This is a genomic window from Spirosoma aerolatum, assembly GCF_002056795.1.
Lineage (GTDB): Bacteria > Bacteroidota > Bacteroidia > Cytophagales > Spirosomataceae > Spirosoma > Spirosoma aerolatum.
The window spans coordinates 7,569,389-7,800,074 of record NZ_CP020104.1 but is presented as its reverse complement, the minus strand read 5'-3'; the positions used below and the strand labels follow the sequence as shown (position 1 = coordinate 7,800,074).

Below are 230,686 nucleotides of genomic sequence, written 5' to 3'. Positions count from 1 at the left end.
TAATTGGTACCGGGTGGTACGGTAAAAGTGATTTGTTTCGGCTGATTCAGGTAGCCCCCGTTGAAGTAGTGGCCCTGTGTGACGTTGACAAACATATGCTTGATTACGCAGCTAAAATGGTCAGTCAGCGGCAGAAATCGGGTAAAACCCCCAAACTGTACGGCGATTATCAGAAAATGCTGGCTGAAAACCAGTTGGATATTGTTCTGATCGGTACACCCGACCACTGGCATGCACTCCAAATGATCGACTGTGTGAAAGCGGGCGCTCACGTGTATGTGCAAAAGCCGATTAGTGTCGACGTAATGGAGGGCGAAGCGATGGTAGCAGCTGCCCGTAAATACAACAAAGTCGTACAGGTCGGTACACAACGCAAAAGTACCCCGCACCTGATCGAAGCCAAGAAACGAATCGTTGATGCCGGCTTGCTCGGAAAAATATCGCACGTAGAGATGTCCTGCGATCTGCATATGCGCAACAACGGCAACCCACCCGTACAGGCCGTTCCTGACTTCCTCGACTACAATATGTGGACTGGCCCGGCGCCCCTTCGCCCCTACGATGGCCTGCCTCACGTGCGTTGGTGGCGGACGTTTATGGAGTATGGTAATGGCATCACGGGCGATATGTGCGTACACATGCTCGATACCGTTCGCTGGATGCTGAAACTCGGCTGGCCAAAACGAATTACCTCACATGGCGGTATCTACGTACAAAAAGAAGGTAAGTCGAACATTTCCGATACACAGTCGGCTCTGTTCGAATACGATGAACTGAATTGTGTTTGGCACCATAAAACCTGGGGTACCGCCAACAACCCCGATTATCCCTGGTCGTTCACGCTGTATGGTGAAAAAGGTACGCTGTGGGGTAGCACCATGCAGGCCGATTTTATTCCGGATGGAAAAGGGGAAAAGATTCACTTCGACGTCGTGTACGAAAAAGAGAAATATCCAGAAGACGTTACGGAAGATACCAACCCTAAAATTGAGTTGAACGCGGCTCCAGCTACGCGCTTGCACATGCTCAACTTCCTGGACGCCATCGAGAAAAATTCACGGCCAGTTGCCGATATTGAAGAAGGCCACATTTCGACCGCAAGTTGCATACTAGCCAATATGTCGATGAAAACGGGTCGCCCGATGGTATACGACCCCGTTAAACGTGAAGTAGTGGGCGATAAAGAGGCAACCAAAATGCTTGCCCGCGAATATCGTTCACCATACGTTCACCCCGATCCGAAAAAAGTATAAGGCTATCGGATAGCCAGAAACCTATAAATTCCGGGGTTGTATTCAACGAATTAACGTTAATTCGTTGAATACAACCCCGGAATTTACAAGTTTTTTTAGCCTAGGGTCACTAATTCTTTCAGTTCTGCGTCGCTCAAGTCTCCCAGCCAAGTTTCGCCGGTTTTGACGCTGAGATCGGCCAGTTCTTTTTTGTTGCGGATCATAGCATCGATTTTCTCTTCCATGGTTCCCTGATTGATGAGCCGATATACCAGCACGTTTTTCGTCTGGCCTATTCGGAACGCCCGGTCGGTGGCCTGCGCTTCTACGGCTGGATTCCACCATAAATCGTAATGGATAACGTGGTTGGCCTGCGTGAGGTTAAGTCCGGTCCCGCCCGCTTTAAGCGACAGGATAAAGGTGTGATCGCTCCGGTTTTTCTGGAATTGCTCAACCATCCGGTCGCGCTCGTCACGGGATGTTCCGCCATGCAGAAACAGGGGAGGAGTTCCAAAGGCTTGCTGGATAAACTGCACCAGTAACTGGCCCATTTCCTGGTATTGGGTAAAAATGAGCACTTTTTCGTGGCTGGCATAGATGTTCTCCAGCAGATTCAGCAGCAGCGTAGTTTTGCCAGATAAAGCTGGGGCATCGGCTCCTTGTTTCAGATACTGGCGCGGGTGGTTCCCAATTTGCTTGAGAGCGGTCATTAATTTCAGCACCAGACCCCGGCGGGCAATACCCTCTTTTTGCTGAATGGCCCGCAAGCTTTCCTGCACCACACTTTCATACAACGCAGCCTGTTCAGTGGTGAGCGTACAGAACTGGTTATTCTCAATCTTATCAGGTAGGTCGCTGATGATACTCCGGTCGGTTTTGACCCGACGAAGCAGGAAGGGGCTCGTTATGCGCCGGAACTTGTCAAGCTTCTGGTGGTCGCGTTCCTGCTGAATGGGCTTGCCAAACTCTTCGTTAAACTTGCCCACTCCACCCAAATACCCTTTGTTCACAAAGTCCATGATACTCCAGAACTCCGATAGCCGGTTTTCGACGGGCGTACCGCTGAGAGCAATGCGAATCGGTGCTTTTAAGGCTTTTACCGCTTTGGTTTGCTCGGTATCGGAGTTTTTAATGTTTTGCGCTTCATCGATGATCACAACTGCCCAGTTAGTTTTTTTTAACTTATCGAGATCGGAACGTACTACTCCATAGGTGGTTAGCAATAGGTCATAATCTTTGGTCTTATCATCGGGAAGCTTGCGACTCGAACCGTGATAAATCGTGGGGCGAAGATCGGGCGCAAAGCGGGCAATTTCTTTTTGCCAGTTGGTCAGTAGGGTGGTTGGCAATACTACCAGCCCTTTTTGCTTTTTAAATCGACCATCCTGCTTGAACTTGAGCAGCAACGCAATAATCTGAAGTGTTTTGCCCAAACCCATGTCGTCGGCCAGCAGGCTTCCCATTCCGAGGGATGTATTTTTCATCAGCCAGTCGTAACCGCGTTGCTGGTAGGGCCGTAATGTAGCGTTCAGGGCATCGGGGAGCGGTTGCGACGCACTTTCAGTAAACTGTTTGACGAGCGTTCTGACTTCGGCCGATATACCCAGTCGGCCACCTTTGTACTCTTCGGACAGCGCTGCTTTGAGTAAATCTGAGCCTGTCAGTTCGGGCGGATTTTCGAGTTGCTTGTAGAGTTTTGTCAGTTCGTTCGGGTCGATCAACACGTACTGGTCTTTGATCTTGACTAGGCCCGTTGTTCGACCTACCAACTTCTGAAATTCGTTTACACTAATCATCTCTTCGCCAAGTGCCACCTGCCAGTCGAACGTCAGCATATCATCCAGCCGCATAAAGGCATTGTCGGCGGTTACTTTGGCCTTCAATCGACCACCTGCCTGCGGACGGACCCAGTGTTGTAAGGATTTGGGCAGCCAGAGCGAAATGCCCAGCAACTGCATACGGGGTAAGGTTTCAAGCAGCACATCGACAAACAGGCTGGGCGAGTAGGTCAGATACGCCGGGCCACCCATTTTGGTCAATCGGGCTAAATCCGGAAAATGCCGCGACAGAACCAGCAAATCCTGCAAAACAGCCATCCGTATGCCCTGGTGTTTCTTTTTGATCAGGAGGTCAGGCAGTGGAATAGGGGGATCGAGTGCGCCTTTCGCGGTTTTCGATTCGCGGTCGCGGATGAGCAGGCTTAGGCGAAACTCATCACCGAATTCATTGTCTTCAACGGCAACAATGGGCACAAATCGTTTGTGGGTCAGGAAGAAGTCGTTGAGCCAAAGCTGGATGGCAAGGGGCATCTCCTTCCGTCCGAATCCTTCAAATCGCAGCGTTTCGATGCCGAAAAACAGGCGGTCGGCATCTTCCAGTGGCCAGCGTTCCCAAAGTTCGATGGTCGTTGGCTTGATAACCCGCCGTAAAAAGAGCGAACAAAGGGTTAAGACCAACTGCTGGCCGGGCAGAGCCAGCCATTCTTTTTGCCAGCGGACCGTCAGCAAGGTAGGTGGAATTTGCGAAGCCAGGAGTTCGGTTTGCTGTTTTACGAATTCGTTGAGCATGGCCGGAATCCAGCGTACCCGGTATTGATCTTCACCGGGCGTTACCCGTAACAATTGTGGCACTACAGCTCCCCGGCGCAACAGCGCAGCCGAAAATTGATGGGTAAGGTACAACGCTCGGACCGAATCGCTCATTTCGGGCCAGTCGGCTTCAGTAAGCGTACTAATCCAGCCCACCAGATCGCTCATTTTGAACCCGCTAAGCGGACGAGGTTCGCCATGCTCGCTAAAAATGTTGATCTTTTTGACCGACATTACTTCATCGAGCTGGAGTTCGATGCTATCGCTGAAGTCGGGCCGTTCGTCAGGCGGTAACGGTTTCTCGTCGGATAAGAGTTTGCTGAATAATTTATAGGCGCGGGTTAATGATTTATGGAAATCCCCTTTGGTGAACGTAACATCCGGTGACAGCAAGCCTAACAGTTGTTCCGACAAGGCTGGGATTGTGGCATAATCCAGGTGGGTACGGGCAGTTTCGGAAGGTTGCCAATCTTCATCGTCGGGCAGTTCGTCGGTGCAAATGTCTTTGAACGACAATACCTGACTCATACTACCCCCGCCAACATCGATCTGATCTTTTTGTAACTCCTCCAGAATGTCCAGCCCTTTTAGCTGAAAAACCAGAAACGGATTTCGGTCGATCTCGTTGGCAATAATGTAAATAACGGCGGCAACGTGCTTGCACGGAACGGCAAAATCAGGGCAGGAGCACCCCATCGACAAATCCCGGAATGATGCCGGAAATAGTTGGATACCTCGTCGATTGACAAATTCGATCAGTTCAGGAGGTAATTGCCGGTTCAGAAGTTGAGCCAGTGTTGCCGGATTTTCGCGAATTTCGGTTAACAGCCAGGTTCGTTCCTGCTCCGTAAAAAGCGGTACCGACAGCTTAATTTTATAGGGCCGGGGCGCCGTACCTTTTACGGAGGCACTAATCTGATTGCCCGAAATAAGCAGGCCCATGACGGCCCCCTTGTTGGCATAGCTTTTTCCGCGTGGCAGGCGGTTTGCCATATCAATGCTTGCCAAAGCATTAAGCCATTTCTGACCCCACCACGTTTTGCCGTAAGCGATCCGTTCTGCCATTTATGCCGAAAAACAATTAATTCGGGTACAAAAGTAGGTTATTCAGGACTTCACAAAGAGCCATGCTGTATTGTCTTCGACCTCGCACGGCTCTTTGTGTAACGATTGAACAACCAAAATCGCGTAATTGTGTATCAATAAGCAAGATTTCTTTTATTAATGCGATGGTATTCTGTCAGATGGATTCGTAAAGTTGGACTGGTCATCGACAAAAGCGAAAATTGATGCACAGCAAGTTAGTGTAAAAGTTTATAACTAGCAGATAGTCAGTTAGAAGGCAGGTTTGCAGGTCATTTTTTGGACAGTATTCGGATTTGGCATAAACGAGACAAGAATTAGATGGCAGTTCGCTCACTTTCCTGAGACTTTCTCATCGGTTCGTAGTACTTTTTGTTTACTTTTACCTAGGTACGTTCGTCAGTCAAACCCGTATTTTGTATGGTTCTGAACACTCCAGCTACTGATACGCCATTGGGCCGAGGGATTAAACACATTGGAATTGGAAAATACGGCAGCAAACCCCTTCCCCCCGATTTACTGGCCGAATGTCGTACAGCATTGGCCGACCCGATGAGCCATCCCTTGCAGCGTGGGGCTTTCTGGGGGGCATTGCTGGCAAAAGGACCTACACCAGAAGAACGAACCCTGGAAGAGCTTATCGGCAAGGGCGCTTTTTCGCACCCAACATTTTTTATCAATAAAATTTGCCCCGGTTTGCCCGATCGCTTGTTGCCCATAGCCACCAAACTAGTACGTGGTGGACACCTACAGGTGACTGAGGCTGAGCAACTGGGCGATTATTTATTCGGCCAGAGCGATTGCGAAGTATTTCGGGCATTGGCGGCTAGTATACTGCGCGTCCGGCACGAAACCAACGACGAGTATTTGGGGCTCATGCGGGCTGCCGAACGGACATTTTCGCCTGGATTTGGGTCGATGAGTTGTGCCGACCGGCCATTGGTGCAGTTAGCCGAACCGTTCGATGGGGTGGAGCATAGTTACCTGATTACGCCGTTGCTGGCTCAGTTTTTTCAGAAGCGGGGCTATGGAGCCGTCTCGTTGGTTGGGCGGTCGGGCGGACCCAAGTTTACCCTCAATGCGCTGGATCTGTACATGAACCTGGGTTGCCAGTTTCTACAAAGCAACCATGAACTGGATACGCCGTTGGCCAACTATGGCTGGGTACTGGATCAGAAAGCCCTGTCGCCTGCCCTGAATCGGTGGGTCGAGCGTCGACAGATTATTATTAAACGTCCGTTTCTGGCTACGCTCGAAAAAGTGCTCAATCCATGCCATGCCCAAATTTTAGTCACATCGGTTTTTCACATCACCTATCAGATGAAAATGGCCGAGCTGGCTCTACTGGCAGGCTTCGATGGGGTTATAGTACTCAAGCGTGGGCTGGAAGGAAGTCTGGCCCCGTCTACCAGCCGGGCTAGTGGGGTATTGTGCGCTGTCAGAACCCCACGCGGCCATTTGTTTTTTCAGCACTTTGAAGGCGATTCTCCTGCCTTTGCCTCGTTCCGTACCCAGACCGAAACGGAGTATGATCAACCCCAGGCGCTTGACAACGCTCGGCTGGTTCGTCAGTTTATGCAGGAAGGGCATACTACAGATGCCGATTTCGATAATCGCGTCCACTTTGCCCATGCACTCTACCGACGTGGTCTCGACTGGATTGAAGGCCAACTTCGGTAAATTCAGCCGCTTGTCGTTTAAAATCATCCATTCATCCAGAATAGCCCCGGAAACGCTCCAAAAGCACATCTTTGGATAAAATACAACCTGGTTATTCCCGTTTAAGGAGTAAGATATTGGAACAGTAAACGACAGCTAAAGGATGATGGGCGCAACGAAAATCTCGTTGCGCCCTTTTTTTTGTTGTTCCACCGTACCTTTGCGTATTATGACAGACGTAGTAATCATTGGCGGTGGAATTGTTGGATTGGCTACCGCTTTGCAGTTGAAACAGCAACGCCCCGGACTGACGGTCGTTCTACTGGAAAAGGAGCCGTTTGTGGCGCGTCATCAAACCGGGCACAACAGTGGAGTTATCCATTCGGGACTGTATTACAAACCGGGTAGTCTGAAAGCAACCAATTGTATTCGGGGCTATCAGATGCTGATTGATTTCTGTGATGCCGAAGGGATTTCCTATGAATTGTGTGGCAAAATAGTGGTAGCCACGAAGCAGGAAGAGATTTCTCAGTTGGAAACCTTGTATCAGCGTGGACAGCAAAATGGATTAGGTGGACTAAAAAAGCTATCGCTGGCCGAAATGCGGGAAATAGAACCGCATATCAATGGGGTAGCGGGTATGTTCGTACCGCAAACGGGTATTATCGATTACAAGCAGGTAGCCGAGAAATATGCCTATAAATTTCAGCAGTTAGGCGGTGAAATCCGGTTTAATGAGCGCGTGGAGCAGGTTACGCCCGGTACTAGTCTGAGCATTGTTGTAACGGACAAAGGTCGCTACGAAACCAGACTCGTTGTAAACTGTGCCGGGCTTTATTCTGACAAGATTGCCCAACTTACCCAACGTGAGCCCGTCGATGTGCGGATTGTGCCGTTTCGGGGAGAGTATTATCAGATCAAGCCACAAAAGGAGCATCTTGTCAAAAACCTGATTTATCCCGTTCCAGATCCTAACTTCCCCTTCCTGGGGGTTCACTTTACCCGTATGATTCACGGTGGGGTAGAAGCTGGCCCAAATGCTGTGTTGGCGTTTCAGCGCGAAGGCTACAAAAAGTCCGACATTAATCTGAAAGAGTTGTTTGAAACGCTCTCCTGGCCGGGTTTTCAGAAAGTTGCCGCCAAATACTGGGAAACGGGTCTGGGTGAAATGTACCGTTCATTCTCCAAAGCTGCCTTCACCAAAGCCTTACAGGCACTGATTCCCGAAATTCAGGAAGCTGATCTGGAACCCGGTGGGGCAGGGGTTCGTGCTCAAGCCTGTGACCGTACGGGTGGATTGCTCGACGATTTCGCTATTCTGGAAGCCGACAAGGCCATAAATGTATTGAATGCCCCTTCGCCAGCGGCAACCTCGTCGTTGTCAATTGGGAAAACGGTTTCGGAGAAAGTATTGGCTCGTTTCTAAACCGCATTCCGCGATTGATTATGCGTTTAGTGGCTGACTGTTTGCTTGAAACCACGCCTGTACCGTTTCAAGCGAATGGTTGCCTGATGCGACATCGAGCGTGAATTGGGTTAACAGATCATCGGCTATGACCAAATCGTAACCATTAAGTTGTAGGAAGAGTAGAGCAGCTTCTAGCCTTGTTCGCTTATTGCCATCCTGAAAAATGTGGTTGCAGATGATATTGTACATATACAAACCTGCTTTCTGATAAATTTCTGGGTAAAGAGGCTGACCAAACATCTCCGCCTGTACCGCTTCCAACAAGTAGTCTAAATTTTCTTCGTGTAGAAAATTGCAGGGTGGGACGAAATTGCCACCCACATGCTGAATAGTTAAGAAGTTAATGTACAATATATCTTCCTTCTCCAGATACTCCATTAAGCCAGGGCTTTAAATACGTTTTCGTAGCGTTTAAAATCCCGTTTGATAATCGCGTCAATTTTTGCTTTTCGGTCGGATCGGCCAGTATCTTCTTCAATAATTTCGCGGATAATGTCTTTGAAAAAATCTTTGTTTTCCTGCATCATTTCGCGGATAATCCCCTTAACCTCCTCTTTCTCCGTTGTTGTCATAGCCATCGCATTTTTACAAATATAGTAACAGTGGATTAGGTTGGGAGGTTCTGCTCATTTAAGCAAACAATGGGGAGTGGATTGAGGTTGTCCAGAAAACAGATGTTTGTCCAAAACCGCATATCATTCATGAAAGCTATCAATCAAATTGAAGAACTGGATACCCCTTCCGATTTAAAGGAGAAAGGGCGGGAAAAAGTGGCTGAAGCGTTGAATCGGCTAGTTGCTGATGCCTTTGCCCTTTATATCAAGACCAAAAATTATCACTGGCACGTATCGGGCCGTCACTTCCGCGACTACCATCTGCTCCTCGATGAACAGGCTGATCAGATTTTTGCGACCATCGATCCATTAGCCGAACGGGTACGGAAAATTGGGGCCAATACCATTCGTTCGGTGGCGCATATCGCGCAGTTGCAGCGGGTGAAAGACAACGATGAAGACTTTGTGAAGCCAATCGATATGCTGAAAGACCTCGAAGAAGAAAATCGGAAAATGGCCAAGAACATGCGCGATGCGCACCAGATTGCTGATGATGCGGAAGACGTAGCCACAGCCAGCTTACTCGAAAATTTCATCGACGAAACCGAACGACGCACCTGGTTCCTGTTCGAAACTAGCCGGGATTTGAGTTAAATGTTAAGGGTCAAGGATTGTCAGATAATTGTCAAGAGTGGTCAAGAATTTCACTAAGCGACTCTTGACAGTACCTGACCACACTTGACTAAATTTTTTACGGTCGTCTTTTCCGGAGATAAATTGGGAAAGACGACCGCTTTGTTTAAGTTGGCGGCATGAAAGTTCGCCCATCCGCACTAATCTGGCGGCAGAATGCCAATCAGACCGAGGTATTGTTCATGCGTTACTCCTATGGAGGACATGATGTATTTGCTTTGCCCGGCGGTAGCCCCGACCGCAATGAAACGTTACCAGAAACGATTATCCGGGAAATTCAGGAAGAACTAGGCGTTTCGGTCGACATCGGAGAAATGGTTCTGGCGGGTGAAATGCTCCTCACGCAGCGAAACGACGATGTATTGCATGTCGTTTTTGCTGGTCGAAATCTTCAGGGTATCCCTGCCTTAAACCCTGTTGAAACCACTGCACTTGAACTGGTCTGGAGACCTATTGCTGAGCTACATATGCTTAATTTATATCCAAACGTCGGAAAGCAGCTTCAGCAATGGTTTGAGCGCGCTGTAGATTTGGGCTATGTAGGAAGGATTGAACAACAGTATTTTGGTTGATTCTCTAAAGACTATAAATCAGTACACTATGCTTCTGGAGGTTTTAAACACCCTATTTCAGCGTGATCTGGCTAAACTTAGGCAGGAAATCAGCGCATATAAAGACGAGCGAAATCTTTGGATAGTTGACAAAAATATTGCCAATTCGGCGGGTAATCTGTGCCTGCATCTGATTGGTAATCTGAATACATACATCGGCGCTGAGTTAGGCAAAACGGGCTACATCCGCCATCGTGATCTTGAATTTTCCCTCAAAGACATACCCCGCACCGAACTGCTGGCAAAAATTGACGAAACTAGGGTTGTCGTTGAGGAAGGACTTACGAAGGTAACGGAAGAAAAACTTGCCGAGGAGTATCCTATGCTGGTTTTCGACAAACCTACATCTACAGAATACTTTCTGGTTCACTTAACCACCCACCTTACCTATCATCTCGGCCAGATCAATTATCATCGGCGGTTGCTTGATGTATAACAGCAGATGGCGTACTCAATAAGCTTCCGGCGACCATACCAAGTGTGCTGGCTAGTAACCCCCAAAGTAGGGGCGGATGTTCACTTTGTTGCCAGAGGCAGAATAGCCAAACTAAAAAGCCAATGGTCATTGAGCAAAGGCAGCCAATCAGCGTAGCGCGTTTCCAGTAAATACCAGCCGCTAAGGGTACAAATAGCGATACCAGACTGAAAGCGGATGATTCACCAACGAGATCAAAAATATTGGTATCGCGGGTTGTGCTCATCAGTACGCAGATCACTGTGATCACTACTACTGCCCAACGAATGGTTTTCAATAGATTAGCATCGCTGATACCAGGCCGGAAAAATTTCACGACGTTCTCGCCAAAAACGGTTGATGGGGCCAGTATGGCTCCGCTCGATACACTCAAAATGGCCGAGGTAACAGCGCCAAAAAACAGAATTTGTAAAGGTAAACTCCCATGCCGCATTACCATATTGGGAATAATGAGCTGATTATCTTTGGGTAAATCGGGGTGGAGTATCTTGGCACTTAAGGCGATAAAGAGCGGAAGCATGGCAATGGTCAGATACATACCCGAAGCCAGATAGGAAGCACGGACTGAAATCGTCTCTGATTTCGCTGACATCACCCGTTGAAAAACGTCCTGCTGCGGGATAGATCCCAGACCGATAGTTATCCAGGCAGCTATATACGCCAGCCAATCCTTGCCGGTATTATCGGGTAATAAGCGAAAGAATCCGACCGACGTACGCTGCTGAATGGTTGCCAAACCACCTACTTCGTTCCAGAGTAAAACCGCCAGAACAGCCAGCGCCAGAATGATGATCAAGTTGTGAAAAAAGTCCGTTACAGAAATTGACCACATACCACCCAATAGCGTATAAATCATAACAATGGCGGCACTGGCTATGATGCAGTATTCACGCGGTACATCGGTCACGACGCTCAATACTATACCAATCGCCACCAGTTGAGCCGCAATCCAGCTAAAATAGGATGGAATCACCATAACGGCTGAGAGCAGCTCGGCAGCGCGTCCGTAGCGAATACGGAAATAATCGCAGAAAGTTGTGATGTTGAGCCGGTACAACGGTCGGGCAAAAAAAGCACCGACCAGAAACAGACATAGGGCCGAACCAAAAGGCTCTTCAATAACAGCCAGAAAACCACCTTCTACAAACATAGCCGGTGCGCCCATGATGGTTTCCGAACCGAACCAGGTAGCGAAGGTTACGGAAGCGGCTAAAAACAAGGGGAGCCCCCGACCGGCCAGAATGAAATCCTGTGAAGTTGTTACGCGTCGGGCCGCCCAGGCACCAACCGCCACATTGGAAAGAAGATAGAGTGCAATGAAAAAGAGGAGCATAGCTGTTCATTAAAACAGAAATGCACAAAGTACATAAAGAATTTTTACATACGTTGTGCATTTCTGTTTTACAACTCCTCGCTGTGCTAAATCTGCTTCGATCAAGGCAATTTCTCATGGAGGTAAGCCAAAACTAGTTGTAGGGTTTGCTTAATTGTGCCCATATCCTGTTTTAGTTCAGCTACCTCCTGCTTTAATTCGACAATATCGCTTTCGACTTTATCAAGTCGTTGTTCTACTTTGTCTAACCGGGTGTTAACCTGTTTAAAACCTTCGGTCAAGTCACGACGAATGGTTCGTACATCGACAGTAAGCTCTGCTACTGCTCGGGCGGTCGTCGCGTTTTGGCGTTCAACTTGCTCAATACGTTCTTCTAAGTACATAATCAAAACTTAAGGAACGATGGGTACTATTTCTTAGAGCAAGTTTACTTATCTGTTTTTATAACTTCAACGTAGCTGGCAAATACTTCGCAATTAGGTCTTCGTAGTAAGGCTTCAATTCGCTTACAACGGGTGGCTTGGGGCTTTTGGAGTACAGATCATAGGGATTGAACTTCCGAACCCATTTGAACATCTCATGGTCATGCTCGTCCATCAGGTGGTTGTACGATTCTTCGCGGTGCTGCGAATAGAACGAGTGATACCGCATCATATATAGCGCCGGTTCGGGCATGTAGTTTTTCATCATCTGATACAGATACTCGTCATGCCCCCACGACATATGCACGTTGCGAAGGCCACAATTGGGCTCATAAACGCCATACTTCGTATTATACCGCTCGTCCTGACTATCGGGATTGTTAGCGAAGAACTCTGGATAAACAATTTTATCCGAATGCTTACAACCAACCGGGAACGTATCGCCTACAACCGCCCATTGGGGTTCGCCAAAGAGGCACAGTACCTTACCCATATCGTGCAGGAAGCCCGTCAGAACGAACCAATCGGGATGCCCATCGGCACGTATGGCTTCGGAGGTTTGTAGCAGGTGCTGAAGCTGGTCCAGGTCGGTATCGGGGTCCGAATCATCGACCAGTGTATTCAAAAACTCCGCAACGCCCCAAACAGGTAATTCTTTCTTATCGAATTTCAGAAACTCCCGCTCTTTTTCCAGCACAAAATCATACGTCTGGTAGGTATGATTCAGTCGATAGAACTCCCGAACTGTATCACGCTCGGGCGTGTCGTAGTTGCGATAATCATCTTTCGATTTGTGCTCGGGTTGGGGGTAACGACTCAGTACGTCGTCTTCCCATACATCAAGGCTGGCAAGTGGGGCTGTTTCGCTAATCATGATCGATAAAAAATTTAACTAACAAATCTCGAAAATTTATTCCTGTAAACCAATACGATAGAGCAAAGGTTGAGCCAGAACCTATTATTGGGTTAGCTCGTCCAGCGTCAGTATATCGGCTAATTCGTTGGGGTATGTACTGTCCAGAATCTTTAGTAAGGCAGCCGCGTTGGTTTTATTATCCGCCTTGTTGGAAAAGTAGGCCATTAAAACCTTTTTCTCCGGAATTGCCACGACAAAATTGTTGAAGCCGCACGTGCTGCCCGAATGGAAAAGAACGGGATTGGAAGGCTGTCGGAAGAACCAGCCTGCACCATAATAGCTACCCGGATTAGCCCGAATGGCCTGCCCGGTTCGGGCCAGCGCAGCCTTAAGATCAATGAGCGTATGGTTATGTAAGCCATCAATCCATTTCTTGTAATCGGTTAATGATGTATATATTCCGCCATCCCCTTTCGTGGCGCTGGTTACGCTCTGGTCCGAAAAAACATAAGCCCCTCCTTGTTTACGGTAGCCCATAGCCCGGTTGACAATCAATTTTCTGGCTTCATAAACAACCGACTGCGTCATGTGAAGGGGTTTAAAAATCCGTTCCCGGATGAAAGCAGAAAATGGTTGCCCGGATACCCGTTCGATAATCAGCGCGAGCAGGCAATAACCCGAGTTGCTGTAACGAAACGTACTGCCCGGCTCGAAATACAGTGAATCGCGATCTTTCAGAAGCGTAAGCACATCTGTATCCAGAAGCTGCTCCCGCTGATTGGGGTTCATGACAGATTCGTAATCCAGTAAACCCGATGAGTGAGTCAGTAGATTTCGGATCTGTACTTTCCGGCCAACCTGTCCATTGAACTCCGGGAAAAAACGAATGATTGGGTCATCCAGGGAGAGTTTACCATCTTTCTCCAGCAATAGAATACCCATAGCGGTAAACTGCTTGGAGACTGATGCCATTCGAAAGTTCGTTTCGGACGTAATCGACGTTTTAGTGGCTACATTGGCGAGGCCTTTTCCTGACTGATAAATGGCTTTCCCGTTGATTTCGACTAATAGGGCTGCGCCCGGCTGACCTGATTGTGTTGTTGCCTGCATAAGTGAATCGAGCCGCTCACGCAACTGTGCCTTGGCCACTGTCGATGCCAGCAGAAACCCCATCATCAAAAATTTTAGCATGTATCTCTACCAGAAGACCGTATACAATACAGCCAAAATACCAAAAATTCCGACGGAGCCAATCACAAATGAAGGCGTTACTCGGAACATACTCCGATCAACAATGATTTCATCACCCGTTCGGTGGCTGGCCGGATCGGTAAGCGATACGAGAACCATCAGAGCAACATCGATGCAAAAAACCCAGGTAGTGCGGTGCAAAAATGGAATGGATTCGGCCTGAACACCGAACAGATTCATGATATCGGGCCAGAATTTAAGCAGTGTTGAGAAGGGCAATGTCAGGATTGCGACCGTCAGAGCCGCCCGGTTGGTAGCGCGTTTCCAGAAAAAACCCAGCAGGAAAATGGCGAAGATGCCCGGTGTAATGAAATTGGTGTATTCCTGAATGTACTGATACACCTGATCGAGTGAACGAAGCATGGGGGCCAATGCAATGGCAATAACAAATGACACAACAACCGCCCAGCGCCCTACATTGACCAGCTTTTGTTCCGACGCGTTTTTATCGACGTATTTTTTGTAAAGATCGAGTGTAAAAATGGTTGAAATGGAATTGCATTTACCCGCCAGTGAGGCCACAATAGCGGCTGTCAGAGCGGCAAACGCTAGCCCTTTCATTCCGATTGGCAATAAATTCATGAGCACAGGGTACGCATGATCGGGTTTTACAACGCCCGATGCATCAGTCATGGCTTCGCGGAAAGAGCCTGTCTGAAAAAGAACGAAAGCGGCAATGCCTGGTATGACCACAATGAGCGGAATCATCAGCTTCAGTAAAGCGGCAAACAGAATACCACTACGGGCCGTTTTCAAATCGGCACCCAGGGCACGCTGAACAATGTATTGATTACATCCCCAGTAATATAGATTGTTCAGCCACATACCGCCCGTCACTAAGGCCATACCGGGTAGTGCATCGTAGTAGGGATGGCCTTTGGGAAGAAACATATGGAAATGGGTGTCGGCCTGTTTCCGAAGTGAGACTAAACTTCCCCAGATTGTACTCGTTCCGGTCTCTTTCCCTACTAATTCCAGGGCTAGATATGTGATGACTAAACCGCCGAAAATCAGGACGATCACCTGAATAACATCGGTATAGCCAATTACCTTCATGCCGCCCAGGGTGATAAAGATGGCGAAAATGGCTAACCCGATGGTACAGGTCGTGAAGGAAATGCCCACCAACGATTCAATGGCGATGGCACCCAGATACAGTATTGAGGTGAGGTTAACCAACACGTAGACCACTAGCCAGAATATAGCCAGAATAGTACTTACGGTGTCGCTATACCGTTGCGCCAGAAACTGAGGCATGGTGTAGATATGATTACGCAGATAGATGGGAATGAAAAAGACGGCGACAATGATCAATACGGCTGCGGCAAACCACTCATAAGAAGAAATGGCTAAGCCCATAGCGAAACCCGAACCAGCCATGCCGATGAAGTGCTCAGCCGAAATATTTGAGGCAATCAGCGATGCACCGATAGCCCACCAAGTTAACGACCCCTCGGCCAGAAAAAAATCAGTGGTATTCATTTGGGCCGACCGCTTTCGCTGGTATACCCAGTAGCCATATCCGACAACAACAATGAAATAAACTAGAAAAACAATGTAATCGGCCGTAGCGAGGTGATTCATGTAGTACAGTGGGTAATAAAAAACCGAGGTGTCTTGCTTTAAAGCAAGACACCTCGGTTTTTTAATGTAACACAGGTGACAACCCATGCATCAGCTACTTGTACTTACGGGCTAACCCCGGCGTTACACTACAGCTTGCTGAAATCAAACGTTTCGAGGAAAGCGGTCGTGAATTTCCCAGATCGGAAACCTGGATCGTCCATCAGCTTGATATGGAATGGAATCGTGGTTTTGATCCCTTCGATGACAAATTCCTGCAATGCCCGTTTCATACGGGTAATCACTTCCTCCCGCGACTGGCCCGAAACAATTAGTTTGGCAATCATCGAGTCGTAGTTTGGTGGAATGGTATAGCCGCTGTATACGTGGCTGTCGATCCGAACACCGTGACCGCCAGGAAAATGCAGATTGGTAATTTTACCGGGCGAAGGGCGGAAACCGTTGGCAGGGTCTTCTGCGTTAATGCGGCATTCCATAGCATACAGCTTCGGTGTGTAGTTCCGGCCCGAAATTTCGGTTCCGGCAGCTACTTTAATCTGCTCTTTGATCAGGTCGAAGTCGGTTACCTCTTCCGTAATCGGGTGCTCTACCTGAATTCGGGTGTTCATTTCCATGAAATAAAACTTCCCGTGTTTATCGACCAGAAACTCAATTGTTCCAGCTCCTTCGTACCCAATGGCCTGAGCGCCCTTAATGGCCGCTTCGCCCATTTGTTGCCGAAGTTCATCCGAAACGATAGGAGAGGGGGTTTCTTCGACCAACTTCTGGTGACGACGCTGAATGGAGCAGTCTCGTTCGGATAAGTGGCAAACTTTACCGTACTGATCACCCACAATCTGAATTTCGATGTGGCGAGGTTCCTCAACGTATTTTTCCAGATACAGTCCGTCGTTGCCGAACGCAGCACCCGCTTCAGTACGGGCATCGTTCCAGGCTTTTTCAAACTCACTTTCGGCCCGGATAATCCGCATACCACGACCTCCACCACCAGCCGTTGCCTTGATAATGACCGGATAGCCCATTTCGGCCGAAAGCTTTTTACCCTGCTCAATGGATTCGAGCAGACCCTCGGAGCCTGGAATGACTGGAACTCCAGCCAGTTTCATGGTCGCTTTAGCAGTTGCTTTGTCGCCCATGCTGTTGATTTGATCGGCGGTAGCCCCGATAAATTTAATACCGTAATCAGCGCAGATTTGCGAGAATTCGGCGTTTTCCGACAAAAAGCCGTAGCCCGGATGGATAGCATCGGCCCCGGTTACTTCGGCCGCCGAAATAATATTAGGGATACTAAGATACGATTGTTTGCTCACCGGCGGACCAATGCAAACAGCCTCATCGGCAAAACGTACATGCAAACTATCGCGGTCGGCCGTTGAAAAGACGGCCACCGTTTTAATGCCCATTTCGCGGCAGGTACGGATAATTCGCAGAGCGATTTCCCCCCGGTTGGCGATAAGAATTTTCTTGAACATAAAGAGTGAAAGAGTGAAAGAGCGAAAGAGTGAGAAAAAGCGGGCGTCTGCTTTTCGCTCTTTCACTCTTTCACTCTTTCACTCTTTGGTTTAGATGGGTTCTACCAGGAACAGCGGCTGGTCATACTCAACAGGCGTCGCATTTTCAACGAGCACTTTCACAATGCGGCCCGATACTTCGGATTCAATTTCGTTGAAGAGCTTCATGGCTTCAATGATGCAAACCACTTTGCCTTCGGTCACACTGTCGCCTACTTCGACAAACGAAGGGGTTTCAGGGTTTGATGACCGATAGAACGTACCGATCATGGGCGACTTAATGGTAACGTAGTTTGAAGTGTCTGCCTTAGGCGTTGCTACTGGCGTTGGGGCCGATGTCGCTGTTGGGGCAACCGCCTGAGGTTGTGCTACAGGAGCAGCTGGTGCAACAGGGGCAATGGCTGGTACTGCTGCACCAGCTGCCGGAGCACCCGAACCATATCGCTTGACGCTGATTTTGAGGTCATTTGTTTCGATATTGACTTCGTCCAGACCAGACTGAGAAATGAAGTCAATAAGTTGCTGTATGTCTTGGGTTGTCATAGTTTGGTAGTCACACAGTTGAATGAGTGATTGGTAGTTTAGGAAAGAAATTTACTCTCTAACTGTATTGGGGACTAACTGTTTGATGATAGCTATTTCACTCGTTCAACGTATTCACGGGTACGGGTATCGACCCGAATTTTCTCGCCAGAATCAATAAAAAGCGGGACCATAATTTTAGCACCCGATTCGACTTCAACCCGTTTTTTGGGACTGTTGGCTGTGTCGCCTTTAATACCTGGCTCAGCATATGTTACTTCCAGTTCAACAAACGGAGGAAGTTCGCACGAAAGAGGAGTTTCGTTTTCAGCATTGATCAGCATTTCAACTTCCTGTCCTTCTTTCATCAGATCGGCGCTGTCAACTATTTTCTCGTCAAGGTTGATCTGGTCGAACGTTTCCTGATCCATGAAGTTATAACCCGCTTCATCCTTGTACAAATATTGAAATTTCCGACGCTCGACGCGTACAGGGTAAATGGTTACTCCTGAGTTAAAGGTGTTGTCAATAACACGGCCTGTAGTCAGGCTTTTTAGCTTAGTACGGACAAATGCAGCGCCTTTTCCTGGCTTTACATGCTGAAATTCAGTGATTTGAAAAAGGTCGTTGTTGAAGTTTAAGACTAGTCCGTTGCGGATGTCTGCGGTCGTTGCCATATTTAAACTATATGATGTTAGGTGTATGATGTATGACGTAGATAATCGGCAAAATATATCCTATATCATACCTCATATATGAAATTAATAGGCCCACTTTACATAGGCGGCTCCCCAGGTAAAACCACCCCCAAAAGCGGCCAGTACCAGGTTATCTCCCTTTTTTAACTGTGCTTCATAATCGAATAAGCAAAGCGGGATCGTTGCGGCTGTGGTATTGCCGTACCGGTAAATATTCATCATGACCTTATCCGACTCAATGCCCATCCGATGGGCTGTCGCGTCGATGATGCGTTTGTTGGCCTGGTGTGGAACCAGCCAGGCCACATCAGCGCCTTTCAGGTGGTTCCGTTCCATAATTTCGGCAGACACATCGGCCATATTTTTCACTGCAAACTTAAATACCGAAGGGCCGTCCTGATACACGTAATGCCAGCGTTTTTCGACGGTTTCGTGGGTAGGCGGATAGCGGCTTCCGCCTGCTTTCTGAAACAGGTGATTTTGTCCGACGCCATCCGATTTGATAATCGAATCCAGCACGCCATTCCCTTCGTCATTCGGTTCAAGAAGGACTGCGCCAGCTCCATCACCGAACAGTACACAAGTAGTGCGATCAGTATAATCAACAATCGCCGACATCTTGTCTGCCCCGACAATAACTACTTTTTTGTATTTGCCGGTCTCAATAAATTGAGAACCTACTGTGAGCGCATACACAAAGCCAGAGCAAGCAGCCTGAATATCAAAGCTTCCTACATTACGGATGCCGACCATGTCGCAGATAAGGTTAGCTGTGCATGGAAACACATAGTCGGGGGTTGTTGTCGCGCAAATCAGTAAATCGACTTCTTCGGGTTTGGTGTTCGTTTTTTCCAGCAGACCGGTTACGGCTTTTGCCCCCATGTGCGACGAGCCCATACCTTCACCCTTGAGAATGTGCCGTTCCTTAATGCCTGTACGGCTTGTAATCCATTCATCATTTGTATCCACCATACGCTCCAATTCAGCATTGGTCAGCACATAGTCGGGAACGTAGCCGTGGACTCCTGTTATGGCAGCTTTACTCATAAGTGGTATTTACAAAGTTTTCTGTTTACAGTATCCAGTTCACACATCAGCTACTGATAAACCGAATACTGTAAACAGAAAACTAACTCAATGCTTGTGCAATTTTTATATATGCGTTGGACTCAACCTGTCGAATGGCCAGGCCAATCATGTTTTTAATCGCTAAAGGTGATGAGATCCCGTGAGCAATAATTACATTGCCATTGACGCCCAATATTGGGCTACCCCCTACCGATTCGTAGTTGGTTTTGTCCAGAAACTCATCACGAATACCTCGTCGGCTGGCAATATCATAAAAGGACTCGCCCAATTTAAACATGGCGTTTCCAGTGAAGCCATCCGTAATGATGACGTCTGCTTTTCCATCGAAGAAGTCACCCCCTTCAATATTGCCTACAAAGTTAATCCGACGATTGTCTTTAAGAAGTTGATGGGCAGCCTGAGCAACCAATGATCCTTTCTGTTCTTCAGAACCAATGTTCATTAGAGCCACGCGGGGCTGATCTATACCAAATGTATATTGGGCGTAAATAGAGCCTATTTCGCCAAACTGCGCCAACATTTCGGGTTTGCAATCCGCATTGGCGCCAATGTCGAGCATTACGGCATGACCACCTGTAATTTGTGGAACAAAGCCAGCAATACAGGGCCGCATAATGCCTTCAATCGCTTTGATGCTAAACAGAGCTCCGACGTGCATGGCACCCGTATTGCCTGCACTACAAAACGCATCAACCTGTTTGTCTTTCAAAAGCTTAAACCCAATTCCAATGCTGGAATTGGGTTTTTGGGAGAGCGCCTTGGTAGGGTGCTCACTCATGTCAATAATATCATCGGCATTTACCAACTCAATGCTGGTCAATGCACTGGCATTATGTTTGTCAAGCAGGGCTTGTATAATGGCCTGCTTACCGATCAACACAATAGCCACATCCTCCGGCAATTCAGCAGCGGCCTGAATTACTCCTTCCACAATTGCTTCGGGGGCAAAATCGCCACCCATTGCGTCCACTGCAATTTTCATTGACTCGGTTTGTTCAATACTTCCCTGTTCGTCGGGGTTGTAAATTAAGGGCCTGTCAGTAGGCAATTATGCCTATAAGTAATTGATAGTAAACGACTAGCGCTTCCTGGCAATGCCTGACACAAATTGCCTGCCTACTTATCTATGCGTAAAAATAGGCAGGTGACAGGCAATAAAAAAGTATTTCGCGTTCATCTTCGGAAAGACGTCGGCGAAATACTCTTCATAAATGGTCAAGTTTTATGCCGTTTTGGCGTAATTCTCAACAATCATTTGTCCTTTATAGAACAGATTGCCTTCAAAAACGTGAGCATGGTGGCGCTGGTGTACTTCGCCAGTTTGCGCGTCGGTCGAGAGCGCTACAGGTGTAGCAACGTAGTGTGTTCTGCGCTTATCGCGTCGGGTGCTTGAGTGGCGTCGTTTGGGGTGTGCCATTGTCTTAAGGTATAAAGTTGTCTGGTTATTTAGCTATAGAGGTAATGGAGGCAACAGTTAAAAATGAAACCGGATAACCACACAGCACCATCTCTCTACAACGTCATTTAATTGTTATTTAATTTTCGTAGAGCTGCCCAGCGAGGATCAATCTCAGGTTGTTGCTCGTCTACGTCGTCAGCTTCAGCATCCGTACGGTAAATTACTTTACCATTCTGATCATCGTCGTCCGAATCCTCCTCTGCCCGGAAACGCGGATGCAAACGTTTCATAGGAAGAGATAGGCTGATAAACTCAAAGATGTAACGGGCTACATTAATTGTGGCCGTGTTTCGTTCAATAAGTTCAATCTCGTCGGTCAGTTCTTCGTTATGATCGCCAAATTTTAGCAGCATGGTATGCCGTGTATCAACTGGTTCATCATACTCCTCAAGGCTACGATCACAGACTTGTTCGACGGTGCCTTTGATCTGAAAATCGAGCCGAATCATGGTTTCCGATTTGTCAAGCAGCAAATGTGTATGTACATTTCCTTTCTCAATCAAATCCTGATCCAGCGCAGCAAAAAACGCATCGTCCGGCGTAAAGTCGTATTCGTGCCGTTTATTGTCCAGACCGACAATGTGAATGTCGTATGCGCGTAATGCGTTCACCTTTCGTTCCTCCTCTCCAAAAATAGGAGCGCAAAGGTACGAAACATTTGTGAATCAGGAAAGTGAATGTTGAAAAAAAAGCTGTGAAGTTGAGGGTTTGATGCTGCATTAGGCATAAAAATAACTTAACAGATATAAAGCTTGATGAAGAGTCCTACAATGGCTTTGCTTATACAGCGCCAATGAACTATGCTACTGACCATTATAACCCTGACTTCCCTGGCCGTTCTGGTTCGGATTTTTGCCAATCCACTTTCAAACGTGTTTCAAAAGCAGTTGACACAACGTGCGACCGATCCTTTGTTCGTGATTTCAGCCACGTATGGCTTTCTGGCATTGGTTTGTCTGGTTTTCTGGCCTCAGCTACGGGTTCTGGGGTTGTGTGATGAATTCTGGTTGAGTATGTTGGTTGCTAGTGTATTAGCTATGTTTGGTAATGTATTTCTGGTAAAGGCGCTACACGTTGGCGATTTGTCGGTGCTGGGGCCTATCAATGCGTATAAATCGGTGGTTGGTCTGATCATGGGTGTATTCGTATTACATGAAATTCCAGGCTTGTGGGGATTGTTGGGCGTATTGCTTATCATTTCAGGCAGTTATATTGTGTTGGCCGACAGGCAGCAGCGCAAAGGGTTTTCATGGCAGATTTTTGAGCGGCCTGAAGTGAGGCTACGACTGGCTGCACTGGTTTTTTCGGCTATTGATGGCGTATTTTTAAAGAAGGCTATTTTACTATCAACACCCGTCATCGCGTTTTTTTTATTGGTGTCTGCTGGGCTTTGGCTGTACGCTAATTTGGATTATGCTAACCATGCGAAAGCAGTGGCGGCAGCAGATGGGACTTCTGGTAGATCAACGGATCATTTTTATAGCGCTATGTATGTCCGTTGGGCTTACCCAGGTGGCGAGTAATGTTGCACTGGCTGGTATGCCTGTGGGTTATGCGTTGGCTCTGTTTCAAACGTCGGCCTTATTTAGTGTGTTGTTTGGCTATCAGTTTTTTCGAGAGCAGGGAATTGTCCGTAAACTTATCGGCGCGAGCGTAATGGTCACAGGGGCCATATTGATTACAGTTTTGGGTTAATCATTAGTAGCTTATGGTATTGGGTTGCTTCAGGACAATTGGTATGATAAGCTGTAAACATCCTTTAATAAACCAGGTTAACGTTACTAAACAGAATGGACTAATTATGGCACAATACCAACTTGTTGAAAAACACGCTATCGAGCATCACAATGAATACTATGAGGTACGCCCTACTCAAACCGATGGCGAGCCTAAAAGCCTTTTTTTTACTACGAACGAGGAAAATCTGGAAGAAGTAGCCGACGCTATTGCTGGGGAGCATATGCCCGGTGTAAAACACTGGACGGTTATCCCTCACCGAAAGGATAGTTAATAAATTAGTAACTAAATCGATTAGTTATGCTGTTTAAGGGGGCATAAGCGAAATTTTAAGGAAGTTTTAAACAAATTTCATTGGTTATAGTTACGCCTGATCGTATCTTCACTTAACGAATGATACGGTCGGAGGGAGGCCGTCGTCTACCGTAACTTGTATCGATGAAGATTGGCCGAATTCTGCTTATCATAAGCATCTTACTCCACCTTAGTAATCGCATAGCTACAGCCCAGGAGTTAACCCCTGCTCAGGCACGGGCTGATATTTCGTTTCTAAAACATAAACTCGACGGTTTGCACCCGGGTATGGGGTATTATACACCGCAGGCTCGTATGGAGCACCTTTACGATTCGCTGTATAACCGGCTAACAGCCCCCATAAGCTATCTGGCGTTTTACCGTCATGTTAGCCCGTTGGTAACAGCTTTGAAAGACGGCCATACCAATTTGAATCACCGCCGAAATTATATTGGGAAGCAAACGCGGTATTTGCCCTTTTACATCCGGCCCGTCGATAATCGGTATTATATCAGCCATAATGTGTCGTCGGATACGTCGCTTCAACGTGGCACCGAATTGCTGATGATCAATGGTCGGGCAGTGGCTGATCTGCATCGCGAACTGATGGATGCCGATCGGTCTGGCTCTGACGGCGATAACCTGACGGGGCGCCGGTTCTGGAGTATGGTGCAGTTTGCTGATTATTACGCAGCCTGGTTTGGTTCAGCCGATTCCGTTCGAATTACCTATCGGCTGACTACAGATACGCTAACCCGTGAAGAGCGAATTGCCTGTCTGTCGCTTCAGGATTTTCGGCGGACGATCCAGCGTCGATATGGGGTAGATATTGATCGGCGTCCAAATCTGTCTGTCAAAGTAGTTGATACGCTCACTCACACGGCTGTTTTGAGGGTTTCTTCGTTTATGGGGTTAAAGAAGAAAGATCCGTTTCAACTGGCATTTAACCGACGGCTGAAACGGGCTTTTAAGCAGATCAAGGAGGAGAATATAAAAAATCTGGTTGTCGATATGCAGGGCAATGGGGGCGGTATTGTGCTTAACTCGGCTCGGCTGCTGCGCTACTGGATGCCTAAGTCGTTCCGAATGATGGAGCATGAGGATATGAAACGGGAGGCCCGGGCCGAACTGGTTACCCCCTGGAATCCATTTTCGGCGCTTAATTTCAGCTTACAATATAAATCAGAAAAAGGGGGAGGCTTTACGAGTCGCTCGTTACGGCATAAATACCGTCCACGACGTAAAGATGCGTTTACGGGAAATCTGTATTTTCTGCTGAATGGCGCTTCCTTCTCGGCAACTACTACTGTACTGGCCAAAACGCTCGATGCGGGCATGGGTACGTTTGTCGGCGAATCCAGCGGGAGTGCGTATTGGGGCGATTTTGCTGGGCATTTTAAAACAGTCATTTTGCCCAATTCACGAATTCAGGTTCGTATCCCGCTCAAAAAATTGACTCATTCTGTAAGTGCTGACCGATCAAATGGGTTCACCGTAGAACCCGATTTCACCGTTTCGCGTAGTTACAACGATCTGATGACTAACCGGGATTATATTCTGGATTATACCCTCCAACTGATTCGGCAGGGTGTAGTGGCCCGAAGACCCGGTCAAGCGCAGCCGGTACAGGTATCGGCGTTGCAGGAATAATAGATTTCAATCCGTCGGTGGCGAACTCATTATTAACCGTTCGCTGTTTATGGGGTAACTGATAACGAATTTTTTGTGTATTGCATCGTCGACGTTGAAACAACTGGAGGCATAAATGGCCCTACGCGTCTTACTGAAATAGCCATCTTTCGTCACGACGGCCAGCAGGTTGTTGATTCGTTTCATTCGCTTCTTAATCCGGGTTGCCCTATTCCGCCGTTTATTCAGTATCTGACAGGAATTTCGGATGAGATGGTTCAGGATGCTCCAACGTTTGCCGATGTTGCTGAATCGGTCCTGCGAATTACCGAAGATGCTATTTTTGTGGCGCACAACGTCAGTTTCGACTTTAACTTCGTCAAAAAAGAGTTGAATTGGCTGGGATACGATTTTTGTCGGCGTACACTCTGTACGGTTCGCACAAGTCGGAAAGTAATTCCTGGCTATCCCTCTTATAGTCTCGGAAAGCTCTGTAAATCGTTAGGAATTCCATTGCATGGGCGCCATCGGGCGCAGGGCGATGCCGCAGCTACTGTTCTTTTATTCGAGATGTTGCTCCAGCACGATTCGCGCGGACTAATTCCCCGCGTGGTTCCCCGTATTGAGTTTCCGAACTAATTGGCATGGGGTTGCTTAATTAGCACCTTGTAGATTGGCTGGTGGCTAAGTGGGTCAGTCGGTATTTCGATTGTAACTTTTACACCAAAGCCCGGCTTGCTTTCCCAGGTGATGCGTCCTCCGAGTAAAGCTACCCGCGATTCAATATTGCCCATGCCCAGCCCAGGCGCCTTGCTGCGTATCTGGTCGTAATTAAAGCCCGATCCGTCGTCCTGATAAACCAGAACAAGTTGATCTTGCTGAGGTTTTAAGTGTAAACCGATCCGTCGGGGACTGGCGTGCTTGAGTGAGTTGCTAACCAGTTCCTGGGTAATTCGGTAAAGCATCACTTCGGTTTCAGAAGGGAGTCGGTCGGTATTTTCCAACGTTTCTCCACCATCAAATTGGGCAACAATCCCCCCGCTGGCTCCTATTCGGGAGAATAGCTCGTCGACAGCCGCTACATACCCATGACGTTCCAGAGTTTGAGGATTCAGCTTTCGAAGCAGGTTACGCACATCGCTGATGGTATCATTAATTAACTGGTTTACCGTCGATTTGAGGGAGAGGATTTTTGGTGTTTCACCTGCCTGTTTGGTCAGTTGGTTCGTATATAGTTTGATGGTGGCCAGGCGAGTGCCAATTTCATCGTGTAAATCGCGGGCGATGTCTTTTTTGACCTGCTCCTGAATGTCGTAGGCCAACCGAAGTCGGTCGATCTGCTGCTGGCGGATGCTGTCTTCCCGGCGACGTACCCAAATCCAGACACCTAGCACAATCAGTACGATCAGACTTAACATAAATGGAATCGTTTTCCAGAATGGGGGCTCAATGTGAATAACCAGTTTCCGAATCCGATGGCTCCAGTGCCCATCCTGATTAGCGGCTTTAATCTGAAACGTATAATGGCCGGGTGGCAAATTGGCATAACGCACATAGTTACGCTCTCCAGCCATAACCCATTGGTCGTCGTAACCCGCAAGCTGATACTGGTAGGAATTATGGCCGTTGCTGAAGAAATCAAGGGCTGCAAATTCAAGGGCTAATGTATTTTGGGAGTGGTTCAGACGGATTTCTTTCGTTTCACCCACATAGGTCTCGGAACGATAGGGCTGCTCGTTGATACTGAGGGAGTAGATATAAACGTATGGATTGAAAGTGCTGCTCCGAAATGCATCGGGCCGAAACCGATTGAAACCATTAACACCCCCAAAATAAAGCTCACCGTTGGCTGCCCGCATAAAAGCATTCCCATTGAACTCGTACCCCTGAAGGCCATCTTTCGGGGTAAAATTTTTGATAACCTGTGTTTCGGGATCTAGTCTTGAAATTCCGCGGTTTGTACTCATCCAGATTTTCCGCTGAACGTCGCTAATCGTGCCGTAGACGAAGGAGTTTGCCAGGCCCTGTTGTTCGGTATAAAGCCGGAATTGGCCCGTCTGTGCATTTAACGCTACTAATCCCCGATCGCACGAAAGCCAGATTGTTTGTTGGCTGGCATCGGGCCGAATGTGTAAGATCATAAACCCTTTCAGGCCAGAGCGAAGAAAGTGCCAGTTGAGGGGTTTACCGGCTTCTGGCTGGGAAAGTTGATAACAGTAATACCCGTTCAGATAAGTGCCTACCCAGAGTTGATGCGCTGTGGTGTCGTACCAGATACTGAAAATATTCTGTCCGTCGAGTATAGGTAATTTAGACCAGTTGCGTTTGACAGTATTCAGTACATAGAGGCCATCTTCAGTGCCAGCCAGTAAAAAGCTATCACTGATACTGACCAGGTTGCGTATATAATTACTGCTAACGAGGTTGGTTGAGGTAGAAAAAGGAATGGATGTAAACGTTCGTGTTTTTGAATCAAACGCCAGAACCCCACCAATATGACCCACCCAGATACGGCGTTGCGGATCACGGTATAAACACTTAGGGATGATCTGAGGGCGGCCATTACCAGTTGGTGGTGATGTGAAAAAGCGCTCGGTTATTAGGTTGGTACGTGGGTTGAGCACATTGATGCCTCCCTGAGTGAGCACCCATAGCCGATCGAATCGTTCCTCCAGAAAGCCCCGAATCGTATAGTTGGTCAGTTTCTGATTGGTAGGCAGCCCATCATTTGCCTGACTTTTCACCGAACCACCGAATAAAAAGGCATCGGGAACAATACGGGCCATACCGTCGGGGTCTGTATTTGCCCAAACAATTCCCGTGTTATCTACGTATACTTTACTGATCCTAAATTCATTGAGCTGCCGGGTGGCTTTCAGGAAATCGGTCACCTGCCCAAACAGACGAGACCGTTTATCAAAATACAACACACCATCCTGTTGTGTACCAAGCCACAGGCGGCCACGATCGTCGGAAGCCAGGCTATAGATTGAACTAATCGTATGGTTGCCAACCAGATCATACGTCTGGAAGGTGCCGTTCTTATAATTGAATCGAATCAGGCCTTTATGGGTACCCAGCCAGGCGATACTGTCTTCAATAAAAAAGGAGGAAACCGCCTGGGCTGAACCCGCCAGATTGTGGGGATGATTGCTAAAATAACGGGATAGTGTATGGGTATCGGGCTCGTAGCGCTGGATGCCTGTGGTTCCATGGAGCCAGATGTCGCCTGACGGGCTTTTAACGGCGGAACTTTGCAGATCATATTCGCGAGTGGGATGCAGATTGGCCGCTAATATGGTTTTGCGCAAATTTCGATAATTGAACTGCACCAGCCCTTCGGCATCGCTCAGGTAAGTCAGATTGGTGGAGTCAATAGAGAAAGGCATGGTACGGCTCGTGAGCCGGGAACGGCCTGGCTTTGAGCCATTGACAAAAAAACAATCGAACCGGTCATGCCGACGATCATAGCGATTCAGGCCTACCTCTGTGCCTATCCAAAGGTTGCCATCAGTATCTTCGACAATACCAAAGATATTAATGCCCCGAATGGTGCCTTGCTGTACGGTTCCGTCTTTTGTTAAGGCGGGTCGGTACGTATGAAAATGGTGGCCATCGTAGCGATTCAATCCATCCTGTGTTCCAAACCACAGAAAGCCGCGACTGTCTTTGTGTATGTAGTAGACCGAGCCTTGCGTAAGGCCGTCACTAACGCCAATATGATCGACCCGAAAAATAGGCGTTGTCACTGATTGCGCCCATACAAACTGAGTCCATACACTCCAGAAAAGCACAACTAGGTACAGATAGCCAGAGCGTATCATCGGGGCAAAGAGTGGTAGTTGAGGAAGCCTTTGTAAATGAGCTATTTATTTGGTAAATATCCAAGTTTGTAAGCTAATAAATACAGTTAGGTTGCGCTAATGTTGACATATGACGTAAATGATGAACCCGATGTGAATCATAGTAAATCACAAACAGCTAGTGTTTCTCCGATTTCAAGTCGAAATTCGTAGCCTGTAACGATTCTTACCATCAATCGTCAAGCAAACTATGCGTTATTTGGGGGTTATTCAAGTATGTCTTATGCTAAGTTCACTGGGTGCACAGGGGCAGGCAACGCAGCCGCTCACCTATCCGCACGCTCGTAAAACCGATCAGGTCGATACCTATCATGGTACGCAGGTAGCTGATCCGTATCGTTGGCTCGAAGATGACCGTTCTGCCGAAACGGCCGACTGGGTTAAAGCCGAAAACAAAGTAACGTTCGACTACCTGGCACAGATTCCATACCGTAAACAGTTACAAAATCGGCTGGAACAGATCTATAATTATCCAAAATATTCGGCACCTAGCCGGAAGGGCGACTGGTTCTATTTCTCGAAAAATGACGGCCTGCAAAATCAGGCGGTTCTTTACCGACAAAAAGGCCTTGACGGAAAACCCGAGCTAGTCCTTGATCCGAATAAGCTATCGGCCGATGGAACTACCCGACTTGGGGCTTTTTCACTATCGAAAGATGGAAAATATGCTGTCGTTGGGTTGTCGAAGGGCGGTTCCGACTGGCAGGAATACCAGATTATGGATCTGGCTACGAAGCAGTATCTGTCAGAAAAAATTGAATGGGTAAAAGTGTCAGGCGCAGCCTGGCAGGGCGACGGGTTTTATTACAGCCGGTATCCTAAACCCGAAGGTAGTGCATTGGCTGCCAAAAACGAAAATCACCAGGTATTCTTTCATAAACTCAACACCCCGCAGTCGGCCGATAAGCTGGTGTATGAAGACACCAAAAATCCCCAGCGGTTTCATACACTACGAACCACCGATGATGAGCGATTTGCGTTGCTATCGGTGAGCGACCGAGGCAAAGGGAAAGATGGCAATGCGCTGTTTTTCCTGGATGCGAAATCAGGAAATAAAACCTTCGCACCTGTTGTTGCCGACATTACCGACTTTAGTTATGACGTGGTGGATAATGACGGAGACCGACTGCTGATTTTGACGAACGAAAAAGCGCCGAATAGCAAAGTCATTGCTTTCGATACAAAAAAGAAAACCTTTGCCGACCTTATTCCTGAGAAGCCAGAACCAATTGCCGAAGGTAGTGTACAGGCGGCTGGTGGTAAATTGTTTGTAGAGTACAGTAAAGACGTTACCTCAAAAATTGATGTATACGATTATAGCGGCAAATGGGAGAGTGAAGTAAAATTACCTGCTTTGGGTTCGGCTGGGGGATTTGGTGGCGAGAAGGACGACAAGTTCGTATTCTACACATTTACGTCGTTTACATTTCCGCCAACCATTTACCGCTACGACATTGCTACGCGAAAAAGCACGGTTTTTCGCGCTCCCGAAGTTGATTTCAAACCCGATGCGTATGAGACGAAGCAAGTCTTTTATACTAGTAAAGATGGTACTAAAGTGCCCATGTTCCTGACTTACCGGAAAGGCCTGAAACTGGATGGCACAAACCCGACTTTGCTGTACGGGTATGGTGGTTTCAATATAAGTTTGCCCCCTTCATTCAGTCCATTTCGGATTCCTTTTCTCGAGCAGGGAGGTGTTTATGCTCAGGCGAACTTACGCGGGGGGAGTGAATACGGCGAAAAATGGCATGAACAGGGTATGAAGCTGAAGAAGCAGAATGTATTCGACGATTTTATTGCCGCAGCCGAATACCTGATTGCTCAGAAATATACAAGCCCCGCTAAACTGGCTATTCAGGGTGGGTCGAATGGTGGATTACTGGTAGGGGCTGTTATGAATCAGCGGCCCGAACTATTTCGGGTAGCCATCCCACAGGTAGGCGTGATGGACATGCTCCGGTTCCATAAATTTACCATCGGCTGGAACTGGATCGCTGATTATGGCAGCAGCGACAATCCCGAAGAGTTTAAGGCGTTGTATGCCTATTCGCCCATCCAGAACATCAAGCCCGGCCTGAATTATCCGGCCACACTGATCACAACGGCCGACCACGACGATCGGGTAGTACCTGCGCACTCATTTAAGTATGCGGCAACTCTTCAGGAGGTTTATAAAGGGAACAATCCTATCCTGATTCGGATTGATACCAACTCAGGTCACGGAGCAAGTAATACGAAGAAGAATATTGAGCAGACGGCCGATATTTATTCGTTTATCTTCTGGAATATGGGAATAGCCAACCTGAAAGAAGTGGCGGATAAGTAATATTTTCGAATCGAAAAGCCATAAAAAAAGGCAACCCATGCGGTTGCCTTTTTTTATGCAAAAACAGGCTTACAAGCCAAAGGTAATCCCCAGCATCAGTGGCGCAATACCCGTTCCTAATTCAGCAAACGCACCTACTTTTTCGCTAAAGAAGTAACGGCCTCCCAGGTGAATAGGCAGATAGATACCGCTACCAAATGATGTACCACTATAAATGCTATTACTGTACGTAACGCTTTCATAACCCAAACCAATACCTGCATACAGATCCGCTTTATCGGTAGTGAGGTTCAGAAGTTCATTGAAGTGGTATGATCCCCGAACGGCGAAATACAGATAATTAATTTTGTCATTATAACCAAGATAACCATAATTCCAGCTACGATAGGCTACCTGACCTCCAACGGTGATACTCGGTGCAACGCCAAAATCGGCAGAGCCACCGAAAGCGATACCGCCAGCGCTAGCATAGCCACCTACACCAATGCCAAGGTTGATTAATTTGGTTCCTTTGTCAATTTTATATTGAGCAAATGATTGGGTGCCGACTAACAGACCAAGAACCAATAAGATAGAAAAGTGGATTTTTTTCATTTGACGAAACTGATTTGTGTTAAAATTTGAGACAAAGTAAAAGCGAATCTGTGGGCCTCACAAACGCCTAAACAGACCTCTTATTATTCGGTCAATACTGACTTTGTGACAAACATAGCAAACGGGGATTTATAACCTATAGTCGGCTCTGAAATAAATTGTTTAAATATCTAGTCTTCAACAAGTTGCTTTTGGTTGAATTTAAGTTTAGTACGTTGGATAAATAAAAAGCTCCTCAATTTGAGGAGCTTATCTACTATAATTTTAATAGAACTTAATAAGAATGATTTAAATCAGGTTTTAGTTTTTCTTTAAAAACTTTCCTGAATTTATCTACTTTCGACGCTACGACAAAAGCGCAGTAACCCTGATTTGGATTGTTGGCAAAATAGCTTTGGTGGTATTCTTCAGCTTCGTAAAATGTACTGGCCGGCGAAATTTCTGTAACAATGGGGCTGTCATAAGCGCCCGATTTATCCAGTTCTGCTTTAGCTGTTTCAGCGAGTTGTTTCTGCTCGTCGTTGTGATAAAAGATGACCGATCGGTATTGCGTGCCAATATCATTTCCCTGTCGATTGAGAGAAGTTGGATCATGACTACGAAAGAACGCTTCAAGCAGTTCCTGATAGGTAATTTGCGTAGAGTCATACGTCACTTCTACACATTCGGCATGGCCGGTTGTACCCGTACAAACCTCCTTATAGGTCGGATTTTCTTTGTGGCCACCTTCATAACCCGATACGGCCGAAACAACGCCCCTTAGTGATTCGTAAACGGCTTCGGTACACCAGAAACAGCCCGTGCCAAAGGTCGCTTTTGCCAAAGCGCCTGATTGATTTGTTGCCATATAATTTGTTTCGACAAACCTGTTGAGTTCCTGAAACCTTATAGGTTTTATTCGGTTAATTTGCCTAACTGGTTAACAGAACTTCCCAACGTAAAGTTTACCCTTCAATTACCGTGACTGATTTCAACACTGAACGCTTCCGTTATGACGGAGAGAAACCGCTGAAAATTAAAAAAGCGCCTACCAAAGTTGATGACCTTTACGAAGATGATGCGCATTATGAAGCCATTCTTCGGCAGCAGGCTTCCGAAATCGATAAGTGGCAGGAGCGTATGTTTGCGCACAACCGATATGGTCTTCTGACTGTATTTCAAGCCCTTGATGCCGCTGGGAAAGATGGTACAATTCAACATGTATTTACCGGAACTAATCCCGCCGGGGTACGGGTGTATTCTTTCAAACGCCCAACCGATCAGGAACTGGACCATGATTTTTTGTGGCGAAGCTGGCGCGAATTGCCCGAACGGGGCATGATCGGCATATTTAACCGATCGTACTATGAAGAGGTGCTGGTCGTAAAAGTTCATCCCGAAATCCTTACCCAAAGTCAGCGCCTGCCCGAAAAAATAACGGAAGACCTGGATAAGCTTTTTAAACATCGCTACGAAGCCATACGCGATATGGAAACGTTTCTGCACCGCAATGGCTTCCCAACCATCAAGTTTTACCTGCACGTATCTAAAAAGGAGCAGGCTGATCGACTGATTGCCCGAATTGAGGATATCGAAAAAAACTGGAAGTTTGAAGAGGGCGATGTGAAAGAGCGGGATTTCTGGGACGATTATCAGGATGCCTATGAAACCTGTATTAATGAAACGGCTACAGATAAAGCGCCCTGGTACGTGATTCCGGCCGACGATAAGAAAAACATGCGGTTGCTGGTTGGGCGAATTATCATCGACGAGTTGAAAAAACTGCCGATCGAAAATCCTGAACCCGATGAAAAGCGATTTAAAGAATTACAGAAACTCATTGCGGTTATTAAAGCTCAGTAACTGTGAAGGCCAATCTGGAAATTGGCCCTTAAATCTGCCCCTACTTTTCGTTCAGTATTGGTTTTGTCCTGTAGGTAAGGCCGTTCAGCCTTGTTTTTAGCAGCTTTATCTAATTTTAGCTAAGCTCTGGGTTAGTAGCCATAACTTTGCGTAAGCATTTGAACAACCTGACGTATCCAGCCCATCGGATACTCATTATCAATAACGCAATGAAACACGGCTTACCTGTTTGGCTATGCTGCCTTTTTATGGGCCTGCTGTCGCTACAGCCTGATGAAGCGCAGGCCCAACCAACAACCAATACACTTGCAACTACTCCGGAAAAACCAGCCCGAACAGCCGGGCTGACCATCAGTGGCTATGTAAAAGATGGCGCTAATGGCGAAGGGCTAATTGGTGTATCGGTTTATGTAAAAGAAACCGGAACAGGTGCGGTTACCAATAGTTATGGATTTTACGCTATTACCTTGCCTCCTGGCGGTTATAGTCTGGTTATCAGTTATATCGGATATGCTAAGCAAACGCGAACGGTAGAGCTTACAGATAAAAACGTGCGGCTCGACCTCGAACTAAAACAGGAAGGGAAAGACCTCCAGGAAGTGGTTGTTTCGGCCAATCGGGAAGACGATAACGTGAAGAACATCGAGATGAGCGTCAATCGGATTGATGTGAAAACGTTGCAGCGGATTCCAGCGTTGCTTGGGGAGGTCGATGTGATTCGGAGTATTCAATTGTTGCCGGGTGTAACAACGGTGGGTGAGGGAGCAACAGGCTTCAACGTTCGGGGAGGCAGCATCGACCAGAATCTGGTATTACTCGACGAAGCGCCCGTTTATAACTCATCTCACCTGTTTGGCTTCTTTTCAGTGTTCAACCCTGATGCGGTTAAGGACGTAAAACTCATTAAGGGCGGTATACCCTCCAACTATGGTGGTCGGATCGCGTCGATTCTGGACGTTCGGCTAAAAGAAGGAAATGCGAAAAAGCCCGAGTTGAATGGTGGGATTGGATTAATATTCAGCCGCCTATCGTATGAACGGCCTTTGTTTAAAGGGAAGGGATCATTTATTGTAGCGGCTCGTCGTTCGTATGCCGATATTCTGGCGCAACCATTTCTGAATAGCGACCTGAAAGGAGCGAAGTTCTATTTCTATGACCTGACCGCCAAAGGTAATTATCGGATCAACGACAAAAATACCGTTTTCCTGTCGGGCTATTTAGGGCGAGATGTATTTGGGTCGGATTTTGGATTTAACTGGGGAAATGCCACCGTATCGGCTCGCTGGAACCACATTTTTAGTGAGCGATTGTTTCTGAATACAACCGCTTATTACAGCAACTACGACTACTCACTGAACACCGACTTAAAACAAAAAACGCCGAACGATTTCTTCCGTACCGATTCCCGCATTGTGGATTATAGCCTTAAGCCCGATTTTTCGCTGGCGCTCGGCAAAAACCTGATTACGTTTGGCGGCCAGGTGATTGTTCATGACTTTCAGCCGGGCACGGCTACGGCTGCTAGTGCCGGAGTCGTACGTTCGTTCGGAATAGAAAATAAACACGCGCTCGAAACGGCATTGTATGTCGGGAATGAACAACAGCTAACCCCACAGCTTCAATTACAATATGGCCTGCGTTATTCGCTGTTTAATTACACCGGTCCGGGCGAAGCGTACACTTTCCAAACCGATGTGCCCGTAGGAACCCGACGGCAGGTTCTGACAACGGTAGCCTATAAAGGTGGAAGTACTATCCAAACCTATGGGAATTGGGAGCCACGGCTGGCAGCTAAGTATGAACTGTCGGGCAATAGCTCGTTAAAAGTCAGTTATAACCGACTGGCGCAGTACATCCACCTGGTTTCGAACACAACAGCCTCGACACCACTCGATATCTGGACACCATCGACTAACAACATTAAACCGCAGATTGCCGACCAGATTGCCGCCGGGTATTTCAAGAATTTTGGCCATACTGGTCGTGAGTTCGAAGCGTCGGTGGAGGTGTATTATAAATGGCTACAGAATCAGATTGACTACATCGACGGGGCTAGCCTGATTCTGAACAAGTATCTGGAGGGTGATTTACTCAGTGGAAAAGGCCGGGCCTACGGAGCCGAATTTTTTGTCAAACGGAATACAGGAGTTGTTAATGGCTGGATTAGCTATACACTGGCCAAAACCGAGCGGCAGGTAGCGGGTATCAACAACGGTGATTGGTATCCTACCCGTTTCGATAAACGGCATACGCTGACCTCGGTGTTGCTCTTCGACCCACCACAAGCCAAGCGCTGGAATTTCTCGGCAACGTTTACACTCGCCAGTGGCACGCCCGGTACATTCCCAACAAACCGTTTTGAGTACGAAGGGTTTGTGGCTCCAATCATTGATGGGCGTAACAACTACCGCATTCCGGCCTACCACCGGCTTGACCTGGCAGCGACACTTCAAGGACGTAAACGGCCTGGTAAGCGAAAGGAAGACAACTGGGTATTCTCGGTCTATAACGTCTATGCCCGGAAAAACCCGTTCTCGGTATACTTCCAGCCCAATGCCGACAACCCACGGGTGACCGAAGCCATTAAGTATTCGGTTTTTGCGACCATCATCCCATCGGTGACTTACAATTTCAAATTCTAGAACAACAAATCTGTAGCCAAACGCCCACCTTGCAAAGGCCATTACTACAATGACACGACTTTCAATACTATTCGCTTTACTAGGTACTGCTTTGTTGCTCGATAGCTGCACGACGGTCATTGATGCCAAGCTGGATACGGGTCCAACCCAGCTTTCGGTCGATGCTTTATTGACCGATCAGCCTGGTGTGCAAACGATTCGACTAACCCAAACAGCCGCTTATTTTGACAACGGTACACCGCCAGCCGCAACCAGTGCCACCGTTAGTGTTATTGACGATGCTGGAAAAACCTACAAGTTTTTAGACCCTGACAACGATGGCTATTACGTATGGCAACCAACGGGAAATGATACACTAGGACATATAGGCCGGACCTATCAGCTTACCATTGGTTTTCAGGGAGAGACGTATCGGGCTGTTTCAAAAATGAACCGGGTGCCACCCATTGATTCACTCATTTTTGTAAAGCGTAAACTGAACCCCCTGTCAAAAAATGAAGGGTACCGGGCCGAGTTTTACGCTATGGATATTCCCAACCAGGCCGACTATTACCGGATCCGTTTTTTCCGAAATGGTGAACTGCAGAATAAGCCAAACAACATTGTCACCTCGCAGGATGGGGGATTCCGTAGTGGTACTTCCGTTACGGATGGACTGATGTTTATTGTACCTATCCGGCGGTCAATTAATGTCGATAGTTTGTACGCTATGAATGATGTAGTGAAAGTTGAGTTGCAATCACTTACGTCGGAAGCTTTCGACTTCTGGCAGCAGTTCCGAACGCAGATTACCAATGGAGGGTTGTTTGCTACGCCACCTGCCAACATTCCAACCAATATCATCAATACGAATGCGTCGGGCCGAACGGCTGTCGGCTTTTTCATTACATCGGCGGTTCGCAGCCGGACCGCTACGGTAAACCAGGCCAATATCCGGGTTCGGGAAGATTGATCTGTTGTTACCCTTCTGTGCCAACGCGTCGGCCCGGCCCTCTCGCAAGAAGACAAGGCCGGGCCGACGCGTTAACTTATCTTTTCTACTTTTTCACGATCTGCTCACCCGGTAATAACCAGACCCCCCGTGCCGATTGCCCGTAAAAGGTATTGCCAAAAGGGATCTCCTGTCGACGGGTTTTGCCATTTTTCAGGCGAAGGGATACCACGGTCGTTTTAGCGTCGACGGGCGTAAACGTTTGTGCCTGTTGAACGGCGAACATACGTAATGGCCCTCGATTTTCAGTAGTAGCTATTCGGCAATGCCCCTGCGCATCGGGAATACTTACCATAGCCCTGGCATTGCCTGGGATGTAGAAACCACTTTGGGCGATGGTTACTGGCTGAAAACCGCCTTTGCCGTCGCCTTTCAGGACCAACCCATTGAAGGCGTCCATCCGACCAGCCACGAGGTCGCTGCCGTGTTCATTCCCAATCAGGACGGCATCCAGGTTCCCATCACCATCTATATCCTGGGCCAACATCCCAAAAACAGGGGCCGCCTGAGCCATAATCGGTAAAGGTTTAACCTCAAACTTTCCGTTACCCTTGTTCTCAATATAACTGGTCGATAGATAGGTGGCCGTAAGTTTTAGCGCCTGGTTGCGTTCGTCGTCGGTCAGAATCTGATTAATGGTTGCTTCACCAAAGGGAGCGTATTTGAGGTAGCGTTTTTTGATTCCGATCATCTGCTTCACCATATCGTCCCAGCCAAAATACGGGTACTCTTCATACTGGCCTTTGGCGTTTTTGAAGTACACCGTTGGGAATGCATCGTAAAAACCATTGTTATCAAAGTCGCCCGCATAGATCCGAACAGGTCGCTCGGGAGTAGCGCGAAGCAGGTTGTTCTGCCCCAGATTTCCGGCCAGATAATCAATATCGCCATCATTATCGAAATCGCCGGGCGTTAAAGAGTTCCAGAAGCCTGACTTCTCGCTTAACCCGCTGTTTTCGACGGGGGTAAGGCGGCCTTTGTCATTATGGAGCATTGTTAAAGGTGCCCACTCACCGGCCAACAGCAAATCAACATAACCGTCATTGTCGTAATCGGTCCAGAGCGCATCGCAGGTCAGGCTTTGCTTCGTAAGGGCCGGGGCCATCTGAGCGGTTGCATCCGTAAAATGCGGTTTATCCTTGCTGCCTCCTTCGTTCCGTAGCAGATAACTACGAACTCCCATTGGGTATTTGTACGGTTCGACGCGGCCACCGACAAACAGATCGAGGTCACCGTCCCGGTCAACATCAGCGGCTTTAACGCATGAGCTATTCAGCCGGAAGTTTGGTAAAGCCGTGGTAGATGCCGTAAAATTGCCTTTGCCGTCGTTTACATACAGCCGGTGGAGCAGGGCTTCGTCCAACTGATTTTGGCCAACTTCAGGGCTTCCACTGGCTGCGTATAAATCGAGGTCGCCATCGGCATCGGCATCGAACAAAAGGATGCCAGTATCCTCCGCTAGTTTGGTCGGAAACGATTTCCGGGTGAAATGCCCATTGGCTTGCTGTAGTAGCAAGTCGGTCGAGAATTTCGCGCTACCGCCCACCACCATATCCATAAGCCCATCGCCATTTACATCGCCAACAGCCAGAGCAGGCCCATATTCGGTGAGCTTATGCAACAACGTTTTCTGGAGATTGAAATCAATAATGTCGGTTTCCTCATGTCGATAGGTGATGCCGAGTGCAGATGTTACGTCGTTCATCAAGGGGCTTGCCACAGGCTTTGGCTCTGTAACTGAGGTACCGGGCTGGGCATTGGCTGCTTTCAGAACCAATAGCTGATCGGCATTTACCGTTGGTATAATCTGCACCCGGCCACCGGGCCAGGTCACTTTCAGATTTTTAATCGTTTTCTCCTTGCCTAACCCGAAGTGAGCAATTGGATCAACGCTCGACAGGAAGCCTCGGTATAAGGTATGTTCGTAAAATTCTTTGCGACCATCGGGCAGTTCGTATTCAACCAGAGCACCTAAACCCAGCCTATTGGACCCATCGCCCTCAAACTGAATGCGGAGGTAATGGGCGTTTTCGGGTTTACGGTCGTTGAGATTGTTCCGGTAAACAAACGCTTCGTCGTTGATATTGTTGATTACATAATCGAGATCGCCATCGCCATCGAAATCGGCATAAGCAGCGCCGTTCGAGAAACTGGGTTCGGCCATACCCCAGAGTTCGGTTACATTTTCGAAAGCTGGCGTTCCCGAACTCCCCCGATTGCGAAACGCATAATTGCTAACTTTCACCTGCGGTATTTTATCGGTCAGTTCTTTTCGCAGGGCATCGCTCAGGTACGTATTGACAGAGCTATAATAAGATGTAAAATCACGGTCGGTCACGTCGCGGGGAAAGCCATTCGTGACCAGTAAATCCCGGTAGCCGTCGTGGTCCAGATCGACCAGCAGGGGCGACCAGCTCCATTCGGTTTCGGCCACACCCGCCAGCATACTGATCTCACTGAAAACCGGCATGTTGGCATGGGTTTTCGAGGTGTCGGTGGGCCGAACGCCCTGATTGAGCTGGAGCGTATTTCGGGCGTACTGATGCTCATAGCCTAGGCGGTCCCACTCTTGATAAGCAAAATAACTGCTTGGCCCCATCAGGCTCTTTTTGCGAAGGTTATCTTCGGGGAGCATGTCCATACATACAATGTCGGCCAGCCCATCGCCATTGATGTCGGCCACATCGTTACCCATCGCCGACGAGCTGGTATGCTTAAACGAGTCGTGAGCACGGTTGGTAAACGTACCATCATGGTTATTGATGTAGAGTACGTCGTTGCTCGCAAAGTCGTTGGTGACGAATATGTCCTTCCAGCCATCGCGATTGATGTCGCAGATATTTACGCCCAGGCCAAACCCTTCTGCAATAACGCCCGCCTGTTTAGTAACATCGGTAAAGTAGGCATGGCCGCGTGTGGAGTCGAAATCGTTGCGGTAGAGCCGGTCCGTATTGGGCGATGTCCCATCGTCGATACGTCTTTTCAGGTAGCCGGGGTTTTTGGGATCGGCAATCTGGTCGACCAGCACAAAAAGGTCTAAATCGCCGTCGTTATCGTAATCGAAAAAGGCAGAATGTGTGGTGTAGGTGGTGTCGGCAATGCCGTAATCCGTGGCCATTTCCCGGAATTTGGGTTGCCCTTCGGTGTTATTCCCCTGATTAACGTATAGCAGGTTAGCCCGCTGATTGCCTTTTTTGTGGAGCGTATTGGATATATATACGTCGAGTTTGCCATCGGCATTGATATCGACCACCGATACGCCCGAACACCAGCGCCCGCCCCCGCCAACACCCGCCGACTCGGTTGCATCTTTGAAATGGAAACTGCCGCTGCCCGTTTCGGTGTCGTTGATATACAGTCGGTTGGGTACCTGGTTTCCGGCAAAGAAAACATCCGGTTTTTGGTCGCCATTGAAATCGCCTACGCCTACGCCCCCACCGTTGTAGATATATTGGTAGTTCAGGATGTTGAGCGTATCACTATCGGTAATGTTGTTGGCAAACGTGATGCCGGTATCGGACGAGTCGAGCCGTTCGAACAAGGGTTTTTCACGGCAGGAACTAAGGGCGAACAGACACAGTACGGGCAGAAACCAGGCCCCACGTGAGATGCTAAATTTCATGGATAAGTACACGCCGTTTTGGGTGGCAGAGGAATAAAATTATCTTCAAATTTACCTATAAAAGCACCGATTAGTACACAGTAGGGTTTTTTACTGAAAATTTAACGTCTGAGCAAATACCTAAAAACCAGTCCGACGAAATTTTTAAGGTTGTCCTTCTCCCGGAAATATTTGCTCAGACTCGCTGGGTATCTGGGCCGTTTGGGGCTTTGATTTTCGAATCCGGGCCAGTATAGGTCGAAACGTATCGCGCTCAATCACAGCAATCACGCCCAGAAAGACCCCGAACAAGCCAAGGTGGACAGGCACCGATACCCATAAATTGGCAATAGGGAACTGCCAGGATAGATAGATTAATGCGCCCGCTCCCACTATATAACCCAGCGCGGAACCGATGTGATAAGGCACCGGATAGTATTTTTCACCCAGCACATAGCAGATCGCCATCATGACGAAACTGGATACCAGAAAGGCTACCGCGCAACCCATATACCCAATCACCGGAATCAGGACCAGGTTCAACACAATGGTGATGACTGAGCCGATCACCGTGATAAACGTGCCGTACTGCGTTTTGTCTTTCAGCTTGAACCAGAACGAAATGTTGTAATAAACGCCCAGCAACAGGTTGCCCAGCAGTAGCAGAGGGACGACATTTAGGCCTACGCGATACGCTTTGGACCGCAGAAAAATTTCACCGATTATATCCAGATTCAGACTCACGCCCACCCAGATCAACACACAAACGATAATGAACCACTTGGTTACGTCGGCTAACAGTTTGGGCGCGTTTTTATCTTCACCTTTAGAGAAAAAGAAGGGTTCGGCTGCAAACTTAAACGACTGGATTGCCAGCGCCATGAAAACCGAAAGCTTCAGACAATTGCCATAAATACCCAACACCGTTTCGGACGATAAGCCTGGATAAAAACCTTCGGGCAGCGAATGGCGCAAGAACAATCGGTCGGTCAGTTGATTGAGCACGGCAGCCAGATTGGTGAGCATAATGGGAAACGCGTAGGCAATTAGTGCCTGGCTCTGTTGACCGCTGAGCTGAAACCGGAAGCCTGCAAACGCTTTCCGAATGATGATAAAGTACAGGGCGTTTGCAATCAGATTGTTCAGGAAAATATAGCCGGGGCCAATTTCTGGTTTATAGATCAGTGCAGCAATAGATTGCAACGACATGAGGTATTTGCCTTCAGAAATATCCTTGGCCAGAACCAGGAAGAACACATTCAGCGCCACCACAATAACAATATTCATGATTTTGGCACCTACAAACTCACGCGCCCGATTTTCGGCCCGAAGCCGGGCAAACGGAATGGCTACAATGGAATCAATGGCAACCAGTAGCGCCGACCAGCGAACAAATTGCTCCTGACCGGGATAGTTGAGCCAGTTGGTGATTTGCGGAGCCAGACTGTATAGCAGAATGGTTGACAGCACACTGATGCAGATAACAATGCTGAGCGATTGACTGAAAATCCGGGCTTTCTCGTCGGCGGGTGCATTTTTTGAGCGGGCAATGAACCGGAAAAATGCGGTTTCTAACCCCAGCGTATACACAACAAGCAGAACGCCTATCCAACTGTAGAACTCTACGTTGGACGCCATAGCGGCTGGTTTGGTAAAGGCATAGGTTTGAATCGGAACAAGGGCGTAATTGAGTAATCGCCCCAGAATGGTGCTGACCCCATACAGGGCGGTATCGCTCGCTAATTTTTTTACGGTGCTCATCTATCAGAAAGAACGTTGGATTAGGTCGGCTTAGTTGCTAACCTACTCCAGAGTTCACCTTGCTGACTGCAAAGTTAAGACCTTTGGTTATCTTTGTGGCTCAGGCCGAAACAGGCTCCCGGCTGTTTCGGATTACTTGCCATTTAGCTACTGAAACAGCCGGAGCCTGTTTCGGCCATATTCATGTCTCTGAAAATCTCCTCTGCTCTAATCTCCGTGTATTATAAAGACGGTTTAGAGCCTTTAGTTCGGTTATTGCACCAGCAAAACGTCAAACTCTATTCGACGGGTGGTACACAGGCATTCATTGAACAACTGGGAATTCCGGTCACGGCCGTTGAAGACCTGACGGGCTATCCGTCTATTTTCGGTGGTCGGGTAAAAACGCTGCACCCCGCCGTGATGGGCGGTATTCTGTACCGGCGTAACATGCCCGAAGATCTGGCTCAGGCCGAGCGGCACCGGATTCCGCCAATTGATTTGGTCATTGTAGACCTGTATCCGTTTGAAGAAACAGTCGCATCGGGCGCATCGGACGAGGACATCATCGAGAAAATAGATATTGGGGGGATTTCGCTGATTCGGGCAGCTGCCAAAAATTATAACGATGTACTGATCGTATCATCGCGGAGCCAGTATGCCGGTGTGGTCGACCTACTGACCGAAAAATCAGGTACGACCGAATTGGCCGACCGGCGTCGGTATGCGGGTGAGGCTTTTGCTGTTACGTCGCATTATGACACCGCCATTCAGGCTTATTTTGCGGGCGAACAGCCGCAGGGAACCGGCTACGAAGGGATTATTTATGACTTCAAATCGTTACCGGCCAATCACCTTCGTTATGGGGAGAACCCGCATCAGCAGGCTAGTTTTTACGGCGATCTGGATGCGATGTTCGATAAACTGCATGGCAAGGAATTATCGTATAACAACCTGGTTGATGTAGATGCCTGTGTTGGGCTGATTGATGAATTTCCGGCTACGAACGATTTAGCTGCATTTGCCATCATCAAGCATACCAATGCCTGTGGAATTGCTACGGCACCGACGGCTAAAGAAGCCTATCTGAACGCGCTGGCTTGTGACCCGGTATCGGCCTTTGGGGGCGTCGTGATTACAAACGTGCCCGTCGATCTGGGAACGGCTGAAGAGTTGAATAAGCTCTTTATGGAAATTCTGATTGCACCCGATTACGCGCCCGAAGCATTACAACTGCTAAAGTCGAAAAAGAACCGGATTCTGCTAAAACGCAACCCAGTTGATTTGCCGCCAGTCATGTTCAAAACGATTCTGAACGGGGTGCTGGAACAGGATAAAGACAATGTGGCCGAAACCGCTAGCCAGTTTAAGACCGTTACGGACAAAGCGCCTACCGATAGTGAAGTTCGTGCCCTGGAATTTGCGCTTAAAGTGTGTAAACATACCAAATCGAACACCATTGTTCTGGCAAAGGAAGGGCAACTATTGGCAAGTGGCGTTGGGCAGACCTCGCGGGTAGATGCGCTTCGGCAGGCTATCGAAAAAGCGCACTCGTTCGGCTTCGATCTGAAAGGGTCTGTAATGGCTTCAGATGCCTTTTTCCCATTCCCCGACTGCGTAGAAATTGCCGACAAAGCTGGTATTACCGCCGTTGTTCAACCCGGAGGCTCCATTCGCGATCAGGATTCAATCGATTATTGTAATCAGCACGGTCTGGCGATGGTCACGACGGGCGTGCGCCATTTTAAACACTAAATCAGAACCAGGATTTATTTGATTTAGCTGACTGACTTTGATTTGCTATTGCCAGCTTTCAAAGAAAGTCTAATCATAGTTGGTCAGTTAAATCACACAAATCCCGGTTCAGAAACTATGCGACTACTTTACACAATCTGGTGCGCTAGTTGGTTCGTGGCGTTGTACCTCGTACTGTTTCCGTTTCAGTTTGTGTTTCTGCAACGGGAAAACTGGAAACCGCTTGCCCATAAAGTTAATTACGTTTGGGGTATGCTGTTTTTCATTGGTGTGGGTATGCCCGTGCGTGTTGAGCGTCGGTTCCGGCCCGACCCTAAACAGGTTTACGTGTTTTGTGCGAACCATTTTTCGTACCTCGACATTGCGGCTATGGGCGTTATCGTCAAAAACTACTATGCCTTTGTGGGCAAAAGCGAAGTAAAACACATTCCGTTGCTGGGATATATGTTTGCTAAGTTGCATGTACAGGTAGATCGGAGTCAGCCGAATAGCCGGGCGTATTCGCTGGCTAAATCCATACGAACGCTGGCATCAGGACGAAGCATTATGATTTTTCCGGAAGGCGGTATTCGGGCCACTGAGCCACCGCAAATGGTGCCCTTTCGCGACGGAGCATTTACGATGGCGATCCAACAACAGGTGCCTATCGTACCAGTGACCTTGTTGAATAATGATCTGATTTTGCCCGACAGAAGCCCAATCCGCTTTCATTGGCATCCATTACGGGCCGTTATTCATCCGCCTATCGATACAAAAGGCATGACCCAGGAGGACCTGGAGCAGCTTAAAGAAGAGACCTATAAAATTATTGATAACGAATTGATGAAAGCACGAAAGAGCGAAAGCGTGAAAGAGTGAACGCCAGTTGGCTAAGACATTCCTTTCGCTCTTTCACGCTTTCACGCTTTCACGCTTTCACCATGAAAGTAGATCAGGAAACACTCTATAAAATAGCTCACCTGGCCCGCCTGGAAGTTCGGCCCGAAGAAGAAACCGACTTACTCAACAGCCTGAACGGGGTACTGACCTGGATGGAGCAACTAAATGAGGTCGACACAACAGGCGTTGAGCCCCTAACGCATATTTCAGACGAGACCAACGTGCTGCGTGACGATGTTGTGGGTAACCACCTCCCTCGCGAACAAGCCCTGGCCAACGCTCCCCAGCACGACGAACAATTCTTCGAAGTGCCGAAGGTGCTGTAGCCGGAACCAGCCTGGTTCAGGCTAATATTGGTTTGATTACTTTACCGGCTACATCGGTCAGGCGGAAGGGGCGACCCTGAAACTGATAGGTTAGTTTGGTATGATCGAATCCGAGCAGGTGAAGGATAGTCGCCTGTAGGTCGTGGATATGCGTTTTGTCTTTCACGCCATAATACCCAATGTCGTCGGTTTCGCCGTACGAGAAGCCCTGTTTTACACCACCCCCCGCCATCCAGACCGTAAACGCTTCGAGGTGATGATCGCGGCCCATGAACGGTAGTGTCTGTCCGTCACGGTTTTCCTGCATAGGTGTTCGGCCAAATTCTCCGCCCCAGACCACAAGCGTATCGTCTAATAAACCCCGTTGTTTGAGGTCTTTCAGCAGGGCGGCTACTGCCTGATCGGATTCCTTACATTTGTTCCGAAGACCTATTTCAATGGCTCCATCGGCACTAGTACCGTGTGTATCCCAGCCCCAGTCGAATAATTGAATAAACCGTACCCCTCGTTCGGCCAGACGGCGGGCTAACAGGCAATTGCGGGCAAACGACCCTTTGGCAGGATCGACACCGTAGCTATCCAGGATGTACTGCGGTTCGCTTTTGATGTCCATCGCATCGGGGACTGACATCTGCATCCGAAACGCGAGTTCGTACTGGGCAATACGGGTCAGGATTTCCGGATCTTTCACATCCTCATATTGTTGCTGATTGATCTGGCTAATGGCGTCGATCGTTTGTTTGCGAATGTTGCGATCCATACCATTTGGGTTCGAGGCATATAAAACAGGATCGCCATCGGTTCGGCATTGAACCCCTTGATAGACCGTTGGCAAGAATCCACTGCCCCAAACCGATTTGCCCGCATCGGGCTGCTTCCCACCGGACGCTAGGACAATGTAACCGGGCAGGTTATCATTCTCACTACCTAATCCGTAGGTCACCCACGAACCCAGGCTAGGGCGCCCCAATCGGGCGCTACCTGTATGCATGAGCAGTTGGGCAGGCGCATGGTTGAACTGGTCGGTGTACATCGCTTTCAGAAACGAAATCTCGTCAGCAACGCCCTGTAAATGGGGTAAATAATCCGATAACCACGCTCCCGACTGACCATATTGCGCAAATTTTCCCTGAGGCCCCAGCATTTTCGGAGTTCCCCGGATAAAAGCGAACTTTTTTCCTTCGAGCAGAGCTTGTGGGCAGTCTTTGCCGTTGTACTTGGCTAGTTCAGGCTTGTAGTCGAATAGCTCCAGTTGGCTTGGTGAACCGGCCATATGGATATAAATGACCCGTTGCGCTTTGGGCAGATACTGGGATGGGTGCGGGGCTGTTGGCTCCGAACTCAACGAGGGGGCACCAACGGCATTGTTTTTCGATGACTCGTTTCCGAAAAAGCCGCAACTGCCCAATATAGAACTCAGGGCCATGGCCCCCAGGCCTGTGGAGCAGGTATGCAAAAAGTGCCGCCGGGTTTCGCGTTCGGCTGCCGTCTGCTGGAGTTCGTTTAGTAATTTATTCATTGTAGTTGACCCCACCCCTAGCCCCTCCCCTGATTTCTGGGGAGGGGAATTGAGAAGGAGCTTTAGTTGTTAAAATGAGCTTTGATTTTAGTAAGGACAGATTCTAAATCTGTCTCAACTTCTTCGTTGCTAACCCGAAGGATTAAGATTCCTAATTGAGCTAATGTATGGTCGCGTTCCTGATCATGTATGATAGTCTCAGGATTTTGATGAATACTCCCATCGACTTCAATGGCTAATCGCTCGGCCGGACAATAGAAATCGAGTATGTACACACCTATGCTATGTTGACGACGAAATTTCCGCCCTTCCAATTGACTACTACGCAGTTTCTCCCAGAGTAATGTTTCGGATGATGTCGGATTTTTACGCAGTTCCCGACGCAGTTCCTCCATTACTTTCCAATTATGAATTAATTGACTCATCGTAAATAGCGGTGGTATTTAGCCCCTCCCCTGAAATCAAAGGAGGGGTTAGAGTGGGGTAAAAGCTATTCCTTTGTAACCACCTCATCCAGATTCATCATCGTATTGGCTGTAACCGTTAGGGCCGCTAGTTGTGGGGAAATGGCCGAACAGTCCATACCCGGGCGATCCAGTAAGTTTTCGGCCTGACCGGGCTGTTTCTGATAATACTGCTCAGTAGTCTGGTAGAGCCTGACCAGAACCGCCAGCTTTTTGGGAGATACCTCCCGCAGCATAAGCCGCTTGAAACCCGCCTGTATCTGCTGACTGGGCGATTGGCCGTGTTGATGCATATACTCAGCTAAATGCTGGGCTGCTTCTACATACACAGGGTCGTTCAAGGTTACTAATGCTTGCAGAGGAGTGTTCGTGCGAAGTCGACGGAGTTGACAGAATTCACGGCTGGGGCTATCGAAGGTGACCATCGATGGATATGGGGCGGTTCGTTTCCAGTAAGTGTACAAGGCTCGGCGGTGCAAATCTTCGCCCGTGCTTTGTTTCCAGGTTTCTCCGTCGTAAGGCGACTGCCAGATGCCATCGGGTTGAATGGGCATTACACTGGGACCATAAAGTTTGTGGCTAAGTAATCCACTGACAGCTAACGCCTGATCGTGAACTGCTTCGGACGAGAGCCGTACACGAGGGCCACGAGCCAGCAGTTTGTTGTACGGGTCTTTGGCCAGCAACTCAGGGGAGGCCGTTGACTGTTGCCGGTAAGTTGCCGACATGACCAATTTTTTGAGGAGCTTTTTAACGCTCCAGTGGTCTGTATCCATGAAATCAGCCGCCAGATAATCAAGCAGTTCGCGGTGTGTGGGCGGAATACCCTGCGTACCCATGTCTTCCACGGTTTCAACAATGCCCGTACCAAAGAGTTGCTCCCAGAATCGGTTCACGGCCACCCGAGCGGTAAGCGGCTGATCGCGACTGACCATCCAGCGGGCCAGACCTAGCCGGTTTTTAGGCAGCTCAGTAGTCATTTTGGGCAATGAATTCGGAACGTCGGGCTTTACAAGTTTACCTTTAACCAGCCAGTTTCCCCGCTCAAATACGTGCGTTTCGCGGAACAGATCGCCCGAGCCGTCGAGTAGGATGGGGGTTTGTTCGGCATCCGCATTCAGCAGATCAGAGAGAAGTTTGTCCTGTTCGCCAAGGGTATTCTGGGGCTGGCCGGGCAGGATCGGCGCAAAGGCCACCCACTTAATTTGCACCCACTCTTTCGGCTTCTTGGTGCTATTGAGCGACAGATACAGGTTATGGCGCCCCTGAACGGCAGGTAGCGGAATCATTTGAACCGTATCTTTTCCGGGCTTCGGGGTAGGAATCGTTGCCAGAACTGGGCCATCCAGGCGATCCTGGTGCAGGGTGACCGTGGCATTTTCGGCCTTCGTTCCCCAGCGAATCAGCATTCGAGGCCGACCTGTGAGCGTAACCTGTTTGATTCGGCACGACCCTTTGTCCTGAAAGCCAAAATACTTGGCATCCAGCAGGGAGGCATTGACGTATTGGTCGAAATCGTGTGAATTGATTTTGGGTTCAATGGTACGAACCAGATGGGTTACCTGATCGACGGTAGTCTGTGCCTGTTTTGGGTTAGCAACTGACTGGCGAATATACTGTTGCAGCGTAGCCAGCCTGGTGGAATCGGCAGGTTTGAGAAAGCGTAGGGTAGGTGTATCACTAGTTACGTCTTCGTCGCGGGTGTTATTGAAAAAGGCCAGGTATTTGTAATATTCCTCGTTGGTAAATGGATCGTAGGGGTGGCTGTGGCATTGTACACAGCCGAAGGTCGTGCCCTGGAATACATCCCAAGTGGTATTGACCCGATCAATAACAGCTGCGGTACGGAACTCTTCATCCTGCGTGCCCCCTTCGTCGTTGGTCATCGTATTCCGGTGAAAGCCAGTGGCCACTAGCTGATCGTCGGTAGGCTTGGGCAATAAATCACCCGCGAGTTGTTCTACAGTAAATTGGTCGAAAGGTTTATCCGCATTGAACGCTTTGATGAGCCAGTCCCGATACCGCCAGATTTTTCGACCGGGATCGCGCTCATAGCCTTTTGTATCGGCATAGCGGGCCAAATCGAGCCACATACCCGTCCAGCGCTCGCCATAAGCGGGCGATTGGAGCAATCGGTCGACTACTTTTTCGTAGGCGTTAGGATCGTTATCGTTTATAAAATCGGTTGCCTCTTTTTCTGTGGGTGGTAAACCTGTCAGGTCAAGCGAAACCCGCCGGATCAATGTCGCTCGGTCGGCTTCGGGGGAGGGCTTCAGCTCGTTTTGCTTTAGTTTGTCAAGAACGAAGTGGTCGATTTCGTTTTTAGCCCAATCCGTTTCCTCATCGTGCGTAATACCGAGTCGACTCAGGAACGTGCCAATTTTTGGGACATCGGGTTTCTGAACGGGTTGATACGCCCAATGGTCGCCCCATTCGGCACCTTGATCGATCCAGTTACGAAGCAGCTCTATTTCATCGGGTTTCAGGGCAGGATGATCGAGCGGCATTCGCTCATCAGGATCGGTTAAGGTCAGTCGCCGAATCATCTCACTGGCGTCGGCGTCACCTGGAATAATAGCTGGTTTGCCAGATTTTGCCGGAGCCAGGGCTTCCTGTTTGAACAGTAGCGAAAAGCCCGACGCTTTTTTCACACCACCGTGACAGGCAATGCAGTTCTTATTGAGCAACGGTTTAACCTGTGTGTTATAATCGACTCGTTTCTCAAAAATGCCCAAAAACGACGATAGCGTGAAGGCTAATCCAACACCCATTAAGCCAACAAGTATCCATTGAGTTTTCATAAACCAATACAATCAAACATCACATACTTCTAAAAGCACATGATTGGCTATTTGTACTATGAAAATCACTGATTGCTTTGATTTTAACGTAGAAGAGAGATAGAAAAGTTTTCGACAGGATTTACCGAACCCGTACATCGACCTGAGTGGTGTCGTCTTCGCCGTTAGTAGTACCGTTATTGGGCGTGGAATCTGGGTCGGCAACGCTGGAAGCTGTCAGTTGGGCTCTGCAAATACCAGTTCCTGAAGCCGTAGCCCGTGACCGGAAGATAAGCGTAACACTACTACCAGCCGCTAAACTACTGACTCCACTGACCAGATTACCACCCGATGTGCCAAAGTCGTCGCCTGAAACAAATGTCTGGCCAGCGGGCAGGGTAGCCGCCACACTTAGACCTGAAGCCGATAAACCTCCCTGATTGGTAATAATTAATGAATAGCTGATAATCTCGTTGATAACTGGCGTTCGGGTGTTGGTCACCAGCCGGATGCTAATATCGGCTTTGTTAGGGTCCGGAGTGGGCTGGCTGCTAATGACGGTTGGTAATGGAACCTGATTTGGATTGGGTGAGGCAAACAGACTAGCGCTTGGTTGAATCGTGCGGAAGTCTACCTGGGCGGCATCATCCTGGCCATCGCCCGTACCAGAGTTGGGTTGGCTATCGGGATCAGTACTCGTTGCCTGGGCGATCTCAGCGGCATTCTGGTAGTAGCCTGCGGCAGTTGGCTGAGCAACAAAACGGAAGGTCTGGGTAGCGCCCATCGCCAGATTAATGGCTGAACTAGTCAGGACTCCGCTACTAACCGAAAAATCGGCAGAGGATACAAACGCCAGATTGGTCGGTAGCCGATTCCTGATCACAACATTGGTGGCTTGTCCTGGCCCATCGTTACGAACGGCCAGACTGAAGGTGACAGGTGTACTCACCGAAGCACTTCGGGAGCTAATGGCCATGCTCAGGCTAACATCGGCCTGCGTTTGGGTTGTAATTTGAAAGATATTGGACGGAACGGCTGGGATAGCTGGTGAACTTGCCACGACCCGAATCCGGTAATAACCACTGGTTAATGAACTGGGTAAGGTTACCTGGATCGGGCTGGTAGCTCCGTTGCCCAACACACTTTTATACTGCCCCAACGAGTCAAGCAACTGGACCTGCCATTGATTCCCACCATTGAAGGTGCCTAATGTCGCAAACGATACACTTACGGTTGCGCCCGGCAGTACGGTGTTCGCCAGATTACCTGTTACGGCAAACTGAGTTGGCATGATCGGTTGCGCATTCTGGAAAAACGATGTATTCAGGCTATTGTTCCAGTTCCGGGCCAGGTGGGATAAGCCCATATTGGTCGGAATCGATCCGGTATTCAGGTAATACTGAGGATTGGGAGATGGGCGCTGAATATTTCGAAAATGCCCACCGTTTTCACCCGCATTTCGTAAAGGTATGGTATCCGTGAGGGGCCCTTGAAATACATTCAGGCCGGGGGTATTGATAACCTGCAATTGTTTATCGATAACCGGCTGACGAACTGGGTTTACGGGGTCGCCATCAAACGAAACACGGGCTACCATCCAGGATAGATTACGACCCCCAAAATCCTGCCGTGATTTCTGAATAAGATTGGTCAGATTGGTGGCATAGGCAGGAATACTGCCCGAGTTGGCATCTCCGTATTCGGCTTCGCCCTGATGCCAGAGTATGGCTCGTACACCTGCCATCGACAGGTAATAGTTCATGACATTCTTCAGGTTGGTGTACGGCTGTAGATTAGGCCAGTTTTCAACGCACCAGTATCGGTTACAGGCCGGAATTCCATTTGCACTGTTAATCCAGTTCTCAACTGTGGAACTATCCCAGCCTGTTATATAAAAAGCTACCGGCACGTTATATCGATTCACGATGTAGTCGCCTAGTTCGCCCCAGCACCACGAACTTTCGGCCATTGGAAAGATACGCCTTCCAGCCGTGAGGGGTTTATAGACAGGTACGGGGAGTGGGTCGCCCGACGAATATAGGGCTTGAGCGCCTGGAGGATAGTAATGGTTGATGGAATCGATGGTGCTGACCCGGTCGGTAAACGAGCCTAGGTCATTATCGCCGATACCTAAACCGCGAGAGTTCGACTGACCTGCCGAGACAAATATCTCACCGATACCTACCGGCTGTACTGAAGCCTGAGCTACTACGATATTATTGACAATGGTGCGGACAGTCAGGACATACCAGCCGCCCGCACCTGTGACGTAGCCTAGAAAAATATTATTGGTTGGGCTGGTTTGTACAGTTTGCCAGCTTGTTGCGGTTCCCTGCCCGGCCACAGCGGGTGTAAGTTGAGCCTCGACACGATCGACCGTACCCGTAAATCGGCCCGCTATATACAGTCGCCCATTACCATCCAGTCCGCGTTGTACCACAAATCGCGCCATGGGATGCGTAATCTGGAGCTGTGCAACGGCCAGCAGTGGACAAAAAATGAGCAAAAGAAACCATTTTATAAATGATGGCATGAACAGTCGATCCGATAATCTGGCAAAGATAACAGACAAGTCGGCTTATCGTTGGCTACTCATACCACTATTATTGATGTTGTTTAAACGTTTGCAAATTGAGCCAAAGCAGATGCATTTTTGTCATTTCGAACGGTCCGCCGGTGCGGAGAGGAAATGACAAAAATGCTACCCAAAAAAAACGTTTAAACAGATTCATCAGGAAGTCACCACTACCGAATAAGCCGTTATACTTTTCCCCGCAAATACTCTGCCGTATAATTACCGTCGGTTAGCTTTACCATCTCTTCGGGAGTTCCTGTAAACGTTACATAGCCACCCGTTTCGCCCCCTTCAGGCCCTAAATCAATGATATGGTCGGCATTTTTAATGACTTCCATGTTGTGTTCGATAATAATAACTGAATCTCCCTGATCGACCAAAGCATTAATAGCCGAAAGTAATTTTCGAATATCATGGAAATGAAGGCCGGTTGTAGGCTCGTCGAAGATGAAAAGCGTGCCGCCTTTGTTCGGATTTCCTTTGCCCAAAAACGATGCCAGTTTTACGCGTTGGGCTTCGCCACCCGAGAGTGTATTGGCCGATTGCCCAAGTCCAATATACCCCAGGCCAACGTCCTGCAAAGGCTGTAATTTGTCTGCCATTTTCGGATCGACTTCCCGGAAGAAGGTAATAGCCTCATCGACGGTCATATCCAGAATGTCCGATACATTTTTGTCGCGCAGCATCACCTCCAGTACTTCCTGCTTGAACCGCTTGCCTCCACAGCCTTCGCACTTGAGGTAAATGTCGGCCATGAACTGCATCTCGATTTTTACCTCGCCTTCGCCCTGACAAACTTCGCAGCGGCCACCGTCGACGTTGAACGAGAAATGGCTTGGTTTATAACCACGCGATTTCGACACGGGCTGATCGGCCATCACAGTTCGCAGGTAATCGTAGGCTTTGATATACGTAACGGGGTTGGAACGGCTCGACTTCCCAATCGGGTTCTGGTCGATCATTTCAATGGATGTGATCCGGTTGAGAGACCCTTCCAGCGATTCGTATTTGCCTGCTTCTTCGGCCGCTTCACCTTTTTCACGCATTAGCGCCGGATACAAGACTTTACGGATGAGGGTACTTTTGCCGGAGCCCGAAACGCCCGTCACTACCGTTAGTGTATTCAGAGGAAAGCGGACATCGACGTTTTTAAGGTTATTCTCGCGGGCCCCTTTCAACTCGATAAAATTGGTTGCCTTCCGGCGGAATGGCGGTACAGGTACAGTCTCCTGACCCGTCAGAAAGTCGATAGTGTGGGAGCGGGAAGCAATCGCATTCGCCACGCCCTGTTCCCCGCTCTGTGCGCCTTGCCCATTAATTTCGTCCCACGTTCCCTGAAACACCAGATGACCACCCAATGAGCCGGCATCGGGGCCGATGTCGATGAGTTGGTCAGCCGCCCGCATGACTTCTTCTTCGTGTTCGACCACAATAACCGTATTGCCCATATCCCGCAGCGATTCCAGTACACTAACCAGTCGCTTAGTATCGCGGGGGTGAAGCCCAATACTTGGTTCGTCCAGAATATACATCGAGCCAACCAGCGCCGAGCCGAGTGATGTGGCTAATTTAATGCGCTGATATTCACCGCCAGATAGGGTGTTCGTTAGCCGGTTTAGCGTCAGATAGCCAAGGCCAACCCGCTCCATATAATCCAGTCGGTTCCGAATCTCGATCAGAATCCGGTTGGCTATCTGCTGCTGTTGTGAAGGAAGTTCGAGATTGTGAAAAAATTCAGTAACCTGCGTAATGGGCATCAGAACGAGGTCGGTAATGGATTTGCCGCCTACTTTTACGTAGCTCGCATCTTTCCGTAGCCGCGATCCCCGACATTCGGGACAATTCGTTTTACCCCGGTAGCGCGACAACATCACCCGGTACTGAACCTTAAATGTCTGGCTTTCGACGTAATTGAAAAAAGCATTCAAGCCGTCGAAGTAGCTGTTCCCTGTCCAGAGTAATTCCTGTTCGGCTTGGGTCAGGTCCTTATATGGGCGATGAATCGGGAAATCGAAGCGGATACCATTTTTGAGGAGTGGGCGCAAAAACTCTTCGCTCATTTTCTCACTCCGCCAGGGCGCAATGGCTCCTTCGAAAACGGACAGGTTTTTATCTGGGATAACCAGGTCTGGGTCAATACCCAGCACTTTGCCGAATCCGTCGCACCGCCGACAAGCTCCGTACGGGTTATTGAACGTGAACAGGTTGACACTAGGCTCCTCGAAGGCAATACCGTCGAGTTCAAATTTATCGGAAAAGGTACGCGATTCCTGTCCGACAATATCGACCCGGCAGTTGCCATCGCCCTCATTGAAGGCTGTTTGTACCGAATCTGAAAAACGGTATAGGTTGTCTTCGTCGGGTTTGCCATCCGTATCGTACAGCACCGTTCCCCGGTCAACAAGAATTTCCAGCAAAGTGGAATCGTGCGACAGTAACTCCTCACGCGCAGTTCCCTGCTCCACACTATTCTCCAAAACGTCTTCAATCTGCAAAACCTGGCCGTCGGCAACGATCCGGGTATAGCCTTTCTGAAGCAAGATATTCAGTTCGTAAGCCAATGTGCGTCCTTCGCGTATGCGCAAAGGCGCCATGATCATAATTCGCTGCCCTTCTTCGAAGCCATAGATGTAGTTAACCACATCGGTCACGGTATCTTTCCGTACTTCATGGCCCGAAACTGGCGAATAGGTAATACCCGCCCTGGCAAAGAGTAGTTTGAGATAATCGTATATTTCGGTGGAGGTACCTACTGTAGAGCGCGGGTTACGGGTCGATACTTTTTGCTCGATAGCAATAGCCGGTGATACGCCCTTGATGTATTCCACTTCGGGCTTCTCCATGCGGCCCAGAAATTGCCGGGCGTAGCTGCTCAGGCTTTCGACATACATGCGCTGCCCTTCGGCAAACAGCGTATCGAATGCCAGCGACGATTTGCCTGAACCCGATAGACCCGTCAGCACCACTAGTTTGTTGCGCGGTATGGCAACGTCAATTCCTTTTAGATTATGTACTTTCGCCCCTTTAATGATAATGAACTGTTTAGGGTCGAGCTGGTCAACGGAGCGTAAGTGTCCGGTTTCCGGAGTTTGAGTCATCCTAAGCTTATGAGGTAGAACATGGGCAAGGTCCGATATACCCGAAAAAATCGGATCCAGGTCCTCACTAAATTCTGTGAAACGCTATCTAATTTTAACGGTTAATTTGACAATATGGTTTCTCAGATTTGCCTTTCCTGGCAGTTAAATCCGAGAGCTTTCCTAAACAATTTGATTGACGGATAAAACGGATGAACTTTGCGGAAGAAGATCTGATTCGACTGGGTGTAGCGCTGATTGTAGGTGGCCTGATCGGCATTGAGCGGGAGTATCATGGGAAGGCCGCCGGGCTGCGAACCATGATTATGATTTGCGTTGGGTCGACGTTGTTTACGATTATTTCTGGCCGAATCGGTAATACCGGCGACCGTATTGCGGCTAATATTGTGAATGGTATTGGTTTTTTGGGGGCCGGTATCATTTTCCGGGAAGAGAACCGGGTGAAAGGCCTCACAACGGCTGCAACGGTTTGGGCCGTTTCTGCGTTAGGGATGTCGATAGGGGCGGGTCATTATGATATTGCACTCGTCGGATTTGTGGTCATTTTGAGTTCGTTGCTGTTGCTGGTTGGTTTTGCTGAACGGGTGCAGCGCATGAATCAGTTCCGGGATTATAAAATTGTGACGGCTTTTCACAACAAAACCTTAAACCAATACGAACGCTTTTTCGAAGAATGTGGTCTATCTCCTAAACGGGGGCAACAACAACGGATTGGTTCTGAAATTATTGGCCATTGGCGGGTATATGGTTCCGAAAGTAACCATGAGAAATGTATAAATCGGTTGTTGAATGACCCGGAAGTAAAAGAATTTACCTTCTGATTTCGTTATTAGTATAATTTTCTTTCTTGTACAAAATACTATGAATCATATTAGAAAGCTACTGTTTATCACGGCTTTACTGAGTAGCAGCCTTGCCTTCGGACAACTTACTGAAGACCCGGAAGATCGTAGGGATCAGGGCCGTGATCCGTTGCGGACGCAAACACCCGAGGGACGCCCCTTGCCGTTTGGCCAACGTCTTCGATTTGGGGGAGGTATCAATGGCTTCCGTTTCGGAAATCCATTTAGTTTGGGTGTTTCGCCGGTTGTTGCTTATCAGGCTACCGAGCGTATGCTGATCGGGATCGGTGGAAGCTACACGTATACGCGCTATAAGGCGTACACCAATACGGGCCAAACGGTTCCGTATCTAACCTATAACCAATATGGGGGGCGTGGTTTTGTTATGTATGAGTTTATCCCGTCGATTTTACCAAATCTGTACCTACATGGTGAAATTGAAAGTACAACCATCCAGCAGCTCGAAAATCAGACAGGGGCAAAAACGAGTGCGGCATTGACGGCTCCGTTGCTAGGGGTTACGTATTCGCAGCCTATTTCCCGTCGGTTTGGGGTTAATCTAACGGCGTTGTACAACCTGAACTATAACGACAACTCCTTAGCCCGGACCATTTACGGCAGTCCCTTTGTGCTCCGGTTATCGTTCTTTTAACGGTTAACTCTGGACCAATACAGGCGAATAAAGCGCTGATGGATGATGATATAGACCTGTATTATCATTCATCAGCGCTTTAATTTTTGTCGTGCAGAATCATATCGGCCGCTTTTTCGGCAATCATAATGACTGGAGCGTTGGTGTTGCCCGACACAATCGTTGGCATAATAGACGCGTCCACTACGCGCAGCCCTTCCAGCCCGCGAACGCGTAACCGATCATCGACAACCGCTAATTCATCCGACCCCATTTTGCAGGTGCCAACCGGATGATAAACCGTTTCCATAAACGTCTGGATGTGTGTCCAGAGGGCATCGTCGGAGCTGAAATCCAGCGGAATATTGATACCCTTACTGTAGGAATTAAATGCGTCCGCCTGCATAACCTGAATTGCTTTGCGGATGCCACTGATCAAAACCAGCCGATCGGCTTCTTCGGCCATGTAATTGGGTTGAATAATCGGCGCATCGAGCGAATTTTTCGATGACAGGCTCACATAACCACGGCTTTTGGGCTTCAATAGCGTTGGCAGCACCGTATAGCCATCCGTTAATGGGTAGGTACTTAAATCATAAAAATCGGTACTGCCGTCATTCCCAAAGTGAACAGGGGCAAAATGCAATTGCATGTCTACAGCGTCGGAAGGAGCTTGATGAGACAGGTATTCGGTTTTCAGAAAAGCCACCGCTTCGAGTGGGCTGCTGGTCATGGGACCCGTATGTTTCAGAAAAAACTGAGCAAGCCCTTTTACTTGATTAAGGGGTTTCAGATGGAAATTGGCCGATGCGCCCCGTTGTGTGCATAAACTGCTGACGCCTGTAAATAGATGATCCTGTAAATTCTGGCCAACACCAGGGAGTTCTTTCTTTACCGGAATCCCTGCCGAACGTAGTGTATCAACTGGTCCAATCCCTGATAGCATCAACAGTTGGGGCGACTGAAAGGCACCTGCCGACAGAATAACTTCCTTTCGGGTATTAACCTGTTGTATCTGATTCTTTCCTGTTTTGAACTCAACTCCGATAGCCCGATCATGTTGTATCAGAACCTGTTGGGTGTGCGCATGAGTAATTACCTTCAGATTAGGCCGATTCAAAATGGGCTTTAAAAAGGCTGAAGCCGTGCTATGTCGCTGCCCATTTTTAGTCGTAAACTGAAAGAAACCCGTTCCGGCCTGCCGAGCCCCATTATAGTCTGGATTGCGTTCGATACCCGCCTGTGTGCAGGCTTCAACGAAGCAATTTGCTAACGGTGTCTGGAAACGGGTAGCGTACGTAACATTCAATAGGCCGGTGTTCCCGTGATAATGTGGATCAAGTTGATCATACTGTTCATTATGCTCCGAGCGAATAAAATAAGGCAAAACATCCTCGTAGCTCCACCCCTTATTACCTAGTGCGGCCCATTCATCATAATCAAGCTGATTTCCACGCACATAGGCCATAGCGTTAGTCGATGAGCAGCCTCCCAGCGTTTTACCACGTGGCTGATACATCCGGCGATTATTCAAGGCTTTCTGAGGTTCGGTCCAGAATCCCCAATCGACGGATGAGCCGTGCAGTTTGGTATAGGCTGCCGGAATGCGTATCTCCAGTTTAGTATCTGGCCCGCCCGCTTCCAGCAGTAGCACGGATACAGAGGGATCGGCCGACAGGCGATTGGCCAGCACACAACCTGCCGATCCGGCACCAACAATTATGTAATCGTAGGTCATACAGGCATGAGATTAATAAGTAGAGAATGGTTAACTAATTCTAAAAATAATCAAAAAAGCCAGCGAGTTGGCGGCTACAATCGAGGCAATTTTCGAATCGCAGAATAAGCTTTATAAACAAAAACCAATCAATACTCATTCTATTGGGTGATCAGCATTCATACACAATGTTTAATGGCTCTTGTGGCCTATTTTTTATTAAAACTCAGTGACTCAACGACATGAAGTATGGATCAGATACGTGTATTAGCAGATGGTCTGCGCTTTCCCGAGGGACCTACCTTCGATGATGCAGGCAATTTGTGGTGTGTGGAGCAAAAAGGAGAGGGGTTGTTTTGTCGGTACACGAATGGTGAGACCAAACGTATTAAAACGGGAGGGCAACCGAATTCGCTGATTTGCAATCGGGGTAATCTTTGGTTCTGTGATTCAGGGCAAAATTCGATCAGACGCTTATATATAGCCACCGGAATGATCGAAACGGTGATCAAAGAAATAAGCGGTCAGCCGCTAAATATGCCCAATGACTTGATTTTTGATGATCAGAACAACCTAATTATTAGCTGCCCTGGGCCTTCGGAAGCAGGTCAGCAGGGCTATGTGGTGGTTTACTCGTCAACGGGTTCAATCGAAGTTATTGCAGAGGGTTTGCTTTATCCGAACGGCGTGGTTTTTTATCCGGACAGCCAGACGTTATTAATTGCAGAGACGCATCAGCAGCGCATCTGGGGTGGTTATTGGGACTCTTCAGACTTAAGCTGGGAGAGTATTACTGTTTGGGCTACGGTTATCGATGCTCCAGCAGGGGCGGCCATTCCGGGGCCGGATGGTATGACGGTTGGGCAAGATGGCAATTTGTATGTGGCTGTCTTTGGAGCCGGTATTATACGGGTATTCTCACCTGAAGGAACCTTTGTCCGTGATATTCAACTACCGGGTCAAAATCCGTCCAACTGCACTTACGACCCGTCGGGCGAATTAGGCCTGATTGTAACCGAAACGGAAAAAGGGCAGTTGCTAAGCATTACGTAACGAAAGTAGGGAGAGTTATGAATACAAAAAGAATTGGTGGAATAAGCGCATTGGTTATCTAAACCAATGCGCTTATTCCACCAATCCATGTTACAAACACGTTATCGATCTGCTTATTTCAATTCCGCCAGCACAGTGACACCCCCTCTGGTCACATCACCGATGGCTACTTTAATGTCAGCGTCCAGTGGCAGGAATACATCGACGCGAGAGCCAAATTTGATAAAGCCGAACTCTTCACCCTGTTTAACAGGTTGACCTTCTTTCACATACCAGATGATTCGTCGGGCCACTGCGCCGGCAATTTGTCGCAAAAGTACCTGAACGCCATTGGCTGTTTCGATTACAACGGTAGTGCGTTCGTTTTCGGTACTGGATTTAGGATGCCAGGCCACGAGGTATTTGCCTGGGAAATACTTAAAGTACCGAACAATGCCCGACACCGGGTTGCGGTTAACATGGACGTTCAGGGGCGACATAAAAATGGAAACCTGACGACGACGGTCGTTAAAATACTCACTCTCGGTTGTTTCTTCAATGACAACGATCTTGCCGTCGGCTGGGGCAATGACTTGTGTATCAGCTACTGTCAATAATCGATTCGGTACCCGGAAAAACTGTACTACCAGGATAAACAGAACCAAGCTAACCAGGGCTAACAGGAGGATAGCTGTTGAGTTATCGGAGAAAAGGTAAAAATAAGCGAGTAGGTTCAGGGCCAGTAGAACCAGCCCTGTAGTAATCATGATGGTCGTTCCTTCGCGGTGTAAACGCATGAATTATATATGATATAAGTGGTATGATGTATGATATACAAACACCTGAATGAACAAAATTAGCCATCATATATCATACATCATACATACTTTTAATATCCGCCCCGGTATTTGTAGGTGCTGGCTACTTTGTCGATGGCTACCATATAGGCAGCTAACCGCATGGGTACCTTGAATTTTTGCGAGGTTTCGAATACCCGATCGAAGGCGTCTTTCATAGCCCGGTCGGCCCGGCGATTGATGCGATCAAGCGTCCATTTATACCCGATGCGGTTTTGAACCCATTCAAAGTAGGATACGGTTACACCACCAGCATTGGCCAGAATATCAGGCACGACCAGGATACCTTTGCTGTTAATGATTTCGTCGGCGCTGGCTGAGGTTGGTCCGTTGGCACCTTCCACGATCATTTTGGCTTGAATCGAACCGGCATTGTCGTCTGTAATCACATCTTCTTTGGCGGCAGGAACCAGTACATCGACGGCTAAAGAGAGTAGCTCTTCATTCGTAATTTTTTCGGCCCCAGTAAACCCTTCGAGCGTACCTTTATTCGAGTTGCGGTAATTGACAGCGGCTGTAATATCGATACCGCTTTTATTATAGTAGCCTCCCGAAATATCGCTGACTGCTACAACGGTAACACCCCGCTCGTGCAGAAGTTCGGCGGCAAAAGACCCTACATTGCCAAAGCCCTGTACGGCAGCCGTAGCCCGGTAAGGATTCATCCGTAGTTTATCCATTGCCGCCAGGGCCGCTACGGTGACACCCCGTCCGGTGGCTTCGGTCCGGCCCAGTGAACCACCCAAAACAAGCGGTTTTCCCGTAACAACACCGTTGACGGTCATTCCTTTCGCTTTCGAGTATTCGTCGACGATCCAGGCCATTTCGCGAGGGCCGGTGCCCATATCGGGCGCTGGAATGTCGCGGTCGGGGCCAATTACATCGAGCATCGCAACGGTATATTGACGGATTAGGCGCTCAATTTCGCCAGCCGACATTTCGCGTGGGTTACAGGCAATACCGCCTTTGGCACCCCCATAAGGAATATCGACAACGGCGCATTTCCAGGTCATCCAGGCCGCCAGGGCACGAACCTCGTCAAGATTAACGGCAGGGTCGAGCCGAATACCCCCTTTGGCAGGGCCAAGAATGTTAGAATGAATAACCCGGTAGCCTTCGAAAACTTTTATAGCCCCGTTATCCATCGTAACGGGTAGCCCAACAATAACCTGACGAGCGGGTACTTTCAGGATGTCATACATTTCGTCGGAGATGCCCACCAGTTTGGCGGCAGCGTCAAAACGCGACATCATCGACTCAAGTGGATTCTCTTTATCTTTTATTGGAGCTGGTTCAATGTAGGCCATGACTATGTGTTTGCTTCCTTTTAAACAAATATGCTAATGAAGTGGTCCACAAACTTAATAAATCGTTGGTTATATTGTGAAAGGTCTATTTTTTCTAAAATTAATATAATATTAAAACGGCCGCATAATTTTCTACAATCGATGCCTTTATCAAAAGAGGCTATTAACAAAGGGGATATTAACCGAATATTCATTTGAGAAAATCAGAATTCTCAATTTGATAAAATTCCGATAAAATTAGATTATGTCAGAAGAATCGTTGAAATACCGGATACAAACCATTAATTTTGTGGCTGAAAAAATGAAGCACACCATCTAACGAAAGTTTAACATTGAATTAGCTATGGTTCAGGAAGAAAAAAAGCGTTACTCAGAAGAAGAACTTAAAGAGTTTGAAGAGCTGATTGGGCAAAAACTGGATGCTACTCGCAGCGAACTTAACTACATTAAGGAAACACTGAGCAAACGGAACGATAGCGGTACGGATAATACGTCGGGGAACTCAAAACTGCTCGAAGATGGTGCCGATACCAGCGAACGTGAAAATTTAAGCCAATTGGCAGCTCGTCTGCAAAAGTTTATCCAGCAGTTGGACGCGGCAATGGTCCGTATCAAAAATGGTACCTACGGTATTTGTAAAGATACAGGCAAGTTGATTCCAAAAGAGCGGCTACGGGCAGTACCTCATACGCAGCAAACAATTGAAGCCAAACTGCGTCAATCGAGGTAAGCGACAGCAACAAAACTTGTTGCTCTTGTATATGGACATTGGCATGATGCCTGATTTAATGTAGCCTATTGTCGGACCAGCGATCCTGCTGATAATAGTGCCTGCGCGCTTTTGGCTCTTCTAAATCAGGGAGTAGGCCAAGGGATAGCTCATCGGCAACGGTAAATTATTTGTGAACAGCTTCACACCCTGCGTGTTGAAGCTGTTTTTTTATTTCCTCACTTTTTTGAAACAAATTGAGCCCATATTTGTAAATACCGCAGAAGGAATCAATTATTCATAACCATGCTGGAACATCTGGAAGAAATCCGGGAAAACATATTCCGTTATCTGGAAGCCCGAATTGAGCTGTTTACGCTGGAAAGCCGAGGCAAACTCGAAGAAGGAGTTGTGGTTGGCATTCATGGCATTGTACTCGCTCTACTTAGTACCATGACCCTTCTTTTTCTCTTTATTCTACTTGCTGCTTATTTGAATAAAGTAACCGATAGCCAATACTTAGGTTTTTTGATCGTAGCCGGTTTTTTTCTAGTACTGACCTTGCTCTGGCTTTTTGCTAAAGATTTTTTTAAAGCAAAAATCCGGATAATGGCCTATAGCGCTATCAAAAAAAGTCAGGAGAAAAAAATCGAAGAGAAATCAGAAGCGGTTGAGGAACTGATGGCGCAAACCCGGTCGTCGATGAGCAATCCAGGCCCCCAATCTAATTAACGCATATCTATTTCAGGAAGTCTGGTAAACAGCTACTTACTAGTTTGATACGTTCGCATTCAAACGCTTTTTCTACTGCACAAATGGAAGATCCTAAAGTACCATTCGCGGATACAACGGCTCGGCGGGCCGAACTGATCGCTGCTACAGAACGACTAAAATCGTCGATCTCAAACGGTGTTGAAACCATAAAAGAAGACGCTACGGAGCTTGGCAAAACAACCTTGTTTGTCGCAGGTGCTGCTTTAGCCGTATATTTGGTTGTAAATGCCGTTCTGCCCAAATCAGATGAGTATCGCTATGCCGAAAAATATGGCGAACCCGACGACGAGGACTATGATACCGATGACGAATCAGACGATGTACCGTCAAAGCATCGAGTTGTCAGGAACCAGGCACCAGAAGTGCAAAAAACGGCAGCCGTGAGTGGCTTAATCAGTGGTATTGTAACCACTGTGTTAACAAATATCGCTCGCGAGCAGCTAACTGGATTTTTAGCCCGCATACGTTCAAATAATGCCATCAATCCAACTGCCGAACCAACAGACTATCACGAACAGGCATCAACCCAGCCTGTTGACTATACTCCGTAGTAATCGGCTGTCTGGTCGGAAAGCTATTGCCGTCCTGCTCGATCCCGATAAACTTGAGCAGGACGGTCTCATAAATTTACTCAAGCGCACCGTTGCGCATCCCATTGATTTTTTTCTGGTAGGGGGGAGTCTGGTGACCAACTATGTACACAAGGAGGTCATTGAAACGATCAGGCGTCATACATCTGTTCCAATTATTCTTTTTCCGGGCAATCCACTTCATATTGAGCCATCGGCCGACGCCATTTTATTCTTATCGCTGATCTCTGGTCGTAATCCTGAATTTTTAATAGGCCAACACGTTATTGCTGCTCCGCTTCTGAAAAAAAGCGGCCTGGAAATTTTGCCCACAGGCTACATGCTGGTCGATAGCGGTACGCAAACAACCGTTTCGTACGTTAGCAACACAATGCCGTTGCCGCATGATAAGCCAGGGGTAGCAGCCTGTACTGCTATGGCTGGTGAAATGCTTGGTTTGCAGCTGATGTATCTGGATGCAGGGAGCGGTGCACGTCGGCCTGTATCGCCCGATATGATCGCGGCTGTTCGGGCGGCCGTCGATCTGCCCGTCATTGTTGGTGGCGGAATTAATTCGGGAGAAAAAGCCTATGAAGCCTTAAAAGCGGGGGCTGATCTGATTGTGGTTGGAAATGGTATCGAGCAAGACCCTGACCTGCTGCCTCAGTTATCGACCGTTGTTCAGGAATTTAATCAATCTGTTGTCCGCGCTTAACTTATGAAACGGTTTTCTTTTTTTACCCGCTGCTTAACCGTAGCTATTGGCCTTGGATTAGCTGCTGGCGCAGGCGTACTGGCACAGCCTCAGACTAAAATTGACAAAGTTTACACAGTAGCTGAACAGCAACCTGAATTTCCGGGTGGTACTGTGGCGTTGAGCCGTTATCTGGCGGAGAACATAGTGGTGCCTAATGCTTTGGTTCGAAAACGATACGACACCGGGCCAGTAGCTGCAAAATTCATTATTGATGAACTAGGCTATATCCATGACGTGCGGATACAGGTGAAACCACTCGATAAAAAGGGCCGAAAGGGAATGGAAGCCTTTATGGCTAATATTATCGCAGCCGTCGAAAAAATGCCCCGCTGGACACCCGGCGAAGTAGGGGGGCGACCAGTTCCTGTTTATTACACGCTGCCTATCGAGATCACAATGCAATAGTCAAAGCGTAAAAAGAGATGTGGCGCCAGAGAAAAGGACTTCCCTTTCTCTGGCGCCACATCTCTTTTTACGCTGCATTTATACGTTCATCAGCGATTCCCGACGGCGCATTTTACCGGCAGGAATGCCAAACATCATCTTGAATCGACGGCAGAAGTAGGCAGTATCTTTATAACCCACCTCAGACCCAATGGCCCGAATGCTCTTTTTGCTGGTACGCAACAACCCTACAGCCGCTTCCATACGCTGGTATTCGATGTAGTCCTGCGGGTTAATACCGGTGAGCATCTTAAAGTACTGGCCTACATAGTCTTCCGAAACATTGGCCACGTTAGCCAATACCTTGTTCGACAGATCACCACCCAGATTTTCTTTGATGTAGGCAAAGATGTCGATCAAACGGGGGTCTTTGAAGTAGGTACTGTTGGTAACCAACTGCTCAACGAACAGGTGATTTTTCAGAATATATCGAACTACCTCAATAACGATTTCTTCGGTCTTTATCTTGATAATCCGGCCTTTACCAGCCAAATCGGTCATTTCTTCCGCCAGAATCTGATCGATGGTGTTGGCCAGGTGATCTTCGCGTTTGATAATGAAAGGCGGTACGTCCAGTGAGTTAAAGAAGTTGACTGAATCGAACACTTTTGCTTCGAACGACACATAACCGAATGAGTTAGGTAAATGACCGATCAGCTTCGGGTCATGGTTGCCTTCCCAGTACGATTCCCGATGGGTCATGAACTCTTCATTCGAGACAACTTTAGGGTTCGTGGGGTCGCCATAGGTAACCGTAACGTGTTTACCCCCTGGTATGAACAGCATATCGCCAACTTCCACCTTTATTTTTTCGTCGCCAATCGCTACTTCACCGTTATATAAAATCAATAACGTGTTCTCAACATCATAGAAGTTCCTGATGGTGATAGGCTGCAGAATCCGAATGTTGCGGGCCTTGATAAACTTCACGCCCAGTGATTCGATAATTTTATTATAGTCTTCCATAGATGAAAGGTGCGTGTTGCCGAAGTTGTATTGCGCTCAAAGTTGCACAAAACTAATAATTTGTACAAAACTAATACAAGTATAAAAGTTTCCAAAAAATAAAAAAAATAATGCGTATTCAGGCCGAACACGCATTATCGAATGATAAAAATTCAATTTTAGATGTAATTACTTCATCGGATTAGCTCTCTGGCTATCACTAATTTTTGTATTTCGGATGTACCTTCATATATCTGAGTAATTTTTGCATCCCGCATAAGGCGCTCCACGTGAAATTCTTTCACATAACCGTATCCGCCATGAATCTGTACGGCTTCGGTGGTGGCCCACATGGCTATTTCAGAGGCAAATAATTTGGCCATAGCGGCCGCCTGAACATAGTCTTTATGTTCGTCTTTCAATCGGGCAGCTTTATAAACCAGTAACCGAGCTGCTTCGATTTTTGTGGCCATTTCGGCCAGCTTAAACTGAATGGCCTGATGCTCAAAGATTTGCTTGCCAAACGATTTGCGTTCCTGACTATACTTTAAGGCTAGTTCATAAGCTCCGGCTGCAATACCCAGAGCCTGAGCCGCAATGCCGATACGGCCACCGTTTAGGGTTGACATGGCAAATTTAAACCCAAAACCATCGACGCCAATGCGATTTTCTTTAGGCACTTTTACGTCGGTAAACAGCAACGAATGCGTATCTGAGGCCCGAATACCCATCTTATCTTCCTTTTTACCGACCACAAAACCGGGTGTCCCCTTTTCGACGATCAGGCAATTGATGCCTCGGTGGCCCTTTTCGCGATCGGTTTGCGCAATTACTAAACACACGCCCGACGAGTTGCCGTTGGTAATCCAGTTTTTAGTCCCATTCACTAAATAATAATCACCTTTGTCTTCGGCTGTAGTGCTTTGAGAGGTCGCATCCGAACCTGCTTCGGGCTCCGATAGGCAGAATGCGCCAATTATTTCGCCGGATGCCAGTCGGGTAAGGTATTGCTGCTTCTGCTCTTCAGTGCCGAACGCTTCCAGCCCATAACAAACGAGCGAGTTATTGACCGACATTATCACCGAAGCCGAGGCATCGACCTTAGAAATCTCTTCCATTGCCAGCACGTAAGAAATCGTATCCATACCTCCCCCGCCATAGTCAGGCGATACCATCATGCCCAGGAAGCCTAGCTCGCCCATGCGTTTGACCTGCTCAGTAGGGAAACGCGCTTCATTATCACGTTCGATGATGCCGGGTAATAGTTCATTCTGAGCGAAATCACGGGCGGCTTCCTTCACGGCCAGGTGTTCTTCCGATAAATTAAAATTTAATCCCTGTAATTCCAGCGATTCTGTAGCCATCTGAATTGCGTGGTTTAGTTTGTGACAGTGTAATGAGAAGGGGTAAAGATACGTAATTGCCTACTAAATTAGTATGCTTGCATACTACTTATTCAAACAGTAATGTGATTAATTCGGCAACACAGGCAGGTTTGGGCTGATTCTCAATCTCAAAAGTACATTCTGTAACTACCCGGCTCCCAGACGCCTGTGGCTCGACACTCAACAATCGGGCATTTAATCGTAAACGACTGCCAACGGGTAAAGCATTGGTAAACCGAATTTTATTAGCGCCATAATTAATGCCCATCCGGACCGATTCGACCCGATAAATCTGGGCCATAAGTTGCGGTGCCAGTGAGAGGGTAAAAAAACCGTGGGCAATCGTTGTCTTATAAGGCGACTCAGTAGCGGCCCGTTCGGGATTGGTATGTATCCATTGATAGTCGCCAGTGGCTTCTGCAAATCGGTTGACCATTTCCTGGGTGATTGGCAGGTAGTCAGTACTGCCCAGCGATTGGCCAGCCAGGGCCGCTAGCTCAGTCAGGTTTTTGATGGTTAACATAGGTATTCAGGTTTTTCGCAACTTTGTTGATATGAGCGAAGCCAGGGTCCAAAAAATTGAGGTAGCGGGTAATCGGCTTGCGTACCAAACAATCGGGAACGGTCCGGCAGTTTTGCTGGCGTTTCATGGTTTTGGGCAAAGTAGCCAAGTTTTTAAAGGGCTGGAAGTTACACTGGGAAATCAATATACCATTTTCGCGGTGGATTTATTTTTTCATGGCGAAAGTCAGTATCGGAACAATCAACTCTTAACCAAAACCGTTTGGCAACAACTTATTGGTACTTTCTTACAGGAAAAAAATATTGATCGGTTCGCGTTGATGGGTTTCAGTTTAGGGGGACGTTTTGCGCTGGCTACGGTCGAAGCCTTTGCCGACCAACTTGATCAGTTGATCTTAATTGCTCCCGATGGTATTACCCGCAGTGTATGGTATCAACTGGCAACGGCTTCAGGACCAGGGCGATGGCTATTTCGGTATTTTTTGCAGCATCTGACCGCTTTAAACCGATTGGGCCATCTACTGACTCGGCTAAGACTGCTCAACCGGACCGCTATGCGCTTTGCTGAACTGTCGCTCGGTACACCCGAACAGCGCGAACGTGTTTACCAAAGCTGGACACAGTTTCGACTGATTTCGCCCGATCTGGCTCATATTGCCGCAATACTGAATAATAATGCGATTCGCATACACTTTTTTACAGGTGCTTTCGACCGGATTGTGCCTGGTTCGTACATTCTTCCACTCTCTAAACGGCTTCAGCATTATGAGCTAACCGTTTTACGTACCGGCCATAATCGGCTGACCGAATTAACGGCCGAGCAACTGAGGCAGTAAAAGAACCAAAGGTTAAGTTACTGTTTCAGAGATTTCTGAATCGTGCGCCAGAGCCCTGCCATCGAAACGATGACTAAGGCGACAACGATGATTTGCGTCCAGGAACCCTGGTTCGGGTTGTCGAGCAGGGTTTTTATGGCATGCGCTTCGTGTCCCGACCAGACAGCCAGAATGGTTCTAGGCGTCATACCCAGAAATCCACCCAACAAGATATTTTTCAATCGGGCCCCCGACAAGGCAAAGAGCAGGTTGGTCAGACCAAAGGGAAGAATGGGGGAGAGCTTGGCGTAAAAGATAACTTCCAGCTCGTTGTTCAGGATACGATCCAGTACCGACTGGGCCTTCGGATTGCGCCGGATAAAGGCCAACACCCGGTCGTGGTCGAGCCAGCGAACGATTAGATTAATGAACAGGATACCTCCGAAATTGATGACAAACATCGGCAGAATGGCATTCCAGCCCAGAAAATACCCGAAAATCAGCGCCAGCATCGTTGGAGGAGTAAGTCCAGCCGAGGTTACGGCGCAGGTTAGGGTGATGCCTATCCATTGCCAGGTTGAAAAGCCAGCGATTACTGGTTCATAGATAATAGCGTAGTAGGTCAGTACGGACGTAAAGACAATTGGGGTTACCGAGAGTATAAGTCCGGCAATGGCTGGGCCAGTTATGTTTTTAGGAATAGTGGTTTTCACTTAGTAGTAAACTGCAAGACGGGTGCTGGGGTTTTGGTAACCCTTATGGTTGTCCATTCGCGTTACAAACTTCGTTACTTTTGAGTATGAAATTCGGAACCAAAGCCATCCATGCCGGTATTGAGCCGGACCCAACGACGGGTGCCATCATGACGCCCATTTACCAAACTTCCACCTATGTGCAGGAGTCGCCTGGCAAACACAAAGGGTATGAATACGCCCGCACCCAGAATCCTACTCGAACGGTGCTCCAAAATAACCTGGCCGCGCTTGAAAATGGCAAACATGGCATTTGTTATTCGTCAGGATTAGGCGCTACCGATGCGATTCTGAAACTATTCAAACCCGGCGACGAAATTATTGCCAGCAATGATCTGTATGGTGGGACTTACCGAATTATGGTCAGGGTATTTCAGGAGTTTGGACTGACATTCAAATTCGTGGGGCTCGATAATCCGGCCAATCTGGAAGCGGCTATTACACCGGCTACCAAAATGGTCTGGATCGAAACCCCTACCAATCCGCTGCTTCGTTTAGTCGATATTGCTGCTATCTCGGCCATCACCAAACAGCATACGATCCAACTGGTTGTGGATAATACCTTTGCATCGCCCTATCTGCAAAATCCGCTCGATCTGGGAGCCGATATTGTGATGCATTCCGTGACCAAATACCTCGGTGGGCATTCCGATACGGTGATGGGAGCTATCGTTCTGAACGACGACGAAACGGCGCAGCGGCTGGCCTTTATTCAGAATGCCTGCGGAGCAGTGCCAGGACCGCAGGACTGCTTTCTGGTATTACGAGGCATCAAAACGTTGCACGTTCGGATGCAGCGACACTGCGAAAATGCCATGAAAGTGGCCCATTATCTGCAACAGCACCCGAAAGTGAGTCAGGTGCATTATCCTGGGCTGGAATCGCACGTTGGGCATGAGCTGGCTAAAAAGCAAATGCGGGATTTTGGTGGCATGTTGTCTTTTGAACTCAAAGGCGATTCGATGCCCGAAGCCGTGCGGGTCATGGAAAGTTTCGAGGTGTTTTCATTGGGCGAATCGCTAGGTGGGGTAGAGTCACTTTGCACACATCCAGCCAGTATGACACACGCCAGTATTCCGAAAGAAGAACGTGAGCGAAACGGTCTGAAAGATACGCTTATCCGGCTCAGTGTCGGAATTGAGGACGTAGACGATCTGATTCAGGATCTGCAACAAGCTATTGGATAACCATAGATGTGACCGTAAAATCGGAAGTTAGTCATATTAATGTAGTCTCATGAACGAAATATGAGAAAGCATTAACTTAACTAGCTAGCTGTATTGGTCTAATGCGCTTCATTTGTACGGTCTTACTGATTGGTTTGCTGAAATCGGCGTTTGCCCAACTGCCGAGTGGGTTTGTGGAGAAGCAGGTTGCCCGTAATCTGAACCCGACAGGTCTTGTCTTTTCGCCCGATGGGCGGCTTTTTGTGATAGAAAAAGACGGGAAAATCCGGGAAGTTGTCAACGATGTGCTCTCGCCCGACCCGTTTATGACGGTTACCAATATTGACGTAACCAACGAGCGGGGCCTGTCGGGAGTATGTTTTCATCCTGATTTTCCACGAACTCCCTATTTCTACGTCTACTATACCGTAAACGGCCAGAATCATAATCGCCTAAGTCGTTTTCGAGCACCTAATGGCGTGGCTGATCCGGCTAGCGAAACTGTATTGGTTGATTTTGACCCGTTGTTGGCAACTGTCCATAATGCGGGTGTGATGCGGTTTGGACCAGATCGAAAACTGTATATTGCTACCGGAGAAGGGACCAATGCATCAGCCGCTCAAAGCTTGACTAGTCTGCTTGGAAAGGTATTGCGTTTGAACGACGATGGCAGTATTCCAGCCAATAACCCGTTTGTCGGACAACTGCAAGGTAAATATCAGGCTATTTATGCGCTGGGTTTACGGAACCCGTTCAGTATGGATATCGACCCGATATCCGGTCGGATACTGGTTGGCGATGTAGGCGATGCCAGCTTTGAAGAAATTAATGAGATTCGGGCCGGGAAAAACTACGGTTGGCCGCTTATTGAAGGTCGTCGTACTAATCAGGATGCCCCCGAAAATTATGCCGATCCGCTTCAGGTGTATGACCATGATACCGGCTGTGCTATAACAGGTATGGCCATTTATAACCCGCCTACGCTTCGCTTCCCAACCGAATACAAAGGCAAAGCATTTTTTGCCGATTACTGCAATGGGACTATTTATACGCTCGATCCGGCAAATGGTCAGATTATTGGTTCGTTTGTGACGAATGTTGATCGACCTGTGGGGATAGCGACTAGCCCTGACGGATATTTATATTATCTGGCCCGGTCTGGGCTTGGTGGAGGCACGCAACAGGACAACACCTCAACCTGGAATGGCTCTCTGCATAAAGTGTCGTTTTTCGATTCGGGTTTGCCGTATATTAGTAGCCAGTCACCCAATGCGTTTGTGCCCGTTGGCGAATCCATTACGTTCAATGTTAATGCGGTCGGTCAGAAACCACTGACGTACAAATGGTATCAGAATGGAAAACTGATAGCCGGAGCCGATCAAAGCCAATACACCATCAGCAGCCCTACGCTCGCCAACAATGGCGCGACATTTTATTGTATTGTCTCTAACGCACTCGGGGCCGACAGTTCAGATGTAATGTCGCTACGCGTCGTGCAGGCGCAGCGGCCCGTAGCGCGTATTCAGCAGCCCATAACCAACAAAACATACCGGGCGGGTGATGTGCTCACATTCGCTGGTGATGCAGTCAGTTCTAGTCAACAACCTCTGTCAAACGCCAAGCTGACCTGGTGGATCGATTTTCATCACGAGGATCATGTTCACCCGGCGCTTGACCCCGTTTCGGGTATTACGACAGGTACATTCAAAATCCCTCGCGTGGGCGAAACGTCTACCGAAGTCTGGTATCGAATTCATCTGTTGGCAACCGATGTGTCGGGTTTGACGAGCGAATCCTTTGTGGATGTAAAGCCCGAAATCGCTACCGTTACCATTGCCAGTAGTGTTACGGGGGTACGGGTGTATCTGGATGGAGAACCCCGTCAACCGGATTTAACGTTTCAATCGGTAGTGGGTATGTTGCGTAGCCTGGAGACAAAGCCGTATGCTACTGCGTCGGAGGGCTTTTATAAGTTTATCGGCTGGGGCAATGGCCAGAATGCACCGTTGGTTACCTACGAAGTACAACCGGGAAACCCGACACTGACGATGCAGTATCAGGCCTTACCGGCTTCGTCCGGAAATGGCTTACTGGGCGAATACTACAGTAATACCGACCAGATTGGCGGTACACCAACTTTTACCCGAACGGATGAGACAGTAAATTTTGACTGGGGCGAAGGCGAACCCGCGCCCAATGTAGGGGCCGATCATTTTGTGGTGCGCTGGACGGGTAAAATCCAGGTACCCTTCAACGATACCTACACATTTTATACCCAAACCGATGATGGCGTTCGGCTTTGGGTGAATAATAAACAATTAATTGACAAATGGGAGGCCCAGCCGTCGATTGAGTGGTTGGGAAAGCTTGATTTGGTGGCTGGACAGTCATACACGATCCAGATGGATTTTCTTGAAAGTCAGGGATACGCTACGTCAAAGCTATTCTGGAGTTCGCCCCAATTTGAGAAATCCATCATCAGCAAACCGTATCTGTTTAGCGGCAGGGTGGTAACGGGTACAACCCCCGAAGTCGAGACCGGATTAACGGTATTCCCTTCGCCAGCGCATGAGCAGATCACGGTTCGGTATAATGCCCAGATGCCGGGCACTGCTCAATTGTATGCAACGGACCTGCTGGGTCGAACGGCCTACAATCGCTCTGTACGGTGTGTGATGGGAACGAATGAATATGGGGTTTCGGTAGCGGACTGGCCAGCCGGATTGTATCTGATTACTCTGCACCCAGCCGATCAGCCAGCCGTGCACCAGCGTCTACTGGTACGCTAATTCTAAGGCTATTTGCAGTCACTAATAGCCATGAATTGCGGCACTGGTAAAGGCTTCTTGTTGTGATGTCGGTTTTCTGAAAACCGACATCACAACAAGAAGCCTTTAACTTTTCTAAAACCGGAGCCGGATGCCAGCCAGAACGTTTCGCCCGGCCTGTGGGTAATAGGCATTATCGGCATACACCTTTCCTTCCGAGATGTAGGCATAGGTGTATCCGTTCGATTCGTACAATTCATTCAGAATGTTGTTGAAAAGTAGCGTGAACGCCAGTTCCTTAGCAAACTTCGGCTTTAGGGTATAAATCAACCGAATATCGTTGGTGAAGTAGGGATTCAACTTCCGGCTTTCATTCGAGGTATTGTCGAGATATTGCTTTCCGACATACTTTGATAAAAGCCCTACTTCCAATCCTTTGGCGGGAGTGAATAGGAGCTGTGAGCCTGCGATCACATTGGGCGAAAACGAAATGTCGGTTCGGCTGTATTGACGGGCCTCCTGAAGACCGTTGTCGTAGTTATCAAGATACTCGGTAAAATTCTTGACCTTATTCTGGCTAAAGGTTGCGTTCACGTTCCAGCGAAGCTGCTTAGCCAATCGGGCACCTGCTTCCAGCTCCAGACCAGCGCGGTAACTGTTGGGGATATTCACCCGGTTATAGGCCCCCACATCGTTCAACTGACCCGATAAGACCAACTGATTTTTATAATCCATGTAATACAGATTGGCGGTAAAGGCTAGCTGTTCAGTCTGGAGTTTGTAACCGGCTTCGTAATCGAGGAGTTGCTCGGGTTTGGGACGGCTTGCGGGTGTCGATTGCGTATAGTCGTCGCGGTTGGGTTCACGGTGCCCAACGCCAACCGATGCATATATTGTACTCTGATCGTCAAAGGAATAAGTCAGGCCTGCTTTAGGGTTGAAAAAAGTCAGATTGGCGTTCTGCTGCACATTCTGCAACTGGCTGTTGAACCCTAAGAACGAATAGCCGACCGTTCGTACCTGCAAATCCAGAAAACCATTGAGCCGATTGCTGAACTGGTAAAAGGCTTTCGCATACACATTGAAGTCGGTCTTAATGGCATCGTCATTGTAGTAGCGATCCCGTATGTTCGTATTGCCAGCCACTCGAGCCCAGATGATCTCACCATAATGACCACCCTGGTACTGGTTCCAGCCTCCACCGATGTTTGCCGTCAGTTTCCCGTAGCTATTGTAATCAAACGAGAACACCGTGCCGTAAAAATCATTGTCGAGCCATTTCCGGCGAATAATATCGGTCTTACTGATGGTCGAATCGCCTATGATTACGTTGGGTAAACCGTACTTGCTGAAGCTGTCATTGGGTTTGAACTCCTCATAATACCCTTTTCCCCTCGTGTAGAAAAAGGAAAGGTTAGCCCGCCAGTTTTTGCTAAGTTCATAGGAGCTAATAAGCTGGTAATTATCCTGTTGATAATTGTCAGTCTGGTTATCGTACGTAAAGGCGTTATAAGTCCGATTCGTTTTCAGAATGTCTTCCGGTATACCATTCCAGGCCTGATAGGTCTGCTCCTGACCCGAAAAGGCGTTGAGCCGGACAAATCCTTTTTTGCCATAATACCCACCTGACAGATAGAAGGATTTTAGATTTGAAAAAGCCCGGTCGATGAAGCCATCGGAGTGAATAGTAGATAAACGGGCGTCCACAGCAAAATGACCGTTGAGCAGCCCCGTTCCGGCTAGTACGTTCAGTTTACGAGTGCCAAAAGAACCTGCCGATGCATTGGTTTCGGCGTATGGATTCGCTTCCAGTTTATTCGTCTGAATATTCACGGATGCCCCAAATGCTCCGGCCCCATTGGTCGATGTGCCGACGCCCCGCTGAATCTGGATACTGCTGACCGAAGAAGCAAAGTCGGGCATATCGACAAAAAACGTTCCCTGCGATTCGGCATCGTTATAGGGTATACCATTCAAGGTCACATTAACCCGCGTCGCGTCGGAGCCTCGTATGCGAATGCCTGTGTAACCAACACCCGTTCCGGCATCGGAGGTGGTCACGATAGAAGGGGTAAAGTTGAGCAACTGTGGAATATCCTGACCCAGATTCAGTTTGTCCAGATCCCGACGAGTTACATCGCTATAGGCAATGGCCGATTTTTGATTCGCGCGCGTCGCACTGACCACGACTTCATCGACTGCAACTGCCGTTTTGGTCAGTCTAATGTCGATGGTCGTATTTTGACTTAGCGTTACAGTTTGCGTTTGGGATTCGTAGCCCAGCAGTGAAACTTTTACGGATACAGATCCCGGTTTCACATTGGCCAGTTGAAAATTTCCGGCTACGTCGGTGTAGGTGCCTTTGTAGGTGCCTTCCAGCATAACGGCTGCACCTGGTAGTGTACCGCCGTCGGCATCAGATACTTTACCTGAAATAAAAAATTGCGCCCAGGCAGGCAGATTGAGTAGCAGCAAGGCTACCAGGACACTAGAATTGGTAAGATAGGTCGTACCTTTTTTCATGACTGAAAATGGTTACGATAGGCAAGGGGCCAAACCTACCTTGTTATTGGTATGATATTTGTAAAAACACTCACAGACGTAGCCTATGAGCACATTTCCCTTCACAGCATTACCTGCGCAGGTTCAATGGGTATAATCTCAGCCCGTTGTTTGGGGCACCCCTGGAAGATTAGCACGGCAAAGTTATTTAATTATGAACAAAACAAGATGCAATGTCGAGCGTTTCTTTTTCTGAAGCAGTATATGAGTCTATGAGCGAGTATGATTTAGTCGTACTTCAGGAAGAGATTGCAGATGGACGCCTGAAGGTCGGGGATGTTGGAACCATTTTAACCGTTTACAATGGCGGTAAAGCCTACGAAGTTGAATTTGTGACACTTACGGGTGAATCCGTGGCAGTAGAGACCCTATTACCGCATCAAATTCGGGAAGTGCGTTCGTCGGAGGTTATGTCTGTACGTGATATTGAATTACAAAACGGACTGGATTCGTAAAGTTTTGATAATTACCCTTTTTCATAATGGTAAATATTCCTAATTTTGCAGTCCAAATTGCAAAAGCATGAGCAAAAAGAATAGCGGACTGGAGTTTTTGGAAGATCCAGACGCACTGGCTGGTCAGTTAGAACGGGCCGAAGACTTTTTTGAACAGAACCGAAACATCGTGTTTGGGGTACTGGGCGGTATTTTGTTGCTGGTGGTTGGTTACTTCGGCTATCGCTACTATATCAGCGAGCAGGATGATACGGCCCAGGTCGAAATGTTCCCATCGGTTTATCAACTCGAAGCCGATTCAACCAAGAAAGCACTGAATGGCGACGGTAAAAGCCCTGGCCTGTTGGCTGTGGCAAGCAATTACGGCTCTACACCAGCCGGTAATCTGGCTGAGTTTTATTCGGGTATTGCCTTGTTGAAACAGGGTAAGTACGATGATGCGATCGAACATCTGAAAGCATTCAGCTCATCTGATCTGCTGGTTCAGGCGCGGGCCTATGCACTCACGGGTGATGCGTACATGGAAAAGAAAAGCTTCGATGAGGCCGCTGACTATTACCGGAAAGCTGCTGATTATAAGTCGAATAAGTACTTTACGCCTGGCTATCTGATGAAATTGGCTGTTGCTTATGAACAGGCTAAACAGAATGATAAGGCTATCGATACATACAACGAAATTATTGAGAAGTATGCTCAGTCCGCCGAGGCAGGTAGTGCTAAAAAGTACAAATCCGTACTGGAAGCTACCGTCGGTGAGTCGTAAGCGTACTTGATCCAATCAATACAGCAAAGGACAAAGCCGAAGCCGGTTTTGTCCTTTTTTATTGGCAGAGCCGCTCCGGCCGCCCGGCGGGATTAAATCTGCACGCAGATTAAGGATGTACGCGATTTTGCTTCTGGTTGGTTTTAGAGGCAGGTTGGTATATCTTTTTGATCGATAAAAATCCGATTCAAACAAAATCCAGAAAATCCATTAATCAGTTAAATCCAGGTTCAGAATGGCCACTGCTGCAAAAAGTCTGAGTGTATTTTCGACCAACGACCTACCCGATGTCAGTGAACGCCGGTTTGCGATACTAGTTTCCGAATGGAACAGTGAAGTGACCGAAGCTTTGTTTGAAGGGGCTCATCAAACGTTGTTGCAATACGGAGCTAAAGCCGAAAACGTTGTCCGGGGAAACGTACCTGGTAGTTATGAGCTAACGCTGGGCGCCCAATGGTTTGCACAGCGCGATGATATTGACGCCGTTATCGCCCTGGGTTGCGTGATTCAGGGGGAAACCAAGCACAATGATTACATCAATCATGCTGTAGCTCAGGGATTAACCAACGTTGGCCTGAAAACTGGAAAGCCCGTTATTTTCGGTGTTCTGACACCCAACGACCAACAGCAGGCACTCGACCGGGCAGGTGGTAAACACGGTAACAAAGGCGATGAAGCCGCTATCACTGCCATCAAAATGATTGGATTACAAGAACAGGTTTATAGCAAGTTTTAAAGAGTGAAAGAGTGAATGAGTGAAAGAGCGATTTTATGCTCTCAACTTGTTCGCTCTTTCACTCATTCACTCTTTCACTAATTAAAAATGCACGTCTGGAAATTTGGCGGTACGTCGGTTGGGAAACCGGAACGTATGCAGTCCATCCGCCATTTGGTTACTGAAGATAGCACCCGAAAAATTGTCGTGCTATCAGCTTTGTCGGGTACAACGAATGCCCTCTTAGCTATTGGAGAATCGTTGAAAGTAAACAACGACGCCGATGCGAATGCCAAAATCGATACGCTCAAGGCGCACTACGATGGCTTTATTGCCGAACTGTATAGGACCGAGCAGGGCAAAGCAGCCGGACAGAAAATTATTGATAATGAATTTGCCTTTATCCGGTCGCTGACTCGCATCAAACCGTTCACGCTCAAACAGGAAAAAGAACTTGTAGCTGAAGGTGAACTGTTGAGTACCCAAATGTTCCAGGCCTATCTGGACGAGGAGAACGTAGCTTCCACGCTGCTGCCTGCACTGGAGTTTATGCGGATTGATGCGGATAATGAGCCTGAAATTGCGTTTACAGAGCAGACACTGGCCGAGATGCTGCCGCAGCATACCGATAAGCAGATCATTGTTACGCAGGGCTTTATCTGTCGAAACCCACGGGGTGAAGTCGATAACCTCAAGCGTGGTGGGTCAGATTATACCGCTTCACTGATTGGTGGTGCCATTCGGGCCGAAGAAATCCAGATATGGACCGACATCGACGGGATGCACAACAACGATCCGCGCATTGTCAAAAACACGTTCCCCGTTCGGGAACTGACGTTCGACGAAGCGGCTGAACTGGCGTATTTCGGTGCTAAAATTTTGCATCCGTCTACCATCACGCCCGCCCGTATGTTTGGCGTACCCGTGCGGTTGAAAAACACCATGGACCCCAGTGCCCCCGGTACGCTCATTGCCGACCGCACGAGCGATCAGGTGTTTAAAGCAATTGCCGCTAAAGACGGCATCACCGCGTTATACATTCACTCGACCCGGATGCTGAACGCCTATGGGTTCCTGCGCCGGATTTTTGAGATCTTCGAGAAGTATAAAACGCCTGTTGATATGATTACGACCTCCGAAGTTTCGGTGTCCGTCACAATCGACAATACGGAGCGAATCGATGAAATTAAAGCTGAACTTAGCACATTCTGTACGCTGGAAGAACCCGATTACGATCAGACGATTATCTGTATTGTAGGGAACTTCAGCGCTGATAATGAAGGGGTAGCTGTTCGGGTATTTAACGCAATGAAAAACATCCCGATTCGGATGATTTCGTATGGTGGTACGGAAAGTAATCTGTCGCTATTAGTTCATGGCAAATACAAAGCAGATGCCCTGAATGCACTAAACGATGGCCTGTTTTCGGCCTAATTTTCTCTTTCTAGTAGTTTGGCTATCTGGTATTATCTAATCTATACAATGACGATGACGGACAGACAATTTTTGCAGGCAGTTAAACGGTATGTCCATGACATAGACCCGAAGGCTGAGGTATGGTTGTTTGGCTCCCGAGCGCGAAAGGATGCCAGAAGCGACTCCGATTGGGATTTCTTAGTGCTTACAGATAACGTAGTTGATCAATCGTTCAAAAGGCGAATGCGTGATAATCTATTTTATCTTGAACTGGATAGCGAGCGCGTCATAGAAACAGTTATTCAAAATAAAGCAGCCTGGCAAAATCTGGAATTGACCTCGCGTTATCAGAATATCAAACAGGATGGACGCATACTATGAGCATCACAAAAGATGAAATCGTTACTTTTCGATTGCTCAAGGCCGATAAGGATTTTAAGGCTGATCAAACATTAGTTGCGGCACAAGATTGGGAAGTGGCTATAAATCGTTTGTATTATGCTGCTTTTCATGCAGTATCGGCCTTGTTGTTCAAGTGTGACATAAAAGTGAAAGCTCACTCCGGCGCTAAAGCGATGCTGGAGTTGCATTTTGTCAAAACAGGCTTATTAACAGTAGAATGGTGGAGGTTTTACGCTCAGTTATTTAATGAACGTAACTTTAGTGACTATGAGGATTTTGTCATATTCACAGCCGAAGATGTCCTGCCTTTAGTTCCACAAACAGAAGAGTTTATAGCTGTAATCAAACGTATTATCGACAAAAGCTAATGCTTCAATTACCCTTTATCCGTGAGAATAAGGAAACTGTACTAACAGGGCTTCATAAACGGCATTTCGCGAATGCCGAAGCTATTATTGATCAGGTACTAATGCTCGATCAGCAACGGCGAGATACACAACGTGAACTCGATGATGTATTGGCGCAGTCAAACGCCAAAGCAGGTCAGATTGGGGCCTTAATGAAAGCGGGGGATAAAGTTGCCGCTGATGCCGCTAAAGCGGAAACGGCCGAGTTGAAGGCCCGTTCGAAAGTGCTGGGAGAAACGCTCCGTCAGATCGAAATCGATTTGCAGGCTGTTCTGGTAACTATCCCGAATATTCCGCATAGCAGCGTTCCCGAAGGGCGCTCGGCTGATGATAACGAAGTTGTACTGGAAAATGGCGAGAAACCGTCGCTTTATGAAGGCGCACAACCGCACTGGGAGCTAATCAAAAAGTACGACATCATCGATTTCGAGCTGGGGGTTAAAATTTCGGGCGCTGGCTTTCCGGTTTACAAAGGCAAGGGGGCGCGTATTCAGCGGGCGTTGATCAATTTTTTCCTCGATGAAGCCCTGAAAGCCGGGTATCTGGAGGTGCAACCGCCTATTGTTGTCAATGAAGATTCGGGCTTTGGAACGGGACAGTTACCCGATAAAGAAGGCCAGATGTATTACATAACGGAAGATAAACTCTACCTGATTCCGACGGCTGAAGTCCCCATTACGAATCTTTACCGCGATGTCATTGTGCCTGAGGCCCAACTGCCCATTAAAAATGTGGGGTATACACCTTGTTTCCGACGTGAAGCGGGTTCTTGGGGAGCGCATGTACGGGGGCTGAACCGCCTGCACCAGTTCGACAAAGTTGAAATAGTGCGGATTGAGAAACCCGAAAATTCCTATGCTGCACTAGAAGACATGAGCCAGCATGTGCAGGGGTTACTGCAAAAGCTGGAATTACCCTACCGGGTTTTACGGCTTTGTGGGGGCGACATGGGCTTCACATCAGCATTGACGTATGATATGGAAGTGTGGTCGGCTGCTCAACAGCGCTGGCTGGAAGTTAGCTCGGTATCGAATTTTGAAACGTATCAGGCCAACCGGCTAAAACTGCGCTCGAAATTGGAGGGTAAGATGCAACTGATGCATACGCTCAATGGCTCTGCGTTAGCTTTGCCGCGTATTCTGGCGTCTATTCTGGAAAATAATCAGACGCCAGAAGGTATTCGGATTCCGAACGTTCTCGTACCGTATTGTGGCTTTGATAGGATTGACTAACGGTCAGCAATCACAGGAGTAATTGCCATAGCCGGGATAACGCGGAGATAAATTACCCGAAATGCTTACAACTCGGTCGAGCGGAATAATTTCGCCAGTGGCCAGTTCAAGCCATTCAGCGCCATTCTCGTACGATAGTTGTTTGATGAGTGCATCGGCTTTGATAAACTCATTTAAGCCGGTCAAATACTCCAGCCGGACAAATTTGCCGGGGACAATGGCTGCCCGGAAGTCAGTGTCGGACGTTAAAAAATCGGGGTTATTCAGGTTTGTTTCCATAGCCCAATAACAATTCGGTAAAACGAAACGTGCCACGGTTCTGAAACCGTGGCACGTTCATTATAGGGGATAACTCCTGCCTGTTAATCAGTATCCTACACTTTCCAATTGTTTCTGGAATTCGCGCAGAATGGTTTCTTTCATGGCAATTTTGCGTTTTTGAGTGCCAATTTTGTTCAGAATCATCTTATCTTCTGCATTATTCGGGTCAAGACCTTCCGCATCCTGTAGCGCAAACTGGAGGTCATTTTTCTCCCGTTTAATCAGGTACTCCATCTCCCGAATTTTGGTCCGTAGTTGCTCCGCCTTACTTTTCAATTCAAAAGCAGGATATTTTCGAGTTAACACACGGCCCAGGTAGCTCAACTCAAAAATCTTGTCACAGGCCGACCGGAACCGCTCATTCAGGACCTTATCCTGCAACTTGAAGGGAACCTTAATTTCTTTCCAACTATTCAACAGGACTTTCGCCCGGTCGGCAGCCGCAAAAATATCCGACTGTTTCGACAGACGTTCGGCTTCGTCGGCCATTTTCATTTGAGCCTCAATTCGCGGGTCAATCTTCGGCTGGATAACAATGCCCTTCGCGTCGTTGTACTTCGCGTAGAACATCGTCGTCGCTTTTTTGAACTGCTTGTACAGTTTGCCACTTTTCTTGATGGGTACTTCGCCCACCTGTTTCCAGGCGTTGTTGAGCCGACGTACTTCCTGAAAAGCAGCGTCCAGATCGCCCAGACGATTGGCCCGGAAAGCAAGCCGGATCAGTTCGTCGTATTTTTCTAGACGTTCCTGAATGACCTTGTTCTGTTCATTGAAGAACTCGCGTCGGCGTTGGAAGAAACCGTCCAATAGCTCCTGAAAACGACCTTCAACCTCAGCCTCAACCGACTTATCAACCGGACCTGTCTTGATCCATTTCGTCTTGATTTCCTGGAGGGCATCGGCAGTAGGTCGCCAGTCGTTACTGTCAACAATAGCTTCTGCTTCGGCAATCAAGGCTTTCTTGATGTCGTAGTTCTTACGCTGATTGACCGTTATTAGGTCGGCCAGCAGTTTCTCTTGTTCATCCAGCCGCTCAAGGAGGGGCGGGAAGTCACCTAGTGCATCAAACCCGAGGAGTTTCTTGCGAAGTTGAACCAGCTTGGTCAGATAAGAGCCTTTGTTCTGCGCTTCGGCAATATCGCTCTCCAACTGGCTGACTTTGTTCTCCGCAATAATGAAGCGGTTTTTAAAATAATCGAGCGCTTCCTGCTCGGTCCGTTTTACTTCGCCAATCTGGCGATCTTCATAATTCAGGTAGCCTTTCAAAAATACCTTTCCGTCTTTGACGTAACCGTATTCATCTACCAGTGAAGCGTTTTCCATTACTGTGCTTGGTTAAGGCTGCGCTGTGGGTTAAATTTGAGGATTAATGCCAACTACAAATCTATTAGAAATTAATGAGTCAGGAAACCATAATTTTCTCTATGGCTGGCGTGAGTAAAAATATTCCGCCTAACCGACAAATCCTAAAGAACATTTACCTTTCCTTTTTTTACGGTGCAAAAATTGGCGTTTTAGGCTTAAACGGCTCTGGTAAGTCGACCCTGCTACGCATTATTGCAGGTATAGACAAAAATTATACCGGAGAAGTTGTTTTCTCACCAGGTTATTCGGTAGGAATGCTCGAACAGGAGCCAAAATTCGAATCGGGCAAAACGGTTCGTGAAGTGGTAGAAGAAGGCGTACAGGAAGTAGTCAATCTCCTGAAAGAATTTGACGAAATCAATGAGGCCTTCGCCGACCCCGATGCCGATTTCGATAAATTGATTGCCCGGCAGGGTGAAGTTCAGGAAAAACTCGACCATTACAACGCCTGGGAACTGGATCAGAAACTCGAACGGGCTATGGACGCGCTTCGCTGCCCACCAGCCGACGCCTTGATCGATAATCTGTCGGGTGGTGAAAAACGCCGGGTTGCGTTGTGCCGTCTATTATTGCAGCAGCCCGATGTATTACTGCTCGATGAGCCTACCAACCACCTAGATGCGGAGTCGGTTCTGTGGCTCGAAGAACATCTGCGGCAATATGCGGGTACGGTTATCGCCGTTACGCACGACCGCTATTTTCTGGATAATGTAGCAGGCTGGATTCTCGAACTCGACCGGGGTGAAGGTATTCCCTGGAAAGGCAATTATTCGTCCTGGCTGGAGCAGAAACAAAATCGACTGGCTCGCGAAGAAAAATCTGAATCAAAACGGCAAAAGACGCTTCAGCGTGAGTTGGAGTGGGTGCGGATGGCTCCAAAAGCCCGTCAGGCTAAGTCGAAAGCGCGTTTGGGCGCTTACGAAAAACTGCTGAATGAAGATGCCAAACAACGCGACGAAAAGCTTGAAATATTCATTCCAGCAGGTCCACGACTAGGTGCTAAAGTGATTGAAGCCGAAGAGGTTTCGAAGGCATTTGGCGAGCGGCTTTTGTTCGAACATTTAGGTTTCCAGTTACCACAAGGGGGAATCGTAGGCGTCATTGGCCCAAACGGTGCTGGCAAAACGACACTATTTAAGCTCATCACCGGGCGCGATAAACCTGATACGGGTACTTTTGCCGTGGGCGAAACCGTAAAAGTCGCTTACGTAGATCAGGAGCATGATGGCCTTGACCCGAATAAAACGGTTTTTGAAACCATTTCGGGGGGGAATGAATGGATTATGCTGGGTGGTAAACAAACGAACGCTCGCGCTTACGTAGGTCGTTTTAACTTTACTGGATCAGATCAGGAGAAGAAGCTTGGGACACTGTCGGGTGGAGAGCGGAACCGCGTACATCTGGCGATGACCCTAAAAGAAGGTGCTAACCTACTTTTGTTGGACGAACCGACCAACGATCTGGACGTGAACACGTTACGGGCTTTGGAAGAAGGTCTGGAAAATTTTGCGGGTTGTGCCGTCGTGATCAGTCACGACCGCTGGTTCCTGGATCGGATTGCCACGCATATTCTGGCTTTTGAAGGTAATTCGCAAGTGTACTGGTTCGAGGGCAATTTCTCGGAATACGAAGAAAACCGTCGTAAACGCTTGGGTACCGAGGCCACGCCAACCCGCATAAAGTATAAGAAGCTGGGGTAATTTACTTGATCCTATACAATGGTTGCTTCATAGGGGAGTTTATCTTCCGGCAATCATTGTATAGGGTTACTATGTAGGCCTAGAATCCTAGAGACCTCACATACGCCTACTTTTTTAGGGCCCTCCATAAAATATCCACGTGTACCGGCTTTAAGGCGTTGCTGATGAAGAGTGCGGAGGTTACTGTTAAGTATCCACATGGTAGCTATACCATACTGCGGAATTGGAATGCCACAGGGAAATATCTCGTTTGTTTGTGGGTCTATTATCTCAGGATAGATCATAAAACCCTCACTAGGGAACTCTTCATAGAGAAAGTCCCATCGTATTCCTTGAAAAGGAGGTAGTTTTCGGCCTACTTCTTCTGGAGAAAACAGTCGGTAGGTTACTTCGAAATCGGCTGAGTGACCAAATAGCTGTTGGTATGGGGTGTGCATCACAAAATGACTCCTTTCGATCGAAGAAGTAGGTTCAACTCGAAATGACAACCTGATAGGACTTCGATCGAAGTATCCCAATCCGTTAGAAGCCAGGGTTGGTTAGGCTGGGCAATAAGAGTTCGACGAGTTTTCGTTAAAACCCAGATGACTTTCTGTACACCGAAGTCGAGCATTTTCTGGGTTTTATCATACACATACTCAGTTTCACTAACGTTGGTCGGGAGTTCTATTTTTACATCGACTTCGATCACAACTCTGGGGGTACCGAAAAGTACTTATCGTCAAGGGGGGTGGGCAAACTGCTTTGGTCAAATACGGCAATATCGTTCGATAGATTATTTCCTGTCGCTAAGTGAAGACCAGGCTCATTGGTGGCAATCAAATAATCATCGAAAGGTAGGTACTTATAAAGAATGTGAATGAGTAATGACACAATTGCCGACTGTAAGGCACTTGCCCCCATAATATCTTCCTTCGTTTTTTTTCGCGATAAAACAGATCGATAGCCCCGATAGAAATAGGGTATACCATCAATTTCTTCATAGATCAGTGAGGAAGGAATTCTTGAGGATGGCAGCGAATTTCGTGACCTCGCCCGGGACGTTACGCTCATCGGCTGTTTCTTTGGATTTGAGTAAAGATACGAGTTTTAGCGAAGCGTACTCATGGGTGCGATGCTCTTGTCAAAACTTCGGACAAGGTAGTTTCTTATCACGTCGTTTTACGCCGGCTCGGCGGCCCTCAGGCTTGTCGAAAATATAAGAGATCGATAGTTCGTGCGAACCACCGCTATTGCCAAGTGTCGAGATAGTTACGTCATAGCTGTAGCCAATCGAAAACTTGTCCATGCGCCAGCCAATCAGAGCGGCTACTGCATCATGGTTGTTGAGGGTCTGGTCGTATTTTTTGAAGGGAATTCCCCGGTAATAAGCACCGATCGTCAACGGCGAATAAGTCAGATAAGCCCCCAAATCCAATTGGTCGTATTTGCCCTGGTGTTTGTACATCACCACGGGTGAGATACTGATTTCACGATCCAGTTCGTCGGCTAGCCCCGTAAAGCCCATCAGCGGAATGCGAAGCCCTGCCTGGATGCTGGTTTTAACGGGCAGCCGTTCACGCCCCCCGATGAAAAACCCCTGATCGGGCCGATTGATGTGGTGCGCTGACAAACCCACCCAGAACCAATCTGAATAAAAAAGGCCACCCGTCGAAAAATCGACGTATTTTTGAGGTGGGAGTCCACTCGCCAGCAAGACTGGGTCGTTGGAAACGCTGCCCGTAATGAAGCCACGGTCAGTGAACTGATCGCCTGTAGTAAGGCCGAAGTAATTGATGCTTCGACTGACATACGAGCCTTGTAAGCCCAAGCGGACAAACGACGCTTCGCCTACCTGAAATTGGTATGCATATTGCAACCCTATATCGGTAGATTGAATCCTTCCCTGACCCTGATTATCATTTTGAATCAAAAGACCCACGCCACTATTGTATTTTTCGAAAAAATGGTCGACCGAAACCATCGTTGTTACGTAGTTTGTAATCGCTGGCCATTGATTTCGATAATTGGCGGTAATGCGCGGAGCCAGCGCTGAACCAGCAAACGCTGGGTTCAGGTAGAGCGGAGCGGCATAAAACTGGGTAAACTGGGGGTCTTGCGCAAAGGCCGCCCGGCTCAAAGCCAGTGTCAAAATGGTCAGTATGTATTTCTTAATCATATGAGCAGAATCAGGCAAAGACTGGGCCAACTTTTTGGTTGCAACGTTATGAACGCAAATGGAGTACTAAATGATGCACACCCTATAAAATTAGTCGGATTTTAAGGGTAGTTGTGACAATCAGACGATAAAATTTTAAGGAATCATTATCGTTTATACTAACGTAATGCCCCCGCTGTTGTTATGTTGTGGGACTGAAATTGGGAAGGCGGCTATATTCAGCGTTTGTTCATGTTAAGTTTTAGCAGTACTATTCGTGTTGTCGGACTCTGGGCCTTACTATTTCTAGTAGCAGGATTGACTACGTCCTGGGCTCAAGGGTTCAAAATTAGTGGAAAGGCCTGTATTCCTGACCAGGAGTGCGGGACCGATTCCCTTACGTTTACAGATACATCGGCTATTAAAGCCACTACGCATGTCTGGAATTTTGGCGATGGAACTACGCTTACGAAGCAACGGGACTCAGTAGCCAAGCACGTGTATACACAACCGGGTTTTTATACAGTCACACTGACCCGAACCGTTAATGGCGTAACCCAGACCAGCGAGCGGAATATAAACGTGAGTACGCCCCCGCCCTCCTTTACAAACTGGCGTACCGATACAACCATCTGTAAAGGGGAAACCATTACACTCGATCCATATGCTGGTACAACGCAGCAAGGGTTTCGCTATATCTGGTATCCTAAAGGCGATACAACGCAGTCTATTCAGGTTGATAGTTCTGGATGCTATTCGGTGGAAGCTATCAGCCCCAATGGCTGTTCCTACCAGAATCGTATCAATGTAGATGTATGCGGTGAAAAGAAGGAATCTCAGGGGGTAAAGTGGTATTTTGGGCAGAATGCAGGTCTGGATTTTAGCGGAGGTGGAACCCCAAAACCGATCACGGATGGTAGTTTAAGTACAATAGAGGGCTCATCATCAATTGCCAATACCAAAGGCATTTTGCTTTTCTATACCGATGGCATCACCATTTATGGGAAAGACGGTAAACCATTGAAGTCCCTCGTACCAGGCGATACAAATGCGGTTCAGATACCATTAGATGGTAGTCCTCGCTCAACGCAATCGGCTCTGATTGTTCCCAAACCAACCTGCCGGGGTTGCGAATACCTATACTATGTGTACACCACTTCTGAAATTCGTGGTAAAAAAACATTGACGTATAGTGTAGTCGATATGCGTCAGAATGGGGGTAAAGGGGCGATTGTCGAAAAAAATATCCTGCTCTCGGGCCAGGGAACTGAGCAGGCGGCATCGGTTGAGAACAAACGTGACTCCACCTATTGGGTAATCACTCGCATATATGGAACCAATAAATTCGAAGTTCGACACCTGACTCGTGGCGAAAGTGCTGACCCGGTAACCTATACGGGAGGGCAGGTACTGGATTCCTTGTCGAATGCCGAAGGGTATATTAAAATTGGTCCAGCCGATACAACTAGTGGTAATGAAGGCAATCGACCCATGGCAGTTGTGATTCCGGGTCCTCCCAAAAACTCCGTTGAAATTTATACATTTAACGATTCAACGGGCGTATTGAAATACGAACGAACGATCGATCTGGGCCCTACCCCTCCGAAAGCCTATGGGGCTGAGTTTTCGCCTGATGGAAAGAGCCTGTATGTAACGATGCTGGCCGATACCAATTCGAATGGTAGTCAGAAGGGTGCATCCTACATTCTGAAATATGATCTGACGCAAACGGACTCCCTGGTCTCAAAGTCAAAAACGGTTGTCGATAGTAGTACAACCAGGCAATATGGATCTATACAGATTGGACCCGACGGACGAATTTATGTGGCTGTAAAAGGAAGCAACTCACTAGCAACCATCGAGAATCCAAACGGGGGTTTGCTTGATAGCCTGATTTTTACCCCAAACGGACAGTCGCTTGGTGGAAAAACAAGCCAGTTGGGATTACCGAACCTGGTTGCAAATTTTAATGATCAGTCGAGTGGGCCGGGACTTACCTATGCCGATACCTGTGTTAATGCCCCCACGGTATTTACCATAGGGCCCAACTGCCCCAAACTAAAAGAAGCCTATACACTGGATTTTGGGGATGGTAGCCGTCCCTATTCAACAACGTCGGCTCAGCCTGTTACTCATGGATACGCGAAACCGGGGGTCTATTATCCTACGCTTAGGATTATTACCCGGACTAGCACAGGTGGTATCTGTAAAGACACTCTGATCAAAGATACCCTAACCATTTTGGAAACACCGCCCGATATAAATCTGGGTGCCGATACGGCGATATGTAATAAGAAAGGCATTACGCTAGATATAAAAGTGCAGGCAAAAGTGTATGTCTGGCTGGTGAATGGGGCTATCGCGAGCAGGCAAAAGACCATCACCCTCGATCGGCCCGGTTACTACATTGTGGTAGGGCTGGCTGCCAATGGCGAATGTTTTAAAAGTGATACCATAGAGGTCCAGATCAAACCTACGCCCTCACTCGATTTGGGCCCCGATACGGTATTTTGTTATCGATCCAGCGTCTCTATACGAGTCCCCCAGCAAACGTGGACTCAGTTTCAGTGGAGTAATGGAGAAACGACCCGCTCAATTAATGTAACAAAAGCAGGTACGTATACGGTTACAGCCCAGTCGACGGTAAATGGAACCACTTGCGAAAACTCGGATACTATTCGTGTGGCCGAATTGCCCAAACTGCGCATGGCTGCTAACCTGACTGGTCCCACTGCCTGTACATCGGCCGATGGAGCCATACAAGTGACAACGACTCCAGCCGGAACGTACGAATATAACTGGACACGGGCCGATGGCAGTATTCTTACGGGGGTAGGGAGTCAGCAATTAAGCCTTACTGAAGGGGGGTATGCGGTGACCGTATCCGATACATTGCACGACTGTAAGGCCGATACCGCTTTCACATTGAAGTCGCCCCAGAATCAACTCGCGATTAATCCGTTGATAAAAGATGCCCTGTGTAGTATCCCGAACAGTGGAACCATTAGTATAACGGTTACGGGAGGAACTGCTGCCAGTTACAGCTGGTATGGACCGAACAATACGGTCATTGCTACATCACCTGTGCTGGGTCAGGTATCGCCCGGCCTTTACAAGGTTCAGATCGTAGATGACAAGGGCTGTAAAGCCTTGAAAGATAGTATTAAGGTCGGGCTCGATAGTACTGGATTTGCTCGATTAGGCCCTGATACGCTCAAGTGTAATGGCCTTACGATTGTGTTGGCTCCGTTATCGGGTGATATCCCTGGTAATGTGTACCAGTGGAGTACCGGAGCAACAAGCCCAAGTATAACCATCGCCCAACCGGGTTCGTATAGCGTGACCGTTCGAAATACTCAGTCCGGTTGTGAAGGGCGAAGTAGTATTCGAGTCGGTGAGCGGCCACCGCCACCTTTCTCCCTTACTCAACAGGCTTCGCTTTGTGAAGGTGATCAGGGACGGGCCACACTTACAGCCGGTGGTGCCGCTGGATTAAAGTTCTTTTGGGTAAACCGAAATGATACTACCCGATCCATACTTGTAGACCGGGCAGGCGATTATCAGGTCAAAGTGACCGACCCATTGGGTTGCACGGCAATAGGTTCGACGCGAGTACTTAACCTATGTGAGCCTCGGGTAAATATTCCAGATGCCTTTACGCCCAACAATGATGGTGTAAACGATGTGCTGCAAATATTTACAGCGTATGTTACCGATTACGAATTCCGAATTTATAATCGCTGGGGCGAAGTAATTTTTGCCAGCGATAATCCTGAGCAGAAATGGGACGGAACCTACCATGGCTCTACATATCCATCCATGCTTTATCCCTACGTGGTGACCTACAAAAGTGAGTCATTTCCTGAACGTGGACGGGTCACAAAAAGGGGGTCGGTATTGCTCATCCGATAGCGGTTTTCTCCAGTTTTTTTCGTATATTTGACATAAACGACCCGGTCATAATTAGCTGTTCAGGCTATCAAAAATGGCCGGGTCTGTATGTATCAAAACCATGCGAAACGACTTTTTGAAAGGTTCGGCCGATGGCATGACCGCTACCGACAAAGAAATTGAACGCGCACTCAGACCACTCTCGTTCGAAGATTTCACGGGTCAGGAAAAAGTGCTTGAAAATCTTGAAGTGTTTGTTCGGGCTGCTATGCAACGGGGGGAGGCACTCGACCATGTATTGCTTCATGGGCCTCCAGGGCTGGGTAAAACAACGCTGTCGCACATTATTGCCAACGAGCTTAATGCCAACATAAAAATGACCTCTGGGCCTGTGTTGGACAAACCCAGCGATTTGGCAGGCCTTTTGACCAATCTTCAGCCAAACGACGTTTTATTCATTGACGAAATTCACCGACTCAACCCAATTGTGGAAGAGTATCTGTATTCGGCAATGGAGGATTACAAAATCGATATTATGCTTGATTCGGGCCCGAACGCCCGGAGCGTTCAGATCAAGCTAAATCCATTTACCTTAATTGGCGCAACAACCCGTGCTGGTATGCTTACTTCACCGCTACGGGCTCGGTTTGGCATTAGCTGCCGGTTAGAGTATTACGATGCAAAGCTTCTGACCAGTATCGTTCAACGGTCAGCGGCTATTCTGGGAACACCTATTGACGAGGCAGGAGCCTTTGAAATTGCCCGGCGGAGCCGGGGAACACCACGGATTGCCAATAACTTATTGCGTCGTACCCGCGACTTTGCTCAGGTAAAAGGAAATGGCTATATAAACGTCGCTATTGCCGAAATTGCTTTAAGTGCGTTGGATGTCGACCAGAATGGTCTGGATGATATGGACAATCGTATTCTGATGACGATCATCGATAAGTTTAAGGGGGGGCCGGTAGGTATCACAACTATTGCTACCGCTTGTGGTGAAGAGGCTGAAACGATAGAAGAGGTCTATGAGCCGTTTCTGATTCAGGAAGGTTTTCTGAAACGCACATCTCGCGGACGAGAGGCAACCGAGAAAGCATACCGTCATCTGGGTATCATGCCCAACTTCCGGACGGGTGAATTGTTCGGGTGAACCGTTAAAATAACACACCATAAAAGAGAATCTAATAACCCACTTATTAACGTTCTGCTTTACGGTGTGTTATTTTAACGGTAATGTGTTTAAACAAGCTTACTTTTGTAAATACAATCGATAATTTCAGCGACGGCAGTATCTACCAGAAAGTAGTAGATGTTCTTACCACTACGTCGGATTTCGAGTATCCCCTTATCACGCATATTGATCAGATGGTGGGAAATCAGCGATTGTTCAGCGTTTAGGTTTTTATAAATCGCTGATACGTTCAGCTCTTTATTTTCATTCAGCATTTGAATGATTTTAATTCGGAGAGGATGGGCCACCGCTTTTAGTACGTAGGCCGCTTTATCGATCCGCTTTTCTTCATCTAAAACTTTTTCAGTTGCCATAGGAGTGTTTTGTTAACAGTGGGTAATAGAGCGAAATATAGTCCGAAAATTGACATATGTAAAGAACTAACATCCTGAAAGTGAGTGTAACTTTATTTAATGGTTATTTTACCCAAACAAGTGTAACAAGAGTACACCGATAACACTTAGACTGGTAACCAATAAGTAAGTAACAAAGGAAGATTAGGCACAACTTTACTGCAAAAATTTGCGGTAATTACTTAGCGCTTATTGCAGTAATTACTTTATTTTTATTAAGCAGGTAATAAGCGAAACAGCATCAATATGGAGAAGCTGCTCATGGCATAATCAGGAAAAAGGACTACAAAAACGTAACTTCATTGATGGCCGCAAACCTGATTAATGCCAGGTGGTAAAGAACAAGGGGGAGGTCCGTTGTGTGATCAACTCCCTCCCCCTTTACCTATGGTTTCGTCCTATTTCTGCCTGAAAAATAAGGTGATCGGCACACCTGTAAAATCAAAATGATCGCGCAGCTTATTTTCCAGAAATCGCTGATAAGATTCCTGAACATATTGCGGCAGGTTACAGAAAAAAACAAACGTTGGAGAAGGCGTTGGTACCTGAAGCATATATTTGATTTTAATATGCTTTCCTTTGACCGCTGGGGGCGGATACCGTTCAATCTCAGGTTGCATAGCCTCATTCAGTTTCGAAGTGGCTATTTTCTTGCTTTTATTTTCGTACACCTCCATCGCTTTCTCCATTACCTGAAAAATGCGCTGCTTTTCGTGAACCGATGCGAAAATGATAGGCAAATAATCAATGGGCATCATCCGCTGGATCATCTCTTTTCGCCACACATCGGCGGTTCGGGAGTCTTTCTCAATGGCATCCCATTTGTTTACCATGATGACTACGCCTTTTCTGGCCCGAACGGCTTGCCCAATAATGGTTAAATCCTGCGCTTCCAGACCGCGTGTGGCATCAAGAAGGATGATGCATACATCCGATTCTTCCATCGCTTTAATCGAGCGCAGGGTAGAATAAAATTCGATGTTGTCCTGAATTCGCGCTTTGCGTCGGATGCCAGCCGTGTCGGTCAATATAAAATCTTTACCATAAGCGCGGTAACGTGTATCAATAGCATCGCGGGTGGTACCGGCAATATCAGTGACAATGCTCCGTTCCTGACCAGTCAATACATTCAGAAAAGATGATTTGCCCACATTAGGGCGCCCCAGAATAGCTACACGAGGAATGCCAGCATTCGGGTTTTCTACCCCATCGGTCTGGAAGTGCTTGACAACTTCATCTAGTAAATCACCTGTTCCTGAGCCAGTTGCGGACGAAATAGGGTAGGGGTCACCTAATCCCAAACCGTAAAATTCCGCAGCGGCATGTGTTCGCTCGATGGTTTCAGCCTTATTAGCAACCAGATAAATTGGCTTTTTCGACCGGCGAAGCACATTGGCAAAATCTTCGTCGAGGCCAGTTATACCCGTTTGCGTGTCGACAACGAACAACAGAACCGTCGATTCTTGTATCGCTATTTCAACCTGTTCGCGGATAGACTCCTCAAAAACATCTTCGGATCCGACAACATAGCCTCCGGTATCGATAACCGTAAAATATTTGTTATTCCACTCGGCCGTGCCATAATGCCGGTCGCGGGTAACCCCACTTTGGTTATCCATAATGGCCTGGCGTTGCTCAGTCAGGCGGTTAAACAGCGTAGATTTACCCACATTGGGGCGACCCACAATTGCAACAATATTTGCCATTTTTATTAAGGAGTGAGGAGTGAGGAGCGGGGAGTGAGAATGGTTAACGCATTCTATTGCTTTCGTGCCAGCCTGCGCGACCCGGCCATTCTTACTCCTCGCTTCTCGCTCCTAATACTTATTCATCATACCCCAACCGTTTGAGCATCCGTTCTTTCTGGCGCCAGTCGGGTTCTACTTTGACGAATTGTTCGAGAAATACTTTTTTGCCGAAGAAGCGTTCGAGCTCTTCCCGGGCCATTATGCCCGTTTTTTTGATCATTTTACCACCTTCTCCAAGTAAAATAGCGCGTTGGGTAGCGCGTTCAACCAGTATTTCAGCCTGAACAACAATAATATCTGGTTTCTCTTTAAAGCTGGTAATAATAACCTCACTGCTATACGGCACCTCTTTTTTATAGTTCAGAAAGATCTTCTCCCGTATGATTTCTGAAGCGAAGAATCGCTCCGGCTTATCGGTTAATTCATCTTTCGGAAAATAAGGCGGATGCACAGGTAGCCGATTGAAAATAGCGTCAAATACCTTATCGATATTGAATCCGTTCAACGCCGAGATCGGTATGATTTCCTGAGCTTTGAAATGGGCCTCCCAATACGCTATCTTTTCGGTAACCTGATCGTGTGTTGCCTGGTCTATCTTATTAATAAGCAGGAGTATAGGTACTTCCGATTTTTGTAGTCGTTCAATGACATCATTTTCGTCATGCTGCTCAAAAATATCCGTCACAAACAAAACCACATCCGCATCTTCGATGGAGCCACGTACAAAGCTCATCATGGACTCATGAAGTTTGTATTGTGGCTTGATAATGCCCGGTGTATCGGAGTAAACAAGCTGGAATTCCTGGCCATCGTGGGTACCATTCAGGATTCCCATAATGCGATGGCGAGTGGTTTGTGCTTTAGAAGTGATGATTGACAGACGCTCGCCAACAAGCTGATTCATCAGTGTTGACTTACCTACATTGGGCTTGCCGACGATACTAACGAAGCCGGCCTTATGGTTGGCCGGAAAATTTTCGATGATTTCCGTGTTCATGCGAGGTGATCCCACCGGCTGATTACCAGTGGCTTTAGCAAATAACTCCCGATCCAACAAAAACGTTTCAGATCGACCGTAAACTTTTTTTTACAAAGATAGTTGTTTTATCAGAAAGTTACCGTACTTTTGCAGTCCAAACATCGCGGGATGGAGCAGTTGGTAGCTCGTTGGGCTCATAACCCAAAGGTCGCTGGTTCGAGTCCAGCTCCCGCTACTCTGAAAGTCAAGCCGCTACGAATTTTTGTCGTAGCGGCTTTTTATTTGGTCAATATAGGTACAACCTTCTTGAACGGGATCAATCTCAAAAGTGGGAAAAGCGGATCAACTAAAAAAGTTATGGAGTGTGTTGTATTTTTCTAGGTTTGTGATCTTACCCAAGTCTAGCTCGTTTTGGAAAGTTTCTTGCCCTTAGTCAAATATCTCTTACCAGATTTCATCCTGACTTATTACCATTAACACGCGTCGAATCCGCTTCAGAAATAAATCATCTGTATATGGAAGAGAAGAACGATGAGTAGACCGCTGGTGAAAAACGGAAGTTACTATTGGCCGTTTGTAGGAGGTTGATAGTAATCAGCTTGCCTGACAATACCGAACCGAACTGAGCGGATTTTCAACTTGGTTTCATCGATCTCAGGCTAAGCAGTGGATGTTATTTCTATCCACCTCTCTGGATGAAACCAGCTTATCCCATGGCGAATTTTCAACAGTAATACGCTCAAAAAACTACTGGCTCGCAGCCGGTATGTGCTTCATAAAAAATTGGTCACCTGGACGACCGGCCAGCAAGAGCGAGCCCATCTGCTATTTGACCGATATGCTGATTTGGTGCAGGCTTATGAATTGAGTAAGTTGTTGAGTCTCATTTTGAAAGCATCAGGGATAAACTCATTGGGTTGGTGCAGGGGCAAATCTAAAGGTCGAAGCAATGAGATGAAAAGGGTGTAAAGCCTTTAATACAGTGGCCGGTTCCATTCAGAATCACTGCGAGACGATTTTGAACTATTTTGATACTCCCAGCACCAATGCCTCGGCCGAATTGTTGAATGTCAAGATTAAGGTGTTTCGTAGCCACTTCCGTGTAGTTCGGAATGTGGAATTCTTTCTGTATCGACTCACTCATTTATATGCTTAATCCTAGTAGCTCCACAAGTATTATCTTTAATCCCTCATTACCTCATTCTACAATTCGGCTAGCGCATAACCAAATAATAAACTTTCCTTTTGTTTATGTTTTGAGTGTGAACGTTAAACAAAAATAATTTTTCTGGTGTTGTATTTTGCACACACATTTAACCCCAAACCAGTTTTGAGACTATCCAACTGAGCCCTTCAATCGTATGAGCACTTACTCGATTAAAGATTTAGAGCAACTTTCTGGTATTAAAGCGCATACGTTACGCATCTGGGAGCAACGATACGCTATCCTCGCCCCACAACGAACCGATACAAACATTCGTACTTACGACGATCAGGATCTTAAACTCGTATTGAACATTGCCTTATTAAAGGATCACGGTTATAAGATTTCAGAGATTTCGAAGCTATCTCCGCAGGAACTGTATCAGGAAGTGGTAAAGATTTCGGAAAAGCCGCTTAGCTTCCCGGATCAAATCCAAGCGCTCGCACTTGCCATGATTGATCTGGACGAAGAGCAGTTTGAAAAAGTCATGCTTGCCAATACGCGCCAGTTTGGTTTCGAAAATACCTATCTGAACGTCATTTATCCTTTTCTAAGTCGCGTTGGCATCTTATGGGTAACCGGATCAATAGGCCCTGCCCAGGAACACTTTATAACTAGTCTGATCCGGCAAAAGCTTATTGTTGCTATTGATGGGTTAATTTCTCAGCCAGCTAATGGTAAAAAATACATGCTGTTTTTACCCGAAGGGGAATACCATGAGATCAGTCTGTTATTTGCCCACTACATTATCCGGTCGAGGTCGAACAAAGTTATTTACTTCGGGCAGAGCTTACCATTTAGGGAGTTGGCTTTTGCCTATGACCGATATAAGCCCGATTACCTGTTTACTGTGTTGACCTCTTCACTGGCTAACCATGAAGTACAGCACTTTGTCAACCGCTTAGCCAGCACATTTCCTAAGGCCGAAGTTATGCTTACTGGCTATCAGGTTGTAGGGCAAGACATAGAGACACCTGGCAATGTTTCGATTATCACTCAGATCAACGAATTAATTCGTATTGCTTCCAGTTAAAAACAACCTAGCAGATAGTTTGAGCAAAAGCGAGAGCCGCTCGCTCAGCATAGGTATACTCATCCCGAACAACCTGAAAACCAACGTGCCCACCTTTTTGTGGCGTTTCCAGAAAAATCTGTTTGTGTGTTTCGGCTAACCAGACTGGCGAACATTCGGGCGAAAGGAGTGGGTCGTTCTGGGCATTCAGCAGTAAAGCAGGCACAGCAATACCCGGCATAAAATTGACAGCCGACGCTTGGGTATAAAAATCATTCGCATCCCGATAATTGTTGACTGGTGCCGAAAAAAACTCATCGAAGTCGCGCCATTGCTTCACCTGTTGTAGTTTGCTCATATCCAGCCTACCCGGAAATCGGGCATCCTTCTCACTGATTTTAACAATCAGTTTTTTCATGAACCGCTTTCGGTAGAACCAATTTGCCGCCTTATCGAGCAATACAGCACTAGCGCCCAAATCTGTAGGAGCCGAAATAGCAATCCCGCCTTTCACTGGCTGAGGAAGTTGCTTTCCATGCACGCCAAGGTATTTCAGCGTAATGTTACCTCCCATACTATAGCCCACTAACACGATTTTATGGTAGGCTTTTCGTTGAAGCACCCGCTGAATGACTTCGCCCAGATCACCAATTTCACCATGATTGTAAAGCCGAAACGCCTGGTTCATCTCGCCACTGCACGAGCGACAATTCCAGGCCAGCACATCGTATCCATGCTCGGAAAACAACTTGGCTGTACCACGCATATATTGCCGATTGCTGTCGCCTTCCAGCCCATGCGTTAGAATAAGCAGTTGCTTTTGTCCCTTATCGATCCAGTCTAGATCGATAAAGTCGCCATCACTGAGTGTTAGCCGTTCACGCTCATAGGTAACACCAGCGACCACGCGCGTCAGGCTCGGGATAATCGTTTGAAGGTGCCCATTATATTGATAAGCGGGTGGGCCCGGATAGGAAGAACGAATCAACGGCATATTAATTGAACAACGGATACTTTTGTATCGTTGTTCCCATGCGACGTTCTGTCTAGCCCATACATAACTACCATGCCGATTGCGAAGTATATTTCTGTCATCATTGCCAGTACCATTAAGTTTATTGGCGGGCCCTTAACCGGTGTTACCCTTGGGCTTAGCTGGCTCGAAACAGCCATTTTTACAACGCTTGGAATGATGTTGAGTGTAGTGGTAGTAACTTATGCAGGAGCGGCTTTGCAAGTCTTGTGGCAACGGTATCGGTCGGCTCCTCCCAAACGGTTTACCCGACGTACCCGCTTAGCCATTCGCATTTGGAAGCGGGCAGGTATGGCGGGAATCGCCCTGCTGACGCCACTCATTTTAACCCCCATCGGCGGAACCATACTGGCCGTATCGTTCGGTGTAAAACGAGGACAGTTACTGCTTTATATGTTAATAAGCGGTATTATCTGGGCAGTTGTCCAGACTATTGCCATTTATCAGATTCCAGGCCTTAAGGGAATTTTTGGGTAAAGTAACTACCGGCTGACAGTTTGCGGAGGAGCGTTAACGGTTTTCTTGCGGAAGTCGCCCCGTGAGAAGTATTTTTCAATCAGGCAGTAGAGCAGAATAAAGAAATAGCGGCTCCCCATTTCCTTAATCTTTAGTTTCGACTCGCCATACTTACGATTTGTCCAGCTATTCGGCACAACTGCATACGTATAGCCACGTACAATCGCCTTTAGGGGTAATTCGACGGTAAGGTTGAAATGGGGGGATAAAAAAGGTTTTACGCCTTCTATCGTTTCCCGTTTATAAAGCTTGAAGGCGTTGGTGGTATCATTGTATTTGATACCCATCATGATCCGAACAATGAAGTTGGCAATGCGATTGATAAACTTCTTCAGGCCCGGATAGTCGATAACCTTACCCCCTTTTTCCCAGCGTGAGCCGAATACGGCATCCACATTGGTTTCAAGCATTTTGTTATAAAACTTAACCAGATCTTCAGGGTCATCAGACAGATCGGCCATAAAAACAGCCACGCAATCACCCGTGAATCGTTCCAGTCCATACCGCACTGCATAACCAAACCCATTAGGGCCAGGGTTGGTATAATAGACTAATGTTGGTATTTCATTAGCTGCCAACTGCTCCAGTACCCGTAGTGTACCATCTTTCGAGTTGTCGTTGGTCACACAGATCTCATGTGGAATTCCGTGTTTCGCCAGGGTTTGGTAGAGAGTTCGTAGCGTAGGTGGCAACGACTCTTCTTCATTATAAGCCGGTATGACAACACTCAATTTCATTCGTATACAGTATTTTAAAGATGAGAAAGCCTGGTCGCTCTGGTTGATAAAACCGCATATGGATAACCTTAAAACTCTAAAAATCAGGCTAAGTCCCGGAAACAGTTACCTATAGGGCAAAAGACGGATGGTGCTATACAGTTTCGCTAAAGGCTTTGGCACAATATACTCTATAATTACCTTTTTTGCCTTCTGCCATTCAGGTTTAGCCATCGATAAGTATTTCAGGGCAATGCGTGCACGCCGGAAATAGCTCCCTTCGTACTGTTTGGCGTCCAGCATCATCCGATAATACCGGGCTATATTCCGGCGAAGAACCGTATTGTATCGGTAGTCCAGTTCCCGATTTATATTACTATACATCTGAATCCGGTTGCGCAAAAATACCTCGTCCCGCTCATTATCGTGAAAGCTGGCACCTGCCCGGTTTTTCCGATAGACCGACATAACATCAGGAATATAGCCAATTTTACCGAGTTTAGCTTTCAGAATCAAACGGGGGATATCGCCACTGGACGACTCCCGAAACCAGGCCGGATACTCTTTGATATTGTTCCGGTACATCGTACTTGACGTAGCCATAAACCAGATTTCATCTTCTCCGATCAGGTCATCCACAGTGTAGTAGGGTTTCATATCCGGTCCGTTGAGAATGTACGAAGGGCTGCCATCTTCGTAGGTAATCAACGCATTATGGAACGTCATCGAGTAATCGGGATGGGCATCCAGCAGATCGGCCTGCTTCTGAAGCTTAAGTGGGTCCGTCAGGTAATCATCACCGTCGATTAGTGCATAGTATTCACCTTTTGCCCGTTTGAGGGTTTCTAAAAAATTGATTCCCCCATTCTTACCCATATTATGTGGGTGGAGCACCCCAATTACCAGACCGGGATACTGGCGCTCGTATTCCTGAATGATTTCCCGCGTGCCATCGGTGGAGAAATCATCACCTACCAGTATTTCAATAGGAAAATTCGTCTTCTGCGCCAGTACGCTATCGATAGCCTGGCGGATAAATTTATGCTGGTTATAGGTAATAATCAGGACGCTAACCTTCGGCATGATATAATTAGTAGTTAGCATTGAGGAGCGAGGATTGAGCATGGCTGACGCAATATAGAAAATACGCGTCAGTCATGCTCAATCCTCGCTCCTCAATGCTAACTACTATTTAGTTTAAACAGTTATTGCTTTAGCAGTCTGGATGTGCTCCTTCCAGCCCTGCGGCTCATCTTTTTCGGCTGGCGTTCCCCATGGATCGTAGAATGGCAAAATGGCTACCCAACGACCAGCAGGATCATCCCAGCTAAACCGGTCGGCAAAGCTGGATGGACTTACCCAGTGTGGCAGATCGTACCGGAACAAAATAATATCCCCCATATCCTGATACCCTTCCGTTTCGATAATATGGTCGTTGATCACGTAGCCGGTTCCACCCGATGTATAATCTTTACCATACTGGTTCAGTGCCAGAATGGTACCGACTTTCTGCGGGTTGAGCGGATGCCAGTGACGACCGAAAAAACTACCTCCCAGTGGATAATGGGTTACCTGTGGGTGGAAATAAGGCTGCCCCTTACGAATGCCGTATTCTTCATTATTCCCGGTGAGGTTGTTCCAGAACTGACGGAGTGGGTTAAACACACTCAACAATTCTGTTTTGGTTGGCTCCTCCAGATCGAGAATAGCATCGAACGTATGGTCGTGGAATAGTTGGGGAGCCTGCTGTATTTTAGCGATATGCAACCGTTGCTTATGCTGGTTGTTGTCGAACGAATCAGGTGCTTCAGCCAGTGGCGTCTTTGCCGCCCAACTGCGGGTAGCGGCAATAGTTCCCCGGAGCATTTCTTCGGGAATACCTGATTTTACGATAACAATATTTGGTTCGTTGACCAATGCCATCACTTCCTCAAACGGTATTTCGGGTACGATTTGACCATCTTTGAATTCGGCATCAACTTTTATCAGGTATTTTGCTAATTCTTTCATAGTTTGTCCAGATACTGATTTAATACAAAATAGGCGGCTGTCTAGACAAAATCCAAATTGCCCCCTACTGATTTTGGTCAACAACGGCCTGTTTTTAATCAGTTTTTGATTGTGTGGCATACCCAAACCCGGAAGCCCCAAATCCATTGCCATTATAAAACATAACCCATTGATCCTGATGGGGAAAAATATGGCAGTAGTCCATCATGAGTGAATCCCAGCCTTCTGATGAACGCTCAATACCAGCCAGCTCGTCTTTCCGAACCCAGTCGATTCCGTCTTCAGATTCCGCATAACCGATTCGGTAACTCTGCTGAACATCGGTGCGGTAGTTAAGCGAATTGCGGTATGAAAAATACATTTTGTACAAATTCCCATCCTTGTAAACCGTTGGTCGGCCTATGGCATCGGTAAATTCATCGTAGCCCACACACACCTTTCCTGTTCGTTCCCAATGAATGCCGTCGGTCGACTCAGCATATTTCACATCGTAGAACGGCTCCGGGTGTCCATTGATGACCTCAATTTTAGTACACGACAGATACCACATACGCCAACGAATCGATCCATCGGCCTGTTCTTCACGCATCACACAAGGCTGTGCCACCCAAACCTGATCGAAAATATACCGATCGAGCAAAGGTCCGGTAAATTTCCGTTCAAACGTCAGGCCACCATCCCGACTAATGGCCAGGCCTATTCCAAGCCGATAACTGGCCGTTTCGCTTTTGTTCCAGCCGGTATAGTACAACCAGATTTCGTCACCAACGGGCAAAAACCACGAAGGCATCGTACCCGTTTCATCAAACATACCGACAGCCCCTTTGGTCAGGCATGCCTTGTCATGCACATAGGTAACTTCAGAAAGATTATCAGGGTTTAACTCAACAAACGAAACGGCTGAGTTTATGTTTTCATCGCGCGTGGAGAAATACACCCGGATTTTACCATCCATCGGGTAGCCAAACGGAACCTGTGCGTGTGTACGGCTGAATGGTTTAGAACCATCGGGTTTATAAATCAGTCCTTTTTTCGTCCACATATAGTTTACTAATTACAAGCATGAAGGGTTATAAAAACCTTCCAGTTAAACAATTAATCTGTTACCATTTGTACCGATCCTTCCGAACAAAAACACGGTTATGTTCTACTTCGGCAACCAGTCGATAATGCTGGTCTATGTACTGCTTTAATTCAGGGAACGTTTCATAGCCAAATCTGGCCCGATCATTCAACCAGATGGAATTCGGCCCAACTGCGTCAATGAATACAGGAGCATGCGACGCTTCCATATTCCGTATATACCGTGCTCGATGCACAGGCTGGTTCGATCCCATCACACAGCGAATCACATGGTTATCGCAAACGCCCTGCGGCATCTGGGTCTGCACGTTATACATAGGTGCCCATCCCCAAACGACCAGATCTTCACCCGGTTTCGCCAGTTTAAGGGCTTCCTGTGCCGTTGGAGACCGCCGAAAAAACCGAAAATCGAATGGTGTCTTTTTATAAATGGTTAGTGGGTCGCTAGCGGGTTTGTCTGCCTGTAAAAACGCACTTATCCCAATGGAGAGCACCACAAATGCAACCCATAAAATGGTCTGTAAAGACGTTCGGAGCTTATCAATAAACCACGCATTGACCAGGCAAACCGGAAATGTCAGATACAGCAGGTAATGTGTGAAGGCATTGCCCGGTTTGATGATTGCATAGCCGCTGGCAGCGACCAGACCAAGACCAAATAGCAGCAAGCTTGCATTATTTTCGCCGTGACGGGGCCTGATTACCAGCCATCCAAGTATCACGGCAAACGTGGGCAACAGAAATACCAGGAAATCGGTGGTATGGGCAATAAACGCTGGAAACAAGAGCAGGAAATCCCAGAACGACGCTTCGGCTCCGTAGGCAAAATTGCCCGCTATGTAAAACTGAAGGAAATCCGAAAAAACACCAAAGCTAAGCGTAAGCACTACGACTAACAGCGGAAAGACAAGTCCTCCGCCTACCAAACTAATTACGGCCCGCCAGAACTTTGAAGGGGGTAAGGTTGAATACTGGCTAAAAAGGCTAAGAAAAGCCGCCAGCACCACCGCAAGGGCTGTTGGTGTACCCTGCAATTTGGCAAAGGGAACCAAGCTACTCAGAAAGCCCAGCAAAAATAAACCTGTCGTAGAATCAAAAGCCTGCCGATGCCACAAACGGGAATATTGCCAGATTGACAGGCCAATAAGTGCCAGCGACAATTGTTCGTTGGTCGCATGCAGAAAATCCATATTGGTCGTAAAGGCCAGAAAAGCTACAAGAGGAAACAAGGCTAGCCGGGCAGCACGGGCACTAAAGAAATTTTCGATGGTCAAGTAGCCACTGGCTACACTCACCACCATACACGTAAACGCCAGCCAGCGTAAGACGATGTAGTTTAGTGGCACACCCACATAACCGGGCAGGGCTACATAATAGGAGCTGAGCGGCCCCATTGTAGCCCCATCAATGTATTTCCAGTAAACAGGATGGTGTTTAAGCGTGAGAGCCTGCGACAGTAGCTGACTTTCGTCGGGGTTCAGTTCCCAATTTATAAACAGAATAGGGAGCCGCTTAAAAAATAGGAGTCCCAGAAGGGCAACCAGCAAGCTGAGTTGCTGGTTACGAGACAGTTGAGAACGAAAATTACCTCTTATCAACAGAGCCGCAACAATCAGAAAAGCAAGCCAGCCTCCCGTTTCCCAGAGTAGAGGAGATTTTAAAAAACTCATTACCGATTAAAATCAATCGCTTTATAGATGCAAGCAGACAAGTGACATGCGTCGTCAATTAGTAGTCATTGGTTGTCATTGATTGTTAGCCAACACCTCAATAAATGACAGCCAATGACTATCAAATGACACTTTATTTATGGCTCATTAATCGGGCCGCCATGCTGTCGTGAATCTGAATCATCGTCTCTTTCAGATCGTATGTCCAGTTCCAGTCGGGATAGTGTTGCTTGAACTTACTCAGGTCCGAAATATACCAGATGTGGTCACCACTCCGGTTCGTTTCCGAATACTGGTAGTTCATCTTGTTGCCCGAAATCTCTTCGCATAAAGCAATGGCTTCCAGCATCGAGCAGTTGGCATAACGACCACCACCGGCATTATATACCTCACCCGGACGTGGGTTCTGATAGAAATGCCAGAACATGTTCACCAAATCCCAGCTATGAATGTTGTCCCGAACCTGTTTGCCTTTGTAACCGAAGATGGTGTACTGATTGCCCGTAATGGCACATTTCATCAGGTACGACAGGAAACCGTGCAACTGAGCGCCCGAATGGTTAGGCCCCGTCAGGCAACCTCCCCGAAATACGCCCGTGTTCATGCCGAAATAGCGACCATACTCTTGTACCATCACATCAGCAGCTACTTTCGAGGCTCCGAAAATAGAGTGTTTAGTGTGGTCTAGACTCATGTATTCGTCAATCCCATTTTCGAAGTAGGGATGATTCTGATCGATTTCCCAGCGGGTTTCGGTCTCGATCAACGGTAGGAAGTTGGGGTTGTCTCCATATACCTTATTAGTCGAGGTAAAAATGAAGACAGCTTCGGGGCAGTGAAGCCGGGTCATCTCCAGCATATTGAGCGTACCAACGGCATTGACGCCAAAATCGGTAAATGGCTCCCGAGCGGCCCAGTCGTGGCTGGGTTGGGCGGCTGTATGGAGAACTAATTTAATATCGGTCCCGAATTCTTGGAAGATTACTTCGAGTTGGGGAACTTCACGAATATCGGCTGTGCGATGCTGGTAGTTTGAATAGGTGTCGGCCAGCCGGTTTCGATTCCATTCGGTGGAGCCATCAGCACCAAAGAAGTACTGGCGCATGTTGTTATCGATCCCAACGACCAGATCAAATTTATCGGCAAAGAAGGCAACGGCTTCACTACCGATCAACCCTGCCGAACCTGTAACTAGTGCAATTTTCATAAGGTTATTTATGCGTAGAGCGGCTTATCTCACCAAATAATTCTTTTTTCTCAAGTTGTTTGACTCAACAAAGTAACACAAAAATTTACACTTACTGTGCGTTTGGTACGTCCGTTGAATAAAACGCGCAAGGTATAATAGTCTGTTACTAAGAACAAAAAAAGCGATGAACCGGCAAGTGATTGGCCAATTCATCGCTTTTCTATGTCTATTCAGCAGTCCTTATAAACTTTGAGTCGTATTGCCCGGCCCGTATAATTTTTTCCGAATCTCGTCAGCTTTTGCATCCAAAGCGGCATTCGGAGCATATTTGTATCGGGTCTGAACGGCCGGCGAATCTTTACCAAGGCCATACACTTCTGGATCGCCTGCCCGGTAGGTTGAGCTGACATCCCCAGCACGATAGTCTGTTTGGCGTACGGAGTTATATTTCTGATAATCGCATGAGGCCAGCGACAACACCAACACACCTAACAAACCTATATTGAGTACGCGTTTCATAGCTACTTGATTACGAATTGATTCGGCAAAAATAGGAAAAAGAGTCGTTTGTCAATAACCATCTGTTGTTAGTTTTTTCACAAATGGGCAACTCACCATCCTATTGACCGTTTCCAGAGGGTTGTTAACTTAACGTTTTGATCTCTTCCCACACAAAATTCATCAATTCCTGGATGTGCGCCTGAGAAAAATCGAACGGTACGTGGGCTGCCTCGTAAATTTCCCGAATGGGTCGCTTATACCCTAAACTTAGAGCCTGTTTATACCCATCCAACCCTAGTTTTGGATCGCGACGGTAATTCCGCCAGACGCCAATGGCTCCTAACTGCGCAATACCATATTCAATATAATAAAATGGCACTTCGTATAAATGAAGTTGCCGTTGCCAGATATATTCCTTATAATAGGCAAATCCGTCCCAGTTGGTTATTGAATCCGCAAACTGGTCATAGATGCGAAGCCAGTTTTCCCGACGGTCGGCATCTGTATGCGTTGGATGTTCATACACCCAGTGCTGGAATTTATCGATGGTGGCTACCCAGGGCAACGTTTCGATAATTGACTCAAGATGCTGAAGTTTAGCCCGGCGAAGCTCTTCCGGATTGTCAAAAAATACGTCCCAATGGTCCATCGACAGCAATTCCATGCTCATCGACGCCAGCTCGGCCACTTCCATCGGCGGATTTCGGAAGGCTTTTAGTGGTAAATCACGAGTCAGAAATGAGTGAACGGCGTGGCCACCTTCGTGTACCATTGTTACCAGATCGCGCAGACTGGAGGTGGCATTCATAAATATAAAGGGTACGCCAATTTCTTCGAGTGGGTAGTTATAGCCACCCGGCGCTTTCCCTTTCCGCGATTCCAGGTCCAGATGGCCCATCGCTCGCATAATCCGCAGGTCATCACCCAATTCCTTATCCAGACGATCGAAACAGGCAATGGCTTTTTCCAGTAGCTCATCGCCCGTTGCAAATGGTTTTAGCGGAGCGCGACCTTCCACATCGACTTTCGCGTCCCACGGACGGAGTGGGTCAACGCCAAGCTTCTGTTTGCGCTCTTTTGCCAGCTCATTAAGCAGGGGCACAACCGCTTCGGCTACCGACTCATGAAAATTAACGCAATCCTGCGGAGTATAGTCAAACCGACCCAGCGCAGCGAACGCATAATCGCGAAAGTTGGCAAAGCCTGCATTCACCGCCACCTGATGCCGCAGCGTCCGTAAACGGTCGAAGAGTTGATCGAGTGCTTCATGGTCCTGGTAACGACGCTCCCATATTTTCCGCCAGGCCTCTTCCCGCACCGCCCGGTCAGTGGATTGCAGCAGATCGCTGGCTTTGGGTAAAGTGACCTCCTGCCCGTCGATGGTAACGGTCATGGCACCGACGATAGCGCCATACCTCCGTTCTTCGGTCTGAAGTTCGGTTTGAAGCGGAATATTTTCTTCCCGGAAAATTTCGATGGCTTTTTTCATTCCCCGCACCATCACGTCGTAGCCTTCGTCGGTCAACTGGCTCAGGTAAGGGCTGTTCACGGCTTTCAGATCAAGCTCATTACCCACAGCGGTCATTGGCGGCTGAATCTCGGCAATGAAAAAGTTTAGGTTGTTGACCAGTTCTTCATTAGCCGTATCGCAGGTCATGCGGATATAGCGCCAGGCAAAATCTTCCGACAAATACGATTCCAGCTCGCTTCGATCGATCAGCCATTGACGCAGCTCATCAGCGTTCTGGATGGACCGCTCCATCAGGTTGTCATACAGTGGTTTTACATCGTCCCAGCTTTTCAACGTCAGGGCTTCGCCGATAAATGGGCGAGCAGGTCGGGCTGGAATGGTCAGGGTTTCGTTGGCAGTCATCAGTAACTCGGCTGGAAAAGCCTTTAGCTCGTGCATAGATCTATAAATGGCAATATAGCGGCTGGTAAGCCACCCTACAATTAAGTGATTCTAAAACTTTTTTGTTCACACATTTGCATCTACGAAAAACTTCGTATATAATTGCTACGAAATCTTTCGTAGATCAATTATGAAGCCAACCGATGCCGAACTTGAAATCCTGCACGTGCTTTGGGCCAATGGTCCCAGCACCGTTCGACAGGTACATGATAACTTAAGCCAGCACCGTGAAATTGGGTATACAACGGCCCTTAAGCTGATGCAAATAATGTATGAAAAAGGTCTGCTCTCGCGCGAAGAAGATGGACGCTCGCATACCTATGCGGCCGTTGTCACCGAAGAAGATACACAGCGTAACCTGGTCGACCGTTTTGTAGAAACGGCCTTTCGGGGTTCGGCTTCAAAACTGGTCATGCAGGTGCTGGGTCAGCACAAAGCCTCCCGTGAGGAACTGGACGAAATCAAAGCCCTGCTGAACAATCTGAACCGGGATTTACTGGATTGAGCTGATTGGACAGATTTTGTCGATTAAGGATGTGATAAATTGATTTTCCGCAAACAAAGAATTCCTATACTCATGAACGCTTTCCATTTCTTATCGAATCCGGTAGTCGATGCGTTGGGCTGGACACTGATTCACGCCATCTGGCAGGGTTTCGCGTTGGTACTGCCCATGGCTATTGTGCTGCATTTGCTGCGCAAGCGGTCCAGTGCCTTACGCTATCAGGTAGGTGTAGCTACCTTGTCTTTGCAGGTGCTGGCATCAATTAGTACCTTTTTCTGGTGCTATAAACCTGCCTTAGTTATTCCAGCCTTACCTGCCTATGGGCATAAAGCCATTCTGTATCCGGTACGCTGGCAAACGGTAGCGCAAACGGTCCCCTGGTATCAGCAATTGCAGCAGTTTCTGGACGTTCACCTGAGCCAGTTTGTGCTGATTTATCTGATCGGGGTAGGCTTATTCGGCTTACGGCTGGCCGGTGGCTGGCTTTACTTACAACGGCTAAGCCAAACAGCCCTACAACCAGCTACGAAAGGCTGGGCGCAAATGACCGATCGGCTTCGTTCAGCGCTGGGCATCCGGGGGCTGATCCAGGTACGCGAATCGGCTCGCATTGCCGTTCCGATGGTGGTTGGCGTCATTAAGCCTGTTTTGCTACTCCCTATCGGTTTGGCAGCCAATCTATCGATCCGGGAAATTGAAGCCGTTTTGGCTCATGAATTAGCCCACGTCAAACGATACGATTATGCGGTGAATCTGTTGCAGTCCGTCGTTGAGGTGCTGTATTTCTTTCATCCGGCGCTGTGGTGGCTTTCGGCACGCGTTCGGGAAGAGCGCGAACATTGCTGCGATGATCTGGCTGTTCAGGTTTGTGGTGGCGATGGACGAATATTGGCCCAGGCCCTTGCCCGTATTGAGGAGTTACGGCTAACGCAGCAGATGCAGGCTCCTCCACTGGCGATGGCGTTTGCTTCAAAACGACAGCAATTACTGCATCGGGTTCGCCGAGTGTTGGGCGTACCAACCAAGCCTTTCATATCGAACAGTAGCCTGGCGGGCCTAACGTTCGTAACGATTTTGTTGATGAGTATATCGGTCTATGCCGTTCAGAAGCAGGATAAGCCTAAACATCAAGCTACCCAACCTCACCCTTTAAAGACAACCCGCAAGCATAAAGTGGATAGCCATTCAGAATACGGCATGGCCGACGATAGCCATATTAGCTACGTAGTCTGGAAAGGGCGACGACTGTCGGGCGAGCGGGTTATGCGGTTACAGCATCAGCTCGATGGCGTAATGTCCGGGCAGTTATCGCTCGACAACGTTCCGCAACCAGACCGAGATATACTCCTGACGATCATTGAGAAAAACCACGCGTTCGAGAGTGGCATGGCATCCTTGTCTGAGGGACTATCGCATATCGACCTGTCAAACATTTCGGTGGACGGAGCCAGTAATTTGCCCGATATGCTGAACGAACCGGACAAAGCCTTATCGAGCCTCAGCCGCGATGGACTTATTCAAACTACATTGGCCTCCTTATCCGGGCTTGTCCCTAATGATTCGCTTGACCGGCTCCGTGCTTTGCAGCAGCGGAAAATGGATAGCCTCGGTCAGCTTATGCAACAGCAGACACAGCACATTCAGGCGTTACAACTTCAGATAGAAAAAATGCAGTTCCCCGTTGAGGAGTCTGAACGTAACCAGCAAATGCTGGAGTGGCGTAAACAGAAGCTGATGCAGCAACGCATGGCCCTGATCGAAAAACAACGTCAGGTAATGTATCAGGATGGGAAACAGAAGGCAACACTAGACGAAGTTGAGAAACAGGTAGCAGCCCTGGAACCTGAAATCAAAAAACAGGAAGAGCGTATCGAAGAAATTAACCAGCAACTCGAAGCGGCTCAGTCTAAAATGCAGGAAGCCCGAAAACCCCTGCAAAAATTAGAGCGTGAAAGTCAGCAACTAAACGAGCGGCTAGAACGCTTATCAGAAGAAATGAACAAATACGGTGAGCATTTATCGAATATAGATATGGATGTAAAAGTTGATGGAAACTTCAATTTTTCAGATGACGTCAAGTACGAGTTAGAGTATGACCTGCGAAGCGCTCGGCCAAAAATTCGCTATGCTCCCCGTGCAGATCGTCCAGCGAAAACGCGCTTGCGATACGTACCTGGCCCAGCGGCTCCGGCAGTGCCAGCAGTTGCTCCTCGTCCCTCAATTCGGGGGAAAGCAGCCGTAGCCCCCGCCGTTGTACCCGATGTACATGTAGTACCTAACGTTCTAGGGCCAGCAGCACCTGCACTACCAGCAACACCCCGATCAAACCCCAAACCACCAACGGCTCCAAAGCCCGAAGATCAATCCAGTCTAACACCTGTACTTAATAACGAACATGCTGTGTCTGTAGGAGGTCTGGTTGCCAAACCCGGTAAGGCGCCGATGGCAAAAATAGCTTCTCTTACGTTCAATATGACACCGGTGGCGAGTGCAAATGCTCGTCCATCCGTTACTACAGCGGTGCAATCAGTAACTGGCAAAGCAACTGTCAGTGTCAATGACTAGTGTGATAATTCAGCAAGAGTGAAATCATAAAAGCCGTACACTGAAGGCATTACAAACCCCAGTGTACGGCTTCCATAGTTTCAGATAATTAATTACTCAATTTCGATCACCACATTCGGGCCAACGGGGTGAGCTACGCAGGTAAGTATATACCCCGCTTTCAACTCTGACTCAGACAATCCATCTTCTTCATCCAGCTTTACCTTGCCTGAAATACAGCGTCCCATACAGGCTGTACACATTCCTGCCTGACAGGAGTACGGTAAATCGATATCCAGATCCAGGGCGGCTTCGAGAATAGTCTGATGCGGAGCTACCGTAAATTTGTACTCGCTGCCTTCGTATAACACCGTTACTTCGGGCGTTCCCGTATCGGCGGCTGTCATAGGTTCTTCCACTACATCACCAGCCGTAACAGGCGCATGCGCGAAACTTTCTTTATGCACATGTTCAGTTGATACACCCAGCAAGGCTAGCGCAGAACGGGCTTCAGCCATCATGCCATCGGGTCCACACAGGTAGTAGCTGGCATTCTGACGCTCGGCGGTTGGTAGCTGTTCCAGCAGTTTACTGATTGAATGCTGGTTCAATCGGCCCTCCGCTCCAGTCCAGCCATCGGTTGGCTGACTAAGTACATGGGTCACCTGAAAGCGCGAACGGCCATAGGCCTGCTCCATCGCATCCAGATGCGATTTATAAATAATAGACGACTGGTTCCGGTTGCCATAAATCAACCATACACGACTATTAGGCTCCACATGCAGCGCCGACTTAGCCATTGAAAACAAAGGCGTTATACCGCTACCAGCACCAATCAGCACGATTGTCCGCCGGTTTTGCGGGTCTAGCTTCGGCACAAAGGTGCCCATGGGCTCTAGTGTTTCCAGAATATCGCCGGGTTTGGTCCGATCGCAGAGGTAATTGGAAGCGGTCCCACCGGGTACACGCTTGACCGATACTGATAGCGATACGTCCATATGGGGAGACGACGACATAGAGTAGGACCGACGTATTTTTTCTCCATTAATGTTGAGCAGAAACGTCAGAAACTGACCAGGCTGATAGCGAACTTCTTCGTTGATGGGGTGCCAGAAACTTATTGTCACGGCGTCCGGCGTTTCGCGAACGACGTCTTTTACTTTCAAAAAATACCGATTTGCCATTCTTTCAGGTAGTTGTCAGATTCGGCATAAACCGAAGACCGTCCTACAAAAATACAGTGAACACCCGATACTCAGCTATTTTTATGAAATTCAACTAAACGTTCGACGGGCGCTTTCAGAATAGTACCCATGATCAGACCTGTTTGTTGAATGGCGATCTGTAAAGGCTGGTCAAAATAATGAGCGATAGACCCTACGAAATGAACGGGCCATTGGCCGGATTCGGGAAAGCGTTTCACGTATGTTGTCAGAAACAGCGTAAACGCATCGGTTATCAGCCCCGTGATGTATGGATGTGCCAGATGATCCGATAAGAAGGGGGTGAACGAAGCAAAATAGCGGTTAGGATAGGGCTTCTGGTAAGCGTTTTCGAGTAGTGTTGGCCGATCAAGACCATAACGCTCCTGAAATCGGTCACGAAGATCGGCGGGTAATCGTTCCTGAAAAAAATCGCGAACCAGCGTTTTGCCTAAGTAGCCGCCACTCCCTTCATCACCCAGCCAGAAACCAAGCGACTGAATACCCCGACTGATCTTCTCCCCATCGTAGCAGCAGGCGTTGGAACCCGTTCCCAGAATACAGACAATACCAGGTTCGTACCCTGTAGCACCCCGGGCGGCACCCAGCATATCACTATTGACCTCAACAATCTGTAAGCCAGGCAATATAGCCTGTACAGAATCGGCCACAATGTGATTAACGGCTGGCCCTGTGCAGCCTGTTCCATAGAAGAAAACCTTACGAACGGTCGCATCAGCCACCTGCGGCAGCAGTTGTACGCGTAAAGTTTCTGTCATTTGGGCGGTTGACTGATAATATGGATTCAATCCGTCCGTTTGAATAGCGTGGGTTTGCCCATCGGTATCGACAAGCCGCCAGTCGGTTTTTGTAGAGCCGCTATCGGCAATTAATAGTGCCATAGTTTGAGTTTAACGTAATGTCCCAACTACCGGAAACCGGGTAAAAACGCCGTTGGTATGGGGGGCATCGACCAGTTCGTCGGTCAGGTCCTGACCAGCCCAGTGTTCATAGTGGTGACCGTTACGCCACAGTCGCGACGTTGACAGATCATAAATAAGGCCGTTGTAGGCACACCAGATTTCGTCACGGTCCTGACCATTGCGTAGAGCGAGTTGGGAACGTGTGTAAGCGGGTAATGGAGTTTCAGGCGACATCGTCCGCTTAATCAGTTGAATGAATAATTAGGCATCAATTTTGTGAGTGACATCAAAATTAGCGTAACTTTAGCCACTTCTGATTCTCTGCATTCAATTCACCATGAGAAAGACTTATTTTATTGGTTTCTTTTCGGTAGTAAGTGTGTTCAGTCTGCTAATGGGCTGTAAAGGCAATAAAGTGGCTCCTGTTTCGGAACGTATTGCTAAAATATGGACTGCCAGTAAAGTGGACGAAAACAGTACAACAGTTTATACAAAAGGAGCAACCAGTAATATTCGCGATTACAGTAAGTTCAGTCTTGATCTAAGTAAGGCCCCCACGGTCGTTTACAAAGATTATGATGGGGCTACTGTTTCGTTTACAGGACAATATTCACTTCCCGACGACAATACGCTAAAACTGACGAACTTGAACCCTGCTCCAACGGGTACAAATGGGACAATTACTTTTACAATCAATTCCATTGACGATAACAACTTGAAATTGACCCGGACCGACGTTAGTCAGAAAACGGGTGGCACCACAAACGTGTACACGCTGACAAATCCATAAGGCGGTATAAACCAATTCTTAAAAAAAGCCGTTCCGTAAATCAATCGGAACGGCTTTTTTTAATGAATAATGGAAAATGGATAGAGAATAATGTACGCGCCAGCTCTCTACTCACACATTATTCACTATTCATTCTATATTATTCATTATCCATCCTACATAGTTCATTTCCATGACTGATCTAAATAAAATTGGCGAAGTTGGCCTGATCGAACGTATCCGGCAAGCCACTTCGGCTCCCGCGCATCCCGAAACGGTACGGGGCATTGGCGACGATGCGGCTGTATTCGACTGGGGTGACCAATACGGGCTGCTGGCTACGGATATGCTCGTAGAAGGCATTCATTTCGACCTGTCGTATGTGCCGTTGAAGCATCTTGGCTATAAGGCCATTACATTTGGCGTATCAGACATTGCCGCTATGAATGGCCTTCCTATTCAGGTGACGGTTGGCATTGCTCTCAGTAGCCGCTTTCCTGTCGAAGCCATTGATGAGTTGTATGAAGGGATTCGAGCGGCCTGCACAGCGTATGATGTTGATCTGGTCGGGGGCGATACGACAGCCTCGCGGTCGGGGTTAGTTATTTCCGTTACCGTACTGGGTAAGGTTTCCAAAGAAGTAATTACGTATCGGAATACAGCCCAACCGAACGATGTGGTCTGTGTAACGGGCGATCTGGGAGCCGCTTACCTGGGTCTGCAACTGCTGGAGCGGGAGAAACAAGTCTTTCTGGCCGACCCTAATATGCAACCCAGCCTGCCGGAAGAACGGTCGTATCTACTTCAGCGCCAACTCCGTCCCGATGCCCGTACCGACATTGTTCATGAGCTTCGTGAGCTGGGTGTTCGCCCTACGGCCATGATCGATGTTTCGGACGGCCTGGCGTCGGAGCTTCTTCACCTTTGCCACCAATCGGGTACGGGTGCCGTTATTTTTGATGAAAACATCCCGATTGACGATCAGGCCCATCTGGCTGCCGACGAATTTAAAATTAGCCCGATAACGGCTGCTCTGAATGGCGGTGAGGACTATGAACTATTATTTACGGTTCGCCCACAGGAATTCGAGAAATTAGCCAACCACTCCCGAATTACAGCCATTGGGTATCTGACAGCCGATCCTTCTCAGATCGTTCTGGCAACCAAAGCCGGACAACAAACACCCATTCGGGCACAAGGCTGGGCACAATTATAGGTGTATAGAACGCGGATTTTTAGGATCATTATGATTTATTAAGATCTGCGTAAATCATAAAAATCATAAGCATCTGCGTTCTATTAACAGAATGACACAAAAGCGGGTAAAGTTTGATTTCGTATTCGAGTTCACCAACGGCGGAAGCCTGAAAGGTGAGGATTTTCGATTGGATATTGACGGTGAAACCCTATCCGATCAGGCATTGATTGACTACGTCATTGCCGATTTACGGCTGCTTATGGTCGGTAAAGCCCAGATAATCAACAAAGAAATCATTATAGAACCCCATAAACGAAACCCTTCGCCCAAAAGCCATTCGGGAAGTTACCTGATCGATCTAAGCCATACGATCGAGAATGGATTGGTTACCTACAAAGGTCTCCCCGCCCCGATCATCTGCGATTATCTGAGTCGTGAACGGTCACGGCAACTCTATGCACCGGGTACGGAGTTTCAGATTGGCAAGATCGAAATGGTTACCAACACGGGGACTTATCTGGATTGTCCGTTTCATCGTTTTGAGGATGGAGATGATTTGTCGCAGGTTGGCCTGGAAGCATTCACCGATCTGGAAGGCATCGTGATTCGCATTCCTCATACCGATACCCTGGCGATTACCGACGCTCATTTACGAAATTACGAGCTACGAAATCGGGCTGTGCTGATTCATACCGGCTGGGATGCCTTCTGGAACACTGAAACGTATTACGAGAACCACCCATTTCTGACGGCCGATGCGGCTGATTACTTACGCGATTGCGGGGTAAAGCTGGTTGGGATCGACTCCCACAATATCGACGATACACGCGGAAATAGCCGTCCGGTACACACAACGTTACTTGGTGCAAACATTCTGATTGTGGAACACTTGTGCAATTTATCCTCTGTTCCGACTGAAGGCTTTACCTTTACGGCTGCACCCCCCAAACTTAAAGGAGCTGGTACGTTTCCGGTCAGAGCAATGGCAAAGATTAATAGTTTCTAAATCCTATGCTGAAATCATTCAATTCATTTACTTATTGGTTAGCTATCCTTTCTATCTGTCTATTTGTGATCAGTGGCTGTAAAAAAGCCGAAACCATTCCCGACCCCGACATGGCCAAAAGTGTAGCAGGAACGTATACATTTACTACGATCAGTCTGGCCAGTAGCAACCAGCCAACGACCGTAGCCAGTGGTAATGTGGCCCTAGTACGCAATGGAAGTGCGCTGGATAAAGTTGATCTTACCCTTTCCTACACGACAGCCAGCTCGTCGGGCAGTTCGACTTTTTCGGAAAGTAAAACCATTACTCTACAGCGAGCCGATAACACCATTGAGCTGTATAATGGCAGTACCAAAGTAGGAAGTTGGGTACTAGGCACGCTGAATCTCGCCAATTACCCGTTCAGCACGACATCGGTAACCCTTACAGCAACCAAGCAGTAGAAACGCGTTTACTTCGCCCGGATAAACTTCGAATAGCAGGGGCGTTCACAACGGGGCAGGAACATTAGTGTATCACCTTTGAAACGTAATCCCTGTTGAAAATAGACGTTTGCCCGGTTGGTATTTATGTAAAAATTTATACCCAGACTATCCGGGTAGGTCGTATCGACCCGGTAATACTTGATGGGAAAGTAGTAGGACATCGAATCCCCATTGGCTGTTAGCTTGCCATCGGTGTTGAATGTCAGGGTTTGGGGGCGACTACCAGGATACCGACTAATAACATCAACCGATTTCGTAATTTGGATGGTATCCCTCACATAGTGATCTTTTACAAAGACCGAATCCTTAACGTATTGCCCGTTTACGAGTGTCGAATCAATTTTATAGTAGCCTTTCACAAAGACCGAATCATAGGCGGTCGTATTGACATTGACCTGAAAGAGCCGTTCAACAAGCCGCCAGGTACCTGTAATACGCGTATCGCCAGCTCCGGGTGAGAAATCCGTGTTGGTTTCTTTACACTCCAGCAGCAGAGTCGTCAGTAACAGCGAAAAACTTAGGTAAATTACTTTTTTCACAAGGCAGTCTTAGAGCACCATTTGCAAAGCTAACGAACAGAGCATTTCTGCCATTGCCCTGCAGGCTGTTTAACAGGCGGATTTAACTTCCCGAGAACGGAAACTCTCGGGAAGTTAATCGATGCTACACAAACTCCGTGCCTCGTTCTTTCGCGTCGGCAACAAAGTTTTTGACTTTTTGCTCTTCTTCTTTCCGACAGATCATCAGGACGTTATCATACTCGGCTACAATATAACCGTCCAGGCCATTAACCACTACTAGCCGATCTTTCGGCGTTTTGATGATACAGTTTTTGGTGTCGTATAGCATAATATGACCGTCGATCACGTTGAAGTCTTCGTTTTTGTCCGACACTTCGTAAAGCGATTTCCACGTACCCAGATCCGACCAGCCGAAGTCGCTCAATACCACGTGTACATTACCGGCCTTTTCCATTACGCCGTTGTCGATAGAAATGCTTTTGGTAAGCGAGTACGCTTTATCGACAAAGGCTTTTTCGCCTTCTGTATAGTATATATCAGCCCCTTCGGCAAAAATTTCAGCTACTTCAGGCAGGTATTGTTCAAACGCCTTGATGATGGCCTGAACATTCCAGACAAAAATTCCGGCGTTCCAGACAAACTCACCACTTGCAACAAACTGCTGCGCCAGTTCGAGATGCGGTTTTTCGGTAAATGTCTTTACTTTTTTAATCGCATCACCCGATTCCGGGATATACTGAATGTATCCATAACCCGTATCAGGGCGGCTGGGCTGGATACCCAGTGTCACCAGAATATCCTGACCTGTTGTAGCCTGGAGCGCCGTTTTAATGGTACGCTGAAACTCTTCTTCTTTCAGGATAATATGGTCTGCCGGTGCTACGATAATATTGGCTTCCGGGTCATGCTGAGCGATTTTGTAACACGCATAGGCGATACAGGGAGCTGTATTCCGCGCAATGGGTTCACAAAGTACCTGATCGTCTGACAACTGTGGTAATTGCTCTTGGCAGAGGTCTTTATAAAGCCAGCTCGTAACGATGAAGATATGCTCAGGTGGGCAAATGCCCTCAAAACGGTCGGCGGTTTGTTGCAGTAAGGTTCGGCCAGTGCCGAGTACGTCGTGGAATTGTTTTGGATAGCTTGTGCGGCTGAACGGCCAGAATCGAGTTCCGACACCTCCCGCCATAATAACTACATACGTATGATTCATTGATACCTCGATAAGTTATAGCAAAGTTGCTAGTATATAACTGATTTTCGAAGTCCAAGTTACGATTTCCAACCAAACGGAACGAAGAGCCTACGATCCAGCGAGGGTGTTTTATTTATTTTTTTAGCAGACGGCAACCAAATAGAAACCGGATTCTAAAATTCGTAAACTAATTAATAATCACCACCAATGGCACGAAGCAGAGCGACGGCATATTGCATCTCCTGGCTGCGTAGTTGAGCCAGTTGCTGTTCGGCCGTAAGAATCGTACGCTGAGCATCGAGTACTTCCAGATAGGTGGCTAAACCCCGAACGTAAAGCTCACGATTATACTGTTCGGTCCGGCGGGCCAAGGTCAGCGTTTGGCCTTGTAAGTCAATTTGTTGGCGCAGTAAGGTCAGGTTGTCGAGGGCGGTTTCGGCATCTCGTTGAGCGAGTTGTACGGCTTGTTGATAGGTTTGCTGAGCCGTCTGAACCTGCTGCTTCGAGAGAGCAATATTCTGTTTGGCCCGATGCCCTTCATACAACGGAACGGATGCATTTACGCCCACAATGTAGGTGGCACTGCTCGGTGTAAACCAGGGGCCAATCCGTCCGGAAAGGACGCCCCCTGAACCAACCAGATTCACTCTGGGAAGCGTGCTGTTCTGCTGGAGCGTAACCTGTGCTGTAGCCACCTGATTTTGCCGACTTAGCTGAATCAAATCGGGCCGACGTTGTACTTGTTCGGGAGCGACACTGGCATACGGATAAACCGGAACGGTGGTTGGCAGTGTACCTATGGGTACCGAAAATTGAGTTGGGTCCTGGGCACAAAGCTGCGCCAATCCATTGACCAGTTCAACACGGGCACGCTCCAGCCCTTTGAGTGTTACCTGCAACGTAGCATAATCGGTTTCGGCCCGCTGCACATCGATCTGATTGATCAAACCTACCCGGAAGCGTTCGCGAAGTATCGAAAGGGTAGTATCGCGCGACTGGATGTTCCGGCGAAAAACGGCCTGTTCGGCATCATTCCCCCGAATGAGCAGATACGTCCGCGCAATGTCGGCTGCCAGCGATAACCGGAACGCCTGATAGTCGGCGATGCTGGCCTGAGCCTGTAATTCGGTTACGGCAATGGTGCTCCGAATCCGTTTGAACAGATCCAGTTCGTAGCTGGCATCGATGGGTAATAGCTGAAACGTGTTCAGTTGAAAACGCGGCAATTCGTCAGGAGCAGCCGTTGTAAGTGCCAGCGGCCGATGTTGCGACAGACTTTGGGTCGTGATCAACGCCGAACTCCGCAGGGATGGCGACAGAAACGATTGGGCTACCCGTACCCGAATCCGTGCTTCTTCCAGACGGCTCAAAGCGGCTTTAAGATTGGGGCTATTGTCGAGGCCCAACTGAATCAGCGATTCGAGTAGTGGATCACTAAATCGCTTGAAACCACTAACCGTCAAGGTCGGAGCCAGATCATTGTCTACTGACGACGATGAGGTAGTGGGTAGCTGAGTACCACCGGGTGTATTTCCTGGATTCTGGGGTTGAATGGTACCTTGCCCAGTCGCTGGGCTGGCGTTTGGCTGAATTGTGACGGCCCCTCCGGTCGGATTAACGGGCGTTGTCTGCGCATAGGCTAACCCACTACAAGCCAAAAACCATACGCTAAAAATATGTTTCTTCATCTAGGTACGTGCCACTGTTTTTTCGGCAATTGGCTTCCGAAGCCTTACTTTCTGTCCATCGCGAAGCTGGTCGTTGGGATTGGTAACGACGAATTCGCGTCCGGTCAATCCACTGGCGGCCTCAAGGGTCGTTCCATAATCGCGCCCAAGTGTAATGGGCACAAACCGAACCCGCTGATCGGCATCGACCACCACTACCTGAGGCCCTTGTGGCGTTATTTGCAGCGCATTGGCCGGAATCAGCACGGGCGCATTAGCATTGATCATGTCGAATTTAACCTGACTATACAAACCTGATGGCAGATTACCTTTCGGATTCGGAATAACCACTTCGGCCAGCAGCGTCCGTGACTCATTGCGCAACGTACCCGACGTGCGAACAACCTTACCCGTAAATTTCTGATTTTTTAATTCAGGAATAACCACTGTGGCTGGCAAACCCACTTTTACGTACTGGAAATAGGTTTGCGGCACATCGACAAATACCCGCAGGGTGCCAATTTCGGAAATGGTGAACAGCGGCTGTCCGGCACCGGGCGATACCAGAACGCCATTTTCGGCTGTCCGACTAGTGATAACCCCGCTGAATGGAGCCCGAATCTGCTGTAAATCCTTCAGCGCTTCCAGCCGACGAACATTCGCCTGCGCCACCGTTACCGCCGACTGGCGGGTATCGACGTCCTGCTTAGCTACCGCACCCGGCAACTGTACACTCTGCAAACGATCCAGATTTGTTTGAGCGAGTTGCTGGTCGGCTTTGGCACGAGCAATGTCCTGATCCAGTTCGGGAGCATCGATAGTAGCCAGTAACTGACCTTGCTTCACCTGCGTACCAATATCCACATACCACCGACGCAAAAAGCCCTGCGTACGGGCATATAAAGGGGTTTGCCGATAGGGTTGAATCTGGCCGGGTAATATCAGTCCGGTTGTATCTGACGAGTATTTCAGCGGTACCGCATTCACAATCGGTTCCCGATTTTTTTCGGCAACGGCTTCTGCCTTTAACTCCTGACTATTGCGAATTCGCGGCAACACCCCGAAAAACACAAATAGGGCAATCAGGGCCAGGAGTGGAATAATGATTCGTAACGCTTTCATATAAGTACTTAAAAGTCAATCAATTCAAACGCTGTATAGTTACTATGGCTTCTTTGTTGAGCGGGCCATACACATGCGGAAACAATTCATCATTGGTCGATGGCTCGTACTTAAGTTCATACGCCAATTTATCGGTATCAACGTGCAGTAACAGCAAATCGGGTACGTTCTGATAATAGCGACTCAACGTTCCATCTACCTGCTCTTTCGTCGACAGGTGAATGAATCCCTCAGTCTGCAAACTGGCGGCTTCATAAACCGGCTCATTTTCGTAACGAACCCAATCGGCCGCTGGAACAATGTGATAAATGATACTCATCTTATACTAAATGAACAATGATCAATGAACACTAAGACATATCATCTGGGTATAACCCATTTTATATTGTTCATTATCCATTAAAATTACACTTCTTCGGCTACAGGGGCAGCGTCTATGGGTTTGACATCGGTTTTACGAGCCAGCGAACTAAACACAACGGGTACAAACAATAGCGTGGTAAAGGTTGCCAGTAAAAGGCCCCCAATAACAGCCCGACCCAGTGGCGCGTTTTGCTCTCCACCCTCGCCTAATCCCAGCGACATAGGCAACATACCGATGATCATGGCAATGGCTGTCATCAGAATAGGACGCAGCCGGGTCCGACCGGCTTCCAGTGCTGCCGCATAGGCGTTTCCGGCCACTTCGGGCAGATAATCCTTGGCAAAGCTAACCAGCAGAATACTGTTTGCTGTAGCTACCCCCACGCTCATAATGGCCCCCATCAGCGACGGAATGCTAAACGTAGTCCCCGTCAGAAACAGCATCCAGACCATTCCGCACAACGCTCCGGGCAAAGCAGTGATGATAATGAACGGATACCGGAACGACTGGAAGTTGACCACCATCAGCAGGTATACAAACAGGGCCGCAAACACAATGCCCAGCCCCAGCCGACTGAACGCACTCTCCATACTTTCGACCTGTCCCCGAATCGAGATCACGTTACCCGGCTTCAACTGTGTTTTGTATTCAGCCGCCAGTTTATTCAATTCCTTTGCGACTGAACCCAGATCCGTTTTTTCAACCCCACCGTAGATGTCATAGGTCGGTTGCGTATTGACCCGGTTGATGATGACAGGGGCTGTTGTACGCTTAACGGTCGTGATGTTGCTCAACAGTTGAGGACTGGCCTGCTGACCCGGCGTGATTGGTGTCCGCAACAGCTTATCGTAGGAATCCAGTTTGTAAGGGGGAGTTTGTACGGCAATAATGTAGGGGAATCCCGTATTGGGGTCCGGCCAGAAGTTCGGGCGGGTTTGGCCTGTACCACTCAGCGAGATATTCAGGTTGGTAGCTACACGCTGCTCGGTTAATCCAAACTGACTCGCCCGCTCACGGTCCACATCCAGAAAGAGTTCGGGCGCGTCCAGCACCTGATGCAGATGCACATCGACCATCCCCGGTATCTGCGCTATTTTTGCCTGCATTTCACGGGTAATTTTCAGGTTATTAGCCCGATCAAAACCCGAAATCTGTACGTCGATGGTAGATGTCAGGCCAAAGTTCAGAATCTGGCTGACAATATCGGCTGGCAGGAAGAAGTACGTAACCTCAGGCATTTCGTCACGAAGTTTTGTCCGAAGGGCGCGTACATAATCGTCGGTCGATTGTGAGCGTTCTTCATTCAATGAAATCAGCAATTCAGCATCGGCCGAACTCGCCGTGGCATTGTCGGAGAAAAAGAAGTTATAGCGTTCCGAAGTCAAGCCAATATTACTAATCACCGACCCGACTTCCTCGGCAGGGATCACCTCCCGGACAATTTCGGTCGTTTTAGCTGAAATCTGCTCAGTAGCTTCCAGGCGGGTTCCGGCTGGTGCCCGCATGTGTAAGCGTATTTGGCCTGCGTCGACGTGGGGGAAGAAATCCCGACCAACAAACGGTAGCATAACCAGCGTGACAGCCACGACACCGACAAAGATGACGAATACGGTCCGGCGGTGGTTCAGCACCCACTCCAGCGCCCGAACATACCGAGCCTGAAATCGGTCGAAACCCGCATTGAACCGATTGTAAAACCGACGGAAAGCGCTGGGCCGTTTAATACCGTGATAATCGTGCTGGTGTTCATTTTTCAGCATCATGTCGGCCAGTGTTGGCACCAGCGTTCTCGACAGTACGTAGGAAGCCAGCATGGCAAATACAACCGCTTCGGCCAGTGGACCGAACAGGAAACGCGCAGGACCTTCCAGAAAGAGTACTGATGTAAATACAATACAGATGGTCAGGGTTGATACCAGTGTTGGCGTGGCAATCTGTTGCGCTCCTTCCAGAATAGCCTGCCGAAGCGGCATGCCCAGTTCCTCGTTCCGGTGAATATTTTCGATGGTAACCGTCGCATCATCGACCAGAATCCCAATAGCCAGCGCCAGCCCTCCCAGGGTTTCGATGTTCAACGTTTCGCCCAGCAGGTAGAGAATAATGAGCGATGTCAGAATCGACAATGGAATTGAAATGGCAACAATAAGCGTACTCCGCCAGCTACCCAGAAAGAGCAGAATCAACGCAGCCGTTAGTAAAGCCGCAATTAACCCTTCGGTTAAAACCCCTTTGATCGATGCCCGAACAAACAGCGACTGATCGAACAGCGCTTCAACCCGCAGGTTCGACGGAGCCGCTGCCCGGATAGTTGGTAAAATCTGATTCTTGATTTTATCGACAATTTCGGTGGTCGACGCATTCCCCGTTTTCACGATCCGCATCAGCGCCCCTTTACTCCCATCCTGTTTGACGATGTTGGTCTGAATGGCAGCACCGTCGTGTACATTCGCCACATCACGCATGTGAACGGTGGTACCGCCCACTACCTTAATGGGAATATCGTTCAGGACGGAGATAACATCAGGTTTCGAGTTTAACCGGACGTTGTACTCTCGGTCTGCTACCCGCAGCGAACCGCCCGGCAAGGTGAGGTTTTGGGCTGCAACGGCGTTGGTAACTTCTTCGGGTGTTACGTTATAGGCAATCAACTGATCGGGATCCAGGTCCACCGCAATCTGACGGCTTTTTCCCCCAAACGCCTGTGAAAGACGACTACCCGGTACCGTCGAAATCTGCGGCCGGACGCGCGTCTGGGCATAATCGGTAATCTGTGGTTCGGTCAGGCTATCGGACGAAAGGCCCAACTGCAATACCGGAACATCGGTGGCATTGTATCGGACAATGAGGGGCGGCTGCGTTCCGGGCGGCATCCTGACCAGAATCGTCTGCGAGATAGCCGTTACTTGAGCAATGGCCTCTTCAATTTTAACGGTTGGCTGAAAGAAAATCTTCAGAACGGCCGTACCATTGTACGTTTGCGATTCCAGTCGTTGAATGTCACTTACGTTGTTAATGAGCGACGTTTCGGAGAAGTTGGTGATCATCTTCTCCATTTCATTTGTCGACAGGCCACTATACCCCCATATGACGGATACAACTGGAATGTTGATACGCGGAAAAATATCGGTAGGCATCTGGGTTACTGCCAGCCCACCCATAATCATAATCAGCAACGCCATAACGGCGATGGTGTATTTCTTCTCTAACGCTAAGCGGACAATCCACATAGTAAACCTGATACATGTTAGATAAGCTCAATTGCCAGCTAACCAACTCAACTCGTCGTTACTTTGGTCAACACTGGGTCAAAATTACTAGTAGTCTATCTGGAAGAACAGGTAGGTTTGGTAGTTTCAATGGTAAAAAATGCAGATTCCTAAAGTTAAGCCTGAAAAATTACCAGCTGGGCTATCAAGCAGCTAATACAAACCCCTGTTCGCGGTAAGCACGTGGAGTTATACCCGTAACGCTTTTAAAGAACTTCGTAAAATTAGACGGATCGTCGAACTTCAGCCTATAACCGATTTCAGCTACGGTCAGATCGGTGTTCCGAATCAGGTTCTGGGCCTCAAAAACCGTTCGTTCGCGGATGTGCTGCAAGGCCGTTTTGCCTGTATATTTTTTCAGAATATCGCTTAAATAATGCGGGTGAATATGCAGTCGGTCCGCTGCTTCGTGTACTGTCAGCAAAACTGGAGTATCCTGATTCGGGTCGGGGAGGTAATACATCTGAAGCAGACTCTGAAACCGTTCAACCAGGGATATAGGCTGTGAATACTCAATGGCCGAAAGAGTTTGGCGGTAAATCTGACGTTCTTTAATCAGCAATGCCTGCAGCAAATGATAGGCTAAATCCAGACGGTCGGCCTTCGATCGATTGGGGTTGTTAAACTCCCTGTCAATCAACTCAAACTGGTTGTATAACTCAGTCACTTCGGCCGGTGTGATATGAATCAATGGCTGAGCCCCTTTTCGATAGAACGGGTATTCGCGCATGGGGTCGGACTGTACCGAACGTTTCGTAACAAATTCCGATGTAAACATAATGACATACCCATGCCACTGGTCCTGCTTATGAATCGACCGAACCGTCCAGGGACGTAATACGTATAACGTACCTGGCTTTACGCAGTAGGGAACGCCATCCAGATGAATCGTACCGCTTCCCTCTGTTACCAAAGCAGCTACATAGGTGCTACTCCGAAAAGGCGGAATCACTTCGCCCGGTCCGCCAAACTGCTCAAAAGGGAAAATCCCAAAACACCGATTCGTAGCGTCGATAGATTTTACCGCCTTCAAAAAATCGGGTAGATTGTCGTAATAAGGAATCGGTTGCGTTTCCACGGCCTGACGAATGCATTACTAGTCCAAATGAGCAGAGTCAGGTTCGTAGTAACTCTTACGGGAGTAATACTACTCAATTGACCCAGTTTTATAAGTAGTATTGAATAAAAACAAGATCATGCCTAGCTCCTGTTTTTACTTTTTAACTTAAGATCAGGCAATTTAGTTGCATTTTTCTAAAAAATACAATCATAAAATTGTATTATTTCAATAATAAATTAATGTCCAATCGACTTATAGCTTCTGATCGCCATCACGTTGAGAAAGCTACTTACCCATCATGATCAGTCATTCCTTTTACATCAGTCGGGCCATTTCTCCAGCCCGGCAGCAATACGTAGGGCCCGTTGAACATCTTCCCAATAAAGACCACTTTCATACCCTGATGATAAGCGGTCGCAGGTTTCCAGAAAATCATTGGCATCTTCAAAGCGTCGTAGACGGGTTAAAGCCTGATTGTTGTCAGATACAGGTGTATTGGCTGGTGTTTCCATACAGGTCTGAGGTTTTGTTCTGGTACTAAATGTAATCTTTAAATAAGAAAAAGAACATAGCTATTGCTGCTTATTAGGGCTTTACTCTATAGTTGATGCTATTTTCTGTTGGTTTTGGCCCGACAATTCTGAATCCATCTCCGTTGGTAATTCAGTAGGTTTTGAGCTACAGGACTGGAAATCCTTGTACCTTTGCGCTCCCATTTAAACAAATGCAATTATGCCAAAGGCACAAATGAACACGGATAAGGGCACTATGCTCATCGAATTCTATGAGAAAGATGCTCCTAAAACGGTCGATAATTTTATCTCGCTGGCTAAGAAAGGGTTCTATAACGGCACTAAATTCCACCGGGTCATTCCAAACTTCGTTATTCAGGGTGGCGATCCAACAGGGACAGGGTCAGGTGGTCCCGGCTATTCGATCGATTGCGAACTGACTGGCGATAACCAATACCATGATCGGGGCGTTCTGTCGATGGCTCACCGGGGTCGCAATACGGGTGGTTCGCAATTTTTTATCTGCCATAATCGCCAGAATACACAGCACCTCGACCGCAACCATACTGCTTTCGGCAAAGTAGTTGATGGGTTGGATGTTATAGACAAGATTCAGCAGGGTGATAAAATCCAAAGTATCAGCATACTGGAAGATTAAGTTTGCCTATTGTCACAAAAAAGCCTGACATGTCGATCGACATGTCAGGCTTTTTTGTGACAATTTTCGATTATTTAAACTACAAAAACTAGTCTTACCATAGGCTTAGTATGCATTATATATTTTTTAATATATCATTAATTAGCTATTTTACAACCAAAGATAGCTAATAATCTATATATAAGTTAACCCAAACGAATAAAAATGAAAGTATTATTACTCCGTAACTCGACCTATGGTCTTCTATTGCTTCTGCTTTTAGATTTAGGTAAACTGTTTGCTCAGGCTCCAGCGAACCTAACGTCGAACGTAGCTTTAACAGCACCTACCGAAACAGATTTCGCACCCAGTGCTTTTTTTTCATCGACAGCCCAAATTGTGGCAGCTTTCAACAAAGCACGACGCACTGAAGAAACCCAATTAGGTTTAGCTGCTAATTCGCTAGGCAATCTCACGCTTCCAGCCAGTTATTCGACGCTGTCCGACAATCAACGTGCGCTCTACTTAATCAACGCCGAACGAACTGCCAGAGCGGGTATCAATTACGGCAGTGGTGCGGTACTGGGTAAACCGCTGGAAGGCGTTGAAACGAACCTCGACAATACAGCCCAGGGGTGGGCCGATTATTTATATAAAAACAATCTGTTCACGCATCAAGTACTACCAGGAGGCACCTCCCCCTTTCAACGAGTAGAAGCAACTTATGCTACCAACTGCGTGCAGCGTAATAGTTCAGGTCAGTACACGATGGGCCGTTCTGAAAACATCTACTACGCCTGTGGGGGCTCTGCTACGTATGCGGTTGAACAGGCTATTTTCAGTTGGATCTATAGAGACTCCAGCTCTTCCTGGGGCCATCGGGAAGCTGTGCTTATTCAGAATGTAGATGCCAGTGGCCATACAGGGTATGTGGACGACCGGGGTGCAACGGGTAATGAAGGCTTTCTGGGCATGGGGGTCACTACAGGCTCCAGTTATACCGCCTGTGGATCGAATCCGGTTCGGCTTGTGGTGCTGAATATTGCTGACCCCGGCAGCGATGCCAGTTGTACTTTTTCGCTGGAAAACAATCCTTTACCTGTGAGCCTGTTATACTGGAAAGGTACTGCCGATGAGAAAACCGTTAAACTCGAATGGGCAACTAGCTGGGAGAAAAACGCCGATTACTTTTTAATACAGCGTAGTACAGATTTAAAAGCGTTCGACAATGTGGGGAAAGTACAGTCGAAGGGCACAACGCAGGAAACGCAATCCTACGCTTTTGTGGATGAAACACCCGCTTTGGGGCATAACTATTACCGACTTGTACAAACCGATCTGGATGGCAGCAGCGAGACCTCACGTATCATTTCCATTTATCGCCCTGGCAATGACCTCTACGCCCGATTGGCCGTGTACCCCAATCCGGTTGAATCGAATGCACCGTTTCGGCTTCTACTACCCGAAAAATCGTCGGTCGATGTTCGTCTGTATAATCTTCTTGGCTTCGAAGTACCAATCAACCTGTCACGGGCCAACGATCAGGAGTTGCTTCTTCAACCCATTAATACACTGCCTTTCGGTCTTTATTCGCTGGTAGTGGTTAAAGAGGGACAACAACAGCAAACACAGTTGCTGGTCAAATAAAAATAGGCAAGTATCAGGCGCTTAAAACATAAATGCCACCTCTTCGTACGGGAGGTGGCATTTGTGTTTAGGAATAGTCTGTTAGGTTTATAGCTCCAGAATTTTGAACTCAGTTCGACGGTTGCGCTGGTGTTCTTCTTCCGTTTTGGCATTTTTCACGATAAGCTGCGTCTCACCATAGCCTTTGTAGGTAAGCCGATCAGCGTCGATACCCTTCGATACAATGTATTCTACCGCCGACTTAGCCCGATTCTGCGACAGCTTCTGGTTATAGGCATCGCTGGCGCGGGCATCGGTATGCGAACCCAACTCAATTTTCAGAGTCGGATTATCCTGTAAAATCGTCACCAGTTTATCGAGTTCGACGGCAGCATCCGGACGGATATTGTACTTGTCAAGGTCGTAATAGATATTCTCCAGTACAAACGTTTTGTTGAGCGTTGCCTTATCGAGCAGCAGATCGACGGTAAATGTCGTATCGGTTTGCGGTTTGGTCAGGAATATTTGTGGAATGCTTTTTCCCTGCATCGTAAACTGCTCCCGACGGGTCAGGTAACCTTTCCGCTGCGCCAGAACTGTATAATCTTTGCCTTCCTGCAAGGGGTATTTTCCGAATGTACCAGGCTTGTCCGTTACAGCTTCACCAATCGGCTGGCCTATAGCATCATCAATTACTTTCACTGTTGCGGAGTCAAGCGGAGTAATAGGCGTTTCATTGGTAGAAACCGTACCCGCAATAAAGTAATGGACGATTTTGGGTGCGTTGGCTGGTGGGTTCTGGACAATTGTGGTTGTATCCGTATCAGGCCCCTCCTGGAAAAAGTAAATATCGTCATCGCCCTTACCCCCCGACCGATTGGAAGCCATAAACCCTTTGTTCGGATCGGTATAAATCAAACCAAAATCGTCAGCGGGGGAGTTGATCGGCTGCCCCATGTTTTCCACACGCGTAACCCCACCAGAGCGGGTTGCTACGAATACGTCCAGCTTACCTAGGCCCGGATGCCCATCCGACGCAAAATACAGTTTCGCATTCGGTCCTACATAGGGAAACATTTCATCGCCAGGCGTATTAATATCGCGGCCCATATTGACCGGACGGCTAAACCGCCCCGATGCGTCGATACTGGTCCGGTACAGGTCGATGCCCCCGGCGCCACCAGCCCGGTTCGACGCAAAATACAGGGTACGACCATCGCCCGAAAAAGCGGGTGAACCATCCCAGGCTGTCGAGTCGCTGATGGGCAATCGTAACGGTTGGCTCCATACGCCCCCTTCCCCTAAGCGACTAATATACAAATCGACATCCAGGCCACCTTTGCGTTTGCCGTTATTGCCCCGCGCAAAAACCATCGTTTTCCCGTCTTTCGTAAACGTAGGCGTTCCTTCGTTCACATCCCCCTGAAACACATTGGTACTGAAGGGTTCAGGAGCGGGCGATGTTCCGGTTTCATCGGGTTTCTGATTGAGCTTGGTTTTGTATAAGCCGAGCATGTGCTGCCCGTTGTTTTTATAGAGCTGCTCTTTCCGCGATGCCGTAAAAATCAATTCCTCCCCTCGTACTACAGGCGCAAACTCGGCTCCGGGCGAGTTGAGGTTATTCATGTTGCGTAGTGTAATCAGCGACTTATTTTTGGCAATAATGTCGATGGCCTTTAAGGTTTCAACTTCCCGCCTGGCTTTATCCAGCGTTGCTTTAGCCGTGTTTTTAGGGGCATTGGCGACAAACTCCTGCAATTGCTTGAGCGCTTCGGCATAATTCCCCTGCGATTTCAACGCATAGGCATAATTGAACCGGGCAGTCGGTTCGGTCGTATTGGCCTCAATAGCTTTCTGATAATAAGGCGCTGCTTCGCCAAAACGGTTCGAAAGCCGATACGACTCCGCCACGTAGTAGTTCAGCCGGGCCGGATCAATAGTGCCTTTACTGGCTTTCTCAAACTGAGTCAGGGCCAGATTATATTCTCCCGCATCGAAGTGGCGAACGCCTTTTTTATAGGACTGCATGGCCGAGTTACAGCCTGACAAACCCAGAGCCAGACCTAATACCACCAGCAGCGCAGACGACGTAATGGTTTTCATAGAGGTTAGTGAGCAGAACTTTCCGCGCCCAAGATAACGCAAATTCAGGCGGGTCTTACTTTTAACGAATATAATCCACAAAATATTGAAGATTGTTTGGTATGTCCATCAACAAACAAGGCCTTTCACGTCCCGTGGTCTGTGCAGGCATAGTACGAGGCCAACGAAGTCGCTTTTACTGCCTAAAATAGCCCTGTTGTTTTCTGAAATCTCTGGGCGATAGACCCGTCTGTTTCTTGAAGAGTCGGGAGAAATAGGCCGGATCTTTAAAATTCAGCAGGTACGATACCTCCGATAACGAACAGGACGTATTGAGCAGGTATTTTTTAGCCTCAGCCGTCAGATAATCGTGTACCAGTTGAAGAGCTGATTTGTTGACAATCGACTGGCAAATTCGATTCAGATGAACGGTCGTGATATGGAGTTCGCGGGCATATTGCTGAATACTCTTCGGCTCATGAACCGACTGGCGAATCAATTTCTGAAAGGAAAGAAAATACGTTAGGGTTCGATTGTCCGACTTCGGTACAGCCATTTCGGAGCGCAGACTGGTGCGATACAAACTAATCAGCAATAACTGCGTCAGATGCTCCAGTATACTTTGTTTCTCCGGCTGATCGGTTTCCAGTTCCCGAATAATTCGGTCTTTCAGCCAGCGTATATCATCGAACGAGACCGCCGTATCCTCGAACGTTACCTGTTGAAGTTGCCCCAGTCCAAACCGAATGTGCTGCGCGTCGCGAAGAAGTTTGTCCAGCGACGACTCCGATAGAGTAAACACTTCGCCATCCATTCCGGCCTGGAACGCAAACCCATGCAGGGTATTGGCTGGAACCATCAATACACAGGGCGGTCGAAGCGTGACCCGCCGTTGTTCTGATAGGACAACCCCACTTCCTTCCGTAAAAATAAACAACTGGTATAAGTCGGTGTGTAAGTGCTGGTCGATTTCCCAGCCGTATAGTTTACTACGAACGGCTAGCAATTCATGATGAATGAAATTCTCCGGGAAGGGCAGTCGGTGATCGCCATATAACCCTTTGTAGTTTTTAAGCCCGTGGCGGTTCATGTTCTAAAAAGACAACTATCTGCCCGAATATCGGATTAATGTTCTGTTTGTACAAGCTTGTTTTAGAATCATCCAAGAAATTATTGTACCATCCCCATAGCTTTGTCATCCCGCATAGACTACCGAACCAAACCTGACATGGAGCCAAAAATCGTTGAAACGGATAAGCCCACGACCGCATCTGGCTTTAATCAGTCCGTCCCGTTGAGCAACCACCCCTTGCACCTGTCGCCGGAGTATAAATCTACGATTCTACGGAGTCCGACTCGCCCATTGATGCTGGTGCCCGATCAAATGAAAAACCTGCGGATGCCCGTTTTTGGCGATTCATGCATTGGCCCGCTGGATCATGACCTGACCAAAAATGCACGTAAAAACGGGGAACCCATTGGCGAGCGAATTAAAGTGGTGGGACGCGTGCTGGATGCGTCGGGGCGGCCGTTGCCGAATGTACTAGTCGAAATCTGGCAGGCCAATGCCGCTGGTCGGTATATTCATAAAGCGGAGATCCACGACGCCCCCCTGGACCCCAACTTTTTAGGAGCCGGGCGTTTGCTCACCGATGCCGAAGGTCGCTATTCGTTTTACACCATCAAGCCGGGGGCTTATCCCTGGGGCAATCATTACAACGCCTGGCGTCCGAACCACATCCATTTTTCGGTAATTGGTCCCCATCTCGACCAGCGGCTGGTTACGCAGATGTATTTCCCTGGCGATCCGCTGTTTGCCTATGATCCTATTTTTCAGTCGGTTCCGAAACACGCCCGTGAGTTACTGATCGCCAGGTTCAGCATGGACTGGACCGAGCCGGAATTTGCCCTGGCGTATGAATTCAATATTGTGCTGAATGGCCGAAATCAAACCCCATTTGAGTAAATGACGACCTTACCCATTACCCCCTCGCAAACGGTAGGCCCTTTTTTCGCCTATGGCCTGACGGCACACCAATACGGTTACGACTTCAACAGCCTGGCCGAAGGTGAGCTTGTAGACCCAATCGCCCATTCGGCGGAGTTGATTTACGTATCCGGGCAAATTCTTGATGGCCATGGCCAACCCATTTCCGATGCGATGATCGAGTGCTGGCAAGCCGACACTCAAGGCCAATATAGTTCCGAACCCATTGCCTACCCTCCCCATCAGGCCAGCTTTACCGGGTTTGGCCGCTTAGGCACCGGCACGACACGCACGAATCAGTTTACGTTTACGACCGTCAAACCGGGGTCTACTGCAACGGATTCAGCACCGCACATCAACATCATCCTGTTTCTGCGCGGTTCGCTACGAACGCTCTATACCCGGCTTTACTTTTCCGACGAGCCAGAAGCCAATAATCAGGATGCTCTACTTTGTTCAGTCGACGCAGAACGACGCCATACACTCATCGCCAGGAAGAGTAGGGAAGGACATTACCAGTTCGACATCCATCTGCAAGGTTCCGACGAAACCGTATTTTTTGACTTATAGCTTGTTACCCCTGTGCTGGCCGACTCGATTTTCACTACTCCGCTAATGGAATCCCTTTTTTCGGATACTACCGAACTGAGGTTGATGCTGGCGTTTGAGTCGGCATTGGCCACAGCTCAGGCATCGGTGGGGGCTATTCCTTCGTCGGTAGCTGAAACGATCAAGAATTGTTGTGCCGAAACCGACTGGGATATTGATTCGATAAAAACCCAAACGCTGCTGGCAGGCAATCCGGCCATTCCGTTCGTTGACCAGCTCAAGCAACGCGTTCGCCAGAAAAACCCCGAAGCAGCCCAATACGTCCACCAGGGCGCAACTAGTCAGGATGTGATCGATACGACGTTGATGGGCCAACTACGTCAGGCGATTGATCAAATGAAGGCCGATCTGGAAGAACTCATTAATCAGCTAATGAAACTTCGGCAAACGTATCAATATACCCCAATGATGGGCCGGACTTTATTGCAGCAGGCGCTACCCATTACCTTCGGCGATAAAGTAGCGGGCTGGCTTAGTGGACTATCTCGCTCGGCCGAGCGTTTAGATCGGGTTCGTCAGGAATGCCTGATAATACAGTTGGGCGGTCCGGTTGGAAATGGGAAGTCGTTCGGAGCGCATTATACTACGATTTGTGAATTGATGGCTGCGGAACTAGACCTCGGCATAACCGCTATGGCCTGGCATACGCAACGGGATTTGCTGGCCGATCTGGCATCTACGCTGGGCATTTTAAACGGGTCACTTGGCAAACTGGCAAACGACATCATCCTGTTGATGCAAACCGAAGTCGGTGAAGTTCGGGAAGGGGCTGCCGAAGGTAAGGGTGGCTCATCGTCCATGCCGCACAAGCGAAACCCTGTAACCTCTACGTTTATGGTCGCTATTGCGCACCGGACACCCTATCTGGTAGCGAGCCTGTTAGGCGCAATGAACCAGCCTCACGAACGGGCTGCCGGAGCCTGGCACAGCGAATGGCCGGTAATCCGGGAACTGGTGAAGCTCACAGCGGCTAACCTCCACCATGCCAACGACCTGATCCGTACCCTCGACGTCGATACCGACCGGATGCAACAAAACCTGACTACTCAACCCTGACAATGGCCTATCTACAGATAAACGGGAACGCAATCCACTACCAGCTCGAAGGCCTGGAGCAAGGTCCTGTTCTGCTTTTTTCCAATTCGCTGGGCTCCGATCTGACCATGTGGAACGATGTAGTGGAGCCGTTACGGTCTCATTTTCGGATCCTTCGCTACGACACAACCGGACATGGGCAAACTCCACCTTCACAGGAACCCATCAGTATAGCCGATTTAGGACAGGACGTACTGGGTTTGCTGGATGCGCTAGGTATAGCGCAGGTCAACTTTTGTGGCCTGTCGATGGGTGGGCTGATTGGGCAATGGCTGGCAGTACATCATCCCGACCGAATCAACAAGCTAGTTCTCTGCAATACAGCCGCCAGGATCGGAACCGTTAATGCCTGGAGTGAACGCATCAACACCGTTAGCCAGCAGGGTATTTCGGCCATTGCCGATGCCGTACTGAACCGCTGGCTGACTGATGGATTTCAACAGGCGAATCCAGAGTCGACAGCTCGCTTGCTAACAATGGTTAAGGCGAACACAGCCGAAGGTCATGTAGCGTGCAGTGCAGTTCTTCGAGATACGGATTTACGAGCGACTATCCACCATATTACGGCTCCTACGCTCATCATTGCGGGTACCTACGACCCGGTGACGACCGTTTCCGACGGCCAGTTTATGCAGCAGGAAATACCGAACGCCCAGCTTTGCGAATTGTCGGCGGCTCATATGTCGGTCGTTGAAAAGGCCGATGCTGTGGTGCAACTCCTGCTGGCGTTTTTAGAGGAACCAGCCACCCAAAGCGAGTCATTAGCATCAGGACCGCCCACGCAGAGCACGTATGAACAGGGCATGACCGTTCGGCGGGCCGTTCTGGGTGATGCACATGTCGACCGAGCCAACGCTGGCCTTACCGATTTTAATGCTGATTTTCAGGATTTCATCACTCGCTATGCCTGGGGCGAAATCTGGACCCGACCTGGTTTGACCCGTCACTCCCGTAGCCTGATTACACTGGGGATGCTGATCGCTCTCAATCGCGAAACAGAATTCAAGATGCACGTTCGGGCAGCATTTAACAATGGCGTCACCCTCGACGAACTGAAAGAAGTCATTATGCACTCGGCGTTGTATTGTGGACTACCAGCCGCGAATGCCGCTTTTCAGGCCGCCCAGGAAATTATAAACGAACGCCAGCCATGAATCATCACACGCAGGTAGGCATCATCGGAGCGGGGCCAGCCGGACTATTGTTAGCCCAGCTATTGCATCGGCAGGGGATTCGGTCAGTCGTGCTGGAAAACCGATCACGGGAACGCGTCGAAAGTCGTCAGCGGGCGGGTTTGCTCGAACAGAACACGGTGGATATTCTCCGGCAGGCAGGTGCGACGGATCGACTCGACCGGGAAGGCCTTGTGCATGATGGTGTTATTCTGAGCTACAATGGCCAGCGCCATCGCATCGACCTGGCCGAGCGAACGGGCGGCTCCCGCGTAACGATCTACGCTCAGACCGAACTGGTAAAAGACCTTATTCGGCTCCGGCTCGATGCGGGTGGCGACTTACTGTTTGAAGCCGAGGCCACGACTATCGAAGGCTTGGAAAGCGAGCAACCAACCATTCAGTATACTTACCAGGGAGAAACTCACACCCTCACCTGCGATTTTGTAGCGGGTTGCGATGGCTTTCACGGCATTTCTCGGTCAACCATACCAGCCTCACTGACTACCGTTTACGACAAAACGTACCCCTATTGCTGGCTAGGTATTCTGGCCAAAGTCCCCCCTTCAACCGACGAACTTATTTATGCGTATCATGAGCGGGGGTTTGCCCTGCACAGTATGCGTTCGCCCGAAATCTCCCGGCTATACGTGCAATGTTCCGTAACCGACACCCTCGACGACTGGCCTGACGAACGCATATGGGCTGAATTACAGATTCGGCTGGGAACGGCGGGCTGGCTATTGACTGAGGGGCCTATTCTGGAAAAAACCATCACGCCCATGCGCAGCTTCGTGAGCGAACCCATGCAATTCGGGCGGCTGTTTCTGGCTGGCGATTCGGCCCATATTGTGCCGCCAACGGGTGCAAAAGGGCTGAATATGGCTGTAGCCGATACAGAGCAACTTTTCAATGCCCTGATGAGCTGGTATCGGGAAGGCAGTTCAGCGGCTTTGACTAACTACACCGATTGCTGTATGCGTCGGGTTTGGCGGGTACAGGAGTTTTCCAATTTCATGACCGAACTGCTGCATCACAATCCAGAACGATCTTCATTCGATACCCATTTGCAGGCATCCCGATTCAACCAGCTAATCACCGGTCGAACGGCCTCTACGCTCATAGCTGAAAACTACGTTGGGTTAGCGGCCAAGCAGGCAAGTATGCAAACGCAAGAAGCACTACACCCACCAACCCTTTCTGAACGATGAAAACAGTCCCAATCCTGACACTAACTCAGGCGGCTGCGTTAGTACGCGATGGCGACACCCTTTTACAGGGCGGCTTTGGCATGACGGGCAACCCTGTTCATTTAATGCACGCCCTGGCGGAGTTAGGCACGAAGAATCTGACATTTATCGGCAATAACACAGGTGAAACAGGGCTTGGTGGCGGGCGATTATTGCGAAATGGGCAGCTCAGAAAGCTGATCGGCTCTTTTTTTACCTCCAATCCCGATGCCGTTAAAGCCGCCCAAAGCGGTCAGGTTGAGTACGAATTACTACCCCAGGGCACGTTGGCCGAAGCCATACGGGCCGGAGGGGCTGGTATTGGAGGCTTTTACACACCCACATCAGCAGGGACGCCTTTAGCACAAGGTCGAGAAACGAAGATCATCGACGGTGTTGAGCATGTATTTATTAAAAGCATTCGGGGCAATGTGGCCTTCATTCGGGCCTGGCGGGCCGATACGGCGGGTAATCTCCAGTACCGCATGACCGAAAACAATTTCAATAAGGCGATGGCAACAGCCGCTGACCTGGTCATTGCCGAAGTAGAAGAGATTGTACCTGTAGGGCAGATTGCGCCCGAATGTGTGCATACGCCCGGTTGCTTTATCGATTATCTGGTGCAAGCCACGTTAAAGCCGGAAGATCTGGGCATGTCAGCATCCGTATCGTCGTCCAAAAAAGTCGATGAGGTGCGGATGAACATGGCTCGTCGGGCATTGACCGAACTGAAGAAAGGGGATGTGGTCAATCTGGGCATCGGTATACCAACCCTCGTTGCCGATCTGATTACCGACGAACAGGGTATCATGCTCCACACCGAAAACGGCATGTTGGGTGTAGGCCCCGTTCCGGCCGACGGCGGTGGGGCGATGGACTATCCGGTCAATGCTGGGAAAATTCCGGTAACCGCCCTTAAAGGCAGCAGCTACTTCGACAGCGCCGACTCGTTTGCCATGATTCGGGGTGGCCATATCGACGTAGCCATTATGGGCGGGCTGGAAGTTGACGAAGCCGCTAACTTGGCGAACTGGGCCGTTCCCGGCAAGCCGTTACTAGGTGTTGGCGGGGCGATGGACCTGGCCAAAGGGGCTAAACGACTGATCATCACCATGACCCATACCAATCCCGACGGTTCGTCCAAGATTGTCCCGCAGTGTACGCTTCCGCTCACCGCCACTGGCGTAGTCGATCTGGTCATCACCGATTTAGCCGTATTTGGTTATCCTGATGGGCAACTAACCCTGGTAGAACTCATGCCCGGTGCCACATTGGAGGACGTACAGACGAAAACAAGCGCGAATTTTTTAATGAACGAAAGAGCGAAAGAGTGAAAGAGCGTGTTGGCCGGATGGCTTTCACTCTTTCACTCCGCTTCGGCGGTCCGATTTCGCTCTTTCGCTCTTTCACCTATGAACGAAGCTTATATCATCGACGCCATCCGTACCCCGATTGGAAGTTTCGGCGGTAGCCTCTCGACCATTCGGGCCGACGACCTGGCGGCATTACCGATCAAAGAACTACTCAAACGCAATCCTGGCCTGCCTCCCCATGCGGTTGATGACGTGATACTTGGCTGTCATAATCAGGCGGGCGAAGACAACCGGAATGTGGCCCGAATGGCACTGTTGCTGGCCGGTCTGCCTTACACCGTTCCGGGCGAAACCGTCAACCGGCTGTGTTCGTCGGGCATGTCGGCAGTGATTCATGCCAATCGGGCAATCAAAGCGGGTGATGGGGATGTGTTTATTGCCGGGGGGGTAGAACACATGACCCGTGGGCCGTGGGTGATGTCGAAAACCTCGAAACCGTTTGGCAACGACGCTCAACTGTTCGACTCCAGCTTTGGCTGGCGATTCATCAATCCAAAAATGCAGGCTTTGTATGGTACGGATGCAATGGGGGTAACGGCCGAAAATCTGGTCGAACTGTACAACATCAGTCGCGAAGACCAGGACTTATTTGCGTATCGGTCGCAGCAAAAGGCTTCCCAGTCCCAGCAATCAGGTCGATTATCGGAAGAAATCATGCCCGTTGAACTCCCAACGAAAAAAGGAGCGCCATTGCTGTTTGCCTACGACGAATTTGTAAAGCCGAATACCTCGCTGGACGTTCTGGCTACACTGAAACCTGTGTTCAGAAAAGAAGGCAGCGTAACGGCCGGAAACTCAGCAGGCCTGAACGATGGAGCAGCCGCCTTACTCATTGCGTCGGAAGAGGCCATCAGTCGGTATCAGTTCATTCCCAAAGCCCGCATCGTTGCATCGGCCGTAGTGGGTGTAGAGCCGCGTATCATGGGGATTGGGCCCGTACCTGCTACTCAGAAAGCGTTGAAAAAAGCCGGATTGACTTTGGCCGACATCGACGTGATTGAGCTTAACGAAGCGTTTGCTGCCCAGTCGCTGGCTTGTACCCGACAATTGGGCCTGCCCGACGATGACCCTCGCATCAACCCCAACGGAGGTGCCATTGCACTGGGCCATCCGTTGGGCATGTCGGGTGCCCGACTGATTCAAACAGCAACGCTTGAATTACAAAAGCAGCAAAAACGCTATGCCCTTGCCACCATGTGTGTAGGCGTCGGTATGGGCTACGCCGTCATTCTGGAACGAGTGAATTAAGAAAGCTATGAAACGCCAACTCCTTATCCTGCTTGCACTAATTGGGTCAATTACTGGCGCACTTGCTCAGAAACCCCAGCGGTACGACATCCCACAACTGGAGCTTGTCTGCGAACTACGTGTGAAAGTCGGTGCTCCTTATGTGGTCGGGGAAACCCCTCACGGGTTGCGTCGTATCATTCCTATTACGGGAGGAACGTTTGACGGGCCCCGTATTCAAGGTGAAATCCTACCCGGAGGGGCCGATTGGCAAATCGTCCGAAAAGACGGTGTTGCCGAGCTGGAAGCTCATTATCAGCTCAAAACCCTCGATGGGGTCACGATCTACATCACCAACACAGGCCTTCGGGTTGCAACGCCCGAAGTAGCTGCGCGTATTGGTCGTGGTGAACAGGTAAGCCCGAGCGAATACTATTTCCGAACGGTCCCCAAATTCGAGGCACCAACCGGTAAATATGAGTGGCTGAACAACGCCATTTTCATCGCTACGGCAATTCGGAACCCAGATAACGTGCTCATTACCGTCTGGCAGGTGAAATAAGCGTTGTTATTGGTAGTCGTAAGTAGTCATTTATTGCGCGAAAACAAATCCGTGAATAACTATCAATGATTATGAGTCTGTTTAAACTTTTATTCCAATAGCTTTTTTGTCCTCCCGACGAAGGAGGGATCTTCGGATGAGTCGATTGAGTTGCCCCTCTCCGAAGATCCCTCCTTCGTCGGGAGGACAAAAAAAGAACTCGTTATAACTTGATTATGAAAAGCTTAACCAGGCTCCACAAATAACAATGAATGACCTTAATAACATGGCTGCTTTAGTAGAAATTGAGCAAGATGGCGAACTGCTTTTTGTCAAACTGAACCGCCCACAAAAGCGAAACGCAGTAAACGATGCGCTCATTCTGGCATTGGAAGCCGTATTCTCCAACATGCCAGACGGGGTAAAATGTGCGGTGCTCCACAGCGAAGGCGACCATTTCAGTGCTGGGCTCGACCTGTCTGAATTGCAGGAACGGGATATTATTGAAGGGCTGCACCATTCACGCATGTGGCACCGGGTACTCGACAAAATCCAGTTTGGAAAGGTGCCGGTTGTAGCGGTATTGAAAGGAGCCTGTGTGGGTGGGGGCCTGGAGATTGCGTCGGCCTGTCATATTCGGGTAGCCGAAGCCAGTACGTTTTATGCCTTACCCGAAGGGCAACGGGGCATTTTTGTCGGCGGTGGAGCATCGGTCCGGCTTCCCAAACTAATAGGCGTAGCTCGTATGGCCGACATGATGTTTACCGGACGGACGATCTCGGCCGAAGAAGGTGTCTGGATGGGGTTTTCCCAGTACGTGACCATGGCTGGGGAGGGGCTTGAAAAAGGGATTGAACTAGCCAGAAGGATTGCCCAGAACGCTCCTTTGACCAACTATGCTCTTATGCACGTACTCCCCCGTATTGCCGATTCATCGCAATCGGAAGGATTACTGATGGAAAGCCTGATGGCTACCATTGCCCAGTCATCGCCCGAAGCCAAACAGCGATTAACCGAATTCCTGGAAGGGCGCGCCAAAAAAGTCGGGCAGTGAACAGTAACCGAGCGACCAATAAACCTGATACTGCAAACCCTAAACCCAATGACATCTCCTTACAAAACCATTGAATTCGGGCCGACGACTACCCGAAAACAGGTTGATGCCGATGGCTGCATCCGGTTAGAACTGGAACAGCCACTGGGTGCTTATCCCGCTAAACCAGGCGAAAAGCTACTGTATTGGGCCACCCATCGGTCAGAGGGTACCTTTCTGGCTCGTCGCGGGGCGGATGGAGAGTGGATTCGATTATCGTATCGGTCTACGCTGGAGCAGGTGAAATCCATTGCCCAATACCTCCTGAATCTGGCCATTGGCCCCGACGAGTCGATTGTCATTCTGTCTGAAAACAGCCTCGAACATGCGCTACTGGCGTTGGCGGCAATGCACATAGGCGTTCCATACAGCCCCATTTCGCCACAGTACTCGCTCTTATCAACCGATCTAGGGCGGCTGAAGCATTGTTTGCAGGTGATGACGCCCAAAGTTGTTTTTGTTCAGAACCACACAGCGTATGCCCGTGCCATTGCCTTAGCCAAATCGCTTTTCCCGGAAGTCCTCATCATCACAGCTACGCCCGGCAATGAGGTGGACTTTTCTGAGCTACTGAACATGGTGCCAACCGATGCCGTCGATCAGGCATTTGAGCGCGTCACGGCCGATACGGTTGCCAAAATTCTGTTTACATCGGGTTCAACGGGCTTGCCGAAGGGTGTTATCAATACCCACGGCATGTGGTGCGCCAATTTGCAGCAGATTACGCAGACGTTTCCGTTTATGGCTACCGAGCCCCCGGTTTTCATCGACTGGCTTCCGTGGAACCACACCTTCGGGGGTAATCATAACGTCGGGCTGGCGCTCTACAATGGTGGTTCGCTCTATATCGACGATGGCAAACCCACTCCGGCCGGTATTGAAACAACGGTGCAGAACCTCCGGGAAATTTCACCAACGGTTTACTTCAATGTCCCCAAAGGCTTTGAGATGCTGATTCCCTATTTTGAGCGCGAGCCAGCCCTTCGGGAAACCTTTTTCGCCCGGCTTTCGATGCTGTTCTATGCAGGAGCCAGTCTGGCGCAACCGATCTGGAACCGACTGGAAGAACTGGCTGTCGAGACCATTGGCGAGCGGATTCCGATCATCACGGGTCTGGGCTGCACCGAATCGGGACCATCGGCCCTTTTTGCCAATTGGGGTGGCAGTTTTTCGGGTTTATTGGGCGTACCTGTTGCCGGTATGAGCGTGAAGCTGGTGCCCGACAATGATAAACTGGAAGCTCGTTACAAAGCCCCAAACGTAACCCCCGGCTACTGGCGCAATGCAGAGGCCACTCAAAAAGCGTTTGACGACGAGGGCTATTACAAAACGGGCGACGCCGTGAAATTTCTGGATGAGAGAGACCCCAGCAAAGGGCTCGTTTTCGACGGGCGCATTGCGGAAGATTTCAAACTATCGACTGGTACCTGGGTCAACGTAGGAATACTGCGTATGAAAATCATTGCGGCAGGTTCGCCTATCGTGCAGGATGCCGTTATTGCTGGACTCGACCGGGATTATGCCAGCGCCATCCTGTTCCTGAACATCGATGCCTGCCGTAAACTAGCCAAGCTGGCTCCCGATGTACACTACCGGGATGCTTTTCAGACAATGGCCGTAACGGATTTTGTCGACCAATTGCTTAGCAAACTCAATGAAACTGCAATGGGCAGTGCAGATCGCCTAGGCAAAATGATTATCGCTCATGATCCACCCTCTATCGACACAGGCGAAATAACCGATAAAGGGTCCCTGAACCAGCGAGCCATTTTAGCCAACCGACCGCACTTGATTGAACAGCTTTATAGTGCGGAATACAGCCATTAAACCAGAAAACCAACCTATAGAGAAAAACCGCCAGGACGCGAGGACGCAAAGACATATAAATCAGAGATTTCCCTTAGCGCCTTTGCGCCCTCGCGGTTTAACTAATTTACCAACCTACTTTATTTTAAACCCCAGTACTGAATGAAAACTCCCCCTTTTCGTGCCGACCATGTGGGTAGCCTCCTGCGCACCCCGGAAGTAAAAGAATACCGCCTGAAATGGAAAAAAGGCGAGATTACGGCCGATGAGCTACGGGCCATTGAAGATACCGCGATTGCCGAAACCGTTAAAAAACTGGAATCGACCGGGATGCGCTCGATTACCGACGGTGAGTTCCGCCGGGATTATTTCCACCTCGATTTCCTGAAAGAACTGGCTGGGGTTTCGATAACGGGCGGCATCGAAGCCAATCCGAACGCGAAGGTGGCCGAAGACGGATTTAAACCACCTGTGCTCAGTGTAACAGGCAAGCTCAAACACGTTACAGATATTCAGGTAGCCGATTTCAACTTCCTGAAGTCTGTAACAACCCAAACGCCCAAAGTCTCGATTCCGTCGCCCACCATGATTCACTTCCGGGGAGGCCGGAAATCCATCGACATCGAATCGTATCCTGATATGGATGAGTTTTTCCATGACCTCTCTGCGGCCTATCGGGAAGAAATCGATCATCTGTATCAGGCAGGTTTGCGGTATCTGCAACTGGACGATACGAACCTGGCTTACCTCTGCGACCCCAAGATGCGCGCTGCTGCCATTGAACGGGGTGAAGACCCGAACCTGCTTCCCAAAACCTACGCGGCTTTGATCAATTCTGTAATCGATGGGCGGCCCGACGACCTGACGGTAGGTATTCATCTGTGCCGGGGCAATTACCGTAGCACCTGGTTTGCCGAAGGAGGGTACGAGCCGGTGGCCGAAGTTCTGTTTAACGAAATCAACGTCGATGCCTATTTCCTCGAATACGACGACGAACGATCTGGCGATTTTGCACCGTTACGATTTGTGCCGAAAAACAAGATGGTGGTACTGGGAATCATTTCATCGAAAGTGCGCGAACTGGAAGACATTGACGACCTCTGCAAACGCATCGATGAAGCCGCCCACTACATGCCGCTGGATAACCTCTGCGTAAGCCCACAATGCGGATTCTCGTCAACGCATCACGGCAACGACCTCACTTACGACGACCAATGGCGCAAAATTGAACTAGTCGTCAATACCGCCCGGAAAGTCTGGGGAACAGCGTAAAAACCAGTTTCGACGGACTAGAAGGTTGTTTGAGCTTCTAGTCCAGTAATTTTTTGTCATCCCGACGAAGGAGGGATCTTCTGAGTATGATTATTCCTTCCCATTCCCCGAAGATCCCTCCTTCGTCGGGATGACAAAAAACGCTTGTTATACCCCTATTTAGGGAATGTGTAAACAGGTTCAGATTAAAAATGGACTTTTTGCCCTGCCTCAAAATGACAGAAAAGAAAATGAAAACAGTCCTAAGCCTACTCATTATCCTATCCCTCATCACCCAATCGTTCGCGCAAAATCTGGTAGCGAAAGTCGATTCGGGCCGTATCGATGGGGCGCGGTATGTGATTCTGTTTCCGCAAAACTGGAAAGGGAAGCTGGTCATGTATGCGCATGGCTACGAGTTTATGGGGGCTCGGCCGTTGCAGAGTCAGAACCCTGGCTTTGCCAATGCGATGAAGCCTTTTCTAGAACGCGGTTTTGCCGTGGCTGCGTCAGATTACCAGTACCAGGGGTTTGCGTTGCCGCAAGGCGTGGATGATACGGAAGCGCTACGAATGCTCTTTGTTAAAACCTACGGCAAACCCGATTCGACGTTCATGGTTGGGCATTCGATGGGCGGTGGTGTTACCGTGGCTACCATCGAAAACTTTGGCGCCAACTACAACGGTGGGCTACCCCTCTGCCCGCTTTCGAGCCGGCCGTATTTGCAGTGCCGGAAAGAGTTCGATATGTATGCTACGTTCAATGGGTTGTTTCCGGGTATTGTAACCTCGCTGACCGACATTTTCGATCTGTCGAAACCCTATCAGGCCCAACCGATCCAGGCTATGGTAACGAAAGCGAAGGCCATTCGAACGGCGATCCTGGCTAAAGATTCGGTGCTGGCTGTTGCCTTTGCCAATCGTTTCGATCTGCAACTCGACGACCTGCCGTTTTCGCTGTTTTTCAATGAAAATGTTCTGCGCGACCTGGCCCAGAAGGCAAAAGGCAACCCGTTCGACAACACCAATACCGTTTACAGTGGTTTTCCGAACAATCTGGAAGTCAACCAGAAAGCAGAACGGCTGGCGGCAACGGCTAATCCCAATGTGATCTTTGCCAAATACGACCGAACGGGCAACATCAATAAACCCGTACTGCTGATGCACACCCTCTACGACCAGTTGATCCCTCCCACTTATGGCGTTGTCAACTTCGAGAACATGGTGCATCAGCAGCAGAAAGACACCTACTTTACTGTCAAGTACACCAACGGGCGTGGGCATTGCCAGTTCACTCCACAACAAACCGCCCAGGCGTTCGATGCGCTGAGGAACTGGGTGAAAACAGGTAAAAAACCAACCGCAGGCTTTATAAATTGAGTGAATGAGCGAAAGAGTGAAAGAGTGGCTGACGCATCCTTTTCTTCCTCTTTTCGCTCTTTCACTCTTTCACTCTTTCGCTCTTTATATGATCGATACCCGTAAAATCGTCGCCATCGACGTTCATACACATGCCGAAGCCTCCTGCTGGCATCCGCACGATGACTTTCGACCCGAACTCGACGAAGCCTTTGCCAAATACTTCAAGTCGGATAAGCGCCCGACCATTCAGGAAACGGCCGATTATTACCGGGCGCAGAATATGGCCTTTGTCATGTTCACGGTCGATTCGGAGTTTAACGTTGGGAAGCGCCGGATTCCGAATGAAGAAGTGGCCGAAGGGGCCCGCAACAATCCCGATGTGATGATTGCCTTTGCGAGCATCGACCCGCATAAGGGGCGTATGGGGGCCCGCGAAGCCCGAAACCTGATCGAAAATCATGGCATTAAAGGCTTTAAATTTCACCCGACGGTGCAGGGGTTTTATCCAAACGACCGCATGGCCTATCATCTCTACGAGGTCATTGCCGAATACAAACTGCCGATGCTGTTTCATTCGGGGCATTCAGGGTTTGGTTCGGGAGTACGCGGAGGTGGTGGGCTTCGACTGGAATACTCGAACCCAATTCACCTGGACGACGTAGCCATCGACTTTCCCGACAACCCCATCATCATCGCCCACCCAAGCTGGCCCTGGCAGGATGAAGCCCTTTCGGTAGCCATGCACAAGCCCAATATTTACATCGATCTGAGTGGTTGGTCACCTAAATATTTCCCGAAGCAATTGGTGCAGTACGCCAATACGTTGTTGAAGGATCGGATGCTGTTCGGTACAGATTTTCCGCTGATTACGCCCGAACGCTGGATTAAGGATTTCCACGAAGCCGGTTTTCGCGATGAAGTAAAACCCCTGATCCTGAAAGAGAACGCTATAAAATTATTAGGCTTAGAAGTTGTTTGAGTTCGTGAGGTTAGGTTGTAAGAACCTGACCTCGCCCTAACTGGCAAAAGCTGTACAATGGCTAACTCAAACAACTTCTTAACCTGAGCATACAGTTCCTAAACCCAATCTACTTTGACCCATGGACGTTAGCCCCAAAACTCTGATTGACCAGCAACCCATCACGCGGCTACAATACACAACGGTATTGATCTGCTTCCTGATGAACATGCTCGATGGCATGGACGTGATGGTCATTTCGTATGCAGCGCCAGCCATTGCCAAAAGCTGGAAGTCGAGTCCCGAAGCCCTGGGTATTGTGTTCAGTTCAGGTCTGTTCGGGATGACCTTCGGTGCGTTGTTGCTGGCTCCGTTTGCCGATACCCTCGGTCGGAAAACCATGATCCTGATCAGTGCCGCCATTATGGGCGTTAGCATCTACCTGACGGCTGAGTCGACTTCGGTGCTTCATTTAATTGGATTTCGCTTTGTGAGTGGCTTAGGCATTGGCAGCATGCTGGCCAGTACGGCAGCGCTGGCGGCCGAATATACGCCCGATAAAACCAAAGATTTTTGGGTAAGCTTCGCTATTGGTGGCTATCCGGTTGGGGCAGTACTGTCGGGGTTAGTAGCTGCTCGTGTCATTCCGGAATCGGGTTGGCAAACGATGTTCCAACTGGCAGGTATGGCAACGTTGGTGGCGCTTCCCGTTATCCAGTTTTTCCTGACCGAATCGCTGGAGTTTTATCTGAAGTCGCAGCCTGCTGATGCCCTGGTAAAAGCCAATGTGATTCTGGATCGGATGCGGATGAATACCCTATCGGTACTGCCTCCCAAACCCACCCGACGGCAGGGCATTCCACTGACAGCAGTTCTGGATGGCGAATACAAAACCCCGACGATTCAGTTGTGGATTGCTCTATTTCTAGCCTTTGCGACGTTGTATTTCTTGACAAGCTGGATTCCGAAACTAGCTTCCAACGCGGGTCTTTCCATTGAATTAGCCATTTATGCCGGAACGGTGTTCAACGTAGGCGCCTTTTTTGGCATTGTTACGCAGGGCTATTTTTCGAGCCGGATTGGCCTCAAAAAAACCATCGGTATATTCCTGATTATGACGGGCGTATTGATGGCTATTTTCGGATTATTTATGGGCTCATCATTGCTGTTAGTTTTATTTGGCCTATTGGGTTTCGGCATTCAGGGAGGCTTTGTTGGCTTGTACGCCGTAGCCGCCCGACTCTATCCAACGGAATTTCGGACAACGGGGGTCGGCTGGTCAATCGGTATCGGTCGGTTGGGGGGCATTATTGGTCCCGCTGTTGGGGGTGTGCTGATTGGCATGGGGTTATCGATGGTGACGAACTTTCTGATCTATGCTGTTCCTACCATCTTCGCTGGCATCATGACGTTATACATTTCGTCGAAAAAGATTCGGTAGATAAATTGTTCTCCACCGCGAGGACGCAAAGGCGCTAAGAATTGACCATCAATACGTTTTGTTCCTTGTGGCTTTGCGTCCTCGCGGTGAATGTTTATTCGGAGTTAGGGTAAGTCAACCAGGCAAAAGGTGATTCTCATGTTGAGCCATGACTGAAGTCATCGTTGAAAAAATTGTTTCCCGGTACTTTTACGGTTGACTAATCAGCGCCCGAAAAGCGTTATACTATTATCATGGAAACCATTCTGGTACCGGTCGATTTTTCGAAAAACTCAGAAAATGCACTGCATTTCGCCAGTAATCTGTCGCAAAAGCTACAGGCCCGGCTTATTGTTTTTCATTCGTTCCACAGCCACCACACCAGTGCTTATGTATCGGCTAACTCATTTGACCATGAACTACAAGTGGTAAAAGAGCATACCGATCAGAAGTTAAAAGACTTGTACGCCCGTGTTGGCACCATCGACACCTTTTCAACGCCTGAATTTATCAGCAGTGATACGGATTTTCATGAGGAAATGCTTCGTTTGGTGGCTGAAAAAGGCGTTGACCTCATTGTTATGGGTACTCAGGGTTCGGGTAGCCGACTAGAGGGCAAGTTGTTTGGCACCAATACCTCGTGGGTGGTGGAAAAAGTCAAATGCCCTGTGATCGCCATACCGGAAAACCAGCCCCTGGAAATGCTAGACGAGATCGTCTATGCCAGTGATTATGTACCGGGCGATATCGACAATCTGCAAAAACTGGTGCCAATTGCGCAGGCTTTCAATAGCAATGTCACGGTGATCCACATTACCAGGGACGAATCGGATGAGGCCGTGAAAACACTGGCAAGTTTTGAACAGCAGGTAAAATCCGAAATCGGAACTTTTGATATCCGCTTCCGACTGGTCAAAGGCACTAGTGTCGAAAAAACGCTGGAGCAGTATCTGGACGAAAACAGGGTGGATTTGCTAGTCATGTCGGCTCACCAGCGTAGTTTACCCGAAAAACTCTTTGGCAAAAGCATGACCCGGATCATGACGCTTTATTCGCACATTTCCCTAATGATTTTCCATCAAAAGGCAGAATCCTGAATCCACCAACTGTCACTTTTTGTTGTGCTGTCAGATGAAAGCATCTGTCAGCTAAAACCTCAAACTAACTCCGATGTCGCTTTTTAAACTGTAGCGGGTTTTCGCCAGTTACGCGCCGGAAAATTTTAGTAAAATACGACAGGCTGTCAAAACCACAGGCGAAACAGGCTTCCGATACCGTCCGGTCGACCAGCAACAGCTTCTGCGCCTGATTGACCCGGTATTGGTTCAGAAACTGCGTAAAGGTCAGGTGCGTCATGCGTTTGAAGTAGCGGCAAAAAGCGGCTTTGGTCAGGTTAGCCACAGCCGCTGCCTCATCGACCTCAATTTTGCGGCCATACTGTTCAGCAATAAATTGATTGACCTTTTTCAGCCGGAGTTGCTCCGTCAAGTTGTACGCATTGGTCACAGCCTCACCCTGTAGCGATGTCCATTCGGTACTGGTAGCCAGTTGTTGAAAAATAGCCAGCAGTTTCATCAGTCGCTCGAAGGGGGGCAACTGAGCTAATTGTTTCAACTGATCGCCCACGTCCTGCTTGGTCTGCCCGTAAAACGAAATACCCGACCGCGCCCGTTCGAACAAATCTGTAATGGCATTGAACTCCGGGGCCTGCCAAAGTGTATCGCCCAGAAAATTCTGCTTCAACTGCACAACCACTTTTTGGTGCTCTGTCTGAACGCCATAATCGAAATTGAGGTGCGGAATATTGGGGCCAATAAACACTAGGTCGCTCCCTTCGTACCGCGAAATGTGGTCGCCCACATGACGGGTTCCACTCGCTCCTTCGATATACACGATTTCGTACTCAGGGTGATAATGCCAGAGAAACACCTCACTCAGATGGGGTGTCAGCAACAGATGAAATGAACTGTTGGCATCGGGGTTGATTTCTTCTAAAACGACCTTCAAAATGCTTTCTTTTTACCAATGAATGCCTCAATTGTCTAAAAAATGGTAAGTCAGGAGCAATATAGTGCAAAAAGTAGCAATTTCTGTCCTAACACGTCGCTAAGCAGTCTGGCTAACTTTGTTACAACTTAAAACACTAAAAATACAAATCAGCTATGGAAGCAACGCAGACAATGGCCCCGACGATGATTCCGAATAACGTTCATAAAGACATTCCAGGCAATCCATCGACGGCTACCAGCAGCAAACTCAAACTAAGCAACCGTTCGAATCATGGGGACGGACCGAGTCAACCGTTACGCGTGCTTTCGGAAGAAGACTGGCAATTCTGGATCACAAATGGGTATGTAGTCATCAAACAGGCGGTGCCGAAAGAAAACGCCGAGCGGCTGGCAGCGCTTCTGTGGGAATTTGAAGAAAAAGATCCTGCCGACCCTACTACCTGGTATGCTCCGCCCCGCGCCGAAATGAAGATGAAAGAACTGACGGGTAGCGGCATGGTTGAACTCTACAACCATCAGTACGAGTGGGACAATCGGCAATACCAGCGCGTATATGATGCTTTTGTGGATATATGGGGTACTGAAAAGCTCTGGGTCACCATCGACCGGGCTAACCTGAACTTTCCGCTACGTCCCCAGGATACGTTCAAAGGCTTTATACACTGGGATTACGACCCTGAAACCCGACCCCAAAACGTACAGGGCGTACTGGCGCTGGCCGATCAGACCGACGAAAACATGGGTGGCTTCCAATGCATTCCTGAACTGTATCGAACCTACGATACCTGGAAACTTACCCAACCCGCCGACCGAGACCATTTTAAACCCGACACAACAGGTTTCGAGCTGGTAAAGGTAAAGATGGAAGCGGGCGACCTGCTCATTTTCAACAGTACACAACCGCACGGTATCCGACCCAATCGGTCGACCGATAAGGTGCGGATTGCCCAATACATCTCGATGATGCCTGCCGAAGAAGATAACGAAGCGCTGCGTCAGTGGCGAATTACCTCCTGGCGCGACCGTGTCGCTCCGGAAGGCTACGCGTTCCCCGGTGACCCGCGCGGCTGGGAGAAAACCCGCTATCAAACCGCCGAGCTAAGCCCACTAGGCCGCAAACTGCTGGGGCTAGATAAGTGGGAATAGTAGGTTTACGGTGGCTGACTATAAACTTTGTCATGCTGAGGAACGAAGCATCTTTGGTAGCTGGAGTTATAGCGGCTACCGAAGATGCTTCGTTCTTCAGCATGACAAAAGCATTCACAATTGAAAACAGAAGGCGGTAAGCTATAATCTTACACCGTCTGCGAAAAGAGCCGGGTTTGTGGGTTAGCGTAGTTCAATCGCTCATCAAACGCCATACAGATATTTCGTAGAAATGGACGCCCTTCCGCCCGGACTTGTAACCCTTCGGCCGTGTAATCGATCAAGCCGTCGAGCCAGAACGCTTCCAGCCGCGTTTCCAGAGCCTCCCACTCCCGTTTCGACCAGTTGCCCAGGTGCCAGTTGGTTTTTCCTTTACACATGATGTTCAGAATTTGCCGACGCAGAAACTGGTCCTGATCATCCAGTACATGCCCACGTAAGAGGGGCAATTCTCCGGCTAATACACGATTCATATACAGGTCGACATCTTTCTCGTTCTGGGCAAAAGCCGTCCATACATCACCAATAGACGATGCGCCCAGGCCAATCAATACTTGAGTTTGGGCGGTTGTATAGCCCATAAAATTTCGATGCAGCGTACCGGCTTCCATCGCCTTGTACAGGGAATCGTGCGGGCGGGCAAAATGGTCCATCCCAATTTCAATATAGCCGCCCTCTTCCAGCAGCGCCCGTCCGGTTTCGTAGAGAATACGTTTCTCTTCGCCTGATGGTAAATCCTCGTCCCGAAAGCCCCGCTGGCCGTTTCCCTTGATCCAGGGCACGTGAGCATACGAGTAAAACGCAATCCGGTCGGGTCGAAAAATCAGCGTCTGGTAAATCATGTCGATAATCGAATTGGTGGTCTGGAACGGTAATCCAAACACCAGATCATGACTGATGGATGTGTAGCCAATTTCGCGTGCCCAGTCGGTCACGCGTTTTACGTTCTCGACGGGCTGAATCCGGTGAATAGCTTTCTGTACAGCTGGGTCGTAATCCTGAATGCCAAAACTTACCCGCCGAAATCCGAAGTCGTATAATATCTGTAAGTGTTCGCGGGTCGTGTTGTTAGGGTGGCCTTCCCAGCCATAATCGGGCAATTCGGTAGGTGTAGCCTGATTGAAAATACCCGTAAGCAGCCGTTTTAACTCATCGGGTGTAAAAAAGCTCGGCGTTCCACCACCCAGATGTAGCTCGGCAATACACGGTTTTTCGGGCAGCAGATCGCAGTAGATATTCCATTCCGCCAGCAGTGCATCGATGTAAGGGGCTTCTACGGAATGGTTTTTAGTGATCCGCTTGTTGCAGCCGCAAAATGTGCAAAGGCTTTCGCAATACGGTAGGTGGATATAAAGACTGATTCCTGTTTTGCCATTACTTACCGCAAATGCCCGATGCAGGTTGCGTATCCAGGCGGTTTCGCTAAAAGTGGTTTCATCCCAGAAGGGTACGGTCGGATAGCTCGTGTAGCGTGGACCGGGAACGTTGTATTTCTGAATCAGGTGCATAGCTGCGGGGCGAGGAGCGAGGAGCAGGGCGCTGGGGGCGGGGTGCAAAGTGCAGGGAGTTAGTATACAGATTTCAAAGATGAATAGCTCACCCCTGCTCCACGCTCCTTGCTCCACGTCCCCAGCGCCCCGCTCCTCGCATTTTTTACAAATTTCTCCCCTCATGAAGTCCTAAATACTGAGCCGTATCAGGCCATCTGCTGATGATTATCAGGGTACGTAGCCAATACCTGTGCCAACTTGCGTCCAAATTCTGAACGATGAATACGGCAACAATTTCCCCAACGGTCTGCTACCACTGTGGCAATGAATGTCTGGACGAGTACCTTATTTTCGATGATAAGCACTTCTGCTGCGACGGTTGTAAAACGGTATACTCCATTTTGAGCCAACACCAGCTTTGCCAGTACTATGCCATTGAACCAGGAACCAACCGTCCGGGAACTACACAAACCGCTACTGTTGCTCAACAAACTCGTCTGGAATTTTTAGACCACCCCGACATCGTTGCTCAATTACTGGAGTTTTCGGGCGATTCTGTGGCGAAGGTCACGTTTTACGTACCCACCATACACTGTAGTTCGTGCCTGTGGCTGCTGGAGCATTTATACCGGATTAACCCGGCCATCCAGCAGTCGCGGGTCGATTTTCTGAAGAAACAAGTTTTTATTACGTATAACCCATCCGAAATTACACTTCGGCAGGTGGTCGAATTACTGAGTTCAATTGGCTACGAACCCCTGATCAGCCTGAACGATGTGGTAAAAGAAGGGCAGAAAACCTCCAATCGACCGTTTCTTTACCGACTGGGTGTAGCCGGATTCTGTGCGGGCAACATCATGCTGTTCAGTTTCCCGGAATACCTCGGTCTCGACGATGTATCGTTCAAGCACGTTTTCGGCATTCTTAACTTACTACTGGCCATTCCGGTCGTTTTCTATGCGGCATCGGGTTATTTCGAATCGGTTTGGTCGAGCCTCCGCAAAGGGATTATCAACATCGACTTGCCGATTTTGCTGGGTATTCTGGTCGCGTTCTTCCGGGGAGCCTACGAAGTGTTGTGGCTCAATGGAGCAGGGTATTTCGACTCGCTGACGGGCCTGGTTTTCTTTCTGTTGTGTGGCAAATGGTTCCAGCAGCGCACCCACGAATTTCTTTCCTTCGAGCGTGATTATAAGTCCTATTTCCCGCTGGCCGTTACGGTAGTCGGAAGCAAGGGACAGGGGGCGGGGAGCGGGGAGCGCGTAGTTCCAGTTGCTCAACTCCATAAAGGTGATCGGATCAGGATTCGTAACCAGGAGCTGATACCGGCCGATGGGTTGCTTTACAAAGGCAACGCACTCATCGATTACAGCTTCGTAACGGGCGAATCGGAACCCGAATCGAAAGAGCCAGGTGCCTTGGTGTACGCAGGCGGCAAGCAGGTCGGCGAAGCTATCGAACTGGAAGTTGTCCGAGACGTATCGCAAAGTTACCTGACCCAGCTCTGGAACAACGATGCGTTTCAGAAGGATAATGAGTCGCGTATCCGCACCTTTGCCGATGCGGTTGGGAAATATTTTACCATTACGGTCATCACGCTGGCTACAGGCGTCGGTTTGTATTGGTACCTGCAACACGATCCAGCACGAGCGGTCAATGTTTTTACAGCAGTGCTGATTATTGCCTGCCCATGCGCGTTGTCGCTCTCATATCCATTTGCGCTGGGTAATGGCCTGCGACTGTTAGGCAAACGCCATTTGTACCTCAAAAACGCGGAAGTTATTGAGCAAATGGCCGCCTGCGATACCATCGTATTTGACAAGACGGGTACGCTAACGGAGGTAAAAAGTGCCACAACGGATGTTGAAAGAGGGAAGACCGGGCTGGCGTTCCAGCGAAAGAGTGATGATTCGGGTGTTATTGAGGAGCTTTCGCCCAGACTGACTTCTATTGAGCGCAGTATGATTGCGTCGCTGGTGCGGCACTCGGCTCACCCACTTAGCCGGATACTGGCGGCCCATCTGGCAGACTGTTCGTCACTACCAATGGATTTATTCACCGAGGTGCCCGGCCATGGCATTCAGGCGGTGGTAGATGGGCAAATTGTTAAACTAGGAACACGTTCGTTTGTCAATGCATCTGTTCTAGCTTGTGAAGATGCTGTGTCAGGGGGGGCGATTTCATCGTCCCAGTCTGCGTCTTCAACTACCGAAACGGATATTGCCACCCCTTCCGAATCGGCAGTTTACGTAAGTATTGACGATGAATGCAGAGGACGCTTCCGTTTTCCGAACCAGTACCGTTCGGGTCTGGACACCATGCTTACCGGCCTGAACAAATCTTACCAGCTCTATTTGTTGTCAGGTGATAACGACCATACGAAAACGGAATTGAAGCAATGGTTCCCTGATGCTGGACAAATGCATTTCAACTGTCGGCCTCAGGAAAAACTAGCCTTCATCAAGCATTTGCAGGCCACGGGCAAACGGGTCATGATGATTGGCGATGGGCTGAACGATGCTGGTGCCTTAAAGCAAGCGAATGTCGGTATGGCCGTCACCGACGATACCATTCAGTTTACTCCCGCCAGCGACGCTATTCTCGAAGCAAACGCGCTGACTCAGCTACCTACTTTCCTGGACTTTAGCCGATACAGCATGCGCGTCATCCGGTTCAGCTTTGTGGTTTCCCTACTCTACAATGGCATTGGCCTAAGCTACGCCCTGTTTGGTGATCTGTCGCCGGTTGTAGCTGCTATCCTGATGCCAATCAGCTCAGCTACCATGCTGGCCATTGCTACTTTCGGCGTTCGGGGTTACCGGGGCTGGAGATAAATTTTTTCGACAGGATTTACATGTATTTCTATCCCGTAAATCCTGTAAATCCTGTCGAAAAAATTACTGCTTATCTTTGAGGATGCTCACGTCCTCAAAGACTACTATCCAGTTGATCGTTGTGGTATTCGCCCAGTTTGCGGGCACATCGCTCTGGTTTGCCGGAAACGCCATTCTGCCCGAACTGCAAGCCCTTCTGAAAACAACCGAATTCACGAGTTGGATCACCTCAGCCGTACAGATCGGATTTATTTCGGGGACGCTCCTATACGCCTTGCTAGCCATACCCGACCGGTTTCGGGCCACGCAGGTCTTTCTGGTTTCGGTCATTCTGGCGGCAACAGTCAACTTGCTCTGGCTATTTCTGCCCATAAAACCCGTTACGGTGTTGGCAAGTCGCTTCCTGACGGGTTTCTTTCTGGCGGGTGTGTATCCCGTGGGCATGAAAATAGCCGCTGATCGATTCAAACCTATCTTAGGGAAAGCGATGGGTTTTCTGGTCGGGGCACTGGTAGTAGGAACGGCCTTCCCACACCTGATTCGAGGATTAGGCAGTAGCTTACCCTATCGCAGTCTAATGGTATCGGTAAGTACGCTAGCCATCGTTGGCGGCCTTGTACTTGTTTTTCTGGTTCCGGCCAGCCCCATTCCACCCTCGAAAAACCGTTTTCGTTTTCAGGCTCTGCACGCCCTCTTTCAGCCATCGGCCTTTCGGCCGGCTATGTTGGGCTATTTTGGGCATATGTGGGAGTTATACACATTATGGGCTTTTTTACCCGCGCTAATCATCTACTACCAGCAGCAACATCCTAATGTTGTAATAGCCACATCGCTTTGGGCATTTGGGGCCATTGGGGCAGGGGCCTTAGGTTGCATCGTCGGAGGCTATCTTGCCCTGCGGATGGGGAGTGCCCGAGTAGCCCGATTATTATTAATCACTTCTGGCTTATGCATTCTCCTGCTGCCATTTCTGTTGAAAGCCCCCGTAGCCATATTCGGTCTTTTTCTATTTGTATGGGGAAGTTCTGCAGCGGGCGATTCACCCCAATTTTCAACTCTTGTAGCCAGTCATGCCGCCGTCGAAAACCGGGGCAGTATCCTCACACTGGTCACCTGCCTGGGGTTTCTGATTACGGTGATTTCGATTCAGCTAATGGCCTGGCTCGTTACCCAAATCGGCCTATCCGGCTGGCTATTTTATAGCCTGCTTCCCGGCCCTATTTTGGGCGTGCTGGCGGTTCGAAGGGAACAAGCTTCCCCTTTGTCACCTACCTTATAGCGTAACGGCATAGCTTAGAGTAATCACCTGTACATAAACGGGTTTAAAAGGCTTCTCCTCCAGTTGGCCACGTAACGTAGCCCGATGGGTAAGATAAATATTCTTAACGAGCTTGATCTTTGTAATAAATAGTCCATCCATAGCTCCATTGTCCAGTAATTTTTCGGCATAATTCGATGTTACAGCTAGTCGATACTGTATTTGTACCCAATTTTTAAACTTTTTGTCGTACCATATATTGAGTGCTGCACCCTGTTGTTCTATAATTTGCTGGATACGGTCGGACCCATTTTCCTGCATTTCTTCAATATAGAGTCCTGTATTCGCAATTTGCTGATTGATCAGGCCATAAATACGAAACGTATAGGGTGACAGTGAAACGCGTAATGCCTTTGATGGCTGCCACTTTATACCAGGCGACAGGATAACCTCATACGGGTTAAGAAAACTTTGCACGAGCCCTTTCCCCGCAGTTGTATCTCGAAAAAAGCCGTCCTGATAGGTACTAAATATTCCCGTTTTCGTTTTAGCGATAACGTTGATATTCCATATCCGATCTTCGGAAAAGCCGATAGAGAAATCGTGTAAACTCAATAGTTCATCGGCCGTTTTTTGCGTGATGGTATTCAAACCTGCCTTGTAGAGTGAAAATTGCCAGTGAAACTCATTGCTGGATATAATTCGACCTTTGGTATAATTGATATTCAGATCGATTCCATTGGTGGTCGCAAAACCTCTTTTGCTCGTGTTGGGCTGCCCATTGACTTGCATGGTATGTGAAAGGTTGAGTCCAAGGTTAAAGGCTATTTCCCAGGCTTTTGATTTTTGGTTTCTCTTGGCAGAATCGAGGGCGACAGTCTTGGTAGAGTCATTTTCTATCGGCCTATCCTGGGAAAAACCAACCACTGAGCTAACTAAAAGAAACAAGATGAGTGGGAGCTTTACAACATTGGACACTCCCCGGAAGTATACTTTTTTCATAAAGCAGGAAAAGCAAATACTTCTTTTACAGTATTTATTTCTGTAAAATGAGCGGACGGGAAAATTGCAGGGGAGACTAGTCGTAAAAAAAGCCCTACCGTTTTCAGGTAGGGCTTTCTATAGTTACTAAAATTCAACCGTCAGGTATTTTCCATTAGGTGTTACGTCATAGGTACCACTTTTAATGACGTAGCTAGAAACCATCGCGTTTTCTAACGTAACCGTATAGTTTTCTTCAACCACAAACTGGTTGTTGGCAAATCGCGTCGAAAGATCTATTGGCGCAATGGAGCTTTTAACAAAGTTTACAACCAGTTTACCATCTGCTTTACCAGCGGTAGCCATAGCCGTACCCGGCGATACAGCGCTAAGATCGATTTCAATAGGGCCGGCGTCAGCATCAAAAGTACATACGCCAAACTTAGTACAATTTCTACTTTTCCGGCCAAACACAATTTTAACTTTAGCCAGTGCTTTCGGCTCGTTTGTCAATTCGGTCGACGGCCGTAGCGACGATACAGATGCCATATCGTTGTTCGTAAAAATACCACCAAAGGCAACCACAGCGAGAATAATCAGTACTTTCATGAGATTGTAGTTTAGTAATTAAAACAGGTCATGTATTGGTTCTGGGCAAGCTCTTTTGCTAGCGCAAATCGTCACAACAGAAGGCTTGTCAGCGAACAGGCCAGCGGCTGAAACTTGACTGACACAAAGTTTAAAAGTGGTTGTACATCAAAACATCGGGTAAATAAGGATAATAGAAACAGATCTGGTCGAAGAAGCGAACAAGGTCGGCTTGGCAACCATTAAGTAAATTCTGCGGTGATGGGTATCGTTAAATAAATCCCTATCAGCCTGTATTTCAGGATATCTTATTTTTAAATACCACCTAGATTTCCTGCACTGATGATAAGACTATGTCTGGTCGATGACCATGAATTGCTCCTGAAAGGGTTGGCCATGCTTGTGGATGCACAACCTGATTTTCACGTTGTGCAGACCTGTAGTTCGGGGAAGGAAACGATTGATTTTTTGGCGAATCATCCAGCTATAGACCTCTTATTACTGGATGTAAACTTGCCAGATATAGAACCCGACGCTTTACTGGCAAAAATTAGAGAAGTCCAGCCTGCACTACCCATTATTTACCTGACCATTTTACGCGGGTTGCGGGTGTTTCATCGGCTGGAAAAATTTTCTTTTCAGGGGTATCTGCTCAAAGACACCTCGTATGATGAGCTTTTCGAGGCCATTCGGGTAGTGAGCACCGGAGGAACGTACTATTCTAAACGTATTGATCTTGATTTTGCCAGAGATCAGTCGATACACGAAAGCAATTATGTCAACAGGCAGGCGGATGTGGTACTGAGCAAACGCGAGAAAGAAATTTTAAACCTTATCTGCCAGGAATATAGCAGCGCTCAGATTGCCGAAAAACTCTTTATCAGTGTTAGTACCGTCGATACACATCGACAAAATATTATGATAAAACTCGGTGTCAGTAATACCGTTGGGCTGGTGAAATATGCAATCAATTATAAGTTGATTGAAAGCTATGTAAATGGACAATGATTATCAACAAATTAATCATTGTCCATTTTTCATTTTACATGGTCTTGACCTCTTACCTCTTTTCCCGAAAGCTATGAAATGGTTTATCTGGACCTTTGCCCTGCTGGTAACTCCTGGCTACTCACAAACCAATCTTGATAGTCTACAAAACGCGCTCGCCACAGTAAAGCACGATTCGATTCGGTTAAAAATCTATTCGCAGCTTATTAAAGGACACCTGTATGCAAAACCTGAGCTGGCTCAGGTATATGCCTCGAAATTTGATTCGGTAGCGACAGCCTTGCAGAGCGAGATAGATATCGCTTTTGGAAAAAACTACCTCGGCATGGTTCGCTATGTAAACAACGATTATACAAAAGCCATTTCCTATTATCTGGAAGCCATTGACCGATTTGAAAAATTAAAGATTCCTCTTCGCGTAGGGATAGCACTCAACAATATTGGTGCATGCTATCAATATCGCGAAGAACCTCGGCAAACGATTGACTACTATCAGAAAGCGCTGGCCATATTTCAAAAGTTGAACGAGACTACCTGGATCGGAAATGTATCGCACAATATTGCAAATGAGTATTTTAAACTAGCCAATCAGACAACCGACCAAGGCCGCAAATTGCGTCTTCTTAATTCGGTAGAGTTCAACGAAAAAGTAGCGCTGCACAGCTTCCAATTGCAAAAAGATTCGTATTCCATTGGTTTGGCCTATATCGTTTTAGGGAATATAAAGTACGAGAAAAAGAATCTGGAAGGCTCAATTAAGGATTATTTGCAGGCACAGAAACTGATCCCTTATGCTGATGATCCGGTATCGATCGGTATTGTCAATGAAAATATTGGTAACTCGTTGTTCGAGTTGAAACGATATGATGAATCAATCGTTCGTCTGGAAAAAGCTATCCAGATTTTTAAAGCCGTAAAAGCCTTACCCAACCTTACCAAATCGCTGGATGTGCTGGCAAGAGCCTACAGTGCGAAAAAAGACTATAAGCGAGCCTTTGGCATCCAACGGGAATTTGTTACCCAAAGCGACAACCTGTTTAATCAGGAGAAAGACAAAGCCATGCTGGATGTCTTAAAAAAGTATGAATCAGCGAAGAAAGAGCAAGAAAATCAGCTTCTTAATCAACAGCTAAAACAGGAGCAGCAACAGCGTCTTGCTTATGGAGTTGGCCTGGTGGGATTGCTTCTGTTTTCGGGCATAATCGGCTATTTCCTGGTTAAAAATCGGCAGAAAAATCGACTGATCGAACGCCAAAATCAAAAATTATCAGAGTTGAACCGGGAAAAGAATCACCTGATCAGTATGGTCTCGCACGATTTGAATACACCTTTTCTAACCATAAAAACCTGGAATTCGTTATTAAAACTAAATCTTCAGGATAACCCTAAAACCACTGAGGCCGTGCAGGCAATCGACAAAAGTGCCGTTCAGGGAATGACCCTCATTAAAAATATACTGGATGTCGAAAAAGCGGAAACCAACCAGCGAACACTAACGCTTCAAAAAATAGATTTGGTTGAACTAACCAAAGAGGTAGTCGACCGGTTGACGCTATCGGCACAAGCCAAAAACCTGACCATGTATATTGAGTCAACTGACAAAAAAATAGCTATTCTGACCGACAAACACCTGATGATTCGGGTGCTTGAGAATTTACTGTCTAATGCTATAAAATATTCGTATCCAGGCAAAAAAATCTGGGTAGGGTTGGAGTCGTCGTTGTCAAAAATTCGTTTGACCGTAAAGGATGAGGGCGTAGGTATCGGGTCTGGCGATATTCCCAAACTTTTTACGAAATATGGCGTGGCCGCATCCAAGCCAACCTCAGGCGAACACTCGACTGGGCTGGGTTTGCACATTGTCAAACGAATACTAGATGAAATCGGGGGAGAGATTCAATGCCAAAGCGAAGTACGAAAAGGAACTACGTTTACGGTAACGTTAGAAGCCTGACGATACCACCGTATTTGGAGGCCTTTTGACTGAATCGCTAAGCGGATACGACCCAATATGGGATAGTCTAGAATAGGATGAGCTAAATGGCCTATGCGGCACACGACCTGATCCTAGTGTATTGGATAGGCATTGACCAGGCCAGCGCTTGAACCCGGCATATATCAACGTCCTAGCCAGTCTTTAAAATCGGCGATTCGGCTTAGGCTAACCAGCACTTCCTGACGGGGCGTTGGACGAAGGTCAACTTTTAGCTTACCGGCGGAGTAAACGTGAATGGTCTGAATGGCCGTGCGAGCCACCAGAAACTGACGATTCATCCGGAAAAACTGCGAAGGATTCAGCATTCCTGTCAGTTGATCGAGACTATACTCCAGTGGTAATAGTTGGCCTTCTTTGGTGGTCAAAAAGGTGGCTTTTTCCTCAGAGAAAAAATACGCGATTTCGCCCGTTTCGACACTTCTGATTTTGGTGCCGATGCTAACCATAAACCGCTCCTTAAACGGCGACTCCCGAAATTGTTGCACTACCTGAAGCAGTTTGGTCAGATCGGGGCTGGACGCTACGCTTCGCAGGGTTTTAAACTTGTCGAGTGCGTTGACCAACTCATCGTAATCAACGGGTTTGAGCAGGTAGTCGATGCTGTTGACCTTAAAGGCCTTGATCATATACTCATCATAGGCCGTCGTAAAAATGATAGGCACTGTCAACTGAATTTGCTCGAAAATGCTGAACGCCAGACCATCCTCCAGGTGAATATCCATCAGGATCAAATCCGGTACGGAATGCTGGCTAAGCCAGGCCACCGACTCACTTACCGAGGGCAGTTGGGCCAGCACCTGCACAGCCGGATCGTATTTTTTCAGCATCCGCTCCAACTGCCGGGCCGAGCGGTCTTCATCTTCGATAATAATTACGTTCATGTTTTAAAGAGCGAAAGAGCGAAAGAGCGAAAGAGTTAAAACGGCTCATCGCTCATTCACTCTTTCGTTCTTTCACTCTTTATGTTAAAAGTGGGATTTTGACAACAAACTGCCCCTGTTCCTCGCCACACCAAACGGGCCGGTCGGTCAGGAGCGAATACCGATTGGTGATATTGGAAAGGCCAATGCCGGTCGATGGTTCGGGTTGGTCGCGGGCCTGAATGGGGTTTTCCACCAATAGCCAATCCTGTTCGACGTAGATACGCACCTTGAGTTTCTCCCGCTGCGACATTCGGTTATGCTTCACTGCATTTTCGACCAGGAGCTGCAACGTGAGCGGAGCAATCCGATACTGAAGTTGGGCAGCCTGGGGTACGTCGATCAGGACATCAAATTTGTTCTCGAAACGAATTTTGAGCAGGAAGGTATACGCCTGAATAAAATCCAGTTCCGTTGCCAAAGGCACCAAATCCTGATCGCGCTGTTCCAGAATATACCGATACGCTTTGGACAATCGCTTGATAAACTGCTCCGACAGATCGACATCTTCATGAATCAGCGACGTTAGAATACTCAGGCTATTGAACAGAAAGTGCGGACTAAGCTGGCTTTTCAAGGCTCCAAACTGACTTAACAGGGCTTCTTTTTCCAGCTTTTCCGCTTTTAGCTGAACATCTTTCAACTGCCGGAACGACCGCTCACTGATGGTCAGGTAAAAGGCCGTGAGCATAATGACGATGGAAAATACGTTGTTGGCACGGCCAATGTAGGCCATTACCGCAGGTGGAAAAGGAGACGGGCCACGGCTAGGTAACAACGACGGCCATATTTGCTTAACGATGTGCAACACTTCGAATAAGAGCATAGGAAGTAGTTTCGTAAACAAAAGAGCCAAGGAGAACGAAATCAGAAAGGTCAGCAGAATGGATCGCCAATTGAACTGCATCAGAATGTCGCTGCTGAACCGATGTTCCAATTGCCGTTGGCACCAGTCAGTAGCACTGATCCAGAGATAATATAATCCCAGATTGATTATACTGAACAGCATAAAAAAAGGGATTGCATGAATCAGAGCCGTTGTGTTTCGGGCTGATTCCGGCAGATTGACGTAAAGCAACAGGGGCGAAAAAAGTACCAGTAACCGAATGGCTAGCTGCCACTTCTGAGTCGATGTAAGCCGGTTATCCATAGATAGACGAAGCGTATTGTACCGAAAAACTAATGGTAACCATCAGCCAAACAGGCATTTCCTATAGTCAGTGAAGGGCCTTAAACTATAAAACCGGCTTTATGGCCGGTTTTCATAGGCTCAGACTAATGGCTTACGATTCGAGCATGACAAACGTTTCGGCCGGGCGCTCCTGAATGACGAAGGTTTTCACCGTGTTCTGTTCCCCCACCTTAACGGCGATCTGGTAGGTACCAACACTCAGCTCATTGATATTGAATTTCTGATGGATTCCCTGGCGTAAATCGACCGAGGATGTATAGAGCAGATGACCTTCCTGGTCTTGTAATGCTATGGTCGCTTTGGCGGCCTCGGGGGCTATAACCAGTTTGACCTTGTTATCAGCAGTCAGCGTTATGGTTGTAGCAGGCGCTTCGTTGGTAGTTGTTTTGGCGAATGATGCAGTACTGGCAACCAGTCCCAGCATCAGAATGAATAACTTTTTCATGGTCTGTTCTCGATTTGTTTTTGTTTGATGAAACAAAGTTGCGCCCTGTTGAACAGCCCAGAAAATTAATGACGACGAACGCAGGAAACCGCAGGAAGAGCGTGTCTTTCAGTCGGATGAATGATCGCGTTTGTCCATTCGTCTGCGATTGCATCGCAGACGAATGGCAGCCAGCTTACATATACGCTTCATCGCGCCCGAACCGCAGCTTGATCACGTGTAACGAGTTGAGCAATTTCAGTAGTGGATAGGCAGGATCGAACTCATGCCAACGGAAACCTCCAAAGTTGGCCCGGCCACCATATTTGTGGTGATTGTTATGATACGATTCGCCCATCATCAGGAAATCGAAGGGAAGCAGATTTTTGGCCGTATCGTTTACTTCAAAATTGGTGTATCCGTAACGGTGTGCATACCAGTTGATGATAGCGCCATGAACTGGCCCCATCAGAAAATGGAACGGCAGTAGCAGGAAAAACCAGGGCGAAGGAGCAAACTGAATATAAAACAACGTATAGGCCGTTCCCCAGGCCAGCCGAACGGGCCAGCGATCGCCAAACCACTCCATCCATGGCCAGTTGGGAACGCCTTTCTTGAACTTTGCCGGGATATGATCGCGGTTATTCAGGATGTCATTATAGTAAATCCGGGTCTTCCACATCATGTCGAACAGATTTTTGGAAAACTCCGGTGAGTGTGGGTCCCGCTCAGTGTCGGCATGGGCGTGGTGCAGGCGGTGCATAATCCCATACGCGCGAGGGCTCAGAAACGACGAGCCCTGTGCCACGAACGTCACGACGTAGAAAAACTTCTCCCACCCTTTACTCATCGTAAACATTTGGTGGGCGGCATAGCGATGGAGAAAAAAGGTTTGCATCAGCACCGACAGGTACCAGTGCGCCAGAAAAAAAGCGAGGATGATCATAAATAATTGTCAATAGTGGTCATTCCATGGTCATCAATAAGCAATGAATGGCGGTCAATGACCATGGAATGACTACGAATGGCTGCAAAGTTGCCCTTTGCCACCTGCCCCCTACCTGACACTCGTCAACTTATTATCTGACGTTTGTCAGCTCATTGTCTGACCGGGCCAAAATCAGTCTCCGACCTGACGAAACTCATGATTCGTCCCGGCAAAGCGTCTCAATTTTGAACCAGCAAAATCGATACGGTGATGAGCATTATCTTCTTCATGATTGGTGTCAGCCTGATGATGGCACTGGGTTTTCTGGGGGCCTTTTTCTGGTCGATGCGGACTGGGCAGCAGGATGATCTGTACACCCCCTCGATTCGGATGCTTCTGGAAGACGACGCACCGGATACTGCTGAACCTCAATCACACGCAAAGTAACCCCTATCTCGTTCATTATGAATGTTTCGATTAATCAACCTGCCGCTGATGCTGCTTCCAACCTGGTTAAGCCCGGCAAGGTGTCCATTGGGCAGCAACCACCCGGCGGTGAGACACTGGTGGAACGTTTCGCCTACGACAACAAAATTGTCCGTGACTTTGCCGTAGCTTCGATCATCTGGGGCATCATCGGGATGCTCGTCGGTGTTATTGTTGCTACGCAGTTATTTGCGCCAGCCGCCAACCTGGGCAACCAGTATACTACCTTCGGCCGGATTCGTCCGTTGCATACTAACGCAGTTATTTTTGCGTTTGTCGGTAATGCCATTTTTATGGGTGTGTATTACTCGCTCCAGCGACTCTGTAAAACCCGAATGTTCAGCGATGTACTGAGCAAAATTCACTTTTGGGGCTGGCAATTAATTATTCTGTCGGCTGTAGCTACCTTACCCCTGGGTCTTACCAGTTCCAAAGAATACGCTGAGCTGGAATGGCCCATCGACATTGCGATCACGCTGATCTGGGTGGTTTTTGGTATCAACATGTTCGGCACGATCGTTAAACGGCGCGAACGGCACCTGTACGTGGCCATCTGGTTCTACATCGCCACTTTTGTAACGGTAGCTGTACTGCACATCGTCAATTCGATGGAGATGCCAGTGAGCTTCCTCAAAAGCTATTCGATGTATGCGGGTGTGCAGGATGCGCTGGTTCAGTGGTGGTACGGTCACAATGCCGTGGCTTTCTTCCTGACAACACCCTACCTGGGCATGATGTACTACTTCCTGCCTAAGATGGCCAACCGTCCGGTTTATTCATACCGACTGTCGATTCTACACTTCTGGGCTTTGATATTCCTGTACATCTGGGCGGGTCCTCACCACCTGTTGTATAGCTCCCTACCCGACTGGGCGCAATCGCTCGGAACCGTTTTCTCGATTATGCTGATTGCTCCCTCGTGGGGCGGTATGATCAACGGTCTGCTGACTCTACGCGGGGCCTGGGATAAAGTTCGGGAAGATACCCTCCTGAAATTCATGGTCGTTGGACTGACGGCCTATGGTATGGCTACGCTGGAAGGACCGCTACTCTCGCTCAAAAATGTTAACGCCATCGCGCACTTTACCGACTGGATCGTAGCACACGTACACGTTGGGGCGTTGGGCTGGAATGGTTTCCTGACCTTCGCTATGCTGTACTGGCTCATTCCGCGCATCTATCGCACACCATTATATTCGAAAAAACTGCTGAATTTCCATTTCTGGATCGGCACCCTGGGTATTCTGTTCTATGCCATCCCCATGTACATATCAGGCTTCACGCAGGGCATGATGTGGAAAGAGTTTACGGAGGCCAGCGTATTAAAATACCCGACTTTCCTCGAAACAACCCTGCAAATCCTGCCGATGCACATGATGCGGGCGCTGGGTGGAACGCTGTACCTGCTGGGAGCTATTCTGATGGGCTATAACCTCTTCAAAACCATGGCTGCCGGAAAACTGGTTGCCAACGAAGAAGCCGAAGCCTATGCACTGCCTGTCAGCTATAAACCAACCGGCAGTGAGACTTACTGGCACCGTTGGCTGGAGCGCAAGCCTTTCCAGTTCCTGGTTGCATCGCTGGTCGTTATTCTGATTGGTTCGCTCATTGAGCTTATCCCGACATTCATGGTCAAATCGAATGTGCCAACCATTGCTTCTGTTCAGCCTTATACCGCGCTCGAAGTACAGGGTCGCGACCTCTTCATCCGCGAAGGCTGCGTAAGCTGTCATAGCCAGTTGGTCCGGCCGTTCCGCTCCGAAACCGAGCGTTACGGCGAATACTCGAAAGCCGGTGAGTTCGTGTACGATCACCCATTTCTGTGGGGTAGCAAACGGACCGGCCCCGACCTTCATCGCGAAGGCGGCAAATATCCCGACTCCTGGCACTACCACCACATGAACGATCCAACCTCGATGTCGCCCGGATCTGTGATGCCTGCCTATCCGTGGCTGATCACGCAGCAGCTCGATATTTCAAACACATCGGCGAAACTGCGGGCCCTGAACAAGATTGGTGTTCCCTACGATGACCTCGCTATTGCCCAGGCCAATGAAGACCTGACCAAACAGGCAACCGAAGTTAGTGGTCGTCTGGCAAAAGAAGGGATCAATGTAAAACCCGACCGCGAAATCGTAGCCCTCATTGCCTACCTGCAACGGCTGGGAACGGACATTAAGAAAATGGAAACCGCACAGAAATAAGTAGTAGGAGTGAGGAGCGAGAATAGCCCTATTAGAAATAGGCTCGCGTCAGCCCTCCTCACTCCGCGCTCCTCACTCCTTCAAAAAGCCATGTTCAAGCAATTTATTTCAGCCATACCTGGGGCAGACGTCTATATGATCGGTTCGTTCCTGACGTTTTTCGCCTTTTTCCTGCTGGTCGGATTGTACCTGTTGCTCGCCGACAAACGCCATATGCAGCAAATGAGTAACCTGCCCCTCGACGAATCCAGCGAGGTTTAATCGATCTATTTTATGAATCTTCTCGTAACAACTTTGTTTGACCCGACAACTGGCAAATCGGTCTGGGATCTAAGCTCCGGCGAAGACCTGCTGTGGGTAATGGTGATGATCTTTGTGACCGTTGCCACTGGATTACTATTAGTCATTACGCTTTATCTGGCTTACGTTCTGCGTCAGGCGTTGGGGTTAAAATTGAACACTGCTGCCAAACCCGCCGATAATCGGACAGCCTGGCAAAAGTGGGCCGGTTTGCACACGCTTAGCACCGAAAAAGACCTGATGCTGGAGCATGCCTACGATGGTATCGCCGAACTCGACAACCCGACTCCTCCGTGGTTTATGGGTCTGTTCTACCTGACCATCGCTTTCGGGGCTATTTATCTGCTGATTTTCCACGTCATCGGTGCTGGGAATGTAATGGAGCAGGAATACAATCAGGAAGTAGCCGTTGCTGAAAAACAACGTGAAGCTTATGTTAAGCTCGTAGCAGGCAAAATCAATGAGAATACGGTCACCAGACTTACTGAAGCCAAAGGGCTAGAGGCTGGTAAAACGCTGTTCAACCAATACTGTACAGCCTGTCATGGTCAGAAGGGCGAAGGCAAAGTTGGGCCGAACCTCACGGATGAATACTGGCTGCATGGCGGCTCTGTGAAAGAAGTGTTTCACACGGTTACCGAAGGTGTTCCCGATAAAGGAATGATCTCCTGGAAAAAACAGCTCAATCCGCTTCAGATTCAGCAGGTTTCCAGCTATATATTATCGTTGCAGGGGACTAAGCCCGCAGGTGCCAAAGAGCCCCAGGGCGAGAAAGTAGCCATAAATTAATTTTTGTCATTCCGACGAAGGAAGAATCTTAGGTGTCTATACTCGGGAGTGAGGAATAGTTAAGATTCCTCCTTCGTCGGAATGACAAAAAGTAAAAGAACAATACCTCAATGAACGCAACACTCAACGCTCCTCCTGAAAAGAAACCCTCCTCTACCTTCGGTAAACGGGAATGGCTTTATCCTCGTGTGGTGAAAGGGCGATACTATCGCTGGCGGAATGTTGTATCCTGGGTTTTACTAGCTGCCCTGTTTGCTGGGCCTTTTCTGAGTTATGATGGCCAGCCGCTGTTCCTATTCAACATTCTGGAGCGGAAATTCAACTTCTTCGGTGTTACCTTCTGGCCCCAGGATTTTTACCTGGTCGCCATTGGGATGCTTGCCTTTATTGTCTTCATTGTTCTGTTTACAACAATTTACGGACGTGTATTCTGTGGCTGGGCCTGTCCACAAACCATTTTCATGGAAATGGTTTTCCGACGCATCGAAATCTGGATTGAAGGTGATCAGAACGCCCGTAAACGCCTGGATGCTGCCCCCTGGACTACCGAAAAAATCCTCAAAAAGTTAGCTAAATACAGTCTCTTTTTCCTGCTTTCATTCGCTATCAGCAATACATTTCTGGCGTATATCATTGGCAAAGATGCCTTGCTGACCATTATAACCGACAATCCGGAGAACCACCTGGCCGGACTGACAGCCATTCTGGTGTTTACGGGGGTTTTCTACACCGTCTATGCTCACGTCCGTGAATACGTATGCACTACTATTTGTCCCTATGGTCGCCTGCAAAGCGTAATGCTCGACAAAAATTCGGTGCTCATCACGTACGATGAAATCCGGGGCGAGCCAAGAGGAAAAATGGAACGTAGCGCCCAGAAAAAAAGCACAAATCCTACGCTGGATCACGACACGTTCAGCCCGCTACCACTTGCTCCCAGCGCCCAGCCCAAAGGCGATTGCATCGACTGTAAACTGTGCGTACAGGTTTGCCCGACGGGGATCGACATTCGGAATGGCAATCAGATGGAATGTGTGAACTGTACCTTATGCATCGACGCCTGCGATGAGATCATGGACAAAATTGGCCGTCCACGCGGCCTTATCCGGTACGATTCGCTTGAAGGGGTTCGGACGCAGAAGCCGTGGCGTATTACCACCCGTATGATTGCCTATAGTGTTATTCTGGTTTTGCTTATGAGCGTGTGGGGCTTTTTGCTGGTGAGCCGTAGCGACCTCGACACTACCGTTCTGCGGGCGCCGGGCCAATTATTTCAGCGCGAACCGGGAGGCATGATTTCCGATCTGTATCTGGTCGAACTGGTCAACAAAACGCACAGAGACAAGCCCGTTTCGTTCCGGGTGGCTTATCCGGGAGCCAAACTTCGGATGGTGCAACCGATCACAAAAGCACCCGCCGATGAGCTGACAAAGGGCATGTTTTTCATTCTATTACCCGAGAAATCAATCCATCAGAACAGCACCAAGCTTGTTATCGAAGTCGTATCCGATGGCGAAGTCGTCGATAAACTAAACACAACATTTTTAGGACCTGTCCAATGAGCGAAAGAGTGAATGAGTGAAAGAGCGAATGCTGACGCACGTTATTTTTTACTCAACCCATTCGCTCTTTCACTCATTCACTCTTTCGCTCATTAAATCTATGAACTGGGGTAAATCAATCGTTCTTGTATTTGTGCTCTTTGCAGGTTTTATCGGTACGATGGTGTACCAGATGAGCCGCGAGCATGTCGATCTGGTTAGTGATAACTATTACCAGAATGAGCTTGACTATCAGCGGCAAATTGACCGGGAGAACAATGCCCGGCAAAACATGGCTGCTGTCATCACCAATCAGCCCGACCAGCAGCAGGTAGTTTGCGAACTCCCAAAAACCTTGCAAAATGGTCAGATTGTTTTTTACCGCCCCGGTGATCGGAAGCAGGACTTTAAGATAACGATTCCGGCCAGCCATGAGGCCCAGCAGGTGGTTTCGACGGCTGCTCTGGCCCGTGGGCGCTGGCGGATACAATTTACCTGGTCGGATGGTAGCCGCGAGTATTATCAGGAAAGCCAACTCGATTTATAAGCTATGTCACCCTGGCTCGCCACCGCTTTTGTTACGGGGCTGATCAGCAGCCTGCACTGCGTAGGTATGTGCGGACCGTTGGTGGCGGCTCTACCTGTTGGCCGAATTCGGAAGAATGCCCGCTGGAAAGCTGTCGGTCTATATCATTTGGGCCGTGTGGCTACTTACAGCTCATTAGGCGCATTAGCTGGTACAATGAGCCTGGGGTTACACCTGATGGGCTGGCAACGTCCGCTGGCCGTTATAAGTGGCCTTGCGTTACTGATCAGTTTTTTCTGGCGGAAAGGCTTACCGGCCCGGTTGCGCTGGCCCTGGCTCGATCATCAGATAACCCGCACGTTTCGCCATCATATGCAACAGCCCGGCTGGATGGGCTTCGGGCTGTTAGGTATCCTGAATGGCCTGCTTCCATGCGGATTTACGTACCTGGCTCTGGCCGGTACATTGGCTACCAATACCCCTCAGGCCGGAGCTTCCTATATGCTTCTGTTCGGCCTGGGAACGCTACCCGCCTTGCTGGGTGTCAATCTAATGACAGGCTGGTTGTCGATACTTGGCCGCCAATACCTGAACCGTACCCTTTCCCTGGCAACTGTCGTTGTCGCCCTATTGCTTATCGGTCGAGGTCTGTCGCATTACCAACTCCCGGTCCATATTCAGGATACGATACCCATGTGTCATAGCTTATTGGCGAAGTAAGTACTAATTCTACCCTAAAATGCCTGTGTCCTAGTCAACTCCAGTTGACATGGTATACATCATGTATATTACCCACGATAGACCAATCGCGAGGGCTAGTGCGGACAGAAGTTTCTTTTCTTTGCTTTCAGAAAAAAGGTAAACAAGAAGGCTATACATAATTAGCAAAGGGCCTGAGATGCCTAACCCAAAAAACATCAGAAGTGCCCCTACTACACCTGTCGCTGGCCAATCTCGTAAGTACTCGTAGACAATAGGAAATACCAGAGCAAACAATAGTACGATTAAACTGTATAGCGATCGATTTTTATGTTTCACCCTATAATCTCTTTTATAGAATCTTCAATCAAAAATAAAGTTGGCTAATTTACGCCCTAGCTATCAGGATGTTATACAGCTTTCTACGTGTATACGCCTTTGTCAACTTAGCCAAAATACTTTGCTTTTAATTGACGTTGGATTCGCTGCGGTAAAGGGATACCTGACTGATAATCTCTGAGAATAACCTCTTCCCGATAACGACGAAACCTGGCTTTTTTGATCGCTCCTAATCCAACGGTTACCAAGCCAATGGCTCCAACCGAAGCCCCGGCGGGTAAGGCAATAAATCCTATCAGATTGCAGCCTCCTACCATCGTGTACGTTTTTCCCAATGATCGTTTATCCTCGAAAAGTTGCTGTACAGCTAAGGAAGTATCCTGCCTTGAATAGATTCTCGCAGGTAAAGTCGACTGCCTATCGATGCTTGAAAAATTGGAAGCAACCCTTTCTACCTGTGATTGCCGAAAGACCACTGTAGAATCAGTCTGTGCCTGTAAATATTGAGAAGTCGTGCACACTAAAACGATAGGTAACCAATAAGGTATACGGCTCATATGATTCAGGTTCTATGAGTTTACACTAATCGATTGGTCCGACAAGATAAATGTTTTTCAGATACTTACAGCTCATCAATATTCTTGTGCGTAACAATATTACTGCGTTCATCCAGAGGCACATAGGGATTATACGCTACTTCAAGTACATTCCCTTCTGGGTCAGCAAAATAGAAGAAGTAACCGCCAAAGGGGGTGTCGTGCGGTTCTTTCAGAATAGTAACCTTTTTCACTTTCAGCTCGTCAAATAAGTCGTCGACCTCCCGTTTCGAACCGACATTATAGGCTAGCGTAAACGATCGGAAACCAGTACCTTCAGCCGAAACCCCAACCCCCTGAGCCAGATTAGCTCGGTCAAACAGGCTAAACAGAAAACCATTCATTTTGTAAAAGACAATGTCTTTATTTTCGGCTACGGGTTTCCAGCCCAGCGTTTCGGTGTAGAATTGCTTCATAGCCGTCAAATCGTCCGTGCCTAACGTAATTACACTGAATCGCTGATCCATTTACAAGTCTTTGGGCTCGAGCAAGCGTTTTTCTTTTTTTTCTTTCATCGAGCAATGTAACCGAATCACAAGCTCATCTATGGATGGATTTTTCGTCTCAATCCACTCAAGAATCTCGTTGAAGTCGATTTCTGCTATAGACACATTGATCAATTGGTACCCCAGAAATGAAACGGTTTTATCACTAATACTCCTGTAACCATAGGAAGGTGACCACCGTTGTTGGCTGGCAAAAACACCGGCAAACAATGCTTTGGCCTTACGCTCCGGTAAACCCGCCGTTAAACAGGCATCGTAGAACATCCGATAAACTAAGAACCAGTTTTCCTTTCTGTACTTGCAATAATAGGTGAGGAGGATAGCCGCACGTCGATAGGATGTCAGTAACGGTATACTATCCTGTAGCCATAGTGACTTTGGCATAGAGGCCTCTTCAATAATCGTACCGCCAGGCACTTCCCAGGTCTTTCCTTTCGAATCGACATAACCGAAGTCGTTCAGGAGTTTTAGGTTACGGTGGCCGTTGTCAGTATCCACCCATTGCGCCAAAACACTGCCTAGGAACCGTCCAGTAGGCTGAGCCCAGCCGGGAAAGGATGTTACTAGCAGGAAAATGCAGGAAAGCAGCCACTTACGAGACCTTATAATTGACTCAATAAAAATCATGCTGTATGATCACTCTTATACAAGTGCTTATAGCGGCAAGATACTCTACAGAATACATATTCTGAATAGGCCAATACCCGTTTTATGAAATGATAATTTTCGGCAAAAGGTGAAATGGGCAGAAGAATAAAAGCAGGCAGGTACTCGGCTGCTCGGTCTGGGCACTAAGTCTAAGAGGGCCTGTCTACCTGGTGGGTCGTTTGTAAAGACAACGCGTTATAATCAATAGGGCTTGTGTATCGCCAAAGTTCGAAACCTTGCTGGAGCAATACACAGCCAGGAAAGCTCGTAAAACCAAAACTCCGGACAACTTCGGGATGGGTGGCTTCGTCGATGCACATAATCTGTATACCCGGCTTAATAAGCGATCGAAGCTTTGCCAGCAACCAGTCTATATCCAGGCGTTGTGAATTACTGGCAGATGTACAAACCAGTAAGATAGGCTGCTGTGGCAAAGCTGGAAATATAGAAGGCGTAGGTGCCATGGTATAAAGGCAATTAGTAGCTGTAAAGTTGACATTCTCCTTCCGCAAAATTCTTGAGGCAGGTCAAACCTACAGCAGATTTTTGTCACTCAGATCCGTCATTTTTCTGATAAAACTCCTTTTGCCATTCTTTTTTCGGCCATGACCCAATGTGCCCTGAAACCCATTCTGTCGGCTGACCACAATCAGCCCTGTGCCTAACGTTACTCATAATTCAGCGTAACCAACTCTCCTAATTTTGACAGGAATACTTGGTAGGATTACGCAATGAAAAAAACTCTTTTGCTCACGGATGGGTCGGTCGATATGGCCTTGTCGTTCAATCGCTGGCAGGAAACCCAGTCAGAACCCATTGACCTGACGGTAGTCTATGCATTTGATTTCAATAAGGATGCCGATCAACCACTGAAAGCCTCCCTATTTCGGGAAGCCAAACAAACCGCCAACGAACAATTGAATTACTGGGTAGAATTTTTATCGAAAGCTAGGCTGGGGGCGTTTCGTACCGAAATTTTACTGGGCGAACCGGAACTAGTCTTAACCATCCATTTGCTACTTCGCCGATACGATTATTTACTAATCGACCTCAGCCAGAAAGATGCTTTAGCAACATATAGGACCTGCCAGCGCCAAATCAATACGCAACTACGCTGCCTGAGTCTCCGCCAGAATACCGACTGCCTTGTAGAACAAACACAGGAATCAAGCTATGCCATTGCTGGTTAGATTCGTACTCCTACCCCCGTAACATTGAGTTCTTAATAGTGAGATAAGTTGAGTTTAGTGTTTGCGTTGCCATTTAACCAGCCTGACCAATTCGGGCTGGTTACTTTTTTAATGGGAATTAAATATAGCATCCAGTCCATGCAACTTTCTCGGAGCTACCCCCTGCGAAAATGGTATAGTTACTCGTCACAATTACGTAATTGATGGCATCAGCAGCATCGTAAACATAGCTAATTGGGCAAATTGACTAGCTTTAGCAACCTGAACGATGAGACGAAGCAACAAATTCAGGTCCATACGGTTTAGTACTTCTGACGCTTATACCGATTTTTAAGTGGCTACCATTCGACATCTCTACACTTCCAGTAACCTACTCCGACGACTTGGCTATTCGGCTCTGCTGATCGGGCTTGCCCAGTTGGGAATGGCTCAATCCAGCAACGTCTGGCCATTGCAGCCCGGCATTTATTTTCCACAGGCGCCACTGCCCGGCAAATGGCGCAAGTCGGTTGGGGTTGTCTTTACCACTACGCCCCCCGAACTAACGGAAGAAATCCGGGTGAGTGTCCCTGCCATTGACTTTAACCTACAACGGGGGCTGTCGAAAAATTTCTACCTGACCGGCCGCTTTCAGACTCAGTTCGTACAGAGTAACATTGGCGTGGGCTTTCGCTGGGTTAAACCGTTTACGAATCGATTGTTTATGTCGGCTGGCTACGATATAACCGGCTGGCTGGGGGCCTTACAAATCAAGGATGTATTTAGCAGTCAGGCCTTTGGTGTCGAAACGTTTCCGAATGTTTCGGTTGGCTATAAACTCACCCGCGATCTTCGGTTTACGTTCCGAACCGAAGCCATTATCGATCTGTACTATCGGTCGCAGGTAGGTTCACTGGCAGTCGTATATAACCGCCGGGAGGTAAATGGAGTAGCCTTTACGTTTATGCTCGAACAACCTTTCTATCACCAGCGCCATGTGTCGGTTGGTATTCGGGGCGCTTATTCCAACTTCAACTGGCAACTCTGGTCCCTATTCGACACGTTTGACCGCAACCTGTTTTACCCTCAACTTATTTTTGGCTTTATTCTGTGAAACCGATCATCTATAGCCTGCTAGCCTTGTTGTTGATCGTCTCCCTGAGTTGTCGGAAGACGTATGAGGCTCTGGTCCCCTATGATTTTACCAATCTACCCGGTTCCGGTCAATTTGGAACGGCTGTTCGGGCAGTTACGAACGGCGTGTATACTGTATCGAATGGAGCCAGCGAATTTGGTGATCAGGTAGCCCTGAAGTGGACGTATCTGCACAATGGCGCTGACACCAGTTACTACCTGTCGGTTTTTACGGGTAAAGATGCCGCGTATTTTAACCTCGAAGGCACACCACAAACGGATAGCCTGGTGCTGGGCGGTTACTGGCGTAAACTGGTGAACGATCGGATCGGCCTGGTTCAGTTGACACTCCGGGTCAAGCACCAGGGCAAACTCCAGCTTTATAAAGGTCAACTGGCTCCCGGCGATACCATGGTTATCGACGGCCTGTACGGCGATAAAAATAGCTCACTAAGTCATCCGATTACCTTAACCTATAATCGACCGCTAAATTCTCGGCCGTTTTCCATTATGGCGCACCGCAGTGGAGGACGTACATCAGATTTACTACCCGCTTCTGAAAACTCGGTCGAAATCATCAAGCTGGCGTCCAGGCTGGGCGCTACCGGCATTGAAGTCGATGTTCGCTATACGAAAGATGGTGTCCCGATTCTGTACCACGACAACACACTTAATCTGCGGCTCATCCAGAAAAATGGCCTGATGGGGCCAGTCGAAGACTACACGTATCAGCAACTGAGCACGTTTGTCCGGCTCATCAATGGCGAAAAAATACCAACGCTGGAAGAAGCCATGGAAACGGTGTTGAACAATACAGCGCTGAACTTTGTCTGGCTCGATACCAAATACATTGGCCCGATGGACAAAGTGCAGGCCATTCAGCAAAAGTACCAGCAGAAAGCACTTCAGGCTGGGCGTGACCTGCGCATCATTATTGGGTTGCCCAGTACCGAAGCGGTAGACTCATACAAAGCCCTGGCTAACAAAGAAAATACGCCTATCCTATGCGAACTCGACACCGCGCTAACCCGTAGTCTGGGTGCACGGATATGGGCTCCCCGCTGGACACTCGGCCCACAAACGGCCGAAGTACAGGCTATGAAAGCCGACGGCCTGACGGTCTTTGTCTGGACCCTTGATGAACCTGAATTTATCCGGGAGTTTATCGGTCAGAATCAGTTCGATGGTATTCTCTCCAACTATTCGCCAGTCGTTGCCTTTTATCACTACACTGAACAACCGTAAGTATGATTTACCGTCGTTTACAGACAATAAGCTGGGTTGTTTTGTTACTACTACTAAGCCTGGCTGTTCAGGCCCAACGGAGCCCGTCGGCTCGTCGGCAGCGTCGGCTACAGGCTATTGAAACGGATACGCTTACCGATACGCGTCGTGGACCCTACACCGTGGTTGTAACAGCAGGGGGTGGGTTGTCGTATTATTCAACGCACCTCGGTGTACCGGATGCCATTGAGCAGCCACGTTTGAGTCGATTTGGCACGCCATCTTCGCTCCGGGTGATGTGGTATCCCGATCATCGGCTTCGGGTAGGGCTCGAAACGGGCTGGACAACGATGTATAGTTACCGGGGGGAGGTAGCGGGTGAGAATACGCATGTGTATGTGTCGGCAGTTCCGATTCTGGTTGTGTTTTCAATGCCATTGGGATGGCTTACAGGTACCGACCGGAGCGTGGCGCGTCGGATGGCGATAACTGCCGGAACGGGTTTATACGTTAATCATTCACGGCTCGATTATCAGGGTACTGTCATGACAAATACCAATAGTTTAGGCTGGATGGCGGCTGCTTCATACACATATCCGATTGGCCGTCGTTTTCGAATAGCAGGAGAATTGAAATGGTTCGATGCCGTAGCCGTCGAGAACGCGGCCTTCACCGCCGAGTTGCAGTTGGTTTGGCGGGCATTCTCCTGGTAAAATGCATGAATAGTTATGGAAACGGATACGAGTAAACGGGATATTTTATTTCTGAGCGATACACAGGCGCCTATGTGGGTCGAACGCCTGGTATTGCGCACACACCAGAACAAAAAAGCTACGCAGGTAATTTTCAACGAAATCCTGCGGATTCAACCGGCTGTTCTCTATTGGCTAGGCGACATTGTTTCACTAGGTTATCGGAATAGCAAGTGGCGAATCATTGACCAGTTTCTGTTGAAATGTACGGAGGTTCAAACGGCCGTTTATGCCATCATGGGCAACCATGATGTGATGGGCCGCCCTCGGAAAGGTGCCCGAAATTTCCAGCAGCGCTTTCCCGACCATATTCATACGGGCTATGTGAAAGTGACCGATTCCATTGCCGTCATTATGCTGAACTCCAATTTCAGTATCCTGTCGATAGCGGATTTGGTTACCCAGCAAACGTGGTATCAGCAAACATTGGAGGACCTGGACAACGACCCATCGATTAAAGTCGTTATTGTGACCTGCCACCATGCGCCCTACTCCAATAGCAAACTGGTAGGCTCATCCAAGCTGGTTCAGCAACGATTTGTACCACCTTACCTCCGGTCGCAAAAAGCAAAACTGTTTATTACCGGGCATTCGCACGCGTTCGAACGGTATGAGTTCGACGGCAAAACGTTCCTGGTGATCGGGGGGGCGGTGGCCTGCGTCAGCCTCTCAATACGTCGCCAAGCCGCCTACCCGATATAGCCGCCGATTACAAACCCTTGTTTCACTACCTGGCCGTTCGTCGCGAAGGGGATGGTTTGTCGCTCACATCGTACTGCCTGAACAAAGATTTCTCTGGTTTTTCGGAAGGTTACCATTTTGAAATCCCTGCCGAAACGCCTTCTATCTCGTCCTGACTTACTGTTCCTCTACAGTTCCCACGCCCAGTTCAGAGAAGAGTGTCTGCCAATATTGCGTAACGGCGGGGTTATTTTCTTTCACAGATGCGTTCGGCTCGAAAGGCAGGATCATCGTGATTTCCGGGCTACCCAGCGTGTACTTTTTAAGTTGCTCGGCATCGGCTTTAGCCCATTCATCGGCCTGGGCGTTATCTTTAGGAGGGGTAACCTGAAAATCGCGTCGGTTTGCGCCTTTAACGCTCTCGATCATATCGCTGAGGTAATATACTTTTACGGTAGCGCCCGATTCATTGGCTTTGGCAATCACAGGCAGGCTGGCCCAGATGTCGGTTTCCTGGTTCGATGAACCAACATTTTGCGCTACCAACTGCTGGAGCACCCGCTGCCGGATTTGCGCTTTTTCGCGCGTGAGCGACAGGTTAAACTCCGTTTCGGCCGCTTCGCGATCGGTCGGGCTGGCTGCTGAAACATCGTCCATTTCGGATCGAACGGTTATGTTCAGCGCACGGGCTTTGGATGTATTTTCATGGATAAAATATACTTCCAGCTTATCGCCCTTCTGCCGGATGTTCTGTTCAATGATGTCGGTTAGCGCCTGCTGGTATTTCTGACCTACAAACGCTTTATCAATGTTTACGCTACGGGTTTTATCCAGAAAAATCAGCGTGTAGATTGGCTCTTCGGTAGTCGTTTTAGGCTTATCGCCATCGCCAGAACAGGCCGTCAGCCATACGGTGAATAAGCAAAATGTGATAATACGATTCATGGTGTTTGTGAAGTTAGCCGTAGCTTTCTCCTGCCGGATTAGCCAGACTAAATAGGTGTTTAGTGTAAAAGTGCCTTCCGTAACGTACTGTCGGCCGGGGTCTTATGATTCCAGTAATCTGTTTGAATTGTCTTCGTTAAAACGGCTCTGGAGGTCAGAAGGTTATCTTTGGTATCGTAGGTTTCTTCCCAACCGACAATTTTATGGGGGAAATCGCGCTCAAAAATAATGATCAGCGTTCGGTCGTCGGTAGGGTATTCGATTGTGTACGATTTCAGGTAGTTACCCGGAAACAATACCCCTTCGTAATTAGCCAGCGTCGCTTTGGCTGTTAACACGCTAATGGGTTTATGCCGAAGTCGGGCAGTCATGGTCCCGGCAATCAGTCGGGTTTCGCCTGTGGGCAACTTGTCAGGATTGATACGAATTTGATTCCAGAGTTCATCTTCAAGCATGACTTTGTCGAGCGTATACGCGTCATCGACCTCTTTTTCCAGAAATGATTTCCCGATCACCTGATAGCCATTGTCGTGGTAGTTGATCTGCTGGTAGTACTGGCCATCCCACTCCTGCCCTGCCATACTGACTTTCAACGTATTCGGAAACAGTACAGGTCGGCCACCGCTTTTCTCGACAGGTGTAAAGACCGAGGTCGACAGCGAATACTCGTAGAGACCCGTGGCAAACGTTTTGAACAGACTGGTTTTCAGTACAGGAATCGATCCTTCCGGTTGGTCGGCTTTTACCTGTTTGGCCGACAGGAAATTCTCCGTCTGGAAAATCAGCGTAGCCTCGCCTGTATGCAACGCCCCGCTTTTCGCCTGTTGGAGCCGATAGCTGTTCAGTTCCGCTTTATTGGCAAACCAGTAGTTCGAAAAAACAGTGGGTGCGGTTTCGGCTGGTTTCGCTTTCGTATCGGGTTCTTTCTGAAAGATCGTCGCTTTCATACTAAAGGCAAATGCCACAGCAAGCACCAGCACAAGAAGCAGGAAATTAGTAATAATGAATTGGCGCATACGATAGGCAAGTGAACACGGATAGAACGCAGATTTTTATAATTGTTATGATTCATCATGATCTGTGTAAATCATGACAATCTGCGTTCTATCCGCCTGTACAAAAATCCGGCAGATTCGCTTATCTTACAACTGTTTATCAAAAACGATTTGCCCGTATGATAGAACCGTATACACGACTCCTCTTTATTCTTAACTTTTCACTCTTCATTTTTCACACCTTGTTTGGTCAGGTTGAAAAGGCCCCGGCCCGCCATGAGGGCGAAGGGCCGTTTGGCAAACTGATCGTTCGGGGTGTAACCCTGGTAAACAGTACGGGGGCTCCCCCCATTGGCCCTGTCGATATTGTGGTCGAAAAAAATCGGATTACGCAGATCAAACAGGTAGGTTACCCAGGCGTGCCCATCGACGCGAAGAACCGCCCCAAAGCTGACCCAGGCGATAAAGAACTGAACTGCGAAGGCATGTACCTGATGCCAGGTTTTGTAGATATGCACGGACACATTGGCGGGCAGGCGCAGGGTGCCAATGCCGAATACGTGTTTAAACTCTGGCTGGGGCATGGTATTACCACCATCCGCGACCCATCGTGCGGTAATGGACTGGATTGGGTACTGGATCACAGGGCAAAAAGTGAACGAAACGAAATTACCGCTCCCCGCATCAAGGCATACACCGTATTTGGGCAGGGCGCGAAAGACCCAATCAATACGCCCGACCAAGCCCGCGCCTGGGTACAGCAAAATGCCAAACGTGGGGCCGATGGCATTAAATTTTTTGGTGCCGAACCGGCTATCTTTCGGGCAGCGCTGGAAGAAAACAAAAAGCTCGGCCTACGGTCGGCCTGCCACCATGCCCAACTCGAAGTAGCTCGCATGAACGCCCTGGCGACTGCCAAAGCCGGTTTGACCTCCTTGGAACATTGGTATGGACTGCCTGAAGCCCTCTTCGACGACAAGACCGTACAGAACTATCCGGCCAACTACAATTACAACAATGAACAAAATCGGTTTGAGGAAGCAGGTAACCTGTGGCAACAGGCCGCCAAACCTGGTAGCGAACGCTGGAATAAAGTCATGGACGAATTGATTGCGCTCGACTTTACCCTCGACCCCACCTTCAACATCTACGAAGCCAACCGCGAACTGATGCTGGCCCGACGCGCTGAATGGCATGACGAGTATACCATGCCAAGCCTGTGGCGATTCTACGGGCCCAGCCGGATTTCGCATGGGTCATACTGGCATTCGTGGGGCACTGAGCAGGAGGTAGCCTGGAAGAAAAATTATCAACTCTGGATGGAGTTTATTAACGAATATAAAAATCGGGGAGGGCGCGTAACCACGGGTTCCGATTCGGGTTTCATTTATCAACTTTATGGATTTGCCTACATCCGCGAACTCGAACTCCTGCGCGAAGCAGGCTTTCATCCGCTCGAAGTCATTCGGGCGGCTACGTTGAAAGGGGCCGAAGCTCTCGGTATGGCCGATCAGATTGGCTCCGTTGAAGTAGGCAAACTCGCTGATTTCGTGATTATCGATCAAAATCCACTGGCTAACCTGAAAGTGCTCTACGGCACGGGGGCCATTCATCTGAACGACAAAAACGAGGTAGAGCGCGTGGGGGGCGTTACCTACACAGTGAAAGATGGTGTGGTTTACGACGCTAAAAAATTACTAGCCGACGTTCGGAAGATGGTTGCCGATGCCAAGCAAAAGGAAAATTTCGAAATCACCCAACCAGGTGTTCCAGCCAAACCCGGCAAAGTTTCGGGTGGAAAAAACTAAGAAGCTGTTATTAGCTACAACGGCCATCCAGCTTGAAGCTCTGGATGGCCGTTCATTTTTATAAATAGTGAATATAGTTATACGTTACCCTTTAGCATAGTGAATATCATCGAGTACGAACCGTTTCAACTGCCGGCCCGATCTGAATAATGTAGCCTCTTTTTTATCAATCACTAAGTTGGTATCTCTTATAAAACTATGGCTGAACTGTGGTAATAAGGCCCGTTGGATGGCACGCAGGAAACGTAAATAAGGAGCAGGCTTAAGTAAAAAATCGACAACCACATCCAAATCATAACAGGCAGCAGCCTGTTCAGCATGATCAGCCAGCACAATTACTGGTGGAGTATTAACCAGGCTTTCAAGCAACTGAATTCCTGTTATATCAGGCAAATCCAGGTCCAACATGATTAAATCGACAGGATAATCCGTCAGCAACTGGAAGGCTTCCATCGCTGTTGAGCACACGATTGGTGGATCAAAAAGTGTAGTTTGTGTCAAGAAGTCTGTTAACTGACTCGCAATCACTGGATCACTTTCAACAAGCAGGCAGGAGGACATATAATTATAACGTTAAGAGGAAAGTATCTTTTTTTCTATAAATATCGGGCCAAAGTACTCATTTACATACATCAAATTTTCAAAAAACGTATGTTTTAAATACAACAATAAACCATTATATAGTATTTGGCACATTTATCACCTTATAGTCCCTCTTAGTTTCTGAATGCATGAGTCTATCACTCTTTTTCATTGATACAGGAAATATGTATAATTAAATACAACTCTTTAGAAAGTAAAGTAGCTACTACCCATTGATTAACAACATCTTGATTTAAATCTCACGATTATCTGACCTACACAAGTTTTTCCATATTCCCACAAATGGTAACCATAGTCTCCCTTGAAGGTATAGATACCAGAATTTACAAAAATAGAATATTGAAACTAAATACACAATAATAGTCACATAATAAGACAGGCATAAATTATCTGGCCCATAATCCAGCAAGGATTCGATGACAACGCCGGCAGGAGATGTTACCTAATTATTTTATCGAATAATTAATAGTAAGCCTTATCAATTATAGGCAGATGTCTGCTCAGGCACAACTATCCACTATCTGGATCGATTTATAATTTTGGTGCTGTAGGCTTGTTAGGTTTATCCCATGCATTAGCCCCTTTGCTATTCAGCTTACGGCTGTATACCTTGTTGCCACACGTAACGTAGAGCCGATCGAAATTAGCGCCACCAAAACAAAGGCTGGATACGTTCCCAGCCGGGATGGGCAGGATAGCATTGACCCGGCCAGCCTGGTCACATGCCTGTATACCCATGCGAGTAGCTACGTAGAGCCGCCCATCCCGATCGGTTTTAAGACCGTCTGCTCCCGCATTATCGGCCGTATCGGGTGCGTGAAGCCAGTAATACTTCTGTTTATTAGCCAGGGTGCCATCTGCCCGGATCGAATAACTGTAGACCCAGTGCGAATCGGAATCGGACACGTACAAAAGCGTTTGATCGGGCGATAACGCAATCCCACTGGCAGAAAATTGATCGGTATCGACTACAAGTTTTTTGCCCGATGGGGGAATTAGCCACACCTGACTACCGCCTTTGGCCTCAGTACGCTTACTGGTAACATAGATATTGCCATTGCTGGCTACCACCAGATCATGCACAGCCAGCCCTTCAGCTACAACCGACGTCTTTCCATCAGGTGTATAGGTGGTTATGCTGGAGCCTGCATTCGCAGTGGCATACATTCGCTGATCGGGGCCAAATGCCTGACGATGGCCTCCTTTATGCTTGCCACCGACCTGTCCCAGTTTATCGTCGAGGCCTACTTTCCATAGCGTTCCCGCTGGACCATCCGTAAAAAACACTTCGCCCTGAGCATTGGCGCAAAGCCCATCAGCGGAGCGATAGTTTTCGCCAACCAGTTGCCAGTCTGCATTGGGTACTAAAATATCGGTAAGCATCTGATTTTTTGACGTACCTGCTTTGATGGGCTCGGGCCACCCTTTCCACAGATAGCGCATGGCATCGGGAAAAATCGCCGTTCCGTGTTTGCCACTATGAGCCCCCTCGCCCCAGATATGCTGTACGTCGTAGCCCGCAAACGTCAGGGCACGTTCCATAGTCTGATTGGCCATCCACCAGTCGCCCCCGTAGATGTTAAGATCGTTGGTGCCGTCCTGTAGAAAAATGCGCAACGGTTTGGGTTCAACCTTCCGGATTAAGGTATGATAATGATCGGCCCCGCGTAAACCAACATACGTACCAATCGTGCTGAATACCCGGCTAAACGCATCCGGGCGCTCCCAGGCTGCCGTAAATGCACAAACGGCCCCACTACTAGATCCACCGATAGCCCGATCATTCCCGTTATGAGACAGACGAATGGTTCGTCCATCTGACGCCTTTTTGGTTTCAACCTCGGGAAGAAGCTCATCCAGCAGGAACCGGGCATAGTTATCCCCTAACCCATCATACTCAAAACTCCGGTTGAAGCGATCCAAAGCCACATCGGTATTAGCTGCTTTCACACGCCCGTGCATCACGAACACGCCAATCGTGACGGGCATTTGCTTTTTATGAATCAGATTATCAAAAACGGCGGGGGCCTGCCACTGAATGCCGTCTTGATTTATATACACACAGGCTGGTTGAGAAGGCTGATATTGCGCAGGTATGTATACCCAATACTCGCGCCATGTACCCGGAAAAATCCTGGACGACTCGAATGTGAATTTAAGCACTTCGCCTTTGGGGACTCCCTCCTGAGGCTGCGTATCAGGATGAACAGGATACGATTCCGTCGCCTGAGCTAAAAGTACCAACGGAAAAAAGAGAGAAAGGCAAAGCAGAGAGAAAGTCTTCATAGGAAAATAAACCAGGCATTGCGAAAGACGTGCGTCATGCCTAGAACTACCAAAGCCTTCACGTACAATGATTTACTTGATCCTACTCTAACCTATACTGAGCTGCTTTATAGAAGCTCGAACAAGAGTGTTACTTCGCCCCCAAGCTCAATCTGATCGCCATTTTGTAGGGGGTAACTCATGCCGGCAATATCGGCCCGTTCGATGGTATCGTTTGGGTGAATGAGCTTCGTTTTGTTCCCCCCGGAAGGTAGCCCACCTGGATCGACCAGCAGCGCATAGCGTTTTTGTATCATATCAAAGCGAATTGTCGCATGCGCCCGACTAACGGCCCCATTGCCAGCGCCTTTTTGGGGATCGAATCCTGGATCGTCGTCATTTAATATAACAATATCATTGGTCCGAACCCGCCCCGATGCCGTTTGAGTTGTATGTCCACGGCCCATGCAGAACGCGGTTTGCTGGGTTGAATCAAGTATGTATTCCGCTTGCTCCATCTGCCCCACCAGGGCAACTACTCGTGCGCGAAGAGTGGCGCTTTCAGGCTTCGCTCGATCGACAACGACCAAACCCAGATTTCCTTCCTGGTATGTAGTGTCGGGCAATTGGTCAGTAAAAAAGGCGTACTCGAACTGCCAGTTTTTGGGCAGTGTAATGTAATAATCGGCCAGTTGGCGAGCCAGCTCGGCCTGAAACTTTTCCGGTTGATTCGCCCACACAACGACCCGGTATAGTTCTTCTTCCTCAGTATCGGTGCATAAAACTGCCAATCGTACACCTACGGGAGCGGTGTCGGGCTCATTCTGATAAGCCCGAAGTTTACTGATTATAAACCGCATAACGTGCTCCCGTAACTGAGATGCTGGTGGAGGCCCCACCAGCCCTGTTTTTGACGGGCCATGAGTTAGCTGTTTAGACTCAGTCGGCTGTTCAAATTCATCAGGCACGTTGGAGGCTGCTAGAGTCGGTTGCTGCTCGGCTGGGGTAAACCCAAATAAATTTTTGACTTTTTCTATCAGGCTCATAATGAATTGGTGTAACGTGGGTGGAAACCCGTGCGGCCGTAGGCCAGGTCAGGTTGCGGCTTTCCAGCCGCATTACGTTAAAAACTTCCCAAATAGTTACGCTCTTTTAAAATAGGAGCCACTACGGTATTCGCTAAACTGACGGCATCGGCTGATGATTGCCCCAGCTCGATCCGTACTGCCACAACTGTATTCGACCGCCCGTCAGGTGTGGGGGCAAAAAACACATACCAGCCATCGTTGATCTGTACGCCCTGCACAATCCGTTCGGGAGTACCTGTTTTACCAGCTACCCGAGCTATACTAATCTTACTACGTCCCGACGGGGGATTTGATTGCTCGATCATGAATTCTTTTACCTGTTCGGCATAATCAGGTCGTCGGGCTACGGGCTTGCCGGTGGTTATTGGCTCGGTTTTTCCGGCCCGGTCCAGTACATAGCGGGAAGGCTGTAAGACGCCGTTGTTGGCAATGGCTCCGGCCATACGGGCCATTGATGCGGGTGTTGCGGTCAACTGCCCCTGCCCCCAGGCCAGCCCCGAAAACTCACTTCGGTAGCGTCTTGGATATTGTGTACTCTGATACAACTTCCGACGTACGACAAACGATGAATCGCGCCAATGCTGGCGTATCTGAACCCGTTCTGCATCGGTATGGGTATCCAAAAAGGAGTAGCCACCAACCAGATCGACGTTCATCCCTGTAGCTAAATAGAGATCGGCCAGTTCAGTATCCAGCGCGTTATCGTTCGCGATTCGGATAAAATAAACGTTACTCGACCGAGCAATTGCCTTTCGCATATCCACCAGTTCTCCGCAGGGTTCCGACTCCCGCGTTCCACGTCGAATAATTTCCTCGCACGAAATCGGATAGCGAATAGCTGAGGCCGATGAACCCAGTTTGTTAAAGGCGGCCGTGGCAGTCAGGATTTTAGCTGTTGAACCGGGAGCTGTCGGATAGGTCATGCCCAAATCCCGTTCGGTGACTAGATACGAGAGTTTCAGCCGATCCCGATCCGACAACAGCATCACGTCGGGTGTTTTCAGCGCGGGTAATGGATGAACTGCCGATGCCAGTACATCGCCCGACCCAGCGTCCAGTACTACCACCGATAGGCGTTTGTCTTTGTATTCCGACTGTGCCAGTGCCTGTTGCAGTGCCACCTGCAATGCCGCGTTGATACTCAGATGAATGTCGCGATTTTTTGCTTTGCGATCGGCCACTTCCCGGCTATCGATCCCTGCCCGTAACGCCGGAGCCAGCTCGCTGTAGTCATAGACGGTTAGTGTCCGCGCCTGTTGAACGGATGGACTAAAGCGGTCGGCCCGGTAATCGGTCGTAACCAGGGTTGTTTTTCGAGGACGGCTGTTGAAACCCCGTAACTCGCTGAAGTGGGTCGCTTCCGCATAATACCCATTACTTTGCCCCCAGAAGAGTTGCGTATTTAAATCCCCCGTCCAGAAAAACAGGTGCTCTCCAAAGGGATAATACCGTTGCTGCCGTTTTTGTATGAGCGTTTGAAGCTGATCGGTTTTCAGGCCGCTCTGCCGAAGTCGGGCCAGTTGCTGGGTAACCTGTTCAGTCGAGCTGGTTGCCAGCACTAGCCCATTTCGGTCGTAGACAGTACCTGCGGCCAGTGCGCGGGTTAACCGCTCGATTCGGGGGTTGTAGCTATACACAGGATCACCGTTGCGGGTCACCACACGGGCGGGCCGCACAATATACTCGTTACCCCGCCAGCCGATGATGGGCAACAGACGACCAATCAGCACCAGCACACCCAGCAGAAAGCCAGCAATACCCGCCATCAGGACGACATCATAGTGTTTCTCCAGGTATTGGCGCTGCTCAGACTGCCCCGGTCTAGTTGCTACACTAAACACAACGCCCATAGCCATCAAATTGATGATGAGCGATATTTTACCGTAGCTTAGAAAAGGCACACTGATACCTGTTAAAGGCAATAATCCAATGGAGCCGCCTGCAATGATCAAAAACTGAACACCCGTTGCCAGCGCAATACCCGCCACCAGGAAAAAACTAAACGGCTGACCAGCTCGTCGGGCGTGCAGCAAGATCCGGTGTAAGAGAATACCCATCAGCAGAAAAACTGCAACCACGCCCAATCCACCCAGCTCTTCACCCACACTAGGGAGTATCATATCCGTATGAGCGGCTGGCATGGCACTGGCAAAGCCCTTTCCTAAGCCCTGCCCCGTCCAGCCGCCGGATGCCAACGCCCAGAAACTGTGTGCCAGATGGTCGCCCCCGTAGACATCGTTATCCCAGGGACTTAGCCACATAGCTTTTCGGTCGGCCAGACGACTCCCGACAAATGGCAACTGATCGCCAAAGGCAAACATGGCCATTACGAGTACGAGTAGTATTGGGGCCTCGGTCAACAATGCGATCCGGCCAAGTCCGGTTTGAGAACGGGCATCGCCCCGCCAGTACATATATCCGATCAGCCCAACAAAACTGAGTATCGTAGCCAGCCAACCGGGCAACAACCAGAGTGCCAGCCCATAGCCTAGTCCCGTTGCCAGCGTAAGGGGTAGATTTCCCCTGGCGATACTGTAAAAAAGCAGGAACGTAAAGCAAACAACCAGAGCAGGTCCCATATCGCCCAGCAGCAGGTAGAGGAGCATAAGCGCCCCTGCTCCAGCCAGAGCGCCGAAACTTACCCTAAATCGCCAGCGCAGATCGGGGAGTTGCCGAATCGGCTGCTCGTGGGTAGCAAAGAAACCCGCAAAGAAGAACAACAGCAGGTATTTGGTGATTTCGCTGGGTTGAAACGTTAGGCCCAGTATAGACAGATTTACCCGCACACCACTCCCTTCCGGTCCCGAACCAACCAGTAAGGTCAAGAGTGCCAGCCCGACAGCAAGTACCAGCCAGCTCCAGCCAGAAAGCCGTATGGCATCCCGATTCTGAAACGTAAACAGCCAGTCGTAGCGCCAATCTGCATACAAGCGACCAACAGGCAGTTGAGATACAATGGTCATACCCAGCAACCCAGCCGCAACTCCCTGCAGGGTTTGCCAGGCATACAACATATCCTGCAACGGGTCCTGAATCGCTAAGAGGGTCAATGTCGATATGCCCGTCAGCAACATCAGAATAGCTAATAACAAAGGGTCAGGTTGAAAACGGCGGATGTCCCAGAAGCCCTGAACGAGCCAGAAAACCAGCAGGAACAGGCCAACAATCGCCCAGAATTGTAGGGTAAAAGCCGTTGGCGTTCGAACGGTAAAGGCATGATCGGTTTTAAGTTGCCCATAAACGGTAGAGCCAATCAGCCGCAGTTGATGTCGACGTGCTGTAAATGTGTAGCTCTGGTCGCTCGTCAGATGGCTCGTTCCTCTCCGGCTTCCAAACTCGAAACCAGGCTTTAAGGGTACTACACTGTAGCCTGCACCTTTGGTTAAACCCGTGAAAGAAAATCGGCCATCTGCATCCGTTCGGGCATAGATGAATCGGTCTGGAAGGGTATCGGGTTGGGCCGTTGCCGGGTGGTGCTTTAACTGAACCAACACATCGGCCATTGGCTGTTCATCTCGAATAACCTGGCCCGTTATCGCTTCTGTACCGTTTCCGGCACTAACCGAAGCGGGGTAGGCTTTTGGGTTGTTTAGTTCGCGAACGTACAGAACCGAATCGAAGCCCATTTGCTGGCGGGACACCTGCAATCGGCTCTGGAAATCGACTCCGCCCATTCGCCCTCGCCATGCGACGGGTGCCAGCACCGAAAACGACCGCTTATTTAAGGCGCCCAGATTTTCGGGCGAACCCTGTTGCCGAAGTTTAGCGACTAGCGAATCGGCAACCAGCGCCCGATCTTTCGGATCACTGTAGTAATTACCCGTGTTGAGAAGTCGCTGGACAGGCGTCGATTTTAGCCCGGAACGGAGCGTGAAGGCCTGGCCACTGGCAAGAGCCCCCTTCGCCTGATTAAGCGTAGGGAGCAAGTTCATATACAACCGTCCAAATAGCAGTAGCAATATAATCGATGCGCCCAGCAAATAGAAACGGCCAGAATGACCAGAGGATATATTCATAGTTTGGTAGTCATACCCTTTTTGCTCTTTTCCTATTTGGCCGAGCAAGGTTGAAAGGTTATTCGTTAAACGCTGCGACTGAATCAACCACTGCGTTCGATGAATCGGGTACGGTGGCAGGTGGTTCAGGCACTGTTTCTGGCTGAGTTTCGGTGGTGGTCGAATCAGCAATAGTCTCCATCGGGGATTCGGATGAGGCTGATGTGGTATCTTCATCGACCATGTCCGTATCCGAAGAATCCGTCGTCATTCGTGTTGAATCGGCTACGATATGGATTTTGGTTTTGGCATCGTCCAGATAGTTTTTGTACAGCACCGCCAGTCCGATCAGCAGGGTTACCATAAAAAAGATCAGTCCGTTCAACCATCGGCCAGTTCGGTTATCAGGCTCAACATCATCAATTGGATCGGATGATGGGATGGGGCGGGATGGCTGTACAGGAGCAGCCATCGTACGTGACGGAACCGATGGCTGCCGAACTGATGACTGGCTGGTCTGGGCCTGTTCAACCTGGGCCTGCTTCAGTAGAAATACAAGCTCGTTAACGTCATGCAGTCGTTCCGCTGGACTTTTGGCCAGTATCCATTCCAGAATCGTATCCAGACTTGGGGGAACGTTTTGCCCGGATGGCAACCGCAGCGCTGGGGGCGTTGACCGAAGCACTTCGCCCATAAATCGCGCAATGCCCGTATTATCCGTCATCGAAAAGGGCACTTTGCCCGACAGGCATTCATACAGCACCACTCCCAGCGAATAGTAATCGGTAGCCTCATCGACACCCCGTGGATTATCGAACTGCTCCGGCGACGCATATTCGTAGGTCATCAATGATTGCCCCGTCATCGTCTGAGACTGTTCCCGCAGACGAGCCACGCCAAAATCCGTCAGCAGAAAATGAATCTCACCCGAAGGCAGTGAGCGGAAAAGGATATTCTCGGGTTTGATATCGCGGTGAATGATGCCCTGCGGATGAATCGCTTTGAAGGCTTCGGCCATTTGGAGCCCCAGCCGAATGGTATTGGGTATGTCCAGATAGCCCTGTTCGCCAAGCAGGGTGCGTAAGTTGCCACCCTCAACCCATTCCATAACAATAAATGGCATAGGCATATCCAACTGCACTTCGCGCACACGCACGACGTTTGGATGCTGGATATCGGTCATCAACTGCGATTCGAGTCGAAACCGCCGGAGGGTATCGGCATCGGTATTGACGGTAAAGTGCTTAATCGCCACCAGATCACCCGTTGCCAGATGACGCGCCTTCAGCACGCGGGCGTTCGACCGGCCCAGCTCGCCGATGATTTCGTAACCCGGAAAATGCGTATTGACACTGACAGTTGTTGGCATGGGTCAGTTATTGGATCGAGTCTGATAAAGCGGTTTGCAGTAAGGAATCCAATGGGGGCGCAAACCGATGCTCAATAATTTTGTAGGTAAGCTTAGTCCCCCGATCGCTATTCGGTGCGCTCTGAATGGCCGACGAATTGGGGCCGACATTGTTGAAAGACACCTTTTCTGACTTGTATAGCCCTCCGCTATCTTTGTAATAATTCACTTTAACGACTACCGACGAGAATGTGATCTGGCTTGGATTGCTTAGTTGAAGCTGCACGTTTTTGATACCGCCGAAAAAGCCAACCCGGTAGTCATTCACCTTAACAGTCAGCCCATCAGCCGCAGCCTGAGCTTCCTGCCGGAGCTGTTCTCTCCGAACGGCCTCCTCTGCTTCCCGTTGCTGACGCTCCGCTTCTTCGCTACGATCAGACACTTCGGTCGAATCCGTATGGGTAATTGGCGTATCAACGAGCGTTGTGCGTGTACCAGATTTGGGCTTGAGAACGGTAAGGTACAGACCAACGATGCCTAGAAAAATAGCGATTGCCAAAGCCACCCATTTCAGGCTGCCGGACATCGGATTACGAGAACGGGAATTGCGTATCGGTCTGGTTTCCAGCGGGACCACGTTTGCTGGGGTATCCTTATTTTTTTCGGGCTCACGGACTGTTCCGGGCTCTATAGACTCTGCCGAAGGTCGGACCTGATGGGTACGATTCGCCTGTAACCAGCTTAGTTCGGCCTGTTTGATTAGCCAGGTCAATTCGTCAGGATCGCTTAGTCGATCAGCGACTTTCTTTTGCAACAGGCCCCGCAGTAAATCGGTAAACGGGCTAAGGGTCTGGTCGTTCGATGGAATTGTTAGGGCGGGAGGTGCTTCCGTCAGTACTTTATTCATGAACGTCACAATACCCGTATGGTCATCCAGGGCAAACGGTACACTGCCATGCAGGCACTCGTACAAAACCACACCCAGGGAATAGTAATCCGTTGCTGCCCCCACGCTTCGGGGATCGTTAAACTGTTCGGGAGAGGCATATTCGTAGGTCATCAGCGACTGGCCAGTCATTGTATTCGACTGCTCGTGCAGGCGGGCCACACCAAAATCCGTCAACAGAAAATGCAGTTCTCCACTTGGCAACGGACGATATAAAATATTCTCCGGCTTAATATCCCGGTGAACGATGCCCTGCGGATGAATCGCCTTAAAGGCACTGGCCATTTGCAAACCCAGCCGACTAACTGCCGGCGCATCCAGCGAGCCCCGACTGGCAATGAGCTGATTGAGACTACCTCCTTCAATCAGTTCCATGACCAGGTACGGCAGCTCCGCTTCCAGCCGAACCTCCCGCACCTTTACGATATTGGGATGGGCGATACTGGACATAATAGCCGATTCACGCTCAAACCGACGGAGCGTTTCAGCATCGGTATTGAGCGCAAAGTGCTTAATCGCTACTAAATCGCCGGTTGCCAGGTGACGCGCTTTCAGGATACGGGCGTTACTGCGTCCTAATTCGCTCAGCACTTCGTAACCCGGAAACCGTGTGTCAAATCGAATCGTGGACATTACTGGTGTCGTGTTTTAGTTGAATCAGGCTGATTTTGTACCGACAACGTGATGACGGCCTTGCGAAAAGTCTCCTGCCGTATAGCCGCCCGAACAGGCAGTTCAACGTTTTGAAAGGATACATTGGACAACTGCAACCGGGTGCCCTGGGTTATTTCTATCCCGGTTTTAAACCCGCGGATAAGGATATTTTCCAACTGAACCGTTCCAGATCGGGAAATCTGTAAGGCTACCTGAGCCTGGGTAGAATCAGCAGGGAGCAGAACTGTTGGGCGATTGCCGCCCAGTATACTTTGTAACGAATCCGTTATCGACAGTGGTTTGCTAAGCCGGAACGTATCAGCCGGCAAAACCAGCCGATGCTCTTTACTACGATAGACCATTTGTAATAATGAATCCAATCGAACATCTGGTTTTATAACCATCAGTGAATCATACGGTTGACGACGGGTAGTTGCCAGAGAATCGTCCGCTATTGTATCAGACTGACCGGATGGCTGATACTGATACCAGACGATGGCAGCAATCAGACCACTCACGAACAGGCCAACCAGGACTAAGAAACCTATTGAGCGCTTCCGGGCTGGCTTCGGACTCACAGACAGTGGCTTAGCTGCAACAGGCAGAACAACCTCGTCAGGCTGTTTCGACGTTGGCACCTGAGTAGCCTTGTTGGTATCCTTACCCGAAGCAGGTTCATCGCTTATCCTGTTATTCTTAGCCAGAACGACAGTAATGTTGTCGGTCCCTCCCTGCTGATTGGCTAATCGAACCAATTCGGCTGTTTGTTCATCCAGAGACCGCTTTTGCTCCAGAACAGCCTTAATCTGGGCCTGCGTGATCAGGTCGGTAAGACCGTCGCTACAGAGCAGCACCTGATCGCCCGGTAGAAAATCCGTTTCGCCCGACTCCAGAAAATCAGGGTCATCGACCCGGTGCATGGCGGAGCCAACATCGCGTAAAATTTCGTTCCGGCGCGGGTGTTGCATGGCTTCGGCTTCGGTCAGTTCCTGGGCATCTTCCCGAACGCCAACCAGTGAGTGATCGTAGGTAAGTTTTTCGAGAATACCCTGACGATACCGATACAAGCGTGTATCGCCCACGTGAACGAAGGCCAATTTACCCGACTGGCTGTCGGCTACGGCCGTGGTCAGCACGCAACACATATTTGCCAGCCGAAGCTCCTGCTGTCGCTCCTTAAAAATCTGATTATTGGCAAAGACAACCGCTTCTCGTAGCATCGACAACGGATTTCCGTTGGGCGCAGCCATGTACTGTTCAATCGACTCCCTGGCAATAGCCGCAGCCCGGTCGCCCCCGGCATACCCGCCAACCCCATCGATAACCGCCAATAAAGCACTGGTTTCTGCCCAGATCGTTGAGCAAAGAAAGGCATCCTGATTATCGGTTCGGCGTCGGCCTACATCGGTTCTGCCGGTAAATACGAGTGAATTCATTCCGTTCTGTAACGCGGATGGAAATCCGCGATTGTTGTATAAGGCTGCGGGTGGAAACCCGCGCTACCTTATTTATCGAGGTAAATCCTGAAAATGTTTCCAGACCAGGAAACTGACAAACAAAAGCAGGGCGAAAACAATCAGTGCATCGATCATCTTAGGTAGTCCGTTGGAAGTTTAGCGTGACCATGCTGTTCAGCAGAATCTGAGCTTTATCGGGCAGGATATACCATTGTGGGCTAGCGGGTTCACTGCGGGGAATAAGCTGTTCATTTACGCGGGTTTCATTCCGACTGAACGACGCAATGTGAAAGGCTTGGGTTGCATCGTCGTACTGAATACGGGCGTGGGGGTTCGACACGTAGGCGGATTCGAGGAGCAGATAGTTCGGGAAATGCTGATTTTCGGGTTCTTTCCGAGCGATTACAATCTCCCGGTCGCGCATCAGGTACGCATCTTCCTTGTTTAGTTCAGCTATGTAATACGTGATCTCGGCCAGTCCGGCAGCGAGGCTACGTGGTAAGTTTGGTGCATTTCGGGTCGCCGATCCCGGCATGGGCGCTCGTTCGCTGACGGAGGGTGTTGGCTCAAATTTGAACTTAACGACAAACGCCCCCGGTTCACGAAAGTCGATATGCTGAAACGTGTTTAGGTCCACATCCACTTTTTCGTAGCGATTGGTTTGTTTGACCCGGCGAGTGACATGTAGCTTATCCGGTGATTGCCGCTGCTGATTACCGGGCAAAATACCCGTAAGCGCCCCTACCACATACACATCCGTAGGCGAGACGGTTTCGCCATTGAACTCCCGACCACCTCCAAATTTAAAAAACCAGCTAGAGGCTACGGGAGCCACGCGTTCATACTGTCCTTTCTGTGATTCAATAAGCCCCTTGAAAGCCTTCACCGCTTCATCGACAATAACCGGAAAGGCATTTTGTCGTTCTTCGTACGTGTCGGGATGCAGGATGATGAGAAAGTGGGCATTGAACAGCATGCTTGAGCCAACCGACTCCCGACCTATAGAGTCCTGGAATGAATTGACCAGCTCGTCCAGGATTCGTTTGTTCGTTATCGTGACGCTGGCGTTGCTTTGGTTCTGGCTGGAGGGTACGAGAAGATTCCCTAATTTATGAAGCCAGTTGGGCTGATCGGCCATGTGTGAAGGTGTATAGGTGTTTACTACACCCATAAACGCTTATACTCATCATTTTCTTTTGATAGCCGTCAAGTTGATTCAATAAGACGCATTATCTTTCCCGTCTCATTAACGAACTCAGGTCGGTTGCGAGGGATCGCGTCTGATCCACTGATACGCTTTCACCGAATTTTTCCAGAAGTATTTTTCGGCCACGCGTCGGCCTTTGCTCATAAAATACGTTTGGACTAATCGTAATCCAGCATCGAAAGGCAACCACTGATCGCTGTTGGGCCAATCACTGCCATAGAGCAATCGATCTTCGCCAAAAAGTCCAAACAACTCATCCAATCGCTCACGGTAGTAGCTTACTTCCTGAGGAACCGTACCGTCTACCCGGCGTAGTACTTCCGAAATTTTCACATACACCTGAGGGCGCTGGCTCAATGCCTGCAAATAAGCTTCGGTGCTTTTCCGGGCTGCGGCTTCTGTTGGAACGGCCATTTGGGGCAGATGGTCGATGATGACCCGCAGGGTCGGCACTTGCTCCGTCAACCGAACGATCGCAGCCAGTAAAGCCGGGGTCGGGTTGGCGGTATCCAGGACCAGACCAGCCTGCGCCAGCACTTGCAGATCGGCCACAAAGCCGGGGTTTACCAGTTGGCTCGCTAAATCCCGACCCCATAGATTTCCGTACCGGATGCCACGAAATAGCGGATTTCGCTGGAACCTGTCGAGCTGTCGACGAAAATCTGGTTTCCCCGGTTCAAGATTGCCTACTGTTCCAACGATGATCGTATCCTGAGCGGCCCGGTCAAGCACCCACTGGTTGTCGTCAACCCAGGGGCTGGCTTCTATAACAATCGTCCCTACAACGCCCAGTGGTTTGGCGATCTTCCGGTAGCGATCGGGCAGGGCTGGCTGATATAGTGCGTCGTCTTTGGGCGTTGGCCAGGGCACACCTTCCGGGCGCTTCGTATCGAACAAATGAATATGGGTGTCGATAATAGGGATGGACGTATCATTTCCCCAGCCTAAGGAGCTAAGCCCAACGGTTGTGGAAGCCCCGGCCGTTAAGGCAAGAAAATCCCTGCGATTCATGGGCAGAACGAGACAGGCTACTTTAACGAAACGGTTTTCCCTGACTTAGCCGACTGTTTTGCGGCTTCCAGTATCTCAACGGCCGTCACATTAACGGGTAGCTCGTATAAGTCGTTTGGCTCTAATTTCAGGCGGCCCTGCACCACATCGGCCAGTACCGAAAACGGATCAGTGAAGGGAGCAGGGCGAGGAGCGATTTTCTTTCGTTCTTCGGGCTCTTTGGCCTGTAGCCGTTCTCGAATGGTAGTAGCATCAACAGCAACCGCATAGCCCTTGGTACCATATACTTCCATGTCTTTCCGGGCAAATGTCCAGTTCCAGGAGCCCTGAATAATACACTGGGCCGATGGGTATTGCAGAACAATGGTAGCTTCGTCGTCAACTCGAGGATAAATATCAGGCTTGTTCTGATGGGTAACGGCGGTTACGGTTAGCGGTTTTTGGCCGTTCATAAGCCAGGTCATCAGATTGGCACCATAACAGCCAAAGTCGACCAGAGCACCAGCACCATTTTTAGCCGGATCGGTCAAAATCGCAAAAAACTCCTTACTGACACCAATTTCTTTAGGCCCCTCATGCCCATCGTTGATCATCACCTTCTTGATCTCGCCCAACTTCCCGGCCTGGTAGAGTTCATGGATATACTGGTTACTGGCATACCAGGAGGTTTCGAAATTGGTTAATACTTTACTATTGTTTTTCAAAGCAAGCTGTTGAATTTCCTTCGCATCAGCAAATGTCGTAGCAAGCGGTTTTTCGACCATCACATGGATTTTTCGGGGGGCACAGGCGCGGACAATAGTAATGTGATCGCTGATTGCGCCAAAGGCCGAAACCGCATCCGGCTTGGTTTGATCGAGCATCTGACCCAGATCCGTAAAAAACAACTTTCTATCCAACTTGTAGCGGTTGACAAATCGATCGACCAATGCCTGATCTGTTTCGTAAATTCCAACGAGTTCTACGTCTTTCTTATCGGGACGGTTAAATACCCAGCCTACGTGGCCATGGCTTAGACCCGCAATGGCAAGTCGGAGGGGAGATTGGGCGTTGCTGGTCATGAGCAGCAGACTTAACACCGTGGCTAATACATACTTCATTGGTCGAGGCAAAACGGGTTGACCCCTTAAGAAGTGGTTTTTGTGCTTCCTCTACTTGACGCTTTACCGTCACCTAGCCAAGTCTTCTGTTCCGGCCAGCCTTATTGCCTTACAATCGCATCAGTAGATAGCAGGCACTTCAGCAGGTGGCAACGCCCTGCGATAGCGATCTACTTACTTTTTTAGGATTCCTTTTTCAACGCTGTCATTGATTAGTTGCTCGGCGTATTGCCAGATTTGCGTAGACCCCTGTTCGATTACATTCTTCTTGGCATACACCTGATCATAACGTACACCAAATTCAGCCCAGGTACCACCTTGATTCGAGGTATTCTGCAATAGGGGTTCGAGTCGGTCCATGGCTCGGGCAAACTTGGCTTCGTTTGTTTGGCGTTCTTCAAACTCTTCCCAAATGGCGATCAATTCAGAAGCCTGCCCAGCAGGCAATAAGCCAAAGATTCGCTTAGCGGCCTCCCGCTCTTCAGCCGTATTATCATGGTTTTTTTGGGTGTCATAAATAAACGTATCTCCAGCGTCTATTTCGACAAGATCATGAATCAGCAACATCTTGATAACCTTGAGCAGATCAATCGGAAAATTAGCGTGCTCGGCCAAAACGATGGCCATTAAGGCCAGATGCCAACTGTGCTCGGCGTCGTTCTCATTCCGCTCACTGTTCAATAGCTTTGTTTTGCGAAGGATGTACTTAAGCTTATCCACTTCCTTTATGAACTCAATCTGCCTCAAAAGATTCGTCGCTTCCATTGGTTTATGTTTAATGACGAGGCAAAATTGACAGGTAAGCCGATAAGCGCAATTGCCAATTGGCAAGAAATGCACTTACTGGATATTTTTTCGGATACGGCTAAGCGAGGAAGGCGTAATGCCTAAATAGGAAGCCAGCATATTGAGCGGAACCCGATTGGCCAGCCCTGGGTAATGGTCAAGAAAAGTCAGGTATCTTTTTTGGGCATCCTGCACCAGCATGTTGCTGGTAACCTTCAACTTATTTTCCAGTACATAGGATGTTATCTTAACGAACATATCGTGCCAGCCAGGAATGAGGGCGGAAAGCTGGGTAAAGTCTTCTTTAGAAAACACCAGAAGCTGGCAATCCGTAATGGCTTCAATGTACTCGGTGGACGGAATTTCATCCCGAAAACTAGTCACGTCGACAACAAACCGGTTTTCATACACAAAGTATCGTGTGAAACTGTCGCCTTGTGTATCATAATAACAGGCCCTAAAAATCCCGTCGGTTACGTAGCCAATGTGAGTAGAGATTTTGCCAGCTTCGGCAAAGTAAGCCCCTTTAGCAATACGCCTGTGTTTAGCCTTTGTCAGAATTAACGCCCGCTGTTGCGCGTTAAAGTGCCCAAACTGAAGCAAATAGGCGATGAGTTCTTCCATTACAATTCAGTCATGTACCTACAAGGACTGCCGAGTTTAAGAGCATCGTAAATTGGCAACTAGCGTTAATTAACGGAATTACCCGATCAGAAGCAAATCCTAAACAGGTTCTAAGCTTCTCAATGATCGATTTGGGATTCAGCCACAGGGCAGTTGCTCCTTTGCGGGTACATACGGCCACTTTTGCGGTAAGTTAATCAACATCCACCCAACGAACTTTTGTGGTTGATTCAGGGCGGGGATTTATGGGGTAAAGGTAGCGGTCGGAAATTGGTTGATCTAGGGTGGTAACCAGGTCTACCTGGAATATTTACAGCTAATTTCTCAAGCTCCACTTTAAAGTTCCATCCTATGCTGGTGTCTTGTACATGCCCTTCCCCCTTTTAGGTTTAATTCGCCTAACTAACGTTTGATAAAGGGTCAAATCCTGGAAAACACAACGTCCCCCACGACTTTTGGAGCTGATCTGTAATAGGGCGGTTGTAAAAAGAAAAAGCCCTGACGCTGCAGGGCTTTTTAAAAGAGGGTGAAAGACGGGGCTCGAACCCGCGACCTTCGGAACCACAATCCGACGCTCTAACCGACTGAGCTACATCCACCGTTTTGGAAGTGCAAAAATAATGAATAATGAATAATGTACAATGGGTAATGATGTAATTAGCGGTAATTATTCATCAACCATTGTACATTATTCATTAATTAAGCTTGCTTACCTTGCTGGAAACGCTTTTCGGCCGCATCCCAGTCAATAACGTTAAAGTAAGCAGCAATATAGTCGGGTCGGCGGTTTTGGTATTTGAGGTAGTACGCGTGTTCCCAAACGTCGAGACCGATTATGGGGAAACCTTTCACTTCAGCGATGTCCATAAGTGGGTTATCCTGATTTGGCGTTGAGGTAACAGCCAGACTTCCTTCGGGGGTAACAATCAACCAGGCCCAGCCTGAACCAAATCGAGTTGTAGCCGCTTTGGTAAATTCATCTTTAAAAGCATCGAACGAACCAAACTTCTCATTGATTGCATCGGCTAATGCACCTTTAGGCTGGCCACCACCATTACCAGAAATTGTATTCCAGAACATGGTGTGGTTGTAATGACCACCACCATTATTACGAACAGCAATTGGCGCTTTGCTAACAGAAGCCAGCAGATCTTCGATGGATTTATTCTCCAGATCGGTACCAGCAATAGCATTATTCAGATTCGTCACGTACGCATTATGGTGCTTGCCGTGATGAATTTCCATGGTTTGCTTGTCGATATTGGGTTCGAGCGAATCACTTGGGTAGGGAAGCGGGTCTAATACAAATGCCATTGTATTGATAAGTTAGAATGAAAGATTACTCGGTTGGGTTAACAAGCCTGTGTTAAATTATGTTCTTAGACGATTAAAAAACTTTGCCAGTAAGGCCTGACTTTCTTCGGCAAGTATGCCTGTTTCGAGCCGGGTTTTGGGGTGCAAAAGAGAGGGGTGGATACGGCTGTAGCCTCGTTTAGGATCACTGGCACCAATAACAAGCCGGCTAAGCTGCGCCCAGAATAAAGCGCCTGCGCACATTACGCAGGGTTCCAGGGTAACGTATAATGTGCAGTCGGTCAGGTATTTGCTGCCTAAATAATGCTCGGCAGCTGTAATGGCCATTAGCTCAGCATGAGCCGTTACATCATTCAACTGCTCGGTTTGATTGCGTGATTTGGCAATAATTCGATTTCGACAAACCACTACTGCTCCAACCGGAATTTCTCCCGATTCGGCCGCTTCTTCCGCCAGCCCCAGCGCAATTTCCATGAAATACTCGTCGGGCATGTTCGTCGATAGTAGCTACGTGTGAGTCAAAGCCGTTAAAGTGTATTTACCAACGACTATGACTCACACGTAGCTACCTAGTTTACTGTTTCAGAACTTTTCGGACAGTTTGTCGATCACCAACCTGTATGCGGAGGAAGTACAACCCATTTGGCTGTGAACTTAAGTTAAGCTCATTCACCTTCGCTCGCGTTGTTTGTTGTAAGATGGGTTGGCCATTGGCATCGATGAGCGATAAAATAGCCGGGTTCTGCGTCAGCGGTAAGTCGAGTTCTACCGTCAATCGGGTTTCGGTCGGTACAGGATAAGTTTTGACCAGCGGATCGAGCGGGTTATCTTCTACACCCAGTAAGGGGAGTATCGTTATGGTTGCGGTGCCAGAAACGGGTCCGCTCCCGCAGAAGTTAGTCACTTTAGTTAACTGATACGTTGTGTTTCGGGTCGGCCGTACTTCAACGAGTAATGGATTTGTACTGGTCGTAAGTGAATAGTTTTTAAGGCTATCGGCATAGGTGGCTGTCCAGGGCCCATCTCCGCCGAATGTCAATGTCAGATTGGCGGGTGAGCCTTCGTAGATGTTTTGTGTGCCAGTCAGCGTAGCACTGGCCAGCGATCGTACGGTAAGTTGAGTAGGGCTATTGCTACCCGTAATACCAATCTCCGGATTGTCGGCATTGACGCGAACAAAATATTGACCACCGGGTAAGTTGGTTGGTAGCGTACCTGTAATAGGCGAACCGGTTGATGTGTTCGGTATGGCATATTTTTTACTTGTATCGGCAGCACTGACCACTTCCAGACGGAATGCATTGCCCGAGTTAAATTGACCATTAGTTGTAAACGGTACGGTAATCGGAGTACCCGAGCAAACCGTCGACGATGCAAACGAACTGGTCGAAACCGTTGGTACCCGTACATTGATCTGGGCAGTAGACGGATTGCCGGGCAACCCAAGCCCGCAGGTATTCGATACGGTTACGATCTGATAAATTGTATTGCCACGCGGGAGTACCGAAATCGTGGTGTCGGTGGAGCGCGAAGTGCCTGTATACCCACCTGTAAGCGTATAGCTAAATGGCCCAACACTCGTAAACTTCAGATTTAAGGGAGCCCTTTGACCTAAATTGACGGTGGTGGTTGGGGCCGTCAGTGCAAGTGTGGGTGGAGCGCTAACCAGCACGCGAACCGTGGTACGCGCGCTATAGCAACCATACGATGCAATCTGATAAACGTAGAAGGCATCGCCTTTTGGGTCTGTGCTTGGCGTAAACGTAAAGGGGACGGCCACATCGAATACGCGTCCGTAGGGATCAACCCATTTCAACTTACTGCCAGCTTCGCCGGTTGCTTCGAGCGGAGCAGGTTGGTCATTAAGGCAGTAGCTCACCAGGGCTTTGGCTGTAGGCGGTGGTGGGCTCACAATCAATACGTTGATTCTTGCTCTACTGCTTTCGCAGCCGTCAACAGTTTGGCTGACATCATAGTTTTGCGTACCCCCCTTGTCGATAGATGGGGTTGGTGCACTCGAATATTGATTCCCGTCGGGGTTATACCAGCGCAGGTTTTGTCCACTGGCTCGTGAGCTTAAATCCTGTACATTTTGCGCGGGCTGGTCTTGCTGTGCCTGACAGTAGGTGATATCTGATACGGATGGAGCGCCCGGAAGAGGTTTAATCGTGACTGTAATGGTCGCTTTGGGGCCTTCACAATTCTCATTGGATGTTTGTGACACTTTATAGGTTTGTGTACCTACTACATCTGTGCCAGGCTTTGGTGCGTTTCCGCCTAACGAATTGTCGGAAGCGTCGTACCATTTCAGGTTTGATCCCGCAGCGCTCAACGGTTGTGCCTGACTCTTGTTGCAATAGCTAACTGAGTTTACTCCCGGAGCTCCCGGTGTGCTTTTTACACGCACCGACAGGCTGGCGCGAGGCCCCTCGCAGCCATTTAGCGTTTGGCTGACGTAATATACCGTAATACCTGGGCTGGAATTTGAAAGGGTAGGAGCGTTTGGAGAAGCAGTACCGCCGTTAGACGACGTACCGTACCAATTTGGGGTAGCCGTATTCACTAAAGTGGCTGTTAGTGTTGGGGCATTGGTACCCTGACAAAAGTCAATATTTGATGTTCCCGGTGCATCAGGCGTATCTTTTACCTGAACCGGAATCCCGATCCGTTCGCTTTCGCAACTGTTTACGGTCTGGGTTACATAATAGGTTTTTGTCCCGATGGCACTGGCGTCGGTGCTGGGTACAGTCGGATTTGATGAAGAAGTTCCTCCCGACGCATTCGTTCCATACCATTTCAGACTTGTTCCGGTAGCCGACAACGCAGCCGCTGTAGTACCTTCGCAATACGCTCCCGGCGGAAAGATCGTTGGAGCAGCAGGTACCGCGTTGACTGTGAACGTAATCGAGGCACGGGGCCCTTCGCAGTTATTGACCGACTGGCTCACGTAATACGTTGTTGAGCCTGTAGTAGAGGTAGCCAAAGCGGGAGCATCACTCGTGGCTGTACCGCCCGAAGCCGAAGTGCCATACCAGTTTAATGAGCCCCCTGCCGATGCGGAGGCTGATAAGCTATAGCCTGTGCGATTCTGACAGGCAAGAAGTGGACTGGATACACTTGGAGCCCCAGGAGTTGGCTTCGTAGTAACCGAAATACTGGCTCTTGAGCTTTCACAGCCATTCAGTGTCTGACTCACATAATAATTTGTCGTTCCAGCCGATCCAGTACCCGGTATAGGGGCTACAGACGAAGCTGTTCCTCCTGATGCATTCGTGCCGTACCAATTTAACGACGCCCCTGTTGATGCAGTAGCTTCTAATTTAGAAGCTGTCTGGTTTTGGCAGTACTGAGAAGGAATGGTAGTTGCGGGCGCATCTGGTGATGATTTTGTCGTAACTGTAATAGCTGTTCTTGCACTTTCGCAGCCATTAACCGTTTGGCTCACATAATAGGTTATAGGACCTGGATTAGATGTTGATGGAATGGTTGCGGTATTTGTGCTACTGCCACCTGTAGACGCTGTCCCATACCATTTAAGGTTTGAGCCAGAAGCTGTTAAAGCCGGAGCACTTATCCCTTGGCAATACGATAGCGAAGGCGTTGCGGTTGGGGCTGCTGGAACAGGATTGGCAACATAGTCAACCTGTACAAGATCGCTGGTACAGGTATTCCCATTTAGTTGACTGACATAATATGTTCCACTGGCCGTAGGCGAAGGAGCTGAAATGGCCTGTTTACTCTGATTGTACCAGGCAAGGCTGACACCACCTGTGGTAAGTGTTGCCGTTAAGGGTGTTGGTGTCCCGGCACAACCATTTTGGGTTGAAGAAACGGTAGGTTTATTCGCTGAATTAACCGTAAAGGCACTACTTTCCTTCGATTGAACGGGCGTGCCCGTACTTGAAAGAACCCGGATTTTATAATTGGTACTGGTTGGAGACGAAGCTGGTATGGTGACTTTAACCGATGTCCCTGTTCGGCTTGAAATCGTCGTTAGGGAAGTAGGATAGGCATTTCCTGTTACGTCGGATAATGAAATGGTGAATGTATTCCCGGTCGCAAATGTATTACTGGTTACAAATGTGACTGTAAGATCTAGACCGGGGCATACGCTAGGATTTGATAACGCAACGCTTGTGATTGTCTGCGCAGAGACTCGATTGACCAGGCCAGCAAGGCCCAGCAAGGCTAGGAGATAGGAGTAAAAGATACGGCCCTTCATAAAAATTTGAGCAACTAAGCTTGTATGGGTTCTAAAGTTAACGCATTTATGCTCAATCTTCAGCCTGAAGAAAGCTAGGATCGGGCTTTATAAGCAGCGTAGATAGCTTCTAATATAGGGCAAGGTTCTTTAAATCAGTGGGTTAGTTCTTAGAAGACTAGTGGTAATAAGCAAAAAATCATATGTATGGGAAACCCGTAGCAATAAGAATGCCACTTCTGAGAAGAAGTGGCATTGCCTAATTTCATAATCCCTAAAATGGAGACGAGCGCTACCGTTCAATCAAGAAGTAGCTATTGAATGGCGTTGTAGATGACCTCATGAATTCGCCGTCGAAGTTTTGTGGTATTAATCGAATTGTTTCCGGCTGTTGGGTAAATTCGGTTCGACAGAAAAACAAAGATTAATTCTTCGTCGGGATCAACCCAAACTACATTGCCAGTGAAACCCGTATGACCAAATGATCGGGGCGATACCTGAGAAGCCATATATACACTGCTTGGACTTTCGGCATTCGGCTTATCCCAACCCAGCGCCCGGTGGCTGCGGTTGCTCAACGTTTGGGTAAAGTAGGGCACCGTCATCGGATTCAAGATACGCTGTTCGCCATACACACCTTTTTGAAGGTTCATCTGTAACAGCGTGGCAATATCGTGGGCATTCCCAAACAAACCCGCATGGCCCGAAACTCCACCCTGTACGGCTGCCATCTGATCATGTACGGTGCCAACAAGCAGTTGATTCCGGTAATAGGTATCCTGTTCAGTAGGAGCGCACTGCGGATGGGGTAAACGTTGGAGGGGCGTAAAGCCAAGCTGGTGCAGGCCCAGCGGCTTATAGACGTTTTCGGTCACAAACTTGTCCAATGGCTGTTTGCTAACCCGCTCAACAATCTTTTGCAGCGTCAGGAAGTTCAAATCACTATATACATAGGCGGGCCGACCTGCCTCGTCAGTCTTTTTCGACATGGGCGACTGTACCACCCATTTCCAGACGGAGTCTTTCAGAGCAGGTACTCCCCAAAGGGTTGGCGCAATTTGTAATGTATGCAGGCTGTCCTGAGTGGCTGAGTAATATTCGGCTTTTAAACCACCGCGTGGATTACGGGTACGATCCCAGGTCGTGGGGTAGAAAGACACCATTCCCGACTGATGCCAGAGCAGGTCCTGAAGGGTGATGTTTTGCTTGTTGGTGTTACGTAGCTCCGGTAAGTAAAACGAAGCTTTCTGGTTCAGATCAATTTGTTTGCGATCGTAAAGGACCATTACCGACTGCAACGTGGCCAGCACTTTGGTAAGCGATGCCAGATCATACAGGGTTTCGTCGGTTACTTTTTCGGCTCCGGCGGCATAGGTCAACGCACCGAAGTTTTTGCTGTAAACAACTTTCCCTTTTCGGGCAACCAGAATTTCGCAGCCAGGCACCACATGATTTTTAACGGCACTTTGGGCTATGGCATCAATCTGGTTCAGAACCGCTGTTTTCATACCGACACTTTCAGGCGCTCCGGCTGAAAGCCGACCTTCGGGATTGGTACTCATACCCACGCCCACTTTCATATCGTCGTGCGATGTCGAAACGGGTAGCCTACCACGGGCTCCTAACCCACCAAACAGAACCTGCGGCACCACTTGCTCCATGGCGTCCATCTCCTGATATGCACAAACCAGCGCATCGGCTATGGCAAACTGCGGTAGACTATAGGGCGATCCAAATGCCGTTACAATCACTTTCAGGCCGCGTTGTTTCAGGCGGGTAATCAAATCAATGGAAGGCTTGGTAATACCATACTTCCGGGCCGACGATTCACTCATCCGGTGAAAACTAACAACCACCGTATTCGCGTCGCCTACCTGAGCCAGTATGTTGTTGACATCGGTTTCCGAAACGGGTTTGTCGGGGTAGGTGAGGGTTTGAAAAGGTGCGTACTGGTTTAGCGTCTTTTGGAACACGTTGCCCGATTCGGCCCCAATAGCGATCGAGGCCAGCCGTAGCGTGTCCAGGCGGCTCAGCGGAAGCAGGTTGTTCCGGTCATCGGCTATGGTTACAGCCTGTTCGCAAAGTTCCTGTTTGAGACGTTTCGATTCGGGCGAATTCAGGTCAGCAGCCAGGCCTGACAGGTTGATGGGCTTGTAATTGTTCAGGCCAACCCAGTATTTTGCCCGAAGAATTTTGCGGACTTTTTCGTCGATAAATTCCTGGGTAATAACACCCTGCTGAATCGCATTCAGGATATTCTGCGTGGCTTCGCGGACGTTTTCAGGATACAGCAAAATATCGTTACCGGCCATCAGTGCCCGCAGGTTCACGTCCATAGCTTTCGGGGACCGACTGATTCCACCCATGTTTAGCGCATCGGTAAATACCAACCCCCGGAAACCCAATTCTTTCTTGAGCAGATCGGTCACAATTTTTTCCGACAGGGTTGCGGCCAGAGCAGGCGTGTTATCGATACTTGGCACATGCAGATGGCCCGTTACAACGCCCATCAAACTATCGGCAATGAGTTTGCGGAAAGGATACAGATCAATGTCGCGCATCACTTCCGTTGATCGGCTGACCGTAGGCAGGCTATGGTGCGAATCGACATTTGTATCGCCATGACCGGGAAAATGCTTGGCGGTAGCAATGATGTGCGTTTGCTGTAAGCCACGCATGTAGGCCGATGCCTTCAGCGCTACGTTTTCTTTCGACTCCCCAAACGAACGAACGCCAATAACCGGATTCGCTGGATTGCTGTTGATGTCGGATACAGGGGCAAAATTGATGTGGATGCCCAGCCGTTGGCACTGACGCCCAATTTCGGCACCCATTCGATAAATCAAATCGTTGTTTCGAATAGCCCCCAGCGCCATTTGCTTAGGAAAGTCCATGGTACTATCCAGGCGCATGCCCAGGCCCCACTCACCGTCTATACCAATCAGCAGAGGAACTTTCGACAACGCCTGATACCGATTGGTCAGCACTGCCTGCCGATAGGGACCTCCCTGAAAGAAAATAAGACCACCAACGTGATTGTTCTGGATGAGGTGTTCAATATATTGATAATGATTTTCATGGCGATTGGAGAATGTAGCGACCATGAAGAACTGCCCAATCTTCTGTTCAGGAGTTAATGTCTGAAATACACTATCTACCCAACGTTGACCGCTGTCGGCCAGTGTAAACACATCAACGGGATTAGCGGCAGGGCGGAACGTGAAAACGGAGGACGAGACTGGGGCCGATGGCGTACGGACTGGCGTTACAGTTTTTCGGATAGCCGCTTTTTTGGCGCTGGCTCTATGCGAATGTGAAGCCCGATGGTGGGCTGCCCGACGCCACAAATTACGACCTGGTTTGGTTAAGCCAAACGCTGAAAACAAACTCACGAACAGGAGTCCGACGAGTAATAGGGGTCGTAGAACGGTGTTCTGCATAGGTAAACGACTGTAAACTAATTAGGTCAGTTATCGGCAAGGTAAGGCTAAACCATAAAAATAGGCAAAGCCCGTCGAAAACTATAGCTTATCTCCAAATTATCTAAGTTTTTAACGAAAAAATGTAGGTTATTTGTTTTTCGTACTGGATTAATACAAAATTAAAATTAGGAACGGCCAGTTGCAGGCTTAGTAAAATGCTAACTGACAGGATTTTATCGATTGAATGGTAGTAGGTATATACGTATAGATTTAAAACAACAGTTGTGCCAGATGCCTCAAATTAGCCAGCGGTTTTTAAACTAGTTTTCGGGCCGAATAGAAAGTAGGCAGTCAGGTTAAAAGGAGCGAAAAAGATGTTGCCTGACATAGAAGGAATAAGCCGCAGAGAACCGGAGTGAGGGTAACTGAAACGAAAGAAAAAACAAAAACCCAGAACGGGCTGGGTGCATAGTAAATGAAGCGTAAAGACAATTCCTAGCGGGATTGTAATGGATTAGCCCGCGACAAAGCGACCAGCACCTGTTCGGTCAGAGAGTTTTGAGTTGCCTTAACAGCACGTTGCCAGCTCGTAGCGGGAGGGCATAGTCTCATCTTGGCAACTGATGTCGAAGCCTTTGCACGTAACTGCTTACGCGCAGCAAACATATTGTGTGGATGCCCCATACTAAACGCCTGCCCACTGATACCCACGAATAAGATTGCGATGATGAATAACGACTTCATGGCCTCTGTTTTTATTTACAATACAAAGATATGGGTTTAATTTGGTATCTTGCAATACATAGTACTAAATTTTTTGAAATATTTTTTGCGCGGTGCGAGGATTATGGAGCGTGGAGCAGGGATTGTGCCGCTTACCCCGCTCCACAATCCCTGCTTCGCGCTCCTTGCTCCACGCTATTCATCAACGACAATCCGCTTCACGGCGCCATCCTCATTTTGCGTTACCGTAATGAAGTAAGTACCCTGTGCTTTTTTGCCCAGATCGATCTGGCCGACAAACTCACCTGAAAAATCTTTAATTTCCCGCCGAGCGACTTCTTTTCCTTTTGGATTTGTTACAACAATACTGACATCGCCTTTAGTTGGGGCCGAAAAACGTACGTTCAGTTGATCGCGGTCGGGGTTGTTGGGGAAGGCATCCAGACTCCGAATAGTTGATGGTTTGCCATTTAGGCCACGTGCCCAGCCTTCGAATGGGCGGGCAATCTGATTTTCGAAATCACGGGGGAATTCAAACTTGAACCGGCGCATCTGATCGGCCATTGAATCGGCATTGCGCCGTAGCTGAAATTCCCAATCTTTGCTACCCCAGAAGTCCTGGTTGTTTCGGGGAGTTTGACCACGAAATACATAGGCATCACCGGGAATACGCTTGAGCCCCTGACGCTTCCTCAGCGCGATTTTACTTTCACCAGTATCATCAACGATAATGGTCAACTGGCGCTTGCCACCATCTTTTCGGGAAGCTCTCACCGAGTCGACTAACTTCGTTACGAGCTGGTCGCGTTGATCTTCGCTCATGCCGTCGGTACGATACGTGCGTTCGATTTCCCGAACATCGTCACCATCCCGTTCAATAATTCGAATGCTTACTTCATTGTTGTCGGATTTTGGCGAAGGCGACACCTTCTTTTGAGCAACAGCCGCACCGCTAAAAGCAACTGCCAGGAGTAGTGCAGGAGCGAACCGGGAGAGGGTTAAAACTGTTTTTTTCATAGGGCCTGAAAATTGCAACGAAGGAACGATAAGTTGTAAAACCAATTGATATAGGGCCTGTTAAAGTTTGTTAACGAACCAATGAGTAGTCATCTGGTTCGTACTTTTACTATTGACACGACCTGTTCCTAATAGATATAAAAGCAGGATTAAGGTTGCATGAGCGAGTAAAAAAATGTCGAAACAACGCATACGCTGGATTGTTGCGCTGATGGCCATCGGGCTGTTGGGTCTGGTGGGGCTACAGCTCTACTGGATAGGGAGTGCGCTCCAATTGCAGAAAGAGCAGTTTGCCTATAAAGTTACCGATGCGCTTCAGGAAGTAGTCCGAACGCTGGAACGGCAGGAAATTGCGTATTTGACCAGGCAGCATATGCAGGCCCGTGAACAACAAAGTCGGTTAAAGGCCATTGCCAAAAAAGAAAGTAAGCCAGCCCAGGAAGAGATCGCCACCCATCAAACGTCAGTTGGTAAGTCGGCGCCTTTGGCGCAGGCCAAATCGTTGAAACATACGCCGGGAAAACGGGCTAATACAGACCCAATGCTGTCGGCTGGTATGACCCCAACAGGATCTGTTGTTGTCCAGTCAGATATTTTACACCCGATTGTTCGACCGCTTTCGCCAGAGCAAATGGCAGTTGTTGAGGAGTTTGTTCGGCAGCAGGACGAACTCATGGCGGTTGGTGACTGGCAAACGCAGATGATTCAGCAGCAGAAATTCGACCACTGGGTCGAAAATGTGCTGAGCAATGAACTACTGGCTATTCAGGACTCATTGAATAGAGCTGCCAAAAAACAGTTGCGTCGGGCGCAGAATAAAGTCAAATCAGATCACACAGATCATACGGTAGCTTCAGTCGGCTCCAATGTGGCGACGCGTCCGGCCAGTATGAGTATGAATAAGGCCGAAGAACAGTCGCATCGAATTAAGGATATGCTCAAAGGGTTGCTTATGTCCGATCGCCCGATTGAAGACCGTATCAACCGACTGGCACTCGACACGCTGATCCGTCAGGCGTTGGACGAACGGGGTATAAGTATCCCATTTGCCTATGCCGTTCGGACGGGGCAGCAACCTAAATTCCTGTTTACATCGTTGGGGATGGGCACGCAACAGTTTGATGCCGAAGGGTATAAAGCAGCCTTGTTTCCGAATAACCTGCTCGAAAAGGACAATTATGTTTACGTTTATTTCCCGACACAGCAACAGTTTATTTTAAGTCGGCTGGGATTCACGTTTGGGGCTTCGGTAGTCTTGATTCTGGTCATTCTGGCTTGTTTTTACATTGCCATCAACACCATTATGCGGCAAAAGAAACTGGCCGACATTAAGAATGACTTTATCAACAACATGACCCATGAGTTCAAAACGCCGATCTCGACCATCTCACTGGCCGTCGAAATGGCGCAGGAACAGCTACGGATCGAAGGTCATTCGCAGCCAGCACTAGCTACAGTTCATGAAGTAAGTGAGCCTATTCGTGAAGATGTGCAGGAACGGACCGAACAGCTTGATGCAAGACTGACACGCTACATGGGCATCATCCGCGACGAAACCCGCCGACTTGGCTCCCATGTCGAAAAAGTACTCCAAATGGCCTTGCTTGATCGGGGTGAAATTAAACTTAATCTGTCGTCGGTCAATGTCCACGATGTTATTGAAAAGGTGCTGAATAATTTAAGCCTGCAAATCGAACAGCGTGGGGGCGAAGTTGACCTGAACTTCGATGCTGACCGGGAAGTGGTTGAAGCTGACGAACTGCACCTGACCAACATCGTCTACAACTTATTGGATAATGCCCTGAAATATTCGCCCAATACGCCACATATTACCCTGACAACGCGTAGCCTTCCAGAAGGAGTCAGTATAACAGTTGCGGACCACGGCTTAGGCATGACCAAAGAGCAGACCAGTCGTATTTTTGAGAAATTTTATCGCGTACCAACTGGTAACCTGCACGATGTCAAAGGCTTCGGGCTTGGCCTGAGTTATGTGAAGAAAATAGTTGATCAACACCACGGCCAGATTATGGTCGAAAGCCAGCCGGGCGAAGGCAGTTCATTCGAAGTTATTATACCTTATACATTGAGTGAAAGAGTGAAAGATTGAAAGGGTGTGCTCTCCGGCAAAAAATACGCTCTTTCGCTCTTTCGCTCTTTCGCTCTTTACATCTATGCCAAATATCCTACTTGTTGAAGATGACCCCAATCTGGGGCAGTTAGTACAGGAATACCTGACCATGAAAGGCTATGCCACCGATCGGGCTACCGACGGGAATCAGGGCTTACAGCGATTTATGGCCAGTAATTACGACCTATGCATTTTCGACGTGATGATGCCCAAAAAAGATGGGTTCACTTTGGCGAAGGAAGTCAGAATGGCCAATCGCGACGTGCCCATTATTTTTCTGACGGCCAAATCCATGCAGGAAGATACCATCCAGGGGTTTAAGGTAGGAGCTGATGACTACATCACCAAGCCGTTTAGTATGGAAGAACTGCTTCTACGGATTCAGGCCATTCTTCGTCGGTATCAGCGGTCAACCGATTTAGGTGAGCCAACGGTGTATAAAATCGGCTCATTTTCATTTGATTATCCACATCAGCTGCTTTCCAGGGCCGAAAATGGCTCGTCGGCCAACGACGCCGAATCACAGCCGCAGAAACTAACCAGTAAAGAATCGGAGTTATTAAAATTGCTGGCACAGAACCTCAATCAGCCAGTGAGTCGTAGCTTTGCCCTGAAAATGGTTTGGGGTGATGATTCGTACTTCAATGCCCGAAGCATGGACGTGTACGTGACCAAACTGCGGAAGTACCTTAAGGAAGACCCTTCCGTACAACTGGTAAACGTGCATGGAGAAGGATTTAAATTGATCGTTTAGAAGTTATAGAGTTGCATGGTTGGAACGTTATGAAGTTTCGGATCTCGTCGAGACGGATACTTTCACAAACTCTACAACTTTATAACAGGTATAACTTTACAACTTTGGCAAATTTAATTCGTCGTCCTCGCCGGAATCGCCAGTCTGCTGTGATTCGTGATATGGTGCAGGAAACCCGCTTGTCGGTTACCGATTTTATCCTCCCGCTATTTGTGATGGAGGGTCAGAATGTTCGCTCCGAAGTGGCTTCGATGCCGGGAATCTATCGGCTATCACTCGATTTACTGCTCGAAGAAATTCAGGAGTGCGTCGATCTCGGCATTAAGACATTCGATTTGTTCCCCAATCTGCCCGAATCGAAGAAAGATAAATACGCCACCGAAAGCTATAACCCGGATGGGCTGTATTTGCAGGCGGTTCGTGCTGTTAAGGAGCGGTTCCCGGATGTGATGGTCATGACCGATGTGGCTATGGACCCCTACAGTTCGGATGGGCACGATGGCGTTGTTGAAAATGGCAAAATTCTGAACGACCCTACCCTCGAAGTACTGGGCAAAATGGCGCTGGCACAGGCCCAGGCCGGAGCGAACATTCTCGGGCCATCGGATATGATGGATGGACGCGTAGGGCACATCCGGCAGGTGCTCGACGAAGCTGGCTACCATGATGTCGCCATTATGTCGTATGCTGCCAAATATGCCAGTGCATTTTACGGACCTTTCCGCGATGCGCTCGATTCAGCTCCCAAATTCGGGGATAAGAAAACTTACCAGATGAACCCTGCCAACAGCCGCGAAGCCCTCATTGAAGCGCAGCTGGACTATGATGAAGGAGCGGATTTTCTGATGGTGAAACCTGCTTTGGCGTATCTGGATGTGATCAAATTGCTGAATGATAATTTTCATCTGCCCATTGCGGCCTACAACGTCAGTGGCGAATACGCCATGATTAAGTCGGCGGCCAAGAACGGCTGGCTCGATGGCGAACGGGCCATGATGGAGGTGTTGCTGTCCATCAAACGGGCGGGTGCCAACGTAATTTTAACCTATTTCACTAAAGAAGCCGCCCGACTTTTATGAGTAACCTGCTGATCCGGAACGCCCGATTAGTCAACGAAGGGCAGATGGTAGAAACGGATGTATTAGTTGAAAATGGCTTTATTGCGCAAATCAAATCCGGTTTGTCTGATGCAACAGTCGATCAGGTGATCGACGCGGCCGGGCAGTATCTGTTGCCCGGTGTTATCGACGATCAGGTGCATTTTCGGGAACCCGGCCTTACCCATAAAGCAACCATTGGTTCCGAAGCACGGGCGGCTGTAGCGGGTGGTGTGACCAGTTTTATGGAAATGCCTAACACCGTTCCCAATGCACTAACACAGGAACTACTGGCCGATAAATATGCGATTGCGGCTCAAACATCGCTGGCAAATTACTCCTTTTTTATGGGGGCGTCGAATACCAATCTTGATGAGGTGTTGCGTACCGATCCCCAAACAGTCTGCGGCATAAAAGTATTTATGGGCTCATCGACGGGTAATATGCTGGTCGACAATGAGCAGATTCTGGAAGCACTCTTCCGGCAAAGCCCGATGCTGATTGCCACCCATTGCGAAGATGAAGCTACCGTTCGCGCCAATACGGAACGATACCGGGCTGAATACGGCGACCGCGCTACTGCCGAATTGCATCCACTGATTCGAAATGAGGAAGCTTGTCTGAAGTCGTCATCGCTGGCGGTTGATCTGGCGCGTCGGCACAACGCCCGACTGCATATTCTACACATCTCGACAGCCGATGAACTGGCCTTGTTTGATAACTCAATACCCTTAACCGAAAAGCGGATAACGTCCGAAGTGTGTGTGCATCATCTGTGGTTCGATAGCCGCGATTACGCCCGGCTGGGTAACCTCATCAAATGCAATCCGGCCATTAAAGCACCGCATCATAAGGAAGCGTTACTGACGGCCCTGCTCGATGATCGGCTGGATATTATTGCCACCGACCACGCGCCACATACCTGGGACGAAAAGCAGCAATCGTACTGGCAGGCTCCATCGGGCTTACCGCTGGTGCAGCACCCGCTTCTGCTGATGCTCGATTTTGTGAAACAGGGTAAACTGTCCATCGAAACCGTAGTGCGTAAAATGAGCCATGCCCCAGCCGATTGTTTCCAGATCGACCGACGAGGCTATGTCCGGGAAGGCTACTGGGCCGATTTAGTACTGGTTGATATAAGCCAGCCAACAACGGTGTCAGAATCAGGGCTTTATTACCAGTGTGGCTGGTCGCCGTTGGAGGGGTATATGTTTGGGGCTTCGGTAACACACACAATTGTTTCGGGTGAGCTGGTCTACCAGAATGGCGCCTTCTGCTCTGATCGACCCGGCCAGCGACTGGCGTTTGCGCGATAGGTTTGAAAAAATCCTGAAAAAAATCTTGTGTTGTGTTGTGCGTAAACCCTATCTTTGCAATCCCAACACGGGGAACGCGCTGCCGAAGTGGTGAAATTGGTAGACACGCACGTTTCAGGGGCGTGTGTCTTTACGGACATGCGAGTTCGAGTCTCGCCTTCGGCACATAAACTAGCCGCAATCAATTGTAAATCAGTTGGTTGCGGCTTTTGCTTTTGTACTAGGGGACGGATTTAAACTGAAAATAATAGGATCAAGGTCAAAACGGCTTCTATACAATTTGTGTGGTTTAGCTGTTGAATGATCCGACTGTACGTCGTCAAGTAAAAGTGTACAGATGCGGGTGAAAAGAGAAGAGATGGTTTTAGCCACTCTGGGCTCGCTGAAAAATATGACCACTGCGGTGGGCCGCTTTTCCGGCGTTGAGACAAACTTAGCTGCTTCGTTTTTTGCCGTTCGGCCAAGATCTGATCCTGGCGGCACCAGTAAGCATCGGCTGGCCGTACGTTGTCCAGTGATTCATGGTACCGTTGATGATTATTATAGTCTACACACTCCGTAAGGCGAGTTCTTAGTTCATCCGGACTGTAGTAGTGTTCCAACAACAGAACGTTCTTCATCGAGCGATGGTAACGTTCGATCTTTCCTTGGGTCATAAGATGAAACGGAGCACTGCGAATATGATTGATGCTTTACCCTTTCAGATAATCCTTCAGATACCGAGACACATAAGCCGACCCATTGTCGGACAGCATACGAGGTCGCTGACCACTTTTCAGGCTACTCGCTTTCAGAGCGGCTTGTACGGTTCGCTCCACAGCTGTCGCCTGCATACCAGGACATAGCTGCGTCGGCAGTCCGATCCCAGGCTAAAATATAGCGCGAGTAGTCATCTAACACCGTTGAGAGATAATACCAGCCCCAGTGCTTGATACTGCCGACGAGCCTGGCGCTGAATGTCTTTTGATAATGGATAGGGCTGGTTTTCGCTCAAAGGAAGGGGCTTGAGCCGTTTTGGAATGGTTAGAAGAGGCTTTTTTGGTTGAATTGGACATAACCAAGGTGATTTAGGTGAAACAACGGGGTCGCCCGTGCGATTACTGAATTGTCTCTTCCCATTCCCACCCCTTTTTTCCACTTTCAGTTGACGACGTACAGTTGCCTCATGCAACTTGAGTTAATTAGTCTGATTATATGTATATTATGGAATCATATGACCAACAAATCCAGCCGTATTATCAAGAATCAACGCGCCACGCCGGAATCCCAGGCCACAGCCTTCGCCAGCATAAAAGACACCAGCCTGATAGGTGTTGCCGGCTGAATCCTGTGGAAAAGCCACATACTGCTGATAAATTTTAGCATAGTCGCAGTAGTCGCCGTCAGTTGCCAGACGCTCAGTGCCATTCGCGTTCAAAATCCGCGTGTTGGCCCCTTCTCTGCCGAACACTACCTTTTCGACACAGGCTTTGCCGGGCAATGGTTTTGTATCGGTTTCAAGTAGCAACGGATGATTAGGGTAAAGCTCCCAGAGTATTTTCAGAATGTATTTCGACTGAAAGAGTAAAGTATAAGCAGGATTTAGGACGACGGCCAGGCGGTTCCGAACAATCTCGGTTAGTATCTGTACTAGTTCAGGCTCGTCTTCGGCTATAGCTTCCCACGGAACCAGCTTGAACCAGAAATCTAATTTTTCAAATTGACCGTTTTTCGGATTTTGCCAGAAAATGCCTTCCTCGGCGGAGAACTCTACATTATCGACAAAGTCGAATTCGATCTCGAAACCTGCTTCTCGGGCAGCTTCACCAATTAGGGCTACATTCGTATCATCTTCAGGATAGCCACGCATTGCTGACAAAAGCAAGGTAGGCTGAAGGTCAGGATTGACAGCCAAAAGCTCCTCGAACTGGCTGGTAAGCGTTTCAAATACGGCATTGAACTGCTGACTTTCGTCCAGGTTGTTGGCCTTCAGATGGGCATACTGAACAATAGCGGTTTCGGGCAGGCAAGTAGCTGTATCGGCGTTGAATTCAATCAGTTTGATCGGTTGCCCATCAATCCCCCCGGCCAGATCGAAGCGGCCGTAGAGGTGAATATGACGATCATCATCCCACGAAAGTTTGATGAGTTCGACCAGATTGGCCGGAATGCCTACTTCCGCAAAGCGATTTTCGTCGATAATATGTTGACCAGCCGCTACAAACATCTCAAATAGTTCATTGGCTGCGTCGTAGTAAGCATCAGCTTCAGCCGGCTGGATCTGTACGACTTCGTTGGTCAAATAAGATAATGTATCCTGTCCGAGCATCCAGTTCCAGCCGAGGTTGCGGAGTTGAGTGATCGGAGAAATAGCAAGTGAGCGTAGCGAAATCATCAGTTTCTGGTTTAGAAAATATAATAGCTTATGGTGTTACAGTTTTGCCAAAACAAGCCGTAATTCGTTTACAATTTCTGGCCTTCGGCTTATGGTTTACGGTGGCTCACGCCAACTAGCTTTCGTGTTAGCCACCGTAAACCATAAGCCGAAGGCCAGACACTGAACCCTATATGTTTGTAAATGTCGCTTATTCTTATGACCCGAATCTCTTTATTTTTAGCTAGCGTGCTCCTGGCCCTGACAATCGGTCCGGTTGCTGGACAATCGGCCAGAAAGCAGCCACCCGTTTCGATTATTTTCGATACCGATATGGGACCTGATTATGATGATGTGGGCGCAATAACCCTTCTTCATGCCTTTGCCGATGCCGGAGAGGCTACTATTCTGGCTACCATTGCCTCGACAAACTACCCGAAAGTAACCCAGGTGTTAAGTGTATTGAACACCTATTTTAACCGCCCAAACATTCCGATTGGCGTACCGAAAGGCGAGGCTGTCAGTGATAAAGATACCCAGCATTGGTCCGATACGATTGTGGCCCGGTATCCGCATCAGGTTATGGCCAATACGGAAGTGCCCGACGCCATTGCCCTTTACCGACAGATTCTGGCCAAACAGCCCGATCATAGTGTTACTGTGATTACAGTTGGCTTTCTGACGAATCTGGCTAATTTGCTGAACAGTAAGCCTGACCAGTATTCGAAATTATCAGGGCGGGAACTGGCCATGCAGAAAATTAAAAAAGTGGTGAGTATGGCTGGTAAGTTTCCGAAAGGCCGGGAGTATAATGTATTCCGGGATACGCCCGCGTCTAAACTCTTTTTTGCCAACTGGCCAACGCCTGTGTTGATGAGTGGGTTTGAAATAGGTCAGAAGATACACTCAGGGCTGCCACTTGTGCAAAACAATAAAATTCAGCATAGTCCCGTAAAAGACGTATTCCGAATTTCATTGCCCAAAGCAGAGGAAGATAAGAACGGGCGTATGAGCTGGGACCAGACTGCGGTTCTGGTGGGCGTGAAGGGCTACGCACCCTATTATACCATTGAAACCGGGCGCTTAACGATGAACGATGATGGGTCAAACGGCTGGGATAGTACTGGTAAGGGCCATGAGCATCTGGTAGAAAAAATGCCAGTAGCAGCGGTAGAAGCGTTGATCAATGAGTTGATGCAGCACCAGCCGAAGAAACGGTAAAACTCCGCGACGAATAAACTAGTGGGTTTCTGCCCGCGTTACGTAACCAATGACAGATCTGTTAAAAGACGCCCTACAGAAAGCGGCCATGTTTTGTGCCTACCAGGAGCGCACCCAGCAGGAAGTTCGCGACCGTCTGAAAGAATGGGGTGTTTTGGGCGATGATGCTGAAGAAGTGATTGCTGAACTTATTCAGCAGAATTACCTGAACGAAGAACGGTTTGCGAAGGCATTTGCGGGTGGAAAATTCCGGGTCAAAGGATGGGGGCGACGTAAAATCAGGCAGCATTTACAACAGCGTGGTATTTCGGGTTACAACCTCGATCAGGCCATGAACGAAATAGAACCCGACGATTATCAGGAAACGCTCAAAGAATTGCTGGATAAAAAGCGACGGAGCCTCCGCGACGAAAACCCCTTGGTTATCAAGCAGAAACTTGTTCGGTTTGCCCTGAGTAAAGGGTATGAATCCGACCTGGTTTTTGCCTTATTGGGGCGTGAAGATTAACGGTTCGTTTAGCAGTTTCCGGAAAGAGGCTAATTTTACGGCTCAATTAGCCCCTGCCTATGCCGCGTTTGTTCCTGGAAACCGACCAAATGGCCAACCTGAATAGTGGTCTGGGTCAACTTTGCCTGCACTTAGGCCGCGAATTGGTGCGGCAAAAACCGGCTAGCTGGGATATGACGTTTCTGGTGTCAAAAGAACAGGTGGGTATTTTCGGGCCCTCGGTGAAGTACATGGTAGCCTCGAAGTGGAAGCGCGTCTGGCGGAACTGGAACTTCGATGTTTGGCACTGCCCGCATCAGGGATCACGATTTTTTCCACGACGTCGGGCGCGGTTTGTATACACGGTCCTTGATCTGAACTACCTTTCCCTTGCTCAGTACTCGCCCGATCGAAAAGCCCGGAAGAAAAAACAATACCAGGCTCGTGTAAATCAGGCTACGGTTATCACAACCATTTCGAAATATGTAGCACAGGACGTTCGAAACCAATTGGTTGTACCGCATAGCACCCCTGTGCAGGCTATCTATTGTGGTGTCGATATGCCGGAAACAGTATCAATGGCTACACCTGAATCAAAGCCCGGTGGCCCATTCCTGTTCTTTATCGGTATGTTGCAGGCTTATAAGAATGTGCATACCATGCTACCCCTGCTGGTGGCTAATCCCGATCATTGGCTGGTGCTGGCCGGGCCCGATAAACCCGAATACAGCCAGCAGATTTGGGAGCAGGCTCGGCAGTTGGGCGTTGCCGATCGCCTATTGATGCCTGGCCCGGTGGCTGAATCGACAAAATGGTGGTATTACGCAAACTGTGAGGCTTTTTTGTTTCCATCGCTAATGGAAGGATTTGGCATTCCGGTTATTGAAGCCATGTCGTTTGGTAAGCCTGTCTTTAGCTCAGCCCTGACCAGTTTACCCGAAGTAGGGGGCGACGAAGCGTTTTATTTTCCTGCCTTCGATGCCAAATCGGTAATTGAAACCTTTCAAAACGGTATGAAAACCTATCGACAAGACCCTACTATGGCTGAACGTTTGCGGCTACAAAGCCAGAAATTCAGTTGGGAAGCCGCAGCGGCTGAATACTGGCAGCTCTATCAACAGGTTTTTGATCAGGTAAAACTTTAGGAAAGTGCATCCTGACTAAACGAAAACGTCCCTACAGTTCTTGCAGGGACGTTTTCGTTTAGTCAGGATCCTATTAATCTGCTAAAAATCAGCGTCGAACGTAATGCCTTTGGGCTCTTCAACTACAGGAACTGGCGTTGGGTTTTCGGCATCCTGCGGATTTTGAGAAGCCGCTTTTGCTGCTTTGAACTTCGCCATCACTTCACCACGCTGGTATTCGCCAACTCGTTTCTCAAAGAAATTGGTTTTACCCTGTAGCGAAATCATATCCATGAAATCGAAGGGATTCGCTACGTTGTAAAGTTTCCGAAGGCCCAGCGTAACCAGCAGGTGGTCGGCGACAAAGGCAATGTACTGCTTCATTAGATCGGCATTCATCCCAATCAGCGATACGGGCAAGGCATCGGCTACAAACTCCTGCTCAATTTCGACCGCGTTGCGAATAATGTCGTACACCTGCGATTCAGGCATTTTGTGGACAATATGATCGGTATAGAGCATACAGGCAAAGTCGCGGTGCAGCCCTTCATCGCGTGAAATTAGTTCGTTTGAGAACGTTAGTCCTGGCATCAGCCCCCGTTTTTTGAGCCAGTAAATCGAGCAGAACGAACCCGAGAAGAAAATTCCCTCAACAGCCGCGAAGGCAATCAGACGCTCGGCAAATGAGCCATTTTCAATCCAGCGTAGCGCCCATTCGGCTTTTTTCTGCACACAGGGAATGGTATCGATGGCATTCAGCAGCCGATCTTTCTCCGCAGCATCTTTGATATACGTATCGATCAGCAGCGAATAGGTTTCGGAGTGAATATTCTCCATCATCACCTGAAAGCCGTAGAAACACTTGGCTTCGGCATACTGCACTTCCGACAGGAAATTCACCGCCAGATTTTCATTGACGATACCATCCGATGCCGCAAAGAAGGCCAGTACATGTGAAATGAAATGCCGTTCGTTGTCGTTCAGGCTATTCCAGTCCTTCATATCCTGACCGAGGTCGATTTCTTCGGCTGTCCAGAACGACGCTTCGTGGGTTTTATAGAATTCCCAAATGTCCCAGTGTTTGATGGGGAATAGTACAAATCGGCCTTTGTCTTCTTCTAAAATCGGTTCAATTGCATCGGTCTGTGTCATGATAACGGATGTGCGGTTTTATGTATAAAGCCCGGCTGAAGTAAGTGGGCTTTGTGAATATAGACGTGTTAATTTCGGGTTAACAAAGTTAAAGAATCTGCCCGCTTCTGCAAGATGACCACCGTCAGTACCCGGCATTAGACAAATGGCAATCTATTGTAACTATAAGATAATCAGTAGTTTATTATTTGTGCAGCTTCAGAAGTTCTTGGAATAGTGCTGTCAAAAGGGAGTTACATCAACGGTTTCGTTTTTACGATATAAATTTTCAGATGCCTATTCTTGATCAGAAGGTGAAGGTTCTCCTTGGGTGCAAGATTTTTATAGCATATTTAGACGAAAAGGTTATTTTTGATTAAAAGGTGATTGTATGAAACTGCCTGAACTCATTAATTATAACTCAATTCCTGATTATCACCCTCACTGTGAAATCTGTGGAAGTATCGGATTGATTATTGGCGATTTTCGCCATACTAATTTTAAAGGTGCTTTTTATGATTGTGCTTCCGAGGAAAGCAGTCACCGTTTTATAGACAGTGAAGATGACTATTTTAATATTGCCTACTGGTATATGTCTGAAACCCAACGAAAAGCGTTTACTAGACTAAGCTTAGGAGAAAGAAGAGTGTTTCTTAAGATGCACCCCTCTGAACAAAAGATTTTTATCAAGCTTAGTAGAAAAAAACGTCAATTGTACTTACTGGCAAATGTGAAATACAAAATAGAAGTGGAAGATTATGATGATTTTGTGAATGCTGAGTTCTATAAGTATGAGGAGCGGTCTTAAAACTGATATTAAGACTTATCAAACCGCTCTAATCTGTATTCCAAAAACTCCTTTTTAGGCTGGTACGTTTTAGGTACGCGAATTGGCTTGTATTCGAACTCGCCAAAGAAGCGTTGATAGAACTCTTTATTTGTCTCAGCTTTAAGCCGCTTCGAGATAAGCAATTTATACTCCGTGTCGATGCAAATCAAGCCCTTCTCATAGGCTCGGTCGTAGAGGTTTGATAGGCAAACGCCATTTTCGGGATTTAAGCGATTATGTTCATCTTCGGCCCACGGCTTAATGTGTCCAGCTACGAGTAAATCAGGCAGGTCGATACCCGAAATAGCGCAACGGCTTTCGTAGGTTTTCAGGATCATCTGACGGAAAACGCTTTGGTTAACCCGTGTTTTAACTAAGCGTTCTTTAACCTCGCCTTTTAGGTTCTTGAAATCGAACACAATCTCGGGATGAATGTCGTCAATTGTTTTGTGCTGATACTCGGCCAGAATGCGCTCACTTTCGAAAACCAGTTCTTCCTGGCTGCCAGCGAATTCATTCCATATAGATTGTATTTGATCAGCACCTTCCTCAAGGCCAACTATACCGTGCTGATTATTGTAAGGATCAATGTAGGCAAGGTTGTTCAAGCGAATAGCGATAGAATTAACACTTTTTCCTATCAGCTTAGATAAGTATATAATATCAGGATTATCAGGGCTAAAGTTTCGAGATTGTAGTTTTAAATATAAATTAAAAACGGTAAGCAATTGACGTCGGCTCCAATATTCTGAAATTGTTTCATTCACAATATTGGAATAGTAATCATTTAAATGAAATATAAATCTACTTGGCCGGTTTATTTCTAATTCTACATCTACCACTTCAATTTTACCAAAATAAGTAAAGTTAGAGTGGTGAATAGTTCTAAAAAATAAATGAATTTCCTCACCATTATATCTGGCATTAACCATCCTTGTCTCCGCGAAATGGTCATTAGGCCCTTCCCAATGTAGGTATTCATTGATTAACTTATCACTATACTGTGTTGATGATTCCTGTTTCTTTGAAGTGACGAATAGAATAATCTTTGAGACTCCTTTGGGGGTCACTACACCACGAGCTAGGGCCTGATAAGCGGCATAACCCCAGATTTCCGCCAAAAAAACGCGGGAATATGATTCACCTATCTTTAATAAATCGAAGGAAATGTGCATTGAAAGAGGAAGTAGATTCAAGTATGAACTTAGTCAAATATATCTATTATTCCTCTGAAAAAGTAGCTACAATTTTAGCTTCATTAAATCACCAATCTGTTCTTGTCTTAGGTACAACAAAATAGCGGCATCCCTCATGGCCATGATAAAAACAGCCATGAACAAATATTACTGTTTTGTATTTGGGCAGTAGTATATCGGGCTTGCCGGGCAGGTTTTTATCGTGTAGCCGATACCGGAAACCGTGGGCGTGGAGAAATTTGCGGACGATTAGTTCGGGCTTCGTGTCTTTGCTTCGCACGCGGCTCATGTTATAGCTGCGTTGAGCGGGTGTATGTACGTCAGCCATAATCAGATATTTTGATGAATGTAGTTTATACAAAAACACTGATTATCCTGATTTGTCTTAAAGATTGAGCTCTGTTGCCTAAATACTATTTTCGGGGATTGGTTTTAATCGATCTGGATGCCCTTCTTTATCAGATAAGCAGCGATGTTGAATACGTGTCCATCCATAATTTCTATATCTCTGTCCCAGTTTACGGTTTCGGTGCGGTCGGGAGTGGCTATCAATACGACTTGTGGATCGGTTAGCACCCAAATGATTTTCTGAACACCAAATTCAAACAGTTTACGGGTCTTTTTATAGATATACCCATTTTCGGTCATCTCGGCCGTATCAGCTTCAATATCAACCTCAATTGCAATCTGAGGTGGAACGGTTGCATACTTTTTCGAAATCTTGTCGGGAGTCAGTACTGTTTGATCATAAATAGCAATATCGTTGGCCAGATTATTCCGGTGATCCAGGTGCACACCCGGCTCGCCCGTCAGGACGAAGTAGGCATCATCGTCAATGAACTTTCCGATCAGAATAACCAAATAAGAAACAATAACTGATTGCAAAGTGCTGGCACCCCTAATTTCTTCACGTGTTTTTTTGCCCGATAATACATCCCGATAGCCTTTTCGATAGATGGGCTTACCATCCATGATTTCGTAAATCAGGTTTTCCGGAATTTTGCGCCGGGGTTTGGGAAGCGGTCGGTGGGGGGTATCGTAGGCTATAGCCATACGTCAAAGATAGGTAATTTGTATTGTAGAGACGCGACCCTTCGCGTCTCCTGTGCGTCAGCAAAAGATTTCATATCAGACGTAGATGCATACAATTAGTCATAATTCAGTAAAAGCATAGTGATTCAGGGGCAGATTATTGCTGACGCCAATGAGACGCAAAGGATTGCGTCTCTACCATGATATTGGGAAACTACCCCCGCCTGTTTTACGTTGTTCTTTAGAATAAGCCACCGCTTCGGCGATCCAACCCCAACGTGACAGAACAACAAACACTGAACCAGCCATCCGGGCTTACTGATATTGATTTGACGGGCTACGACCAGATTGAAGTGCTGGGTGCCCGCGAACACAACCTGAAAAATATTGACGTTACCATTCCCCGCAATAAGCTGGTGGTTGTGACGGGTATCAGCGGAAGCGGCAAGTCGTCGCTGGCCTTCGATACCATTTATGCCGAAGGCCAACGGCGGTATATGGAGAGCTTTTCGGCCTATGCCCGCTCGTTCATTGGCGATATGGAACGCCCCGATGTGGACAAGATCAACGGGCTGAGTCCGGTAATTTCCATTGAACAGAAAACAACCTCCAAAAACCCGCGCTCGACGGTCGGCACCACAACCGAGATTTACGACTTTTTGCGACTGCTGTACGCCCGCGCTGGCGAAGCGTTCTCGTACGTAACGGGTCGTAAAATGGAGCGGCAATCGCAGGACCAGATTATCGATACCATTCTGGAGCAATACGCCGGACAAAAGTTGACCTTGCTGTCGCCCATTATTAAAGGACGCAAAGGGCATTACCGGGAGCTATTTGTGCAGATTGCCAAAACGGGCTATACCAAAGTGCGGGTCGATGGGGTGGTGCAGGATATTGCCCCCAAGATGCAACTGGACCGCTACAAAATCCACGACATCGAAATCGTGATTGATCGGCTGGTGCCTAAAGTGGAAGATCGGTATCGGTTGAGCCAGTCCGTGCAAACGGCACTTCGACAGGGGAAAGGGGCAATGCAGATGCTGGACGGCAACGGAACGCTGGTCTACTTCTCGCAGAACCTGATGGACCCTGAGTCGGGCATTAGTTACGACGAGCCCTCGCCCAATACCTTTTCGTTCAACTCGCCCTATGGAGCCTGTCCGGTTTGTAATGGGCTGGGTGTGATCGAAGAGATTACAGAAGAATCGGTTATTCCTGATAAGTCGCTTAGTATCAGTCGGGGAGCTATTGCCCCGCTTGGCGAATACCGGGAGCTGTGGATATTCAAAGAGATTGAAGCAATTCTGAAAAAGTATAAACTCAACCTGACATCGCCCGTCAACAAATTCCCGGATGATCTGCTCCATGCACTCATGTATGGAACAGAGGATGAAGCCACGGTGCCATCCAAAAAATATCCGGGTGAAGATTATTACAGCTTCAAATTCGAGGGCATTGTCAACTTCCTGAAACGCCAGCAGGAAAACAGTACCGATAAAATTCAGGAGTGGCTGAAGGACTTTATGGTTGTCAAAACCTGTCCCGAATGCCAGGGTGCCCGGTTGAAAAAGGAATCCCTGTACTTTAAAATCGATCAGAAAAATATTTCTGAACTGGCCCGCATGGACATTTCTGAACTGACGGCCTGGTTCCATGGGGTCGAAAGTCGAATGACCGACCGCCAGAATGTAATTGCTAAAGAGATTCTGAAAGAAATCCGCAAACGCATCGGCTTCCTGCTCGACATCGGTTTGGACTACCTAACGCTCGACCGTCCGCTGCGTACACTTTCGGGTGGCGAAGCCCAACGGATTCGGCTGGCCACGCAGATTGGCACACAACTGGTTGGGGTACTGTACATTATGGACGAGCCAAGCATTGGCCTCCACCAGCGTGACAACGTCAAACTGATTGATTCGCTCAAAAACCTGCGTGATCTGGGTAATACCGTACTGGTAGTTGAACACGACAAAGACATGATGCTTGAGTCCGATTTTATTCTCGATATCGGGCCGGGAGCAGGTCGTCATGGCGGACAGGTGGTTGGCATCGGAACCCCCGAAGAGTTTTTGAAAAATGGTAGTACTACGGCTGAGTATCTGAGTGGTCGACGGGCTATAGATGTACCTGCCGAACGACGTAAGGGAAATGGTAAGTTTCTGATTATTAAAGAGGCTACCGGGCATAACCTCAAAAAAGTAACGCTCAAATTACCCCTGGGCAAAATGGTAACCATTACGGGGGTGTCGGGTAGTGGCAAGTCGTCGTTGATTCACGAAACCTTGTTTCCGGTACTGAATCGCCATTTCTATAAGTCGAAGCGGGAGCCGCTGCCGTTTAAGTCGGTCGATGGACTGGAGCATCTGGATAAAGTGATTGAAGTTGACCAGTCGCCTATTGGTCGGACACCCCGCTCGAATCCGGCAACCTATACGGGTATGTTTTCCGAAATTCGGACGCTTTTTGCCGAACTGCCCGAAGCCAAAATTCGGGGCTATAAGCCAGGACGGTTCTCGTTCAATGTGAAAGGTGGCCGCTGCGAAGACTGCGAAGGGGCGGGTATGAAGAAAATCGAAATGGAGTTTCTGCCCGATGTGCACGTTGTTTGCGAAACCTGCAAAGGCAAACGCTTCAACCGCGAAACGCTGGAGGTCCGCTTCAAAGGCAAATCCATTGCCGATGTACTGGATATGACCGTTGAGCAGGCGCTGGATTTCTTTGCCAGTCAGCCCAAAATTCTGCGTAAAGTGCAGACACTGAACGATGTTGGGTTGGGCTACATTACGCTTGGCCAACATGCAACCACGCTCTCGGGTGGCGAAGCCCAACGCGTAAAACTGGCCGAAGAACTCTCGAAAAAAGATACGGGCAAAACGCTCTACATCCTCGACGAACCAACTACAGGCCTGCACTTTCAGGACATCGCTCATCTGCTCGATGTATTGAACAAACTGGCCGATAAAGGCAATACTGTTCTGATCATCGAACACAATCTGGATGTGATCAAAGTGTCGGATCACCTCATCGACCTCGGGCCGGAAGGTGGTAACAAAGGTGGTAACATCATTGCCGAGGGAACACCCGAAAAAGTAGCTGAGGTGAAAGGAAGCTATACCGGCAAGTTTTTGAAACTGGAATTGGAAGGTAGTAAGACGTAAAAGTCCTTATTTTCGTTGCGTTAAAAACAACCTGCGAAAACAGCTTTATGCGTTACCCCTTCTTTTACGTTTTGCTTTTGGTGCTGGTCGTTCTGGACGGCTGGCTACTGGCGCACCCCAATCTGATTGGTCAGGCTGGGGTGTTCTTTTTTGATTATACCGCTATTGAAACGTTTCCGAAAGCGCTGGGAACTGTGTCTCTTGTGGTTGGCATCGCCATTCTGATCACCTGGCTCGCGGGGCGGTTGAGCCAGCCAATGGCGATTGGTTTACTGGTCGTTCTGCTGGCCGGATCAGCTTATTATCTATTCCAAAGTTTTACCCAGTACAATACCGGGATCTATAAATTGACCGGAGCCGGTTTTCGGGCGGGCGCTATTCTATTGCCAGGCCTGGTCGTGCTGATTTTCGGTGAAGGCTTGCTGCGTCGATTACGATAAAAGAGCTATTCCTGACACGCTATGCATACGGATTTCTACTGGTACAAAGGTCTGCCGCATTTGCAACCCCTTGGTGGAACATTCTTTGTTACGACACGCCTTCGGGGCTCGCTTGAACAAGCGGAAAAAGAACGAATGGCCGATAAGTATGCAGGAAAGAAACAACAGATACTCAATCGTCCGGGGCATAGTCGGGAGGAACTGGATCGGCTGGAAAGAATGTATTTTGGCGAGTACGACAACGTAATGGATCGGGCAGATTATGGCCCTCGATGGCTGGCGACCGATTCCATTGCTGAATTAGTTGCCCAAAGTGTGCACTATTGGGATGATAAAGCGTATAACTTGATTGCCTATACATTGATGCCCAATCATATTCATGTTGCGTTTTCACTCTTTGATCCTGAATCGGGCCGACCCGCTCTTCCATTGGTGAAAATCCTGCAAAGTATAAAGAGTTTCTCGGCCCGGCAGTGTAATCAGTTACTGGAACGACAGGGCCAATTCTGGGAGGATAAAAATTATGACCGGCTGGTGCGCGACCGCGACGAACTCAATCGAATTGTTCAGTATATTTTGCAGAATCCAGTAAAAGCAGGCTTTTGTAAGCGCTGGCAGGACTGGAAATGGACATACGTAAAACCTGAATACACGCAATACAATGACGTTTCATAATGTCTGGACAACGCTCCGGCCTGGCCTGTTGATGGTCTTGTTCAATATAGCTGGTCAGAGCTTCGGGCAGGGCCAGATATACCTCCTTAAACCAGATCGGATATTCGATGGCGAAACAATCCACGAAGGCTGGGTTGTGCGGGTAAAAGCGGATAAAATAGAGGCTGTGGGAACGGCGTCGTCTGTCTCGTCAGCAGGGGCCGAAGTCATTGATCTTAAAGGAACTACCCTATTGCCGGGATTAATCGAGGGCCACTCGCACCTGTTTCTGCATCCGTACAACGAAACCCCATGGGATGATCAGGTCCTGAAAGAAGCCCGCTCTCTGCGAACGGCCCGCGCAACGGTTCATGCCCAGAAAACGCTGATGGCCGGGTTTACAACCGTCCGGGATCTGGGCACCGAAGGAGCCGAGTATGACGATGTTGGCCTAAAACAGGCTATCAATCAAGGTATTATTCCAGGCCCTCGAATGATCATTGTTACCCGGGCGCTTATCGCAACAGGGAGCTATGCGCCCAAAGGATTTAGTCCTGACATTGATGTTCCGCAAGGGGCTGAAGAAGCCGACGGACATGATGCACTGATAAAAGCCGTTCGGCGGCAGATTGGCAAAGGGGCCGATGCGATCAAAATTTACGCCGATTATCGCTGGGGATTAATGGCCGAAGCCCGCCCAACATTTACCGTCGATGAAATTAAATTGATCGTAGACGTGGCAAAAAGTAGCGGTCGGGCTGTTGTCGCGCACGCCAGCACTGCCGAAGGGATGCGTCGGGCTATTTTGGGTGGTTGCGAAACCGTCGAGCATGGCGATGCGGGTACGCCGGAGGTATTTGCGCTAATGAAGCAACACAGCACAGCCTTATGTCCGACGCTGGCGGCTGGTGACGCCATCAGTCAGTATCGTGGCTGGAAAAAAGGACAGTCGCCTGAACCAGAACGACTTAAACAAAAGCGGGTAACATTCAAACAGGCACTGGACGCTGGTGTAACCATTGCTGCCGGGGGTGATGTGGGCGTTTTTAGTCACGGCGATAATGCCCGCGAGCTAGACCTGATGGTCGATTACGGTATGAAGCCGGTCGATGTGTTACGATCAGCGACCTCGGTCAATGCCGATGTTTTCCACGTAACTGATCGAGGGCGTATACGACCAGGCTTACTGGCCGATCTGGTAGCAGTAGAGGGCGATCCTACAAAAACCATTACTGATTTACACCGCGTTCGAACCGTGATGAAGGGAGGAATTTTCTATAAGCGATGAGCGGGGAACATACGGTTGATTTTCGGGGTTACAATTTAATATAAATGTAATCTGGGTTTTTTACGACAATTTCATTCGTCGTTTTAATTTTTCGGCTAATTTCGCCCGTCGTGGACTCGCCCGGATAATTTTACTACGAGCTTCCTGACGGGTAAAACGTTTCTAAACGGCTACTTGAGCATGATACTCAACAAACCGCTATTGTAGTACCTCTGATTTATTCTACCCCTGAATTTGTATGGCAAATACCGCTGAATTAACAGTCGATGGTAAGTCCTATTCATTCCCAACGCTGGAGGGAACCGAACATGAAAAAGCCTTCGACATATCGAATCTCCGTGATCAGACCGGCTACGTAACTTTAGACCGGGGTTATAAAAATACCGGTGCCACCAAAAGCGCGATTACGTTTCTGGATGGTGAGCAGGGTATTTTACAATATCGTGGGTATGCCATCGAAGATTTAGCTGCTAAAGCGTCGTTTCTGGAAGTAGCTTACCTGCTCATTTACGGTGAATTGCCAACGAAAGA

The 230,686-nt window shown here is 48.5% G+C and carries 198 protein-coding genes and 3 tRNA genes (2 of these 201 cut by a window edge); 100 read left to right on the top strand and 101 right to left on the bottom strand.

Annotated features, from left to right (window positions below; genetic code table 11):
• Positions 1–1,253: the 3' portion of a Gfo/Idh/MocA family protein gene (locus B5M13_RS32530; protein ID WP_080059613.1), read on the top strand. 124 nt of this gene lie to the left of the window's left edge; only the last 1,253 of its 1,377 coding nucleotides appear in the window; its start codon lies off the left edge, out of view; its stop codon occupies positions 1,251–1,253.
• A gap of 95 nt (positions 1,254–1,348) precedes the next feature.
• On the opposite strand, the gene B5M13_RS32525 is transcribed toward B5M13_RS32530, so the two are convergent.
• A complete protein-coding gene (locus B5M13_RS32525; RefSeq protein ID WP_080059612.1) occupies positions 1,349–4,885 on the bottom strand; it encodes an SNF2-related protein in 3,537 nt (1,178 codons plus the stop codon).
• 438 nt (positions 4,886–5,323) lie between these two features.
• Between B5M13_RS32525 and B5M13_RS32520 the strand changes: the two genes are divergently transcribed.
• Positions 5,324–6,583: an anthranilate phosphoribosyltransferase gene (locus tag B5M13_RS32520; protein WP_080059611.1), complete on the top strand. Its 1,260-nt coding sequence runs from the start codon at positions 5,324–5,326 to the stop codon at positions 6,581–6,583.
• A gap of 208 nt (positions 6,584–6,791) precedes the next feature.
• Positions 6,792–7,988 carry an L-2-hydroxyglutarate oxidase gene (gene lhgO / locus B5M13_RS32515; protein WP_080060177.1) on the top strand — a complete coding sequence of 399 codons (1,197 nt, stop codon included), beginning with the start codon at positions 6,792–6,794 and terminating at the stop codon, positions 7,986–7,988.
• An 18-nt stretch (positions 7,989–8,006) separates the two neighbouring features.
• On the opposite strand, the gene B5M13_RS32510 is transcribed toward lhgO, so the two are convergent.
• Positions 8,007–8,408, bottom strand: coding sequence for a type II toxin-antitoxin system death-on-curing family toxin (locus tag B5M13_RS32510; RefSeq protein ID WP_080059610.1), 402 nt, complete (start codon positions 8,406–8,408; stop codon positions 8,007–8,009).
• On the bottom strand, positions 8,408–8,602 hold the full coding sequence (locus tag B5M13_RS32505; protein ID WP_155297372.1) for a hypothetical protein: 195 nt from the start codon (positions 8,600–8,602) through the stop codon (positions 8,408–8,410). Before B5M13_RS32505 ends, B5M13_RS32510 begins: the two co-directional genes overlap by 1 nt.
• A gap of 129 nt (positions 8,603–8,731) precedes the next feature.
• Between B5M13_RS32505 and B5M13_RS32500 the strand changes: the two genes are divergently transcribed.
• From B5M13_RS32500 to B5M13_RS32490, 3 genes are all read left to right on the top strand, one after another.
• Positions 8,732–9,238 carry a Dps family protein gene (locus B5M13_RS32500; RefSeq protein ID WP_020596363.1) on the top strand — a complete coding sequence of 169 codons (507 nt, stop codon included), beginning with the start codon at positions 8,732–8,734 and terminating at the stop codon, positions 9,236–9,238.
• Between the two features lie 158 nt (positions 9,239–9,396).
• On the top strand, positions 9,397–9,849 hold the full coding sequence (locus B5M13_RS32495) for an NUDIX hydrolase (protein ID WP_080059608.1): 453 nt from the start codon (positions 9,397–9,399) through the stop codon (positions 9,847–9,849).
• Positions 9,850–9,877: 28 nt separating this feature from the next.
• Complete coding sequence (locus tag B5M13_RS32490) at positions 9,878–10,324, top strand: DinB family protein (protein ID WP_080059607.1); 447 nt, start codon at positions 9,878–9,880, stop codon at positions 10,322–10,324.
• On the opposite strand, the gene B5M13_RS32485 is transcribed toward B5M13_RS32490, so the two are convergent.
• The 12 genes from B5M13_RS32485 to B5M13_RS32430 all read right to left on the bottom strand — a co-directional run bounded on the left by B5M13_RS32485 (position 10,293) and on the right by B5M13_RS32430 (position 21,699).
• Positions 10,293–11,696, bottom strand: a complete 1,404-nt coding sequence (locus B5M13_RS32485; protein WP_080059606.1) for a sodium:solute symporter family protein — start codon at positions 11,694–11,696, stop codon at positions 10,293–10,295. The two genes, B5M13_RS32490 and B5M13_RS32485, sit on opposite strands and share 32 nt — an antisense overlap.
• A 101-nt stretch (positions 11,697–11,797) precedes the next feature.
• On the bottom strand, positions 11,798–12,079 hold the full coding sequence (locus B5M13_RS32480) for a hypothetical protein (RefSeq protein WP_080059605.1): 282 nt from the start codon (positions 12,077–12,079) through the stop codon (positions 11,798–11,800).
• Positions 12,080–12,137: 58 nt separating this feature from the next.
• Positions 12,138–12,992, bottom strand: a complete 855-nt coding sequence (locus B5M13_RS32475) for an inositol oxygenase family protein (protein WP_080059604.1) — start codon at positions 12,990–12,992, stop codon at positions 12,138–12,140.
• Positions 12,993–13,076: 84 nt separating this feature from the next.
• Positions 13,077–14,165 carry a serine hydrolase domain-containing protein gene (locus B5M13_RS32470; RefSeq protein ID WP_080059603.1) on the bottom strand — a complete coding sequence of 363 codons (1,089 nt, stop codon included), beginning with the start codon at positions 14,163–14,165 and terminating at the stop codon, positions 13,077–13,079.
• A gap of 6 nt (positions 14,166–14,171) precedes the next feature.
• On the bottom strand, positions 14,172–15,809 hold the full coding sequence (locus tag B5M13_RS32465; RefSeq protein WP_080059602.1) for a sodium/sugar symporter: 1,638 nt from the start codon (positions 15,807–15,809) through the stop codon (positions 14,172–14,174).
• A gap of 128 nt (positions 15,810–15,937) precedes the next feature.
• Positions 15,938–17,281 (bottom strand): acetyl-CoA carboxylase biotin carboxylase subunit, encoded by a 1,344-nt coding sequence (accC, locus tag B5M13_RS32460; RefSeq protein WP_080059601.1) that lies wholly within the window; start codon positions 17,279–17,281, stop codon positions 15,938–15,940.
• 90 nt (positions 17,282–17,371) lie between these two features.
• On the bottom strand, positions 17,372–17,863 hold the full coding sequence (accB, locus tag B5M13_RS32455) for an acetyl-CoA carboxylase biotin carboxyl carrier protein (protein WP_080059600.1): 492 nt from the start codon (positions 17,861–17,863) through the stop codon (positions 17,372–17,374).
• A gap of 92 nt (positions 17,864–17,955) precedes the next feature.
• Positions 17,956–18,519: an elongation factor P gene (efp, locus tag B5M13_RS32450; protein ID WP_080059599.1), complete on the bottom strand. Its 564-nt coding sequence runs from the start codon at positions 18,517–18,519 to the stop codon at positions 17,956–17,958.
• Between the two features lie 84 nt (positions 18,520–18,603).
• On the bottom strand, positions 18,604–19,587 hold the full coding sequence (locus B5M13_RS32445; RefSeq protein WP_080059598.1) for a beta-ketoacyl-ACP synthase III: 984 nt from the start codon (positions 19,585–19,587) through the stop codon (positions 18,604–18,606).
• 82 nt (positions 19,588–19,669) lie between these two features.
• Positions 19,670–20,611: a phosphate acyltransferase PlsX gene (plsX, locus tag B5M13_RS32440; protein WP_080059597.1), complete on the bottom strand. Its 942-nt coding sequence runs from the start codon at positions 20,609–20,611 to the stop codon at positions 19,670–19,672.
• Between the two features lie 240 nt (positions 20,612–20,851).
• Positions 20,852–21,046 (bottom strand): 50S ribosomal protein L32, encoded by a 195-nt coding sequence (gene rpmF / locus B5M13_RS32435; RefSeq protein ID WP_080059596.1) that lies wholly within the window; start codon positions 21,044–21,046, stop codon positions 20,852–20,854.
• Between the two features lie 107 nt (positions 21,047–21,153).
• Complete coding sequence (locus tag B5M13_RS32430; protein WP_080059595.1) at positions 21,154–21,699, bottom strand: YceD family protein; 546 nt, start codon at positions 21,697–21,699, stop codon at positions 21,154–21,156.
• Between the two features lie 189 nt (positions 21,700–21,888).
• Here B5M13_RS32430 and B5M13_RS32425 point away from each other — a divergent pair, with 189 nt between their 5' ends.
• The 5 genes from B5M13_RS32425 (at position 21,889) to B5M13_RS32410 (ending at position 25,387) form a co-directional block, all read left to right on the top strand.
• On the top strand, positions 21,889–22,611 hold the full coding sequence (locus B5M13_RS32425; RefSeq protein ID WP_245859615.1) for an EamA family transporter: 723 nt from the start codon (positions 21,889–21,891) through the stop codon (positions 22,609–22,611).
• Positions 22,502–22,783 (top strand): hypothetical protein, encoded by a 282-nt coding sequence (locus tag B5M13_RS34375; RefSeq protein WP_449448527.1) that lies wholly within the window; start codon positions 22,502–22,504, stop codon positions 22,781–22,783. The genes B5M13_RS32425 and B5M13_RS34375 overlap by 110 nt, the downstream gene beginning before the upstream one ends.
• 106 nt (positions 22,784–22,889) lie before the next feature.
• On the top strand, positions 22,890–23,099 hold the full coding sequence (locus B5M13_RS32420) for a hypothetical protein (RefSeq protein WP_080060176.1): 210 nt from the start codon (positions 22,890–22,892) through the stop codon (positions 23,097–23,099).
• A gap of 164 nt (positions 23,100–23,263) precedes the next feature.
• Positions 23,264–24,769 (top strand): S41 family peptidase, encoded by a 1,506-nt coding sequence (locus B5M13_RS32415; protein WP_080059594.1) that lies wholly within the window; start codon positions 23,264–23,266, stop codon positions 24,767–24,769.
• A 75-nt stretch (positions 24,770–24,844) separates the two neighbouring features.
• Positions 24,845–25,387: a 3'-5' exonuclease gene (locus B5M13_RS32410; RefSeq protein ID WP_080059593.1), complete on the top strand. Its 543-nt coding sequence runs from the start codon at positions 24,845–24,847 to the stop codon at positions 25,385–25,387.
• Here the strand turns inward: B5M13_RS32410 and B5M13_RS32405 are convergent.
• Positions 25,384–28,572: a sensor histidine kinase gene (locus B5M13_RS32405; RefSeq protein WP_080059592.1), complete on the bottom strand. Its 3,189-nt coding sequence runs from the start codon at positions 28,570–28,572 to the stop codon at positions 25,384–25,386. The two genes, B5M13_RS32410 and B5M13_RS32405, sit on opposite strands and share 4 nt — an antisense overlap.
• A gap of 262 nt (positions 28,573–28,834) precedes the next feature.
• Here B5M13_RS32405 and B5M13_RS32400 point away from each other — a divergent pair, with 262 nt between their 5' ends.
• Positions 28,835–30,940 carry a prolyl oligopeptidase family serine peptidase gene (locus tag B5M13_RS32400; protein WP_080059591.1) on the top strand — a complete coding sequence of 702 codons (2,106 nt, stop codon included), beginning with the start codon at positions 28,835–28,837 and terminating at the stop codon, positions 30,938–30,940.
• A gap of 69 nt (positions 30,941–31,009) precedes the next feature.
• Here B5M13_RS32400 and B5M13_RS32395 read toward each other — a convergent pair whose 3' ends face one another.
• Both B5M13_RS32395 and msrA read right to left on the bottom strand, forming a co-directional pair.
• Positions 31,010–31,534 carry a hypothetical protein gene (locus B5M13_RS32395; protein ID WP_080059590.1) on the bottom strand — a complete coding sequence of 175 codons (525 nt, stop codon included), beginning with the start codon at positions 31,532–31,534 and terminating at the stop codon, positions 31,010–31,012.
• A gap of 274 nt (positions 31,535–31,808) precedes the next feature.
• The gene (gene msrA, locus B5M13_RS32390) at positions 31,809–32,381 is read right to left on the bottom strand and encodes a peptide-methionine (S)-S-oxide reductase MsrA (protein ID WP_080059589.1); all 573 of its coding nucleotides are present in this window, start codon (positions 32,379–32,381) and stop codon (positions 31,809–31,811) included.
• Between the two features lie 113 nt (positions 32,382–32,494).
• Here msrA and B5M13_RS32385 point away from each other — a divergent pair, with 113 nt between their 5' ends.
• The 3 genes from B5M13_RS32385 (at position 32,495) to B5M13_RS32375 (ending at position 36,970) form a co-directional block, all read left to right on the top strand.
• Positions 32,495–33,376: a PPK2 family polyphosphate kinase gene (locus tag B5M13_RS32385; RefSeq protein WP_080059588.1), complete on the top strand. Its 882-nt coding sequence runs from the start codon at positions 32,495–32,497 to the stop codon at positions 33,374–33,376.
• Positions 33,377–33,585: 209 nt separating this feature from the next.
• Complete coding sequence (locus tag B5M13_RS32380) at positions 33,586–36,018, top strand: TonB-dependent receptor (protein WP_080059587.1); 2,433 nt, start codon at positions 33,586–33,588, stop codon at positions 36,016–36,018.
• A 49-nt stretch (positions 36,019–36,067) separates the two neighbouring features.
• Positions 36,068–36,970 carry a DUF4249 domain-containing protein gene (locus B5M13_RS32375; RefSeq protein WP_080059586.1) on the top strand — a complete coding sequence of 301 codons (903 nt, stop codon included), beginning with the start codon at positions 36,068–36,070 and terminating at the stop codon, positions 36,968–36,970.
• Positions 36,971–37,055: 85 nt separating this feature from the next.
• Here B5M13_RS32375 and B5M13_RS32370 read toward each other — a convergent pair whose 3' ends face one another.
• Positions 37,056–40,631 (bottom strand): FG-GAP-like repeat-containing protein, encoded by a 3,576-nt coding sequence (locus tag B5M13_RS32370; RefSeq protein WP_080059585.1) that lies wholly within the window; start codon positions 40,629–40,631, stop codon positions 37,056–37,058.
• A 144-nt stretch (positions 40,632–40,775) separates the two neighbouring features.
• Positions 40,776–42,371: a polysaccharide biosynthesis C-terminal domain-containing protein gene (locus B5M13_RS32365; RefSeq protein WP_080059584.1), complete on the bottom strand. Its 1,596-nt coding sequence runs from the start codon at positions 42,369–42,371 to the stop codon at positions 40,776–40,778.
• A gap of 183 nt (positions 42,372–42,554) precedes the next feature.
• Here B5M13_RS32365 and purH point away from each other — a divergent pair, with 183 nt between their 5' ends.
• The 3 genes from purH (at position 42,555) to gatC (ending at position 45,310) form a co-directional block, all read left to right on the top strand.
• Positions 42,555–44,105 (top strand): bifunctional phosphoribosylaminoimidazolecarboxamide formyltransferase/IMP cyclohydrolase, encoded by a 1,551-nt coding sequence (gene purH, locus B5M13_RS32360; RefSeq protein WP_080059583.1) that lies wholly within the window; start codon positions 42,555–42,557, stop codon positions 44,103–44,105.
• 117 nt (positions 44,106–44,222) lie between these two features.
• A complete protein-coding gene (locus B5M13_RS32355) occupies positions 44,223–44,963 on the top strand; it encodes a lysophospholipid acyltransferase family protein (protein ID WP_080059582.1) in 741 nt (246 codons plus the stop codon).
• 62 nt (positions 44,964–45,025) lie between these two features.
• Positions 45,026–45,310 carry an Asp-tRNA(Asn)/Glu-tRNA(Gln) amidotransferase subunit GatC gene (gene gatC, locus B5M13_RS32350; protein WP_080059581.1) on the top strand — a complete coding sequence of 95 codons (285 nt, stop codon included), beginning with the start codon at positions 45,026–45,028 and terminating at the stop codon, positions 45,308–45,310.
• A gap of 16 nt (positions 45,311–45,326) precedes the next feature.
• Here the strand turns inward: gatC and B5M13_RS32345 are convergent, their stop codons facing one another.
• The 5 genes from B5M13_RS32345 to uvrA (B5M13_RS32325) form a co-directional block, all read right to left on the bottom strand.
• Entirely contained in the window at positions 45,327–46,829 is a 1,503-nt protein-coding gene (locus B5M13_RS32345) for a DUF1501 domain-containing protein (protein WP_080059580.1), read from the bottom strand.
• Positions 46,830–46,891: 62 nt separating this feature from the next.
• Entirely contained in the window at positions 46,892–47,224 is a 333-nt protein-coding gene (locus B5M13_RS32340) for an endonuclease domain-containing protein (protein ID WP_080059579.1), read from the bottom strand.
• A 95-nt stretch (positions 47,225–47,319) separates the two neighbouring features.
• Complete coding sequence (locus B5M13_RS32335) at positions 47,320–50,094, bottom strand: DUF1553 domain-containing protein (protein WP_080060175.1); 2,775 nt, start codon at positions 50,092–50,094, stop codon at positions 47,320–47,322.
• A gap of 121 nt (positions 50,095–50,215) precedes the next feature.
• Positions 50,216–52,606, bottom strand: a complete 2,391-nt coding sequence (locus B5M13_RS32330) for a sialate O-acetylesterase (RefSeq protein ID WP_080059578.1) — start codon at positions 52,604–52,606, stop codon at positions 50,216–50,218.
• 227 nt (positions 52,607–52,833) lie between these two features.
• Positions 52,834–55,746, bottom strand: a complete 2,913-nt coding sequence (gene uvrA, locus B5M13_RS32325) for an excinuclease ABC subunit UvrA (RefSeq protein WP_080059577.1) — start codon at positions 55,744–55,746, stop codon at positions 52,834–52,836.
• A gap of 191 nt (positions 55,747–55,937) precedes the next feature.
• On the opposite strand from uvrA (B5M13_RS32325), the gene B5M13_RS32320 reads away from it, so the two are divergent.
• Both B5M13_RS32320 and B5M13_RS32315 read left to right on the top strand, forming a co-directional pair.
• On the top strand, positions 55,938–56,567 hold the full coding sequence (locus B5M13_RS32320; protein ID WP_080059576.1) for an MgtC/SapB family protein: 630 nt from the start codon (positions 55,938–55,940) through the stop codon (positions 56,565–56,567).
• A gap of 40 nt (positions 56,568–56,607) precedes the next feature.
• Positions 56,608–57,240, top strand: a complete 633-nt coding sequence (locus B5M13_RS32315) for a hypothetical protein (protein ID WP_080059575.1) — start codon at positions 56,608–56,610, stop codon at positions 57,238–57,240.
• 79 nt (positions 57,241–57,319) lie between these two features.
• Here B5M13_RS32315 and B5M13_RS32310 read toward each other — a convergent pair whose 3' ends face one another.
• A complete protein-coding gene (locus tag B5M13_RS32310; RefSeq protein ID WP_080059574.1) occupies positions 57,320–58,957 on the bottom strand; it encodes a GMC family oxidoreductase in 1,638 nt (545 codons plus the stop codon).
• A 228-nt stretch (positions 58,958–59,185) separates the two neighbouring features.
• On the opposite strand from B5M13_RS32310, the gene B5M13_RS32305 reads away from it, so the two are divergent.
• Positions 59,186–59,989: an SMP-30/gluconolactonase/LRE family protein gene (locus B5M13_RS32305; protein ID WP_080059573.1), complete on the top strand. Its 804-nt coding sequence runs from the start codon at positions 59,186–59,188 to the stop codon at positions 59,987–59,989.
• Between the two features lie 113 nt (positions 59,990–60,102).
• Here the strand turns inward: B5M13_RS32305 and B5M13_RS32300 are convergent, their stop codons facing one another.
• Both B5M13_RS32300 and B5M13_RS32295 read right to left on the bottom strand, forming a co-directional pair.
• Entirely contained in the window at positions 60,103–60,765 is a 663-nt protein-coding gene (locus B5M13_RS32300; protein ID WP_080059572.1) for a phosphatidylserine decarboxylase family protein, read from the bottom strand.
• A gap of 92 nt (positions 60,766–60,857) precedes the next feature.
• The gene (locus tag B5M13_RS32295; RefSeq protein ID WP_179950472.1) at positions 60,858–62,132 is read right to left on the bottom strand and encodes a Glu/Leu/Phe/Val family dehydrogenase; all 1,275 of its coding nucleotides are present in this window, start codon (positions 62,130–62,132) and stop codon (positions 60,858–60,860) included.
• Positions 62,133–62,475: 343 nt separating this feature from the next.
• Here B5M13_RS32295 and B5M13_RS32290 point away from each other — a divergent pair, with 343 nt between their 5' ends.
• The 5 genes from B5M13_RS32290 (at position 62,476) to B5M13_RS32270 (ending at position 65,346) form a co-directional block, all read left to right on the top strand.
• Complete coding sequence (locus B5M13_RS32290; RefSeq protein ID WP_020596321.1) at positions 62,476–62,862, top strand: TraR/DksA family transcriptional regulator; 387 nt, start codon at positions 62,476–62,478, stop codon at positions 62,860–62,862.
• Between the two features lie 285 nt (positions 62,863–63,147).
• On the top strand, positions 63,148–63,573 hold the full coding sequence (locus B5M13_RS32285; protein ID WP_080059571.1) for a phage holin family protein: 426 nt from the start codon (positions 63,148–63,150) through the stop codon (positions 63,571–63,573).
• Positions 63,574–63,656: 83 nt separating this feature from the next.
• Positions 63,657–64,166, top strand: coding sequence for a hypothetical protein (locus tag B5M13_RS32280; protein ID WP_080059570.1), 510 nt, complete (start codon positions 63,657–63,659; stop codon positions 64,164–64,166).
• The gene (locus B5M13_RS32275; RefSeq protein ID WP_080059569.1) at positions 64,150–64,899 is read left to right on the top strand and encodes a geranylgeranylglyceryl/heptaprenylglyceryl phosphate synthase; all 750 of its coding nucleotides are present in this window, start codon (positions 64,150–64,152) and stop codon (positions 64,897–64,899) included. The genes B5M13_RS32280 and B5M13_RS32275 overlap by 17 nt, the downstream gene beginning before the upstream one ends.
• 3 nt (positions 64,900–64,902) lie before the next feature.
• Complete coding sequence (locus tag B5M13_RS32270; protein WP_155297371.1) at positions 64,903–65,346, top strand: energy transducer TonB; 444 nt, start codon at positions 64,903–64,905, stop codon at positions 65,344–65,346.
• A 78-nt stretch (positions 65,347–65,424) separates the two neighbouring features.
• On the opposite strand, the gene B5M13_RS32265 is transcribed toward B5M13_RS32270, so the two are convergent.
• The 3 genes from B5M13_RS32265 to B5M13_RS32255 form a co-directional block, all read right to left on the bottom strand.
• Complete coding sequence (locus B5M13_RS32265; RefSeq protein ID WP_080059568.1) at positions 65,425–66,351, bottom strand: AraC family transcriptional regulator; 927 nt, start codon at positions 66,349–66,351, stop codon at positions 65,425–65,427.
• A 173-nt stretch (positions 66,352–66,524) separates the two neighbouring features.
• Complete coding sequence (locus B5M13_RS32260; protein WP_080059567.1) at positions 66,525–67,694, bottom strand: acyl-CoA dehydrogenase; 1,170 nt, start codon at positions 67,692–67,694, stop codon at positions 66,525–66,527.
• Positions 67,695–67,782: 88 nt separating this feature from the next.
• Entirely contained in the window at positions 67,783–68,238 is a 456-nt protein-coding gene (locus B5M13_RS32255; protein WP_080059566.1) for a MaoC family dehydratase, read from the bottom strand.
• Between the two features lie 31 nt (positions 68,239–68,269).
• Between B5M13_RS32255 and B5M13_RS32250 the strand changes: the two genes are divergently transcribed.
• Complete coding sequence (locus tag B5M13_RS32250; RefSeq protein ID WP_080059565.1) at positions 68,270–69,073, top strand: alpha/beta fold hydrolase; 804 nt, start codon at positions 68,270–68,272, stop codon at positions 69,071–69,073.
• Positions 69,074–69,090: 17 nt separating this feature from the next.
• On the opposite strand, the gene B5M13_RS32245 is transcribed toward B5M13_RS32250, so the two are convergent.
• Positions 69,091–69,765: a TVP38/TMEM64 family protein gene (locus B5M13_RS32245; RefSeq protein WP_080059564.1), complete on the bottom strand. Its 675-nt coding sequence runs from the start codon at positions 69,763–69,765 to the stop codon at positions 69,091–69,093.
• A gap of 86 nt (positions 69,766–69,851) precedes the next feature.
• Here B5M13_RS32245 and B5M13_RS32240 point away from each other — a divergent pair, with 86 nt between their 5' ends.
• Together B5M13_RS32240 and B5M13_RS32235 are read left to right on the top strand one after the other, a co-directional pair.
• Positions 69,852–70,991 carry a cystathionine gamma-synthase gene (locus B5M13_RS32240; RefSeq protein WP_080059563.1) on the top strand — a complete coding sequence of 380 codons (1,140 nt, stop codon included), beginning with the start codon at positions 69,852–69,854 and terminating at the stop codon, positions 70,989–70,991.
• A gap of 101 nt (positions 70,992–71,092) precedes the next feature.
• Positions 71,093–73,759: a PQQ-dependent sugar dehydrogenase gene (locus tag B5M13_RS32235; RefSeq protein WP_080059562.1), complete on the top strand. Its 2,667-nt coding sequence runs from the start codon at positions 71,093–71,095 to the stop codon at positions 73,757–73,759.
• Positions 73,760–73,873: 114 nt separating this feature from the next.
• Here B5M13_RS32235 and B5M13_RS32230 read toward each other — a convergent pair whose 3' ends face one another.
• Positions 73,874–76,261, bottom strand: coding sequence for a TonB-dependent receptor (locus B5M13_RS32230; RefSeq protein WP_080059561.1), 2,388 nt, complete (start codon positions 76,259–76,261; stop codon positions 73,874–73,876).
• A gap of 251 nt (positions 76,262–76,512) precedes the next feature.
• On the opposite strand from B5M13_RS32230, the gene B5M13_RS32225 reads away from it, so the two are divergent.
• From B5M13_RS32225 to serS, 7 genes are all read left to right on the top strand, one after another.
• A complete protein-coding gene (locus tag B5M13_RS32225; RefSeq protein ID WP_080060172.1) occupies positions 76,513–76,755 on the top strand; it encodes a DUF4926 domain-containing protein in 243 nt (80 codons plus the stop codon).
• Between the two features lie 67 nt (positions 76,756–76,822).
• Positions 76,823–77,518 (top strand): tetratricopeptide repeat protein, encoded by a 696-nt coding sequence (locus tag B5M13_RS32220; protein ID WP_080059560.1) that lies wholly within the window; start codon positions 76,823–76,825, stop codon positions 77,516–77,518.
• A 235-nt stretch (positions 77,519–77,753) separates the two neighbouring features.
• Positions 77,754–78,254: a 6,7-dimethyl-8-ribityllumazine synthase gene (ribH, locus tag B5M13_RS32215; RefSeq protein ID WP_080059559.1), complete on the top strand. Its 501-nt coding sequence runs from the start codon at positions 77,754–77,756 to the stop codon at positions 78,252–78,254.
• A gap of 87 nt (positions 78,255–78,341) precedes the next feature.
• Positions 78,342–79,667 (top strand): aspartate kinase, encoded by a 1,326-nt coding sequence (locus B5M13_RS32210; RefSeq protein WP_080059558.1) that lies wholly within the window; start codon positions 78,342–78,344, stop codon positions 79,665–79,667.
• A gap of 54 nt (positions 79,668–79,721) precedes the next feature.
• Positions 79,722–80,030 carry a nucleotidyltransferase domain-containing protein gene (locus tag B5M13_RS32205; RefSeq protein WP_080060171.1) on the top strand — a complete coding sequence of 103 codons (309 nt, stop codon included), beginning with the start codon at positions 79,722–79,724 and terminating at the stop codon, positions 80,028–80,030.
• On the top strand, positions 80,027–80,419 hold the full coding sequence (locus tag B5M13_RS32200) for a HEPN domain-containing protein (protein WP_080059557.1): 393 nt from the start codon (positions 80,027–80,029) through the stop codon (positions 80,417–80,419). The genes B5M13_RS32205 and B5M13_RS32200 overlap by 4 nt, the downstream gene beginning before the upstream one ends.
• Positions 80,419–81,690 carry a serine--tRNA ligase gene (gene serS / locus B5M13_RS32195; RefSeq protein ID WP_080059556.1) on the top strand — a complete coding sequence of 424 codons (1,272 nt, stop codon included), beginning with the start codon at positions 80,419–80,421 and terminating at the stop codon, positions 81,688–81,690. The genes B5M13_RS32200 and serS overlap by 1 nt, the downstream gene beginning before the upstream one ends.
• Positions 81,691–81,693: 3 nt before the next feature.
• Here the strand turns inward: serS and B5M13_RS32190 are convergent, their stop codons facing one another.
• Both B5M13_RS32190 and B5M13_RS32185 read right to left on the bottom strand, forming a co-directional pair.
• Positions 81,694–81,969, bottom strand: coding sequence for a hypothetical protein (locus tag B5M13_RS32190; protein ID WP_080059555.1), 276 nt, complete (start codon positions 81,967–81,969; stop codon positions 81,694–81,696).
• An 87-nt stretch (positions 81,970–82,056) separates the two neighbouring features.
• Positions 82,057–83,334 carry a DUF349 domain-containing protein gene (locus B5M13_RS32185; protein WP_080059554.1) on the bottom strand — a complete coding sequence of 426 codons (1,278 nt, stop codon included), beginning with the start codon at positions 83,332–83,334 and terminating at the stop codon, positions 82,057–82,059.
• 74 nt (positions 83,335–83,408) lie between these two features.
• Between B5M13_RS32185 and ettA the strand changes: the two genes are divergently transcribed.
• Positions 83,409–85,076 carry an energy-dependent translational throttle protein EttA gene (gene ettA, locus B5M13_RS32180; protein ID WP_080059553.1) on the top strand — a complete coding sequence of 556 codons (1,668 nt, stop codon included), beginning with the start codon at positions 83,409–83,411 and terminating at the stop codon, positions 85,074–85,076.
• Between the two features lie 687 nt (positions 85,077–85,763).
• On the opposite strand, the gene B5M13_RS32165 is transcribed toward ettA, so the two are convergent.
• Positions 85,764–86,129 (bottom strand): hypothetical protein, encoded by a 366-nt coding sequence (locus B5M13_RS32165; RefSeq protein ID WP_080059550.1) that lies wholly within the window; start codon positions 86,127–86,129, stop codon positions 85,764–85,766.
• Between the two features lie 70 nt (positions 86,130–86,199).
• The gene (locus B5M13_RS32160; RefSeq protein ID WP_080059549.1) at positions 86,200–87,234 is read right to left on the bottom strand and encodes a PorP/SprF family type IX secretion system membrane protein; all 1,035 of its coding nucleotides are present in this window, start codon (positions 87,232–87,234) and stop codon (positions 86,200–86,202) included.
• Between the two features lie 231 nt (positions 87,235–87,465).
• Here B5M13_RS32160 and B5M13_RS32155 point away from each other — a divergent pair, with 231 nt between their 5' ends.
• Both B5M13_RS32155 and ruvB read left to right on the top strand, forming a co-directional pair.
• On the top strand, positions 87,466–91,125 hold the full coding sequence (locus B5M13_RS32155; protein ID WP_080059548.1) for a PKD domain-containing protein: 3,660 nt from the start codon (positions 87,466–87,468) through the stop codon (positions 91,123–91,125).
• Between the two features lie 100 nt (positions 91,126–91,225).
• Complete coding sequence (gene ruvB / locus B5M13_RS32150; RefSeq protein WP_080060170.1) at positions 91,226–92,254, top strand: Holliday junction branch migration DNA helicase RuvB; 1,029 nt, start codon at positions 91,226–91,228, stop codon at positions 92,252–92,254.
• An 89-nt stretch (positions 92,255–92,343) separates the two neighbouring features.
• On the opposite strand, the gene B5M13_RS32145 is transcribed toward ruvB, so the two are convergent.
• The 3 genes from B5M13_RS32145 to era form a co-directional block, all read right to left on the bottom strand.
• On the bottom strand, positions 92,344–92,649 hold the full coding sequence (locus tag B5M13_RS32145; protein ID WP_080059547.1) for an ArsR/SmtB family transcription factor: 306 nt from the start codon (positions 92,647–92,649) through the stop codon (positions 92,344–92,346).
• 437 nt (positions 92,650–93,086) lie between these two features.
• Positions 93,087–94,394 carry a ribosome biogenesis GTPase Der gene (gene der, locus B5M13_RS32140; protein ID WP_080059546.1) on the bottom strand — a complete coding sequence of 436 codons (1,308 nt, stop codon included), beginning with the start codon at positions 94,392–94,394 and terminating at the stop codon, positions 93,087–93,089.
• Between the two features lie 118 nt (positions 94,395–94,512).
• The gene (era, locus tag B5M13_RS32135; protein ID WP_080060169.1) at positions 94,513–95,433 is read right to left on the bottom strand and encodes a GTPase Era; all 921 of its coding nucleotides are present in this window, start codon (positions 95,431–95,433) and stop codon (positions 94,513–94,515) included.
• A gap of 144 nt (positions 95,434–95,577) precedes the next feature.
• Here era and B5M13_RS32130 point away from each other — a divergent pair.
• The 4 genes from B5M13_RS32130 to B5M13_RS32120 all read left to right on the top strand — a co-directional run bounded on the left by B5M13_RS32130 (position 95,578) and on the right by B5M13_RS32120 (position 97,652).
• A tRNA-Met gene (locus B5M13_RS32130) sits at positions 95,578–95,650 on the top strand.
• Between the two features lie 533 nt (positions 95,651–96,183).
• The gene (locus B5M13_RS34495; protein WP_170061226.1) at positions 96,184–96,384 is read left to right on the top strand and encodes a hypothetical protein; all 201 of its coding nucleotides are present in this window, start codon (positions 96,184–96,186) and stop codon (positions 96,382–96,384) included.
• Positions 96,385–96,397: 13 nt separating this feature from the next.
• The gene (locus tag B5M13_RS34490; protein WP_155297370.1) at positions 96,398–96,571 is read left to right on the top strand and encodes a transposase; all 174 of its coding nucleotides are present in this window, start codon (positions 96,398–96,400) and stop codon (positions 96,569–96,571) included.
• A 205-nt stretch (positions 96,572–96,776) separates the two neighbouring features.
• Positions 96,777–97,652, top strand: a complete 876-nt coding sequence (locus tag B5M13_RS32120) for a MerR family transcriptional regulator (protein ID WP_080059545.1) — start codon at positions 96,777–96,779, stop codon at positions 97,650–97,652.
• Between the two features lie 7 nt (positions 97,653–97,659).
• Here B5M13_RS32120 and B5M13_RS32115 read toward each other — a convergent pair whose 3' ends face one another.
• Positions 97,660–98,625 carry a YheT family hydrolase gene (locus B5M13_RS32115; protein ID WP_080059544.1) on the bottom strand — a complete coding sequence of 322 codons (966 nt, stop codon included), beginning with the start codon at positions 98,623–98,625 and terminating at the stop codon, positions 97,660–97,662.
• A 72-nt stretch (positions 98,626–98,697) separates the two neighbouring features.
• On the opposite strand from B5M13_RS32115, the gene B5M13_RS32110 reads away from it, so the two are divergent.
• Positions 98,698–99,141: a hypothetical protein gene (locus tag B5M13_RS32110; protein ID WP_080059543.1), complete on the top strand. Its 444-nt coding sequence runs from the start codon at positions 98,698–98,700 to the stop codon at positions 99,139–99,141.
• A 5-nt stretch (positions 99,142–99,146) separates the two neighbouring features.
• On the opposite strand, the gene B5M13_RS32105 is transcribed toward B5M13_RS32110, so the two are convergent.
• The 8 genes from B5M13_RS32105 to B5M13_RS32070 form a co-directional block, all read right to left on the bottom strand.
• Positions 99,147–99,917 carry a glycosyltransferase family 2 protein gene (locus B5M13_RS32105; protein ID WP_080059542.1) on the bottom strand — a complete coding sequence of 257 codons (771 nt, stop codon included), beginning with the start codon at positions 99,915–99,917 and terminating at the stop codon, positions 99,147–99,149.
• 105 nt (positions 99,918–100,022) lie between these two features.
• The gene (locus B5M13_RS32100; protein ID WP_080059541.1) at positions 100,023–100,979 is read right to left on the bottom strand and encodes a glycosyltransferase family 2 protein; all 957 of its coding nucleotides are present in this window, start codon (positions 100,977–100,979) and stop codon (positions 100,023–100,025) included.
• A 114-nt stretch (positions 100,980–101,093) separates the two neighbouring features.
• Positions 101,094–101,906: a hypothetical protein gene (locus tag B5M13_RS32095; RefSeq protein WP_080059540.1), complete on the bottom strand. Its 813-nt coding sequence runs from the start codon at positions 101,904–101,906 to the stop codon at positions 101,094–101,096.
• A 94-nt stretch (positions 101,907–102,000) separates the two neighbouring features.
• Positions 102,001–102,948 (bottom strand): glycoside hydrolase family protein, encoded by a 948-nt coding sequence (locus B5M13_RS32090; RefSeq protein WP_080059539.1) that lies wholly within the window; start codon positions 102,946–102,948, stop codon positions 102,001–102,003.
• Between the two features lie 61 nt (positions 102,949–103,009).
• Complete coding sequence (locus B5M13_RS32085; RefSeq protein WP_080059538.1) at positions 103,010–104,659, bottom strand: hypothetical protein; 1,650 nt, start codon at positions 104,657–104,659, stop codon at positions 103,010–103,012.
• 133 nt (positions 104,660–104,792) lie between these two features.
• On the bottom strand, positions 104,793–105,866 hold the full coding sequence (locus tag B5M13_RS32080; RefSeq protein WP_080059537.1) for an NAD-dependent epimerase/dehydratase family protein: 1,074 nt from the start codon (positions 105,864–105,866) through the stop codon (positions 104,793–104,795).
• 222 nt (positions 105,867–106,088) lie between these two features.
• Entirely contained in the window at positions 106,089–106,367 is a 279-nt protein-coding gene (locus B5M13_RS32075) for a hypothetical protein (RefSeq protein ID WP_080059536.1), read from the bottom strand.
• Between the two features lie 124 nt (positions 106,368–106,491).
• The gene (locus tag B5M13_RS32070; RefSeq protein WP_080060168.1) at positions 106,492–108,222 is read right to left on the bottom strand and encodes a M3 family oligoendopeptidase; all 1,731 of its coding nucleotides are present in this window, start codon (positions 108,220–108,222) and stop codon (positions 106,492–106,494) included.
• Between the two features lie 169 nt (positions 108,223–108,391).
• Here B5M13_RS32070 and B5M13_RS32065 point away from each other — a divergent pair, with 169 nt between their 5' ends.
• Together B5M13_RS32065 and B5M13_RS32060 are read left to right on the top strand one after the other, a co-directional pair.
• Positions 108,392–108,766 (top strand): BlaI/MecI/CopY family transcriptional regulator, encoded by a 375-nt coding sequence (locus B5M13_RS32065; RefSeq protein WP_080059535.1) that lies wholly within the window; start codon positions 108,392–108,394, stop codon positions 108,764–108,766.
• Between the two features lie 72 nt (positions 108,767–108,838).
• Entirely contained in the window at positions 108,839–111,331 is a 2,493-nt protein-coding gene (locus B5M13_RS32060; RefSeq protein ID WP_080059534.1) for a M56 family metallopeptidase, read from the top strand.
• 92 nt (positions 111,332–111,423) lie between these two features.
• Here B5M13_RS32060 and B5M13_RS32055 read toward each other — a convergent pair whose 3' ends face one another.
• The 3 genes from B5M13_RS32055 to B5M13_RS32045 form a co-directional block, all read right to left on the bottom strand.
• Positions 111,424–112,494 (bottom strand): ferredoxin--NADP reductase, encoded by a 1,071-nt coding sequence (locus tag B5M13_RS32055; protein ID WP_080059533.1) that lies wholly within the window; start codon positions 112,492–112,494, stop codon positions 111,424–111,426.
• Positions 112,495–112,565: 71 nt separating this feature from the next.
• Positions 112,566–113,414: an N-acetylglucosamine kinase gene (locus B5M13_RS32050; RefSeq protein WP_080059532.1), complete on the bottom strand. Its 849-nt coding sequence runs from the start codon at positions 113,412–113,414 to the stop codon at positions 112,566–112,568.
• A 9-nt stretch (positions 113,415–113,423) separates the two neighbouring features.
• Positions 113,424–113,669 carry a cytochrome b5 domain-containing protein gene (locus B5M13_RS32045; RefSeq protein WP_080059531.1) on the bottom strand — a complete coding sequence of 82 codons (246 nt, stop codon included), beginning with the start codon at positions 113,667–113,669 and terminating at the stop codon, positions 113,424–113,426.
• 103 nt (positions 113,670–113,772) lie between these two features.
• On the opposite strand from B5M13_RS32045, the gene B5M13_RS32040 reads away from it, so the two are divergent.
• The 4 genes from B5M13_RS32040 to B5M13_RS32025 all read left to right on the top strand — a co-directional run bounded on the left by B5M13_RS32040 (position 113,773) and on the right by B5M13_RS32025 (position 116,851).
• Positions 113,773–114,225, top strand: a complete 453-nt coding sequence (locus B5M13_RS32040) for a hypothetical protein (RefSeq protein ID WP_080059530.1) — start codon at positions 113,773–113,775, stop codon at positions 114,223–114,225.
• Positions 114,226–114,397: 172 nt separating this feature from the next.
• Positions 114,398–115,420: a thiamine-phosphate kinase gene (thiL, locus tag B5M13_RS32035; protein ID WP_080059529.1), complete on the top strand. Its 1,023-nt coding sequence runs from the start codon at positions 114,398–114,400 to the stop codon at positions 115,418–115,420.
• Between the two features lie 91 nt (positions 115,421–115,511).
• Complete coding sequence (locus B5M13_RS32030) at positions 115,512–116,408, top strand: cyclase family protein (protein ID WP_080059528.1); 897 nt, start codon at positions 115,512–115,514, stop codon at positions 116,406–116,408.
• Between the two features lie 5 nt (positions 116,409–116,413).
• Positions 116,414–116,851: a hypothetical protein gene (locus B5M13_RS32025; protein ID WP_080059527.1), complete on the top strand. Its 438-nt coding sequence runs from the start codon at positions 116,414–116,416 to the stop codon at positions 116,849–116,851.
• An 8-nt stretch (positions 116,852–116,859) separates the two neighbouring features.
• Here B5M13_RS32025 and B5M13_RS32020 read toward each other — a convergent pair whose 3' ends face one another.
• The 8 genes from B5M13_RS32020 to B5M13_RS31985 all read right to left on the bottom strand — a co-directional run bounded on the left by B5M13_RS32020 (position 116,860) and on the right by B5M13_RS31985 (position 126,600).
• Complete coding sequence (locus tag B5M13_RS32020; protein ID WP_080059526.1) at positions 116,860–117,432, bottom strand: hypothetical protein; 573 nt, start codon at positions 117,430–117,432, stop codon at positions 116,860–116,862.
• Positions 117,433–117,556: 124 nt separating this feature from the next.
• On the bottom strand, positions 117,557–118,627 hold the full coding sequence (locus B5M13_RS32015) for a mannose-1-phosphate guanylyltransferase (RefSeq protein WP_080059525.1): 1,071 nt from the start codon (positions 118,625–118,627) through the stop codon (positions 117,557–117,559).
• A gap of 173 nt (positions 118,628–118,800) precedes the next feature.
• Positions 118,801–120,297 carry an efflux transporter outer membrane subunit gene (locus tag B5M13_RS32010; RefSeq protein ID WP_080059524.1) on the bottom strand — a complete coding sequence of 499 codons (1,497 nt, stop codon included), beginning with the start codon at positions 120,295–120,297 and terminating at the stop codon, positions 118,801–118,803.
• Positions 120,298–121,398 (bottom strand): efflux RND transporter periplasmic adaptor subunit, encoded by a 1,101-nt coding sequence (locus tag B5M13_RS32005; protein ID WP_080059523.1) that lies wholly within the window; start codon positions 121,396–121,398, stop codon positions 120,298–120,300.
• 19 nt (positions 121,399–121,417) lie between these two features.
• Entirely contained in the window at positions 121,418–121,717 is a 300-nt protein-coding gene (locus B5M13_RS32000) for a DUF952 domain-containing protein (protein WP_080059522.1), read from the bottom strand.
• An 86-nt stretch (positions 121,718–121,803) separates the two neighbouring features.
• A complete protein-coding gene (locus B5M13_RS31995; protein WP_080059521.1) occupies positions 121,804–124,989 on the bottom strand; it encodes an efflux RND transporter permease subunit in 3,186 nt (1,061 codons plus the stop codon).
• A 184-nt stretch (positions 124,990–125,173) separates the two neighbouring features.
• Entirely contained in the window at positions 125,174–126,106 is a 933-nt protein-coding gene (locus B5M13_RS31990) for an AraC family transcriptional regulator (protein ID WP_080059520.1), read from the bottom strand.
• 302 nt (positions 126,107–126,408) lie between these two features.
• Positions 126,409–126,600 carry a hypothetical protein gene (locus B5M13_RS31985; RefSeq protein WP_080059519.1) on the bottom strand — a complete coding sequence of 64 codons (192 nt, stop codon included), beginning with the start codon at positions 126,598–126,600 and terminating at the stop codon, positions 126,409–126,411.
• A gap of 220 nt (positions 126,601–126,820) precedes the next feature.
• On the opposite strand from B5M13_RS31985, the gene B5M13_RS31980 reads away from it, so the two are divergent.
• Positions 126,821–127,258: a peptidylprolyl isomerase gene (locus tag B5M13_RS31980; protein WP_080059518.1), complete on the top strand. Its 438-nt coding sequence runs from the start codon at positions 126,821–126,823 to the stop codon at positions 127,256–127,258.
• A 204-nt stretch (positions 127,259–127,462) separates the two neighbouring features.
• Positions 127,463–128,884: a T9SS type A sorting domain-containing protein gene (locus B5M13_RS31975; RefSeq protein ID WP_080059517.1), complete on the top strand. Its 1,422-nt coding sequence runs from the start codon at positions 127,463–127,465 to the stop codon at positions 128,882–128,884.
• An 87-nt stretch (positions 128,885–128,971) separates the two neighbouring features.
• Here B5M13_RS31975 and B5M13_RS31970 read toward each other — a convergent pair whose 3' ends face one another.
• Positions 128,972–130,966 carry an OmpA family protein gene (locus B5M13_RS31970; RefSeq protein WP_179950471.1) on the bottom strand — a complete coding sequence of 665 codons (1,995 nt, stop codon included), beginning with the start codon at positions 130,964–130,966 and terminating at the stop codon, positions 128,972–128,974.
• A 175-nt stretch (positions 130,967–131,141) separates the two neighbouring features.
• Positions 131,142–132,035 (bottom strand): helix-turn-helix domain-containing protein, encoded by an 894-nt coding sequence (locus tag B5M13_RS31965; protein WP_080059516.1) that lies wholly within the window; start codon positions 132,033–132,035, stop codon positions 131,142–131,144.
• A gap of 138 nt (positions 132,036–132,173) precedes the next feature.
• Between B5M13_RS31965 and pcaH the strand changes: the two genes are divergently transcribed.
• The 15 genes from pcaH to B5M13_RS31890 all read left to right on the top strand — a co-directional run bounded on the left by pcaH (position 132,174) and on the right by B5M13_RS31890 (position 149,164).
• A complete protein-coding gene (pcaH, locus tag B5M13_RS31960; RefSeq protein WP_080059515.1) occupies positions 132,174–132,911 on the top strand; it encodes a protocatechuate 3,4-dioxygenase subunit beta in 738 nt (245 codons plus the stop codon).
• Positions 132,912–133,502, top strand: a complete 591-nt coding sequence (pcaG, locus tag B5M13_RS31955; RefSeq protein WP_080059514.1) for a protocatechuate 3,4-dioxygenase subunit alpha — start codon at positions 132,912–132,914, stop codon at positions 133,500–133,502.
• A gap of 45 nt (positions 133,503–133,547) precedes the next feature.
• The gene (pcaB, locus tag B5M13_RS31950) at positions 133,548–134,597 is read left to right on the top strand and encodes a 3-carboxy-cis,cis-muconate cycloisomerase (protein ID WP_245859613.1); all 1,050 of its coding nucleotides are present in this window, start codon (positions 133,548–133,550) and stop codon (positions 134,595–134,597) included.
• A 2-nt stretch (positions 134,598–134,599) separates the two neighbouring features.
• Positions 134,600–135,790 (top strand): bifunctional 3-oxoadipate enol-lactonase/4-carboxymuconolactone decarboxylase PcaDC, encoded by a 1,191-nt coding sequence (gene pcaDC, locus B5M13_RS34745; RefSeq protein ID WP_080059512.1) that lies wholly within the window; start codon positions 134,600–134,602, stop codon positions 135,788–135,790.
• Positions 135,787–137,019, top strand: a complete 1,233-nt coding sequence (locus B5M13_RS31940; protein WP_080059511.1) for a 4-hydroxybenzoate 3-monooxygenase — start codon at positions 135,787–135,789, stop codon at positions 137,017–137,019. Before pcaDC ends, B5M13_RS31940 begins: the two co-directional genes overlap by 4 nt.
• Positions 137,016–138,371, top strand: a complete 1,356-nt coding sequence (locus B5M13_RS31935) for a 3-oxoacid CoA-transferase (protein ID WP_080059510.1) — start codon at positions 137,016–137,018, stop codon at positions 138,369–138,371. The genes B5M13_RS31940 and B5M13_RS31935 overlap by 4 nt, the downstream gene beginning before the upstream one ends.
• 78 nt (positions 138,372–138,449) lie before the next feature.
• On the top strand, positions 138,450–139,658 hold the full coding sequence (pcaF, locus tag B5M13_RS31930) for a 3-oxoadipyl-CoA thiolase (RefSeq protein WP_080059509.1): 1,209 nt from the start codon (positions 138,450–138,452) through the stop codon (positions 139,656–139,658).
• 7 nt (positions 139,659–139,665) lie between these two features.
• Complete coding sequence (locus tag B5M13_RS31925) at positions 139,666–140,199, top strand: DUF3237 domain-containing protein (RefSeq protein ID WP_080059508.1); 534 nt, start codon at positions 139,666–139,668, stop codon at positions 140,197–140,199.
• A 247-nt stretch (positions 140,200–140,446) separates the two neighbouring features.
• Positions 140,447–141,232 (top strand): crotonase/enoyl-CoA hydratase family protein, encoded by a 786-nt coding sequence (locus tag B5M13_RS31920; RefSeq protein WP_245859611.1) that lies wholly within the window; start codon positions 140,447–140,449, stop codon positions 141,230–141,232.
• Positions 141,233–141,280: 48 nt separating this feature from the next.
• The gene (locus B5M13_RS31915) at positions 141,281–143,098 is read left to right on the top strand and encodes a feruloyl-CoA synthase (protein ID WP_080059507.1); all 1,818 of its coding nucleotides are present in this window, start codon (positions 141,281–141,283) and stop codon (positions 143,096–143,098) included.
• A gap of 141 nt (positions 143,099–143,239) precedes the next feature.
• The gene (locus tag B5M13_RS31910) at positions 143,240–144,349 is read left to right on the top strand and encodes a 5-methyltetrahydropteroyltriglutamate--homocysteine S-methyltransferase (protein ID WP_080059506.1); all 1,110 of its coding nucleotides are present in this window, start codon (positions 143,240–143,242) and stop codon (positions 144,347–144,349) included.
• A 230-nt stretch (positions 144,350–144,579) separates the two neighbouring features.
• Positions 144,580–145,707, top strand: a complete 1,128-nt coding sequence (locus tag B5M13_RS31905) for an alpha/beta hydrolase family protein (protein ID WP_080060165.1) — start codon at positions 144,580–144,582, stop codon at positions 145,705–145,707.
• A gap of 4 nt (positions 145,708–145,711) precedes the next feature.
• Positions 145,712–146,668: an amidohydrolase family protein gene (locus B5M13_RS31900; RefSeq protein ID WP_449448526.1), complete on the top strand. Its 957-nt coding sequence runs from the start codon at positions 145,712–145,714 to the stop codon at positions 146,666–146,668.
• A gap of 121 nt (positions 146,669–146,789) precedes the next feature.
• Complete coding sequence (locus B5M13_RS31895; RefSeq protein WP_080059505.1) at positions 146,790–148,088, top strand: MFS transporter; 1,299 nt, start codon at positions 146,790–146,792, stop codon at positions 148,086–148,088.
• A 233-nt stretch (positions 148,089–148,321) separates the two neighbouring features.
• Positions 148,322–149,164 (top strand): universal stress protein, encoded by an 843-nt coding sequence (locus B5M13_RS31890; protein ID WP_080059504.1) that lies wholly within the window; start codon positions 148,322–148,324, stop codon positions 149,162–149,164.
• 64 nt (positions 149,165–149,228) lie between these two features.
• Here the strand turns inward: B5M13_RS31890 and B5M13_RS31885 are convergent, their stop codons facing one another.
• Complete coding sequence (locus B5M13_RS31885) at positions 149,229–150,074, bottom strand: AraC family transcriptional regulator (RefSeq protein ID WP_080059503.1); 846 nt, start codon at positions 150,072–150,074, stop codon at positions 149,229–149,231.
• Positions 150,075–150,229: 155 nt separating this feature from the next.
• On the opposite strand from B5M13_RS31885, the gene B5M13_RS31880 reads away from it, so the two are divergent.
• A complete protein-coding gene (locus B5M13_RS31880; protein WP_080059502.1) occupies positions 150,230–151,222 on the top strand; it encodes a phytanoyl-CoA dioxygenase family protein in 993 nt (330 codons plus the stop codon).
• Between the two features lie 149 nt (positions 151,223–151,371).
• Here the strand turns inward: B5M13_RS31880 and hemN are convergent, their stop codons facing one another.
• Complete coding sequence (gene hemN, locus B5M13_RS31875; RefSeq protein ID WP_080059501.1) at positions 151,372–152,730, bottom strand: oxygen-independent coproporphyrinogen III oxidase; 1,359 nt, start codon at positions 152,728–152,730, stop codon at positions 151,372–151,374.
• Between the two features lie 260 nt (positions 152,731–152,990).
• Between hemN and B5M13_RS31870 the strand changes: the two genes are divergently transcribed.
• Positions 152,991–155,546, top strand: coding sequence for a heavy metal translocating P-type ATPase (locus B5M13_RS31870; RefSeq protein ID WP_080059500.1), 2,556 nt, complete (start codon positions 152,991–152,993; stop codon positions 155,544–155,546).
• 82 nt (positions 155,547–155,628) lie between these two features.
• Complete coding sequence (locus B5M13_RS31865; protein ID WP_080059499.1) at positions 155,629–156,825, top strand: MFS transporter; 1,197 nt, start codon at positions 155,629–155,631, stop codon at positions 156,823–156,825.
• On the opposite strand, the gene B5M13_RS31860 is transcribed toward B5M13_RS31865, so the two are convergent.
• Together B5M13_RS31860 and B5M13_RS31850 are read right to left on the bottom strand one after the other, a co-directional pair.
• Positions 156,820–157,596 (bottom strand): hypothetical protein, encoded by a 777-nt coding sequence (locus B5M13_RS31860; protein ID WP_080059498.1) that lies wholly within the window; start codon positions 157,594–157,596, stop codon positions 156,820–156,822. The two genes, B5M13_RS31865 and B5M13_RS31860, sit on opposite strands and share 6 nt — an antisense overlap.
• Positions 157,597–157,932: 336 nt before the next feature.
• Positions 157,933–158,394: a hypothetical protein gene (locus B5M13_RS31850; protein ID WP_080059496.1), complete on the bottom strand. Its 462-nt coding sequence runs from the start codon at positions 158,392–158,394 to the stop codon at positions 157,933–157,935.
• 321 nt (positions 158,395–158,715) lie between these two features.
• On the opposite strand from B5M13_RS31850, the gene B5M13_RS31845 reads away from it, so the two are divergent.
• The gene (locus tag B5M13_RS31845) at positions 158,716–159,381 is read left to right on the top strand and encodes a response regulator transcription factor (RefSeq protein WP_080059495.1); all 666 of its coding nucleotides are present in this window, start codon (positions 158,716–158,718) and stop codon (positions 159,379–159,381) included.
• 73 nt (positions 159,382–159,454) lie between these two features.
• Positions 159,455–161,335: a tetratricopeptide repeat-containing sensor histidine kinase gene (locus B5M13_RS31840; protein WP_170061225.1), complete on the top strand. Its 1,881-nt coding sequence runs from the start codon at positions 159,455–159,457 to the stop codon at positions 161,333–161,335.
• Positions 161,336–161,499: 164 nt separating this feature from the next.
• Here the strand turns inward: B5M13_RS31840 and B5M13_RS31835 are convergent, their stop codons facing one another.
• The 4 genes from B5M13_RS31835 to B5M13_RS31820 all read right to left on the bottom strand — a co-directional run bounded on the left by B5M13_RS31835 (position 161,500) and on the right by B5M13_RS31820 (position 164,859).
• Positions 161,500–162,258: a LytR/AlgR family response regulator transcription factor gene (locus tag B5M13_RS31835; RefSeq protein ID WP_080059493.1), complete on the bottom strand. Its 759-nt coding sequence runs from the start codon at positions 162,256–162,258 to the stop codon at positions 161,500–161,502.
• A gap of 79 nt (positions 162,259–162,337) precedes the next feature.
• A complete protein-coding gene (locus B5M13_RS31830; RefSeq protein ID WP_080059492.1) occupies positions 162,338–163,447 on the bottom strand; it encodes a sensor histidine kinase in 1,110 nt (369 codons plus the stop codon).
• Between the two features lie 133 nt (positions 163,448–163,580).
• Positions 163,581–163,934 (bottom strand): hypothetical protein, encoded by a 354-nt coding sequence (locus tag B5M13_RS31825; RefSeq protein WP_080059491.1) that lies wholly within the window; start codon positions 163,932–163,934, stop codon positions 163,581–163,583.
• Positions 163,935–164,109: 175 nt separating this feature from the next.
• The gene (locus tag B5M13_RS31820; protein ID WP_080059490.1) at positions 164,110–164,859 is read right to left on the bottom strand and encodes an acyl-CoA desaturase; all 750 of its coding nucleotides are present in this window, start codon (positions 164,857–164,859) and stop codon (positions 164,110–164,112) included.
• Between the two features lie 252 nt (positions 164,860–165,111).
• Here B5M13_RS31820 and ccoS point away from each other — a divergent pair, with 252 nt between their 5' ends.
• The 7 genes from ccoS (at position 165,112) to B5M13_RS31790 (ending at position 171,407) form a co-directional block, all read left to right on the top strand.
• A complete protein-coding gene (gene ccoS / locus B5M13_RS31815) occupies positions 165,112–165,288 on the top strand; it encodes a cbb3-type cytochrome oxidase assembly protein CcoS (RefSeq protein WP_020596265.1) in 177 nt (58 codons plus the stop codon).
• 17 nt (positions 165,289–165,305) lie between these two features.
• Positions 165,306–167,531 carry a cytochrome-c oxidase, cbb3-type subunit I gene (gene ccoN / locus B5M13_RS31810; RefSeq protein ID WP_080059489.1) on the top strand — a complete coding sequence of 742 codons (2,226 nt, stop codon included), beginning with the start codon at positions 165,306–165,308 and terminating at the stop codon, positions 167,529–167,531.
• A gap of 90 nt (positions 167,532–167,621) precedes the next feature.
• Positions 167,622–167,792: a hypothetical protein gene (locus B5M13_RS33775; RefSeq protein WP_170061224.1), complete on the top strand. Its 171-nt coding sequence runs from the start codon at positions 167,622–167,624 to the stop codon at positions 167,790–167,792.
• Positions 167,793–167,804: 12 nt separating this feature from the next.
• Positions 167,805–168,620 carry a cbb3-type cytochrome c oxidase N-terminal domain-containing protein gene (locus tag B5M13_RS31805; RefSeq protein WP_080059488.1) on the top strand — a complete coding sequence of 272 codons (816 nt, stop codon included), beginning with the start codon at positions 167,805–167,807 and terminating at the stop codon, positions 168,618–168,620.
• A gap of 110 nt (positions 168,621–168,730) precedes the next feature.
• Complete coding sequence (ccoG, locus tag B5M13_RS31800; protein WP_080059487.1) at positions 168,731–170,182, top strand: cytochrome c oxidase accessory protein CcoG; 1,452 nt, start codon at positions 168,731–168,733, stop codon at positions 170,180–170,182.
• Between the two features lie 100 nt (positions 170,183–170,282).
• Positions 170,283–170,708 carry a FixH family protein gene (locus tag B5M13_RS31795; RefSeq protein ID WP_080059486.1) on the top strand — a complete coding sequence of 142 codons (426 nt, stop codon included), beginning with the start codon at positions 170,283–170,285 and terminating at the stop codon, positions 170,706–170,708.
• 3 nt (positions 170,709–170,711) lie between these two features.
• Positions 170,712–171,407, top strand: a complete 696-nt coding sequence (locus B5M13_RS31790; protein ID WP_080059485.1) for a sulfite exporter TauE/SafE family protein — start codon at positions 170,712–170,714, stop codon at positions 171,405–171,407.
• Between the two features lie 425 nt (positions 171,408–171,832).
• Here B5M13_RS31790 and B5M13_RS31780 read toward each other — a convergent pair whose 3' ends face one another.
• The 4 genes from B5M13_RS31780 to B5M13_RS31765 all read right to left on the bottom strand — a co-directional run bounded on the left by B5M13_RS31780 (position 171,833) and on the right by B5M13_RS31765 (position 173,939).
• Positions 171,833–172,060, bottom strand: a complete 228-nt coding sequence (locus B5M13_RS31780) for a hypothetical protein (protein WP_155297369.1) — start codon at positions 172,058–172,060, stop codon at positions 171,833–171,835.
• 287 nt (positions 172,061–172,347) lie between these two features.
• A complete protein-coding gene (locus tag B5M13_RS31775; RefSeq protein ID WP_080059482.1) occupies positions 172,348–172,788 on the bottom strand; it encodes a VOC family protein in 441 nt (146 codons plus the stop codon).
• Positions 172,789–173,325 carry a DUF1353 domain-containing protein gene (locus B5M13_RS31770; RefSeq protein WP_170061223.1) on the bottom strand — a complete coding sequence of 179 codons (537 nt, stop codon included), beginning with the start codon at positions 173,323–173,325 and terminating at the stop codon, positions 172,789–172,791.
• A gap of 299 nt (positions 173,326–173,624) precedes the next feature.
• Entirely contained in the window at positions 173,625–173,939 is a 315-nt protein-coding gene (locus tag B5M13_RS31765; protein ID WP_080060163.1) for a hypothetical protein, read from the bottom strand.
• A 267-nt stretch (positions 173,940–174,206) separates the two neighbouring features.
• Between B5M13_RS31765 and B5M13_RS31760 the strand changes: the two genes are divergently transcribed.
• The 6 genes from B5M13_RS31760 to B5M13_RS34365 all read left to right on the top strand — a co-directional run bounded on the left by B5M13_RS31760 (position 174,207) and on the right by B5M13_RS34365 (position 178,611).
• The gene (locus B5M13_RS31760; RefSeq protein ID WP_080059480.1) at positions 174,207–174,665 is read left to right on the top strand and encodes a hypothetical protein; all 459 of its coding nucleotides are present in this window, start codon (positions 174,207–174,209) and stop codon (positions 174,663–174,665) included.
• Positions 174,666–174,999: 334 nt separating this feature from the next.
• Complete coding sequence (locus B5M13_RS31755; RefSeq protein ID WP_155297368.1) at positions 175,000–175,758, top strand: hypothetical protein; 759 nt, start codon at positions 175,000–175,002, stop codon at positions 175,756–175,758.
• Positions 175,755–177,023, top strand: a complete 1,269-nt coding sequence (locus B5M13_RS31750; RefSeq protein WP_080059479.1) for a glycerophosphodiester phosphodiesterase — start codon at positions 175,755–175,757, stop codon at positions 177,021–177,023. The genes B5M13_RS31755 and B5M13_RS31750 overlap by 4 nt, the downstream gene beginning before the upstream one ends.
• A 2-nt stretch (positions 177,024–177,025) precedes the next feature.
• Positions 177,026–177,715: a hypothetical protein gene (locus B5M13_RS31745; protein WP_080059478.1), complete on the top strand. Its 690-nt coding sequence runs from the start codon at positions 177,026–177,028 to the stop codon at positions 177,713–177,715.
• A 15-nt stretch (positions 177,716–177,730) separates the two neighbouring features.
• Entirely contained in the window at positions 177,731–178,456 is a 726-nt protein-coding gene (locus B5M13_RS31740) for a metallophosphoesterase family protein (RefSeq protein WP_245859610.1), read from the top strand.
• 17 nt (positions 178,457–178,473) lie between these two features.
• Positions 178,474–178,611 carry a hypothetical protein gene (locus tag B5M13_RS34365; protein WP_245859609.1) on the top strand — a complete coding sequence of 46 codons (138 nt, stop codon included), beginning with the start codon at positions 178,474–178,476 and terminating at the stop codon, positions 178,609–178,611.
• A gap of 1 nt (position 178,612) precedes the next feature.
• Here B5M13_RS34365 and B5M13_RS31735 read toward each other — a convergent pair whose 3' ends face one another.
• Together B5M13_RS31735 and B5M13_RS31730 are read right to left on the bottom strand one after the other, a co-directional pair.
• Complete coding sequence (locus B5M13_RS31735) at positions 178,613–179,380, bottom strand: hypothetical protein (protein WP_080059477.1); 768 nt, start codon at positions 179,378–179,380, stop codon at positions 178,613–178,615.
• 59 nt (positions 179,381–179,439) lie between these two features.
• On the bottom strand, positions 179,440–180,396 hold the full coding sequence (locus B5M13_RS31730; protein WP_080059476.1) for a hypothetical protein: 957 nt from the start codon (positions 180,394–180,396) through the stop codon (positions 179,440–179,442).
• A 158-nt stretch (positions 180,397–180,554) separates the two neighbouring features.
• Between B5M13_RS31730 and B5M13_RS31725 the strand changes: the two genes are divergently transcribed.
• Positions 180,555–182,183, top strand: coding sequence for an amidohydrolase family protein (locus B5M13_RS31725; RefSeq protein ID WP_080059475.1), 1,629 nt, complete (start codon positions 180,555–180,557; stop codon positions 182,181–182,183).
• 84 nt (positions 182,184–182,267) lie between these two features.
• On the opposite strand, the gene B5M13_RS31720 is transcribed toward B5M13_RS31725, so the two are convergent.
• From B5M13_RS31720 to B5M13_RS31630, 18 genes are all read right to left on the bottom strand, one after another.
• Complete coding sequence (locus tag B5M13_RS31720) at positions 182,268–182,744, bottom strand: LytR/AlgR family response regulator transcription factor (protein ID WP_080059474.1); 477 nt, start codon at positions 182,742–182,744, stop codon at positions 182,268–182,270.
• Positions 182,745–183,317: 573 nt separating this feature from the next.
• A complete protein-coding gene (locus B5M13_RS31715) occupies positions 183,318–185,072 on the bottom strand; it encodes an SMP-30/gluconolactonase/LRE family protein (protein ID WP_080059473.1) in 1,755 nt (584 codons plus the stop codon).
• A 107-nt stretch (positions 185,073–185,179) separates the two neighbouring features.
• On the bottom strand, positions 185,180–186,097 hold the full coding sequence (locus tag B5M13_RS31710; RefSeq protein ID WP_080059472.1) for an FHA domain-containing protein: 918 nt from the start codon (positions 186,095–186,097) through the stop codon (positions 185,180–185,182).
• 77 nt (positions 186,098–186,174) lie between these two features.
• On the bottom strand, positions 186,175–190,155 hold the full coding sequence (locus B5M13_RS31705; RefSeq protein ID WP_080060161.1) for an FtsW/RodA/SpoVE family cell cycle protein: 3,981 nt from the start codon (positions 190,153–190,155) through the stop codon (positions 186,175–186,177).
• Between the two features lie 58 nt (positions 190,156–190,213).
• Positions 190,214–191,503 carry a serine/threonine protein kinase gene (locus B5M13_RS31700; protein ID WP_080059471.1) on the bottom strand — a complete coding sequence of 430 codons (1,290 nt, stop codon included), beginning with the start codon at positions 191,501–191,503 and terminating at the stop codon, positions 190,214–190,216.
• A gap of 7 nt (positions 191,504–191,510) precedes the next feature.
• Positions 191,511–193,061, bottom strand: coding sequence for a serine/threonine protein kinase (locus tag B5M13_RS31695; RefSeq protein ID WP_080059470.1), 1,551 nt, complete (start codon positions 193,059–193,061; stop codon positions 191,511–191,513).
• The gene (locus B5M13_RS31690) at positions 193,061–194,518 is read right to left on the bottom strand and encodes a PP2C family protein-serine/threonine phosphatase (RefSeq protein ID WP_080059469.1); all 1,458 of its coding nucleotides are present in this window, start codon (positions 194,516–194,518) and stop codon (positions 193,061–193,063) included. The genes B5M13_RS31695 and B5M13_RS31690 overlap by 1 nt, the downstream gene beginning before the upstream one ends.
• A gap of 157 nt (positions 194,519–194,675) precedes the next feature.
• A complete protein-coding gene (locus B5M13_RS31685; RefSeq protein ID WP_245859607.1) occupies positions 194,676–195,710 on the bottom strand; it encodes an FHA domain-containing protein in 1,035 nt (344 codons plus the stop codon).
• 84 nt (positions 195,711–195,794) lie between these two features.
• Entirely contained in the window at positions 195,795–196,757 is a 963-nt protein-coding gene (locus B5M13_RS31680) for an amidohydrolase family protein (RefSeq protein WP_080059467.1), read from the bottom strand.
• 17 nt (positions 196,758–196,774) lie between these two features.
• Positions 196,775–197,857: a Gfo/Idh/MocA family protein gene (locus tag B5M13_RS31675; protein WP_080059466.1), complete on the bottom strand. Its 1,083-nt coding sequence runs from the start codon at positions 197,855–197,857 to the stop codon at positions 196,775–196,777.
• Between the two features lie 174 nt (positions 197,858–198,031).
• Entirely contained in the window at positions 198,032–198,622 is a 591-nt protein-coding gene (locus tag B5M13_RS31670; protein ID WP_080059465.1) for an HD domain-containing protein, read from the bottom strand.
• A 75-nt stretch (positions 198,623–198,697) separates the two neighbouring features.
• Positions 198,698–199,267: a Crp/Fnr family transcriptional regulator gene (locus tag B5M13_RS31665; RefSeq protein ID WP_080059464.1), complete on the bottom strand. Its 570-nt coding sequence runs from the start codon at positions 199,265–199,267 to the stop codon at positions 198,698–198,700.
• A 524-nt stretch (positions 199,268–199,791) separates the two neighbouring features.
• A tRNA-His gene (locus B5M13_RS31660) sits at positions 199,792–199,867 on the bottom strand.
• A 99-nt stretch (positions 199,868–199,966) separates the two neighbouring features.
• Entirely contained in the window at positions 199,967–200,581 is a 615-nt protein-coding gene (locus B5M13_RS31655) for a superoxide dismutase (RefSeq protein WP_080059463.1), read from the bottom strand.
• 57 nt (positions 200,582–200,638) lie between these two features.
• Entirely contained in the window at positions 200,639–201,073 is a 435-nt protein-coding gene (locus B5M13_RS31650) for a nucleoside deaminase (protein WP_080059462.1), read from the bottom strand.
• 82 nt (positions 201,074–201,155) lie between these two features.
• The gene (locus B5M13_RS31645; RefSeq protein WP_080059461.1) at positions 201,156–204,803 is read right to left on the bottom strand and encodes an Ig-like domain-containing protein; all 3,648 of its coding nucleotides are present in this window, start codon (positions 204,801–204,803) and stop codon (positions 201,156–201,158) included.
• 293 nt (positions 204,804–205,096) lie between these two features.
• Positions 205,097–208,222 (bottom strand): glycoside hydrolase family 3 N-terminal domain-containing protein, encoded by a 3,126-nt coding sequence (locus B5M13_RS31640; RefSeq protein ID WP_080059460.1) that lies wholly within the window; start codon positions 208,220–208,222, stop codon positions 205,097–205,099.
• Between the two features lie 900 nt (positions 208,223–209,122).
• Positions 209,123–209,944, bottom strand: a complete 822-nt coding sequence (locus B5M13_RS31630) for a T9SS type A sorting domain-containing protein (RefSeq protein WP_170061222.1) — start codon at positions 209,942–209,944, stop codon at positions 209,123–209,125.
• 175 nt (positions 209,945–210,119) lie between these two features.
• On the opposite strand from B5M13_RS31630, the gene B5M13_RS31625 reads away from it, so the two are divergent.
• From B5M13_RS31625 to B5M13_RS31605, 5 genes are all read left to right on the top strand, one after another.
• Positions 210,120–212,054 carry a sensor histidine kinase gene (locus tag B5M13_RS31625; RefSeq protein WP_080059457.1) on the top strand — a complete coding sequence of 645 codons (1,935 nt, stop codon included), beginning with the start codon at positions 210,120–210,122 and terminating at the stop codon, positions 212,052–212,054.
• Between the two features lie 64 nt (positions 212,055–212,118).
• Entirely contained in the window at positions 212,119–212,829 is a 711-nt protein-coding gene (locus tag B5M13_RS31620) for a response regulator transcription factor (RefSeq protein WP_080059456.1), read from the top strand.
• A gap of 161 nt (positions 212,830–212,990) precedes the next feature.
• The gene (hemB, locus tag B5M13_RS31615; RefSeq protein WP_245860117.1) at positions 212,991–213,908 is read left to right on the top strand and encodes a porphobilinogen synthase; all 918 of its coding nucleotides are present in this window, start codon (positions 212,991–212,993) and stop codon (positions 213,906–213,908) included.
• Entirely contained in the window at positions 213,905–215,242 is a 1,338-nt protein-coding gene (locus tag B5M13_RS31610) for a dihydroorotase (protein ID WP_080059454.1), read from the top strand. Before hemB ends, B5M13_RS31610 begins: the two co-directional genes overlap by 4 nt.
• A gap of 81 nt (positions 215,243–215,323) precedes the next feature.
• Positions 215,324–215,407, top strand: a tRNA-Leu gene (locus B5M13_RS31605).
• A gap of 68 nt (positions 215,408–215,475) precedes the next feature.
• Here B5M13_RS31605 and B5M13_RS34705 read toward each other — a convergent pair.
• The 3 genes from B5M13_RS34705 to B5M13_RS31595 form a co-directional block, all read right to left on the bottom strand.
• Complete coding sequence (locus B5M13_RS34705) at positions 215,476–215,898, bottom strand: integrase core domain-containing protein (protein ID WP_080059453.1); 423 nt, start codon at positions 215,896–215,898, stop codon at positions 215,476–215,478.
• A gap of 36 nt (positions 215,899–215,934) precedes the next feature.
• Positions 215,935–216,075: a hypothetical protein gene (locus B5M13_RS33665; RefSeq protein WP_155297367.1), complete on the bottom strand. Its 141-nt coding sequence runs from the start codon at positions 216,073–216,075 to the stop codon at positions 215,935–215,937.
• A 368-nt stretch (positions 216,076–216,443) separates the two neighbouring features.
• Positions 216,444–217,616 (bottom strand): glutathionylspermidine synthase family protein, encoded by a 1,173-nt coding sequence (locus B5M13_RS31595; RefSeq protein ID WP_080059452.1) that lies wholly within the window; start codon positions 217,614–217,616, stop codon positions 216,444–216,446.
• 198 nt (positions 217,617–217,814) lie between these two features.
• Here B5M13_RS31595 and B5M13_RS31590 point away from each other — a divergent pair, with 198 nt between their 5' ends.
• The 3 genes from B5M13_RS31590 to B5M13_RS31580 are packed head-to-tail and all read left to right on the top strand — an operon-like array spanning position 217,815 to position 220,448.
• A complete protein-coding gene (locus B5M13_RS31590; RefSeq protein ID WP_080060160.1) occupies positions 217,815–218,816 on the top strand; it encodes a nucleoside hydrolase in 1,002 nt (333 codons plus the stop codon).
• Positions 218,817–218,865: 49 nt separating this feature from the next.
• Positions 218,866–219,324 (top strand): regulatory protein RecX, encoded by a 459-nt coding sequence (locus B5M13_RS31585; protein WP_080059451.1) that lies wholly within the window; start codon positions 218,866–218,868, stop codon positions 219,322–219,324.
• A 59-nt stretch (positions 219,325–219,383) separates the two neighbouring features.
• On the top strand, positions 219,384–220,448 hold the full coding sequence (locus tag B5M13_RS31580) for a glycosyltransferase family 4 protein (protein ID WP_080059450.1): 1,065 nt from the start codon (positions 219,384–219,386) through the stop codon (positions 220,446–220,448).
• An 81-nt stretch (positions 220,449–220,529) separates the two neighbouring features.
• On the opposite strand, the gene B5M13_RS31575 is transcribed toward B5M13_RS31580, so the two are convergent.
• Positions 220,530–221,579 carry a ribonucleotide-diphosphate reductase subunit beta gene (locus B5M13_RS31575; protein WP_080059449.1) on the bottom strand — a complete coding sequence of 350 codons (1,050 nt, stop codon included), beginning with the start codon at positions 221,577–221,579 and terminating at the stop codon, positions 220,530–220,532.
• A 370-nt stretch (positions 221,580–221,949) separates the two neighbouring features.
• Here B5M13_RS31575 and B5M13_RS31570 point away from each other — a divergent pair, with 370 nt between their 5' ends.
• The gene (locus B5M13_RS31570; protein ID WP_080059448.1) at positions 221,950–222,366 is read left to right on the top strand and encodes a hypothetical protein; all 417 of its coding nucleotides are present in this window, start codon (positions 221,950–221,952) and stop codon (positions 222,364–222,366) included.
• Positions 222,367–222,374: 8 nt separating this feature from the next.
• Here the strand turns inward: B5M13_RS31570 and B5M13_RS34360 are convergent, their stop codons facing one another.
• The 3 genes from B5M13_RS34360 to B5M13_RS31555 form a co-directional block, all read right to left on the bottom strand.
• Complete coding sequence (locus tag B5M13_RS34360; RefSeq protein ID WP_245859605.1) at positions 222,375–223,562, bottom strand: HNH endonuclease; 1,188 nt, start codon at positions 223,560–223,562, stop codon at positions 222,375–222,377.
• Positions 223,563–223,650: 88 nt separating this feature from the next.
• Positions 223,651–223,911, bottom strand: coding sequence for a very short patch repair endonuclease (locus B5M13_RS31560; protein ID WP_245859603.1), 261 nt, complete (start codon positions 223,909–223,911; stop codon positions 223,651–223,653).
• Between the two features lie 104 nt (positions 223,912–224,015).
• Complete coding sequence (locus B5M13_RS31555) at positions 224,016–224,636, bottom strand: Uma2 family endonuclease (RefSeq protein ID WP_080059447.1); 621 nt, start codon at positions 224,634–224,636, stop codon at positions 224,016–224,018.
• Between the two features lie 257 nt (positions 224,637–224,893).
• On the opposite strand from B5M13_RS31555, the gene uvrA (B5M13_RS31550) reads away from it, so the two are divergent.
• The 5 genes from uvrA (B5M13_RS31550) to B5M13_RS31530 all read left to right on the top strand — a co-directional run.
• Positions 224,894–227,773: an excinuclease ABC subunit UvrA gene (gene uvrA / locus B5M13_RS31550; RefSeq protein WP_080059446.1), complete on the top strand. Its 2,880-nt coding sequence runs from the start codon at positions 224,894–224,896 to the stop codon at positions 227,771–227,773.
• A gap of 47 nt (positions 227,774–227,820) precedes the next feature.
• Positions 227,821–228,213, top strand: a complete 393-nt coding sequence (locus tag B5M13_RS31545; protein ID WP_080059445.1) for a hypothetical protein — start codon at positions 227,821–227,823, stop codon at positions 228,211–228,213.
• 21 nt (positions 228,214–228,234) lie between these two features.
• Complete coding sequence (locus tag B5M13_RS31540; RefSeq protein WP_080059444.1) at positions 228,235–228,888, top strand: transposase; 654 nt, start codon at positions 228,235–228,237, stop codon at positions 228,886–228,888.
• A gap of 31 nt (positions 228,889–228,919) precedes the next feature.
• Positions 228,920–230,155 carry a metal-dependent hydrolase family protein gene (locus tag B5M13_RS31535; protein ID WP_245860116.1) on the top strand — a complete coding sequence of 412 codons (1,236 nt, stop codon included), beginning with the start codon at positions 228,920–228,922 and terminating at the stop codon, positions 230,153–230,155.
• Positions 230,156–230,393: 238 nt separating this feature from the next.
• On the top strand, positions 230,394–230,686 hold the beginning of the coding sequence (locus B5M13_RS31530) for a citrate synthase (RefSeq protein WP_080059442.1). It continues 991 nt past the right edge of the window; only the first 293 of its 1,284 coding nucleotides appear in the window; the start codon lies at positions 230,394–230,396; its stop codon lies beyond the right edge, outside the window.

Coding starts and splice junctions, on each gene's coding strand:
- B5M13_RS31560 (WP_245859603.1), bottom strand. CDS start 223,911: ATGGCTGACGTACATACACCCGCTCAACGCAGCTATAACATGAGCCGC.
- B5M13_RS32060 (WP_080059534.1), top strand. CDS start 108,839: ATGAACGCTTTCCATTTCTTATCGAATCCGGTAGTCGATGCGTTGGGC.
- B5M13_RS32250 (WP_080059565.1), top strand. CDS start 68,270: ATGAGCGAAGCCAGGGTCCAAAAAATTGAGGTAGCGGGTAATCGGCTT.
- B5M13_RS32260 (WP_080059567.1), bottom strand. CDS start 67,694: ATGGCTACAGAATCGCTGGAATTACAGGGATTAAATTTTAATTTATCG.
- B5M13_RS32395 (WP_080059590.1), bottom strand. CDS start 31,534: ATGAAAAAAATCCACTTTTCTATCTTATTGGTTCTTGGTCTGTTAGTC.
- B5M13_RS31890 (WP_080059504.1), top strand. CDS start 148,322: ATGGAAACCATTCTGGTACCGGTCGATTTTTCGAAAAACTCAGAAAAT.
- B5M13_RS32505 (WP_155297372.1), bottom strand. CDS start 8,602: ATGACAACAACGGAGAAAGAGGAGGTTAAGGGGATTATCCGCGAAATG.
- B5M13_RS32290 (WP_020596321.1), top strand. CDS start 62,476: ATGGTTCAGGAAGAAAAAAAGCGTTACTCAGAAGAAGAACTTAAAGAG.
- B5M13_RS31790 (WP_080059485.1), top strand. CDS start 170,712: ATGTCACCCTGGCTCGCCACCGCTTTTGTTACGGGGCTGATCAGCAGC.
- B5M13_RS32115 (WP_080059544.1), bottom strand. CDS start 98,625: ATGCCGTTGATTCGTTCTTCCTATCCGGGCCCACCCGCTTATCAATAT.
- B5M13_RS32475 (WP_080059604.1), bottom strand. CDS start 12,992: ATGATTAGCGAAACAGCCCCACTTGCCAGCCTTGATGTATGGGAAGAC.
- B5M13_RS31995 (WP_080059521.1), bottom strand. CDS start 124,989: ATGTGGATTGTCCGCTTAGCGTTAGAGAAGAAATACACCATCGCCGTT.
- B5M13_RS32145 (WP_080059547.1), bottom strand. CDS start 92,649: ATGGCAACTGAAAAAGTTTTAGATGAAGAAAAGCGGATCGATAAAGCG.
- B5M13_RS31925 (WP_080059508.1), top strand. CDS start 139,666: ATGAAACGCCAACTCCTTATCCTGCTTGCACTAATTGGGTCAATTACT.
- B5M13_RS31555 (WP_080059447.1), bottom strand. CDS start 224,636: ATGGCTATAGCCTACGATACCCCCCACCGACCGCTTCCCAAACCCCGG.
- ribH (WP_080059559.1), top strand. CDS start 77,754: ATGGCCACTGCTGCAAAAAGTCTGAGTGTATTTTCGACCAACGACCTA.
- B5M13_RS33775 (WP_170061224.1), top strand. CDS start 167,622: ATGTTCAAGCAATTTATTTCAGCCATACCTGGGGCAGACGTCTATATG.
- B5M13_RS32375 (WP_080059586.1), top strand. CDS start 36,068: ATGACACGACTTTCAATACTATTCGCTTTACTAGGTACTGCTTTGTTG.
- efp (WP_080059599.1), bottom strand. CDS start 18,519: ATGGCAACGACCGCAGACATCCGCAACGGACTAGTCTTAAACTTCAAC.
- B5M13_RS32185 (WP_080059554.1), bottom strand. CDS start 83,334: ATGGAAAACGCTTCACTGGTAGATGAATACGGTTACGTCAAAGACGGA.
- B5M13_RS32000 (WP_080059522.1), bottom strand. CDS start 121,717: ATGAGTATCATTTATCACATTGTTCCAGCGGCCGATTGGGTTCGTTAC.
- B5M13_RS32030 (WP_080059528.1), top strand. CDS start 115,512: ATGACACAAAAGCGGGTAAAGTTTGATTTCGTATTCGAGTTCACCAAC.
- gatC (WP_080059581.1), top strand. CDS start 45,026: ATGAAAGTAGATCAGGAAACACTCTATAAAATAGCTCACCTGGCCCGC.
- B5M13_RS32305 (WP_080059573.1), top strand. CDS start 59,186: ATGGATCAGATACGTGTATTAGCAGATGGTCTGCGCTTTCCCGAGGGA.
- B5M13_RS31985 (WP_080059519.1), bottom strand. CDS start 126,600: ATGGAAACACCAGCCAATACACCTGTATCTGACAACAATCAGGCTTTA.
- B5M13_RS31865 (WP_080059499.1), top strand. CDS start 155,629: ATGCTCACGTCCTCAAAGACTACTATCCAGTTGATCGTTGTGGTATTC.
- B5M13_RS32160 (WP_080059549.1), bottom strand. CDS start 87,234: ATGATTAAGAAATACATACTGACCATTTTGACACTGGCTTTGAGCCGG.
- accC (WP_080059601.1), bottom strand. CDS start 17,281: ATGTTCAAGAAAATTCTTATCGCCAACCGGGGGGAAATCGCTCTGCGA.
- B5M13_RS32230 (WP_080059561.1), bottom strand. CDS start 76,261: ATGAAAAAAGGTACGACCTATCTTACCAATTCTAGTGTCCTGGTAGCC.
- B5M13_RS32165 (WP_080059550.1), bottom strand. CDS start 86,129: ATGAGCGTAACGTCCCGGGCGAGGTCACGAAATTCGCTGCCATCCTCA.
- B5M13_RS33665 (WP_155297367.1), bottom strand. CDS start 216,075: ATGCAGGCGACAGCTGTGGAGCGAACCGTACAAGCCGCTCTGAAAGCG.
- B5M13_RS32420 (WP_080060176.1), top strand. CDS start 22,890: ATGGCACAATACCAACTTGTTGAAAAACACGCTATCGAGCATCACAAT.
- pcaG (WP_080059514.1), top strand. CDS start 132,912: ATGACGACCTTACCCATTACCCCCTCGCAAACGGTAGGCCCTTTTTTC.
- B5M13_RS31705 (WP_080060161.1), bottom strand. CDS start 190,155: ATGAATATATCCTCTGGTCATTCTGGCCGTTTCTATTTGCTGGGCGCA.
- B5M13_RS31845 (WP_080059495.1), top strand. CDS start 158,716: ATGATAAGACTATGTCTGGTCGATGACCATGAATTGCTCCTGAAAGGG.
- B5M13_RS31745 (WP_080059478.1), top strand. CDS start 177,026: ATGATTTACCGTCGTTTACAGACAATAAGCTGGGTTGTTTTGTTACTA.
- B5M13_RS31965 (WP_080059516.1), bottom strand. CDS start 132,035: ATGAACCGCCACGGGCTTAAAAACTACAAAGGGTTATATGGCGATCAC.
- B5M13_RS31980 (WP_080059518.1), top strand. CDS start 126,821: ATGCCAAAGGCACAAATGAACACGGATAAGGGCACTATGCTCATCGAA.
- B5M13_RS31940 (WP_080059511.1), top strand. CDS start 135,787: ATGAATCATCACACGCAGGTAGGCATCATCGGAGCGGGGCCAGCCGGA.
- B5M13_RS32075 (WP_080059536.1), bottom strand. CDS start 106,367: ATGAAACGCGTACTCAATATAGGTTTGTTAGGTGTGTTGGTGTTGTCG.
- der (WP_080059546.1), bottom strand. CDS start 94,394: ATGGCAAATATTGTTGCAATTGTGGGTCGCCCCAATGTGGGTAAATCT.
- B5M13_RS32485 (WP_080059606.1), bottom strand. CDS start 11,696: ATGCTCCTCTTTTTCATTGCACTCTATCTTCTTTCCAATGTGGCGGTT.
- B5M13_RS31645 (WP_080059461.1), bottom strand. CDS start 204,803: ATGAAGGGCCGTATCTTTTACTCCTATCTCCTAGCCTTGCTGGGCCTT.
- B5M13_RS32065 (WP_080059535.1), top strand. CDS start 108,392: ATGAAGCCAACCGATGCCGAACTTGAAATCCTGCACGTGCTTTGGGCC.
- msrA (WP_080059589.1), bottom strand. CDS start 32,381: ATGGCAACAAATCAATCAGGCGCTTTGGCAAAAGCGACCTTTGGCACG.
- B5M13_RS31740 (WP_245859610.1), top strand. CDS start 177,731: ATGGAAACGGATACGAGTAAACGGGATATTTTATTTCTGAGCGATACA.
- B5M13_RS32090 (WP_080059539.1), bottom strand. CDS start 102,948: ATGTGGACGAAAAAAGGACTGATTTATAAACCCGATGGTTCTAAACCA.
- B5M13_RS31850 (WP_080059496.1), bottom strand. CDS start 158,394: ATGAAAGTACTGATTATTCTCGCTGTGGTTGCCTTTGGTGGTATTTTT.
- B5M13_RS32315 (WP_080059575.1), top strand. CDS start 56,608: ATGAATCATATTAGAAAGCTACTGTTTATCACGGCTTTACTGAGTAGC.
- B5M13_RS31590 (WP_080060160.1), top strand. CDS start 217,815: ATGACCCGAATCTCTTTATTTTTAGCTAGCGTGCTCCTGGCCCTGACA.
- B5M13_RS34375 (WP_449448527.1), top strand. CDS start 22,502: ATGCTAACCATGCGAAAGCAGTGGCGGCAGCAGATGGGACTTCTGGTA.
- B5M13_RS31625 (WP_080059457.1), top strand. CDS start 210,120: ATGTCGAAACAACGCATACGCTGGATTGTTGCGCTGATGGCCATCGGG.
- B5M13_RS31935 (WP_080059510.1), top strand. CDS start 137,016: ATGAAAACAGTCCCAATCCTGACACTAACTCAGGCGGCTGCGTTAGTA.
- accB (WP_080059600.1), bottom strand. CDS start 17,863: ATGACAACCCAAGACATACAGCAACTTATTGACTTCATTTCTCAGTCT.
- ccoS (WP_020596265.1), top strand. CDS start 165,112: ATGAGCATTATCTTCTTCATGATTGGTGTCAGCCTGATGATGGCACTG.
- ccoG (WP_080059487.1), top strand. CDS start 168,731: ATGAACGCAACACTCAACGCTCCTCCTGAAAAGAAACCCTCCTCTACC.
- B5M13_RS32445 (WP_080059598.1), bottom strand. CDS start 19,587: ATGAGTAAAGCTGCCATAACAGGAGTCCACGGCTACGTTCCCGACTAT.
- B5M13_RS31680 (WP_080059467.1), bottom strand. CDS start 196,757: ATGAATCGCAGGGATTTTCTTGCCTTAACGGCCGGGGCTTCCACAACC.
- B5M13_RS31760 (WP_080059480.1), top strand. CDS start 174,207: ATGAAAAAAACTCTTTTGCTCACGGATGGGTCGGTCGATATGGCCTTG.
- B5M13_RS31765 (WP_080060163.1), bottom strand. CDS start 173,939: ATGGCACCTACGCCTTCTATATTTCCAGCTTTGCCACAGCAGCCTATC.
- B5M13_RS32045 (WP_080059531.1), bottom strand. CDS start 113,669: ATGTCGCCTGAAACTCCATTACCCGCTTACACACGTTCCCAACTCGCT.
- pcaDC (WP_080059512.1), top strand. CDS start 134,600: ATGGCCTATCTACAGATAAACGGGAACGCAATCCACTACCAGCTCGAA.
- B5M13_RS32010 (WP_080059524.1), bottom strand. CDS start 120,297: ATGAAGAAACATATTTTTAGCGTATGGTTTTTGGCTTGTAGTGGGTTA.
- B5M13_RS31735 (WP_080059477.1), bottom strand. CDS start 179,380: ATGAATCGTATTATCACATTTTGCTTATTCACCGTATGGCTGACGGCC.
- lhgO (WP_080060177.1), top strand. CDS start 6,792: ATGACAGACGTAGTAATCATTGGCGGTGGAATTGTTGGATTGGCTACC.
- hemN (WP_080059501.1), bottom strand. CDS start 152,730: ATGCACCTGATTCAGAAATACAACGTTCCCGGTCCACGCTACACGAGC.
- pcaB (WP_245859613.1), top strand. CDS start 133,548: ATGGAATCCCTTTTTTCGGATACTACCGAACTGAGGTTGATGCTGGCG.
- serS (WP_080059556.1), top strand. CDS start 80,419: ATGCTTCAATTACCCTTTATCCGTGAGAATAAGGAAACTGTACTAACA.
- B5M13_RS31575 (WP_080059449.1), bottom strand. CDS start 221,579: ATGACACAGACCGATGCAATTGAACCGATTTTAGAAGAAGACAAAGGC.
- pcaF (WP_080059509.1), top strand. CDS start 138,450: ATGAACGAAGCTTATATCATCGACGCCATCCGTACCCCGATTGGAAGT.
- B5M13_RS31650 (WP_080059462.1), bottom strand. CDS start 201,073: ATGCCCGACGAGTATTTCATGGAAATTGCGCTGGGGCTGGCGGAAGAA.
- B5M13_RS32320 (WP_080059576.1), top strand. CDS start 55,938: ATGAACTTTGCGGAAGAAGATCTGATTCGACTGGGTGTAGCGCTGATT.
- B5M13_RS31640 (WP_080059460.1), bottom strand. CDS start 208,222: ATGCAGAACACCGTTCTACGACCCCTATTACTCGTCGGACTCCTGTTC.
- B5M13_RS31715 (WP_080059473.1), bottom strand. CDS start 185,072: ATGAAGACTTTCTCTCTGCTTTGCCTTTCTCTCTTTTTTCCGTTGGTA.
- B5M13_RS31835 (WP_080059493.1), bottom strand. CDS start 162,258: ATGAACGTAATTATTATCGAAGATGAAGACCGCTCGGCCCGGCAGTTG.
- B5M13_RS32510 (WP_080059610.1), bottom strand. CDS start 8,408: ATGGAGTATCTGGAGAAGGAAGATATATTGTACATTAACTTCTTAACT.
- B5M13_RS32255 (WP_080059566.1), bottom strand. CDS start 68,238: ATGTTAACCATCAAAAACCTGACTGAGCTAGCGGCCCTGGCTGGCCAA.
- B5M13_RS31675 (WP_080059466.1), bottom strand. CDS start 197,857: ATGAAGTATGTATTAGCCACGGTGTTAAGTCTGCTGCTCATGACCAGC.
- B5M13_RS32470 (WP_080059603.1), bottom strand. CDS start 14,165: ATGCTAAAATTTTTGATGATGGGGTTTCTGCTGGCATCGACAGTGGCC.
- B5M13_RS32080 (WP_080059537.1), bottom strand. CDS start 105,866: ATGAAAATTGCACTAGTTACAGGTTCGGCAGGGTTGATCGGTAGTGAA.
- B5M13_RS32415 (WP_080059594.1), top strand. CDS start 23,264: ATGAAGATTGGCCGAATTCTGCTTATCATAAGCATCTTACTCCACCTT.
- B5M13_RS32525 (WP_080059612.1), bottom strand. CDS start 4,885: ATGGCAGAACGGATCGCTTACGGCAAAACGTGGTGGGGTCAGAAATGG.
- B5M13_RS31870 (WP_080059500.1), top strand. CDS start 152,991: ATGAATACGGCAACAATTTCCCCAACGGTCTGCTACCACTGTGGCAAT.
- B5M13_RS32270 (WP_155297371.1), top strand. CDS start 64,903: ATGAAACGGTTTTCTTTTTTTACCCGCTGCTTAACCGTAGCTATTGGC.
- B5M13_RS31670 (WP_080059465.1), bottom strand. CDS start 198,622: ATGGAAGCGACGAATCTTTTGAGGCAGATTGAGTTCATAAAGGAAGTG.
- B5M13_RS32500 (WP_020596363.1), top strand. CDS start 8,732: ATGAAAGCTATCAATCAAATTGAAGAACTGGATACCCCTTCCGATTTA.
- B5M13_RS31975 (WP_080059517.1), top strand. CDS start 127,463: ATGAAAGTATTATTACTCCGTAACTCGACCTATGGTCTTCTATTGCTT.
- B5M13_RS32225 (WP_080060172.1), top strand. CDS start 76,513: ATGAGCGAGTATGATTTAGTCGTACTTCAGGAAGAGATTGCAGATGGA.
- B5M13_RS32105 (WP_080059542.1), bottom strand. CDS start 99,917: ATGAAATTGAGTGTTGTCATACCGGCTTATAATGAAGAAGAGTCGTTG.
- B5M13_RS32240 (WP_080059563.1), top strand. CDS start 69,852: ATGAAATTCGGAACCAAAGCCATCCATGCCGGTATTGAGCCGGACCCA.
- B5M13_RS32155 (WP_080059548.1), top strand. CDS start 87,466: ATGTTAAGTTTTAGCAGTACTATTCGTGTTGTCGGACTCTGGGCCTTA.
- B5M13_RS32310 (WP_080059574.1), bottom strand. CDS start 58,957: ATGACCTACGATTACATAATTGTTGGTGCCGGATCGGCAGGTTGTGTG.
- hemB (WP_245860117.1), top strand. CDS start 212,991: ATGGTGCAGGAAACCCGCTTGTCGGTTACCGATTTTATCCTCCCGCTA.
- B5M13_RS32280 (WP_080059570.1), top strand. CDS start 63,657: ATGGAAGATCCTAAAGTACCATTCGCGGATACAACGGCTCGGCGGGCC.
- B5M13_RS31825 (WP_080059491.1), bottom strand. CDS start 163,934: ATGAAAAAGTTATTCATTCTGATGCTGGGACTGGTTGCCAGTACTGCA.
- B5M13_RS32490 (WP_080059607.1), top strand. CDS start 9,878: ATGCTTCTGGAGGTTTTAAACACCCTATTTCAGCGTGATCTGGCTAAA.
- B5M13_RS32210 (WP_080059558.1), top strand. CDS start 78,342: ATGCACGTCTGGAAATTTGGCGGTACGTCGGTTGGGAAACCGGAACGT.
- B5M13_RS31860 (WP_080059498.1), bottom strand. CDS start 157,596: ATGCAAGTCAATGGGCAGCCCAACACGAGCAAAAGAGGTTTTGCGACC.
- B5M13_RS32355 (WP_080059582.1), top strand. CDS start 44,223: ATGCGACTACTTTACACAATCTGGTGCGCTAGTTGGTTCGTGGCGTTG.
- B5M13_RS31970 (WP_179950471.1), bottom strand. CDS start 130,966: ATGAAAACCATTACGTCGTCTGCGCTGCTGGTGGTATTAGGTCTGGCT.
- B5M13_RS31695 (WP_080059470.1), bottom strand. CDS start 193,061: ATGTCCACGATTCGATTTGACACACGGTTTCCGGGTTACGAAGTGCTG.
- B5M13_RS31795 (WP_080059486.1), top strand. CDS start 170,283: ATGAACTGGGGTAAATCAATCGTTCTTGTATTTGTGCTCTTTGCAGGT.
- B5M13_RS34705 (WP_080059453.1), bottom strand. CDS start 215,898: ATGACCCAAGGAAAGATCGAACGTTACCATCGCTCGATGAAGAACGTT.
- B5M13_RS32040 (WP_080059530.1), top strand. CDS start 113,773: ATGAGAAAGACTTATTTTATTGGTTTCTTTTCGGTAGTAAGTGTGTTC.
- B5M13_RS32285 (WP_080059571.1), top strand. CDS start 63,148: ATGCTGGAACATCTGGAAGAAATCCGGGAAAACATATTCCGTTATCTG.
- B5M13_RS31710 (WP_080059472.1), bottom strand. CDS start 186,097: ATGAGCCTGATAGAAAAAGTCAAAAATTTATTTGGGTTTACCCCAGCC.
- B5M13_RS31905 (WP_080060165.1), top strand. CDS start 144,580: ATGAAAACAGTCCTAAGCCTACTCATTATCCTATCCCTCATCACCCAA.
- B5M13_RS32330 (WP_080059578.1), bottom strand. CDS start 52,606: ATGCCATCATTTATAAAATGGTTTCTTTTGCTCATTTTTTGTCCACTG.
- B5M13_RS32265 (WP_080059568.1), bottom strand. CDS start 66,351: ATGGAAGACTATAATAAAATTATCGAATCACTGGGCGTGAAGTTTATC.
- thiL (WP_080059529.1), top strand. CDS start 114,398: ATGACTGATCTAAATAAAATTGGCGAAGTTGGCCTGATCGAACGTATC.
- B5M13_RS31900 (WP_449448526.1), top strand. CDS start 145,712: ATGAGCGAAAGAGTGAAAGAGTGGCTGACGCATCCTTTTCTTCCTCTT.
- pcaH (WP_080059515.1), top strand. CDS start 132,174: ATGGAGCCAAAAATCGTTGAAACGGATAAGCCCACGACCGCATCTGGC.
- B5M13_RS32345 (WP_080059580.1), bottom strand. CDS start 46,829: ATGAATAAATTACTAAACGAACTCCAGCAGACGGCAGCCGAACGCGAA.
- rpmF (WP_080059596.1), bottom strand. CDS start 21,046: ATGGCACACCCCAAACGACGCCACTCAAGCACCCGACGCGATAAGCGC.
- B5M13_RS32015 (WP_080059525.1), bottom strand. CDS start 118,627: ATGAATCATACGTATGTAGTTATTATGGCGGGAGGTGTCGGAACTCGA.
- B5M13_RS31595 (WP_080059452.1), bottom strand. CDS start 217,616: ATGATTTCGCTACGCTCACTTGCTATTTCTCCGATCACTCAACTCCGC.
- B5M13_RS32405 (WP_080059592.1), bottom strand. CDS start 28,572: ATGATACGCTCTGGCTATCTGTACCTAGTTGTGCTTTTCTGGAGTGTA.
- B5M13_RS32120 (WP_080059545.1), top strand. CDS start 96,777: ATGAGCACTTACTCGATTAAAGATTTAGAGCAACTTTCTGGTATTAAA.
- B5M13_RS31820 (WP_080059490.1), bottom strand. CDS start 164,859: ATGATCATCCTCGCTTTTTTTCTGGCGCACTGGTACCTGTCGGTGCTG.
- B5M13_RS32365 (WP_080059584.1), bottom strand. CDS start 42,371: ATGAGCACCGTAAAAAAATTAGCGAGCGATACCGCCCTGTATGGGGTC.
- B5M13_RS32295 (WP_179950472.1), bottom strand. CDS start 62,132: ATGGCCTACATTGAACCAGCTCCAATAAAAGATAAAGAGAATCCACTT.
- B5M13_RS31880 (WP_080059502.1), top strand. CDS start 150,230: ATGGAAGCAACGCAGACAATGGCCCCGACGATGATTCCGAATAACGTT.
- B5M13_RS31775 (WP_080059482.1), bottom strand. CDS start 172,788: ATGGATCAGCGATTCAGTGTAATTACGTTAGGCACGGACGATTTGACG.
- B5M13_RS31910 (WP_080059506.1), top strand. CDS start 143,240: ATGAAAACTCCCCCTTTTCGTGCCGACCATGTGGGTAGCCTCCTGCGC.
- plsX (WP_080059597.1), bottom strand. CDS start 20,611: ATGAAAATTGCAGTGGACGCAATGGGTGGCGATTTTGCCCCCGAAGCA.
- B5M13_RS31915 (WP_080059507.1), top strand. CDS start 141,281: ATGACATCTCCTTACAAAACCATTGAATTCGGGCCGACGACTACCCGA.
- B5M13_RS31610 (WP_080059454.1), top strand. CDS start 213,905: ATGAGTAACCTGCTGATCCGGAACGCCCGATTAGTCAACGAAGGGCAG.
- B5M13_RS31570 (WP_080059448.1), top strand. CDS start 221,950: ATGAAACTGCCTGAACTCATTAATTATAACTCAATTCCTGATTATCAC.
- B5M13_RS31580 (WP_080059450.1), top strand. CDS start 219,384: ATGCCGCGTTTGTTCCTGGAAACCGACCAAATGGCCAACCTGAATAGT.
- B5M13_RS32055 (WP_080059533.1), bottom strand. CDS start 112,494: ATGGCAAATCGGTATTTTTTGAAAGTAAAAGACGTCGTTCGCGAAACG.
- B5M13_RS32235 (WP_080059562.1), top strand. CDS start 71,093: ATGCGCTTCATTTGTACGGTCTTACTGATTGGTTTGCTGAAATCGGCG.
- B5M13_RS32480 (WP_080059605.1), bottom strand. CDS start 12,079: ATGTACTTAGAAGAACGTATTGAGCAAGTTGAACGCCAAAACGCGACG.
- B5M13_RS32200 (WP_080059557.1), top strand. CDS start 80,027: ATGAGCATCACAAAAGATGAAATCGTTACTTTTCGATTGCTCAAGGCC.
- B5M13_RS31545 (WP_080059445.1), top strand. CDS start 227,821: ATGCGTTACCCCTTCTTTTACGTTTTGCTTTTGGTGCTGGTCGTTCTG.
- B5M13_RS31630 (WP_170061222.1), bottom strand. CDS start 209,944: ATGAAAAAAACAGTTTTAACCCTCTCCCGGTTCGCTCCTGCACTACTC.
- B5M13_RS32025 (WP_080059527.1), top strand. CDS start 116,414: ATGCTGAAATCATTCAATTCATTTACTTATTGGTTAGCTATCCTTTCT.
- B5M13_RS32205 (WP_080060171.1), top strand. CDS start 79,722: ATGACGGACAGACAATTTTTGCAGGCAGTTAAACGGTATGTCCATGAC.
- B5M13_RS31585 (WP_080059451.1), top strand. CDS start 218,866: ATGACAGATCTGTTAAAAGACGCCCTACAGAAAGCGGCCATGTTTTGT.
- B5M13_RS31540 (WP_080059444.1), top strand. CDS start 228,235: ATGCATACGGATTTCTACTGGTACAAAGGTCTGCCGCATTTGCAACCC.
- ettA (WP_080059553.1), top strand. CDS start 83,409: ATGAGTCAGGAAACCATAATTTTCTCTATGGCTGGCGTGAGTAAAAAT.
- B5M13_RS32100 (WP_080059541.1), bottom strand. CDS start 100,979: ATGCCGAAGGTTAGCGTCCTGATTATTACCTATAACCAGCATAAATTT.
- B5M13_RS31840 (WP_170061225.1), top strand. CDS start 159,455: ATGAAATGGTTTATCTGGACCTTTGCCCTGCTGGTAACTCCTGGCTAC.
- B5M13_RS32465 (WP_080059602.1), bottom strand. CDS start 15,809: ATGAATCACCTCGCTACGGCCGATTACATTGTTTTTCTAGTTTATTTC.
- purH (WP_080059583.1), top strand. CDS start 42,555: ATGTCTCTGAAAATCTCCTCTGCTCTAATCTCCGTGTATTATAAAGAC.
- B5M13_RS32070 (WP_080060168.1), bottom strand. CDS start 108,222: ATGACTGCCAACGAAACCCTGACCATTCCAGCCCGACCTGCTCGCCCA.
- B5M13_RS31535 (WP_245860116.1), top strand. CDS start 228,920: ATGGTCTTGTTCAATATAGCTGGTCAGAGCTTCGGGCAGGGCCAGATA.
- B5M13_RS32050 (WP_080059532.1), bottom strand. CDS start 113,414: ATGGCACTATTAATTGCCGATAGCGGCTCTACAAAAACCGACTGGCGG.
- B5M13_RS31830 (WP_080059492.1), bottom strand. CDS start 163,447: ATGGATAACCGGCTTACATCGACTCAGAAGTGGCAGCTAGCCATTCGG.
- B5M13_RS31805 (WP_080059488.1), top strand. CDS start 167,805: ATGAATCTTCTCGTAACAACTTTGTTTGACCCGACAACTGGCAAATCG.
- era (WP_080060169.1), bottom strand. CDS start 95,433: ATGAACACGGAAATCATCGAAAATTTTCCGGCCAACCATAAGGCCGGC.
- B5M13_RS31920 (WP_245859611.1), top strand. CDS start 140,447: ATGAATGACCTTAATAACATGGCTGCTTTAGTAGAAATTGAGCAAGAT.
- B5M13_RS32110 (WP_080059543.1), top strand. CDS start 98,698: ATGCCGATTGCGAAGTATATTTCTGTCATCATTGCCAGTACCATTAAG.
- B5M13_RS31700 (WP_080059471.1), bottom strand. CDS start 191,503: ATGCCAACAACTGTCAGTGTCAATACGCATTTTCCGGGTTACGAAATC.
- B5M13_RS31720 (WP_080059474.1), bottom strand. CDS start 182,744: ATGTCCTCCTGCCTGCTTGTTGAAAGTGATCCAGTGATTGCGAGTCAG.
- B5M13_RS32520 (WP_080059611.1), top strand. CDS start 5,324: ATGGTTCTGAACACTCCAGCTACTGATACGCCATTGGGCCGAGGGATT.
- B5M13_RS32495 (WP_080059608.1), top strand. CDS start 9,397: ATGAAAGTTCGCCCATCCGCACTAATCTGGCGGCAGAATGCCAATCAG.
- uvrA (WP_080059577.1), bottom strand. CDS start 55,746: ATGACTCAAACTCCGGAAACCGGACACTTACGCTCCGTTGACCAGCTC.
- ccoN (WP_080059489.1), top strand. CDS start 165,306: ATGAATGTTTCGATTAATCAACCTGCCGCTGATGCTGCTTCCAACCTG.
- B5M13_RS31725 (WP_080059475.1), top strand. CDS start 180,555: ATGATAGAACCGTATACACGACTCCTCTTTATTCTTAACTTTTCACTC.
- B5M13_RS32005 (WP_080059523.1), bottom strand. CDS start 121,398: ATGAAAGCGTTACGAATCATTATTCCACTCCTGGCCCTGATTGCCCTA.
- B5M13_RS31665 (WP_080059464.1), bottom strand. CDS start 199,267: ATGGAAGAACTCATCGCCTATTTGCTTCAGTTTGGGCACTTTAACGCG.
- B5M13_RS32425 (WP_245859615.1), top strand. CDS start 21,889: ATGCTACTGACCATTATAACCCTGACTTCCCTGGCCGTTCTGGTTCGG.
- B5M13_RS31730 (WP_080059476.1), bottom strand. CDS start 180,396: ATGCGCCAATTCATTATTACTAATTTCCTGCTTCTTGTGCTGGTGCTT.
- B5M13_RS31685 (WP_245859607.1), bottom strand. CDS start 195,710: ATGGGTGTAGTAAACACCTATACACCTTCACACATGGCCGATCAGCCC.
- B5M13_RS32190 (WP_080059555.1), bottom strand. CDS start 81,969: ATGGAAACAAACCTGAATAACCCCGATTTTTTAACGTCCGACACTGAC.
- B5M13_RS31690 (WP_080059469.1), bottom strand. CDS start 194,518: ATGAATTCACTCGTATTTACCGGCAGAACCGATGTAGGCCGACGCCGA.
- ruvB (WP_080060170.1), top strand. CDS start 91,226: ATGCGAAACGACTTTTTGAAAGGTTCGGCCGATGGCATGACCGCTACC.
- B5M13_RS32335 (WP_080060175.1), bottom strand. CDS start 50,094: ATGAAAACTCAATGGATACTTGTTGGCTTAATGGGTGTTGGATTAGCC.
- B5M13_RS31620 (WP_080059456.1), top strand. CDS start 212,119: ATGCCAAATATCCTACTTGTTGAAGATGACCCCAATCTGGGGCAGTTA.
- B5M13_RS32300 (WP_080059572.1), bottom strand. CDS start 60,765: ATGCGTTTACACCGCGAAGGAACGACCATCATGATTACTACAGGGCTG.
- B5M13_RS32220 (WP_080059560.1), top strand. CDS start 76,823: ATGAGCAAAAAGAATAGCGGACTGGAGTTTTTGGAAGATCCAGACGCA.
- B5M13_RS32380 (WP_080059587.1), top strand. CDS start 33,586: ATGAAACACGGCTTACCTGTTTGGCTATGCTGCCTTTTTATGGGCCTG.
- B5M13_RS34360 (WP_245859605.1), bottom strand. CDS start 223,562: ATGCACATTTCCTTCGATTTATTAAAGATAGGTGAATCATATTCCCGC.
- B5M13_RS31895 (WP_080059505.1), top strand. CDS start 146,790: ATGGACGTTAGCCCCAAAACTCTGATTGACCAGCAACCCATCACGCGG.
- B5M13_RS32340 (WP_080059579.1), bottom strand. CDS start 47,224: ATGGAGGAACTGCGTCGGGAACTGCGTAAAAATCCGACATCATCCGAA.
- B5M13_RS32370 (WP_080059585.1), bottom strand. CDS start 40,631: ATGAAATTTAGCATCTCACGTGGGGCCTGGTTTCTGCCCGTACTGTGT.
- B5M13_RS32085 (WP_080059538.1), bottom strand. CDS start 104,659: ATGAGTTTTTTAAAATCTCCTCTACTCTGGGAAACGGGAGGCTGGCTT.
- B5M13_RS32400 (WP_080059591.1), top strand. CDS start 28,835: ATGCTAAGTTCACTGGGTGCACAGGGGCAGGCAACGCAGCCGCTCACC.
- B5M13_RS31655 (WP_080059463.1), bottom strand. CDS start 200,581: ATGGCATTTGTATTAGACCCGCTTCCCTACCCAAGTGATTCGCTCGAA.
- B5M13_RS32095 (WP_080059540.1), bottom strand. CDS start 101,906: ATGAAAGAATTAGCAAAATACCTGATAAAAGTTGATGCCGAATTCAAA.